This is a genomic window from Treponema sp. OMZ 840 (assembly GCF_050937815.1).
Taxonomy (GTDB): domain Bacteria; phylum Spirochaetota; class Spirochaetia; order Treponematales; family Treponemataceae; genus Treponema_C.
This window is the reverse complement of record NZ_JACDIJ010000004.1, coordinates 1-230,686: the sequence shown is the minus strand read 5'-3', so window position 1 is coordinate 230,686 and position 230,686 is coordinate 1. Positions and strand designations below refer to the sequence as shown.

219 protein-coding genes, 3 tRNA genes and 3 pseudogenes (1 of these 225 cut by a window edge) are annotated in these 230,686 nt (G+C 42.9%); 143 read left to right on the top strand and 82 right to left on the bottom strand.

The window, feature by feature from the left end; translation table 11 throughout:
- The 7 genes from asd to H0R92_RS08175 form a co-directional block, all read right to left on the bottom strand.
- On the bottom strand, window positions 1–216 hold the beginning of the coding sequence (asd, locus tag H0R92_RS08205) for an aspartate-semialdehyde dehydrogenase (protein WP_432962997.1). It extends 879 nt beyond the left edge of the window; the window shows 216 of its 1,095 coding nt (coding positions 1–216); the start codon lies at window positions 214–216; its stop codon lies off the left edge, out of view.
- A complete protein-coding gene (dapA, locus tag H0R92_RS08200) occupies window positions 216–1,124 on the bottom strand; it encodes a 4-hydroxy-tetrahydrodipicolinate synthase (protein WP_432962995.1) in 909 nt (302 codons plus the stop codon). The genes asd and dapA overlap by 1 nt, the downstream gene beginning before the upstream one ends.
- Before the next feature lie 211 nt (window positions 1,125–1,335).
- Window positions 1,336–2,133, bottom strand: coding sequence for a DUF4143 domain-containing protein (locus tag H0R92_RS08195; RefSeq protein WP_432962992.1), 798 nt, complete (start codon window positions 2,131–2,133; stop codon window positions 1,336–1,338).
- 272 nt (window positions 2,134–2,405) lie between these two features.
- The gene (locus H0R92_RS08190; protein WP_432962989.1) at window positions 2,406–2,579 is read right to left on the bottom strand and encodes a pyrimidine dimer DNA glycosylase/endonuclease V; all 174 of its coding nucleotides are present in this window, start codon (window positions 2,577–2,579) and stop codon (window positions 2,406–2,408) included.
- Entirely contained in the window at window positions 2,563–2,967 is a 405-nt protein-coding gene (locus tag H0R92_RS08185) for a YbgA family protein (protein WP_432962986.1), read from the bottom strand. Before H0R92_RS08185 ends, H0R92_RS08190 begins: the two co-directional genes overlap by 17 nt.
- Window positions 2,968–3,476: 509 nt before the next feature.
- A tRNA-Met gene (locus tag H0R92_RS08180) sits at window positions 3,477–3,549 on the bottom strand.
- 57 nt (window positions 3,550–3,606) lie between these two features.
- Window positions 3,607–5,070 (bottom strand): C69 family dipeptidase, encoded by a 1,464-nt coding sequence (locus H0R92_RS08175; protein WP_432962983.1) that lies wholly within the window; start codon window positions 5,068–5,070, stop codon window positions 3,607–3,609.
- A 106-nt stretch (window positions 5,071–5,176) separates the two neighbouring features.
- On the opposite strand from H0R92_RS08175, the gene purE reads away from it, so the two are divergent.
- The 5 genes from purE to purN all read left to right on the top strand — a co-directional run bounded on the left by purE (window position 5,177) and on the right by purN (window position 9,766).
- Window positions 5,177–5,689 carry a 5-(carboxyamino)imidazole ribonucleotide mutase gene (gene purE / locus H0R92_RS08170; protein WP_432962980.1) on the top strand — a complete coding sequence of 171 codons (513 nt, stop codon included), beginning with the start codon at window positions 5,177–5,179 and terminating at the stop codon, window positions 5,687–5,689.
- Window positions 5,686–6,408 carry a phosphoribosylaminoimidazolesuccinocarboxamide synthase gene (purC, locus tag H0R92_RS08165; protein ID WP_432962978.1) on the top strand — a complete coding sequence of 241 codons (723 nt, stop codon included), beginning with the start codon at window positions 5,686–5,688 and terminating at the stop codon, window positions 6,406–6,408. The genes purE and purC overlap by 4 nt, the downstream gene beginning before the upstream one ends.
- Window positions 6,405–7,826 carry an amidophosphoribosyltransferase gene (gene purF / locus H0R92_RS08160; protein WP_432962975.1) on the top strand — a complete coding sequence of 474 codons (1,422 nt, stop codon included), beginning with the start codon at window positions 6,405–6,407 and terminating at the stop codon, window positions 7,824–7,826. The genes purC and purF overlap by 4 nt, the downstream gene beginning before the upstream one ends.
- Window positions 7,827–7,922: 96 nt before the next feature.
- Window positions 7,923–9,029: a phosphoribosylformylglycinamidine cyclo-ligase gene (gene purM, locus H0R92_RS08155; RefSeq protein WP_432962972.1), complete on the top strand. Its 1,107-nt coding sequence runs from the start codon at window positions 7,923–7,925 to the stop codon at window positions 9,027–9,029.
- An 11-nt stretch (window positions 9,030–9,040) separates the two neighbouring features.
- On the top strand, window positions 9,041–9,766 hold the full coding sequence (purN, locus tag H0R92_RS08150) for a phosphoribosylglycinamide formyltransferase (RefSeq protein ID WP_432962969.1): 726 nt from the start codon (window positions 9,041–9,043) through the stop codon (window positions 9,764–9,766).
- On the opposite strand, the gene H0R92_RS08145 is transcribed toward purN, so the two are convergent.
- Window positions 9,763–11,082: a cyclic nucleotide-binding domain-containing protein gene (locus H0R92_RS08145; RefSeq protein WP_432962966.1), complete on the bottom strand. Its 1,320-nt coding sequence runs from the start codon at window positions 11,080–11,082 to the stop codon at window positions 9,763–9,765. The genes purN and H0R92_RS08145 overlap by 4 nt on opposite strands.
- A 215-nt stretch (window positions 11,083–11,297) precedes the next feature.
- Here H0R92_RS08145 and H0R92_RS08140 point away from each other — a divergent pair, with 215 nt between their 5' ends.
- Window positions 11,298–12,557, top strand: a complete 1,260-nt coding sequence (locus H0R92_RS08140) for a phosphoglycerate kinase (protein WP_432962963.1) — start codon at window positions 11,298–11,300, stop codon at window positions 12,555–12,557.
- Window positions 12,558–13,163: 606 nt separating this feature from the next.
- Window positions 13,164–14,225: an adenylate/guanylate cyclase domain-containing protein gene (locus tag H0R92_RS08135; protein ID WP_432962960.1), complete on the top strand. Its 1,062-nt coding sequence runs from the start codon at window positions 13,164–13,166 to the stop codon at window positions 14,223–14,225.
- 96 nt (window positions 14,226–14,321) lie between these two features.
- On the opposite strand, the gene H0R92_RS08130 is transcribed toward H0R92_RS08135, so the two are convergent.
- Entirely contained in the window at window positions 14,322–15,566 is a 1,245-nt protein-coding gene (locus tag H0R92_RS08130; RefSeq protein ID WP_432962957.1) for an FprA family A-type flavoprotein, read from the bottom strand.
- Window positions 15,567–15,688: 122 nt separating this feature from the next.
- On the opposite strand from H0R92_RS08130, the gene H0R92_RS08125 reads away from it, so the two are divergent.
- The 4 genes from H0R92_RS08125 to H0R92_RS08110 all read left to right on the top strand — a co-directional run bounded on the left by H0R92_RS08125 (window position 15,689) and on the right by H0R92_RS08110 (window position 18,330).
- Window positions 15,689–16,372: an HAD family hydrolase gene (locus H0R92_RS08125; protein ID WP_432962954.1), complete on the top strand. Its 684-nt coding sequence runs from the start codon at window positions 15,689–15,691 to the stop codon at window positions 16,370–16,372.
- A 140-nt stretch (window positions 16,373–16,512) separates the two neighbouring features.
- On the top strand, window positions 16,513–16,833 hold the full coding sequence (locus H0R92_RS08120; RefSeq protein WP_428769266.1) for a type II toxin-antitoxin system Phd/YefM family antitoxin: 321 nt from the start codon (window positions 16,513–16,515) through the stop codon (window positions 16,831–16,833).
- Between the two features lie 3 nt (window positions 16,834–16,836).
- Entirely contained in the window at window positions 16,837–17,154 is a 318-nt protein-coding gene (locus tag H0R92_RS08115) for a type II toxin-antitoxin system RelE family toxin (RefSeq protein WP_428769268.1), read from the top strand.
- A 99-nt stretch (window positions 17,155–17,253) separates the two neighbouring features.
- Complete coding sequence (locus H0R92_RS08110; protein WP_432962951.1) at window positions 17,254–18,330, top strand: NADase-type glycan-binding domain-containing protein; 1,077 nt, start codon at window positions 17,254–17,256, stop codon at window positions 18,328–18,330.
- A gap of 177 nt (window positions 18,331–18,507) precedes the next feature.
- Here the strand turns inward: H0R92_RS08110 and H0R92_RS08105 are convergent, their stop codons facing one another.
- From H0R92_RS08105 to radC, 4 genes are all read right to left on the bottom strand, one after another.
- Window positions 18,508–20,166, bottom strand: a complete 1,659-nt coding sequence (locus H0R92_RS08105; protein ID WP_432962948.1) for a diphosphate--fructose-6-phosphate 1-phosphotransferase — start codon at window positions 20,164–20,166, stop codon at window positions 18,508–18,510.
- Window positions 20,167–20,353: 187 nt separating this feature from the next.
- Entirely contained in the window at window positions 20,354–21,868 is a 1,515-nt protein-coding gene (gene cls, locus H0R92_RS08100; protein ID WP_432962945.1) for a cardiolipin synthase, read from the bottom strand.
- Window positions 21,869–21,896: 28 nt separating this feature from the next.
- Window positions 21,897–23,552, bottom strand: coding sequence for a PEGA domain-containing protein (locus H0R92_RS08095; RefSeq protein ID WP_432962942.1), 1,656 nt, complete (start codon window positions 23,550–23,552; stop codon window positions 21,897–21,899).
- A gap of 18 nt (window positions 23,553–23,570) precedes the next feature.
- On the bottom strand, window positions 23,571–24,263 hold the full coding sequence (gene radC, locus H0R92_RS08090; RefSeq protein WP_432962939.1) for a RadC family protein: 693 nt from the start codon (window positions 24,261–24,263) through the stop codon (window positions 23,571–23,573).
- Between the two features lie 97 nt (window positions 24,264–24,360).
- Between radC and H0R92_RS08085 the strand changes: the two genes are divergently transcribed.
- On the top strand, window positions 24,361–25,023 hold the full coding sequence (locus H0R92_RS08085) for a glucosaminidase domain-containing protein (protein ID WP_432962936.1): 663 nt from the start codon (window positions 24,361–24,363) through the stop codon (window positions 25,021–25,023).
- Window positions 25,024–25,044: 21 nt separating this feature from the next.
- Here the strand turns inward: H0R92_RS08085 and pyrH are convergent, their stop codons facing one another.
- The 5 genes from pyrH to cysS form a co-directional block, all read right to left on the bottom strand.
- A complete protein-coding gene (gene pyrH / locus H0R92_RS08080) occupies window positions 25,045–25,764 on the bottom strand; it encodes a UMP kinase (RefSeq protein ID WP_432962933.1) in 720 nt (239 codons plus the stop codon).
- A 79-nt stretch (window positions 25,765–25,843) separates the two neighbouring features.
- Window positions 25,844–27,520 carry a transglutaminase domain-containing protein gene (locus tag H0R92_RS08075; protein ID WP_432962930.1) on the bottom strand — a complete coding sequence of 559 codons (1,677 nt, stop codon included), beginning with the start codon at window positions 27,518–27,520 and terminating at the stop codon, window positions 25,844–25,846.
- Window positions 27,517–28,173, bottom strand: coding sequence for an anti-sigma factor family protein (locus H0R92_RS08070; RefSeq protein ID WP_432962927.1), 657 nt, complete (start codon window positions 28,171–28,173; stop codon window positions 27,517–27,519). Before H0R92_RS08070 ends, H0R92_RS08075 begins: the two co-directional genes overlap by 4 nt.
- Window positions 28,154–28,714: an RNA polymerase sigma factor gene (locus H0R92_RS08065; protein WP_432962924.1), complete on the bottom strand. Its 561-nt coding sequence runs from the start codon at window positions 28,712–28,714 to the stop codon at window positions 28,154–28,156. The genes H0R92_RS08070 and H0R92_RS08065 overlap by 20 nt, the downstream gene beginning before the upstream one ends.
- A gap of 57 nt (window positions 28,715–28,771) precedes the next feature.
- The gene (cysS, locus tag H0R92_RS08060) at window positions 28,772–30,313 is read right to left on the bottom strand and encodes a cysteine--tRNA ligase (protein WP_432962921.1); all 1,542 of its coding nucleotides are present in this window, start codon (window positions 30,311–30,313) and stop codon (window positions 28,772–28,774) included.
- Window positions 30,314–30,420: 107 nt separating this feature from the next.
- Between cysS and H0R92_RS08055 the strand changes: the two genes are divergently transcribed.
- The 4 genes from H0R92_RS08055 to H0R92_RS08040 all read left to right on the top strand — a co-directional run bounded on the left by H0R92_RS08055 (window position 30,421) and on the right by H0R92_RS08040 (window position 33,751).
- Complete coding sequence (locus H0R92_RS08055; RefSeq protein ID WP_432962918.1) at window positions 30,421–31,449, top strand: UDP-N-acetylmuramate dehydrogenase; 1,029 nt, start codon at window positions 30,421–30,423, stop codon at window positions 31,447–31,449.
- 72 nt (window positions 31,450–31,521) lie between these two features.
- Window positions 31,522–32,718 (top strand): Crp/Fnr family transcriptional regulator, encoded by a 1,197-nt coding sequence (locus H0R92_RS08050; protein ID WP_432962915.1) that lies wholly within the window; start codon window positions 31,522–31,524, stop codon window positions 32,716–32,718.
- Window positions 32,719–32,720: 2 nt separating this feature from the next.
- Window positions 32,721–33,314, top strand: a complete 594-nt coding sequence (locus H0R92_RS08045) for a hypothetical protein (RefSeq protein ID WP_432962912.1) — start codon at window positions 32,721–32,723, stop codon at window positions 33,312–33,314.
- Window positions 33,311–33,751, top strand: a complete 441-nt coding sequence (locus H0R92_RS08040) for a DUF192 domain-containing protein (protein WP_432962910.1) — start codon at window positions 33,311–33,313, stop codon at window positions 33,749–33,751. Before H0R92_RS08045 ends, H0R92_RS08040 begins: the two co-directional genes overlap by 4 nt.
- 16 nt (window positions 33,752–33,767) lie before the next feature.
- Here H0R92_RS08040 and H0R92_RS08035 read toward each other — a convergent pair whose 3' ends face one another.
- From H0R92_RS08035 to H0R92_RS08020, 4 genes are all read right to left on the bottom strand, one after another.
- The gene (locus H0R92_RS08035; protein ID WP_432962908.1) at window positions 33,768–34,901 is read right to left on the bottom strand and encodes a tetratricopeptide repeat protein; all 1,134 of its coding nucleotides are present in this window, start codon (window positions 34,899–34,901) and stop codon (window positions 33,768–33,770) included.
- A gap of 11 nt (window positions 34,902–34,912) precedes the next feature.
- On the bottom strand, window positions 34,913–35,809 hold the full coding sequence (locus H0R92_RS08030) for a PilZN3 domain-containing protein (protein ID WP_432962906.1): 897 nt from the start codon (window positions 35,807–35,809) through the stop codon (window positions 34,913–34,915).
- Between the two features lie 171 nt (window positions 35,810–35,980).
- A complete protein-coding gene (rpsU, locus tag H0R92_RS08025; RefSeq protein WP_432962904.1) occupies window positions 35,981–36,196 on the bottom strand; it encodes a 30S ribosomal protein S21 in 216 nt (71 codons plus the stop codon).
- Between the two features lie 90 nt (window positions 36,197–36,286).
- Entirely contained in the window at window positions 36,287–36,448 is a 162-nt protein-coding gene (locus tag H0R92_RS08020) for an integrase core domain-containing protein (protein ID WP_432962902.1), read from the bottom strand.
- A 41-nt stretch (window positions 36,449–36,489) separates the two neighbouring features.
- Here H0R92_RS08020 and H0R92_RS08015 point away from each other — a divergent pair, with 41 nt between their 5' ends.
- The 6 genes from H0R92_RS08015 (at window position 36,490) to H0R92_RS07990 (ending at window position 41,890) form a co-directional block, all read left to right on the top strand.
- Entirely contained in the window at window positions 36,490–36,822 is a 333-nt protein-coding gene (locus H0R92_RS08015; RefSeq protein WP_432962900.1) for a nitrous oxide-stimulated promoter family protein, read from the top strand.
- Window positions 36,819–38,561, top strand: coding sequence for an ABC transporter ATP-binding protein/permease (locus H0R92_RS08010; RefSeq protein ID WP_432962898.1), 1,743 nt, complete (start codon window positions 36,819–36,821; stop codon window positions 38,559–38,561). The genes H0R92_RS08015 and H0R92_RS08010 overlap by 4 nt, the downstream gene beginning before the upstream one ends.
- Window positions 38,554–40,254 (top strand): amino acid ABC transporter ATP-binding/permease protein, encoded by a 1,701-nt coding sequence (locus tag H0R92_RS08005; protein WP_432962896.1) that lies wholly within the window; start codon window positions 38,554–38,556, stop codon window positions 40,252–40,254. The genes H0R92_RS08010 and H0R92_RS08005 overlap by 8 nt, the downstream gene beginning before the upstream one ends.
- On the top strand, window positions 40,251–40,637 hold the full coding sequence (locus H0R92_RS08000; RefSeq protein ID WP_432962894.1) for a YbaN family protein: 387 nt from the start codon (window positions 40,251–40,253) through the stop codon (window positions 40,635–40,637). Before H0R92_RS08005 ends, H0R92_RS08000 begins: the two co-directional genes overlap by 4 nt.
- A gap of 78 nt (window positions 40,638–40,715) precedes the next feature.
- Window positions 40,716–41,333: a chromate transporter gene (locus H0R92_RS07995; RefSeq protein ID WP_432962892.1), complete on the top strand. Its 618-nt coding sequence runs from the start codon at window positions 40,716–40,718 to the stop codon at window positions 41,331–41,333.
- Window positions 41,330–41,890, top strand: a complete 561-nt coding sequence (locus H0R92_RS07990) for a chromate transporter (RefSeq protein WP_432962890.1) — start codon at window positions 41,330–41,332, stop codon at window positions 41,888–41,890. The genes H0R92_RS07995 and H0R92_RS07990 overlap by 4 nt, the downstream gene beginning before the upstream one ends.
- A 123-nt stretch (window positions 41,891–42,013) precedes the next feature.
- On the opposite strand, the gene H0R92_RS07985 is transcribed toward H0R92_RS07990, so the two are convergent.
- The gene (locus H0R92_RS07985; RefSeq protein ID WP_432962888.1) at window positions 42,014–42,916 is read right to left on the bottom strand and encodes an SPFH domain-containing protein; all 903 of its coding nucleotides are present in this window, start codon (window positions 42,914–42,916) and stop codon (window positions 42,014–42,016) included.
- Between the two features lie 50 nt (window positions 42,917–42,966).
- Window positions 42,967–43,410 carry an NfeD family protein gene (locus H0R92_RS07980; protein ID WP_432962887.1) on the bottom strand — a complete coding sequence of 148 codons (444 nt, stop codon included), beginning with the start codon at window positions 43,408–43,410 and terminating at the stop codon, window positions 42,967–42,969.
- An 833-nt stretch (window positions 43,411–44,243) separates the two neighbouring features.
- Between H0R92_RS07980 and H0R92_RS07975 the strand changes: the two genes are divergently transcribed.
- Window positions 44,244–45,410, top strand: a complete 1,167-nt coding sequence (locus H0R92_RS07975) for an IS110 family transposase (RefSeq protein ID WP_432962885.1) — start codon at window positions 44,244–44,246, stop codon at window positions 45,408–45,410.
- Between the two features lie 544 nt (window positions 45,411–45,954).
- Window positions 45,955–46,824 (top strand): Rpn family recombination-promoting nuclease/putative transposase, encoded by an 870-nt coding sequence (locus tag H0R92_RS07970; protein ID WP_432962883.1) that lies wholly within the window; start codon window positions 45,955–45,957, stop codon window positions 46,822–46,824.
- A gap of 43 nt (window positions 46,825–46,867) precedes the next feature.
- Here H0R92_RS07970 and H0R92_RS07965 read toward each other — a convergent pair.
- The 7 genes and pseudogenes from H0R92_RS07965 to H0R92_RS07935 form a co-directional block, all read right to left on the bottom strand.
- Window positions 46,868–47,086: pseudogene (locus H0R92_RS07965) on the bottom strand (TCP-1/cpn60 chaperonin family protein); the annotation flags it as partial.
- 66 nt (window positions 47,087–47,152) lie between these two features.
- Window positions 47,153–47,308, bottom strand: a complete 156-nt coding sequence (locus H0R92_RS07960) for a hypothetical protein (protein WP_432962881.1) — start codon at window positions 47,306–47,308, stop codon at window positions 47,153–47,155.
- Between the two features lie 101 nt (window positions 47,309–47,409).
- A complete protein-coding gene (locus H0R92_RS07955) occupies window positions 47,410–48,930 on the bottom strand; it encodes a hypothetical protein (protein WP_432962879.1) in 1,521 nt (506 codons plus the stop codon).
- A 1-nt stretch (window position 48,931) separates the two neighbouring features.
- The gene (locus H0R92_RS07950; RefSeq protein ID WP_432962877.1) at window positions 48,932–49,699 is read right to left on the bottom strand and encodes an outer membrane lipoprotein-sorting protein; all 768 of its coding nucleotides are present in this window, start codon (window positions 49,697–49,699) and stop codon (window positions 48,932–48,934) included.
- A 13-nt stretch (window positions 49,700–49,712) separates the two neighbouring features.
- Window positions 49,713–51,047 (bottom strand): ABC transporter permease, encoded by a 1,335-nt coding sequence (locus H0R92_RS07945; protein WP_432962875.1) that lies wholly within the window; start codon window positions 51,045–51,047, stop codon window positions 49,713–49,715.
- 10 nt (window positions 51,048–51,057) lie between these two features.
- Window positions 51,058–52,581: an ABC transporter permease gene (locus tag H0R92_RS07940; protein WP_432962873.1), complete on the bottom strand. Its 1,524-nt coding sequence runs from the start codon at window positions 52,579–52,581 to the stop codon at window positions 51,058–51,060.
- 19 nt (window positions 52,582–52,600) lie between these two features.
- Entirely contained in the window at window positions 52,601–53,353 is a 753-nt protein-coding gene (locus H0R92_RS07935; RefSeq protein WP_428768851.1) for an ABC transporter ATP-binding protein, read from the bottom strand.
- A 482-nt stretch (window positions 53,354–53,835) separates the two neighbouring features.
- Here H0R92_RS07935 and H0R92_RS07930 point away from each other — a divergent pair, with 482 nt between their 5' ends.
- The 7 genes from H0R92_RS07930 to H0R92_RS07900 all read left to right on the top strand — a co-directional run bounded on the left by H0R92_RS07930 (window position 53,836) and on the right by H0R92_RS07900 (window position 60,613).
- Complete coding sequence (locus H0R92_RS07930) at window positions 53,836–54,846, top strand: LacI family DNA-binding transcriptional regulator (protein ID WP_432962870.1); 1,011 nt, start codon at window positions 53,836–53,838, stop codon at window positions 54,844–54,846.
- Window positions 54,847–54,964: 118 nt separating this feature from the next.
- Window positions 54,965–55,408: a D-ribose pyranase gene (rbsD, locus tag H0R92_RS07925; RefSeq protein WP_432962868.1), complete on the top strand. Its 444-nt coding sequence runs from the start codon at window positions 54,965–54,967 to the stop codon at window positions 55,406–55,408.
- Between the two features lie 40 nt (window positions 55,409–55,448).
- On the top strand, window positions 55,449–56,276 hold the full coding sequence (locus tag H0R92_RS07920; RefSeq protein ID WP_432962866.1) for a BtpA/SgcQ family protein: 828 nt from the start codon (window positions 55,449–55,451) through the stop codon (window positions 56,274–56,276).
- Window positions 56,273–57,193: a ribokinase gene (locus H0R92_RS07915; RefSeq protein ID WP_432962864.1), complete on the top strand. Its 921-nt coding sequence runs from the start codon at window positions 56,273–56,275 to the stop codon at window positions 57,191–57,193. The genes H0R92_RS07920 and H0R92_RS07915 overlap by 4 nt, the downstream gene beginning before the upstream one ends.
- A 26-nt stretch (window positions 57,194–57,219) precedes the next feature.
- Window positions 57,220–58,713: a sugar ABC transporter ATP-binding protein gene (locus H0R92_RS07910; RefSeq protein WP_432962862.1), complete on the top strand. Its 1,494-nt coding sequence runs from the start codon at window positions 57,220–57,222 to the stop codon at window positions 58,711–58,713.
- Between the two features lie 4 nt (window positions 58,714–58,717).
- Window positions 58,718–59,665: an ABC transporter permease gene (locus H0R92_RS07905; protein WP_432962860.1), complete on the top strand. Its 948-nt coding sequence runs from the start codon at window positions 58,718–58,720 to the stop codon at window positions 59,663–59,665.
- A 36-nt stretch (window positions 59,666–59,701) separates the two neighbouring features.
- The gene (locus tag H0R92_RS07900) at window positions 59,702–60,613 is read left to right on the top strand and encodes a substrate-binding domain-containing protein (RefSeq protein ID WP_432962858.1); all 912 of its coding nucleotides are present in this window, start codon (window positions 59,702–59,704) and stop codon (window positions 60,611–60,613) included.
- Window positions 60,614–60,671: 58 nt separating this feature from the next.
- On the opposite strand, the gene H0R92_RS07895 is transcribed toward H0R92_RS07900, so the two are convergent.
- Both H0R92_RS07895 and H0R92_RS07890 read right to left on the bottom strand, forming a co-directional pair.
- Window positions 60,672–62,024 carry an MATE family efflux transporter gene (locus tag H0R92_RS07895; protein WP_432962856.1) on the bottom strand — a complete coding sequence of 451 codons (1,353 nt, stop codon included), beginning with the start codon at window positions 62,022–62,024 and terminating at the stop codon, window positions 60,672–60,674.
- 26 nt (window positions 62,025–62,050) lie between these two features.
- Window positions 62,051–63,433, bottom strand: coding sequence for a sodium-dependent transporter (locus H0R92_RS07890; protein ID WP_432962854.1), 1,383 nt, complete (start codon window positions 63,431–63,433; stop codon window positions 62,051–62,053).
- Between the two features lie 270 nt (window positions 63,434–63,703).
- Here H0R92_RS07890 and deoD point away from each other — a divergent pair, with 270 nt between their 5' ends.
- A complete protein-coding gene (gene deoD / locus H0R92_RS07885) occupies window positions 63,704–64,405 on the top strand; it encodes a purine-nucleoside phosphorylase (protein WP_432962852.1) in 702 nt (233 codons plus the stop codon).
- 108 nt (window positions 64,406–64,513) lie between these two features.
- On the opposite strand, the gene H0R92_RS07880 is transcribed toward deoD, so the two are convergent.
- From H0R92_RS07880 to H0R92_RS07840, 9 genes are all read right to left on the bottom strand, one after another.
- The gene (locus tag H0R92_RS07880) at window positions 64,514–65,293 is read right to left on the bottom strand and encodes a sugar phosphate isomerase/epimerase family protein (RefSeq protein ID WP_432962850.1); all 780 of its coding nucleotides are present in this window, start codon (window positions 65,291–65,293) and stop codon (window positions 64,514–64,516) included.
- Window positions 65,293–66,345, bottom strand: a complete 1,053-nt coding sequence (locus H0R92_RS07875) for a Gfo/Idh/MocA family protein (protein WP_432962848.1) — start codon at window positions 66,343–66,345, stop codon at window positions 65,293–65,295. Before H0R92_RS07875 ends, H0R92_RS07880 begins: the two co-directional genes overlap by 1 nt.
- Window positions 66,332–67,447, bottom strand: a complete 1,116-nt coding sequence (locus tag H0R92_RS07870) for a Gfo/Idh/MocA family protein (protein ID WP_432962846.1) — start codon at window positions 67,445–67,447, stop codon at window positions 66,332–66,334. The genes H0R92_RS07875 and H0R92_RS07870 overlap by 14 nt, the downstream gene beginning before the upstream one ends.
- Window positions 67,437–68,930 (bottom strand): tripartite tricarboxylate transporter permease, encoded by a 1,494-nt coding sequence (locus H0R92_RS07865; protein ID WP_432962844.1) that lies wholly within the window; start codon window positions 68,928–68,930, stop codon window positions 67,437–67,439. The genes H0R92_RS07870 and H0R92_RS07865 overlap by 11 nt, the downstream gene beginning before the upstream one ends.
- Window positions 68,931–68,945: 15 nt before the next feature.
- A complete protein-coding gene (locus tag H0R92_RS07860) occupies window positions 68,946–69,455 on the bottom strand; it encodes a tripartite tricarboxylate transporter TctB family protein (RefSeq protein ID WP_432962842.1) in 510 nt (169 codons plus the stop codon).
- 82 nt (window positions 69,456–69,537) lie between these two features.
- Complete coding sequence (locus H0R92_RS07855; RefSeq protein WP_432962840.1) at window positions 69,538–70,551, bottom strand: tripartite tricarboxylate transporter substrate binding protein; 1,014 nt, start codon at window positions 70,549–70,551, stop codon at window positions 69,538–69,540.
- A 23-nt stretch (window positions 70,552–70,574) separates the two neighbouring features.
- Window positions 70,575–71,591 (bottom strand): LacI family DNA-binding transcriptional regulator, encoded by a 1,017-nt coding sequence (locus H0R92_RS07850; protein WP_432962838.1) that lies wholly within the window; start codon window positions 71,589–71,591, stop codon window positions 70,575–70,577.
- A 179-nt stretch (window positions 71,592–71,770) separates the two neighbouring features.
- Window positions 71,771–74,203, bottom strand: coding sequence for a penicillin-binding protein 1C (gene pbpC / locus H0R92_RS07845; RefSeq protein WP_432962836.1), 2,433 nt, complete (start codon window positions 74,201–74,203; stop codon window positions 71,771–71,773).
- A gap of 57 nt (window positions 74,204–74,260) precedes the next feature.
- A complete protein-coding gene (locus tag H0R92_RS07840; protein ID WP_432962834.1) occupies window positions 74,261–79,963 on the bottom strand; it encodes an alpha-2-macroglobulin in 5,703 nt (1,900 codons plus the stop codon).
- 218 nt (window positions 79,964–80,181) lie between these two features.
- Between H0R92_RS07840 and fusA the strand changes: the two genes are divergently transcribed.
- Window positions 80,182–82,272: an elongation factor G gene (gene fusA / locus H0R92_RS07835; RefSeq protein WP_432962832.1), complete on the top strand. Its 2,091-nt coding sequence runs from the start codon at window positions 80,182–80,184 to the stop codon at window positions 82,270–82,272.
- 185 nt (window positions 82,273–82,457) lie between these two features.
- Here fusA and H0R92_RS07830 read toward each other — a convergent pair whose 3' ends face one another.
- The 4 genes from H0R92_RS07830 to H0R92_RS07815 form a co-directional block, all read right to left on the bottom strand.
- Window positions 82,458–83,342 (bottom strand): Rpn family recombination-promoting nuclease/putative transposase, encoded by an 885-nt coding sequence (locus H0R92_RS07830; protein WP_432962830.1) that lies wholly within the window; start codon window positions 83,340–83,342, stop codon window positions 82,458–82,460.
- A gap of 94 nt (window positions 83,343–83,436) precedes the next feature.
- Window positions 83,437–84,201: a hypothetical protein gene (locus H0R92_RS07825; protein WP_432962828.1), complete on the bottom strand. Its 765-nt coding sequence runs from the start codon at window positions 84,199–84,201 to the stop codon at window positions 83,437–83,439.
- 61 nt (window positions 84,202–84,262) lie between these two features.
- Entirely contained in the window at window positions 84,263–85,147 is an 885-nt protein-coding gene (locus H0R92_RS07820; RefSeq protein ID WP_432962826.1) for a type I phosphomannose isomerase catalytic subunit, read from the bottom strand.
- Complete coding sequence (locus H0R92_RS07815; RefSeq protein WP_432962824.1) at window positions 85,148–86,062, bottom strand: nucleotidyltransferase family protein; 915 nt, start codon at window positions 86,060–86,062, stop codon at window positions 85,148–85,150.
- Between the two features lie 144 nt (window positions 86,063–86,206).
- Here H0R92_RS07815 and H0R92_RS07810 point away from each other — a divergent pair, with 144 nt between their 5' ends.
- The 4 genes from H0R92_RS07810 to H0R92_RS07795 all read left to right on the top strand — a co-directional run bounded on the left by H0R92_RS07810 (window position 86,207) and on the right by H0R92_RS07795 (window position 87,807).
- The gene (locus H0R92_RS07810) at window positions 86,207–86,620 is read left to right on the top strand and encodes a bacteriohemerythrin (protein WP_432962822.1); all 414 of its coding nucleotides are present in this window, start codon (window positions 86,207–86,209) and stop codon (window positions 86,618–86,620) included.
- Window positions 86,621–86,738: 118 nt separating this feature from the next.
- A tRNA-Asp gene (locus tag H0R92_RS07805) sits at window positions 86,739–86,812 on the top strand.
- A 192-nt stretch (window positions 86,813–87,004) separates the two neighbouring features.
- A tRNA-Pro gene (locus tag H0R92_RS07800) sits at window positions 87,005–87,076 on the top strand.
- A 62-nt stretch (window positions 87,077–87,138) separates the two neighbouring features.
- The gene (locus H0R92_RS07795; protein ID WP_432962820.1) at window positions 87,139–87,807 is read left to right on the top strand and encodes a hypothetical protein; all 669 of its coding nucleotides are present in this window, start codon (window positions 87,139–87,141) and stop codon (window positions 87,805–87,807) included.
- A gap of 72 nt (window positions 87,808–87,879) precedes the next feature.
- Here H0R92_RS07795 and H0R92_RS07790 read toward each other — a convergent pair whose 3' ends face one another.
- Window positions 87,880–88,596 (bottom strand): hypothetical protein, encoded by a 717-nt coding sequence (locus H0R92_RS07790; RefSeq protein WP_432962818.1) that lies wholly within the window; start codon window positions 88,594–88,596, stop codon window positions 87,880–87,882.
- A 243-nt stretch (window positions 88,597–88,839) separates the two neighbouring features.
- Between H0R92_RS07790 and H0R92_RS07785 the strand changes: the two genes are divergently transcribed.
- The 4 genes from H0R92_RS07785 to H0R92_RS07770 are packed head-to-tail and all read left to right on the top strand — an operon-like array spanning window position 88,840 to window position 91,114.
- Window positions 88,840–89,091: a hypothetical protein gene (locus H0R92_RS07785; RefSeq protein WP_432962816.1), complete on the top strand. Its 252-nt coding sequence runs from the start codon at window positions 88,840–88,842 to the stop codon at window positions 89,089–89,091.
- The gene (locus tag H0R92_RS07780; protein ID WP_432962814.1) at window positions 89,073–89,690 is read left to right on the top strand and encodes an ImmA/IrrE family metallo-endopeptidase; all 618 of its coding nucleotides are present in this window, start codon (window positions 89,073–89,075) and stop codon (window positions 89,688–89,690) included. Before H0R92_RS07785 ends, H0R92_RS07780 begins: the two co-directional genes overlap by 19 nt.
- A gap of 53 nt (window positions 89,691–89,743) precedes the next feature.
- Window positions 89,744–90,724, top strand: a complete 981-nt coding sequence (locus tag H0R92_RS07775; protein WP_432962812.1) for a tRNA-dihydrouridine synthase family protein — start codon at window positions 89,744–89,746, stop codon at window positions 90,722–90,724.
- Between the two features lie 27 nt (window positions 90,725–90,751).
- A complete protein-coding gene (locus H0R92_RS07770) occupies window positions 90,752–91,114 on the top strand; it encodes a metal-sensing transcriptional repressor (protein WP_432962810.1) in 363 nt (120 codons plus the stop codon).
- A 14-nt stretch (window positions 91,115–91,128) separates the two neighbouring features.
- Here H0R92_RS07770 and H0R92_RS07765 read toward each other — a convergent pair whose 3' ends face one another.
- The 5 genes from H0R92_RS07765 to H0R92_RS07745 all read right to left on the bottom strand — a co-directional run bounded on the left by H0R92_RS07765 (window position 91,129) and on the right by H0R92_RS07745 (window position 95,532).
- Window positions 91,129–91,662, bottom strand: a complete 534-nt coding sequence (locus tag H0R92_RS07765; RefSeq protein ID WP_432962808.1) for an FmdE family protein — start codon at window positions 91,660–91,662, stop codon at window positions 91,129–91,131.
- 33 nt (window positions 91,663–91,695) lie between these two features.
- Window positions 91,696–92,526, bottom strand: a complete 831-nt coding sequence (locus H0R92_RS07760) for a class I SAM-dependent methyltransferase (protein ID WP_432962806.1) — start codon at window positions 92,524–92,526, stop codon at window positions 91,696–91,698.
- Window positions 92,527–92,594: 68 nt separating this feature from the next.
- Window positions 92,595–93,350, bottom strand: a complete 756-nt coding sequence (locus tag H0R92_RS07755) for an ABC transporter ATP-binding protein (RefSeq protein WP_432962804.1) — start codon at window positions 93,348–93,350, stop codon at window positions 92,595–92,597.
- Entirely contained in the window at window positions 93,347–94,417 is a 1,071-nt protein-coding gene (locus H0R92_RS07750) for a FecCD family ABC transporter permease (RefSeq protein ID WP_432962802.1), read from the bottom strand. The genes H0R92_RS07755 and H0R92_RS07750 overlap by 4 nt, the downstream gene beginning before the upstream one ends.
- A 17-nt stretch (window positions 94,418–94,434) precedes the next feature.
- On the bottom strand, window positions 94,435–95,532 hold the full coding sequence (locus tag H0R92_RS07745; RefSeq protein WP_432962800.1) for an iron ABC transporter substrate-binding protein: 1,098 nt from the start codon (window positions 95,530–95,532) through the stop codon (window positions 94,435–94,437).
- A gap of 433 nt (window positions 95,533–95,965) precedes the next feature.
- On the opposite strand from H0R92_RS07745, the gene H0R92_RS07740 reads away from it, so the two are divergent.
- The 4 genes from H0R92_RS07740 to H0R92_RS07725 all read left to right on the top strand — a co-directional run bounded on the left by H0R92_RS07740 (window position 95,966) and on the right by H0R92_RS07725 (window position 114,190).
- Window positions 95,966–100,642, top strand: a complete 4,677-nt coding sequence (locus tag H0R92_RS07740; protein WP_432962798.1) for an Ig-like domain-containing protein — start codon at window positions 95,966–95,968, stop codon at window positions 100,640–100,642.
- A gap of 97 nt (window positions 100,643–100,739) precedes the next feature.
- On the top strand, window positions 100,740–107,198 hold the full coding sequence (locus tag H0R92_RS07735) for a hypothetical protein (protein ID WP_432962796.1): 6,459 nt from the start codon (window positions 100,740–100,742) through the stop codon (window positions 107,196–107,198).
- 159 nt (window positions 107,199–107,357) lie between these two features.
- Entirely contained in the window at window positions 107,358–110,324 is a 2,967-nt protein-coding gene (locus H0R92_RS07730; protein WP_432962794.1) for a PD-(D/E)XK nuclease family protein, read from the top strand.
- A complete protein-coding gene (locus H0R92_RS07725) occupies window positions 110,324–114,190 on the top strand; it encodes a UvrD-helicase domain-containing protein (RefSeq protein WP_432962792.1) in 3,867 nt (1,288 codons plus the stop codon). The genes H0R92_RS07730 and H0R92_RS07725 overlap by 1 nt, the downstream gene beginning before the upstream one ends.
- Here H0R92_RS07725 and H0R92_RS07720 read toward each other — a convergent pair.
- Together H0R92_RS07720 and H0R92_RS07715 are read right to left on the bottom strand one after the other, a co-directional pair.
- The gene (locus H0R92_RS07720; RefSeq protein WP_432962790.1) at window positions 114,159–114,869 is read right to left on the bottom strand and encodes a SanA/YdcF family protein; all 711 of its coding nucleotides are present in this window, start codon (window positions 114,867–114,869) and stop codon (window positions 114,159–114,161) included. The two genes, H0R92_RS07725 and H0R92_RS07720, sit on opposite strands and share 32 nt — an antisense overlap.
- A 151-nt stretch (window positions 114,870–115,020) precedes the next feature.
- On the bottom strand, window positions 115,021–116,046 hold the full coding sequence (locus tag H0R92_RS07715; RefSeq protein ID WP_432962788.1) for a LacI family DNA-binding transcriptional regulator: 1,026 nt from the start codon (window positions 116,044–116,046) through the stop codon (window positions 115,021–115,023).
- Between the two features lie 166 nt (window positions 116,047–116,212).
- On the opposite strand from H0R92_RS07715, the gene H0R92_RS07710 reads away from it, so the two are divergent.
- From H0R92_RS07710 to H0R92_RS07685, 6 genes are all read left to right on the top strand, one after another.
- On the top strand, window positions 116,213–117,058 hold the full coding sequence (locus H0R92_RS07710; protein WP_432962786.1) for a sugar phosphate isomerase/epimerase family protein: 846 nt from the start codon (window positions 116,213–116,215) through the stop codon (window positions 117,056–117,058).
- Between the two features lie 22 nt (window positions 117,059–117,080).
- Complete coding sequence (locus tag H0R92_RS07705) at window positions 117,081–118,091, top strand: sugar ABC transporter substrate-binding protein (protein WP_432962784.1); 1,011 nt, start codon at window positions 117,081–117,083, stop codon at window positions 118,089–118,091.
- A 65-nt stretch (window positions 118,092–118,156) separates the two neighbouring features.
- Complete coding sequence (locus tag H0R92_RS07700) at window positions 118,157–119,644, top strand: sugar ABC transporter ATP-binding protein (RefSeq protein ID WP_432962782.1); 1,488 nt, start codon at window positions 118,157–118,159, stop codon at window positions 119,642–119,644.
- Window positions 119,645–119,653: 9 nt separating this feature from the next.
- A complete protein-coding gene (locus H0R92_RS07695; protein WP_432962780.1) occupies window positions 119,654–120,622 on the top strand; it encodes an ABC transporter permease in 969 nt (322 codons plus the stop codon).
- Between the two features lie 31 nt (window positions 120,623–120,653).
- Complete coding sequence (locus tag H0R92_RS07690) at window positions 120,654–121,697, top strand: Gfo/Idh/MocA family protein (protein WP_432962778.1); 1,044 nt, start codon at window positions 120,654–120,656, stop codon at window positions 121,695–121,697.
- Window positions 121,698–121,740: 43 nt separating this feature from the next.
- Window positions 121,741–122,655: a sugar phosphate isomerase/epimerase family protein gene (locus tag H0R92_RS07685; RefSeq protein WP_432962776.1), complete on the top strand. Its 915-nt coding sequence runs from the start codon at window positions 121,741–121,743 to the stop codon at window positions 122,653–122,655.
- Window positions 122,656–122,672: 17 nt separating this feature from the next.
- On the opposite strand, the gene H0R92_RS07680 is transcribed toward H0R92_RS07685, so the two are convergent.
- Entirely contained in the window at window positions 122,673–123,692 is a 1,020-nt protein-coding gene (locus tag H0R92_RS07680) for an Hsp33 family molecular chaperone HslO (RefSeq protein WP_432962774.1), read from the bottom strand.
- Window positions 123,693–124,010: 318 nt separating this feature from the next.
- Between H0R92_RS07680 and H0R92_RS07675 the strand changes: the two genes are divergently transcribed.
- Together H0R92_RS07675 and H0R92_RS07670 are read left to right on the top strand one after the other, a co-directional pair.
- Window positions 124,011–124,316, top strand: coding sequence for an RNA recognition motif domain-containing protein (locus H0R92_RS07675; RefSeq protein ID WP_432962772.1), 306 nt, complete (start codon window positions 124,011–124,013; stop codon window positions 124,314–124,316).
- 102 nt (window positions 124,317–124,418) lie between these two features.
- Window positions 124,419–125,414, top strand: a complete 996-nt coding sequence (locus H0R92_RS07670; protein WP_432962770.1) for a M28 family peptidase — start codon at window positions 124,419–124,421, stop codon at window positions 125,412–125,414.
- Between the two features lie 23 nt (window positions 125,415–125,437).
- On the opposite strand, the gene H0R92_RS07665 is transcribed toward H0R92_RS07670, so the two are convergent.
- From H0R92_RS07665 to H0R92_RS07640, 6 genes are all read right to left on the bottom strand, one after another.
- The gene (locus H0R92_RS07665; RefSeq protein ID WP_432962768.1) at window positions 125,438–126,313 is read right to left on the bottom strand and encodes a DUF368 domain-containing protein; all 876 of its coding nucleotides are present in this window, start codon (window positions 126,311–126,313) and stop codon (window positions 125,438–125,440) included.
- Between the two features lie 39 nt (window positions 126,314–126,352).
- Window positions 126,353–127,207 (bottom strand): carbohydrate ABC transporter permease, encoded by an 855-nt coding sequence (locus H0R92_RS07660; protein WP_432962766.1) that lies wholly within the window; start codon window positions 127,205–127,207, stop codon window positions 126,353–126,355.
- Entirely contained in the window at window positions 127,204–128,118 is a 915-nt protein-coding gene (locus H0R92_RS07655; RefSeq protein ID WP_432962764.1) for a carbohydrate ABC transporter permease, read from the bottom strand. The genes H0R92_RS07660 and H0R92_RS07655 overlap by 4 nt, the downstream gene beginning before the upstream one ends.
- 207 nt (window positions 128,119–128,325) lie before the next feature.
- Window positions 128,326–129,600 (bottom strand): ABC transporter substrate-binding protein, encoded by a 1,275-nt coding sequence (locus tag H0R92_RS07650; protein WP_432962762.1) that lies wholly within the window; start codon window positions 129,598–129,600, stop codon window positions 128,326–128,328.
- A 76-nt stretch (window positions 129,601–129,676) separates the two neighbouring features.
- The gene (locus H0R92_RS07645; protein ID WP_432962760.1) at window positions 129,677–130,495 is read right to left on the bottom strand and encodes an alpha/beta hydrolase; all 819 of its coding nucleotides are present in this window, start codon (window positions 130,493–130,495) and stop codon (window positions 129,677–129,679) included.
- A 12-nt stretch (window positions 130,496–130,507) separates the two neighbouring features.
- Window positions 130,508–131,368 carry a MurR/RpiR family transcriptional regulator gene (locus H0R92_RS07640; RefSeq protein WP_432962758.1) on the bottom strand — a complete coding sequence of 287 codons (861 nt, stop codon included), beginning with the start codon at window positions 131,366–131,368 and terminating at the stop codon, window positions 130,508–130,510.
- A 182-nt stretch (window positions 131,369–131,550) separates the two neighbouring features.
- Between H0R92_RS07640 and murQ the strand changes: the two genes are divergently transcribed.
- The 30 genes and pseudogenes from murQ (at window position 131,551) to H0R92_RS07490 (ending at window position 149,751) form a co-directional block, all read left to right on the top strand.
- Window positions 131,551–132,462: an N-acetylmuramic acid 6-phosphate etherase gene (gene murQ, locus H0R92_RS07635; RefSeq protein WP_432962756.1), complete on the top strand. Its 912-nt coding sequence runs from the start codon at window positions 131,551–131,553 to the stop codon at window positions 132,460–132,462.
- Window positions 132,463–132,470: 8 nt separating this feature from the next.
- Window positions 132,471–133,388 (top strand): N-acetylglucosamine kinase, encoded by a 918-nt coding sequence (locus H0R92_RS07630; RefSeq protein ID WP_432962754.1) that lies wholly within the window; start codon window positions 132,471–132,473, stop codon window positions 133,386–133,388.
- Window positions 133,389–133,554: 166 nt separating this feature from the next.
- A complete protein-coding gene (locus tag H0R92_RS07625) occupies window positions 133,555–134,532 on the top strand; it encodes an ABC transporter substrate binding protein (protein ID WP_432962752.1) in 978 nt (325 codons plus the stop codon).
- Window positions 134,533–135,453 (top strand): ABC transporter permease, encoded by a 921-nt coding sequence (locus tag H0R92_RS07620; RefSeq protein WP_432962750.1) that lies wholly within the window; start codon window positions 134,533–134,535, stop codon window positions 135,451–135,453.
- Window positions 135,447–136,235: an ABC transporter ATP-binding protein gene (locus H0R92_RS07615; RefSeq protein ID WP_432962748.1), complete on the top strand. Its 789-nt coding sequence runs from the start codon at window positions 135,447–135,449 to the stop codon at window positions 136,233–136,235. Before H0R92_RS07620 ends, H0R92_RS07615 begins: the two co-directional genes overlap by 7 nt.
- A 261-nt stretch (window positions 136,236–136,496) precedes the next feature.
- A complete protein-coding gene (locus H0R92_RS07610; RefSeq protein ID WP_432962746.1) occupies window positions 136,497–136,730 on the top strand; it encodes an AbrB/MazE/SpoVT family DNA-binding domain-containing protein in 234 nt (77 codons plus the stop codon).
- Window positions 136,724–137,062, top strand: coding sequence for a type II toxin-antitoxin system PemK/MazF family toxin (locus H0R92_RS07605; protein WP_432962744.1), 339 nt, complete (start codon window positions 136,724–136,726; stop codon window positions 137,060–137,062). Before H0R92_RS07610 ends, H0R92_RS07605 begins: the two co-directional genes overlap by 7 nt.
- 42 nt (window positions 137,063–137,104) lie before the next feature.
- Window positions 137,105–137,383 carry a DUF3781 domain-containing protein gene (locus H0R92_RS07600; protein ID WP_432962742.1) on the top strand — a complete coding sequence of 93 codons (279 nt, stop codon included), beginning with the start codon at window positions 137,105–137,107 and terminating at the stop codon, window positions 137,381–137,383.
- A 3-nt stretch (window positions 137,384–137,386) separates the two neighbouring features.
- Window positions 137,387–138,004 carry an SAP domain-containing protein gene (locus H0R92_RS07595; protein ID WP_432962740.1) on the top strand — a complete coding sequence of 206 codons (618 nt, stop codon included), beginning with the start codon at window positions 137,387–137,389 and terminating at the stop codon, window positions 138,002–138,004.
- Window positions 138,005–138,320: 316 nt separating this feature from the next.
- Window positions 138,321–138,566 carry a type II toxin-antitoxin system Phd/YefM family antitoxin gene (locus H0R92_RS07590; RefSeq protein ID WP_432962738.1) on the top strand — a complete coding sequence of 82 codons (246 nt, stop codon included), beginning with the start codon at window positions 138,321–138,323 and terminating at the stop codon, window positions 138,564–138,566.
- A complete protein-coding gene (locus H0R92_RS07585) occupies window positions 138,566–138,826 on the top strand; it encodes a Txe/YoeB family addiction module toxin (protein WP_432962736.1) in 261 nt (86 codons plus the stop codon). Before H0R92_RS07590 ends, H0R92_RS07585 begins: the two co-directional genes overlap by 1 nt.
- Before the next feature lie 337 nt (window positions 138,827–139,163).
- Complete coding sequence (locus H0R92_RS07580) at window positions 139,164–139,838, top strand: hypothetical protein (protein ID WP_432962734.1); 675 nt, start codon at window positions 139,164–139,166, stop codon at window positions 139,836–139,838.
- A 779-nt stretch (window positions 139,839–140,617) separates the two neighbouring features.
- Window positions 140,618–140,947, top strand: coding sequence for a hypothetical protein (locus H0R92_RS07575; protein WP_253694588.1), 330 nt, complete (start codon window positions 140,618–140,620; stop codon window positions 140,945–140,947).
- 188 nt (window positions 140,948–141,135) lie between these two features.
- Complete coding sequence (locus H0R92_RS07570) at window positions 141,136–141,408, top strand: BrnT family toxin (RefSeq protein WP_253694589.1); 273 nt, start codon at window positions 141,136–141,138, stop codon at window positions 141,406–141,408.
- A 16-nt stretch (window positions 141,409–141,424) separates the two neighbouring features.
- Entirely contained in the window at window positions 141,425–141,637 is a 213-nt protein-coding gene (locus H0R92_RS07565) for a BrnA antitoxin family protein (RefSeq protein WP_253694590.1), read from the top strand.
- 232 nt (window positions 141,638–141,869) lie between these two features.
- Window positions 141,870–142,109 carry a type II toxin-antitoxin system Phd/YefM family antitoxin gene (locus tag H0R92_RS07560; protein WP_432962731.1) on the top strand — a complete coding sequence of 80 codons (240 nt, stop codon included), beginning with the start codon at window positions 141,870–141,872 and terminating at the stop codon, window positions 142,107–142,109.
- A complete protein-coding gene (locus H0R92_RS07555; RefSeq protein ID WP_432962729.1) occupies window positions 142,106–142,501 on the top strand; it encodes a type II toxin-antitoxin system VapC family toxin in 396 nt (131 codons plus the stop codon). The genes H0R92_RS07560 and H0R92_RS07555 overlap by 4 nt, the downstream gene beginning before the upstream one ends.
- A gap of 30 nt (window positions 142,502–142,531) precedes the next feature.
- Window positions 142,532–142,657, top strand: a pseudogene (locus H0R92_RS07550) (tyrosine-type recombinase/integrase); the annotation flags it as partial.
- Window positions 142,658–142,865: 208 nt separating this feature from the next.
- Window positions 142,866–143,474: a hypothetical protein gene (locus tag H0R92_RS07545; RefSeq protein WP_432962727.1), complete on the top strand. Its 609-nt coding sequence runs from the start codon at window positions 142,866–142,868 to the stop codon at window positions 143,472–143,474.
- 210 nt (window positions 143,475–143,684) lie between these two features.
- Window positions 143,685–144,647, top strand: coding sequence for a hypothetical protein (locus H0R92_RS07540; protein WP_432962725.1), 963 nt, complete (start codon window positions 143,685–143,687; stop codon window positions 144,645–144,647).
- Between the two features lie 410 nt (window positions 144,648–145,057).
- Entirely contained in the window at window positions 145,058–145,252 is a 195-nt protein-coding gene (locus H0R92_RS07535; protein ID WP_432962723.1) for a type II toxin-antitoxin system VapB family antitoxin, read from the top strand.
- A complete protein-coding gene (vapC, locus tag H0R92_RS07530; RefSeq protein ID WP_432962721.1) occupies window positions 145,249–145,641 on the top strand; it encodes a type II toxin-antitoxin system VapC family toxin in 393 nt (130 codons plus the stop codon). The genes H0R92_RS07535 and vapC (H0R92_RS07530) overlap by 4 nt, the downstream gene beginning before the upstream one ends.
- A 320-nt stretch (window positions 145,642–145,961) precedes the next feature.
- Window positions 145,962–146,282, top strand: coding sequence for a type II toxin-antitoxin system Phd/YefM family antitoxin (locus tag H0R92_RS07525; RefSeq protein WP_432962719.1), 321 nt, complete (start codon window positions 145,962–145,964; stop codon window positions 146,280–146,282).
- A 3-nt stretch (window positions 146,283–146,285) separates the two neighbouring features.
- Window positions 146,286–146,618 carry a type II toxin-antitoxin system RelE family toxin gene (locus H0R92_RS07520; protein ID WP_432962717.1) on the top strand — a complete coding sequence of 111 codons (333 nt, stop codon included), beginning with the start codon at window positions 146,286–146,288 and terminating at the stop codon, window positions 146,616–146,618.
- 88 nt (window positions 146,619–146,706) lie between these two features.
- On the top strand, window positions 146,707–147,585 hold the full coding sequence (locus H0R92_RS07515; RefSeq protein ID WP_432962716.1) for a hypothetical protein: 879 nt from the start codon (window positions 146,707–146,709) through the stop codon (window positions 147,583–147,585).
- Window positions 147,586–147,770: 185 nt separating this feature from the next.
- On the top strand, window positions 147,771–148,157 hold the full coding sequence (locus tag H0R92_RS07510; protein ID WP_432962714.1) for a hypothetical protein: 387 nt from the start codon (window positions 147,771–147,773) through the stop codon (window positions 148,155–148,157).
- 76 nt (window positions 148,158–148,233) lie between these two features.
- The gene (locus H0R92_RS07505; protein ID WP_432962712.1) at window positions 148,234–148,515 is read left to right on the top strand and encodes a type II toxin-antitoxin system RelE/ParE family toxin; all 282 of its coding nucleotides are present in this window, start codon (window positions 148,234–148,236) and stop codon (window positions 148,513–148,515) included.
- A 9-nt stretch (window positions 148,516–148,524) separates the two neighbouring features.
- Window positions 148,525–148,821 carry a HigA family addiction module antitoxin gene (locus H0R92_RS07500; RefSeq protein WP_432962710.1) on the top strand — a complete coding sequence of 99 codons (297 nt, stop codon included), beginning with the start codon at window positions 148,525–148,527 and terminating at the stop codon, window positions 148,819–148,821.
- A 47-nt stretch (window positions 148,822–148,868) separates the two neighbouring features.
- Complete coding sequence (locus tag H0R92_RS07495) at window positions 148,869–149,309, top strand: DUF5680 domain-containing protein (RefSeq protein WP_432962708.1); 441 nt, start codon at window positions 148,869–148,871, stop codon at window positions 149,307–149,309.
- A 49-nt stretch (window positions 149,310–149,358) separates the two neighbouring features.
- Complete coding sequence (locus H0R92_RS07490) at window positions 149,359–149,751, top strand: hypothetical protein (protein WP_432962707.1); 393 nt, start codon at window positions 149,359–149,361, stop codon at window positions 149,749–149,751.
- Between the two features lie 24 nt (window positions 149,752–149,775).
- Here H0R92_RS07490 and H0R92_RS07485 read toward each other — a convergent pair whose 3' ends face one another.
- Window positions 149,776–150,426 (bottom strand): hypothetical protein, encoded by a 651-nt coding sequence (locus H0R92_RS07485; RefSeq protein WP_432962706.1) that lies wholly within the window; start codon window positions 150,424–150,426, stop codon window positions 149,776–149,778.
- Between the two features lie 200 nt (window positions 150,427–150,626).
- Complete coding sequence (locus tag H0R92_RS07480; protein ID WP_428768638.1) at window positions 150,627–151,268, bottom strand: peroxiredoxin; 642 nt, start codon at window positions 151,266–151,268, stop codon at window positions 150,627–150,629.
- Between the two features lie 282 nt (window positions 151,269–151,550).
- Here H0R92_RS07480 and H0R92_RS07475 point away from each other — a divergent pair, with 282 nt between their 5' ends.
- From H0R92_RS07475 to H0R92_RS07450, 6 genes are read left to right on the top strand one after another with little or no spacing between them, the layout of a single operon-like run.
- Window positions 151,551–152,030: a chemotaxis protein CheW gene (locus H0R92_RS07475; RefSeq protein WP_432962703.1), complete on the top strand. Its 480-nt coding sequence runs from the start codon at window positions 151,551–151,553 to the stop codon at window positions 152,028–152,030.
- Window positions 152,030–153,058, top strand: coding sequence for a DegT/DnrJ/EryC1/StrS family aminotransferase (locus tag H0R92_RS07470; protein WP_432962701.1), 1,029 nt, complete (start codon window positions 152,030–152,032; stop codon window positions 153,056–153,058). The genes H0R92_RS07475 and H0R92_RS07470 overlap by 1 nt, the downstream gene beginning before the upstream one ends.
- A 26-nt stretch (window positions 153,059–153,084) precedes the next feature.
- Window positions 153,085–153,924 (top strand): NAD(+)/NADH kinase, encoded by an 840-nt coding sequence (locus tag H0R92_RS07465; protein WP_432962699.1) that lies wholly within the window; start codon window positions 153,085–153,087, stop codon window positions 153,922–153,924.
- On the top strand, window positions 153,917–155,617 hold the full coding sequence (recN, locus tag H0R92_RS07460) for a DNA repair protein RecN (RefSeq protein ID WP_432962697.1): 1,701 nt from the start codon (window positions 153,917–153,919) through the stop codon (window positions 155,615–155,617). The genes H0R92_RS07465 and recN overlap by 8 nt, the downstream gene beginning before the upstream one ends.
- 1 nt (window position 155,618) lies before the next feature.
- Window positions 155,619–156,422: a hypothetical protein gene (locus tag H0R92_RS07455; RefSeq protein WP_432962695.1), complete on the top strand. Its 804-nt coding sequence runs from the start codon at window positions 155,619–155,621 to the stop codon at window positions 156,420–156,422.
- A 9-nt stretch (window positions 156,423–156,431) separates the two neighbouring features.
- The gene (locus H0R92_RS07450; protein WP_432962693.1) at window positions 156,432–157,964 is read left to right on the top strand and encodes an NAD-dependent epimerase/dehydratase family protein; all 1,533 of its coding nucleotides are present in this window, start codon (window positions 156,432–156,434) and stop codon (window positions 157,962–157,964) included.
- A 4-nt stretch (window positions 157,965–157,968) separates the two neighbouring features.
- Here the strand turns inward: H0R92_RS07450 and H0R92_RS07445 are convergent, their stop codons facing one another.
- Complete coding sequence (locus H0R92_RS07445) at window positions 157,969–158,736, bottom strand: DUF1295 domain-containing protein (protein WP_432962691.1); 768 nt, start codon at window positions 158,734–158,736, stop codon at window positions 157,969–157,971.
- 76 nt (window positions 158,737–158,812) lie between these two features.
- Here H0R92_RS07445 and H0R92_RS07440 point away from each other — a divergent pair, with 76 nt between their 5' ends.
- The 7 genes from H0R92_RS07440 to H0R92_RS07410 all read left to right on the top strand — a co-directional run bounded on the left by H0R92_RS07440 (window position 158,813) and on the right by H0R92_RS07410 (window position 166,846).
- Window positions 158,813–159,703 (top strand): hypothetical protein, encoded by an 891-nt coding sequence (locus H0R92_RS07440; protein ID WP_432962689.1) that lies wholly within the window; start codon window positions 158,813–158,815, stop codon window positions 159,701–159,703.
- 127 nt (window positions 159,704–159,830) lie between these two features.
- A complete protein-coding gene (locus H0R92_RS07435) occupies window positions 159,831–160,883 on the top strand; it encodes a BMP family lipoprotein (RefSeq protein WP_432963030.1) in 1,053 nt (350 codons plus the stop codon).
- A 136-nt stretch (window positions 160,884–161,019) separates the two neighbouring features.
- Window positions 161,020–162,561 (top strand): ABC transporter ATP-binding protein, encoded by a 1,542-nt coding sequence (locus H0R92_RS07430; RefSeq protein WP_432962687.1) that lies wholly within the window; start codon window positions 161,020–161,022, stop codon window positions 162,559–162,561.
- Window positions 162,558–163,799 (top strand): ABC transporter permease, encoded by a 1,242-nt coding sequence (locus tag H0R92_RS07425; RefSeq protein WP_432962685.1) that lies wholly within the window; start codon window positions 162,558–162,560, stop codon window positions 163,797–163,799. Before H0R92_RS07430 ends, H0R92_RS07425 begins: the two co-directional genes overlap by 4 nt.
- The gene (locus H0R92_RS07420) at window positions 163,799–164,704 is read left to right on the top strand and encodes an ABC transporter permease (RefSeq protein WP_432962683.1); all 906 of its coding nucleotides are present in this window, start codon (window positions 163,799–163,801) and stop codon (window positions 164,702–164,704) included. Before H0R92_RS07425 ends, H0R92_RS07420 begins: the two co-directional genes overlap by 1 nt.
- Before the next feature lie 4 nt (window positions 164,705–164,708).
- Window positions 164,709–165,944, top strand: a complete 1,236-nt coding sequence (locus tag H0R92_RS07415) for an HD domain-containing protein (protein WP_432963027.1) — start codon at window positions 164,709–164,711, stop codon at window positions 165,942–165,944.
- Between the two features lie 32 nt (window positions 165,945–165,976).
- Complete coding sequence (locus H0R92_RS07410) at window positions 165,977–166,846, top strand: LysM peptidoglycan-binding domain-containing protein (RefSeq protein ID WP_432962681.1); 870 nt, start codon at window positions 165,977–165,979, stop codon at window positions 166,844–166,846.
- A 7-nt stretch (window positions 166,847–166,853) separates the two neighbouring features.
- Here the strand turns inward: H0R92_RS07410 and vapC (H0R92_RS07405) are convergent, their stop codons facing one another.
- The 6 genes from vapC (H0R92_RS07405) to H0R92_RS07380 form a co-directional block, all read right to left on the bottom strand.
- Complete coding sequence (gene vapC / locus H0R92_RS07405; RefSeq protein ID WP_432962679.1) at window positions 166,854–167,258, bottom strand: type II toxin-antitoxin system VapC family toxin; 405 nt, start codon at window positions 167,256–167,258, stop codon at window positions 166,854–166,856.
- The gene (locus H0R92_RS07400) at window positions 167,255–167,458 is read right to left on the bottom strand and encodes a type II toxin-antitoxin system VapB family antitoxin (protein WP_432962677.1); all 204 of its coding nucleotides are present in this window, start codon (window positions 167,456–167,458) and stop codon (window positions 167,255–167,257) included. Before H0R92_RS07400 ends, vapC (H0R92_RS07405) begins: the two co-directional genes overlap by 4 nt.
- Window positions 167,459–167,520: 62 nt before the next feature.
- Window positions 167,521–168,573: a hypothetical protein gene (locus H0R92_RS07395; RefSeq protein WP_432962675.1), complete on the bottom strand. Its 1,053-nt coding sequence runs from the start codon at window positions 168,571–168,573 to the stop codon at window positions 167,521–167,523.
- Between the two features lie 105 nt (window positions 168,574–168,678).
- Window positions 168,679–169,272 (bottom strand): 3'-5' exonuclease, encoded by a 594-nt coding sequence (locus H0R92_RS07390; RefSeq protein WP_432962673.1) that lies wholly within the window; start codon window positions 169,270–169,272, stop codon window positions 168,679–168,681.
- Entirely contained in the window at window positions 169,262–171,028 is a 1,767-nt protein-coding gene (locus tag H0R92_RS07385; RefSeq protein WP_432962671.1) for a phospho-sugar mutase, read from the bottom strand. The genes H0R92_RS07390 and H0R92_RS07385 overlap by 11 nt, the downstream gene beginning before the upstream one ends.
- A gap of 62 nt (window positions 171,029–171,090) precedes the next feature.
- Window positions 171,091–171,804, bottom strand: a complete 714-nt coding sequence (locus H0R92_RS07380; protein WP_432962669.1) for a lysoplasmalogenase family protein — start codon at window positions 171,802–171,804, stop codon at window positions 171,091–171,093.
- Window positions 171,805–171,903: 99 nt separating this feature from the next.
- On the opposite strand from H0R92_RS07380, the gene H0R92_RS07375 reads away from it, so the two are divergent.
- The 10 genes from H0R92_RS07375 to H0R92_RS07330 all read left to right on the top strand — a co-directional run bounded on the left by H0R92_RS07375 (window position 171,904) and on the right by H0R92_RS07330 (window position 184,051).
- Entirely contained in the window at window positions 171,904–172,152 is a 249-nt protein-coding gene (locus H0R92_RS07375) for an OadG family protein (protein ID WP_432962667.1), read from the top strand.
- 33 nt (window positions 172,153–172,185) lie between these two features.
- The gene (oadA, locus tag H0R92_RS07370) at window positions 172,186–174,231 is read left to right on the top strand and encodes a sodium-extruding oxaloacetate decarboxylase subunit alpha (protein ID WP_432962665.1); all 2,046 of its coding nucleotides are present in this window, start codon (window positions 172,186–172,188) and stop codon (window positions 174,229–174,231) included.
- Window positions 174,232–174,248: 17 nt separating this feature from the next.
- Complete coding sequence (locus H0R92_RS07365) at window positions 174,249–175,631, top strand: sodium ion-translocating decarboxylase subunit beta (RefSeq protein ID WP_432962663.1); 1,383 nt, start codon at window positions 174,249–174,251, stop codon at window positions 175,629–175,631.
- A 3-nt stretch (window positions 175,632–175,634) separates the two neighbouring features.
- Window positions 175,635–176,639 (top strand): TRAP transporter TatT component family protein, encoded by a 1,005-nt coding sequence (locus tag H0R92_RS07360; protein ID WP_432962661.1) that lies wholly within the window; start codon window positions 175,635–175,637, stop codon window positions 176,637–176,639.
- Window positions 176,640–176,658: 19 nt separating this feature from the next.
- On the top strand, window positions 176,659–177,702 hold the full coding sequence (dctP, locus tag H0R92_RS07355) for a TRAP transporter substrate-binding protein DctP (protein ID WP_432962659.1): 1,044 nt from the start codon (window positions 176,659–176,661) through the stop codon (window positions 177,700–177,702).
- Entirely contained in the window at window positions 177,692–179,542 is a 1,851-nt protein-coding gene (locus H0R92_RS07350) for a TRAP transporter large permease subunit (protein WP_432962657.1), read from the top strand. The genes dctP and H0R92_RS07350 overlap by 11 nt, the downstream gene beginning before the upstream one ends.
- An 80-nt stretch (window positions 179,543–179,622) precedes the next feature.
- The gene (locus tag H0R92_RS07345) at window positions 179,623–180,969 is read left to right on the top strand and encodes a glycoside hydrolase family 3 N-terminal domain-containing protein (RefSeq protein WP_432963024.1); all 1,347 of its coding nucleotides are present in this window, start codon (window positions 179,623–179,625) and stop codon (window positions 180,967–180,969) included.
- Entirely contained in the window at window positions 180,953–181,729 is a 777-nt protein-coding gene (locus H0R92_RS07340) for an RluA family pseudouridine synthase (RefSeq protein WP_432962655.1), read from the top strand. Before H0R92_RS07345 ends, H0R92_RS07340 begins: the two co-directional genes overlap by 17 nt.
- 86 nt (window positions 181,730–181,815) lie before the next feature.
- Window positions 181,816–182,709 (top strand): RsmB/NOP family class I SAM-dependent RNA methyltransferase, encoded by an 894-nt coding sequence (locus H0R92_RS07335; protein ID WP_432962653.1) that lies wholly within the window; start codon window positions 181,816–181,818, stop codon window positions 182,707–182,709.
- Window positions 182,710–182,812: 103 nt separating this feature from the next.
- Window positions 182,813–184,051 (top strand): GAF and HD-GYP domain-containing protein, encoded by a 1,239-nt coding sequence (locus H0R92_RS07330; protein WP_432962651.1) that lies wholly within the window; start codon window positions 182,813–182,815, stop codon window positions 184,049–184,051.
- On the opposite strand, the gene H0R92_RS07325 is transcribed toward H0R92_RS07330, so the two are convergent.
- The 7 genes from H0R92_RS07325 to H0R92_RS07295 form a co-directional block, all read right to left on the bottom strand.
- Entirely contained in the window at window positions 184,014–184,514 is a 501-nt protein-coding gene (locus tag H0R92_RS07325) for a YaiI/YqxD family protein (RefSeq protein WP_432962649.1), read from the bottom strand. The two genes, H0R92_RS07330 and H0R92_RS07325, sit on opposite strands and share 38 nt — an antisense overlap.
- Window positions 184,514–184,825: a cell division protein ZapA gene (locus tag H0R92_RS07320; protein ID WP_432962647.1), complete on the bottom strand. Its 312-nt coding sequence runs from the start codon at window positions 184,823–184,825 to the stop codon at window positions 184,514–184,516. Before H0R92_RS07320 ends, H0R92_RS07325 begins: the two co-directional genes overlap by 1 nt.
- Window positions 184,825–185,232: a cell division protein ZapB gene (zapB, locus tag H0R92_RS07315; protein WP_432962645.1), complete on the bottom strand. Its 408-nt coding sequence runs from the start codon at window positions 185,230–185,232 to the stop codon at window positions 184,825–184,827. Before zapB ends, H0R92_RS07320 begins: the two co-directional genes overlap by 1 nt.
- Before the next feature lie 3 nt (window positions 185,233–185,235).
- Window positions 185,236–185,595 carry a 50S ribosomal protein L20 gene (gene rplT, locus H0R92_RS07310; protein ID WP_432962643.1) on the bottom strand — a complete coding sequence of 120 codons (360 nt, stop codon included), beginning with the start codon at window positions 185,593–185,595 and terminating at the stop codon, window positions 185,236–185,238.
- A 75-nt stretch (window positions 185,596–185,670) separates the two neighbouring features.
- Window positions 185,671–185,871, bottom strand: a complete 201-nt coding sequence (gene rpmI, locus H0R92_RS07305; protein WP_432962641.1) for a 50S ribosomal protein L35 — start codon at window positions 185,869–185,871, stop codon at window positions 185,671–185,673.
- Between the two features lie 14 nt (window positions 185,872–185,885).
- Window positions 185,886–186,410 carry a translation initiation factor IF-3 gene (gene infC / locus H0R92_RS07300; protein ID WP_432962639.1) on the bottom strand — a complete coding sequence of 175 codons (525 nt, stop codon included), beginning with the start codon at window positions 186,408–186,410 and terminating at the stop codon, window positions 185,886–185,888.
- A gap of 154 nt (window positions 186,411–186,564) precedes the next feature.
- On the bottom strand, window positions 186,565–187,287 hold the full coding sequence (locus H0R92_RS07295; RefSeq protein ID WP_432962637.1) for a FadR/GntR family transcriptional regulator: 723 nt from the start codon (window positions 187,285–187,287) through the stop codon (window positions 186,565–186,567).
- A 178-nt stretch (window positions 187,288–187,465) separates the two neighbouring features.
- On the opposite strand from H0R92_RS07295, the gene H0R92_RS07290 reads away from it, so the two are divergent.
- The 10 genes from H0R92_RS07290 to H0R92_RS07245 all read left to right on the top strand — a co-directional run bounded on the left by H0R92_RS07290 (window position 187,466) and on the right by H0R92_RS07245 (window position 196,503).
- Window positions 187,466–188,296 (top strand): SDR family oxidoreductase, encoded by an 831-nt coding sequence (locus H0R92_RS07290; RefSeq protein ID WP_432962635.1) that lies wholly within the window; start codon window positions 187,466–187,468, stop codon window positions 188,294–188,296.
- Window positions 188,290–189,177, top strand: a complete 888-nt coding sequence (locus H0R92_RS07285; protein WP_432962633.1) for a dihydrodipicolinate synthase family protein — start codon at window positions 188,290–188,292, stop codon at window positions 189,175–189,177. The genes H0R92_RS07290 and H0R92_RS07285 overlap by 7 nt, the downstream gene beginning before the upstream one ends.
- Window positions 189,178–189,193: 16 nt before the next feature.
- Complete coding sequence (locus tag H0R92_RS07280) at window positions 189,194–190,195, top strand: TRAP transporter substrate-binding protein (protein ID WP_432962632.1); 1,002 nt, start codon at window positions 189,194–189,196, stop codon at window positions 190,193–190,195.
- An 80-nt stretch (window positions 190,196–190,275) separates the two neighbouring features.
- Window positions 190,276–190,767, top strand: coding sequence for a TRAP transporter small permease (locus tag H0R92_RS07275; protein WP_432962630.1), 492 nt, complete (start codon window positions 190,276–190,278; stop codon window positions 190,765–190,767).
- A complete protein-coding gene (locus H0R92_RS07270) occupies window positions 190,764–192,035 on the top strand; it encodes a TRAP transporter large permease (protein ID WP_432962628.1) in 1,272 nt (423 codons plus the stop codon). Before H0R92_RS07275 ends, H0R92_RS07270 begins: the two co-directional genes overlap by 4 nt.
- Before the next feature lie 99 nt (window positions 192,036–192,134).
- Window positions 192,135–192,794, top strand: a complete 660-nt coding sequence (locus H0R92_RS07265) for a hypothetical protein (protein WP_432962626.1) — start codon at window positions 192,135–192,137, stop codon at window positions 192,792–192,794.
- 113 nt (window positions 192,795–192,907) lie between these two features.
- Entirely contained in the window at window positions 192,908–193,393 is a 486-nt protein-coding gene (locus H0R92_RS07260; RefSeq protein ID WP_432962624.1) for a helix-turn-helix domain-containing protein, read from the top strand.
- 14 nt (window positions 193,394–193,407) lie between these two features.
- Window positions 193,408–195,186 carry a hypothetical protein gene (locus tag H0R92_RS07255; RefSeq protein WP_432962622.1) on the top strand — a complete coding sequence of 593 codons (1,779 nt, stop codon included), beginning with the start codon at window positions 193,408–193,410 and terminating at the stop codon, window positions 195,184–195,186.
- Window positions 195,149–195,754: a hypothetical protein gene (locus H0R92_RS07250; RefSeq protein ID WP_432962620.1), complete on the top strand. Its 606-nt coding sequence runs from the start codon at window positions 195,149–195,151 to the stop codon at window positions 195,752–195,754. The genes H0R92_RS07255 and H0R92_RS07250 overlap by 38 nt, the downstream gene beginning before the upstream one ends.
- Window positions 195,754–196,503 carry an ABC transporter ATP-binding protein gene (locus tag H0R92_RS07245; RefSeq protein WP_432962618.1) on the top strand — a complete coding sequence of 250 codons (750 nt, stop codon included), beginning with the start codon at window positions 195,754–195,756 and terminating at the stop codon, window positions 196,501–196,503. Before H0R92_RS07250 ends, H0R92_RS07245 begins: the two co-directional genes overlap by 1 nt.
- A 59-nt stretch (window positions 196,504–196,562) precedes the next feature.
- On the opposite strand, the gene H0R92_RS07240 is transcribed toward H0R92_RS07245, so the two are convergent.
- Window positions 196,563–197,276, bottom strand: coding sequence for a hypothetical protein (locus tag H0R92_RS07240; protein ID WP_432962617.1), 714 nt, complete (start codon window positions 197,274–197,276; stop codon window positions 196,563–196,565).
- 91 nt (window positions 197,277–197,367) lie between these two features.
- Window positions 197,368–198,369 (bottom strand): class II fructose-bisphosphate aldolase, encoded by a 1,002-nt coding sequence (locus H0R92_RS07235; RefSeq protein ID WP_432962615.1) that lies wholly within the window; start codon window positions 198,367–198,369, stop codon window positions 197,368–197,370.
- Between the two features lie 191 nt (window positions 198,370–198,560).
- Between H0R92_RS07235 and H0R92_RS07230 the strand changes: the two genes are divergently transcribed.
- Window positions 198,561–199,310, top strand: a complete 750-nt coding sequence (locus tag H0R92_RS07230; protein ID WP_432962613.1) for a flagellar filament outer layer protein FlaA — start codon at window positions 198,561–198,563, stop codon at window positions 199,308–199,310.
- Window positions 199,310–200,035: a flagellar filament outer layer protein FlaA gene (locus H0R92_RS07225; RefSeq protein ID WP_432962611.1), complete on the top strand. Its 726-nt coding sequence runs from the start codon at window positions 199,310–199,312 to the stop codon at window positions 200,033–200,035. The genes H0R92_RS07230 and H0R92_RS07225 overlap by 1 nt, the downstream gene beginning before the upstream one ends.
- A gap of 45 nt (window positions 200,036–200,080) precedes the next feature.
- Here H0R92_RS07225 and H0R92_RS07220 read toward each other — a convergent pair whose 3' ends face one another.
- Complete coding sequence (locus tag H0R92_RS07220) at window positions 200,081–200,806, bottom strand: hypothetical protein (protein WP_432962609.1); 726 nt, start codon at window positions 200,804–200,806, stop codon at window positions 200,081–200,083.
- A 144-nt stretch (window positions 200,807–200,950) separates the two neighbouring features.
- On the opposite strand from H0R92_RS07220, the gene mraZ reads away from it, so the two are divergent.
- The 20 genes from mraZ to H0R92_RS07120 all read left to right on the top strand — a co-directional run bounded on the left by mraZ (window position 200,951) and on the right by H0R92_RS07120 (window position 221,804).
- Window positions 200,951–201,394, top strand: a complete 444-nt coding sequence (mraZ, locus tag H0R92_RS07215) for a division/cell wall cluster transcriptional repressor MraZ (RefSeq protein WP_432962607.1) — start codon at window positions 200,951–200,953, stop codon at window positions 201,392–201,394.
- 12 nt (window positions 201,395–201,406) lie between these two features.
- Window positions 201,407–202,369: a 16S rRNA (cytosine(1402)-N(4))-methyltransferase RsmH gene (rsmH, locus tag H0R92_RS07210; RefSeq protein ID WP_432962605.1), complete on the top strand. Its 963-nt coding sequence runs from the start codon at window positions 201,407–201,409 to the stop codon at window positions 202,367–202,369.
- A gap of 54 nt (window positions 202,370–202,423) precedes the next feature.
- A complete protein-coding gene (locus H0R92_RS07205) occupies window positions 202,424–202,750 on the top strand; it encodes a septum formation initiator family protein (RefSeq protein ID WP_432962603.1) in 327 nt (108 codons plus the stop codon).
- Window positions 202,740–204,158: a UDP-N-acetylmuramoyl-tripeptide--D-alanyl-D-alanine ligase gene (locus tag H0R92_RS07200; protein WP_432962601.1), complete on the top strand. Its 1,419-nt coding sequence runs from the start codon at window positions 202,740–202,742 to the stop codon at window positions 204,156–204,158. The genes H0R92_RS07205 and H0R92_RS07200 overlap by 11 nt, the downstream gene beginning before the upstream one ends.
- A complete protein-coding gene (locus H0R92_RS07195) occupies window positions 204,155–205,306 on the top strand; it encodes a peptidoglycan glycosyltransferase FtsW (protein WP_432962599.1) in 1,152 nt (383 codons plus the stop codon). The genes H0R92_RS07200 and H0R92_RS07195 overlap by 4 nt, the downstream gene beginning before the upstream one ends.
- Complete coding sequence (locus H0R92_RS07190; RefSeq protein ID WP_432962598.1) at window positions 205,299–206,135, top strand: cell division protein FtsQ/DivIB; 837 nt, start codon at window positions 205,299–205,301, stop codon at window positions 206,133–206,135. The genes H0R92_RS07195 and H0R92_RS07190 overlap by 8 nt, the downstream gene beginning before the upstream one ends.
- Window positions 206,136–206,155: 20 nt before the next feature.
- Entirely contained in the window at window positions 206,156–207,415 is a 1,260-nt protein-coding gene (ftsA, locus tag H0R92_RS07185; RefSeq protein WP_432962596.1) for a cell division protein FtsA, read from the top strand.
- Window positions 207,416–207,511: 96 nt separating this feature from the next.
- Window positions 207,512–208,837, top strand: a complete 1,326-nt coding sequence (ftsZ, locus tag H0R92_RS07180; protein ID WP_432962595.1) for a cell division protein FtsZ — start codon at window positions 207,512–207,514, stop codon at window positions 208,835–208,837.
- A gap of 5 nt (window positions 208,838–208,842) precedes the next feature.
- Window positions 208,843–209,778 (top strand): tyrosine-type recombinase/integrase, encoded by a 936-nt coding sequence (locus H0R92_RS07175; RefSeq protein WP_432962593.1) that lies wholly within the window; start codon window positions 208,843–208,845, stop codon window positions 209,776–209,778.
- Window positions 209,779–209,809: 31 nt separating this feature from the next.
- Complete coding sequence (locus H0R92_RS07170; protein ID WP_432962591.1) at window positions 209,810–210,598, top strand: tetratricopeptide repeat protein; 789 nt, start codon at window positions 209,810–209,812, stop codon at window positions 210,596–210,598.
- Complete coding sequence (dprA, locus tag H0R92_RS07165) at window positions 210,595–211,539, top strand: DNA-processing protein DprA (protein ID WP_432962589.1); 945 nt, start codon at window positions 210,595–210,597, stop codon at window positions 211,537–211,539. Before H0R92_RS07170 ends, dprA begins: the two co-directional genes overlap by 4 nt.
- A 16-nt stretch (window positions 211,540–211,555) precedes the next feature.
- Entirely contained in the window at window positions 211,556–213,703 is a 2,148-nt protein-coding gene (gene topA, locus H0R92_RS07160; protein ID WP_432962587.1) for a type I DNA topoisomerase, read from the top strand.
- A gap of 1 nt (window position 213,704) precedes the next feature.
- Window positions 213,705–214,718 (top strand): tyrosine-type recombinase/integrase, encoded by a 1,014-nt coding sequence (locus H0R92_RS07155; RefSeq protein WP_432962585.1) that lies wholly within the window; start codon window positions 213,705–213,707, stop codon window positions 214,716–214,718.
- An 8-nt stretch (window positions 214,719–214,726) separates the two neighbouring features.
- Window positions 214,727–215,266, top strand: a complete 540-nt coding sequence (gene hslV / locus H0R92_RS07150; RefSeq protein WP_428771154.1) for an ATP-dependent protease subunit HslV — start codon at window positions 214,727–214,729, stop codon at window positions 215,264–215,266.
- Complete coding sequence (gene hslU, locus H0R92_RS07145; RefSeq protein ID WP_432962583.1) at window positions 215,267–216,799, top strand: ATP-dependent protease ATPase subunit HslU; 1,533 nt, start codon at window positions 215,267–215,269, stop codon at window positions 216,797–216,799.
- 93 nt (window positions 216,800–216,892) lie between these two features.
- Complete coding sequence (locus tag H0R92_RS07140) at window positions 216,893–217,393, top strand: hypothetical protein (protein WP_432962581.1); 501 nt, start codon at window positions 216,893–216,895, stop codon at window positions 217,391–217,393.
- A 9-nt stretch (window positions 217,394–217,402) separates the two neighbouring features.
- Window positions 217,403–218,968, top strand: coding sequence for a leucine-rich repeat domain-containing protein (locus tag H0R92_RS07135; RefSeq protein WP_432962579.1), 1,566 nt, complete (start codon window positions 217,403–217,405; stop codon window positions 218,966–218,968).
- A gap of 15 nt (window positions 218,969–218,983) precedes the next feature.
- Window positions 218,984–219,415: a hypothetical protein gene (locus H0R92_RS07130; RefSeq protein WP_432962577.1), complete on the top strand. Its 432-nt coding sequence runs from the start codon at window positions 218,984–218,986 to the stop codon at window positions 219,413–219,415.
- 526 nt (window positions 219,416–219,941) lie between these two features.
- Window positions 219,942–220,679, top strand: a complete 738-nt coding sequence (locus H0R92_RS07125; protein WP_432962575.1) for a DUF4469 domain-containing protein — start codon at window positions 219,942–219,944, stop codon at window positions 220,677–220,679.
- A gap of 291 nt (window positions 220,680–220,970) precedes the next feature.
- Window positions 220,971–221,804, top strand: a complete 834-nt coding sequence (locus H0R92_RS07120; protein ID WP_428771197.1) for an Rpn family recombination-promoting nuclease/putative transposase — start codon at window positions 220,971–220,973, stop codon at window positions 221,802–221,804.
- Between the two features lie 64 nt (window positions 221,805–221,868).
- On the opposite strand, the gene H0R92_RS07115 is transcribed toward H0R92_RS07120, so the two are convergent.
- Window positions 221,869–223,326 carry an alpha-L-fucosidase gene (locus tag H0R92_RS07115; protein ID WP_432962573.1) on the bottom strand — a complete coding sequence of 486 codons (1,458 nt, stop codon included), beginning with the start codon at window positions 223,324–223,326 and terminating at the stop codon, window positions 221,869–221,871.
- A gap of 293 nt (window positions 223,327–223,619) precedes the next feature.
- Between H0R92_RS07115 and H0R92_RS07110 the strand changes: the two genes are divergently transcribed.
- The 5 genes from H0R92_RS07110 to H0R92_RS07090 all read left to right on the top strand — a co-directional run bounded on the left by H0R92_RS07110 (window position 223,620) and on the right by H0R92_RS07090 (window position 230,438).
- A complete protein-coding gene (locus H0R92_RS07110) occupies window positions 223,620–225,746 on the top strand; it encodes a methyl-accepting chemotaxis protein (protein ID WP_432962571.1) in 2,127 nt (708 codons plus the stop codon).
- Between the two features lie 141 nt (window positions 225,747–225,887).
- On the top strand, window positions 225,888–226,802 hold the full coding sequence (locus tag H0R92_RS07105) for an ABC transporter permease (RefSeq protein ID WP_428771205.1): 915 nt from the start codon (window positions 225,888–225,890) through the stop codon (window positions 226,800–226,802).
- Window positions 226,796–227,707: a carbohydrate ABC transporter permease gene (locus tag H0R92_RS07100; RefSeq protein ID WP_432962569.1), complete on the top strand. Its 912-nt coding sequence runs from the start codon at window positions 226,796–226,798 to the stop codon at window positions 227,705–227,707. The genes H0R92_RS07105 and H0R92_RS07100 overlap by 7 nt, the downstream gene beginning before the upstream one ends.
- A gap of 146 nt (window positions 227,708–227,853) precedes the next feature.
- Complete coding sequence (locus H0R92_RS07095) at window positions 227,854–229,542, top strand: ABC transporter substrate-binding protein (RefSeq protein WP_432962567.1); 1,689 nt, start codon at window positions 227,854–227,856, stop codon at window positions 229,540–229,542.
- A 236-nt stretch (window positions 229,543–229,778) separates the two neighbouring features.
- Window positions 229,779–230,438 carry a class I SAM-dependent methyltransferase gene (locus H0R92_RS07090; protein WP_432962566.1) on the top strand — a complete coding sequence of 220 codons (660 nt, stop codon included), beginning with the start codon at window positions 229,779–229,781 and terminating at the stop codon, window positions 230,436–230,438.
- Between the two features lie 46 nt (window positions 230,439–230,484).
- On the opposite strand, the pseudogene H0R92_RS07085 reads toward H0R92_RS07090, so the two are convergent.
- Window positions 230,485–230,686, bottom strand: a pseudogene (locus tag H0R92_RS07085) (Rpn family recombination-promoting nuclease/putative transposase); the annotation flags it as partial.

Below are 230,686 nucleotides of genomic sequence, written 5' to 3'. Positions count from 1 at the left end.
GTTTGCGTCCTGCACAATTAAACGGCGCACGCCGTCGGGAATATCGCTTCCGATATGCCAGCGGCCTTCGACAGCCTCTTCATATGTTTTACCTGCCGAACGCGAACTTGCGGCCGTATAGGTAACTTCAAAGCGGGGGTGATTTGCCAATAAATAAATATAGCGCTGGCCGACCATGCCGGTTGCGCCCAAAACTCCTACAGGTATTTTTTCCATTATAAATCACATTCCTTTAAAGCATGTTCTATAATTTTTTTTGCGCCCTCGTGCACTTCGGTGAGGGGAAGACGCACCGCGCCTGAGGGAAGATTTTTTACCCTCATCGCATATTTTATTGAAGAAGGATTACCGTCTACAAAGGCCGCTTTAAAAAAGGGCAAAAGCCGGTAATGCAGTTCGCGCGCTTTTTCGGTATCGCCGTCGAGGGCCTTGTGTACCAGCTCGGTAATAAGGGCGGGGGCAAGGTTCGACACTACCGATATAACTCCGTCGCCGCCTGCGGCAATAAGGGGCAATGTGAGCGCATCGTCGCCCGAAAGCACGCAAAAATCGGGCTTTACGCGCGCAATAAGCGCTATAACATCCATCATTTGATTGATGTCGCCCGACGCTTCTTTTACACCCGCAATGTTCGGCAATTCCGCAATACGCTTTAAAAGGGGCGTGCAAATGTTTTTGCCCGTGCGCCCTGCAATATTGTACACGATGATAGGGATTCCCACCTTGCTTAAAGCTTCGTAGTGAAGGAAAATACCCTCATCGGAAGGTTTATTGTAATAGGGAGAAACGGCAAGAGCATAGTCCGCACCGCGTTTTTTCGCGCGCTCGGTATAGTACACGGCATCGCGCGTATTGTTGCTTCCCGCACCCAAAATAATCGGTACGTAACGTCCCGTTTCGCGCTTATATTTTTCACGTTCTTCCATAACGATGTCTATGAGCCGTTCTTCTTCGTCGTGCTCGCGCAGCGTCGGCGTTTCGGCGGTTGTTCCCAGCGGCACCAAACCGTCTATGCCGTTTGTAAGCTGAAATTGAACAAGGGAGCGGAAACCCTCGTAGTCCACCGAACCGTCTGCGAACATAGGAGTGATGAGCGCCGTAAAGGCCCCGCGTAGTGCAGCCATAATGTACCTCCTGCAGTCTTTATGCAAAGTATTGCATTTTTATGCATAAAATGCAAGGGGAAAACGGCGGCGGATATTCAAATATTCCGATTTAAAGTATACGGACTGTTTTTTAAGAACAAAACCTGCCTTACTATACATAACAAAAGCAAAATGAATCACAAAAACCATACCGGTAGATCGCTATTTGTGATATGCCGTCATCAGCTTTCTACCTAACCATAAAGTCCAGCATATACACGGGTAAGAATTCTATCCCGTCTTCCGATTTTCTATCCTTAGATGAAAGCAAGATTGCACAGTCTAAAACTTTGGAATATTTTTTACTGAATTTTTTTAAGGATTCATGTTTACCCATACCCGATGATTTTACTTCCACCGCCTTCACCTTTGTACCGCATGAAATTAAAAAATCAATTTCATAATAATGCGTACTTCCTTTTTTGTCCCATGTATGATAATAAAGCTCATGTCCTGCGGCGGCTATCATTTGAGCGGCTGCATTTTCATATAGATAGCCCAAGTTTGCAGGCAATTTATCCGACAATAGTTTTGTATAAATGTCATTAACGGCATCAGGTCTATCCATAAACATAAGAGTGATAAATAGCCCCGTATCCGCTGCATAAAGCTTATAACTTTCAGGCGACTTAGTTAAAGCAAGGCTGATTCTGGGATCTGTCGTATTGTAAGAAATGAGAACGGTTTTTGAATCAATTAAATTATACAGCATTTCTTCATCCCTTGTACTTTTCCGTTTGCCTGTGGCTTGTGAAGGAATATATCTTTTTCCGTTTTTTGAAAGCTGCGCCGGTATCGAATGGTAAAGGGCTGAAATCCTGCCTGAAGGATCAATTTTTTTAAAATCGTCCTCGTAAAGACCTATAATTCCCCGTTTAATTTTGTCAATTTCGGTAAAGTTTTTCCCTGCCAAATATGCTTCAATAGCTTGAGGCATTCCTCCGACAGCCATGTACAGCCTAAAATCCCGCATCCACTTCCGATGCACTTGCCCGCCTGATTTTTTACCGCTACGGAAAATTTCCTTATTAATACATGCTAAAAACGCTGTTTCTTCAAAATTATGCTTGATTTAAGCCTTATTTTTATGGAAAAAACAAAAAATTGAGAAAAATCGGTTTGAATGTTTTATTTCGGCAAGAGTAAAAAAAGCTATTCCGAAGCCGAGTACTATGAGCAATTTTTGAATAAATGTTTTAGTATTATACGCATAATCGGTGAAAAACATTTTACACTGCAATGTTTTTTCCCGGTAAATTGTTAATGCAGTTTTGCATATTGAAAGAATTTATACGGCGAATATAAAAATACATAATCCACTACCGAGTACTTTTTACCCCAGCCGTTTCCGCGTAATGCACAGCACTCTCTGTGCTGCCCGAGAAGCTGCTGAGCCGGAAGTTTTGCTATAAGGTTTTCATGCCATAACCGCATTGTCTTCCTCCGTTTTATTAAAGATAGTGGAATCTTCCAAATATTTGTTAGGATATTTTTTTAACAATGTTGAAAGATAGCTTAACACCCCATTTTTATCTATTTTATTTTCCTTATAACGGGATATCAGGTTTAAAAAATGTGTTTTTTCATCTTCGCATGCACTGTTTTTAAAATAGCCCCATATATGCTGTAATGCATTTATTATTTCGCTTTTATTTTCATCAAGTTTAAGGGCCTTATCAATTAACAGTTTAAGATATTCCTGATTTGCGGTATCCGTTTTTAAATAGTCCCTTATTTCTTTATATATTTTTTGAGACTTACTTAAAACCAGATATTTGTTTTCGGCCCATAACTTTTGAGCCGCCTTTTTTTGTGTATTCATATATATCCTAAAGAAAGATTTTATTATTTTTTGATTGTGTCTTATGTATGTTCCCTTTGCAATTATTTAATTATGTATTAGTTTGATAAAATGAAATTTATTAAGAAGTATACAGTCTTCCCGTCATTTTTGCCTCAAGTTTTATTTTAGCCGGCTTATTAAGAGTTTATTATATCACATTTTCCATAATCCTGTTTCAAATGCAATATCAAATCCTCAATTTTGGAACTCCAATTTTACGCATATGACCATGCCGAGCCGTCCGTTGACAAAAGAGTCGATGACGGCTTGTTCTTTTCGCCACTCCGAGGAAAGAGGGTTAAGATACAGCTTATTGCGATATGCGGCAATATCGCCTAAAGAGCTTTTTTGAAACAACTCCGGTTCGCTAAGAAATTTTTTCGTTTGCGGGGGTTGTGCCGCACCAAGCCTTTTTTCCGATCGAAAAAGCCGCCGCTGCGGACAAAAAAAGGGCTGTCATAAAACCGAAATTTTAGACAACCCTTTTATAGCGGCAATGGGACTTGAACCTATGACCGAACGGATATGAGCCGTTTGCTCTACCGACTGAGCTATGCCGCCGTGTTAAAGATGATAATAGCATACGGACTGCTTTGTGTCAATAGAAAAAGCGATTTTCTAAAAATCCGGCGTAAACGGATCTTGTTTCGGTATTCCTTCGTTACCGGCAATATAGGTTATCAAATCCCTGTATATTCGGCACGCTTTTTCAAAAGCGTCTTGTGCTTGCTCGCTGCAAAGCATGGTTGCATAGGCTGCGGCCGCTTCCTTACCGCTTTTTTCGTATATCTTTATCAATTCCTTGTCTTTTTTATTTTGTGCTTTAATCAGTGAATCCTCGTATACACTCCAAAATTTCCGAATGTTTTTTCCGAATTTTTCTCTGTCTAAGGCGGCAAGGACATTTATACTGCGCATTGTCCAATAAAAAGAATCGGGATTATACACAGAATCGTCAACCTTATAGGGTGCAATCGTATCGTCTATATTGGCATAAAAGGGCAAATATACCGAGTGTTCCGCATTTGCCATAGCAAGCCACATAATACCGCCGATATCCGCGGGCATCTTGTTTTTTATTTGGATAATATGACATTCCATAGAAGTGGGATGCCCTATTGCGCGTATATCTTCGTTTTCTTTAAGATTTGCATTCAATTTTGTATCTTCATAGCGGTAGCGCTGCAATTCCATAATATCTTTAATTTTTATTTTTTTATCCGCCTTTTGCCACAATGAAAAAACATCGGTGTCATAATCGATTTTTTTTGACGGAGACAGTTTATTTTGACCTCCCCACAGCCGGTCGCGCTCATAATCGCCCAGATGGTCGGCATAGGTTAAAGCGACATGAAAAAGGCCGTCTTTTTCTTTATAAAATTTTTTTGCCTTAGGTAACGAAATGAGCGCTGCAGACGCAACGACATCGGGGCTTTGTATATCGACATAACCGAGTAAAAAATGATTCGGTACGATTGCATAAGAATCTTCGGGAACTTTTACCGCCGCATATTGGTGCCCCGATAGAATTTCCATATACCAAATTTCCTCTGCATCGGCAAAAAAAAGAATATTTCCTTCGGCGGATCCGTGTACATCGATAATTTCGGCGGTTCTTTTAACCGCTTCCCGTGCCGTTTTTACATAGGGCAATACTACCGTGACAATCGAAGCTTCCGATAAACCCGTTTTTACCAAGGGGTCGTATTTGAGGGCGGCCGCTCCGGGGGCTGCGGATACGGTTGCACTCATTGCAACGCCGAATTCATTAAAGCCGGCGGCATCGTAAATACCGCTTGCCCTGTTTGCATCGCAAATACCGGTATATTTATAGCGAATCTTGGGCAATTCGATTTTAAAACCTGTAGGATCTTCAAAAAAAGAGTCGGAAGCGTTTGCGCTGCGCGGGTATACGACAAACAGCTTATTTTGTGCCCCGTCAAGGTCTTCCGTCCTTGCAATAATGCGGCTGCCGTCCGCAGTAGCATTTTTTCCTGCAACAAAGCCTGTACACGGAAAAACCGATTGTATTGCCGTAAAAGCGGCACAGACAATCCACATAAAGTATCTTTGTTTTTGCATACTATGCCTCATAAGTTAAAAACAGTATAACACAAGATATTGTTTTTTTAAAGACGGCGATTTTTTTATGCTTGCTCTAAGACGGTAAAAATGTTATACTCCGAAAATGAAAGCTGCAATATTTTTCGGTTCAAAATCGGACACGGGTACGATGAAAAAAGCCGCCGACGTTTTACGCGAATTCGGCATAGACTATTCCGCTTACGTACTGTCCGCCCACCGCACGCCCGATTTGCTTGCCCAAACGGTTAAGCAAGTCGAAAACGAGGGCTGCGAGGTTATCATCGCCGGAGCCGGCCTTGCCGCGCACTTACCCGGCGTTATCGCTTCGGCTACGGTACTTCCCGTTATCGGAGTTCCGCTCGAATGCCTTTTTTCCGATTCGCAGGGGCGGTCTTCCAACGGCCTCGGAGGGATGGATGCCCTTTTGTCGATAGTACAAATGCCCAAACAGATTCCCGTCGCCTGCGTCGGCATAAACAATGCCGCAAACGCCGCATATTTGGCAGCCGAAATCCTTGCGGTAAAATATCCCGAACTAAAAGAAAAATTAAAACAATTCCGCACTCGCTTGGCGCAGGATGCAGCCGAAAACGGCGGAACGGGGGTAATATTATGAGTGACAATACCGTAAAAAAACTGGACATGCTCTACGAGGGCAAGGCAAAAAAGGTTTTTGCAACCGATAATCCCGATTTGGTTATCCTTGATTACAAGGATTCGGCCACCGCTTTTAACGGCGAAAAAAAGGGAACAATTGACGAAAAAGGTATTATGAACAATACCATCGCCGATATGCTGTTTGAACTGCTTGAAAAAAAGGGCATTCACACCCACTACGTGCGCCGCATAAGCGAGCGCGAAACCCTGTGTAAAAAGGTGAGCATTATTCCGCTCGAAGTAATTGTGCGCAATGTTGCCGCAGGCTCGTTCAGTAAACGGCTCGGCGTTCCCGAAGGTTCGGCCCTTAAAACGACGATATTCGAAATCTCCTATAAGGACGACGCTTTGGGAGACCCGCTTATTAACGATTATCACGCGGTGGCCATCGGAGCTGCGACCTGGGACGAACTTAAAGTCATCTACGAGGTAACGGCAAAAATCAACGATATTTTAAGCGCCTTTTTTATCGAGCGCGGCATACGCTTAATCGACTTTAAAATCGAATTCGGGAAAGACTCGCAAGGCAATATCCTTCTTGCCGATGAAATATCGCCTGATACCTGCCGCTTTTGGGATGCAAAAACAAACGAAAAGCTCGACAAGGACCGCTTCCGCCGCGATATGGGCAATGTAAAAGAAGCCTATGTCGAAATTCTTAACAGGATGAAAAATTGAGCGGCTGTACATTGTGTGATGATAAGCTGCACGAAGCGTGCGGTGTTGCCGGTATTTATTTGAATAAGGGCGCAGACGGTGCCGGAAAACTGTGCTATTATGCCCTTCATTCATTGCAGCACCGCGGTCAGGAAAGCGCAGGCATTGCCGTATCGGACGGTACAAATATCGAACGGCACAAGGCGATGGGACTGGTGAGCGAGGTCTTTAACGCTTCCGTTCTGCAGCCCATTCACGGCCATATTGCTGTCGGGCACGTTTTGTATTCGACTTCGCAGCACGCCCATATCGAAAACGCCCAGCCTTTTGTAACAAGGTCTAAACTCGGCGCTATTGCCGTTTCTCATAACGGGAACTTGGTAAACTATGAACAGTTAAAAGAATTGCTCGAAGAAACCGGCTCGACCTTTATATCTCAAAGCGATTCGGAAGTTATTATAAAACTTATCGGTAAAAACTATAAAAAGGGCATGGAGCGCGCTTTAACCGACACCATTCAAATGATAAAAGGTTCATTCGCCCTCTGCGTTATGACCGAAAAGTGTTTGGTAGGTGCGCGCGACCCGCAGGGAATCCGTCCCCTGTGTTTGGGAAAAACCGAAAACGGCTGGATGCTTGCAAGCGAAAGCTGCGCCCTCGATGCAGTCGGTGCGGAATTGGTGCGCGACATTCAGCCCGGAGAAATCGTCATTATAAACGAAGACGGGGTTTTATCCTTTGAGTTTGGCGAGCGCACGGCAAAGCAAACCTGTCTGTTCGAATACATATACTTTGCCCGCCCCGATTCGATTATCGACGGTATTCCCGTTCAGGAAGCCCGATTGCGCATGGGAGCGGTGTTGGCAAAAGAAAGCGGTGTCGAAGCCGACGTGGTTATCGGGGTTCCCGATTCGGGCTTGGGCTCTGCAATGGGCTATTCCGCCGCTTCGGGCATTCCCTATGCGATGGGAATTGTGAAAAACAAATATATAGGGCGAAGCTTTATCGCTCCGACGCAGGATGCGCGCGAAAAAACCGTTTTTGTAAAATTGAACGCTTTAAAAAGCGATGTAAACGGTAAGCGCGTGGTGATTATAGACGATTCGATTGTACGCGGAACAACGGCTCATCGCCTTATCGACGTACTGCGCCGCGCGGGAGCAAAGGAAGTGCATTTCCGCATTTCATCGCCTCCGGTAAAGTTTCCCTGCTATTTCGGTATAGACACGCCCTGCCGTGCGGACTTGATTTCGTCTTCGCTGACGGAAAAACAAATTTGCAAAAAAATCGGCGCCGATTCGCTTGCCTTTATTTCCATAGAGGGAATGATAAGCGCTTTAAAAGACTTGTGCCCTGCCGCGACGGGCTATTGTACGGGCTGTTTTACGGGAGAATATCCCATGCCCGCGGCCGGAGAACTGTCCGGCAAGCGTATATAACCCCTTTTACGGGATGCTTTTGCGGCAGGTCTTTATGCAGCCGGCCGCCTTGCGCGGGCGGTACAAACTATAACAAAACGGGGGAGTACCGAATACATGGATTATAAACAAGCGGGAGTTGACGTACACGAGGGTTACCGCGCCGTCGAAAAATACAAGGCCGAAGTAAAGCGTACCCTTATTCCGGGTGTTTTAAACGGTATCGGCGGCTTTGCGGGCATGTTCGAAGTTCCGAAAGGCTACAAAGAGCCGGTTATGGTTTCCGGTACCGACGGTGTGGGAACCAAACTCGATATAGCCTTTGCCCTTAAAAAATACGATACGGTCGGTATAGACTGCGTGGCCATGTGCGTAAACGATATTTTATGCTGCGGCGCACGTCCCCTGTACTTTTTGGATTATATCGCATGCGGCGCTTTGGATTCGTCGGTCGCCGCTGATTTGGTAAAAGGAATTGCCGACGGCTGCGTGCAATCCGGCTGCGCCCTTTTGGGCGGCGAAACGGCGGAAATGCCGGGCTTTTACGATAAGGGAAAATACGATATTGCAGGCTTCAGCGTCGGAATTGCCGAAAAAGCTCATATTATAAGCGGAGAAAAGATAAGCGAGGGGGATGTACTTATCGGCCTTGCCTCAAGCGGGGTGCATTCAAACGGCTTTTCTCTGGTGCGCCGCCTCGTAAAAGATTTGGAGCGCCCCTTCGGAACTTCTTCCATAGGTCTTACGCTTTTGGAGCCGACGCGCATTTACGTTAAACCCGTCCTCGATTTGTTGGACAAACTCGACCATTGCGCAACATCGGCGGTGCGCGGCATGGTGCATATTACGGGCGGCGGCTTTTACGAAAATATTCCGCGCATGTTTACCGCAGCGGATGCTGTCCGCCGAAGTCAAGGTAAAGCCCCCCTGTGCGCCCGCATACGCAAAGACAGCTGGCCGGTACTGCCGATATTCGATGAACTGGTTAAGCTCGGCGCCGACGCGGACAAGATGTTTTATACTTTTAATATGGGAATCGGCTTTGTGCTTGCCCTTTCGCCCGATTATGAAGCAAGGGCGCTTGAGTTTTTTAAAGAACGCGGCATTGCAGCCTATAGTATCGGAAAAGTCGGTGTGTCGCAAGCTGCCGCTTCAGGTGCCGGCGCTTCACGTGCGAAGGCGCCGGCGGCTCTGAGGCAGGAAGAGGCGGTTTTATTTGAATAAGGACTTTAAAAATGGATAGAGCAGCCGAAAATCGGTTGTCCGAAAATGCCGTGCATAAACCGAACAAAGCATGCAAAACGGCCGTCCTCGTATCCGGCGGCGGCACAAACCTGCAAGCTTTAATCGATTACGAAAAAACGCAGGCGGACTGCCCCTACCGCATTGAAGCCGTGTTCAGCGACACAAAAAAAGCTTATGCCATTGAGCGCGCCTGCAAGGCGGGAATCCGTACTGAAATCGTAAGTCCCTATGCGATTCTCGGCGCGCAAGGGGCGGCACAAGCTTCCAAAAACGAAAAACGGCAAGCCGTATCGAAGCGCATACTTGCATTATGTAAAGAGCGCGGAATAGAACTCATCGTTTTGGCGGGCTTTTTAACCGTTTTAAGCGGCAAGCTGATTGACGAATATGAAGGGCGAATTATAAACCTCCATCCCGCCCTTTTACCCGATTTCGGCGGAGAAGGCATGTGGGGGCATCACGTCCATAAAGCGGTGCTCGCATCCGGCAAAAAGGAGTCGGGCTGTACCGTTCACTTTGTCAATTCCGGCTGCGACACGGGAAAAATCATTTTGCAAAAAAAAATTCCCGTTTTGCCCGGCGACACACCCGAAACCCTTGCCGCCCGCCTTGCGCCCGAAGAACACAAGGCTATAGTCGAAGCGGTATGCGCTGTAGCCGGTACGATTGGAAACACGGCTGCACATACGGCGGCTGTACAGCCGCTCGGCTCTTAAACGTTTGTTGCGGCGTTTTTACGTATTTCAGTCAATTCTTTGTTTAATGCCATTGTTTTTTGCGTTTGTATAAGCAGTCGCTGTGCCAAAAGCTTGGATAAAAATATTCCGTAATGCGGGTTTGTGCGCAAAAGATTTAAAAATACATCTTTGGGAATTTTTATGAGTTTTCCGTTCCCGATTGAAAGAATTGTTGCCGAACGCCTGTCGTTTAACAAAAAAGCCATTTCGCCTATAAACATATCGTTCGTCGTTAAAACCGATACCAGCTTACGATCCGCATATACCGCATATTTGCCCGAAACGATAAAAAATAAATTATTTGTTCGTTCGTTTTGAAGACATACCACTTCTTTGTCTTTATAATCTACGGTTTCGTAGGGCGACATAATACCCGGAATCGTATTTGCCGAAGCTTTTTCCTTTGTATTTATAAAAAACCCGACTTCATTTCCTTTTTCGTTATAGGTTAATCCGCTGACAAGGTTTTCGGATATATGTATTCCCATTCCGTGTATATCGGGATTTACTTTTTTATTAACCCTGCTTTTCCAATCAAAGCCTTCACCGTCGTCTTTAATTAAAAATTCCGTTTTTTTACTGTCTATTCGGTACGAAATATGTATACGCTTTTTTTTATTTTCAGGCAAAAGGGCTTTTTGCTTTATAAACGTAAGTATGTCATTACCCTGTTCAAGCCATGCGGTTTTTTCTTCATAAGTAATACCGCAATTTCCGTGCTCGAGCGCATTAAAAAGTAATTCCATAAGAACTGTTTGAAGCTTGCTGCGTGTGTCCGTATTTATACGGTTGGAACTGTAAAGGTAGTTAAGTAAAAAGCTTGTGTATACTTGTATGTCTATCGGGTCATTGCTGCATACAAAAGAACCCGTTTCCGTTGCTCCCAACTGTTCTTGCATTCCCCTGCTGAATAAAAATTGTTGATTTTGCCATAAGATTTGAAGCAAACGCAAAAAGTTAGCCGTAAATTGTTGGCGGGTTTGTACTATTAAAATATTACTGTTTTTTTCTTCTTCGATTGCTTCAAGCTGTTCTATATCGGCAGCAATAGCGATAATTCCCCCGTTATGCAGCCAGGGATCCGCACCGATTGTTTCCAATAATGTATAACAGTCAATAATTTCCGACGTAAAATCCAATACCTTTATTTCAGGCAATTCATAATTGATATATTTAATTATTTCCTCAGTATCCGCGCATATATCAAAATCAAAATAAGCGCTGTATTTTTTACATGCCGTATCGATGATTGAGATGATATCGGAATCGGCCGTTGCGGCTAAAATTTTTTTCATGCAAAACTCCTACTTTTTGTTATATATATCACAAATATACCAAAAAAGGTGTCCAAAAACAATGACTTTTAAAACACCTCTTAACGAACGGAATTTCAATACTTTACATTTTAGCATATTATTGATATATTTTTAAAGATACAAACGATGTAAAATCGTTTCTTTTTAGTTTTAAGCTGACCGATAGCATTGTTTTCGAAAATTTGGAGGTTTTTATGATAAAAACAGTAAAAGATGTCGATTTAGCAGGCAAGCGCATTATTATGCGTGTCGATTTTAACGTTCCCATGAAAGAAGGCGTTGTGCAAGACGATACCCGTATCCGCGCCGCTCTTCCCACCATTCAGTATATTTTGGAGCAAAATCCCAAAAGCCTTGTATTGATGAGCCATTTGGGAGACCCTAAAAAGGACGTAAAAAAAGCCGAAGAAAAGGCCGCTAAAGACGGAAAGCCCTTCGATAAAGAAGCTTTTATAAACGGCAAAAACCGCATGAAGCCCGTTTCCGAGTATTTGTCAAAACTCTTGGGAAAACCGGTTGCCTTTGCTTCTTCCTGTTTGGGACAAAAAGCCGCCGTAGACGCTTTATCCGGCGGTGCGGTTATGATGCTCGAAAATACGCGCTTTGAAGCGGGCGAAACCTCCAAAGACATGGAAGAACAAAGGGCTATGGCAAAAGAATTGGCAAGCTACGGCGATATCTATGTAAACGACGCCTTCGGAACCGCCCACCGCGCCCACGCTTCAACCGCCACTATTGCGGAATTTATGGACGTAAAGGTCGGCGGTTTTTTGATGGAAAAAGAAGTTAAATATCTTGAACCCATGGTTACGAATCCTCCCAAACCCATGACGGCGATTATCGGCGGTGCAAAGGTGTCTTCCAAAATTGCGGTTTTGGAAAGCCTGCTTAAAAACGCATCCGCCCTCATTATCGGAGGCGGTATGGCCTATACCTTTTTAAAGGCGCAGGGACACACCATCGGTAAATCTTTGGTTGAAGACGATTTTATCGATACGGCTAAAAACCTTTTAAAAGCCGCTCAGGAAAAAAACGTGCGCATTATCCTTCCCCTTGACCATGTGTGCGCCGAAACCTTCAGTGCCGATGCAAAGCCCGTAAGCGTTGACGGCCTCGACATAGCCGACAATCTGATGGGTATGGATGTCGGTCCTAAAACCCTTGCCCTGTACAAGGAAACGATTTTACAGTCCAAGTCCATCGTATGGAACGGTCCTGTGGGCGTTTTTGAGTTCGAAAACTTTGCCAAGGGAACGGGAGAAGTCGCCCACCTTGTTGCTGAAGCAACCTCCAAGGGAGCCGTAAGCGTTGTAGGCGGCGGAGATTCGGTTGCGGCGGTTAATAAGTTCAACCTTGCTTCCAAGATGAGCCACGTTTCAACCGGCGGCGGTGCCTCCCTCGAATTCCTCGAAGGCAAAACCTTGCCGGGAATTGCGGTGCTGGAGAGTAAATAGTTTAAAAATCGCACCTCCGTGTGCGATTTTTAACTTCGGTTTTGCACTCTGTGCAAAACCGCTTATCTATAGCGTTTGCATACATCCGTGTATGCGCTTAAAAAAAAGTAAAACTCCTTATTTTAAGCTCTTGCGTACATCCGTGTACGCGCCGGAAAGCAAAAATAATATATAAAGCTTTATTGTACCTCCGTGTGCGATTTTTAACTTCGGTTTTGCACTCTGTGCAAAACCGCTTATCTATAGCGTTTGCATACATCCGTGTACGCGCCGAAAAGCAAAAATAATATATAAAGCTTTATTGTACCTCCGTGTGCGATTTTTAACTTCGGTTTTGCACTCTGTGCAAAACCGCTTATCTATAGCGTTTGCATACATCCGTGTATGCGCTTAAAAAAAAGTAAAACTCATTATTTTGGGCTTTTGCGATATTTTCAATAGAAAGATTCATAGCAAGCAGGTTTTTTGCCGTTTCAAGTTTAGTTCGGTAAAAGCCGTCTGTTTAGCTTCAAAATAAGGCCGCATTCGCCGTTCATGGTCGAATAAGGCATTTGCAATTGATTTTTATTTGTCCGCCTATTATACTTTACAATAAGGAGAATTATCATGTTTAAATTGACTTATACCAAAAATCAAAAAATTGCCGATGATATTGCTCTAAAATTGGACTCTTTTCCGGATGAAAAACTGTTCCGCATCGATACCCTTGCTTTAGCTGCGGAATTCGGTTTGACTAAGGATGAAATAATCGACATTTTTATTCAAGGTGTGTATGACGGATTTTTTTTGCTCGACTGGATGTATCATTGTCCTGTTTGCGGAACTATCGCTGCGGAAACCTTATCGATTAATGAGGCAAAATCAACGGATTTTTGCCCGGCATGTCATGGCGAATTCGTTAATTCGTTGGATGACAATATCGAAGTTTCTTTTTCAGCCCATCCGAACATACGCGAAATTCCCGCTCACATAAAAGAAGCATACAAAAAGCAAACCGATGCGGATGTTGCAGCGGGCAATTATCTTACGTGGAAAAAGTATAATGTATTGCGCGGTATAGATCTTATTCAAAACAATACCTACCGCGAACTTATGAGCGCCGATGTTTTAATTTCCGATCAATCATTGCAAATTATGAAAATTACCGTTTTGTTTACCGATATAAAAGGTTCGACGCAAATGTATTCCGATTTGGGCGATGCAAGGGCATTTTCTCTTGTCCGTGAGCATTTTAGAATTCTGTTTGACGTAATAAAAGAATTCGGCGGAGTTCCGGTAAAAACCATCGGCGATGCGGTAATGGGCGCTTTTGTCAGTCCGCAAAAAGCGGTTGCGGCAACCTTGGAAGCTCAAAAACGCTTAATAGCGCATTATGCGTCCAAGCCCGAAAATGAAAAAATAGAAGTGAAAATAGGCGTACATTCGGGCGCCGCTATTATAGTTACTTTAAACAACCGGCTCGACTATTTCGGTTCGACGGTAAATACCGCTGCACGTATACAAGCGTCGGCTTTACCGAATGAAGTTGTCATATCGGAAGAATTGTTTAACGATGAGGATATCAAACGGACGATTGCAAAAGTTTCAAAAACCGTAAAACGGCACCGATTGGAGTTTAAAGGTTTGGAAGGCGAATACACAGTATATCATATTCCCGTTTGCGGTTAAGACTGCGACTAAGACTAAGACAAGCTATGCTAAGCATTTGAGTATGCCGATTGCTCATAAAGCTGTACATATTCAAATGCTTTAATACTATTCCGATTATTCTAAGCTTTCGGCAAGTTTTTTGCCGAGCGCTTTTAAGTCGGTAAGGTTTTGCGCGCTTGCCGTGCCCTGCCATTCAAGACTTTCAAGGTTTGTCCAGCGGAGGTTTGCAGTCAACTGTTCGTATTCTTTTTGGGCTCCGCCCGACCAGCCCCAGCTTCCGATGCGTGCGACGGTTTTATTGTAAATGTGTTTTCGCGCAAACATATCGAGTACGTGAACGGCAGGCGGATACATTTTGTATTCGTAGGTGGGGAAGGCGAGGGCAAGCCCCTTCGAACGCAGTGCTTGGGAGAGCACGTGCGACAGCGGGGTTTCGGGAATATTCAAAAGCGTATACGGAATGCCCGCCTCTTTTATGCCTTCGATAAGCGCTTCGGTTCCCCGTGCGGTGTTCCCGTACATTGAGCCGGATATAACGCAAATGTGTTTATCCTGCTCGCCGCCCGTATTGTAGCCTGCGTATTTTGTAAAGCGTTCGACGATGGCGCCGGGATTTTTACGCCACACGATGCCGTGTGAGGGCGCAATCACCGCAATGTCCAAATCTTTTAATTTTGCAAGGGCATTTTTTACGGGAACGCCGAAAGAGGCGACGACGGTTGCGTAATAGAGCAGACATTCTTCTTCAAACATGCGGTGTTCGTTTTCGGAAAATTCATCGTCGAATACACGGCCTTCGGGTAAAGCGCCGTAAGAGCCGAAACCGTCGCAGGAAAACAGGGTTTTTGAAGAACTTTCGTAGCTCATCATCGTTTCCGGCCAATGGATATTCGGCGTTTCATAAAAGGTTAAAACCAGTTCATCGCCCGAATTGCAGCCCTTACCCAAAGAAAGACTGTCGCCGTTTTTAACGGTTTTGATACGTTCCCAGTCTTTTTCTTCAAGTTTAACGAAATTTTTGAGCAGTGCGGCGGCTTTTTCCGTACAATAAATATGCAGTTTGGTGTTGCGCTTCATCAAATCAGCGACACAGGCGGTATGGTCGCATTCCATATGGTGCATAACCAAAACATCCAAGTCTTCAATCGAAAGCCCGTAAAGCTTTAATTGATTTTCTATTTGTTCGTCGGCATGTTCCCACTCGCTGTATAAATCGATAAGCGCTTTTTTTTCGCCGGTAAGAACATAGCAGTTAACCGATACGCCGCGTTCTATTTTCCAAAAACCTTCAAAATAGGGAGAGTTGCAAATATTTGCATGAAGCACCCCTATATCGGGATTAATAAGTTTTGTATTCATAACATAAGTATAACGATTTTCGCGTTATTTTGCAAGGTGATAAAAAACGGGCGGTTGCAAAGAGGAAATTTTGCAAGGGAGCGAGTTGGAAATCCGGCCGATATATGATATAATCGGTTTCTATGATACGCGGAATTTTATTTGATGTGGACGGAGTACTTATCAACTCGGAAGAGCAAATTGCTCAAGCATGTATTGAATTTTTTAAAAGGCGCGGCGTGAATGCCGTTCCTGCGGACTTTGCACCCTTTATCGGGGCGGGAGAAAACCGCTTTATAGGCGGGGTTGCCGAAAAATACGGTTTGACAATAGATATTGAAGCGGCAAAAATTGAAGCTTACGGTATTTACGATGAACTGATTTCCGGCACCGACTGCGTTATGAAGGGAACGGCCGATTTTATCCGTAATGCGAAAAAAGCCTCTCTTAAAACGGCGCTTGCTACGAGTGCGGATAAAATCAAGCTGGATATCAACTTAAAAGCAATCGGTTTTTCAACCGGCGGCTTCGATTATGCGGTGTGGGGCAATAAGGTAACGCATAAAAAGCCCGACCCCGAAATATATCTTACGGCGGCGGCGGGCCTCGGACTGAATGCGCGAGACTGCCTTGTGGTGGAAGATGCGCTCAACGGCGTACAGGCTGCAAAGGCCGCAGGTGCCCTTTGTATCGGCTTATTGGGTTCTTTCTCCGAGGAAGAGCTTAAAAATGCGGGTGCGGATATCGTCTTAAAGGATTTAAGCTTTTTCGGCTCCTTTTCTTCGCATGAAGAATTCAAGGACAGACTTGAAGCGCTTGTAAAATAGGGGAATGGCCTGTATAAAGCTTAAAAATCTCTATATCAAACCGGGCGGATATGCTGATATTCCGGATATGCGGATATTATCGATAAATTTGACAAGATAAAGATTGTTATGTATAGTAATATCTATAGAACGGTATTGTTATGAATGCGTTAAAACCGGTAAATATTTTAGACTCCATAATTCCGATCGGCAGATTCAATAAGGGTGAAGCACATAAAATTTTTTCAGAAGTGAAAAAAAAGGGACTTAGAATTGTTGTAAAAAACAATGTACCCGAATGCATTTTAATAAGTCCCCGGGATTATCAGAATATATTGGATGACTATGAAAATCTTTTATTGCTGACGGAAGCGCAAAAAAGAGAAACCGACAATGCGGTGCCTATATCTCAGGAAGAAATTCTAAAAAAATATAATATTTCACAATCCGATCTCGATGATATAGACGTAGAGTTGGATTAGCGTATGTGGGGTATCAAATATCATCCGAAAGCCGAAGCGGAACTGTCAAAATTGGATGAATCGGTCAGAAGAGCGGTTCTAAAAGGCATTTTAAAGGTTGCACAAAACCCCTTGCCGCAAAATGAAGGCGGGTACGGAAAACCCCTAGGTACAAAAGCGGGAACCGATTTAACAAACTACTTGAAAATAAAATTTAAAAAACTCGGAATGAGAGTCGTATATAAATTAATACAAGATGAAAAAACAAAGGAAATGTATATTTTGGTTATTGCGGCAAGATCGGATAATGAAGTATATATCCGTGCAGAAAAAAGAATATAAAGCCCGGTACCCGCTTCAACGCTGACAAACGGAACTATACCTGTTTGCAAGCTAAGCGCATGGTAGACACAGCCCGGCGGGTCGGAAACGGAGTAAAAGATGAAAAAAATAGTAGGTTTATTAATGTTCTTTTTGTCATTTTCTATTTTTGCAAATGAATTAAAAATTCAAAAAATAAGATTAATTAAAACTATGACATATGATAAAAACGATAAATATCGGTATTCACCTTTAAAAATGTTTGATAAAAAAAATGATACCGCTTTTGCAGTTCCTCTAAATGAAACTTATGATGATTTAGTATTAATTCTACACTTTGATAAAGAATATGAATTTGATGAAATTAATATAAGTGCAGGATATTTCGATTCAAAATGGTACTTAAAGAATTATAGAATAAAAGAAATAAATTTTATTTTTAATTATAATGACACAGGTTCTGATAAATTAAAAGAAAGTTTTATTTTAAAAGATGAAATGGTTTCTCAGAAATTAAAGTTTTCTGAAAAACGAAAAGCAAAAGATATTTGGATTAAAGCTAGAAGTTACTATCCCAGCAGTGCTTATGATGATGTATGTATTTCAGAAATGAGTTTTAGTAATAATGGAAAAGAATATGATATAGTAATAAGACCTGCTCGAAATTTTTATGGAAGCAAATACGAATATGATATTGAGGGAAACCTGGTAAAAGAAACTATTTGCAGAGATCACTTGAACTATGATTTAAATTATTATCGAAAGGATAATCAGTTTATCGGTAAATGTGAATATATCGATGAAGATAACGTACCGCAACAATTTGACTATAAAAAAATTACTTATTTAAAAAATGTTATTGAAATTGTAATCGGGAGAAATTATATAAAACATTACTATGATAATAAAAAACTGTTACGTTCGGAAGTAACGAATTACAACGGAGAAAAATATAATTTAAATTATTATTATAAAAATGGTATACTGGATCATACGGATTATGGAGAATTTATTTATGAAAACGGGTTATTAAAAGCATATATTGCCTATGATCATTATTATCATTCTTCTCCCGATGATTATGTTACTGATAATGTTAATAAAGAATTTTGTTCTTACTATTTAGAGTATAATGAAAAAAATCAGGTTATAAAACGAACTGTTTGGAGTTTTTCCGGGTACTCAGCTGTAAGATAAGATATAACACAGTTTTCAAAACCGACAGATTGTTGAAACAAAACTTGGGTGTAAAACAATTTTAAAATAGAAACAGGCTAGCGTATGTGGGGTATAAAATACCATCTTATTGCGGCAAACCGCAAGTAAAACCGGGCGGCGCCGTTTGAGCCGCCCGGTTTAAACTTACTTTAAAACTTACTTTCGCTCCAGCATCAGGGTTTTGGAAGGCTGATCGCATACTTCGGAAGGACCGAAATACTGAATGGCGCCGGGGAACAGATAATCGGTTTTTACGGCCCATTTATCGCGCTGCGAAGCGAACTTTTTAAAGGGCTTTCCGTTTAACTCAACTAAAGCTTTTTTTATAACAGGCTTTTTACTTCCGTGGCGCTGTTCCATATTCATCATCATCGTAAGCGGAACGCCGCCTGCCGTCCATTCTTTTGCGGGTTTTACCAAGCCGCGCACGGACGAAAGATAACCGGTTAAGCCGCCTGCAATAAGGATAAAGGCGTTGTAACCGAGTGCATAGCAATAGTCCGCGTCAAAGTTTGACGGGAAGGCGCAGCGGCCTTCATAGCCGAAAAAGTGCGTATAGGAGCTGAATTTTCCGCGATAGGTACCTTCTTTTTTCATTTGGGCAAGGCGTTTTTCGACGGCTAAAGCTAAAAGTTTTTCGGTGTCGATGCGGCTTACCTGTACGTTACCGTGCGGGTCGCGGTCGGCTAAAAATTGGTCGGCGATTGCGACGGGTAAAGCGTCGAAGGCGTCGAAGGATTTTTGCGAAAGGTTCGATTTAAGCCATGCTTTTTTTTGCTCAAAGCCGTGCAAGCTTTCGAACTCGTCTTTTTTAAGCGCCATTTTATCGTTTAATTCGGCGATAAGGGCTTTTATTTCGGGAATGAATTCGACCAAACCTTCGGGAATAAGTATCAAACCGAAATTTTCTCCGTTTTCGGCGCGCTTTGCGATTACCGCACAAATCTCATCGGTTACTTCGCGCAATGTCGATTTTTTCGTTTCCACTTCTTCGGATATAAGGCAGATATTCGGCTGGGTTTGCAGGGCGCATTCGAGGGCAATGTGGCTTGCCGAGCGTCCCATTAATTTAATAAAGTGCCAGTATTTTTTTGCCGAATTCGCATCGCGCGCCAAGTTGCCGATAAGCTCCGAATAGGTTTTGCATGCGGTATCGAAACCGAAGCTGGCTTCGATAAGGTCGTTTTTCAAATCGCCGTCTATGGTTTTCGGAACGCCTATTACCTGCGTTTTTATTTTATGCGTTTCAAAATATTCGGCAAGCAATGCCGCGTTCGTATTCGAGTCGTCTCCGCCGATAATGACAAGGGCGTCCAATTTATTTTTTTTAGCGGTTTCTGCCGCGGCGGCATATTGTTCGGGCGTTTCGATTTTTGTGCGTCCCGAACCTATTATATCGAAGCCGCCGGTGTTGCGGTGTTCGTCGATAATTTTATCGTTGAATTTGATAAAAGCGTTTTCGAGCAATCCCGAAGGGCCGCCTTTAAAGCCGAGCAAAACGGAATCCGCATTGCCTTTTTTTAAACCGTCATATAAGCCGCAGATAACATTGTGGCCGCCGGGTGCTTGGCCGCCCGAAAGAATAACGCCGACTTTGATTTTTTTAAGTGCGGCCGGATTTTTGCCTTTTTGCACTTGGGCAAGAGGTTTTCCGTATGTATGGGCAAAAAGCTCTTTTAACTCCTGCTTGTCCGAAACGGCTTCGGTTTTTTTGCCGAAGCTTAAAGTCAGATTTTCCACCTTCCCGTTTAATACGGCGGGAAGTTTTGGCTTATACGCATAGCGCGCGCTGTGCAAAGCGGAAACGGTTTTCATCTGTAACTCTCCTTAAACGTGTAAAACTTCCGCGCAAAACCTTTCCGATTTTTATTTTTTGTATTGCGGAACGGGGGATTCGGCAGCGGTAAGCAAAACCGAAAATGCGGAATTACCGTTTATTGTATCGAAATATGCCGGAAAATACAAGACTGTCGTTTATGCAAAAAAAGTCTTTTAAGAAAATCTACATGAGCGGGGTAAATAAGCGGCAAAAACCCCACCATGCTTTTTGCAAAAGCGGCCGGCTGTTCAGCCATGCCAAGCTGTATTTTGTACACTTTTTACAATCTTCCAAAAATATGGAAGAATATTTTTGCGCAAAAAATTCATCATAAAAAAATACATTCGCTTCATAGTGCAGTTCAAAGCTGCGGCTGTCTATATTACATGAGCCGATTGTTACAATTTTTTCGTCTATAATGAGCGTTTTCGCATGAATAAAACCGGGATATTTGTAAAAGCGTACGCCCGAAGGTAAAAGGTCCCGAATAAAAGAAAAAGCGGCCGCCCTCACATAAAATTTATCCCATTGACCGGGAATCATGATGGATACCTTTATGCCCGAATTTGCCGCAATTTTTACGGCCGAAAAAAAAGCGGCGTCGGGGGTAAAATACGGTGTTTGTATGTATATGCTTTTTTTTGCGCTCATAATCATACGTATCATTGCGTCTTTTATTTCGGTATGATCTCTGGTATCGGGTCCGGAAGCGATGATTTGAGCGGGAATGCGCGAGGTTTCATCGGGTACTTCCGTTTTAAGCGCTTGCAAAATGTTTTTATTTGCCGAGTTGATTTTATCTTGTACGACAGCGGGCGACGGCCAGGATTTTGCCGAAAACTTTTTTTTGCCGCTTGCAACCGAATACCAGTCGACCAAAAAAATGTTTAAAAGCGACAAAACACAGCTTCCCGTTAAACGCACATGGGTATCGCGCCATACAACCTTTCCTAAGCCCGCATATTCGTCGCCGACATTAAATCCGCCGGTATAAGCGATTTTTCCGTCTATAATGACGATTTTTCGGTGATTTCTGAAATTTAAAGACCACGGACTGCCGGTTTTTACGGCAAAAAAGGGCAGGGTCATACCGCCTGCATTATCGAGTTCGGCAAAAAAAGAGCGCGGGGTTGTAAAGGAGCCTATATCGTCGTATAAAAGGCGCACTTCCAAACCTTCTTGTGCTTTTTTGCACAGCAAATCAAGAAGTTTTTTCCCCGTTTTATCTTTATGAATAATAAAATACTGCAAATATACGGATTTTTCGGCTTTTGCAATATCCCTGTATAAGGCAGCGAATTTTTCCTCGCCGCAGGTAAATATTTCGGCCGATTTTGCAAAAGTAACCGGACTGTTGCCGTAGTTCAAATTCAATTCAATAAGCGATGCATATTCGTTCATGACGGTATTGGGAAGTTTGCCCGCTTGGGCGGAAAAAAAAGCTTGTTGATCGCTCATTAATTGCTTTGTTTCTTCTTTGACGTATTTTTTTGCGATTTCCATTTTGCGTGTTTTGGTAAAAAAATGTCCGCTGAACAAAAAGTATAAAACAATGCCGATACCGGGTAAAAAACTTAAAGTCAGTATCCATGCAAAACGTCTTCCTGCATCCTGCTTTTCAAAAAACAAAATAAACACGATAAACATATAGTTTATGGCGCTTAATATGCTGATAAAAATCGACCAAAAGTTTTCCATACTTTTATTTCTCCCTGTACTCCGACCCTTAAAGAAAAATCGCCGTTCCTATACGGAAACCTATGCCGCCGGATGTACCGGCCGTATATGTATAATACAAGCCCGCCAAGGGCATACATATCGTTTTGGGTATTAAATATGAAAATTCCGCACCGCAATATCCGGTTCCCGGACTGTAAATTCCTTTTTCGCTGAAGGGTAAAAACCATGCAGCAGATAGATGAATTGCATAAAAATTCCGTTGAATTGCGCACGAAAGCCCCGTTTTGAGCCTGCCGCCGAATGGGTACAGCATTCCGCGGCTATCGCCGAATACGGCTGTTTGAGAAAGCGTTATGCATACAGGTTTGACGTTTACGGCGATCGCAGCGCCTGCAGCCAAACCGCTTTCATTAAAAATACTTATTCCGTTTTGCGACGAATAGCCGTAATGTATAAAAGCGCCGTAATATAAAAAATGTGCTTGTGCCGCCGCCTTTAACGCAGCTTGTACGATAAAGGGACTTTGACTTTGTGCGCGTATTTCGGTTCCGATACTGCATGATGTTTCCAAAAAACGAAGCGGCGTATATGCGAACGAATAAAAAAGGGGAGCCGAATTAAAACCGTTTTTTAAAGAAAAATCGCCGCCTGCAGTGTAAGCGGTATATATGCCGCCCTTTGGCATAAGGCGAAGGGACGGCACAATACCCGAGGATATACCCGAAGCCGATTGAGGCGTCAGCGGGTAAAATAAAGAAGGGTCTATAAAAACCTCGATACCGTCGGACAATAAAAAAGCTTCATCATTTTCGCCCCGTGTTTTTAGATATGCCGTATATACGCCCTGCTCCGGAATTGTTCCGTCAAAGCTGCGTCCGTTCCAATATACGTTTTGTTTTTCTTCGGTAAACGGCGGCAAATTGTGAGCGTATACGAGATTTCCCGTTTTATCGTATATTTCGAGTATTCCCTTTCCCGGTGCGGTAACGGAAAAGTTAAAACCGCATATACCTAAGCTGCCCGGATTGTAGGGGTTAAAACGTTTTTTTTGTGCGGCAAAAGAGGTTAATTCAAAAACCGCTTCATTCAGGTGACAATCGACATTCACCTCCGTTTCCCTAAATACATAAACCCTTACCGGGGCACTGTATTTACCGAATTTTTTTACTTGTACCGTATGCTCGCCTTCGCTTACTTGCAGTGTCCATTCGGAGTTTTGGATACCGATTTGCGATGCATTTTGTGCCGTGCGGTGTGCGTTTTTTTTTGTTTGGGACGGTTTCGCCGCACCTAAAGAAAAGCATATGAAAAAATCGCCTTTTTTATTGCCGTCTATGTACAGTTCCGCATCCGCTTCGTCTGCCCGTATGTGTAAAATTCCGGTGATGCTTTTCAGTTCGGCACGTATTGTGTATTCCGTACCGCTTTCCAGCGTACATTCGAATTCCTGCCGGTAAAAGCCGTCTTTTTCAATTCGCAGTTTATAGCTGCCGGGCAGGATATCTGTCAATTTAAGCGGAGTGTTTCCCCGGTATGTATTGTTCACATATACTTGCGCTGCCGATACGTTTGCACGTATATCCAATGCCGAAAGTAAAGAGTCCGTATATTTTTTTTTACCGATTTTAGGCGTTTGAGCGGAAAGTGTAATGATGGGCAAAAAAACGATCATTGCATAAATCAGTTTTTCAACTCGTTTCATAGCCGAATGATAGCATATTTACCGTTGAAAAACCAGTCCGTTTTCCGCAAAACTAAAGTAATCGGCTGTACTGATAATGATATGATCAAGTAAGTGTATGCCGATAATTTCGGAAACCTTAAGCAGCCTTTTTGTTATGTCGATGTCCTTATCCGAAGGATCGGCATTGCCCGAAGGATGATTGTGCGACAAAATAATTGCGGCGGCGCGTTCTTTTAAGGGGTCGGCAAATACTTCACGCGGATGAATAAGGGTTTGATTTAAGATTCCGACGCTTATTGTGCGGATATGCATAACTTCCTGTGCTCCGTTAAGAGATACGCATAAAAAATGTTCTTGCTTTTCGAGTGTATAATGTTGCAAAAGGGGTACTACATCCGTCGGATGAAGAATCTTTATTCCTTGAGCGACATTCAGCCTTTTACCCAATTCTATTGCCGCCGAAATAATACAGGCTTTGCTTTTACCTATACCGTGCGTATGCAAAAGTTTTTCCGCAAGATTTTCTTCGGTTGCGGTTTGCACTATATGCAAAACCTTTCCGGATAATTGCCGTACCGGTATGTTTTGTGTACCGCATCCTAAAAGGACCATAATCAATTCTTGTGTGCTTAAACTTTGTACGCCGCTTGTAAGCAGCAATTCGCGTGCCGCCGGCTTTGTCCCGCTTTTAAGAGTCAATTCCGATAGCGAATAAGCCAATTCATCCATAGCGCCTCCTCATTATTATTATAGATGTGCATATCGATTTTTTTATACATAAAATACCTTTATTGCCTTTTTTTTTAATAAAAAGTATAGTTTTAGCGTGAAAATCAAGGTCAAAAGTATTGTAAAAAGTTTTTCCGGAATGCAGCGGGGTATGCTTGTGTTATGCAGACTGCTCTTTTTGCCGTTTTGTGTGCTGATTGTTTCTTGCGTTTCGTTTTCCGGCATCCCGAAAGAACCGAAAAAAAAGAAACCGCAAAACCTTTTTTCCCCGTCGCCGATTATTGCGAATCGGGGCATTAAAACAGCCCTCGCTTTGGAACGTTTTTTTATGGCACAGGTTCCCGATGCGAATGTTTTAAAAGTTCGGCGGCTATCCCGTTTGTATGTATTTGAAAGTTCTTTGGAAGGTATCAACTCGGATATCGCTTTTGCACAAATGTGCTTGGAAACGGGTTTTTTGCGCTTCGGCGGATTGGTTACCGAGGATATGAATAATTTTTGCGGTTTGGGAGCGATAAACGCCGTTCAAAGAGGAAATCGTTTTAATACCGAACAGGAAGGCGTACGCGCTCATATTCAGCATTTAAAAGCATACGGCAGCGCCGAAGCGCTCCGTATGCCGCTTATAGATCCCCGTTACAAATGGGTTAATCCTAAAGGGAAAGCTCCCACGGTTTACGATTTAAGCGGCACGTGGGCTTCCGATCCCGATTACGGGAAAAAACTTGCGGATATTTTAAAACGCATGAGTGCTTTTTAATTTTGCTTTTCAATTTTTATATTACCCTATACGGGTGCCCGTGAATTCTTGTTCATTCAAAACGGCAAGGATATTGTTTATGTCTTTGCCGCCGGCACAAATAACTGAAATTCCCGCACTTTCGGCTTTTTTACTTGCTACCGGATCAAAGGGACTGTTTTTACCGGGGACCCATTCGTCGCCGACCATTTTGCGAAAATCGCTCCATGATATTGCATCCAGAGGGCGTGCAGCCGGATTTGATTTGGGGTCATCGGTATATACTTTTTCGATGTTTGAAAGATTTACAATCGTCTTTGCGCCGAAACGCTCTGCCAAATAGACGGCATCCGTATCGGTCGAAAAACCCGGTTTCCAGCCGGCGGCAACGAGAATGCGCCCTGAAAATTCCGTCGGTTCCGTCGGGTTATACACCACATCTTGCGGACATAAATCGGCAAAAACGGCTTTTAAAAGCTGCGCGTTAAGCCTTGTCGCCATAATACCCAGCCAATCGGCTTCGGCGCTGTCATATTCCGCCCCCTCGCAGGCTTTTGCTCCCGCATGCGATAACGAACATACGCTGCGGTATGCTTTTTGGTATATCCGCGCAGGAGCGCCGCCTCCGACGACAAAAATAAGCTTGCGTTCTTTGTCTTCATTCAGCCAAGAGCGTATCATGGCGCCGAATGCGGTTAAAAACGCCGTATCCGGTTCTGCCGGGGCAACAATGGAACCTCCCACGGACAATACCTTAATCATATAAGCCTCCTCATAAACTTTTTAAGTTTTTCAGCCCTGCGCGTTCGCGCACCGAAAAAACAAGCCGAAAAATCGAAAATCAATATACGCCTGTTACAACGGCATCTTGCCAATATGAACTGTATTTTACGGCACCTGCCGTTGTTTCTTCCCAAATGGATTGCAAAGCGTAAGATTTCGGCCGGTACACTTTTTTGCCCGTTATATGTGCGGGCTTTATATTGTTCCATCCGCGCGAAAACGTAATATGTTGGGCATCTAAATTGCCGAAATAAAAGTCTGCCGGCGATTCGTGGTTTTGAAACGCTTTGTACGGTAAACCCGCTCCCAAGGCAGGGTCGGCAGGTATCCAACCTATACCCTCAATATAAAATTCGCACCACCAATGATTGCGGCTGTGCATTTCCGAATCGACCAATATGCCGCTGTTTGTAAGAGCGGGAATTCCTGCTGTGCGTAAAAGGGTCGTATATAAAACGGCAAAGTCATGGGCATCGGCTTTTTTTGCCGATAAGGTTTTTAGAATGTCGGTGTTGTCCGCTTGAACATTCGGCAGTATTGCAATATTTGCGGTCAGCCATTCGTATATGAGTTTTGCTTGCAGCCAAGGGTTTTTTTCTTTTTTTACAATCGATACGGCAAGTTCCTTTGCTCTTTGATTATGTGACGGAATAAGGGAATTGTTTTTTAAATACTGTGCATACAGTTTTTTTGTGTCTTCACTGTAGGCTTTGACTTTGTGTGCTTGTATGTTAGATTGTATGCGGTATACGCTCAATACAAAATTATGCGAAAAATTAAGTTTTTTGCCCACAGCTTCATTTAAAATAACCTGGTGTATAAGGGTATTCATATAATTTGAAATTGAAGGCTCAGGGTTTGATCCGATAATTTCAAGGGTTTTTTGTGCTGCCGTCAATTGCGGCATGGGTATAAAAAGCGTCAGTGTTGCGTTTGTTTCGGCTTGTATGTCGCTTATATCCGCTGAAAGTTTAACCGAATAGGTACGTACATCCGAATATGTTTTTGAACCGGCACCTTCGGCAAGGGTATAAGCGTATCCGTTGCTTTTACCGTAAGGGGTTTCGACGTATATTTGACCGCTTAACGCCCCGTCGGGAATTCGAACTTGCAATTCGGTATCGCTCCAAAAATGGTAATCCATATCGAAGTCGGAACAGGGAATAAGCATGTTTTCCTGTTCTGCAGCCGTGTATCCTGATGTAAATAAAACACGCGAATTCCCCCGAAGCGTACCGAAGTGATTTCCCTTTATCGTAATCAGGGTTCCGACATACATCGGTTTTTTAGAAAGGGTTTCGATGAGGGGGAGCGCAGTTCGGGGATTATGAGTGACGGGAACGGGAATAGTTTGGCGGTTTGCAAAGATTTCGGCATCCGAACGCCCGTTTTTTGTGGATACGTAGACAAGTCCGTCTTCTATGTTATACGGAAGCACGGCTTTTATAAGCGTATCCGTCCATAAAATATATGATGACGATGTAAGCTTTCCGCCGCCGATTTCCACGTAAGAATCGGGTTCTTTTTTCGATCCGAAGTTTTTGCCGCTAAGCGTTATAATATCTCCGGGTTCGCCCACAACGGGCTGTATTTCGGTAAGTACGGGCGGCCGCTGCCTTGAAGTTGAAAGAAAAAAAAACGCATATACAAACAGGGCGGCAGTTCCCGCTACGGATACCGTTCTAAGAAGCGGATGTTTACGGAAGCGGTATAAAAATCGGGTAAAAAAACTCACTTAAACGGGTCCTTATCGCTGTAAAGGGTCAATTGTACGTTAAGGGGTTCTATAAGCGGCATTTGCGAAACGCTCGATAAGGGAATTTGTATATTTACCGTTTTTACTGTCGAAAGCTCCGGCTTAAATACATCTATAGCCGTTAATTCGGGAACATCGATATTGGGCCGATAGTTTGTACCCAGCACGGAAGCTAAGGATGCGGCGCGGATTGTTTCGCTTGCAACAATGCCGCGTTTTTGTATGGGTTCCGCGCGGACGGCGGCAGCACTGTAAAAAGAGCCGCTTTGTGCTTTAGTGGCCGCCGTTTTGAATAAGTAGGGAGGTAAAATCAACGCAAGGGCAAAAACGGCAGCGGCCGGCAAAAGCTTTAAGGAAAGCGAAACGGCATTAAATGGCCGTGCGGGCATAATCACGGTTTTATAACTTAAACGCGCTTTTAAACGCACATAGCCTTCATCGAGATCTTTTTCACAAAGCGTGTGACTTTGTGTGTCTTCGGCCAGCGCTTCGCGTAAAGCCGAATATGTTTGCAAAATGTTCCGGCAATGCGGACATGTATCGGTGTGTTTTTCAAATTCCGTTTTAAAAGGTTCTTGAAGTTCGTTATCCGCATATAAACAATGAATATCTTTATCGGGGCAAGTAGACATCGTCTTCTCCTATCAGTTTTGCAAGCTGTTCTCTGGCTCTAAAAACCCTCACTTTTACGTTTCCTTCCGTTATTCCCAAAACCCTTCCGATTTCTTTATAATTCAATTCCGCATATTCTTTTAGTATAAGCACCATCTTTAAATTAACGGGCAGCTTGTTTAAGGCTTCTTTTGTTTTTTTCATAGTTTCGGCCTTTAACAATTCCGTTTCGCCCGAATCCGTTTGACGCCGGTCTTCTTTTAAAGCCCGTTCGTATGCTTTTCGCTCCCTTGTTTTGCGTTTTGCATAATTCAAAGAAGCATTTTTTACCACCCGAATAAGCCAATATTTCGCATCGTCTAAAGACGGAAATACAAGCTGTTTTTCGTGCATCTTTATAAGCGAATCATGCACCAAATCTTCGGCCGCCTCTTCGTCATTGACGATTCTGTACGACACTTTAAAAAGGAGGGACATAACGGCGTCATATACTTTACGAAAATCCGCTTCGTTTGCAGCGTAAATGTGAGCGGATTGCGCCCCTTCCTGTCTATCAAACAAAACAGCCCCCGCAAAAGTTACATATATAGTGCATTTTTATGCGCGCATTTTGCGTCTTTATGCGCGTTTCCATATCGTTCCCTCAGGCGTATCTTCCAAAATAATGCCGCGTTCTTTGAGCATGGTGCGTATTTCATCCGCGCGCGCGTAATTTTTTTGCTTTTTCGCTTCGGTACGTTCGGCAACAAGGGCATCTATTTCCGTATCGCCGGTACTGTCCGAAGCGCTTTTTATTTCGGCGGCTTTTTTTTCCGCTTCGTCCGAAAAGGCGAGGGCGCTTTTAATAAGCTGTAAGCCCAATACTTCGTCCATAAGGGCAATCAGGAGCACGGTATCCGAAGAGCCGATATCCTTATTTTTAACGGCGACTTGCAGCTCCGAAAGTGCGCGAGGCAGGGCCAAATCGTCTTCAAGAGCGCGCGTAAACGCTTCAAGGCTTTGTTTTGCCGGTGCGCTTAAAGAAGCCGCATTAATTTTTTCCGTATCGGCATAATCCGTACCGGTATAATCCTTATCCGAAGCGCGCGCATAGGCTTCCGCTTTTTCCCGCGTTAACCCCTCGGCAAAGGCTTGCTTTAAAACCTTTGCCGTGCGCTGAATTAAAGCTTTTCGCGCATTTTTTGCGCTGTCCATCGCCGCATACGAAAAGGCAAGCTGGCTTCTATAGTGGCCCCCCAAAAGAAAAAAACGGTAATCGAGGGCTTCGTAACCTGCATCAAGGAGTTTTTGCAGGGTTAAAAAATCTCCTGAAGACTTGGACATTTTTTCTTTGTCCACTACAAGAAATTCGTTGTGCAGCCAATAATTTACCCATTTTTTACCCGTAGCGCCTTCGGACTGGGCTATTTCGTTTGTGTGGTGAATCGGTATATGGTCTATGCCTCCGGTATGAATGTCGAACTGCTCTCCCAAATATTTAATGCTCATTGCCGAACATTCTATATGCCAGCCCGGATATCCTTTGCCCCACGGAGAATCCCACACCAAAGCTTGATTTTCGAATTTGCTTTTTGTAAACCACAGCACAAAGTCGTAGGGGTTCCGTTTATTTTGGTCGATGTCTATGCGCGCGCCGGCTTTTAAATCGTCCAAATTGATGTTTGCAAGTTTTCCGTAATCGCTGAAGGTCGAAACGTCAAAGTAGAGATTGCCGCCCGCCATATAGGTATGACCGTTTTTTTCAAGACGTTTTATAAGGTCTATCATATCCTGGATGTGTTCGGTCGCCTTGCAGATAACGTCGGGCTTTCGGATATTAAGATTGTCTATATCTTTAAAAAATGCCTGCGTATAAAAATCGGCTATTTCCAAAACCGACTGACCGCGCTCGCGCGCGGTTTTTAACATTTTGTCTTCGCCGGAGTCCGCATCTCCGGTTAAGTGGCCGATATCGGTAATGTTCATAACGTGATTTACTTTGTAGCCTAAAAAGCGTAAAACACGGTCGAGGCTGTCCAAAAATACATAGGCGCGCAAATTGCCGATGTGTGCATAGTTATAGACGGTCGGGCCGCAGCCGTAAAAACCGCATTTTCCTTTTTCGACGGGAATAAAATCCTCAAGTTTTCGCCCCATTGTATTGAATAAACGCAGTGCCATGATGCCTCCCCGATAAAAAAAATATGCCGTTTTTAGGATAACTGACCGAATTACAAAAAGCGAATCGGTGTTTCCTTTATCCGTAATTTATACTATACTGTATCTCTATGAATAATTTACGCAAAATAGCGGAAATTTGCAATACATCGCCTTGTTTTCGCGGAAAAATCCTGTTCAATGAACCGATGGCAGCGCATACAACCTTTAAAATAGGCGGGCCTGCAGATATTTTTATAGAACCCGCGGATGAGCGCAGCTTTATATTCGTATTAAGCGAGGCGGCCGCCTTCGCGATACCCCTTTTTATTCTCGGCGGCGGTTCAAACCTTGTCGTTTCCGACAAAGGAATCGAAGGCTGCGTTTTAAGTACGGCGTCTTTGAATCATATAAGCTTTGACGGTTCGGTTTTACATTGCGGTGCCGGCTGTACCTTTGACGAAGTTCTCGATTTTTGCCGCCGTCATTCGCTCGGCGGCCTCGAATCTTTTGCGGGGCTTCCCGGAAGCGTCGGCGGTGCGGTGTATATGAATGCACGCTGTTACGAAAAGTCGATAAGCGACGTGCTTGTAAGCGCCGATTATATATGTGCCGAAAAGAGGAAAACAACGGCTGATACGGACGGCACCGCCGTAGATGCTGCCGCCGATTGCACCGCAGCTTTTCCCGCCGGCAGCACTGCCGGTAAAATCGAAAAATTGCACTATGCGATGCGTAAAAACGATTGGGATTATAAAAAATCGCCCTTTTCGGCCTCCGCTTTTTCCGGCTCCCTGCCGATTGTTCTTTCGGCATCTTTTACGGTACATAACGAAGAAGAGGCCGTTATCGCGCAAAAATGCCGCGATTTTATACAAGACCGTGAAAAAAAAGGGCATTTCCGATATCCTTCGGCGGGCAGCGTTTTTAAAAACAACCGCGCTTTCGGAAAACCGTCCGGACAAATTATAGATGAAGCCGGTTTGCGCGGTTTACGGTGTGCGGATGCGCAAATTGCTCCCTGGCACGGTAATTTTATAGTAAATTTGGGTAATGCTTCTGCCGATAATATAAAAGAGCTTGTAAAACAAATAGAAAAGGACGTAAAAAGCAAAACAGGGCTTGATCTTGAATGTGAAATCATTTTTTGCGGAAGATAATCTTTAATTTTATTATTATTATTGACAATAGTCCGCCCGGCTTTTATACTATAGTTTGATACGAGGGAAGAATTGCTACAGTTATCATTTGTAAATTTCAGAAAAGACTCCTATCTGCTGGTTGAAGGAAAGGCTGAAAACGATCGTTTTTTTATCATCCAAAGCGGAAAGGTACGGACATTTCGGCAAAGTGAAGTCTTGTCTGACGCAGCATCCGTACTCGGACCCGGCGATTTTGTGGGCGTTGTTCCCTGTATGTCTTCTCACAGTCAAATAGAAACGGCTGTTGCGGTAACCGATGTCATTGCCATTTCCGTTCGGCGCGATCAATATCAAGCTCTTATTTCAAAAAATACGCCTGTTGCAATGAAAATAATCCGTACGTTTGCAACACGTATGCGTACCGTTAATGAAATACTGACGCGGCTTACTCTCAAAAATACGGTCGCCGATTCTCCCGAACAAATGTATTCGATTGCCGCATATTACGAAAAAATGGGAAAAACCGATTTGGCGGTATACGGCTATTATCAATATATGAAAGAATGCCCGGGCGGTATAAATATTGAAAAAGCAAAAAGCAGATTTGTAACTTTAAAAGCCCGCTCCCATGCCGTTTATTTTGAAAGTCCTACCGGTAATTTGCGCAACTACCCTAAAGACACGATGATTTTTTCCGAATGCCAATCCGGACAGGATATGTTTATTATTCAGTCGGGGCAGGTAAAAATCTCAAAGGTTGTAGACGATAATGAAGTTATTTTGGCGGTTTTGCAAAAGGGCGATTTTTTCGGTGAAATGGCTTTGCTTGAAAACAAACCGCGTTCTGCCAGCGCCATTGCCCATGAAGATTGTACGCTTATGGCAGTAAACAGAAAAAACTTCGATCAAATGGTCGCTACGCAGTCGCAGCTTATCACCCGTTTGACGATAACCCTTGCCGAACGGTTGTGGTCGATGTCCCGTCAATTGACAAATGCCCAGCTGCGCGACCCCATGTTTAAACTGTTTGACATGCTTGCTTTACAATTGGAAAAAAACCGCGTTCCTCTGGGCAAGGGTGCAAGTCATCAATTCGATCTTACCCCCTATGATTTGGCTAATATGTGCGGTATTCCGCAGGAAGAGCAAGCCATTATCCTTGCTCAATTTATAAAAGACCCGCGTGTACGTTTGGTCGGTAATAAAATTTATATAAGCGATTGCCGCGAGCTTATGAAAGCTGCCGAATTTTACCGTAAGCAAAAGCATTCCGCACCGGTGCTTTAAATATGAAAGGCAGATTTTTACTTGCAGCCGGTTTGACCTGTCTAATCTGTTTTTGTGCCGGATATGCACAAAGTCCCGCCCAAAACCGAACCGCTCAAGATTATCCCGCTTTGAATATAAATCCTTTCCCCGAAAAACTGCCTTTAGGATACCGTTCTATTGTATTGGGAATGGATATTGAAACGGTAAAACAAGCACTTAAAAAAGAGGGCGTATTCGGTTACAAAGGAGAACGGGACGTGTCTTTGCTGCCCGGAGAAAATCGCGTGCTTATAGAAACAAGCTCCGACGGTTATTTTTCACGCTGTTGGTTTCAGTTTTATGAAGATAAATTGTATACGTTTATTTTGAATTTTAATCCTGAAAAAATGGATTTTTATTCGGTGTTTACCCGTTTACTGGGAAAATACGGAAATCCGGAGCGTTTAACGCCCGAAAAAATAGAGTGGATCGATGAAAATGTTCTTTTGAGCCTTGAGCGCCCCGTCAGTTTAAAGTATATAGACCGAAAAGTTTTTGAAAAACTTGGCGAAGAAAAAAAAGTTGAACAAGCCGCTTCGGAGATAATCCGTTCAAGGATTTTGGAAGATTTATGAACCGAAAATCGTTATACGGTTTTATTTTGTCACTTATGATTATATGCAGCGCTTGTACGGGGTATTCGCTTGAAAAAAAGGATATACGCATAACGCGCAAAGACGGCAGCAGTATTGTCGTAAAAACGGAACTTGCACGTACCGAAGCGGAGCAGCAAAAGGGTTATATGGGGCGCAAGCATATTCCCGGCGGAACCGGGATGTTGTTTATTTTCGACCGCGACCAAATATTAAGCTTTTGGATGAAAAATACGCCGACTGCCCTTTCCATCGCATATATAGATTCCCGCGGTATAATCCGCGAAATATACGATATGACGCCTTTTAGCCTTGCGAGTGTAAAATCCACGGTATCTGTTCGGTATGCATTGGAAGTGCCGCAAGGTTGGTTTGCCGAAAATAATATAGAAGCCGGCTGCACCCTAAGCTTGCCTTAAACCCCAAGCTTTTTGCCTAATCTTTAAGTTTTGCAAGCGTTTCCTGCGCAATGCGGTCGTCCGGATCGAATTCCAAAACGGCGGTAAAATAACGGCAAGCTTCTTCCGTGTCGCCCTTTTTTAAGGCTAAAAAACCCATATTCGACATAATTTTCGTATTTTCCGGCTCCAGCTTTAAAGCTTTGTGCAAGTATTTTCCCGCTGTTGCGTAATCGTTCAGCTCCATAAGACAAAGCGAAAGTTCATTATATATGTCGCTGTTTTCGCCGCCGCAGCTTATACTTTGTTCGAATGCCGCCTTTGCATCCTGCCAGCGGTTTAAACGGCGTAAGCCCCAGCCGAGCATAAACCACGCATTCCATACTTTTGGATTTTTTTCCAAAAAGCGGCGAATACAGTCGAGTCCTTTTTCTTCTTGCCCCATGGAAATAAAATCGAAGGCCGATTTGAACAATTCATCGTCAAGATTGCGGCTGCCGATATCGGAACTGATTTGCCCGGCCCGCTCACGTTTATAAGCGGTGTTTTCGTCTTGTTCCGAGTCGCTTTGGTCCGTAAGAGTCAAATAGGTTTCAAAACACAGTTTTGCTTTTCCGAAGTTTTTTTGCTTAAGGTAAAAAAAGCCTGCATTAAAAAAAGCGTCGGGAACGGCAGGTTCGGCTTCCATTGCCTGCTTATAATATCTGTACGCACTTTCATCATATGCATCGGCGTCTTCGGTTAAACCGGAGCGGCGGTACGAGTCCGCTCTTTGATCGAAAAAGAGAGCCGAATTCAATATAACCGCAGGATTGTCCGGTTCCAAACCCCGTAATGCGGCAAATATTTCATCGGCGATTTCATAGTCTTCGTTTTTTGCTTTTAAAATCGCCGCTTCGGTCAATTCGCGCGTAATATCCGGTTTCGCCGCCTTTATTAAGCTTCGGTAGTATTGTACGTGCGGATTTGCGCTTTCATAAGCCAATACGGTTAAAATGCCGGCAAAAATTTGTTCTTGGGTTAATGTACTCGGATCGAAGTCGGCCGCCGCCGCCGCTTTTTGAACGGGCAGGGGAATTGTCGTATCGAGTTTAAAGGCATGTGCGGGCAATTCAAAATTGTCCGGTAAAGAGATGAATATAACCGAATCAAGCGGATGGGCAGGATTCATAAAGCCTCCCGTCAGCTTTGCGGACTTTGTGTTCCGGTTTGTCCGTCCGGTACAGGTTTTTGAACGGCTTGAACGGGCACTTGGTTTTGTTTGTTAACCGAATTAAGCATTTTTTGCCGCACTGCCGTCAAACAATTATTAATATGCAGTTTGTACGCAATCGGCACCGATGCTTCGTCAAATTTTATACATAAGGTAACCAATTCTTTTCTGCCTTCAATCGGGTCGGCATGTATTGTCGTGCCTTTTAAAGTAATGGTTTCCCGCGGTTCTTCAAAATCAAGCTGCAAAATCGCTTCTTTGTTTTTTAAAAACGGAGCGACTCCCATCATAATCATTTTAGCACCCGAAAACGAAAGATCGCGGACAATACAGTTGCGCGGAACGTTTTGAATACGTACAATCGTTTCTTCTTTGAGTAAAGAAAGTCTGCGTTTTGATTCGGCCGTAATCGCTATACGCTCTTCTTTACGTTTTATCGCATTATCCTTTGTTTCAAGCAAACGTCCGATCATCTCAATAAGATCATCCGGCGGTTTTGAATTGAAGGTAAGGGTTGCGATTGCAAGTTCCGTCGAATTCATGTACGGATCTATAGCCGTAATATGGGCATTTACAAAAAAACTCATAGTTTGCCCGTTTTGATCCGAAAAGAAAAAACGCAAACTTACCGGTGTATTTATTTTTTGTATTGCTGCGTAAGCCCCGCCCTTTGTACCGATTATGATTTTTGCGAGCATAAGCGATGAAGAGTTTATAATACAGGGCCATTGACCGCTATTGCATTTTATGTAAATTTGACGCGGGTCAAGATTCATCGTTTTGATGATTTCTTTTGAAAACATTATTTCCACATCCCGGTACGTATCGTAAAAGCGGGATATTTGTTGACTTGTCATGACACCCATAATCTATATAATAGTTAAAAAAACAAGATTGGTCAATCAGTTTGTTTGCGGTGCTGCGGCAATATCCGAAAATAAAAAAAGGTGTCCGAAAGCCGAAGCTCTTAGACACCCGTATTTTCCCGAAATTGAGCGGTTAAACGAATTTTCAGGACGGATCAGTATCCGCGCGGATTAATATCCGCTATGTCCCGTATCGCGGGTTTTGCGGTTTTTTTTCATCAATTTGCGCTGAAGGGTTTTGTTTTTCCGGTTTTTAATGGTTGAAGGTTTTTCAAAATATTCGCGCTTTTTCCATTCGCGGATAATCCCTTCTTTTTCAACCATGCGCTTAAAGCGTTTGATTGCTTTTTCAAGATTTTCGGAATCATCAATCATAATATGAGCCAACTGTAATCACCCCCTTCGGCTAAATCCGTAAGACTGAGTTTTTATTTTACTTAAAAAGCGATTTTCGGTCAAGGGGCATGTCCGTACTCACTAGAAATAGGACACAAGCGAATGTTTTTGTGCATAAAACATAGCCTCAAATTGTGTTGGAGTCAAGAAGCCTAATCCTTCATGCGGGCGTTGGTTCTCATACTTAAAAATCCACTCATCAATGATTTCCTGCATCTCGTACACATCCGGATTGACGCTCATACGATTATACGTTAGGATAGTTAAAACCAGGATAGTTAGAAATGAGTAACTTATCGGAAGCCAAAAAGACACATGAAAAAAAAATTGTCGGGCAGATGATAAGCTTGTATTGCCGTAAAAAACACGGTGCTGAACGGAATCTTTGTGCCGAATGCGCAGAGCTTTATGCATATACGCAAACAAAAACCGATGCATGCCCTTTTATAAAAAATAAAACTTTTTGTTCGGCATGTAAGATTCACTGTTATTCGCCGGAAATGCGGCGTAAAATTAAAGCGGTTATGAGATTTTCGGGACCGCGGATGTTGTTATATCATCCGTTCCTCGTTATAAAGCACATAATGGTAAGCATAACACTTAAGGGAAAAAAATGATTAAAGTCCGCCTTATAAAATTGCTCTCTCATGCAAAGAAATTCGTTTTTTTGCAAATTTTATGTCTTTGGTTTTCACTGATGTGTCAAATAGCACTTGTTTTTTGTTTGACACGTATTATACAAAAACTTTTTACTCATGAAACGGTTGCAAACATACTTCCGTTGTATACGGCGGCGATTCTTTTTTGTTTTGCGCTCCGTTTTGTTTCGGACAAATTGTATGCCGCTTTTTCGCACAAAGCCGGAGCGGACGTTAAAATAACCCTTCGAAAACATATGTATAAAAAACTTTTGCGTTTGGGCGCGTCTTATAGGGAGACTGCTCCGACTGCGGAAATCGTACAGCTTGCCTTGGACGGAGTCGAACAGCTTGAAATTTATTTCGGAAAATACCTTTCGCAGTTTTTTTACAGCCTGCTTGCGCCGCTTACGCTGTTTATTGCGCTATCCTTTGTCAGTGTAAAAGCTGCGGTTGTATTGTTGCTGTGCGTGCCGCTTATTCCGTTTTCCATTGCGGCGGTTATGAAAATCGCAAAATACCTTTTGCGTAAATATTGGGCCTTGTATGCAAGCCTCGGCGACAGTTTTTTGGAAAATCTGCAGGGTCTTACAACGCTTAAGATTTATCAAGCGGATGAGCAAAAAACAATCGAAATGGACAAAGAAGCCGAAAGTTTCCGCCGCATTACAATGAAGGTTCTTTCAATGCAGTTAAACAGTACCAGCATTATGGACATTATGGCGTACGGCGGTGCGGCGGCGGGCATGATTATCGCTCTGGGACAATTTGCAGCGAGTGCCGTAAATTTGGGCGGCTGTTTAATGATTATTTTACTCAGTGCCGAATTCTTTATACCGCTTCGCTTGCTCGGTTCGTTTTTTCACGTTGCGATGAACGGCATGGCCGCCGCAGACAAAATATTCGCCTTACTCGATTTACCCGACGAAGCGCCGCGTACCTGCGGTATTTCCGAATCTTCGGCTGCAATTGCTTTTTCAAACGTATCTTTTTCTTATTCACCGGAGCGCGGCATTTTGAAAAACATTTCGATACAGTGCCCGCCTGCTTCGTTTACGGCAATTGTCGGAAAGTCGGGCTGCGGAAAAAGTACGATTGCCAGGCTTATTATGACGCGGAATAAAAACTATGACGGCAGTATCCGGTTTAACGATACCGAACTTTCTTCGATAGCCGAAGAAGCGGTTATGAAAACGGCGACCCTTGTTACGCACGAAAGCTATATATTTAAGGGAACGGTTGCCTATAACCTGCGTATGGGAAAAGCCGATGCAAGCGAAAGTCAAATGAAACAAGCGCTGCAAAAGGTAAACCTCTTGGATTATTTTGAAACGCAAAAGGGACTTGAAACTGAGCTTGCCGAAAAGGGGTCCAATTTATCGGGCGGGCAGTGCCAGCGCCTTGCCCTTGCCCGCGCCCTTTTACACGACAGCCCGGTATACGTTTTTGACGAAGCGACTTCGAACATAGACGCCGAAAGCGAAGATATGATTATGAAGGTTATTAAAGAAAAGGCAAAAACGAAAACCGTCATATTTATTTCGCATAAGTTGTCCAATATTATCGATGCACAGCGCATATATATGCTTGACGACGGGACGGTGATTGAAGAAGGAACACATGCGCAATTGTTAAAACAAAAGGGTAGATATGCGGCAATGTACAACGAACAGCGCAGCCTTGAAAATTACGCACGGGGAGAAACAAACGATGAATAATACACGCGAGCCGATAAAAAGAAAAAACGGTTTTATAATTATGGCCCGTCTTATCGTGTTGATACGGACGCTGCTTCCCGTTATGGTGCTTGCAATCGTACTCGGCAGTATCGGCCATTTGTGTGCGATATCCGTAACGGTTTTGGCAAGCGCCGGAATACTGCATATTGCAAACCCGGACAGTTCGCTTATTCCATTTATTTCTTTTATTTCCGTGCGCGCTTTACCCTATATACTTATAGCCTGTGCCGTTTTGCGCGGTCTTTTTCACTACGGCGAACAGTATTGCAATCACTTTATTGCCTTTAAATTGCTTGCCGTCATACGCCATAAGATTTTTGTAAAACTTCGCTCTTTGTGCCCGGCAAAACTCGACGGTAAAGACAAGGGCAACCTTATCTCGATAATAACCTCGGATATCGAATTGCTCGAAGTGTTTTACGCTCACACGATTTCGCCCGTTGCCATTGCGATTATTGTCTGCACGTGTATGACCGCGTTTATATGGCGTATCGATACTGCGGCCGGCATAATTGCTTTGAGCGCTTATATAAGCGTAGGACTTGTTATTCCGATTATAAATGCACGGGTCGGTTCTTCAAGCGGTTTAACGTTTCGCAATGCATTGGGAAATTTAAGCAGCTTTGTACTCGATTCGCTTCGCGGTTTGGACGAAACCATTCAATACGGCTGCGGAATGCGCCGTTTGAACGAATTGGAACAAAAATCACAGCGCATCACCGATATGCAAAAAAATCTTTCAAAGCTCGAATCATACCAGCGGGCAATAACAAACCTGGTGATTATAGGCTTCGATGTGTTTTTGTTTTTTATACTGGTCCGCTCTTTTATAAACGGCAATGCCGCATTGGAGCATGTTATTATGGCCACCGTCGCATTAATGAGCTCTTTCGGGCCGGCTGTAGCCTTGTCGAACCTGTCGAATAATTTAATGCAAACCCTTGCAAGCGGCGAGCGCGTTTTGGCTTTGCTTGCCGAAACGCCCGTTGTAAACGAAACCGTAACCGGCGAAGCGCTGACACTTAAAAATATAGATGTTTCCCGTATCGATTTTTCGTACGGGGCCGAAAATATTTTTACGGATTTTTCGCTTACAATTCCCGAAAAAAAGATTTTCGGCATACACGGCCGCTCCGGCTGCGGAAAGTCCACCTTATTAAAGCTGCTTATGCGCTTTTGGGATGTACAGTCCGGCACAATCAGCTTGTCCGAAAAAGACATACGGACAATCGATACACGGGTGCTGCGCGATACGGAATCCTATGTAACCCAAGAAACCGGCTTGTTCCGCGATACAATTGCAAACAATATTGCAATCGGCAAGCAGGGCGCATCGCGCGAAAAAATAATGGAAGCGGCGAAAAAAGCTTCTATCCACGATTTTATTATGTCGCTGCCGAAAGGATACGATACCGAAGTTGGAGAACTCGGCAGTACTTTATCCGGCGGCGAGCGCCAGCGCATAGGGCTTGCCCGCGCTTTTTTGCACGATGCGCCGCTTATGCTTTTGGACGAGCCGACAAGCAATTTAGACTCGTTAAACGAAGGCATTATTTTAAAGTCGCTTAAAGAAAAGTCAAAAGATAAAACACTTATTATTGTGTCGCACAGAATGTCGACATTGAATATTGCAAAAACCGTTTTTAAAATGCACAAAGAGGAGTGTATATGAAAAATCCGTTTCGTATTGTATGTATTGTCCTCGGCTTTATTTGTTTGGGGCTCGGGTCTTTGGGAGTAGTGCTGCCGTTTTTGCCGAGTTTTCCTTTCTTTTTGGCAACCGTTTTTTTCTTTGCAAAAAGCTCAAAACGGCTTCATGATTGGTTTTTAAGCACATCGCTGTATAAAAAACATTTTCAAAGTTATGTGGAACGCAAAGCGATGACATGGACAACAAAAATTTCAATCCTTATTTCGTTAACACTCGTTTTCGGCACCGGTTTTGTTATGATGAAACGGGTTCCTATGGCAAGGGTTGTTCTTGTTGTTGTGTGGCTGTGTCATGTACTTTATTTTATATTCGGCGTAAAAACCTTAAAGAGCGAAACCTGTTAGCCGGCGAAAGTTCGGCGCCGCCTTAACCTTAAGCCGTCCTAAATTGTAATTTTTTTTGATTTATGCTATATTCGGCCTATGGCGGATTCTTATATCTACGGGCGCGAAAAGCTGTCTTTTAAACTTCTTATCGAATTGTATGCCGTATTTTTTAAAATCGGCTTGTTTACCTTCGGCGGCGGTCTTGCCATGCTTCCCATGCTTACCGACGAACTGTCGATAAAACGCGGCTGGGTAAACCGCGATGAACTTGTCGATTATTTTGCAATAGGGCAGTGTACGCCCGGAATTATTGCGGTAAACGTTGCAACCTTTGTCGGGTATAAAAAACAGGGCGTCATCGGCGGCGTTATCGCAACGCTGGGAATGGTTGCGCCTTCCATTATCGTTATAAGCCTTTTAGCTTTGTTTTTTTCGAATTTTGCCGACGCCGTTACGGTACGCAAAGCGTTTTCGGGTATAAATATAGCGGTTGCCGCCCTGTTAACAAAGGTGGTGTTTACCTTTATAAAAAAAGCCGTTCATAGTGTTTTTCATGCAGCGGTGTGTGCTGCCGCCTTTGTAGCCGCCGTTTTTTTCCGTGTGCATACCGCATGGATAATCGCCGCCGCCTTGTTTACGGGAACTTGCGTGTATTTGTACGAACGCCGAAAAGTACGCCGCGGCGCATCCCCTTTGGAAGGAAAAAACAAATGACACTGTGGGCTCTGTTTTGGCGTTTTTTCTTTATCGGTTTGTTTACGATAGGCGGCGGCCAAGTTGCAATAACCCTTATGTACCAAGAGCTTGTAGAAAGCGGCATTATAAGCGCCGAACTGTTTTACAATATGCTTGCCGTTTCCGAATCAACCCCCGGCCCCATCGGTATAAATATGGCAACGTATTTGGGAACGGAACTATTCGGCGTATGGGGCGGCATTATTACAACACTGGGAACGGTAAGCCCGTCGATTATCGTTATCGTAATAATTGCACGCTATTTTACTCGTATGCAAGACACACTTGCGGTAAAAAGTTTTTTTTCGGTACTGCGCCCCGCCGCAGCCGGCCTTGTGTGCATTGCGACATGGAACGTCTTTAAAATTTCCGTTGTGCTTTTGAACAAAGCCCGGCAAAGCGGGTTGTGGTATGACGCCCTTGAGTTTCCGCGTATTATTGCGTGGCTTTTGTTTACCGTTTTGCTTTTTAAAACAAAGCTGCCGGCAATTTTGTACATTGTACTCGGAGCGGCGTTCGGCTTACTTTTTTTATAAGATTTTAAAGCAAGGCTGCCGTAACGGATTGGTGCTCAAAGATGTTCGGCAGCCCGCATTTTTTAAGTTTTTCAAGCGCTTTAAGCTTTTTAGGTTTTTTAGACTTGTAAACCTTTAGGCCTTTTAAGCTTTTTTGGAACCGGTTTTTGCCAATTCGCTTATCGAAGTAACGATTCCCGCAAGGTTTTGAATATCCGAAGGAATGATTATCTTGGTTGCCTGACCGTTTGCCGCTTTTTCAAGCGCTTCCAAACTGCGAAGCCGTATAACCGCTTCGTCTGCGGCTACGCTTTTAATCATTGCAAGACCGTCTGCCGTCGCCTTTTGCACTTCCAAAATAGCCTGCGCTTCGCCCTCGGCTTTTTTAATGGCCGCTTCTTTTGCCGCCTCGGCTTCCAAAATCAGCGAAGCTTTTTTACCCTCGGCGACCAAAATAGCCGACTGCTTTTGCCCTTCGGCAATCAATATGGATTCGCGGCGTTCGCGCTCGGCGCGCATTTGTTTTTCCATCGCTTCTTGAATGGAATCCGGCGGTATAATGTTTTTTACTTCGACACGGTTTACCTTAATGCCCCAAGGGTCGGTCGCTTCGTCCAAAATGCTTCTCATGCGCGTATTGATAACATCGCGGCTGGTAAGGGTTCCGTCCAATTCAAGTTCGCCGATAATGTTACGCAGCGTGGTTGCCGAAAGATTTTCTATCGCGTTCATCGGATTTTCAACCCCGTAAGTGTACAGCTTGGGGTCGGTTATTTGAAAGTAAATAACCGTATCGATCATCATCGTAACGTTGTCTTTTGTAATAACCGGCTGGGGCTTAAAATCGAGTACCCGCTCTTTAAGCGAAACCCTGTTTGCAATGCGGTCGATAAAGGGGATTTTTACATGAATACCGACCTGCCAGGTTGCGATGTAAGCGCCCAGTCGCTCGACGATAAAAGCTTTTGACTGCGGAACGATTCTGATGTTCGGAATGATGACAATCACAATCAATAAAATAACCGCAAACAATACATATACAGACATAATTCCTCCTGAATTAATAAATTAAGAATTTGTGTAATTACAACAATACATCACAGCGATTTGACGATACAGGTAACGCCTTCTATTTTTTCAATAATGCATTTGTTTCCTGCCGCAAGAAGCGTCCCGTCTGCGGTTTTGGCAGTCCACACCCTGCCTTCGATTTTTATTTCGCCTTTTTCAAACTCGCCTATGTCTTTTAGCACAAGCGCTTTTTGCCCGATAAGACTGTCGGCGTTTGTTTTTATTTTTCGTGCTTCCAGCTTTTTTTTGACAAAGGGACGGGTTAAAATCAAGAGAGTGCAGGCAATGATTAAAAATAAAAATACTTGAAGTACCGGCGGTATCGGTAACAGCGACACAAAAACCGTAATAAGGGCAGCTATTGCAAACCATATTGTCGTAAGCTGCATAGTCAGCATTTCGGCGACAAAACACAGTACGGCAATAATAAACCAAAGCCACGGCATATTTTGAATAAACACATCTTTCATACCGCAACTATAGCGTATTTTTTGTTTTTATGCTACGGCACACAAGGCCCGTGTGTGCGGATAAATGATAAGGGGTAATGAGTTAATTACCCGTTATAAATTATTCTCAACATTTTTTCTCCTAAACTCTTGCAGAGTACGGCATATTAGGTTATTATAATTGTATTGAACATTCTTAGTGCGGCCCGCAAATCCTTATGACGAGGGGACCCATGCACGGTAATACCGGTACAACATCCATATTTTTTTGCACAAAAAACCGTCAAGGTACTTGACAAAGCCGAACGCGCCCCCATAATTACTCAGCACTCAGCACCGGCATAAAAGCTCTCTGCGGGGCAGCTCGCTTTTATGCAACGAGTTTCGGCGGCGCAGCCGGCGAAACTCGCGGATAGACAGCTGTAAATTTACATTTTCAAAAAGCACACAAACAAGCATTCTCATACCCAAACGCGCAAAGCGGATTTTTCCGTTCTGTGCGTTTTTTGTATACACGGGTTCAAAACCGAGCCTCCTGCTCGGTTTTGAACTCGAGATGATATGTTTTTAATTATCGGGAATTATGATACTCTGGACTGACGGGACCAGGGGGCAGGCAGCAGGTTTACGCAAAACGTGAGGAAAGTCTTTATAACAAAGAGCGAACCTCGTACTCGAGATTAACCTAAACCTGCCGCCGTAAATCGACACCCTTTCAGGTGTCGTTCTCATAAAGTGGTTGCAGTCGGAATGAATAGTCTTTATTGCTCCCTAACGGGAACGACTATTCATTCCTCCGCACGAATCAAAGTGCGGCCGCACGTCAATCGTGCGTACCGCGAATAGGAGTTACGGTGATCAGAAAACCGGTAATTGCTCCCAATCCTTATTTTATACATAAGGAGCAGTATATGCAAGGGACAGGAAGATGGATTGGAATCGATTTGAGCAAAAGAACGTATGAACTACGTTACTTTGATCAAAAAGGCACAGTAGGCGGCACAGGCGGCTTAACAGGCATTGAAGGCAGAAGAAAACTGTATGCTAAATTAACCGCAGCAGATATCGTCGCTATTGAAGCGTGTAGCTTGGTTTTTGTGATGGAAAAGGAAATGAGAAGTATCGGCTGTCAGGTTGTTATCTTAAACCCGTCATCGTTAGCCGTTATTTATGCAAGCACAAAAAAGACGGATAAAGAAGATGCACTGAAATTAGCCCGTATGATTAAAGTGTATGAAAAAGAAGACTTGCCGATAGTAAGCCCGCCAAGCGACACAGAAATGTACCAAAGGAAATTGGTCAGTGAATATGCAGTATTAAAACGGGATAGGACACGGGAGATAAATCGCTTGCATGCCTTATTTTTACAGTGCGGGATAACGGATATAAAGAAAGCGGATTTAAGTACTGCACTACATAGAGCAGCGGTTTTTGAGCGATTAACCGGGTATGAAGCTGAACAAGGTCAACGGTTATGCAGACGGCTTGAGCTAATCGAAGGACAGATACAAGTATTAGATGAGAAGATAAAAATAGCATGTAAAGAAGATGATAACATTCAACGTGCAAAGACGATACCGGGAGTAGGAGATAAAACGGCACTGGCTTTTAGTGCGTATGTAGGAGATGGCAGCCGATTCAGCAATGCAAAACAGGTTGCCAATTATGTAGGACTTGTACCCAGAGTAGACAGTTCCGGTACGATAAATCGGTATGGCAGTATAGCGAAGAAAGGCAATGCATATGTGCGCTCACTGTTGTATCAGGCTGCATGGGCTGTTGTAAGAAGTAGTAATGGAGGACCACTAAAACAGAAATTTCTGTATATGAGTGCTGAGGGCAAGAGCAAGAAAAAGTCGATAACGGCAATAGCGCGTAAGATGGCGGAGTTGCTGTATACAGTTATAAAAACAAAGCAGATATATACGGCACGGCCGCTGTGTATGAATAAAGCAGTGTGTGTGCGTATACATGACAGACATTACAAGGAGAGGGAGCTGTCAAGCAGAAAAACAATATAACCTACTTGACAAAAAACATAGGAGATTTGGATGCGGCGAAACGCCGCATCCAAATCTCATTATCTAGAGCTTTTTTCCGCCGTCCGTGGCGGGCATAAAAACTCACATCCGTGTGAGTTTTTAACTCAAGTTCGCCTCAGGCGAACTTGGAGATATAAAGCTTTACCGAACGTCCTGTTCGGGATACAAAATAAATTCATAGTTTTTTTCGGAAAAAGTCTGTTTTTTTTCATATCAAACCTATAATGTTTAAAGAGAGCGGCTGAAATATCGCCGCTCTCTTTAACTCGAGTTTGTTTCAAAACCGCACATCCTGTGCGGTTTTGAATTCCAGTTTTGAGCATAGCTCAAAACTGATTACTAACGGCTTTCCTGCACATCCGTGTGCAGGATTTGAAACAGGATGTTTTACGTGCGGTATTTTACCGTCCAAAACATCGGGGATAATCGGCTTTAGGTGAGCACATTTGAAAATGTGTTCACTTGTAAAAATGGAGCTATTTCGGTGTGGTTCACTTGTGAAACAGTATAGGAAAGGTGAAGTATGACAAAGGCTAAATCCGCTGACGTGTTCAAAATCACTCTGCGCAACGATTATGCGTTTAAAAAGGTATTCGGCACGGAAGAAAACAAGGCTGTCTTACGGGATTTTTTAGACTGTGTGCTTGATATTCCGGCTCAAGACATTGAAGACTTGGAACTCTTGGATAAGGAGTTCCATATTGATTCCGTAAATGATAAAACGGGGATCTTGGATGTAAAACTGCGTCTTAAAAACGGTACCATAATTGACATTGAGATTCAAAACAGGTGGAATGATGAGTTTGTCCAGTGTACCGTTTTTTATTGGGCAAAGATGTATACAGAGAATTTACAAAAAGGTGACATGTATACAAAACTGCCCAAGTGTATTACAATAAACATAGTCGGTGAAGGTTTCAGGTTAAACGGTCTTTTGCACAGTGAATATCGGGTTCTTGAAAGACATCTGCATACTGAACTTTCCGATGAACTTGAGATTCACTTTTTGAACTTAGCTGCAGCAAAGAAACAGCCGGTACAGGGCGAGTCCGATGAGAAAACCGGACGGCTGGTAAATTGGCTAAAGTTTATAGAAACCGACGATAAGGAGGTGCGCGCAATGCTGGCGGATAATTCTCCTGTTATGGAACAGGCAAATGAAACGGTAGACGTAATGCTGCAAGACCCGAAAGAGCGGTGGCTGTATGAAAACCGCATGAAGTATGAACACGATAAGGCCTCTTGGGAACATTTCGGTTACACAAAGGGAATGGAAAAAGGCGCCCGTCAAAAAGCTCTGGAAACGGCAGCAGCCCTTAAGCGGCTTGGCGTTGAGCTCGATACGATATCTTCGGGTACGGGCTTATCCCGCGAGGAAATCGCACGACTATGAGTCCGCCCGGCACAAGCTTTCGTAAGGGAGCCGTGCGGCTTTATCAATACATGCCGTCCATACCGCCCATTCCGCCGCCGGGCATCGGAGCGGGGGGATTCTTTTCGGGAATGTCGGTAATAGCCGCTTCGGTGGTCAGCAGCAAACCGGCGATTGAAGCCGCGTTTTGCAGTGCCGAGCGGGTAACCTTTGCAGGGTCGATAATACCGGCTGCCATCATATCCTTCCATTCCATCTTGGCGGCGTCAAAGCCGATACCTTTAACTCGAGATTGCCAGCGGCAATCTCGCATACATATAAGTTTCAGTTCGCAATTCTGAAAAATTGCTCACTTATGCTCATTTGTATGTCGATACAGTTTTTTGTTGGCAGATTTAATAACGGTGGAAGCGTGAATGACACGCAAAAAATTCTGCACATCGTGCAAACGGGCGGCACAAATGGCGCCGTCCGTTTGCACGACGAGTTTTACTTCGCAAAACATCGCGGATTGATACGTTTAGGGAAGCAATTCTGAAGAATTGCTTCCCGGTAAAAAGCGTCAGTATTCATCTGTATGAACGCCGTGCTTTCTCCCCCTCATCCTTAAAACTTTCCGCCGCCCATCTTCACGCTTAAACTTAAACCTGCGCTGCTTTTTACCTGCGATTCGGGACTTAAAGGATAGATAAAGTTCGGACCTGCGCTGAAACCGATAAGGCGGTTCGGGTTCCACGAAAAGGTCAAAACGCTTATGCCCTGAAGCTCGGAAACGGCGAATTGCTGAAAAAGGTGCGCTCTTACTTTTTCCGTTCCTATTTTGTTTTGAGAAAGCGTACAGGCAATGTAGTGCTGCCCGATGTACCCCATCGACGCGATATTTTGTGCGGCGGTAACGGCGGGGTGCAAAAAGTTTTTATTTTGTGCTTCTTCAAAACCGGCTTTTATAATTGTCTGTACCGCTTTTGTGTTTTTATAGCCCGGACCGTTGTAAAAATACTGGGCCGCAATGCTTGTGTGCGTTTTGGCATTGCTGTACGAAGCTCCGGCCGTTGTCTGAAAAAAGGCTTTGTTTTTTTCCGTGTATGTGCTGTCGGCAGTATTTTTGTAATAAGTGTAATCGCTTCCCCATGCAAAAATACCTTCTGCAAATACGGCAACCTTTCCCGCAATGCTTCCCGACAGGGTTGTAACCAGTTTCGGCGCTTGCTCATACCTGTAGCGGCCGCCGATTCCCCATTCCCAGTTTCCGAACACGAATTCCGCCTTTGCCGCCAAAGCCGTGTTTTCGGTTTTAAAGCTGCTGTCCGTAGGCGGTAACAGATAAAACCACAGGTTGTGCTGGGTTCCGGGAATTACAATGTGAGTACGGAGCGATAGGGGGCCTTCTTTATCGGCTTCAGGGTCCTGCGGGTCAATCCGTGAAAGGTTGATAATATCCGCAGGGCTGTAAAAATAACCCGTGCCCCATTTTACCGCGTGTTTTCCGAAACGGAAAAAGGCAATATCTTTAAGCGAAAAATCGGTATACAATTCACGGATGGAAATATTTACCGCGCCGGGAACATTTACAAAAGCGGGAAGCTGTGCGCCGGCCGGAGGCAATATTGCGGGCGGAACAACGATGACCGCCTGCCCTGTAAGGGCTTTTTCAAAGGGAAAACCGAAGCTGAATTTGCCGTAAAGCTTTAAGTTTTCGACCGGACGCGCATCAAAAAAAAGGTTCGCGTTTAAAGTTGTTTTTAAGGTAGAATCGGGCTTGGGTTCATAGGGTTCCGCCCAGTTACAGCTCAATTTTAAAGACGAATCGAGCGAACCGCCGATACGGAGTTTTTCGCCTTCAAGCGAAAGCATAGCCTTTTGTAAATCGGCTTGAAATTTAAGCGGCCGGCCGCTTGTTGACGAATCCGAATCCGCTTGACCCGATGAGCTTTGCGCTTCATCGGGCGATACGAAAAGTTCTTCGTCGCCTCCGAACAATTCGTCTTCCAAAGAAGCGCTTTCGCTTGCTTCCTGTGCATACAAGCCGCCCCGTAAAACAGGCGCGCTGCGGGCTCCAAAGGCGGGCAATAACAAAAGAACTGCCGGTAAAAAAAAGGCCGGCGGTAAACGCAATGATTTTTTCATATCAGTTTATTTTCTCCAAATAGGCTTTTGTAAAAACGATGTCGGGGATTTTCGAATTGTCGAAATCCGCAAAAATCTGGGTTGTTTTTTCTCCCTTTACCAATTCGTTTATGTGGATTTGATGGACGGGAAGGGGCACCCCGTTTACCTTTGCATATTTGGGAACAAGGGTGGTTCTCATGTGGCGTCCGCTTGCCCCGTAGCTTTCCACTTTTAAAATCAGACCTTCGTCTTTTCTCACAAAAAACTTTTCCTGTGCGTAAGAAGCGTCTTTATCGAGGGCTTTGGCGGTTACCGCGTATACATCGAATTTACCGAGCTTGCTTTCTTCTATTTTGATGATTTCCCACGAATCTTTAAATTTTTCCTTTTTGTTTACATCGGACATTTTAGCGTCGCTGTTTGCCAAATTGCGTTTAAGGGACGAGTGGGTAAAACTGCGCGATATGGGGTCGTATGCCCAGAGGTTGTTTTTTTCCTGAAGGTAGCCGACACCCTTATCCGCTTCGGGGGCGATTTGCACCAGGCAGGTTTGGTCTTTTACGTCGCGCCGGAACAATTTGAATTGGGCGGCCTCTTTGGGTTCGTTCGGCTTTTCGATAATGAACGAAAGGGTACAGGTAAAATCTTCCAAAAAGTTGTTGTTAAAAAACGCTTTATCCATAATGCCGTACATCGTTTCGGTATCGGGCACTTGGGTAAAGGCAAGCATTGCGCACAAAAGAGCGCAAAATACAATCAGTGTTTTTTTGAATATAATGTTCATCATTACTCCTATAATTTTATTTTCCCGTCCGCAGCGCTTCGGCCGGAACCATGTTTGCCGCCTGCGATGCCGAGCCGAGTACCGTAAGCAGTGTTAAAACCCAAACGGTAAGGAATTTTACGGCAATCGGCACAAAGGATAAAATCCATGTAAAATGCCCATTTTTTGTAAAAACCGCAAACGAAGAATCCTTTGCAATCGGTATAAGGGCAAAAATCTGCATAATAATAAGGGCAAGTACAAAACCGGCTGCCGCCCCGATAATCGATAAAAACGAAGCTTCGGCAATAAACAGGGCGCGTATACTGCCGCGTCCGACTCCGCAGGAGCGCATAGTGCCGATTTCTCCCTTACGCTCGTGTACGATTATTTTAAAAGTATTTGAAATACCTATCATCGTAATAAGCAAAAGGGCGGCTAAAACGCCGAAGCTTATAAACTGCAATGTACGCATAAGGGTTACCATTTGCGGCGCAAAGTCGAAAAAAGTGACAACGGCGTATTTGGTGCCTTCCCATTTTCCGTCGCTCAGCTGCGAAAACATATAGTTTCCCGGATTGGACGGATTTGTTTTTTTTGCAAGGCTTCTATCGATAACCTCTGCGCTTTTTGCAAGCTTTTCCGCTATCTGATTTGCGGCCGTTTCCTGCATTTCCGGATTTTTAAGAAAAAGCGCATACACTTCCAAGCTGTCTTCGGGAAGCTGACTTATATTTTGTGCGTATTCGAAATTGATATAATTTGTAATACTGCCGAAAACCGAGCGGTCTACGGCAATACCTTCAATTTGCAGTTCGGCAACCGTCAGCTGTCCCGTTGCGGTTTCGGTTTCATATAAGACGACATCGTGAAGGCCGGCGTTTAAAGCTTTAGCGGTTGTTTCGGAAAGCAAAAGGGCGTTTTCTTTTTTCATGCCCTCCCAGCTTCCTTCTTTGAATAAAATACTGTCGTGCAGCAGCTTTTCGTTTTCAAAGTCGCAGCCGTCGATTTGCGAACTTGCTTCTTTACCTTCGAAGATGAGTTTGCCTTCGTTGCGCATCCGTTTTATAATGTATTCGGCTTCTATGCCGCTTTCTTTGACAATGCGTTCAACCGTTTGAACCGCTTGGCCGTCCAAATATGTTTGAGCTTCATCATCCTCGTCTTTGTCGGCCTCTTTTTGTGCACCGATTATGTATACGTGGCCGCCTACAACCTTTGCTATTTCGGCGTTCATGCTTTTTAAGGCGCCGGCGGTCATACCGTCCATAAACACAACGACTAAAAAGGCAAAGGCGACGGCAAGCAGCAGTAACATACTGCGCCTCTTTTGCCGGTTTAAGTTTTTGAATGCAATTTTCAATATATTCATTTGTAATTCCTTAACGGTTTATCGCTTCAAGCGGGCTGATTTTTAAGGCAAGCCGCACCGGATACCAGTTTGCAATGACTCCCGCCGCAAACATCGAAAACATTGTTCCGACAATCGACAGCATGGAAATATGTATGCGCATTCTTTTACCGCCGAACATAGCCGAAAGCGTTCTGTTCAATTCTATATCCAACGAGTTGACAATGAGGGCGGCTATAAGCGCGAGAATTACGCCGATACATACGCCTGCAAAAGACATAAAAAAGGATTCGGTAAAAAAGATTTTGCGTACAAAGCTTTTTTTAGCCCCGATTGCGCGCATGGTACCGATTTCCGCATTGCGCTGCATAACCGCGACAACCAGCGTATTCATAATGACTATTAAAACGGTAACCGCAAGAATTACCAGCATGGTTATAAACAACACGCGGGTTGCCCCTATTGCCTGAACGTAGGAGCGCATGCCGCCCTTCCAATTTAAAGCTTGCGCATTTATATTTTCTTCGGCAAACCAGGTGTTTAAATTTCTTACAAGGCTTGCGGTTTTTGACGAATCTTTAAGCTTGACGGCTATATGGTGCCACGCTTCGTTATCCGCAAGGTTCAGCCTGTCGCGCAGTTCCGTGCTTCCCAAAAGATTATCGAAATCGGTTTTGTTTTCGGCCGAAGCATCCTCTTCAAAAAGCGAAAAAGCGTCGTCGCTTCCGAACAATTCGTCTTCCGATTTTTCCGAAAGGCTTAAATCGATTGAATCGGGTATACTCGAAGCGGTACGCGCACCGAGTGTCATACCGGCAAGAATGCGGCCGGTGTCCGTGTCGGCATAGGCTATTTCCGATATCGCCGTGTCCGGATGTGCGTAGGTAAAAAAGCCCTTTACAAAGACCCGCTGCTGCTTTGCTTTTTTTCCCATAAGGGCAGTCATAATAATTTCATCGCCGGCTTTTAATTCCTTTGCATAATATTTTTCGTATTTTTCTTTTACTTCCGAAGGAATCAATACGAATTTTTCATTATCCGAAGAAGGATAATCGCCCTCGTATAATTCGGCTGTTTGGAAAACACTGCGGTATTTTTGCGGCTCTATGCCCAATGTGTACATATAAGGGCGTTCGCGCATATCGGCGAGTGCGGGTTTCCACGAATCGGGTAAATCGGCCGGTTTAAGAACGGACAAGGCAACCGTGGAAGAGGTAAAATCCCTTATTTCCGGCATCGAGCGCAGTTTGTCCGTAATTTTTTCGAAGGGCAGTACGTAGGGCATTTTCGGTAAATCCATGCTTACACTGATGCTTTGATATGCGCCCAAAAGCTCCACATTAACACCCTTTTGGTCCGACTTTCCCGTAATTAAAATATCGCCGGTAAAATCGCTTATGCACACATCGCGGGTTTGCTTCATTGCAAAATTCAAAATGCCCAAGCCCGATATAACAAAAAAAGTTCCCAAACCTATGAGCGACAGGGTAATAATCAGTTTTGCCTTGTTTGCAAAAAGATTTTTTGCCGCCATTTTTAAAACTATCGTATTCATCGTATTCCGCTTGTGCCTCTTATGCGTTCATCTTTACATCTTCGACGACAAGACCGTCCAAAATCTTAATGCGGTGGTTTGTCATATCGACAATCTTTGCGTCGTGGGTCGAAAAAATAAAGGTGGTTTTTATTTCTTTATTCACTTCTTTCATCAATTCAAGAATCTGATTACCCGTTTTGGAATCGAGGTTTGCCGTTGGCTCGTCGGCAAGCACTATGTGCGGCTTGGTAACGAGGGCACGTGCAATGGCAACCCGCTGGCGCTGACCGCCTGAAAGCTCGTTCGACTTGTGATGCTTCCATTCGGTAAGGCCGACCTTTTCGATAAGGTAGTCAATCCATTCGGCCGTCTGCGTCTTTGTTCCCTTAGGCGCTCCGAACAAAAGCGGAAACTCGATATTTTCATACACGTTTAAAACCGGAATCAGGTTAAATGATTGAAAAATAAAGCCCAAATACTCGTGGCGAAGCGAGGTCATTTTTTTATCGAGTCTTCCGGGAATTTTTACCTTTTTATTTTGACTTTTCGAAAGAGAGGTAAAATCGGCCTCCGCATAAATATTTTCATCGTTAATGATAAGAGAGCCGCTTGTGGGCGTATCAATCAATCCTATCATATTTAAAATAGTGGATTTCCCCGAACCCGATGGTCCCGAAATGGACACAAACTCGCTCCGCTCAATCGAAAAATCCACACCCTTTACCGCTTCAACCTGCACCTTGCCTAAGGGGTAGGTTTTGCGTAAATCCTTTACCTGCACTATGGCCATATATCCTCCGATATAAATTGAACAATAACTGAACAATATCAATATAACAACAAATTGTTACCCTTGAATAGTATCTATTTTACAATACTATGTCAAGTATAATATATAAAAAATCGGAATTTGATGTTTTTCTTGACAAATTGAATTTTTGGGCAGATAATTAGTATACACGGATATCCGCTTTAATATGACGGTTTTGTTGCTGTACTGATGAACAGGGAGTTTCTGAATGAAGAATTCCCTGTTCATCTTTTTTTATATTCGCCGTTTTTAATCTTTTCGGGTATATAAAAAGTAGTAAACCGTAAAGGCAAGAGAGTGCATATTCTTAATATGGAGCAAGTTCTTTTGTCAATAGTCATTCTTTATCTGCTATTATAACGGAATGTATAAAAAGTTTTTGTTGACAAATTAAAAAACTCGCTATAGTATACATATGGGTATTATAGTTATACGTTTAACCGTTTTTGGAGGACATCAATATGCGTGCAACAATAAAAGATGTTGCAAAAAATGCCGGAGTGTCAATAGCGACTGTTTCTTATGTTATTCATAATAAAAAAGAATTAAGCCCGACTGTTAAACAACGCGTAATTGATGCAATGGCTCAATTACATTATAGACCAAATGTTAATGCCCAAAGTTTAAAAACAAATCGCACCAATAAAGTTGGCGTTATTGTTCCTGATATAGCAAATCCTTTTTTTAGTAATATTGTAAAAAAAATTGATGAGATTCTTCAGAAAAAAAATTTTCAATTAGTGCTATGTAATTCAAATTATCAAATTGAACGGGAAATTGCTATTTGTTCTTCATTTATACAAAGTGGGGGTGTTGATACATTAATTTTGATAGCACCACGTATGACAGATAAATCTTTGTATGAGCAAAGTCGTGATTACCCTTTTTTTGTTGTCGATAGGCCAGAAACTATTAAGACAAAGAATATTGTATTTGTTTATTCTGATAACTATTTGGGGTCTTCGCTTGTTGCTGAAAATTTTTTTAATCATGGATATAAGTCATTTGCTTGCATAACGGGATTAGAATCAGTTCCTAATGCAAATACGCGTTTGGAAGGTTTTCTTGATAAATTGATGGATTTAGGTTTTGATTCTAATAAAGTTATAATTGAGAGAGGAGAATTCACATTTGAAGATGGCTTCAAATGTATGCAAAATATTTTAAGACGTATAGAAAATATGAAAAAATTAGGTGTATTTGTTTGTAGTGATATAAGTGCATGGGGTGCAATGGAAGCTGTAAAAGAAATGGGATTGGCGATTGGAGAAAATATTGGAATTCATGGATATGATAATATTTTTATGTCGCAATTTTTTAATCCGGCATTGACGACTGTAAAAACACCGTCAGATGAAATGGGAGAGGAGGTGGCCAATATGGTTCTTGATTATGTTACGAAGCAGAAGAAAATAACAGATTGTCATTCCAGGATATTAAGTGCAAGTTTAGTAGAAAGGAATTCAGTATAAGCTTTTATTATAATCAATGGTTAAACGTTTAACCATTGATTATACCTGTCCCTACTTCATATAAAAAAGGTTTGTGTTACAAACTTGGAATTAAATATATGGGTTTTAGGAGTTAGAAATGAAACGACGAGGAATCTTAAACAGTGAATTGTCCAAACTGGTAGCAAAAATGGGACATGGTGATTTGATCTTAATTGGAGATATCGGTTGTCCTTTTCCAAGGCATGAGATGACAAAAACAGTTGATCTTGCTATTACTGACGGGGTACCGAAAGTTACAGATGTTCTAAAAGTTGTTATGGAAGAATTGGTTGTTGAAGGATACATTGTTGCAGAAGAAACAAAAAAAATAAATCCTGAGCACTATGCTGCATACAAAGCTATTATCGAAAACTATCAAAATAAAGACAGGCCTCTTATAGAACAGATTCTGCCGCACAGCAAAATCAAAAATATGTGGCTCAATGGTGCAATTGAAGGAGAAGAAGTCAAAGTTTTTGTTCGAACGGGGGAAAGAAGCCCTTATGATTATATTTTCCTTCGAGCAGGTGTTGATTTCTAATTGTAAATGAATGCCAGTAGATTTGCGAGGAGATAATGAAATGAAATTTAATGATATCTTTACGGTTAGGAAACCCATAATAGGTATGGTTCATGTTCATCCGCTACCCGGTTCTTCTTTATATGATAAGAATGCAATGGATATTAAAAAAATTACTTCTGTAGCAGTAGAAGAAGCTAAGAAGTTAGAGGCAGCCGGTGTTGATGGGCTTCAGGTAGAAAACATATGGGATTTTCCATATCAAAAAGCGGAAACATTATCTCCTGCCACTATTGCAGCTTTAGCAGTAGTAACTTCTCATGTTATAGAAAATGTTTCTATACCAGTTGGAGTGAATTGTCATTTTAATGCAGCTGAGGCCGCTCTTGTGGTAGCGATAGCAAGTGGTGCAAAGTGGATTCGCATATTTGAGTATTGTGGAGCCTTTATTTCGCAAGTCGGTTTTATAGATTCGATAGGTGCATCTGTTTCTAGAATGCGGTCATATTTAGATGCAAAAGAAATTTTATTTTTGTGTGATGTAAACGTAAAATTAGGATCACACTTTATTATCAATGATCGTTCTGTTGCTGAACAGGCACAAGATATTGAACAAGAGGGAGGGGATAGCGTCATTGTTACAGGTTTTAAAACGGGAATGGCACCTTCTGTTGAAAAAATACAAGAAGTAAAGACTGCGGTAAGTATTCCTGTTTTACTTGGAAGCGGGGTTACTATTAAAAACGTAAAAGACTTATTAAGTGTGGCGGACGGAGCTATTATTGGATCTTGGTTTAAAGAAGGCAATGATTGGAAGAACTCCGTATCTTATCAAAGGGTTTTTGATTTTATGAACGTTATACGCGGATTGAGAAAGGAAATAAGATGAGTAAAAAGATTTTATGTATGGGTGCTATTAATATTGATTTAACTATGTATGCCTCTTGTATACCTAAGCCGGGCGAAACTGTCGTTACAGATAATTTTAGCACTTTTCCTGGTGGTAAAGGTGGAAATCAAGCAGCAACAATTGGAAAATTAGGTGGAAATGTCGCATTTTTTACAAAAATGGGAAATGATAGTTTTTCTAATCAACTAAAAGAAAATCTTAAAGATTCTGGTGTTGATATTTCACCGATTATAGTAAATGCAGGTTTGACCAGTGGTATAGCTATGATTATGGTTGATGCAAACGCACAAAACAGTATTATGTTTACACCAGGCGGTAATGCATATCTTTCCATTGATGACATTTGTCAGTATGAGGATTTATTTTCTGAGTACGATATTCTGGAAATAACCTTGGAAATTAATCCGGATGTTGCTTACGAAGCTATACGTATAGCTCATAGGCATGATATGACAGTGGTGCTTGATCCTTCTCCTATGCCAATTACTGGTATTCCCGATAGGATAGCAAGTATGATTGATTATATAAAGCCGAATGAGATTGAAGCTGAATTATTGGCAGGAATACAAGTTAAAGATGAAGAAAGTGCACGGAAATCATTAGACAGTTTAATAAAAAAAGGATTCAAACATCCAATATTAACAGTAGGGTCTAGAGGCCTATATACCTATAATGATGGAACTTTGATAACATTACGTCCCTATCCTGTGACAGCAATAGATACTACTGCTGCTGGAGATATTTTTTTAGGAGCTTTTACGGTATCTCTTGCACAAGAAAAAACATTTTTGGAGTGTTTAGAGTATGCAATAGCTGCAGCATCGTTGAGCGTTACAAAAAAGGGTGCACAAACGTCAATTCCTACAAAGGAAGAAATTAATGTTTTATTAGCTTAATCTATATAAACTGGGGACTGTTTTTTATGGATGAGATTATATTGCAATTAAAGGAAATCGATAAAACCTTTGGTGGTATACATGCTGTCAATTCCGTGAACTTTACTTTACGAAAAGGTGAAATTCATGCATTGCTTGGAGAGAATGGTGCAGGAAAATCAACCTTAGTGAAGATTCTTACCGGAGTTATCCAGGCGGATAATGGAAAGATATTACTTGATAACGAAGAGGTTATAATTGAAAGTCCGATAGGAGCTCGAAGAAAAGGTATAGGAGTAATTTATCAAGAACTTAGTTTGATTGATTCACTGACTGTAGGAGAGAATATTTTTTTAGGACATGAACCCCAAAAAAGATTTGGATTATATGATTACAAAAGTATGTATGAGAAGAGCGAAAGTTTTCTTCGTCAATTTGATATTGCTATTGATGTTCATAAACTAATTTCCGATTTACGCCCTGGCGAAAAACGTATTATTGAAATTATAAAGGCATTAGCATTAAATGCACGTATTCTACTATTAGATGAACCAACAACTGGAATGTCACAAAAAGAAATAAATGCATTGTTTAAAATTATGCATACACTTACAGAAAAAAATGTCAGTATGATTTATATATCACATTACCTTGATGAAATTTTCAGAATCTGTGATAGAGCAACAGTTCTTAGAGATGGGCAAGTGATAAATACTTATCAGGTTAAAGATATTACAAGTGAAACTCTTATCAAAGCAATGATAGGTCATACAGTTCAAAAAAAAGCAAAAAATAAACAAGTCTTAATTGATGAAGAGGTTATTAAGTTGGACAATTTTAAAACAGATTTAATGCAAAAACCTATTTCTTTAACTGTACACAAAGGTGAAATAGTTGGTGTGACTGGCATCATTGGTTCTGGGAAAAGTGAGCTAGCCAATTCTATTTTTGGAATTGGAAAGATTTTACAGGGAAAGGTCTTTTTACACCACAAAGAAATCAGAATCGGCTCTCCATTAGCCGCCCGTAGACAGGGTATTGCCTTAATTCCTGAGGACCGAAAAACTCAAGGGCTGTTTTTGAAAGATACCATTATTGATAATTTGATGATAGTTAATATAGCAGCAGAAGAGAATAAATACGGACTAATTAATCGTAAACGTGCTGTTAAAGTGGCAAGAGAAATAGGTTCTGCTGTAAAAATACATCCTCTTATACCAGATATGATTGTAGGTAATTTATCAGGAGGGAATCAGCAAAAAGTTGTTATAGGAAAATGGCTTTCAATGGATCCTGATTTAATTATTATGGATGAGCCGACACGAGGAATTGATGTCGGTGCGAAAAATGAAATATACAACCAAATATACAGTTTTGCAAATGCAGGCAAAGGTCTCTTGGTTTTTTCTTCTGAATATCAAGAACTCATAAATCTTTGTGATCGTATTTTGGTTATTCGCCAGGGAGAAATTGTTGGTGATTTTTTTAATACCAATATAGCCGGTGAAAAAATTCTATCATTATCATTGGGAGGAGAATAGAAAGATGGGGCAATATAAAAAGATAGACATAAAAAAAATTTTTTCTAGTGAAATTGGGTTGCTTCTAGTTCTCATAGTATTGGGACTTATATTTTCGTTTACATCGCCTAGTTTTTTTACTACGGCAAATCTTTTAAATATTAGTCGACAGGTTTCCATTGTATTAATTATTTCTATAGGGATGCTCTGTGTTATTTTATGTAGTGAAATAGATTTATCCGTTGGTGCGATTGTTGCTCTCTCTGGAGTTGGATGTGCCATTATTTTGCGTTCAACCGGATCTATTGTTTTGGCGATCGTTATTCCTTTAGTTATAGGTTCTGTTCTCGGTGTTATTAATGCTATTTTTGTTGTTCATTTTTATATACCTTCTTTTATTGTTACTTTAGCAATGATGATGATTATTAGAGGGATTGCTTTAGTTTGGACTAATGGACGTGCAATTGCAGGATTGCCCCGCAATTTTGCAGTTTTAGGAGCTGGTTATATAGGAATAATACCTGTTTCGACACTATTGTGTGTTGTTTTGTTATTTTTTGCATATTTAGTGCTTCAAAAAACAAGACATGGTGTTTATATGAAAGCTATCGGTGCAAATCTTGAAGCAGCAAATTTATCCGCTATACCCATTAAAACGTATAAAACAGCGGCATTCTTAGTTTCTGGACTTATGTCCGGTATTGGGGGAATTATTACAACAAGTAGATTATTATCTGCTCAGGCAATTGCAGCAGAAGGAATGGAGATGGATGTACTTTCAGCGGTAATTCTTGGAGGAGCATCCTTATCTGGAGGAAAAGGAACGATAACAGGTACTATTTTAGGTGCATTAATTATTGGGGTTATAAATAATGGTATGAATCAACTTGGTCTAAGTGCGTTTTATCAGCAGATAGTAAAAGGCTCTATTATCATCGCGGCAGTTTTTGTTCGAAGACGAAAGCACAATTAGCATAAAGCGGGAAAACCACTCGTTAGGAGGTATATTATGAAAAGAGTAGCATGTTTTGTGTTGGTTGTTACACTTATAATGAATGTAACATTTGCTTCTGGAAACAAAGACAGCAAAAAAGGAGGTATTACAATTGGATTTGCTGTTTCTACTTTAGCTAACGATTTCTTCATGACGATGCAAGATGCGGGGATTGCAAAAGCTAAAAAAGAGGGATTTACATTAATTACACTAGATGCACAAGATTCATCAGAAATCCAAGTGAATCAAGTGGAGGATTTAATTAATCGAAAGGTTGATTTAATTATTCTTAATCCTTGTGATTCTAACGCTATTGGAACGGCTGTACTACAAGCCAATAGTGCGGGTATTCCTGTAATCACAATAACCAGAGCATCTAATCTCGGTAAAGTTGTCCAGCATTTGGATATTGATAATAAAGAGGCAGGAAAATTAATTGCACGACAGATGATTGAAGATTTGAATGGCACTGGCAAAGTTGCAATTCTTGAGGGAATCCCTGGTGCTTCTTCTACTAATGATCGTGAGGCGGGTTTTATTGATACGATAAAAGGTACAAGGATAAAAGTTGTTGTATCGTTAACTGCACATTACAATCGAGATGAAGGCGCGAATGTTACAGAAGATATTCTACAGGCCCATCCTGATATTGTTGCAATATATGCCCACAATGATGAAATGGCGCTTGGCGCGGTTCGAACAATTGATGCGGCCGGTTTAAAAGGAAAAATCAAAGTGTATGGGATTGATGCCATCAATGAAGCTATAATAGCTATAAAGAATGGTGAAATTGCAGCAGATGTTCAACAGCAACCGGCTCTTCAAATGGAAACAGCGATTGATTCTGCTTTAAAGTATTTAAAAGGTGAAAAAGTGGAGGCCAGAGTCAACATTCCTTTAAAATTACTAAAAAAAAGTAATCTATAATTATATCAACCAGCATCGGATGTCTTTAGTGTAATAAGCATCCGATGCGCTCGATGCTCTATTTAGATTTTTCTCTAACGTATAAAAAGTAGTAAACCGTAAAGGCAAGAGAGTGCAAAAACCACGAAAGAGGATAACATACTATAATCCTCATAAAATCAGCCCCGGTGGCGGTTATATACAACATCCATACAACCCGCGAACCGCATATTGTAAGCAGAGATACAAGCATTGCGGCAAAGGTTTTTCCCGAGCCTCTTATTGAAGCGGAAAATAAATCGCCGAATACGTAAAAAACGTAAAAGGGAGCTATAAAATGCATTATGCGCACGGTAACGGCAATCACATCATAGTCGTTTGCACTTATAAACAGCTTTGCAAAAGTACCGCTGTACAAATACAACAGGGTGCTGATAATCAGCACGGTAAGGGTGCCGACCGCAACACCGAACAGGGTACCCGTTTTAACCCGGCCGATTTTTCCCGCACCGTAATTTTGGGCCGCACACACGGAAACCCCGTCGGCAACCGCTCCGACTGAAAACCATATTAAAAAATCAAGCTTTCCGCACAGTGCCCATGCCGCTATATTGTCGGTGCCCGAAGCGTTTATGCCCGATTGAATAAGTATGTTTGCTATAGGATAAAATGCAGATTGAATCCCTATCGGAACGCCGGTTATAAGAATACGCTTGAACGCTTCGGCGTGAAAACGCAGTTTTTTCGGATACAGTCTGCCCTCGGTTTTCGAGCATATCAATGCGGCAAGGGCAAAAACCGCGCTTATACATTGGGCTATTGAAGTTGCAAGGGCGGCTCCCGCGGTGCTCCATTTAAAATACCCTATAAAGAGTATATCCAAAGCGACATTCGCAAAGCAGGATATTATTAAAATATACAGGGGTGTTTTTGAATCGCCCAATGCACGAAGTATTCCTGCAGCAATGTTGTACAACATCATAAACACAAAACCCGCAAAATATATGTGTACGTATGACAAAGCGTAATCGTAAATTTCGGAAGGAACCGCAATAAGATGTAAAATATAAGGAGCGCAGAGAATACCCGCCGCCGATAAAACGGTTCCCCCTGCAAGGGCAAACAAAACCGCCGTATGAACGGCATTATCGAGTTTTTTAAAGTCTTTTGCTCCGTAGGAATAGGAAACCAGAATGGAAGCGCCGGCGGAAATGCCGGCAAAAAACAATACGGGAAGCCGTAACAGGGCATATACGGAATCTATAGCGGCCAAACCGATTTTTCCCGTATATTTTCCTATAATGACGGCATCGGCGGTAACGTAAAGCTGCTGCAAAACGGTACCGGCAAGTATGGGCAGTACAAAAATCACCAGTTTTTTTCGAAGCGCCCCTTCGGTAAAATCGATATTTTTTTGTACCGCCGCCTGCATTACCTCTCCTTACACTTTCGCGCAGACTATTTTCCGAATTTTTCTATATACCCGAGAATAAAGATTGCAAATACGATTGCCGGCAAAATCCACGTAATATAAAAGCGCAATTTTCGCGGAAAGCGTATGCCTTCTCCGGCGTCGGCTTCGGCGATAAAATTATCCCAGCCCCAGCCTCTTTTGCTGCAGCAAAAAATCAAAAAGACCATTGACCCCAAGGGAAGCAAATTATTGCTGACGATAAAGTCTTCCAAATCCAAAATACCGCTTCCCGGTCCGAGGGGCTGAATCCACGAAAGAACGTTAAAGCCCAATGCACAGGGAATTGAAAGCACCGCAATAATAAGGGCGTTTATAATAACGGCCTTTGTACGGCTCCAATGCAGTATATCGATTGCATAAGAAACGATGTTTTCAAACACGGCAACAACGGTGGTCATGGCGGCAAAGCTCATAAAGAGGAAAAACAAACTGCCCCAAAATCTTCCCGCGGGAAGCGCATTAAAGATATTCGGCAGGGTAACGAATACAAGGCCGGGACCGGCTCCGGCATCCACACCGAAGGCGGCACTTGCGGGGAAAATGATAAGACCGGCCATAAAGGCCGCAAGGGTATCAAGGCCGAGTATGCTTAAAGATTCTCCGGTTAAACTGCGCTCCTTTTCGATATAGCTTCCGAAAATAGTCATTGCACCGATACCGAGGCTGAGGGTAAAAAAAGCCTGGCCCATAGCGGCGTACACGGCGCTCCAAACGCCGTTTTCCACCATGCGGTTAAAATCGGGTTTAAGGTAAAAAGCAATCCCCTTTGAAGCTCCGGGAAGGGTTACCGAACGCACCGCAAGGACAAGCATAATCACAAATAAAAAAGACATCATGATTTTTGCAACCCGCTCTACTCCGTTGCGCAACCCGCCGGCACAGATAATAAAGCCCAGGGCAACGGTGATAAGCATCCAGGTAATCATTAAACCGGGTTTTCCGAGCATTGCACCGAAAAAGGCCCCCGTTTGCTCAGGACTAAGACCGCTTAAATTACCCTTTATCATTGCAAAAAAATAGTAAAGCATCCAACCGGCAACGGTCGTATAAAACATCATCAATAAATAATTGCCCGCTATGGCGATGTAGCCGAAGATATGCCATTTTGTGCCGGGTTTTTCAAGTTTATAAAAAGCTCCCGCAACATTTTGGCGAGATGCGCGTCCTACGGCAAATTCCATAATAATAACGGGAAGACCGAGTATAATTAAAAAAATAAGATACAGCAGTACAAAGGCTCCGCCGCCGTATACGCCAGTGATATAGGGAAAACGCCATACGTTGCCCAAACCGATTGCACAGCCGGCCGATAAAAATAAAAAGCCCAACCTGCTTGCCAGTGTTTCTCTTTGTACTTTTTTGTCCATACTGATCTCCTTTTTTAACTCGCATGAGCCGTCATGCAAATACTTGCAGCGCAGTTTACAAAGCAAACCGTACATGATAACGTTACACGGATGTTATGTTAACATGCAGCCTTTATGTGCGGTTGTACGAAAAAATACATAGGCAGTATACAGGACTTTGCATAAATATGTAAATATACGGTTTTGCAAAACAACGTTTTTTTCATATTACAATTTTCCGTATATTTTGATACACTGTCTTTGAAAAAGACAACGGTGTCGGAGGTTAACATGAGTACACATATCGCTGCAAAAGAAGGTCAAATTGCACAAGTGGTTTTATTGCCCGGCGACCCTTTACGGGCAAAGTTTATTGCGGAAACTTTTTTTGAAAATCCGCAATGTTATAACGAAGTGCGCGGAATGCTCGGTTTTACGGGCATGTATAAGGGAAAGCGCGTATCGGTGCAGGGAACGGGTATGGGACAGCCCTCGTTATCGATTTATGTAAATGAATTGTTCCAATTTTACGGCGTACAAACGGCTATCCGTGTCGGAACCTGCGGGGCGGTACACAAAAGCACAAAGGTACGCGACGTAATTATTGCTTCAAGCGCTTGTACCGATTCTTCTTTGATGACGCAGCGTTTCGGCTCTTTGCATTTTGCTCCGACTGCAAGTTTTGAATTGTTGGAAAAAGCGCGGAAAGCCGCATTGGCTAAAAACATAAGTCACCATGTGGGAAGCGTCGCTTCAAGCGATTTGTTTTACGATGAAAACAATAATTGGAAGTTATGGGCGCAGTACGGTGTATTGGGCATAGAAATGGAAGCTGCCGAATTATATACCCTTGCGGCAAAGTTCGACCGCAAAGCTTTGGCGATTTTAACCGTTTCCGACCACATCGCAACCGGCGAAGCGACATCCGCCGAAGAAAGACAGCTTACCTTTAAACAAATGATGGAAATTGCCTTGGATACGGCGACTGCTTGATATTCGGAAAAAGGGGACCGGCAACGGCGGACTGATATCCGCTTTTTTTAACGGCCCCTATTCGGCAGTTTCCGTTCAAGACTGTTATGCTCAAGGTACGGATGATTTTCAAAAAAGCGATTTAAGAAAACCGAGTGCTTTATCGGCTCCATGAAGTGCTGCGGTTTCTAAACTTATCGTTTTATCGTATCCCAGTTCAGCAATCAATTTCAGGCAGCGCAAAATATAGGTATCCAAGCTTTCCGCAGGGAGTGCTCTGGCCGTATTTGCAATATGGATATGCTCGACAAGCGGAAATAAAAACTTCAAATCTTCAATAGACTCGTTTTCCGTCATCATATGGTAAAGATCGGCCATCAAGCCGAATTGCCTGTCTTCGACAAGATTCACAACGGCACTCCCTTCTTTTAAACTGTTTACAAGAGCGCACTCCGATTTATTAAGCGGTTCCAGCAGGATACGGATGTCCGTTTCATGTGCAAGAGGGCAGAGGACTGTCTTTATAAAGTCGACAAAGCGGCGGACGGCGCAATCGGTGTCAAGCTCCGGCGGAGGATTTCTGAATGCGCCGGAACCGAATATTATTTTCGATACGCCTAGTGCCTTTGCACGATTTAACGCGGATTTTACATAATCGGCGATACGGTCCCGGTTGTCGCGAAAAAGATTTAAGTTTCCGGGGAAAAAATTGCACATGATATTGCTTTCAAGTCCTAGTTCTCGGACAAGGGCGACGACATCGGAAAATTTTTCTTCCGACAGGGCATTTATGCCCGTAACGGGAAACTCGATAAAATCAAAACCGAATTCTTTTACGATAACCGGCATCGAAATTTCGACGGAAAAAAGGGGAGAAGAAGCAAAGCCTGTGCAAAAACCGTATTTCATCAAAGAAGCACCTTTCGGCCGGTAGCCGAGCTTTTATATATGGCACAAATTATTTCGACCGATTTTTTTGCTTCTTCCGCTGTAATGGCCGGATCAATTCCTTTACGGATTGCCTCGATAACGTTTCGAAAGCATTTTTCATGCCCCTTGTAACTTATGGCCGACGGATCCGAGGCGCCGCCGCCTGAAGACGTTTTATCTATAAAATTCTTTCTGATAAAATCGTCTTCAGGTTTTTCATGCTTGAACTGCCAGTATTTGATTGACTCCTCTTCCACAACAACACTTCCTTGCGTACCGCATATTTCAATTTTTTTTAGGAATCCGGGATAAACGGCCGTTGAACCTTCTATAACCCCAATGGCACCGTTTGTAAATTTCAGCACTGCTGCGGCGGTATCCTCAACTTCAATATTTTTGTGTCCTATTAGGCTTGTTTGCCCCAGAATTTCCTTTACGGGGCCGCCGTACCATTGAAGTAAATCTATGGCATGGATACTTTGATTCATCAAAGCTCCGCCGCCGTCGAGCTTCCATGTTCCGTGCCAGCTGATTTTATCATAATAGTCTTGACTCCTGTACCATTTCACTTGGGCATTGAGAATCGTAAGCGTACCGAAACGCCCTTCTTCTATTGCTTTTTTGACTAAGGCGGGGCCTTCGTGGAAGCGGGATTGAAAAACACAGGAGAGAATAACCTTATTTTTTTTGGCGCATTCAATCATTTTGTCGATTCTTTCGGTTGTCACTTCTATCGGCTTTTCGACAATCACATGCTTGCCGGCTTCCATTGCAGCTATTGCAACTTCCATGTGGGCGCCGCTTGGCGTACCGACGGTGACGATGTCGATATCGGGATCTGAAAGAAACTGCGAGAGGTTGTCATAGGGGCGCACTCCCTGACGTTCCCGGCAAAAGGATTGTGCTTTTTCGGAAACTTTGTGAAATGCGGCTGTCAATTGGGCTTCTTGTATGTGTTCTATCGCCGTTGCATGAAACCTTGATATGGCACCGAGCCCTATTATTCCAAAACCTGTTTTACCGTTTTTCATTTTCGTTAATACTCCTTTTATAAAAGACTGCCATATCCTGAGCTTGCAAGGCAAGTTCCATTGCATTTAAAACATGTTCTTGGCTTACGGCATTTTCGGTTCGATTGATACAGTCTAAAATCAATTCCCCGAAAAACGGATATCCTGTGCGCCCTGCCGCACAAATATGATGTTCTCCCTCATTATCGACGAAATAGATGTGATCGCCGATATCCGAAACGGCGACATCCACATACTTTCGTATTTCCAAAATCCCTTTTGTGCCGACAATAAAAACCCGTCCGTCCCCCCATGCTTTTAAACCGTCTGGAGTAAACCAGTCCACCCTGCAAAAACCCTGTACACCGTTGTCGGTTACAAATGAAACTTGACCGTAATCTTGAAAATCGGGATGGGCAGGATTGTTAAAATTGCCGACGGAAGCGGAAAGTATCGTTCCGGAATTTGCATGTGCATAGCTTAAAATTTGCTCAAGCTGATGCGATCCGATATCCGTTAAAATTCCGCCGTTTTTTTCCGCATCCCAAAACCAATCGGGACGAGTTGCCGCATTAAGCCGGTGAGGGGCGAGTATTTGGATGCTTACGATATCTCCAAGCCGCCCTTCATCTATCATTTGCTGAGCCAGTACTGCTCCTTCAACATGGATTCTTTCTCCGAAATATACGATATATCTGCGTTTTGTATTTTCGGACAATTCCCGAACTTTTTGTACTTCGGACAGCTTGAGGAAGCCGGGCTTGTCCACAAAAAAATCTTTTCCGGCGTTCATTACGGCCTCTCCAAGATAGAACCTTTTATCCGGTCTTATGGCGCTGAGAACCATAGATGAACAATCGCACAGTACTTTATCTGTATCGGCAGCCCTGCGACACGAAGGATGTGCTTTGATAAAAGCATCGACTTTTTGCGGATCTTTGTCATATACATTTAAAATTGTACCGCCGGCTTCTTCTATACCGTTGACCATAGCCGATATATGTCCGTGATCCAGTCCGATAACGGAGAAAAAAAAACGCCCTTTTTCTACTGCTTTTCGTACAATTCCTGTTGAAATCGGGGCATAATTCATCCCGTCCGCTTTTTGAAAGCTACTTTCCACGTTTCCTCCCAAACAATTTAAACAATCCCGTTTGTGCAAGGACCATAAGTAAAATCAAAACGAGGAAAAAAATACAAATGGGTTGAGTTATCAAGGGCAACAAAGAACCGTTGGAAAGATTTAAACCGCGTCTTAAATTCGAATCGGCCATCGGACCGAGTATTACCCCTAAAAGAAAGGGAGCAGCCGGAAATTTGAGGTTCGAAAGAACCGTTCCGATCAGGCCGAAAACGAACATTACCTTTATATCAAATAAATTGTAGTTTATCAAATAGGAGCCGATGACGCATAATGTGAAAATTATCGGCATAAGAATCTTTTTTTGAACCCCCAGTATGCGTATAGTCATTTTGCTCATAAACAATGCAACAATCCACATGGTAATTGATGCAAAAGCAAGATACGTGCAAATACTGTAAATAAAAGAGGGGGATTCTGTCATTAAAAGAGGTCCCGGCCTATAGCCGTGCATTAAAAATGCGGCAAGCAAAACTGCCGCCGGTGCTGAACCGGGAACTGCAAGACTCAAAACGGGGATTATAGCTCCGCCTATACAGGCATTGTTCCCCGTTTCGGCAGATATTATGCCCAACGTTTCTCCTTTTCCAAAAGAGTCAGGATGCTTACTTGTCGATTTGCTGACCCAATAACTGAGCCATCCTCCGGTGTCTTCCCCGACGCCGGGTATTATACCTACTCCAACTCCTATAAAAGCGGAACGGACAATCGCCGAAATATTTTTACCGATTAGCTTAAATCCTCTACTTATTTCAAATTTACTGACCCGTATACTTTCTTGAGCGGTTTCCGTTTTAAATGCCGCTATAATTTCGGGAAAACCGAACAGTCCGATCATGACGGGAATCAGTTGTATATTTGCCATAAGATTGACGTTCCCGTAACTGAAGCGGGGATACGTATTTAGGGTATCAAGTCCGATTTGCGCTACAATCAGCCCCAGAATTCCGCTTATCCAGCCCTTTAAGGCATTTCCCTGTGCTGTAAGCGAACCGCAAATTACAACCCCGAAAATTGAAAGCAAAAAAAACTCCCAGCTTTTAAACTTTAAAGCGAAGGCGGTAAGAAGCGGGGTTAAAGTTAAAACAAATATGACGCTGATAAAAGTTCCCAAAAAGCTGGAAGTTGTTGCTAAAAAGATGGCAAGTCCGCCTTCTCCTTTTTTTGCAAGCGGAAATCCGTCCAGTGCGGTTGCGGCGCTTGCAGGCGTTCCCGGAATGTTAAGCAGTATTGCGCTTTGGCAGCCGCCGGAAATCGCTCCGACATAAACGGACACCAAAGAGATGATGGCTGACTGCGTGGGGAAATTATATGTAAGTCCTGTAAGAAGGGCGATAGCCATTGTTGCACTGAGTCCGGGAAGCATTCCCATTACAAGACCTGCAACCATAGACAGGGTCATAACCAGAATATTGTAAGGTATCAAGACTGTCATCAATGCTTGTCCTAAGTATTGTAATGCCATTTGTCTACTCCTCTATCAAGGTAGGGCCGCATGGAAGCCGATTTGAAACAGCAATACAGTCAATCCTATTACTGCAAGCGCTATTATAACGACCTTCCACCATTTTGCGGCTTTCAAAAAAAGCATGAGTCCGACAAGAAATATGAGAGAAGCCACCCAAAACGGTAAAAGTTTTATAAGGAAAAAACTGTATACGAACATCATGGCGATTCCAACTGCCATGGAGATAGTGTCATATTCGCTGAAAGCCGGCTTCATCCGGGAGGAAAACCGGTTCCAGTTATCGATAAAAGCGGCTTTTAATGTTCCTCTTCCTTTCAAGGATTGAAACAACAAAAGAATACTGCAAAACAAAAGGGCAGCACCCAATATAACCGGCATAAATCCCGGCGACAAAACGAATTCGGGAATGCTATAGGGCATCTGTGCGGCATCTTTGTATATGCTTATTCCCCCGAACAGAACGAACAAGCCGACTGCAATAAGAACGAATGAAAAAATAAAATCCTTGTATTTATCGTCCATTTATTTACACACCTGTTAAAAAAAGCGGGACTGTCTTAAAAGTAACTGACCTTTGCAACAGTCCCGCCGGTTGCGGTTTGACTTAGCGTTTTATACCGAAGTCAGCCGGATTGATTTTTGCGGCACCGGCATCGTAAAGGATGTAGCAAGCCTTCGAGGCAAAACCTTCTAGGAATTTTTGTGATTCTTCTCTTCCCTTCGGGGTAACCACGAAACTCTTAAGAGCGCAAAAATCCAAAAATGCTTTATCTTTTACAGCGACTTCAAATGCCTTGTCCAGTTTTTTTAGATCCGCTTCGGGAAGTCCATTGGGAATAAGGATTCCGGTAACTTCACCCATCGGAAGATACTTTGAAGCTTCCGGATATGTTTCCTTTATGGAGGGAATGATAATGCCGGGAGCTATTTCAATAGCCTTGTCGCTCAATATACAAAGGGCTTTTACATCTCCTTTGATGATGGCATCCTTGTATTCGGCTAAAAGCTGAGGACAAAAATCAACTTCACCGGCAAGTGTGGCTGTAAAAGCCGGGCCGCCTCCGCCATACTGTATGTGTTTATATGGGGCACCTGCAACGGCTTTGACCACTTCCGCTCCGAAATGTCCGCCGGATCCGACACCGGCCGTTCCGGCTGTCACTTGACCGGGATTTTTTTTAATTGCCTCGACAAGATCATTGATGCTGTTGAAAGGAGAGTTTTTGGGAACTACAATTACGTTCGGTGCATAGGTTGCAATCCAAATGTCCCATTTTTTGAATGTTTTGTCGGTGTAACCGTTGACAGGCATTGTACAAAAAGCCAACATCCCGTTTGCCAACATAGCATATCCGTCAACTGCGGAATTCTGCACTTTGAGCGTTCCGGCAGAGCCGCCGGCACCAGGAGTATTGATAACATTAATCGTAACCCCCAGCTCTTTTCCCATTGCATTGGCAAGCGCTCTTGCTGTCAAATCCGTTGTGCCGCCGGCTCCGTAAGGAACTGTCATGTTGATGTTCTTATTCGGGTATGTGCTTTTTTCTTGCGTGCCGCTTGCAAAAGCGAAGCTGAAAGTAAAAAGCAAAACCAAGCAGAAAATCACTGTTTTTTTCATTTTCGACCTCCAATGAAAAAAAATCATGTTATATCAGCTACAGATGCTCCTTCCACTAAGGAGCAAGCCTGTACCAATTTTTTTTCACACGGCAGGCACTCATCGCGTTTAATAAGCTTGAGTAGCAACTCGGCCGCTCTGGCGCCCACTTCTTCATCTCCCATATGAACATGGGTAAAATTATTGTTGCCGGCTGTCACCCATTCGGGACTTCCGATTAAAACAACGCTTATATCTTTTCCAATTATTTTGCCGGCATTTGTTAAATATTTGATTCCGCCCTTTGCCTGCAAGTTAAAGCCGAAAAGAAATGCCGTCACATCCGGGTGCTGTTCCATTACTCGCATCACAGCTCTTTTTCCACCTTCGTCGCTCAAATCGTCTTCTTCAATGAACAATTCGCCTTTTGAGCGATAGACATCTTGCGCCGCCCTACGTCTTTCAAGAAGATCGCTTATTCCCGTGTCCCATCCTATAAATGCGGCTTTTTTATGGCCGTGTGAAAGCAAGTTTGCCGCAGCAAGTTCGCTACATTTATAGTTGTCTGTTGCTACAAGATAGTAATCTTCATTGACTCCGGCAAGCTGTCTGTCGACCACAACCATCGGTATACCGATTCTGCGGACCCTTGCCGTATTCGAACCGCCTTCAGGGGAAGGTGTGACGACAAGCCCGTCAACGCGCTGCTCTATCATACGCCGTATAAAATCACGTTCTCTTATCGGGTTGTCCAAGGTATCGCAAATAATCAAATCGTAGCCTGCTTTCATGAGAATTTTTTCACTTGCAACGATTATGCGTGTAAAAAACTGGTTTTCGAACTGCGGAACAAGAATTCCTACCAGTTTTACTTCCTTGCCCTTTAAGGATGCCGCTCCTATACTTTTTATGTAGTCGAGTTCACGGACGGCTTTCATAACTTTTTCACGGGTTTTTTTGCTGATATACCTTCCGCTTTTGTTGCTCAGGACATAGCTGACGGTACTGGGTGTTGTTCCCGCTTTTTCTGCTACATCTTTTAGCGTTGCATATTTAGCCAACAGCGACTCCCTGTAATAGGCAAACGTTTGCCTAAATTAATTTTGAAAAAAACCAAACCGGCAATCGTTTGTTTCTTTTATCCATAAGTATAGTAACCCCGGTTTTGCAAATCTGTCAACAGTTTTTTTATTTTTTTATTGCGGCCGGTATCTTTTCCGATTCTTCAAAGCGGTAAAGCCTATTCGGTAATTTCTATTTTTACGGTTCTTGAATCGCTTCTGCCCTTATTATCCGTAACGGTAAGTTCGTAGGTACCGGAAAAAGGTTGCCATTCGTATGTTTCCGAGGGGGCGCAGCGTGTTATAAAAGAACTGCCTGCGAACCAAAATATTTCGGATGTGTCGGCGTCGGTTACCGCACTGAGTATAATTTTGTTTTTTTCCGGTGTACTTGTGCGAAATACGTACAATGTGTTTTTTAAAGGTGAAACTATTTTGGGCGGAAAGCCTGCGCCCGCGCCATTTATTTTTTTATCTTCGTTCGGATAATCGGGCGGTACAAGGCGCGGCAGCCCTGCTTGGGCGAAAAGCTTCATTAAGTCGCTCGGCCAGAATTCGCGCACAACCGTTTTGCAATAACTTTTATCCCGTTCATCCGTGCGGAAACCGGTTCTCGTATCAATTGTAATTTTTCGGTGGATACGGCATTTTGTAATCGGCGAAACGCCCGGAATAAACCACGCTTCTTCGGTTTCCTCGCAGTCGCCGTTTGGAATACCGCCGGAAACCGAACATACTTTGATTTTTTTTACGCCTTCAGGCGGTATGTCGGAAATATTTCGGCACAAGCCGGCAGCACTTATTCGGTCGGCAATATTGAAAAAAAGCGGTGCGGCGGCAGTTCTGCCCAAAAAAGAATTGTTGCCGGTTCCGTCGAAATTACCTATCCACACACACAGAATGTATTGTCCGAAAAAACCGATTGTCCAGCAGTCCCTAAAGCCGATTGACGTTCCGGTTTTATATCCCGCGCTTATATGAACGGAATCGGAAGAGCGTACGTTTTCCGGCGGCGGGTTTTGTTCGAGCATTTTGCATACGATAAAGGCGGCTTCCTTTGAAAACAAACGTTTTCCTGTGCCGTCAGAGCCGCCGGCTGTCGGCTTTGTTTTTTCTCCGTTTTGACGATACGGGGTTTGCGCCCTTGTTTTTACGTGGTATTGAACGCCGCCGTTTTTTAAAGCGGCATACAGATTTACCAGTTCGAAGGGACTCAGGTCGGCGCTTCCCAATACAATGGAAAGCCCGTAGCTGTCTTTATGCTTTAATCCTGAAATGCCCGCATAGGATAAAAAATCATATAAGTCCGGATTATGTATATTCCGCGCCAATTCCACTGCGGGAACATTGCGGCTTTGCGTTAAAGCTTGCCACGCTTTTATCGGCCCTTTAAAGGTGTTCCCGTAATTATCGGGTGTGTATTCGCTGAAAGCCGAAGGGGTATCTTTAAGCATTGTGCCGTAATGAATAAGCCCCTGATCCAAAGCAAGTGCATAAATAAAAGGTTTTAATACGGAACCGGGCGAGCGTTTGGAAATATTCGCATCTATTTGACCGAGAATCCTATCGTTGTAAAAACCGGCCGAACCTACTGCGGCAAGGGTTTCCATTGTTTCCCAATCGATTAAAAGGGCGGCCGCATTGTTGATGCCTATACTGTGCCTTTGCTTTACGTATAAGTCGAGTGCGTTTTCCGTAATTGTTTGCAATTTTAAATCCAAAGATGTATGAACAATTCCTTTCGGAAAACGGCCGCTTCCGGAAATGTCCGTATGTGCCGCATATGCTGCGCGTGACGGGCGGCTTGTATTCGATTCGATCATACGCGTAAAATGTAAAGCCCTTTCCGGAAAGCTGCAGTGTAATCGAGGGACGGCTTGTATAAAGGCGCGCTTTTCTTCGTATTCGGGACGGCTTTTAAGCCAGGTTTCAAATAAACGTTGTCGGGCGTTCATAAGATCCTGCGGAACGGTATCGGCTCGCGGGCAGCGGCGCACGGGATCCTGCGGAAGTACGCACAACATAAGCTGCTGCGAAAAATCTGTTTTTTCTATAGGCAGGGCAAAAAAATAACGGGAAGCGGCTTCAAAGCCTTCGATGTTTTTTCCGCAGGGGGCAAGATTTACATAAGCATCCAATATTTCCTGCTTTGAAAATAAAAATTCGAGCCGCAGCGCCAAATAAATCTGTTTCAGTTTTCCTCCGATATTTTTTGTATACAGCTTATATTTTAATTTTGCCGTTTGCATGGTAATAGTCGAAGCCCCTATGCGCCGAGAACGTTTTACATAGGTTTCCCAGCCGGCTCGTATAAGCGAAACCGGATTTACACCGCGGTGAACAAAAAAACGCTTGTCTTCTTGCAAAAGAAGGGCTTCCAAAAACTCGCCCGGATATTCGGATACGGGCTTGTAAATGCGGTAGCATTCGTCGTTTGTAAGATATACTTTGAGCAAGGTACCTTTTTTATCCGTATATGCGCCGGAAAAGTCGATACCGTGTAAAATTCCCTTCGAACGCGCAATTTTAAAATCCGATACCACAATAAGGGCGCATATGCATAAAAGCAGGGCGGGAATAATGATTTTTTTTCTTTTGAAAAAACGCTTCATACACTGCGCACTTGCGGCACAAAGCGCGGATAAACTGTAGTTTATCCGCGCTTGTTATTATTTTGTTTTTTCGGTTTTTACTGCGGGCATCGGCGTTAAAGCTTGTATCGAGCGATCGTACATCGCTTCGGCGTATAGGGGCGGTACGGCAAAGCTTCCGTTTGTAATTGCCCGCGCCTTATAGCTGAAAGTTTGCGCTTTATCGGTGAAGGTACCGAAAAAGACGATACGGTCTTCGCGTATATCGATATAGTCGGGTTTCCATTCGCTGTTATTGTTGCGTATGGATTCGATGTCGGCTTCAAAGCACGAAGGCAGCATATCCGTAACGGCAACATTATATACATCGTTTTTACTCGTTGAGCGCAGGCGCAGCTTTACCGTAATTTCATCGCCTAAGGTAAAATCGGTAGCAGGCTTTGAGCCGCTTAAAAATTCCTTGTATACTTCAATACCGTCTTTTTGCGCTTTTTCGGGAATATGCTTTTGGAAGCCCGCCTGCACGGTTTGATAAAACAAATCGCGCTTTTCGTTGTTTTCGAGTATAAGTTTTTCGGCATCCGCGCTGAATCGGGCAGAAAAAACGCTTTCACCTTCGGGCTTTAAAACCGCAGACGAGTTTTTTGCAAACTGTTCGGTTAATACGAATTTTCCCGTTGAAGCTGTCGGAGCCGCTTCGAGAAAGCTTTGAATTGCCAGCAAGGCAAAGGCCGAAGAAAATGAAGTATAGCGCGAAGCCGAAATGTTTTTTTCGATATTCAAAAGCAATTCGTCCGAAATAAGGTTTAAATGTTTCGGATAGTATGTCGAAATCAAATAAAGATACGCACTTTGAAAATACAGGTCGTCTTCAAAACGGAAAACCTTGTCCGAGCGTTTTGCGCCGCGCTTTACCCGTGCAAGAATCTTTTCGCCTTCCGTATCCATATGCAGCATTTTGTACGCGGCGGCAAGATACATACACGCAACGGACATTTTGTCGTCTTTATCCATTTCTTTTTTGAGCTTTTCCACATATGCAGTTGTTACCGCTTCGTTTTTTGTAAGCACAAAAATACAAAATGCACGTGCATAGGTTCCGACTGTTTCGTTTGCCGCATGACCTTCAACCGCCGCTAAAAGGCGGTCCATAAAGGCAGCAGGCACATAAAATCCCTTATTGCGGGCTTCCGTTAAAAATAATGCGTAATAGGCGTCCAATTCGGGATACGAGGGCGATTTATAAGTCCAATAGCCTATGGTGCCGTCGCTTTTTTGGCGCGACTGCAAAATCGAAATAACATTGCGTACCGCTTCTTCGGCTTCTTCGCGTGCCTTCCCCGATTCTTTAAGGAGGTTTGCAAAAAGATAGGGATAGGCGGCGCTGGTAATTTGTTCGGAACAGCCGTAGGGATATTTTTCGAGGAAAAAGTGCAAACCCTTTGCAATACCGACGGGAAGATACGAAAGGTTTATTTCGCGCGATGCAAATTCGTCATATAAGGCATACTTAACGTCGATTTCCTTTTTTTTAGTTTCTCCTTTTCGCACCGAACCGGATGTCAGCCGTATTAGATAGGGCATAGACGGCCGTATACTTAAAGACGAAGCGATTTTTGACGATTTTGTACCGTTTGAAGCCGTAAATACCATATCCGCATTACCGAGTTTATCTTGTGCCTCAACTTCATATACAATCGTCGTATCTTTTCCTTCCGGTACCGTAATTTTTTGAACCGACTCGGAAAGCAGCTTGATTCCGCCGCTTGTTTTTACGCTTAAATTGATCGATGCGTTTGCGCCGCTTCCTTTGTCGTTATTTGTTACGGTAACCGAAACGGTAAAGCGGTCTTTCGGAGAAGCGAAAACGGGCAAAGTCGGAACGATAACATAGGTGTCTTTTACCTCAGTTGCGCTTTCGGCAACGCCGAGCGAATCGTCGGAAACGGCGACCGCCATTACACGAAGCTTTCCGTTAAAATAATCCGGAAGGCGGTATACCACCGAGCGTTTTGACGAATCGGTGTCGATAATGCCCGACCAATAAGCGACGGGAACGTTTTGTTTCCTTTTAAAGGGATTTAACCTGCGCGCCAAAGATTCTTTATAGTCGGCCCCGCCTCCTGCGGCAGCCAATGTTTTAAGAATGTTGAATTCGGGTAAAATTAAATCCAAAAGCTGGGCGGTTGAAACTTCCAAAGCCCGCTTTTTGAAAAAGAAGGGAAGGGGAGCCGGCGTTTTATAGCGGGCAACTTGTAAAATGCCTTCGTCAATCGCCATAATTACGATTTTACCGGGTTTTGACGACGAATACGTTATCGTATAATCCTGTCCGGGTTTTGCTTCTTGCGGAACTTCAAGGGCTATGTTATTTACGCGCTTGTCCAAATTGACCGAAAAGGGAACGGCGGCATAACAAAAGGGACTCATATAGATTTCCGAAGAACCGTAGGAACGCGTGTACATAACCGTTATATAGCCGTTGCCTTCCAAATCGTAGGGAATGTCGATGTTTTGCACCGAAGAAGGTCCGTTTGAGCGGAACCATTTATAAGTGTATACCTTATCGCGTTCGACGGCTATAAGACCGCTTCCTTCGTAGGGCGCTTTTATAAACAATTGTGCGTTTTCGCCCGGACGTAAATCGGATTTTTGCAGTTTTACTTCCAATTCGGCGGTTCTCGAAAGACTGCGCTGTACGTTTTTTTCTCCTATAACGGAAAAAGCGAGCGAATTTAATTCGATACCGTCTTTATTTTTTAAAGAAAGAATAAAATCGCCTTCGGCCGAAACGGGAAGTTCATATTCAAAACCGTTTTCGGAAATTGAAATGCGCTTTGTTTCTACGGGAAATTCTTTTTTTACCGATTGATATTTATATACGCCGTTCGGCTGTTTTACCAATACCGAAACATATTTGTTTTCCCTGATTGAAAGTTCGACATCGTTTACCGTGCAAAGCGCAAAATCGGGTCCCAGTGCGATAAGTTTTATAAGCCGCTTTGAATCTTTTTTTATGTAGGAAAGATCACCGTCGGCCTTTGCACCGATAAGGTATTCCAAAGGCGAAATATATACCGACGATGCTGCACTAACCGAACGGCCGCTTGCTTTTTCCAAACCGTCGGCGGTAAAAACGAGGCGGTAAGAAGCTTTTGAAAACTTTTCCGTATCTATGGCGAATTCGGCAATGCCCTTTTCATCCGTTATCTTGTCGGCAAGAGAAAACTCAAAAGACTCTTCGGCTTTGTACGGGTCCGAAAAAACATAATCGCGGTATTTTACCGGTTTTATATAACCGGGACTCAGATAAATGCCTGCCTTTACGGTGTTACCCGCCGCCGGCGTACCGAAAAGATTTTTAAGTTTTACAACGGCGCTTAATTGCTCCGGCCGTATCCAGCCTTGTGAAGGAATCGGCGAAAAAGCGGCTGTAATGTTCAGCGTATCCGGAAGAAATTCTTCCACTTTTACCGTTTCGCTTGCGATGTGAAGCCGTTTTACTTTATTGTTCGAATCGGTTTTTTTCAAATATACCGACACCGTGTATATACCTGTGGGCGAATAATCGCGCGTTGAAAATTTTATTTCGTCGAAGGCTTCTTTGCTTAAGGGGAATTCGGTGTCGTATATTTCGTTTCCGTTGGGATCCGTTACAACACAGGCAAAAGGAAGGCCTCCCAGTTTTCTGTTCCAATTTCCGGCTTTAACAATCACACCGATTTTCACTTCGTCGCCGGGCCTGTATATACCGCGGTCGCTGAATAAATACGCTTGCAGTTTTTCCGGATCCTCAATGCCGTATAAGCCGCCGACGTCGAAATCGGAATAGTCCAGTTTTCTTTCCCGTGCATTGTAGGGAATAAAGGCAAAATCGTTTCCGTAAGATGCGGTAAAGCTGAGCGGTGAGCGCGTTTTTTCTTTGTGTTTAAAAGCCGGAACGCTTATGTGTCCGTCCGAATCGGTTGTGCCGGCAAAAAGCGTATCGCCGTTTAAAGCGACAAGTTTGATTGTCGAACCTGCAAGGGGATATCCGGTCGATATCGATTGTACGAACACATCCCGGTTACCCTGTGTGTTTTCTTTTACGATAAGCCCCTGATCGGTCACAAGGATAAGGCGCTCATCATAAATGCGGTTGTTTTTCCCGGCACCGGCTACACGGAATAAAAACAATCCGGAATGCAGATTTTTATCGGGTATCGTATTCAAATAATTTGAAAAATCGAAATACGCATAATGCACTTTTTTGGTATCGCTTGCAGGAAGCGATTGTTTTGACGTATATATTTCGCTTACATTATTTTGATTAAAAATCCAACTGTTTCGGAATTCAAAATTTCTCATATCGCCGTTTGACATGGAAACGATATGATTTATTTCATCGGGTTTCATGCGCCACAGCGTATAATCGACTTCTTCGACTCCCCGCGTAAGGACGGGAATCTTGCGGCTGCCGTTCATCGAAATCAGTGTTCCTTCCGAAAGAATATGAACTTCTTTCGGATAGGGCTTTATGCGCCGTACCGTTTCATATCGCTTCGAAAGATAATAGCCGCCGTAAAATTTCGTGCCTTCTTTTATATGAACATATACATAGGATTCCGGAGGCACATCCATACGGTAGCTTTGCAGGTTTTCGTATTCGTTTTCAGACGGAAGCTGTTCCAAAAAAACACGTTTTGAATGTTTAAGCACGGTTTCCGTAATAAAGTCGGCAGGCGCATCTTCCCAATTAAAGTTTTCGCGGGCTTTTCTGCCCGGTTCCGCCGGTTTATCTTTCGGAAGAATGTATACTTCCGTCATGTCTAAAAGATTTTTTCCGCTTATTTTTGCCGTCGAAGAAACGGCAAGAATTTGCTCGTATTCCTGATTGTCGTTTTTTACCAAGGATACATCCGCATCGTCGATTTGTACAAAGGTCGATGTACCCGGAACGATAACGTAGTCTTCCACCTCTTTGTGAGCCGAACCGCCTACGGATGATTTTATGCCCTTTGAAACCTTTATAAAAACTCCCACATCCTTTGCAGGAATTCCTAAAGCTTCGCTTACGGCATATGCTTCGGTTTTATCTTCGTTGTAAGAGAGGGTAACAGGATAATTTTTTTTGACAAAGGTTCCGTTTTGAGGATTTTGCATATCCGGTACCAGAGTTATTTTCTTTTCAAGTTCTGTAGTATCCATCGGAAAATTGGAATGCAGTATAAATTCAATGTATTTTTTATCCGGATTTACATCATCGACGACAAAGGCCGCATTTGAAATATGCACATTAAAATCTTCGGTTGCAAATTTCAGCGACATGGGACTGACCGTTACATGGCCGGGAAACAATTTTTTTGAAAACGAAACGTGATACTTTGTACCGAGCGGCCAGGGAGCTTCAGGGGTAAATACAAGGGTTTCTTCGTCCTGCCATATCCAGCTTCCTCTTACGGCAGGCTTTATTTCGATACCGTCCGTAACGTCTTTTTCGGCATCTTCAAGGTTTGCCGCCGAACCGTAAAAATCGATAACAAGGGGCGAACGCACATTTTCGGATACTGCAGGAGGATGTACGTCGTATGCGATTTTTACGTTTACGGGACGTTTCGATTCTATAAAAGCGATTACACAAAGCGCAATGAAACCCAATACAACAAGCCCTACAGCCGCCAAACAAATCTTTAAAATCGGTTTTGTACTTTTTTTTATGATACGTGCGCTTTTTTTCATCCAATCGGCCGGTTCGTAGCGCCCGAAAATCTTTGAAAAAGAGAATTTTGTTTTATCTTTCACGGTATGCCCCCTTGCAATACATCTGCTTAATTATCATACTTGCTATTCACGGCTTTGTCCAGTTTTGATTTTTCCTATTCGGCAAATCGATAAAAATATTTTTTATGCTTGACAATATCCTTTGCCACGCTTTATCATATAGGGATAAAAAAGAATACGCGAACGGATAGCGCATGCTGCTTGTGCAATTTTTTTTACCGTTCCGGGAGGAGCCTTTAATGGATTTCAAAACAAATCAAATCAGAAATATCACTGTTGCCGGGCACGGACAAACCGGTAAAACGACTTTTTTTGAACGTCTTTTGTTTGCAGGCGGCGTTCTTGCAAAACCCGAAAACGTCGAATCCGGAAAGACGGTCAGCGATAATTCGGCCGAAGAAATAGAACGTAAAATCTCTATTTATGCCTCTCTTGCGCACATAACATGGAAGGATGTAAATATAAATATCTGGGATACGCCCGGTTCTTCGGACTTTGCAGGCGAAGTTATTTCCGCCTTCCGTTCCACCGAAAGCGCCCTCATGCTGATTGACGGAAGAAGCGGCGCACAAATCGAAACGATAAAACTGTGGCGCGACCTTGACCGGCGCAATAAGCCGCGTATGGTTTTTATTAACCGCTGTGAAGAAGATAGAACCGATATCGATGCGGTTCTAAAAGACATACGCGAAAAGTTTAAGGCCGAAGTATGCCCCGTTACTATTCCTATGGGAAAGGGAGCCTCTTATAAGGGCGTCATCGACGTATTGCACGGCAAAGCCTATTCCGTACCCGCAGCCGGGCAAAAAGAAAGCGTTTCGGATATTCCCGATGCATATCGAAACGATTATGAAGAAGCGCGCGCCGTTTTAGCGGGTGCGGCTGCCGAAGGCGACGACGACCTTTTGGTAAAATTCATCGACGACGGTGAATTGACAAATGAAGAAATCGAACGCGGGTTAAAAATCGCTTTGCAAAATAACCGTGTCGTTCCCGCTTTTGCCGGAAGTACCGTCCAAAATTCGGGATTCGGCGCATTATTGGATTTTATCGTCGAAATCGTTCCCGATCCCGCTCAAGCTTTGGAAACCGCCCTTGCGGCCGAAGGTGAAACTTCAGCGGTAAAGATTTGTCCGGACGGCAATATGAGCGCCTTGGTTATAAAAACTTCAAGCGACCAGTTTTCGGGGCGCTTATCCTATATAAAGGTTATAACGGGAACCTTTAATGCCGACACGGAAGTATTCAATATAGCCGAAGGCAGAAAAGAAAAGGTGGGCAAAATCTACCGCTGTACGGGTAAAAAGCTCGAAGAAGTAAAATCCCTGTGTGCCGGCGATATCGGTATTGCCGTTAAACTTGCATTGACGCGTACAAGCGACACCCTTGCATCGGATGCGAATACGCTGCCCTTTGTACGCTTACGCCATCCCGAACCGGTTTTTTCGATGGCCGTTTCTGCAAAAGAAAAGCGCGACGAAGACAAAATGAGCGAAATGCTTTCGCGCATATCCGAAGAAGACCGTACTCTGACGTATAAATACAATGCGGAAACCAAACAAAACGTCGTTTCCGGCATGGGCGAACTCCATATCAACATTATTCTCGATAAAATCAAAGCACAGGCAAAAATCAATATCGATACTGCCGTTCCGCGCGTAGCCTACCGCGAAACGGTACAGCGGAAAGCCCAAGCCGAATACACACATAAAAAGCAGTCCGGCGGCCACGGCCAATATGCGCGCGTCGTTCTTTCGGTGGAAGCTTTGCCGCGCGGCGAAAACTACAAGTTTACAAATGCCGTATTCGGCGGCGCCATCTCCAAAGGTTATATTCCCGGCGTTGAAAAGGGCGTTAAAGAAGCGATGGAAAACGGCGTTTTGGCCGGCTACCCCGTTGTGGATGCAAGCATTACCGTTTTGGACGGAAAAGAGCATCCGGTAGATTCGTCGGAAATGGCCTTTAAAATCGCCGCCCGCAACGCGTTCCGCGATGCGATGCGCGCCGCGGGGCCCATCCTGCTTGAACCGATTATGAACATTACCGTCTGGGTCGAATCCAAATACTTGGGCGACATTATGTCGGACCTTTCGGGAAAGCGCGGCCGCATCTTGGGGCAAAGCCCCCTGGGCGGCGGTATTGAAGAAATACGCGCCCAAGCGCCTCAAGCCGAATTGTTAAAATACGCCATTGATTTGCGTTCGATGACCAGCGGTACCGGCAGTTTTGAAACATCGTTCGACCATTACGACCCGATAAGCGGTAAAATTGCCGACGACGTTATCGCCGCTGCAAAAGAGTTTATTACGATTGCGTCCGGAGACGATTAAAAAGCAGCATTCACCGTACCGGGGAGGTTTGAAAATCGGGTGCTTCTCAGGTTTCACTGCTTTACGGTACGGGCCGCAAAAACAAAAAGTCTTTGAAACGGGGTTATCTGAAAAAAAAACGGCCTTTTCGGGAAACCCCAATCCTCTGTAAAATATTTACAGCTGTCTTTTTGACCCTTTGTTCCCTACAGCTTTTCAATTTCCGTCTTTGACAGTCCGGATATTTGTATAATAAAATCAAGTTCACAATTTGCCTGTTTCATCAGTTTTGCCGTTTCAAGCTTGGTTTGACGGGAGCCGTCGGCAAAGCCTTGTGCTATGCCCTCACTTTTGCCTTGGGCTATACCGGCTTGCATACCGGCTTGCATACCCGCCTGCATACCCGCCTGCATTCCGTCTTGCCAACCCGATTTCCAGCCGTCATTACGGGCATCCCGTTCAAATGAGTTTATCAACATATACTCCTTCCTCAGTTCTTCGCTTTCTTTTACTTCTTTTATCCGCTGTTCTATTTTTCGGATAAAGCCGTCGTCGCTTATCTTACCGTTCATATACTGTAAAAAACTTTTAAGGGCAGGGCTTGCCTCTTTTTCTGCCGCCGTGCTGTTGATGATTATTTTCGTTATGCCGTCGGCAAGATGTATCGTTGAGTCTTCAGTACAGATTGTTTTGAAACTGTATACGGGTAAATCTTTACCTATGTAATCAAAGGTACAAAAAAAGATGATAAAGGAATCCGGTAAGGATTCATAGGGCTGATTTTTTTCCAACACGCTTACGTCTATTGCGGACTGATAATAACGGATGCGGCGGGCAAGATCGTCTTTGTTGATTGCCTGCATCTCCACGTCATAGATTGTACCGTTGCAGTCTTTTGCCCATACGTCGAAACGTACACCTTTTGCATTTCCGGCATCGGCAACCGTTTTTTGGAGTTGGACGTCGGTAATGGTGTCGGTTTTATCGTGCAAGACAATGTTTAAAAGTGTCTTGCAGATATCCGTATTTTCCATAACGCGGTAGAACATATAATCGTCAGCTATTGTTAAATCATCAAAGCTTTTCCGCATATGCACCTCCCCACAGTTTTAAGTATACCACAGGATAAGCGATATTTCAATTATAAATATACATTTCCCGAATCACGGAAAATTCCGCTATCCATTATACCAGAGACTTGGCTTTTTTAAGCCATTCGGCGCCGATGGAGCGGCTGAAATTACGGTAGGTTTTTAAGATACGCTGCATATCTTCTATAACGAGGCGCGCTTTTTCGCGGTTCGTCTCATCGCTGTCTGCCGCACTGCCGTCCTTCCCGCTTTTAACAAGGGCTTGAACGTAATAAAAGCCCGCTTCAAAATTTTTGGATTCGTTCCACAGTTTTTCAAAGTCGTCGGTCAGCGGTTGTTTTAAAAGCGAAGAACGCACTTGAATGTCGAACAGTTTTTCCGTTACCGAAGAAAGGCTTTGTTTTTTTTGCAATTTTTCCAAAATTGCCGCCGCTTCTTCGACTCTGCCGTTTCCGTACAAAGCTTGGGCGTGCAAAAACAACAAAGCGGCATCGTCTGCAAAGGGGCCGGTTAAACATGATTCGGTAAGCGGCAGGGCATCTGAAAAACGCTCGGCCTCGATATAAGCTTGTGCAAGCGCGCTGCGGTTGCTGACCGTATCCTGATTTTTAAGCTGTTCTTCAAGCTTTTTAAGTTCGGCCGAGGGGTTAAGGGTGCGCGCCAAGCTTTGTCCTGCTTGCCGTATTTCACGGCTTGAAAGCAGGGCCGGCAGTAATTCAATCAATATGTAGGCAACTCCTCCCAAATAAGGGATAAAAATAATCAAATAGAGCCAATAAAAGGGTTTGTTTGTTTTTATAATGTGAATAATAAGGGCAAGCTGGAACACATAGGGCAGCGCTAAAATAATCAAATGCATACGATAAAGATACAAAAAATAAGGCGCACTGTCTAGACAGTGCGCTGTCTACAGTGCACTGTCAGCTTATGTGCATAACCGAAAGGGTGCTTCCCGCATCCGGAATAAGGGTGATTTTTTCTTCGGCTCCTACGATAACGCAGTCTTCGGCTTGTACCGAAAGGCGTTCTCCCGTATTGGATTCAAGGCTGCCCGTACCGCTTACAACGAACAAGCTCAGCCACGACGTTTGCATTGCAGGCGTATGCTGTTTTTCTTCGGCCGATGCCGATGCGGCTTTTTTGGCAAAACAAACCGAACCGCGAACTGTGTAGTCGTATTTTTCCAAGTTAAAATACGGGCAGGAAAAGGAACCGCCGAAGGGGTGTTCGACATTTAAAGAATCGGGCGTAAACGGCTTTATAACATCCAAGCTTTTTTCAACGTGAATTTCGCGCGGTCTTCCCCAGTCGTAAAGGCGGTAGGTTATATCGCTTGACTGCTGTACTTCCAAAATCCGCAAGCCGCCTTGAAGGGCATGAACCGTTCCTGCGGGAATAAAGATAAAATCGCCTTTAGATACGGGAACGCTGCGAAGAAAGCTGTCAAGTTTTTGGTTTTCTATTGCCCGCTTTAATTCGTTGCGGCTGTAAATACCGTTTAAGCCGTAGATAAGGCTTGCGTCTTTTTTTGCGTCCAAAATATACCAGCATTCGGTTTTACCGGCGCTATTTTCATGCATGCGCGCGTATTCGTCGTCCGGATGAACTTGTACGGACAGGGTTTCGTCGGCTTGAATAACCTTTACCAAAAGCGGATAATCGGCTCCGATAAGTGACGACAGGTTTTTGCCGCCGATAAATTCAACCGATTTTTCGACCTTCGATTCTCCGGCTTTATGGGTTGATAAAATCCAGCGCTCATATCCCCATACCTTTTCAGATAAAAAAGCTTCAGTTTTAAACATTTAATTTTTTTCCCATAATTGCTGCGGGTAATATCCTTCTGCTATTTTGGCGGCGATTTCCGATTTTACGATTGCCCTGTCTTCGGGATAGGTCATACCGAACCATTTTTCGCTTGAAGAATAAAACTTAATCCTTCCTTTGCCGGAAAGAACAATGTCGTCTGCCGCTGCAGGGAGCAGGGCTTCGGCTTTTTCGGCTTCGTTGTTTTTTGAGATAAAGTCATTCCAATATACATGGAAGCTTTCAAAAGCTTTGGGCGTAAAGCCGAACAGGTTCATCGACACCCATTCTTTACCCGTAAGCTCAAAGGTACCTTCGTCAAGTTCGCTTATAATGCCGTTGCCCTTATAACTTATTTTTGTGTTTTCTTTAATCGACGCAAGGTAACCGTCTTTTACGGTACATACGCCGCGGGATACCGAACCGGAGCGGCTCATTGTGTTTTCAAGCACATAGCCGACCATTGCGTGTTCCGTCGAATCTTCCGCTGCGGCCGCTAAATGTCCCTGCATGGTGCGGAAAGCTTCGCGCCCGTAATAATCGTCGGCATTGATAACCGCAAAGGGGTCTTTTACCGCGCTTTCGGCACATAAAACGGCATGAATCGTTCCCCACGGTTTTTTGCGTTCGGGAGAAATCTTTTTTAACTGTTCGGCCGTAAAAAGGGAATCCGGATTTTGGAACACGTATTCGGCATTAAAATTCCGTGCTATGCGGTCGAAAAAACGCTCGCGGAAATCTTTTTCGATATCTTTTCTTATTATATAAACGACTTTTGCAAAACCGGTTTTTTTTGCGTCATAGGTTGCAAAATCCAGCAAGGTTTCATTGTGCAAGCCTACCGCATCTATTTGTTTTACTCCGCCGTATCGGCTTCCCATACCGGCCGCTAAAACCACTAATGTAGGATTCATAGAAACTATCTCCTTTTTGAATTCTTTATGCAGTATATCAAATTTTAGGCGAAAAATCCAGTGTATGCGGTAATTAATAGAATTTTCGCTTATGATTGCACTATCGCTCTTTTTTAAGTATAATAAGATTTATAGGAGATAATAATGGCCGACTTTGTTGCGTGGGATTCTAGTTATGATGTGGGAATTGAAATAGTCGATAAACAACACAGGCATTTAGTAGCTTTGATGAACGGTTTATACAATGCGTGTATAGGCGAAAAAGCCGAATTGGATCAAAAGTTTAAAGATGTAATGCGGGAGCTGGTCGATTACGTGCTGGTTCATTTTAAAGACGAAGAAAAATTAATGCAGGGAATCAACTATCCGAAATTCAAAGAACATAAACAAAAACACGAAGATTTTGTAAAGGAAATTTTAGGTTCGGTAAATGCCTATGCAAACGGAAAAATGTTTGTTCCCAATGCCTTTGTGCGTTTTTTGCGCGACTGGCTTTTCGACCATATATTGATAAACGATAAGGAGTTGGCGCGATATTATTTTTCGTTGACAAAATAAAGGGACGGATACGGGAACAGACGGGTTTTAGTAAGCGGTTAAAATGCAATCGCTTATGTTAACGTGAGTTTTGCCTCTTGACCAAATATTCGCTTTATGATATATTCCTAAACATTACGGGGGTGTAGCGAAGCTGGTTATCGCGTCGGCCTGTCAAGCCGAAGATCGCGGGTTCAAGCCCCGTCACTCCCGCTAGTCCATCGCTTCGATGGACTTTTTTTTGCACCATAGCAGGGTTCGAATCGGTGCACTGTTAAAACCGCCGGTGCGTATAAGAGTTTTTTTTACTCGGTTTTTGCGACTTTTTTCTTGTACGGCTTTGCGGTTTTATATAAACCCTGTTTTTATACAGGCCGGAAAACGCATTGCGTTTGAAAGCCGCTTCGGGCAGTAGCGCAGGGGGAGCGCGCTTGGTTCGGGACCAAGAGGTCGGGGGTTCAAATCCCCCCTGCCCGATGAAGAACAAATCCCTCCTGCCCGATACTGAAGTAAACTTCGTCGGAGGTTAAAATCAGAAAATGAAAAAAGTGTTTGCAGTGTTTTTATTGTTCGCTCTTTTTAGCGGATGTGCTTCCGTTAATGTACCTCGAAAATCTTTTTATGTTAAAACCATTGTTGAATATAACAATACAAAAACACTGACTACTGCAACCGACATATCATATAGTGTTGATTATAATTTGGAAAAAAATGAAAAGCTTGATACTGTCGCTTTTAATATAAAAACCGACCTTTATGCGTATAAATTTATTTTCTTAGCAAATGATGATTTCCGGAATATAGTATCACGATTTATTGTGGCCGAACGCAAAAGCGTAGGCACTGCACATATAAATATAGGTTCGCTTGTTCCGCTCTTTGTATACATAACCGATTTAAACGGAAAAACGTTTAGAGGTTTTTCTACTGATAAATTTAACTTTAATTTTTACAATGATACAAATTCGAAACAATTTATAATAAACGATTTCACAGTAATGAATTTTAATAACAGTGATATCATCTATACGCTTGACAGTATTCCCATTGAAGCGGCGGTGATAAATAAAATAAGCGATTTTATTCAAACAGATAACATAAAAAAAATGCGTAACGATAAAATAAAAGAAGAATCGGCTACAAAAGCCAATAAAAAGAAAAAGAAAAAAGAACCTATAAAAAAAGCGCTTAATTCTACACAAAAATAAAATCACTTTGTCAGCCAAACCGGCAAAGTGTATTTTATTCGACATATTTACTGCTTAAAACGGCGCCGGTTTTTATTCCAATGCCGACGGTTTTATATGTATTGTTTTTTTCGCTTTGTCATACTCGATTGTAAAAAAAAGCGGCATTTTATCGGGTGTAACGTTTGTATCCCATTCCGGCGGAGAATTTGAATCAGAAGAATTTTGGGGGAGTGCCGGGAGTGTAAGCGGCTCGCCGTTTATAAGTACGTTAGTCCACTCGCTTCCGTTTTTAATTTTTTTGTAGAACAGCTTTTGTTCTTTAAGTTCAAATTCGTAGTCGGTATTGTATAACCTTATTATCCGAGGTGTTCCCGGCGGATCAAGTTCTTTTTCTTCCGGGTATTTTCCGTCGGCTTTTACCGCATATTTTAACGTAACTTTTTCTGAAAGTTCGTTATAAACCGTTACTTGTATTTTTTCATTATCTTCCAAATTTTTAATGCGGAAGATTTGATTACCGCTTGCATCGGTTTCGCGCACCAGTTTCCAATCATAGGACGAAGGGGGGCTTACATTGCATTCGGATACATTTAAAAAAGTTCGCTCGTTTCCTCCATCTATAGAGCCGTTGAACCAGGTGGATGTGTTCAGCACTTCATAAACATGCACGTGTACCGCATTGGGCGTTTCATTTTTTACGATTACCGTTCTTTTCATGTGCGGATTTAAAATACCGGTTCCCTGCTCGCAGGAAAACAAACAGAACAAACACACGCATATAACAAACAAAAATAAAATTTTTTTCATATGTATCCTTTTATATATCCCTTATTTAAATCTTATTCTATACCAGCCTGCCTTAAAAAGCAAGAGCAAAAATTCGGAAAAAGCTGTATGCGCTTTGTGCGAGCGAGAGATATTGCTTTGTACCCGTAAAAACATATTGACAAATAAAAAACTATGGCATACGATAATACAAATGAAATATGTACCCACATTAGTGTATGCTTGTTTATCTCATTTATCATAAAAAACAAAAGGGGGTAAACGATGGCTGAATTGACATATAATCAAGAAAATGACTTACTAAAAAAGTTGTTCCTTTGTACACAAGAAGCGGATATAGAGAAAACGTTTGAGGACTTTCATATAGCCGATACCGCTAAAAAAATTACTTTTTTAAGAAGAAGAATGGGAGTTGAAAAAATCTATGACGCCCCGCAAACCGGACTTACAGAGGCGGACGAATATGAATTTGAGTGCGAAGCCTTTACGGAGGGGTCGTGGAGATTATTAAATTAGATAACGAAATATTTCAAAAACTTAAAACACTTTTTCATGTCAGTGAAGAAAATATAAATGATATGATTGATTTTTTCAGCAAAACATTAAAGCTGGAAATAAAATCAAAATATTTGTCGCATTTGGTATCAACTTTGGAAGATATTATCAATCGACAGGAAAAATCGCGGATTATTGCTGATATCACAAGAATAAAGTCTGTAGAAGCGGATGAAAAAAGTAAAGCTGCGTGGCAAAATATTGAAGAAACAATAAACAGCAAACATTATAAACTTTTTGTTATAACGCTCGTACCCATAAAAAAAAGTAAAAAGAACGCTACAAGCAGAATTATAAAAAACAATGCGGTTATTTATTACAATGATTTGTTGGAAGAAAGGCAAAAACGTCTTTTAATCGCACATGAACTCGGCCATCTTGTTCAGCATTTTATATTCCGGCAAACCGAAAATGAAAACATAGCGACATTATTTGCATATATTGCGATGTTGGATAAAAATAGGTTCTACACACACGAATGTAAAAATTACAGTTATTCCAGTGATTTGACTATATTATACGAGTTAGCTTCCGTATTGCACTATGAAGTAGGACCGTAGCGATATTGCATTCGGCTTGTTTAAATCCTGCTTGTCCGATATAGTAGGGTAGTATGAAACTTTTATCCGCCCCTATGGCCGCAATAACCCACGAAGCGTTTCGGCGCGCAATAGCGCGTTTCGGCGGCTGTGACGAATATTATACGGAAATGATTCATGCAGCTTCATTTATAAACGGCGGGCCTTATGAAGCCTATTATGCACACTGCGGCCCCGAACCGGATAAAATCGTGTGGCAGCTTACCGGAGCGCAAACGGATAAACTTGTACGCTGCGCAGAACTTCTTTTGGAACATCCCGACTCTCCGTCGGTAATCGGTATCGATATGAATATGGGCTGTCCCGCGCCGGAGATTTACCGTCAAGGGGCGGGAATTGCATGGATGAGTAAACCGCTTGCCGAAGTCGAGCAAACGGTGAAGGCGTTACGGAGAGCCTGCGGTAAAAAGCGTTTGAGCGTAAAAATCAGGCTCGGCGAAGAAGATTTTACGGAAAAAGGCCTTTTGGATTTTGCCGATATGCTCTGTGCGGCAGGTGCCGAACGCATAACGCTTCATCCCCGAACGCGAAAAGAAAGCTATGCCCGCCCGCTTCGCAAAAAATACGTGCAGCTTTTAGCCGAAGCGATTAATGCGCGCTATCCTGCTGTTTCGATTGCGGGTAACGGCGCGATAGACTCCCCTAAAGCTTTAACCGATTTTACCGCGCTTTGCCCTGCTGTCGACTCCTTTATGATAGGAAGAAGCGCCGTTCAAAAGCCGTGGATTTTTGCGCTTTTAAAGGGAATTTTGACGGAAAAGAACATCGATTTGTTAAAAACCGCAGAGGATTTTATTGCGGACTTGGAAGAATGTCAGCCCGAAGATTTTTGGAAAACGCGCGCACAGCGTTTTTTTGCTTATTATTGTGAGAACTTTCAGTTTGCCCATTATATAAAATCGCAAGTTTTGGCGCAAAAAGATCACCGTGCGATGCTTGAACGGTTTGTCCGGTACTTTGAAGAAATGCCGGATGAGCGTATACTGAACATATAAAAACGGTACACGGAGGGAAGAGGCGTTATGAATGATGTTCATACCCGCGAACAGGAACAGAATAAGGACGATGAACATGTTCATGAGCATGTTCATCGTCATATGCATACTCAGCACCGTCATATACATAGTAATAGAGAAAAAAAAGCGGTTATTAACCGCCTTTCAAAGGCAATCGGTCATATTGAAGCGATAAAGCGCATGATTGAAAATGACGAAGATTGCAGTCAAGTACTTATTCAGCTTGCGGCGGTTCGGGCGGCAATCAACAATACGGGAAATACGGTTTTAAAAAATCATATCAGCCATTGCATTGTTGAAGCGGTGGAGCAGGGGGATACGGAAGCGATAAAAATGCTCAACAATGCAATAGATATGTTCGTTAAATAATCGGGAAAAAGCGGCTATACCGCAAAACGGCTGTACTGTTTGCGGCAGTCCATGCACACGTGTTTTCCGTTTTGAAGGGCAATATATGTTTCCGCAGTCGTTTCGCCGCATTCTTCACATTCTATCGAATTGAATAAACGCGCCGGTTCGGGAAGTTCTATACGCACGGGTTTTATATCGAACATATCTTCGCTTTTGCATGTTTGAAAATAAGCAAAGGCTTCTTCTTTACTCATATTTTTCGGACGTTTTTTTAAAACAAGCCGTACCGATTTTCCGTTTTTGCGGTTATAAAACGAAAACGCCTGTTTGCCCGTCATATGAAACAACAGATTGCCCTTGCCGGCGGTGCAGCCGAGCATAACCTGAATTGCATCCACTCCGCAGGCATCGTTTTCGCATATGCATACGGTTTCTTCGTCTTCGGAAAAAGTTAAATCAAGCAGTTTAATTGCGTACAATGCCGCCTTATAGCCGATAGTCAGTCCTCCGCATACGTGGCCGTGAAAAGCCGCGCATTTATCCCATAATTCTTTTTCGTTAATCACCGTGTACCTCCAAAATAACTTTAATGATATGTTTTAAACATGCCAACAAACGGTAACAATGGTAGTGTCCGTTGAATCGGCGACAATATCGTTAACCGCTTCTTTTTCCAAAGCGGCGGCGATAGCCTGTTCCTGCCGTGCACTTATATCCGTATGTAATTTTGCCCATAAAATCATCCATTCGGTTGTGTCTTTAAGGGATTTTTCGGCGTGCCATGTATCGCTTCGGTAATAAAATTCGGGATTATAGCCCTTGCACCATAGATATTCGAATATGTACGGAATACCGTCGCCGGTTGCCCCTGTTTTATCCTTGGTTTTATCGCCGAACGTAATTCCTGCAGCGGCAAAAATGCGTTCCTGTAAACGGCTTTGTTTTCGTGCCGGTTTTGCGGCAAAGCACCAGCCCTTTGAGCATTCGTTCATTTTATCGAATGTTGCAAAATCGGCTACGGCCGGCGTCATGTGTGCAAATACGATATCGAACGCTTTTTTGTAGCCGGCTTTGTCTATATCCAGTTGTGCCCAATCAAGACAGCGGAAACTCGTTTTGTCTGTATGTTTTTGAGCGTTTTTCTGCGCATATTTTATCATTTCGGATGAAATGTCTATGCCGACGGCTTGTTTTATATGCGGTGCAAGTGCTAGTGAATACAAACCGCACCCGCAGCCTATATCCAAGGCACTCATAGATGAATCCGGCCGGGCTTTTTCAAAAACCAGCTTAAGAAATTCATTTGTTTTCGGGTCGGGAATGCCGTGTTCGTTAAATTTTTTTGCCGCATTATCCCATAGTTGTTTTTGAATAGCCGCTTTATCGCCAAAGGGATGAACCCATACTTGTTTTAAACGTTCTATACTCATAATACCTCCAATGTCCTTTACATTGCTGAATTAAAAAAATATCGGTTTTATAAGCTTTAGCGGCCGCTTTATTCGGTTACCGTAACGATTTTTTTTCCGTCTATTTCGGTTATTTGTGCCGAAACGCCGTATACTTCGGAAATAACCTGAGGTTCTATCGTTTCTTCGCCGCCGTAGGAAAAAACGCTGCCGTTTTTAATAAATAAAAAGCGGTCGCAATAGCGCAGCGCAAGGTTAAGGTCGTGTATAACCACGATAACCAGAATTTTGTCCGTTTCCGCTATTTTTTTTATCGTCCGCATTACCTCATGCTGGTTTCGTAAATCAAGGTTGCTTGTCGGCTCATCAAGCAAGAGAATTTTCGGCTGCTGCGCCAATGCGCGGGCAAGCACAACTTTTTGCAATTCGCCTCCGGACAACTCGTCTACATACCGCAATTTCATTTTATTCAATTCCATACGTTCGATTGCCTGCTCGGTGATTTCTATGTCTTCAGGAGCGGGACTCATTTTTATGTACGGTTTTCTTCCGAGAAGCACCGAATCGTAGACGGTCAGCCGTACCGCATCGCTGTGCTGGGCAACGTAGGCCATCTTTTGTGCGATTGTATTGCGTTTCATATGCCGAATTTCGCTGCCGCATACTTTTACCACGCCCGTTCGCGGGCTGAGAATACGGTTAAGGCATTTTAAAAGCGTGCTTTTTCCCGCCCCGTTGTTCCCCAATAGGGCAAGACAGTGCCCGCCTTCGGAATCGAACGATATGTTTTTTATAACGCTGCTTGTGCCGTTAAAGCCGAATTCGACATTTTGTACATCAATCATACATATTTTCCGCTTTTAAATATTAAATACATAAACAGGGGCGCCCCCAAAAAGGAAGTGATTGCCCCGATAGGAAGAATAATCGGCTGAACGACAAGACGCGCGAGGGTATCGCTTAAAAGCAGTAAAACGGCTCCGGCAAAGGCCGATGCGGGCAATAAAAAACGGTAATCGCTTCCGACAACACGGCGCATAAGGTGGGGTGCAATCAAGCCGATAAAATTTATTATACCTATATATGATACGATAACCGAGGCGGTAAAAGAACATACCGCCATACCGGTCAGCCGCATTTTATCTACGTCTACGCCCAAGCCCTTTGCCGTACTTTCACCGTTTTGAACCGCATTGTAATTCCAGCTGTTAAAACAAAAGTATACCAGCGATAGGCACACGGACACGGACATAATGATTATTTCCCGCCATGAGGTACTGCCTAAATTGCCGAAGGTCCAAAAAACCACTGCGGCAACTTTTACGTCATCGGCAAAATACTGTAACAGGGTTGTTCCGCCGGCAAACAGCGAACTGAGCGCAACTCCGCATAAAATCATTACCTCAGGGGTTGTTTTTTTAACTTTTGATAAGCCGAGTATAACCATTGTGGACATCATCGATCCGATAAACGCGCATATGGAAACGATATAGGGGTTTGAAAACCCGATACCGTCGAGGGTTTGTTTTTGGATGCCGGCGTTAAAGACGATAATTGCCAATGCAGCTCCGAAAGCCGCCCCCTGCGATACGCCGAGCGTAGAAGATGAGGCAAGCGGATTGCGTAAAATACTTTGCATAACGCAGCCGGTTACGGACAATCCTATGCCGGCGACGATAGCCGTAACAATGCGCGGCAAACGGATACTTAATACGATAATATCCGTTTTTGGCGAGCCGCGTCCGCATAAACTTAAAAGAACCTGCGTTATCGTCAATTTAGACGAACCGCTTGCTATAGCGACAATACCGATAAGTATCGTTACCGCGGCAAGAATAAGTATAAACAGTTTTTTTAGACCGATATATGCACCGTATGTTTTGTGCGCTTCGGGGTTAAAAATATGCTTCATAGTAAAGGTACGGCCGCTTATTCGCCGATAGTAACGGGACCGAAACCTATTTTCGCCTTATCCAAAACTTCAAGATACCTTTGTCCGAGCAGCAGGGTGAAAATTTCTTCGGCCTTTGTATTAAAATCTATATCGGAAAATTGTTCCGGATATATGATACAGCCGGCATAATAAGCATCCGCTATCGCAATTTCGATATTCGTCCAATTATAATTATATGCAACTTGCGAGTACACTTTTTTGCTTTTTACGGCGCTCAGGTTTTCGTAGAAGTTTTTATTTTTTTTATAATCTTCATTTACAAGATTCATATTTGAAGGATTGAGGAAGATAATATCGGGATCCCATTCGGTAATTTTTTCAAGGTCGATAAGCATAGCGCCTTTTTTACCCGTCGAATCGACTACGTGTTTTGCATTGATTGCGGTAAAAGGCGGGTATTCGCCGCACGTGCCTTCAATGCCGTGTCCGCCGCGGAAACTGACCGCTCCTGAATATACCGAAGGCTTTTTATCTTCCGGAATGTCTTTTGTTCTGTTATGTAAATCTTCTTTCCAGCCTTTAATAGCCGCAACCGTTTTTTTACATTCGGCTTCATTGCCCATAACGGAACCTATCAATAAAAGGGTTTCAAAAAAATCGTCGGCAAACATATCGCTTGCATACAAAGCGACTACGGGAATACGTGTTTTGTTTTGTACATCGTTTACGGTATCGATATTGTTTGTAAAAGCGAAAATCACATCGGGCGATACTTCCGCAATTTTTTCTATATAGGCGGTATCGTTGCTTCCGCCTTTTCCGACCGAAGCGAGTGTTTGAAATTTTTCTTTATTTACATACGAATAGGGCATCCCCGGAACCCCTCTTTTATCCATATCCGTTACGCCGACAAGTTTATCGGTTACCCGTGCATAGGTAAGCATACGGGCTGCACCGTTTATCGATGCGACGGTTTCTATTTTCTCCGGAATCGTTACCTGCCGTCCTAAAATATCGGTAATTGTTTTTTCTTTTGATTTTTGATTTTCGGAACCGGCATTTTTTGTACAGCTTACACAGAGGCATACGAGTACAAGAATTGTGCATAGGGTTTTGATTTTTTTGATTTTCATATTATACTCCTTATTTTAACTTTATAGAAAACAACCAACCGGGGTACGGAGAAATGTACCGGTTTTGTAGAGGCGCATCCTTAACAATTAAGTGTATAGCGGCATATAGGAGTGCGCAAGCCTCCGGGGGGGATGTTTCGGCTGTATTCTTTATCGTTTTTATGCTTTTTTTCTTGCTTTTTTTTATTTATTTTATTATATTTCCGGTGGCATTTATTTTTTTACAAAATTATGTAATTTTTGATATTTTGGAGATTATGTGTACTGTCGCTTTTTACAGAATTCGGACGGCAGACTTTGATATTGCTTTATTTAGTCAATTTTTATAGAAAAACTTCCGATACTGATAATGGAGTTTTTTATTTAAAAGACGGGGTGTTTTTTACGCAGTTTGTGTTTTAACCGTTTCGTTTTTTACAACAAAGGAAAAGATATGAAAAGGATTTTGTTGTCTGTTTTTATGTGTTTGTCAGCCTGCGTATATGCAGCCGGCTCGCGCGATATAACCAATCTTGAGATTTCTTCAATAGAAAGCTGGCAAAATGCAATGGACATTTCAGCTAAAAAAAAGGGTAAACATAACATTCTTATAACTGCAAACGATATTGCCGGAAATACCGCTTATGTCGGTCCCTTTAACGTATATATAGATCCCCAGTCGGATTTACCCGTTACCTCTATTGCCTTTCCCGTGTCGGGGGCGACTGTAACAGGTAATGTCGATATAGTGGGAACCTGTATCGATGACGATGCCGTTGCACGAATATCGGTGCGGATTGACGACAGTACCGAAGTGTATACGGCAAAAGGAACGGAATTTTGGTCATATTCGCTTAATACGACGGAAATGGAAGAAGGAACTCATACGATCGAAGTGTGGGGAACGGATATAAACGGCGTTGACGGGAAAAGCGTAAAAACCTTTTTTTATTTGGACAGAAGACAGCCGCTCACATATATTACGAATACGGATGCCGGTACCTTGGTTTCCGGCGTATTGCGCTTGGAAGGTTCCGTTGAAGACGGAAACGGTATAGAGCGTTTGTTTTATTCGCTTGATAACGGTGATAAATTCGAAGAAGTCCGTCTTACATATAATAAAAAAACAAAGCGATCCGATTTTAAACTGATTATTGATACCGAAAAAATTTCAGACGGCCCGAACGTATGCTGGTTTAAATCCGTCGATAAGCAAGGATCGGTCGGAATTTATACCTTTTTGTTTTTTGTGGACAACATTGCCCCCTCGCTTTCTTTTATATACCCCGACGATGAAACGGAAACCTTCCCAAGTGTTTTTTCCGTTGCGGGAAAAGCTTCGGACGGTACCGGTCTTGAATCTCTGAGTTGGGTGTCCGGAAACGAAAGCGGAACCATTACTTTAACGCCGGGTAACGATTATTGGGTTAAAGAGTTCGATTTTACCAAATCCAATGCAAAATCCGTCATTATTGAAGTTATTGCAAAAGACGTTGCCGGAAATGTTGTGCGTGCTAAAAAGAAAATTGAAATCGATAAAAAAAAGGATAGGCCTCAGTTGGAGCTTGTAAGTCCCAAGCCCGATGCCCTTGTTGACGGCGATTTGTTTATTGCCGGCTTAAGTTACGGAAACGTGTCCGAAGTCCGCTATAAAATCGACAGAGAAGAAGAAAAAGCCGTTTCGGCGCCGGACGGCTCTTTCGGTTTGCCGGTAAGCGGATTGTCCACGGGAAATCATACGCTTACGGTTTATGCCGTATGTCCGAACGGTACCACAGGCGATATGCATACTGTAAAATTCAAAGTAGCGGGAAAAAAGCCGTCAATACGTTTTGAAAACAATTCGGTTATCGTTCCTTCTTACAGTGCGCAAAATAAGGTACCGACTGCCGTTTTTATAAAAGCGGAAGCCGGACTGCGCGAAGCCTTTGTTTCTTTTAACGGCGGTGAAAAAACCGTTCTTGCGGTAAAACCCGGACAAGCCGACTTTATATGGCGGCCGGGCATAAATGAAAAAACGCCTGCGGGTTTATACGATATACGGATTTTTGCTGCGGATACTGCCGGAAGAACGCTGAATCAAACTTTGCTTGTAGGAGTTACAAATCCGGTGAACAGTCAAGAATCCCGCCGCTTTGTATGGGCACAACAAAACATAAATGACCAACCCTTTGCTTTTATAGACAGCGAAAATCCTTTAATCGGCCTTTACTATTCGTCTTCCGGAGCGGTTATTGAAACCATAGAATTACCGGATGCTCCCGGTCTTTTATACGAAACAGAAGGTAATGCGGTAAAAATTCGCGCGGAAAAAAGCGGTTTGTATAAGTCTGTCCGCGTAAAAATAACCGACAGCGAAGGTAACGAATCTATAAGCGAGCCGGTCGACATTTTTTCGGCTCCGGCGGCGCCGAAAATTGCGCTTAATCAAAGCGGCGTTCCGATTTTTGTAAAAGACAGTTTCACGGTTTCCGGCAGCGTTACTTCGGATACGGATCTGATATCGATTGAATACGGTATAACGACGACCGCTTCCGATGAAGTGTTAACCGGTACTTTGAGTGCCGTTTTTGAAAAAACGATTGATATCGCTCAATTGCCTGACGGTGTACTTCTTTTTACTGTCACTGCCTCGGATAAAATCGGCAAAAAAACGGCCGAACGCCGGGTGTTTATAAAAGATACCCAAGCCCCCGATGTGTATATGATAACTCCGGCAGGCGGCGATACGGTAAACGGTTCGATTACCGCATCTTTTAAAGTGCGTGAAAAATTCCGAAACGTAAAGGCCGAATATAAGGCTGCGGATGAAAAATCCGTGTGGAAGGAATTTGCTTACACCTCATTACCCAACATAGTTATAGGAACCGCAGACGAACCTATAAATAAAAACATGCAGTTTAGATTTACGGATCCGGCGGGCAACGTAAAAATTATCAATCAATACGATTTTGAGATAGACAACAGTGCGGACGCTCCGGTTGTAGAACTGCATTTACCCTTTGAAAATCAAATTATATATAAGGCGTTTACGATTTCGGGTATGATATATGACGACGATGCGGCTGCGCGTATTTACTATAAAATAGACGATAATCCCTATCAAAGTTTTGATGTTGCGCACAGTTTTTCCGTTCCCGTTCCCTTGTCGTCTTTAACCGACAACGAGCATACGATTACGGTTTACGGTGAAGACATTTACGGGGTAAAGAGTACGCCGGTTGTACGCAAAATTCGCGTTTCCCTTGAACCTCCTTCAGCTCATATGGTGTCGCCGGATATCAGCGAAACGGTAAACGGCCGTGTAGAAATAAGCGGTACGGCTTCGGACGCAAACGGCATAAAAGAAGTATATATATCCGTAAATAACGGAAACGTTTTTTCGCTTGCCGAAGGAACCGAAAATTGGAAATATGCTCTCAATACACAGGTTATCGGCGACGGAACCCATGTTGTTTTTATACGGGCGGTAGATAATTACGGCAGAGAATCGGTGTCTTCCGCTTTGATAAATACGGATAATACGCCGCCGGTTTTGAAAATAGAATATCCGCTGCCGGGGTCGGCCCTTGATACCGATTTATTTATATCCGGACAAACCCGCGACAATATTTCGCTTGAAGGCGTAACCTTAAAAATAAAGAGTTTGTCGGGTACTGCGGTTCCTGCCGCTCTTGCGCAAATAGATTTAAAAACGGAATTATTGGTTTCCGAAGATATAAACATTTCTTCATTACCTGAAGGACGTTATAATTTGGAAATAGGCGGCGTGGACAAAGCCGGTAACGTAAGCGAAGCTGCGGTAAACTTTGATGTGCGCAGAAAAGCCGATAAAGATAAAATAGAATTGCTGTATCCCCTTAACGGCGAAAAAGTGTACGGGGAAGTCAGCATTTACGGCCGTGTCGATCCTTCTTCGAAAATTACGCAAGTATCGTTATTTGTAGACGATAGGCAAGTGGATACGGTCAGCGTATCTCAAACGCATTATGTCGCCTTTAAAGGAAGTCCGGATCTTATAGGCGACGGTGTGCGTAAAATAGATATACGCGGTATTTTACCGGACAATAAACTGGTAACTTCCGTAGCTCATACTATCGATTACAATGCTTACGGTCCCTGGGTAACTATCGATAATCTTGCTATGGGAGATTTTGCGATAGAACGTCCTTATTTACGGGGCCGGGCCGGATATTCGGTTTCGCAAGAAGAAAAAGATGCGGCGCTTTCAAAAGAAGCTTCGGCCGAAGAAAAGCGTATCTTTGCCGGTAAAAAGCTTAAAAAGGTTGAAATAAGTTTTAATAACGGAAAAACCTTTGAGCCGGTACGTTTAAAAGACGGCTGGCAGTATAGAATCGAAACGGAAAATTTGACCGAAGGAAATCACTTTTTGCTGGTGCGGGCGGTTATGGAAAACGAAGAAATAGCCGTGTGCAGAACGATTATAAAGGTGGATAAAACCCTTCCGCATATTACCCTTGTGTCGCCCGGCGAAGGCGGCCGCTATAACGGTGAAATGGTATTTACGGGATTGGCTTCCGATAATGTCGGCCTTAAAAGCCTTGATGTCGCGTTGCGACCCGGCGACAAAGCTTCTTACGGAGTGCCCAAGTTTATACAAGGCTTGCATTTTGAAGTCGGTTTTTGGGGCGCAACTCTTTGGAATGCCGGTGTGGGATTGAGCTTTTTCGACGATAACGTCAAATTGCAGCTGCATTACGGGCAGTTTACGCAAAAACAGTTCGATGCGTTTTATAAAGCGCAAAAACTGGAACCGCAAAAAATCCGGTACGGCGGACACGTCGGTTCTTTAAAATTGCTTGCAAACGTTTTGGAACAGCCCTTCGGTTACTATTTCGGGCCGGATTGGCAGTGGCTGTATTTGAATGCGGCGGTGGGCGCTCAGTTTTCGCTATTCAGCGATACGCAAAGCGGAAAACCGCAAGTACTTTCTTCGGCATTGGTTCAATTGGAATTTCCGAGGATAAAACTTGCCAAGCGAAAATACTTCAGCTCATTTTCGTTTTTTACCGAAGGGCAGCTGTGGTTTATACCGACCGACGTAAATGAGGCGAGTATAAAATCGGTAGTACCGCATATTTGCGGCGGTATTCGGTTCGACATATTTTGAAAAAGTCCGGGAAAGAGGGGTGTCTTAAACGTGCATTACTTTTAGACAGCCCGCTTTTTGTTTATAAAAGTTTACGATAAAACTTTTGGAGGCATTTATGAAAAACAAAACAACACAAGGTAAAAAAGCAAACATACAAAATAGTATACTTTTTTCGGGATTACTTATTTTAAGTTTAATCTTTTATGCCGCATGTCCGCAGCATATTGCTTTGGGCGCGGGAATCGATATTTTACCGCCTAAGGGGGAAATAATCTATCCGGATTCGGGAGAAACGCCTATACGCGGAAACTTTGTCCTAAAAGGTACGGCCCGCGACGATGAGGGCGTAAAAGCCGTTTCGGTTGTGTTTGAAAATATCGAAACGCGCGAACGAAAGGGTCCCTTTGACGCCCAGCTTTCCGAGCCGGGCGCTTTGAACGTATCGTGGACTGTCACTATTAATAACAGTCCCACGGGAAACGAAGCTTCTCATGAGCTGGTAAAAATATATCCCATTCCCGACGGCGAATATACGGCTATCGTTACAATTACCGACCGCAACGATAAAAAAGTAAACATAAACCGCAGCTATAAAATAGACAATACGCCTCCCGTTTTTATAGTAAGCCGTCCTTCCACCGTTGCGGATAAAGATGACAGTCCGACTACCGGCGACGGTTACGGTGCGATTTTTACCGTTATCGGACAAGTCGGCGAGCAAAACACGGTAGAAAAACTGAATGTCGTTGTGCCCGGCCCCGGTTTGGGCACACCGATTGATATGTCAAATATGTTTGTCGGTAAAAATATAAATGCTCAAGTGGCGGTTCACAGTACAGCACCGAGCAATCCTTTGTACGATTTACAAGCCGACGATCCGGGCAAAGCTATTAAAGCACAGTTATTTTTGTTCGACAATGCGCGTCCTTACGACACGGTATCTTCTTCTGTCGAAGGGAATAAAGCCGCATGGTATTATTTACGCGACGATATTGATACCGACGTGCTTTCCAAAGGCTATACCGCCGAAGTAATCAGCGATTATTTTGCCGGTAAAAAAGGTTCCGATAAAAACGATCACGATAAAAAAATAAAAGAACTGCGGGCAGATACGGCGGCTTTAACTGCGCTTAAGGACAAGATGATTAACATGACAGGGGCCGGCGAAAAGCGCAGTACCTTTAAATTGGATCCGAGTAAGTCGCCCGGTTTTAAAGTATCGGGTGTAAAAGTTTTGCCCAAGGCTACGCTCAATCTCGGTCACGCTTCTTCCGTGCTTTTTAAAAACGGGGTGGAAACGTCTTTTGCCGTAGAGCTTGTACGAAACAAAGATAACAAACCGATAGTAAACGGCAATCCTCTTACCGAGGCCACGTATCACGGAAGCGATATAGAAATTGTATTGTTAAAATGGAACGGAACCGGAACCGAAACCGACAGTTTTAAAACGGAAACAAATCTTATTGAAACTTCTCTTTTAAAATTTGCCGATTTAACGCAGACCGATTTAACGGCCGATAATTTGATTACCGTCGTCGAAGGCGGTACTTTGCGCGTAAAATGTGTACTTCCGAACCCCTTTGTTGAAGGAAAATATCTTCTTAAAGTTAAGGGAAAGGATACGGGTCTGGAAGAATTTGCAGCCTATGATACCTCAAATACGGTAACGGACGGCTTGTATATTATCAACTTCCTCTCTACGGGAAGCGGGCCGCGCATACGCGCTATCCGTCCTGAAGGTTTTAAAAATAAAAACTTCGAGGTATTTGTCGATGTTACCGGTTTGGATGCCGGCGGTAAGGTGTATTATAATGTAGGTGCTGCGGTTCCCGCAACCCCCGATCCTTTAAAGATATTGGAAAAAGTAAATCTCTCAGATCCGAATGACCCCAAATATAAGGCGGCCATCGATATAAGTTCTTTGAATGATGCTCCGCCCCAAAACGGTGAATACAAAATTCACTTTTTGGCTAAAAATCCCACCGGCGAAAGCGATACGGACAGTACCGACTTTTTTGTGGATAAAACGGCTCCTGCCGTAGATATAACTTATCCGGAACCTGACGTTCCGCAAGCCGGAAGTCTAACGATTTCGGGAAGCATTACCGACGAAAAAGCCGGCGTAAAAGCTTCGTCGACGAAATATATTTTGGGTAAAAAAACGCCTGCGCCCGACGTAACTGCTACAGGTTGGCAGGCAATGACTACTTCGACAAAGGGCTCGTGGAGCGCCGCAGTTAATTTGGATGCGGTTATTCCGGCGGAATACGGCGAATCCGTAGGACCGTATAAAAAAATACCTATGTACATTTTAACCGAAGATGAGATAGGCAACAAAACGGTACATACAAAACAGATTCTCTTTAATCCCGACGGTACAAAGCCTGTAGTAAGAGTGCTTTCGCCGCAAGCCGATGCCGTTTTGGGCGGTACCATTCAAATATTCGGTACGGCAAGCGCCGCTATAGGCGGACCGGGAGCTGTAGGCGAAGTGTATATACAGTTTTCAAGGAACGGAAGCTTTAACAACGCTACTGACGGTACTTTCGGCGGTACGGGCGGTATTCCTTCAACAGACTGGTACAATAACGGCAACGGCCGTGTTATTACAACCGCCGGGGCGGGGGGAGTGCATAATGGCGCCGAATGGAGAGTTATAATAAACGGCGACAAATCTTTTGACAATCCGGCTGCAGGACAAACCCAGCAGGATGTATATTTTAGACTTCGTGCTAAAAATAAAAACGGAACAATGGGCGAATGGACATCGCCTGCAAGAAAGATAACGGTCGATAAATCAGCTCCTACAATCGGAAGCCCGCATGCCATAAAAATTGACGATGTTTTAAGCTCAAACCCTGCAGGCAGTTCGGATGCGCGCGACTATACGCCCAATATGTGGATAGGACAGGGTAAAAAACTTATCGGTTCTTTACACGACGATGCGGGTATAAAAGCCGTTACCATAAGTTCAACAGGGTTAAAAGGCGGTGTAAACTACAATCTTACTCAAGCGCAGGCTGAAGGCTGGATTGTGCCTTCTTCGGGCGGAAACTTCAATTTGCAAATTCCTCTTAAGTTGGATGAACTCAGTGCCGCCGCTCAAAGTGCAGGGGAGTTCAGCATAACCGTTTCCATTACCGAAAATACGGTAAGTCCGGCTCTTATTTCGCAGCAAAACTTTTACTTCCGTTTCGATACGACCGACCCCGCAGGGGATTTCGGAGAACATATGTATATCGATAACGGAAATTTCGCTGCTTCTTCCATTACCGATAACATACTTGCAGATACCGTACGTGCTTATGTTGGTACTGACAACAACCTCTTTAATGATTTGGGACTTTTGATAGGAAATACGCCAACAGATGTAACCGGTGTAAGCGGCGATCAGGTAAACTTTAGTCCCGTCCTCGCTTCGCCCGGTAACCACAACTATATTTTGTACAAAAAAAAGACTCTTATATACAATGAAAGCGGAAACTGGATTGTAAAAGGGCTTGCAAATGACGATGGTTCCGGTGTAAAAGAAGTAAAAGCAAAGGTAGAGGTAAACGGTGTTTTTTCCGACGAAGTTACAATGACCGAAACCGATCCGGGCAATAAAATAGCCAAACAGCTCGGAGGTCAAGTTACGTGGGAGGGAACAATCAATTTAAGTTCATTATCCGACGGAAAAGGAAAACTACACTACAAGATAACCGACAGAAGCGGTAATACCTACAAAGTCGGCTCCGCTTACGGCGGTACAAAACCTGCAATCGATGTAATCGTAAAAAATAAACCGTTTGAAGTACAAACGATTACGCTTAAAACAAAAATCGGCGGAAGCGATGTGGATTTTGTCAATACAAACGCCAACCATGCGATGTCGAATATTGTAATCGATAAAAACCTTGACTTTTCGGCGGATTATAAAAGTACGGGTTTTGCTTTTAAAGATAAAAATAATTCGAAAATAAAGGTCGATTTTACGGGCGGCCAAGGACAGATAAAGTATAAACTTGTGTATAACAACAATCCTTTGGCGGGGCACAACCTTGTTAACATGCCGTCAAATCATGAAATAACCTTAAGCGCGGCGAATTTAAACACAATCGGCAATTCGGACGGAAACGTAAAAGAGCTTATGCTTGAACTGTGGGATTCCGCCCACGGTCTTACTGCCGGAACGGACAGCGCAAATGCGAAGGTAAAAATAAGTACTCTTTTTGAAGCCATTGATACAATACGGCCGACGGTTGTTATTTTGCCCTTCCGGTGGAACGGTGAAAACGAAAACTCTTTGTATCAAAACAAAAGAGAAAACGGACATGTGGAAATCGGATCGATTGCCGCTTTTAATAACAATCATTCTTCCGTTTCCGGAAAGGTGACAGTCCGCGGCTTTGCCTACGACAATATTCAATTAAAGACGCTTAAAGCAACGCTGCCCAATGCCTCAAACGTGAGCATTACAAATACGAATAATTCATGGAACGTGTATTCGGATACAACCTCAAATATTCGATTTGAAGTTGAAGAATCCGACTATGATTATTTGGGCTACTATGTAAAATGGAAACTCGAATGGGACAGCGAAAAAACCGGCGTCGGGCTTGGAAAAGATATAAAGGTGAGCGCGAACGACGGAACCAATAATTCGCTTGATTCGGCTTCCGACTCGTCGGCGGAAGTGAGCGGAGTAAACCGCCCGAGTAAAGACAAGGCGGAGCATACCGATTTTGCACATGCAAAACCCGGACAGTTTATCTCCTTTAAAAACGGCGAAGCTTTGTATGTGACACGTGTCGAATCGATAACGGAAAATCAACTTAAGCTTAAAGATTATGTTCCGACCGAATTTACAACTGCCGTATTATATAAGTATACAACGAATGAGCCTGCCATTAAGGTAAACGTTGTGCCCTATATTACACGAATTGAAACCTTTGTTTCGGAAAATGCGGGAAAAGAATTTGGCCGGTCTGCCAAAGGTTTTTATCCCGTGTATGTTACCTACAAAAAACAAGGCTCAAATTATGTGGTAGATAAGCAAGAAGTTATTAAACTGTACGGTTTTAATTTGACACAAACACCTGTGGTTAAGATGGGGCCTGAAACTCTTACAGTAGGTGCTTTGACCGGTGAATATTATCCTGTAACGGTAAGCAGCACTGAAAAATCCGGGGTCTTGGATATTGAGGTTGGCGGCGTTAAGGCAATAAACAACATAAATGCCGAACCTATCTTTGATGAGCACGGAAAACCGACAAAGACACCCTATAATGTGCAAGCTAATACTGCCAATAAATACTTGAACGATGATGTTAAACTTGCTGTATGGAAGCTTGAAGATTTCGGGATTTCAAAAGACATTACCAGTCCCATAATGAAAATGGACAAAGGCGGCAGGTGGTATATGAGCTACGGCAAGGGTATACCGGAAATGATGGTGAATAATTATGGAACTGAAGAGAAAGTCGATTCCAGTTTTAATAAGTTTCACAATACGGATGTAACCTTTGACGGAAACGGAAATATTTATGCCCTTGCAACCAATACCGACCGTGTAGATAATTATTCATCAAAGTTTTCATTCTATTCCAGAGCGGCAGCGGTTGGGCATTCTAGTTATAGTCATGCTTATCAATATTCATGGACAGGAAAATCACGGCTTGAACAAGTTTATAATCAGAATATTTATAACATCAACAGGGTTAAGCGGCCTAAGATGGTTGTTACCGGAACCACTGCCGCAGCTAAGGTATATATGGTGTATTTTGATTCAAACCATCCCAATAATCCGGTAAAATTCCGTTACGGTACTGTTGATAGTTCTAATATTTTTACAGGAGGAATTAAGGATGGCGGAACAACTACAGGTAACAATGGACTTAGTTCTCTTCCCAACGGCTCATCTCCGGGTTTCCATACTGTTGCCGATAAAAACTCTACTTATAAAGGCGGTGAATATGCAGCCGTCAGTGTAACAAGCGGCGGTGTTGCAGTTGTCGCATGGTACGATGCTTCGGAAAAAAGATTGGTGTATTCTTGGAATAATGCTCCGCAAACTCCGGTACAAGGCGGTGTATGGCAGACAAATGCAAAGGTTATTGATTCCGGCTATGCAGGATGGTATGTAGACCTTGCAGTTGACGAAAACGACGGTATACATATTGCCTACTATAACAGTGCAAAGGGCGATTTAAAATATGCCTATCTTGCAAGCTACAATGCAGCTCCTACGGTTGTTACGGTTGACAGCTATCTTTCAGTAGGAACTCAAATAATGATTACTACCCGAAAAGAAGGTACCAATAATGTTCCGTATATTTCCTATTACCATCCGTCATTTACCCAAACCACGAGCTCGGTACGCGTTGCATGGCGTACCGATTTTACGGCATTAAAGAATGGTGCAAAGGATGATTCGTTTACGGGTGCATGGGAAGCTATGACCGTTCCTACACAGGATGTACCGAAAGAGGAAACTGTCTGTCATGGTGTTCCTACCGTATCGGCATGGACCGATAAAATGATGCTTGGCTTTATGACTTATGACGGTTATAAAAAGGCCGTACTTAAAAAGTAAAAACAAAACAATACAGTGTTTGATTAATTAAACCAAGCGGGCTGTCGAAAAAATAAAGTCTTTTTCGACAGCCCTTTTTTTCGTGCGGCTTTTCGTTAGGATGCTTTTTGCGCTTTTAATTTGCATGAACGCTTAATTTGTGTTATACTCGTATTCCGGATGCACACGATAGAAAGCGCGCTTAAAGCGCATATACACAATCCTTCGGTTTTTTTTGTATTTCCCACCGATATTGCCGCTTCGTGCTGGTCGGATTATGCGCTGCGCTTTACAAAGGCCGTTGCCCTTGAACGCTTTAGCGCATGGGATAGGTTTAAAAGCGAAGCGGTACGCGCGGCTCATCAGGAAAAAAACAGCATTCCGTCGGCTTTGCGGAAATTGTTTGCTTTACGGCTTTTAGAGCGCAATGCGGCCGAACCGTTTTTTTCTTCACTTGTTCCGCCGGAATACGCCGCTTCGGCTTTAAGTTTTGCCGATTGGGTAAGCTCGCTTTTGCCCCTGCTTGCTTTATGGAAAAAAAAACGCTCGTTCAGTTCGGCTCCTTGTGACGCAGAAGACGCCGACTTATACGAACTTGAAAAACAATACCGAACTTTTTTGGATAAAAACGCATTGTTCGAACCGGCATGGGAAATGCCGCCGTTTTGCGATGAAGGTAAAACGTATATTATCGTGTATCCGGAAATCTTGCAGGATTTTGAAGAATACCGCGCCTTATTGGAGCAAAGCGGTCATGTTACGTTTATTCATGTTCCGGATATTCCGCTCGATTCACAGCACTGCCGTTTTTTTTCGTATTCGAATACGCGTACGGAATTGCGGGAAATAGCCTTATATATCCGCTCGCTTTGTGATCCGAGTGCGGGAAAAAAAACGGGTGAAAGCGCGGTACAGGCCCGTTTTGAATGGACGGATATTGCCGTCAGCGTTCCCGATGCGGAAAATCTGATGCCGTACGTTATGCGCGAATTCGGTTTATACAATATCCCCGTACAGCTTCGTTCGGGTAAAATCTTAAGCCGCTATCCTGCCGGAAATTTATTCAGCCTTATACAAAACTGTGATGCCGATTCGTTTTCTTTTACCGCAGTGCGCGATTTGCTTACCGATTCGGCTTTTCCGTGGAAGGATGAAGAGGCGATAAATCAATTAATCTCCTTCGGTATAAAAAATAATTGTGTATGTTCTTATGACGGTATTGATGTGTGGGAACAGGCTTTTGCGAAAAGCGGGCACGAAGAACGTGCGCTTACTTTATATCGGCGGCTTAAAAAGCATGTAAAAGCTATGGCGGATGCGGCCGGTTTTCAAAAGTTGCGCGAACAATATTTTGCCTTTCGTTCCGCATTTTTTAATCCCGAACTGTTTACCGAAGAAAACAACCGTATTATAAGCCGCTGCATAAGCGAATTGGGGGCTTTGGCAGATATAGAGCTTTCGTATCCCGATGCCGCCCGCTGTTCAAAACCGCTTGCTTTTTTTGTGTCCGTACTCGATTCAAAAGAATATCTTGCACAAAGCGCTACTCGCGGCGTAAGCGTTTTTTCCTATAAGGTCGCATCCTGCGCTCCGTTTAAACAGCATATTATACTTAACGCTTCTCAAGATGCTTTAAACGTCGTATACCGCCCGCTTTCCTTTTTAGCCGACCCGAAGCGCTTCGATTTACATATAAGCGATACCGATGTGTCCGACATTTTTGCGCGTTTGTACGCCTTTCATTCGGAGCACACGCTGCGTGTCAGCTGCGCCCGTAAAAGTTTTTCAGGCTATACGATCGCTCACAACGTTTTTAATGCATGTGAAATTTCAGCGGCGGGAAAAACACAAAAAAACGCTTTAAACGGCGAAAACGGAGTTTTATATTCCGATTATTATCCCGATTACTTTGCAGCCGAAAAAGCCTTTTGGCGTACCGACGCTTCTCTGCCGCCCCGATTGCATTCTATACAAAAAAAAGGTTTTAAAGCATGGACGGCTTCCCGCAGCGTTTCGCCTCCTTTACAGGAGGGGGGGCGGGCAAAAAAAACTGCGCTTTCTTTGTCTTCTGTATCTCCTTTGTCTTCCTTGCCTCCTTTGTCTGCCGATTTTATAAAGAAGCGTATTTTACAATATGCTCTTGACGCGGATACCGGTAAAATAAAAGTATCGCCGAGCGCTTTGAAAAGTTTTTATACCTGTCCGCAGCAGTGGCTTTTTTCGCGCGTACTTCGTATAGAAGAATACAGGGCGCAAGCCGCCGTCTCCGATGACGTATTTATCGGTATTTTGTATCATGAAATAATCAAACGCGTATTAAATCGCCTTAAAGAAACCGACAGCCCCTTGGTTTTGGAAAACGAAAAGCTCCCGAAAACGCATGAGGAATATATTAGATTTTTTACGCGCGAAGTTATCGAGCATTTGCCGGAATCCTGCGCTTTACAAACCGATTTAAGCGCGCTTACCGTCGAGAATTTCCGCACACAAGAAAATCAAATTATACGAATTTTAACCGATTTTTTTTACGAATTTACACTGTGGTTTTCCGGTTGCCGTATTTTATCGGCCGAAGAATCGTTAAGTTTGGAAAACGAAGGATGGATTTTAAAAGGAACAATCGACTGCGTACTCGGCAGTGTCGTTTCCGATTCCGTTTATATTGTGGATTTTAAAACAAGCGGCGTGCCCAAATTCGCGGATTGCATAAAGCTGCCGCAAAGAGAATTGGCAGATTTTCAACTGGCGTCCTATATATCGCTTTACGAAGGGGTAAAGTGCGCTTCGCGTCCATGGGTAAGCGCCGCCGCTTTTTTCAGTATACACAATAAAGAGCTTACAAGTATTGTCGGCCGCATTGTATCTCCGGTAACCGGTAAAAAAAAGCCGCACTTTGATAAAGATGTATTGGAACGCTGCGGCATTTACGCGGACGGAATATCTTCGGTGGATGAAACTTTAAAAGAACTGAAAAATGCAGCCGGTGTCTATGCCGCCTCACTGACATCGGCTTGCGTTCCCCTGTTTACCGATCCGGAATGTTCTGGCCGTTTTCCCGACGGAAGTGCAGTGCCCTACAGTACCTGTGCGTCCTGCGCGTATAAAACACTGTGCCGCACAACTTATGTATTGGGGAGAAAGCGATAATGAAAGCATATCCGGAACGATTGCATCCTCTTTTGGAAAAAGGATTGAATGACGAGCAAAAAGCGGCGGTTATGTGCACCGATAATTCGGTTGTCGCCGCGGGAGCAGGTTCGGGTAAAACCTTTGTGTTTGCGCGCCGCTTTGTCCACCTTATTGCCGACAAGGGCTTTGATATAGATTCGGTGCTTGCCCTTACGTTTACAAATAAGGCGGCGTCCGAAATGTACGAGCGTATTTATAAAAACTTAAAAATGCTTGCAGCCCCCTGTGAAAAAAAAGATACCCATACTCCGGAATCCGAGCCGGCTGCGGATGTTTTTGCTTTTGACTCTGCTGCGGATAAAGACGCCGATACGGATGCCGTTGAGCGATCGAAAAAAGCGCTTGCGGAATTTCATAAAGCGCGCATTCAAACGCTTGATTCTTATTGTGCCTCCGTTTTACGTTCGTCTTCGCGCCTTTACGGAATACGCCCCGATTTCACTGTCGATGTGCAAAAAATACAGGAGTTTGTGCAAAAAGAAGCTCTTTCCTTTACCCTAAAACACAGAAAAAATCCCGCCCTGCAAGTGTTATGCGCTTTACAGCCCGTCGACCTTATTGCCCGGGATTTTTTTGCTTCGTTTATTATACGGTATTCGTCACTTTCACGCCCCTTTGACTTTAAATTTTTTATCGAAAAGCAAATACAAAAAATTGCCGCCATATGGAAAGAATCTCTTGCCCTTGTCGATGAAAATGCGGCGCCCCTTGCCGATACGGCCGATTTACCGGAGGCGAGTGAATTGTTAGGAATTTTGCAGAAAAACCGTGTCGATGAGCAGGATATTTTTGCATACGTATCGGAAATTCAAAAAGACAGCCTTTTGCCCGAAAAAAAACAAACTCTTATCAACAATCTTGAAAAAAAACTTTTGTCCTTTTTCGATGCACTGTACACGCTTAAAAAACTGCGCATGTCGGCAAAAAATAAAAGCCTTGTCACTGCATTACGGAATGCTTACGATTCCCTGTCGGCCGGCGCACATTATCTTTTGCATTTTTCCGATATGCTGGCTCTTATTCCCCTGCTTATCGAATTTGAAAACTCGGTAAACGAATGGAAGCGCGTATCCGGTACGCTTTCTTTTAGCGATGTTTCATCCCTTGCTTTAAAAGTTTTAATCGAACACCCCGATATACGCCGTGCCGAAAAAAAACGTACGCGCGCCGTTATGATTGACGAATTTCAAGACAATAACGAAGAACAGCGCGATATGCTTTTTTTGCTTGCCGAACATATTGAGCGCAGTGAAAAATCCGTTCCGCCCTCACACGAATTGTGTCCGGATAAACTGTTTTTTGTCGGCGATGAAAAACAATCGATTTATTTGTTCCGCGGCGCCGACGTTTCCGTGTTTAGAAAACTGAAAGACGATTTATCCGCAAGCGCATCTTTTTTGTCGAAAAATTACCGTTCCGACAAAGCTTTAATCGATGCATTCAATACCTTTTTCGGCGGCTTCGATTTTTCCGGCTCCGAGCAAAGCGAAAAAAGTCCTTATTCGGTTTTTTTGCAAAAAAACACAGTAAAAGAAGGCTCTGAATTTCCCCCCTTTGAAGCCGAATATACGCGCGCCCTTGCAGGCTCTGCCGTAACTTCCGATAATTCCGTTCGTCCGCCGGTACATTTTTTTCTCTTAAACAAAGAAGACGCTGCAAACGAAGAATTCGAAGACGCAGCGGATGCGGGAGAGTCGCTTGCGGCGGATGAAAATGAAGCTTTTTTTATAAGTACAAAAATTGCCTCGCTTATCAGAGAGGGAAGGTACAAAGCTCGCGATATTGCCGTTTTATTCCGTTCCTATTCCCGCCAGCATTTATACGAAAAGTATTTGCGCTTGCAAAATATTCCTTACAGCTGTGAAACCGTTACCGGCTTTTTTTCCGACGCTCCCGTAAACGATATCTATTATTTTTTACGTTTAGTTGTTTATCCTCAAGACGTACATGCCTTTGCCGCGGTTTTGGCTTCCCCCTTTGTAAATTTGCCTCTTCAAGCGGTATCTCTTTGCGTTGAAACGGCGCGTAAAGATGCCGCCCTTTTTCCGGTGTTTTTTTCGGAACATGCGGGCTCTTGTTTGAACAATGACGAATTAAGCTTTTTTTCCGAAGGTTTGCATTTGTATGAACGTATTAAAACTGCGGCAAAAACCGCTTCTTGCGCCGATATTTTAAATGCGTTATGGTATGAAGCGGGTTACCGATATGAAACCCTGCGCTCGGAAGAAGGTGCTTTGTTTGCCGAATTATATGATTATTTATATGAACTTGCGTGTGCGGCCGACAAAGGCGGAAAAAATCTGTGCGGCTTTGTCGATTCCTTACAGGAGATAGGCGGCAATCAAGACCGTTTACAGGATATGGACATTCCCCTTGAGCGTGAAGATACGGTTCGGTTAATGAGCATTCATAAAAGCAAGGGATTGGAATTTCCTGTTGTTTTTATTTGCGGTTGTTCTTCACAGGGCCGCGCTGCAAAAAATGCGGAAAAAATATACGCCGACAAGGAATGGGGAATTTCATTTAATTTTCCGCTTTCAGTTCGCATAAAGGACTGCAAAAAAAATATTTTTTTCGATTTGATGGAAGAACAGGCTAAACAAAAAAAAGAAGCCGAATTACGCCGGCTTTTATATGTAGCTTTTACGCGCGCCGAGCGCGAAGTATATGTAAGCGCTTTTTATTCTTTAAATAAAGAAGCAAAAAAAACACTTGCGCAGATGCAAGACGCTCATACGGAAAAACATCAAGACGAAAAGCGTCTTTTACTCGATGAGCTTAACGCTCTTTTTGAAGCACGCATAAAAAAAGGTTCTCCCGATTATTCGGTTTCAAATGCGCAATACTGCGTTCCGAACGATACCTTTTTTGCTTTTTTGCTTCCCGTCATCGTTTCGCTCGGCGCGCAACAGCCTCTGTTTGCGGCACAAAACAAAGGGTTGCCCTTTACCCTGGAAACCATTCCCCTTATGAGCCGTGAAGATATTATCCGGACCGGTTTTCCCGGCAAAAAAATACGGCGCAAAAAAGATACAGCCGATGCGGCTTCGGTATATGAAAACACCCCTTGTATAGAAACTCCGGTTTTGCAAAGCCCTTATCGCAGTCCTTCACAGCTTACCGTTTTTGAAGCCGCAACTGAAAACGATAGCTCCGGCGTTTTTGTCTGCCCTTCCGGCACACAGTCCCTGTATCCGGAAATAGATGAAATCGTACATTCTTTTTCGAACGGCGAGTTTGCGTATAACCATTTCGGTACCGTTGCCCATGCTTTTGCCGAAGCCGCATGCAGCGGTTGTGCCGCAAAAATTCCGCCTGAAAGCGTAGCCGCGCTCAGCGATTCGCAAAAGCAAAGGGTGTTTGCTGCCGCAAAAAAAATGGCCGAAAATTTTATTCAATCCGATTTGGGGCGGCAAGCTAAAAACGCCCCCTGGCGCAAAAACGAATATGCTTTTAAATTGCGTATTGATACGGGGCATCCCGAAAATGCGGATAAAAAGAACGCCGCCGATGCCGAACTTATTTTAAACGGCCAAATGGACTTGGTGTTTCAAACGGAAAGCGGTTCTTTAGTTGTTGTGGATTTTAAAACCGACGCACACGAAAATCCGGACGATTATGTTTTGCAGCTTGCCGCCTATCGCCGCGCTGCGGCCCTTATGCGCAATGCGGAACTTTCACAGGTAAAAACCTATGTCTACTATTTACGAAGCGGCAATGCGGCCGATATTACCAACAAAACGCAACGGGCGGATTTAAATGCGGCTGTTTTTGATACGGAAAACAAGTCTTCTATTTATCTTCAAAAATATCCCATGTTTTAAGACCGCTGCCGCTTACGGGAATCGGTTCGCCGAGAAAGCGCGGCTTTCTTTGTACCGCCGTGTCCGCAAAGGCTTTTACGCGCGCCAAATATTCGCGTGCTGCCCATGACGAGCGTAAGCGTTCGGCATATTTATTTTCACTTAGGGCAAGGGCATATACGTTTAGTCCCAATTTCCGCCCGATATATACGGCTCTGTATGTGTGAAAACGCTGTGTTATAACGATAATCCGTTCGGCTTGAAAAACATTTTTTGCACGATATAAGCTGTCATACGTATCGAAACCGGCATGGTCAAGAAAAATTCGTGTGCGGTCGATACCGGGAGCTGTTCGCAATACATAGAGGCGCATTGCATTTACTTCATCATACCATTTTTTGCCGTGATCGCCCGATAAAAGCAGTGTTGTGCAAAAACCGTCGGTTATACCCTTTTTATAACAGTCGATTCCCGTATCGACCCTGTCCTGCAATACCGTTGAAAGCTTGTTTCCGTGAACCATTGCTCCCAAAACAAGGGCGGTATATCCGCTTTTGTCCGAAGCGCTTTTTTTCAGTTCGTCAAAAGAGTCGTATACAAAAGCCTTTGCATAAAACACCATATATGTGTTTACAACGGCGCTGAAAAGCACAATGCATACAATAAAAATAAAACATGCACGTAATATTTTTTTTATCACAGCTCACTCACTTGAATTGTATATACGCTGGCACAGTTATGACAGACAACCTCTATCGGGTCGGTTTTGCCCCGTTTTATGTCGTCGAATTCGGGTTTCCCAACAACTATAAAACAGTACTATACTGTAATTTTGTATAATATTCAAGGAATTACATTCTTGATTTATAATATCGTGAAGATGATTCTCTGACAATAAGTTCCGTATCCAGATAGATATTTTTTATTGAAATGCTTCTGTCACTGATACGTTCCATAAGCATGTCGCAGCTGAGAAGCCCCATTTGATAACGCGGTTGACTTACTGTTGTAATAGACGGTGTACATATCGATGAAATTTCTATATTATCAAACCCCACAACGGCTAAATCGTCAGGAACCGATAAACCGACTTTTTTTGCCGCTTTAATTACTGCTGCCGCATAAACATCCGAACTTGAAAAAAAAGCATCCGGTCTTTTTTCGGAATTCAAAAGTTGATATGCTGCAGAAAGAGCCATGTCGTAATTTATATCTCCGAGCTGAATAATCAATTCCGGAATGATGGGAATACCGGCTGTTTCAAGGGCCTTGTTGTATCCTGCAAGTCTGTTTCGTGCATACTTGTATACTAACGGACCGTTAAGAAATGCAATTCGTTTGCATCCGAGTAATAACAAGTGTTCGACGGCATTTTTTGCGGCTGAAGTATTATCGATTGTTATAAACGGAATATCAAGGTTTTCATTATACTCGGAACACTGGATAACCGGAAGCAATGCGTTGAGGCGCTTGAGTATAACCGGCGATATGGAATTCGTTGTAATAATTCCTGCAGGCTTTCGTTTTTGAATCATATCAAGAAAATTTTCTATAGTTTTTTCATTTATTTCATCTTCATTTATCAATAGGGTATACCCGTTCCGTTTTGCGGCATCTCTTGCACCTTGTATAATAAGACTATAAAAAGGATTTGCTATATTCGGAATATTGAATAAGATAAAGTCTCCGCCCATTGATAAGCGCGGAAGTACAGTGTTTGCATCATAACCCAAGCTTGTAAGTGCTTGAATTATTTTAAGTCGGGCTTTTTCAGATACTCTTTTACTGCTATTCATAATTCGGCTTATAGTAGCAACGGAGATTCCGCTTGCCTGTGATATTTCCGAATATGTAGGTTTTGTTCTTTGTAAATGCATGTTTTTTCCTCTTTGTGTAATTTTAATGCAAAATTTACCTAAATATGTAAATATTATATGTAAAATTTACATATTTGTCAATAAAAATATTTTTTTTCATTATTTTGTAAATTTTTATTGACAATTAAAAAAAAGAGGTTATACTTAGAATTAATTAGGAGAAGTTATGAAATTCGGTGTAAGTTCATACGTATGGGTTTCACCCTTTTCGATGCAAACAATAGATCAATTGCAAAAAGCCCATAATTTCGGATTCGATGTATATGAAATAGGCGTTGAAGATCCGTCTTCCTTTTCTCCGGAACTTATCTATGCGGAAGCTCAACGTATCGGTATACAGGTAAATATATGCGGAGCTTTCGGACAAAGCCGTGATATAAGTTCGGATAATGAAGTTTGGCGTAATGAGGGGTGTGCATATATACGGACACTTATCGATTATGCAGTAATAACTCATTCGCCTTATGTTGCAGGCCCGATGTATTCCGCGACCGGCAAAGCACGTTTACTTAGTGTGTCGGAAAAAAAGAAACAAATGCAGTATGTTATTACGAATATAAGAGAATTGTGCGAATATGCGTATAAAAAGAACATAAAGCTTGCGATTGAACCTTTAAATCGATATGAAACCGATTGTATAAATACGGTTGAGCAGGGGCTTGAGTTAATCGAAAAAGTCGGAGCCGATAATCTCGGTTTTCTTCTTGACGTTTATCATATGAACATTGAAGAGAAAAAAATATCTGAAGCGATTTTGATGGCAAAAGATAAAATATTTGATTTTCATGCATGTGCAAATGATAGAGGAATTCCCGGAAACGATCATCTTGATTGGAAGGGTATTGCTGAAGCCCTGCGCCGTATAAGATACGACGGTCCTGTCGTTATTGAATCTTTTACCACAGCAATTACTGAAATTGCCCGTGCCGTTTCTTTGTGGAGGCCTGTTGCATCCAGTCAAGACGAACTTGCATGTAGAGGCTTGGCGTTTCTAAAAGAAACGTTTAAATAAAATTTATATAAGGAGTGTGGAAATGAAAAAATTATTTTTATTTCTTGGCATGATATCGGTTTTATTTACCGGTTTATGCTTTGCTGGCGGCGGATCGGAAAAAAAATCCGATGGTAAGGTTTACGGATATATTACACCCGGTCCCGATACATGGTATCAGCGTAATGTTGAAGGGTATCAAATGGGTGCAAAAAAAGACGGAAATAAGGTAGTTGTACTTAATTCCGATTATGATGTAAGTAAAGAAGTTGCCAATATTGATTCCATGATCAATCAAGGAGTTGATGCTCTATGCATTTTCTCTTTCAATGAAAACGGAGCAAAGATTGCCGCTGAAAAATGTGCTAAAGCGGGAATCCCCCTTGTGGCAACGGACAGCTGTGCAACCGTTTTGGATGCAAAAGCGGATGTCGTTGCGGCTATCGATTTTGATTGGATTGCCATGGGTGAAAATTATGCACAGTGGATGGCAAAAGAGCATCCGGGAGAAGATTTTGTTATTATCACCGGAAATTTTGAATCGGTTCCATGCCAAATGATTAATAAAGCGATAACCGAAACAGCTAAAAAACTTGGAAAAAACAAGTGTATTGATATTCGGGAAGGAAGATATACACCGAGTACTGCAGCTAATGTCGCACAAGACCTTGTAGCTTCCGGTAAAGACTTTTCCATTATTTTTGTAATGAATGAAGATATGGCTGCCGCTGTTATCCGTACTTTGCAAAGCAGCGGACAGTTGAATAAGTATACTGTTATTGCTCAAAACGGTTCGCCGGCAGGTTTACCTCTTATTAAAAACGGAACACTTGCATATACCATTTCTTCTTCTCCGGGCTGGGAAGGACTCGTATCATACCTCGTCTTAAAACAATATGTAGACGGCAAAAATAAGGCTGTAAACCAAAAGATTATGTTACCGATTATGCCTGTTGACAGCAGCAATATAGATGATCCGTCTAAAGTTGTACCTTGGGTAGTAAATGATGTGTATTGGGATTTGAATAAAAAATATTTCCCCAATTTACAATAGCTGTTTGAACCTGACAAAGTAAACGTCCCGTCCGTTTTCTGTCGGATGGGGCGGCGTATTGAGAGATGAAAGTGAAACCCATTTTAGAATTACAAAATATCAATAAATCTTTTTCTGGCATACAAGTATTGTTCGATGTCAGTTTGACCGTACATAGAGGTGAAGTTGTTTGTTTGGCAGGAGAAAACGGAGCGGGAAAATCGACGCTTATTAAAATTTTATCGGGAGCCGAATATCCGGATAGCGGACACATTATTTTGCAAGAAAAAAAGTATTCGCGTATGCATCCTTTCCAAGCTATCAAATCGGGAATTGCTACTATCTACCAAGATGTTGATTTAGTTGAAACTTTAACCGTTGCTGACAATATTTTTCTTAATTCCGAATTTAAAAAATACGGTGTACTTATCGATAAACGAAGACAGGAAAAGCAAACAAAAGAGTTCTTAAAAACCTTGAACATAGCGATACCGCCGGATGCGGAAGTTTCTTCGTTGTCACCCGGCCAAAAACAAAATTTACAAATTGCAAAAGCATTGCACCGTAACGCTGAAATTCTGATTCTCGATGAACCGACTGCATCGCTCGGTGAAGAAGAAACTAAGGCATTAATCGAACTAATTCATAAGCTGAAGACTGAAGGGAAAAGTATTATTTACATTTCCCATTATCTTGATGAAATATTTACTGTCGGTGACCGCGTTGTTATATTAAAAGACGGGCATCATGTGGGTACCGAGAAGATCGCGGATATAACAACGGATATCTTAATCCGCAATATGGTCGGAAGAGATACGGCTGAACGCTATACGCGACGCGGTTATTATAACACTAACGATAATGCGTTGCATATTAATTATTTTTCTGACGGAAACCTAGTAAAAGATATATCATTAAAGCTGTCCCATGGTGAAATACTCGGTATTGGGGGAATGGTAGGCGCCGGTAGAACGGAATTTGTACGGTTATTATTCGGTGCGGGCAAGCGAACAGCGGGAGAAATGATATTATCGGGAAAAAATATTACTCCCAACAGTCCTAAAGACGCAATTGAAAAAGGAATTTGTTTTATTTCCGAAGATAGAAAACATGAAGGATTGTTTTTAATCCGTTCCATAAAAGAAAATATTGCATTGATAAAAAATAATGACAATGCTGTTTTTTTTAATTTAAATCAAGAAAAAAAAGACGTTCAAAAATGTATAGATGAACTTCAGATAAAAGTCTTCGGACAGCAGCAGGAAGTAGGAAAATTGAGCGGCGGAAATCAACAAAAAACAGTTATTTCCCGCTGGCTGCTTAAAAGCGGAGATATATATATTTTTGACGAACCTTCAAAGGGTGTAGACATCGGCGCTCGTGAACAAATATATCAGCTTATGGAAATGTTAGCAAAAAATAAAAAAATCATTATTATGGTAAGTTCAAATATGACGGAGCTTATGTCTTTAAGCGATAGAATTGCGGTAATGAGAGAAGGTCGATTGTGTGCAGCCTTTGAATCACAAGATTTCGATGAACAGAATTTGCTTAAAGCGTATATAGGTGCATAGGGGTAGGGTATGGAATTAAATAATAAATATGTTTCGTTAAAAAGAAGAATAGAAAATTCCCAGTGGATTTTATTGTGTATTGTTATTGTGATAATTTCAGTTATTACTGCATCGATAAATCCTAAATTTTTTCGTATGCATAATATCATGAATATTTTTGAACAAATTTCCGTTTTGGGACTGGTTTCCGTAGGTGCAACTATTATAATAATTTCCGGAAATTTTGATATTTCTGTCGGAGCATTAATAGGATTAACTTCTTGTGTTATGGCAATCGGCATTAATAACGGAATTAATCCTATATTCGCCTCTCTTATCGGTATTGCGCTTTCCATATGCTGTACTACCTTTAACGGTATTTTATCTATTATATTTAAAGCTCCTTCTTTTATAATTTCACTTGCTACAACCAGTATTTATACCGGCATCGCTTTATTTATAACTAAAGGAGTTATCCGTACCGTCTATGGCCAATTTGATGCATTAAGTGTTACGAAAGTGTTTGGATTTATTCCGTTGCTCTTTATTATCAGCTTAATCGGATATATTCTTGTGCATATTATGCTTTCATACACGCAAATCGGCAGAAGATTGTTCGCACTCGGAGCTAATGAACGAGCAGCGTATCTTGCGGGTATTGATATTATAAAGAATAAATTGCTTTTTTTTGCAATGAACGGATTCTTTGTCGGTATCGCTTCCATGTTATTGCTTTCTCGTGTCGGAGCAGCTCTACCGTCTACCGGTAAAGGTTATGAACTGCAAGCTATGGGAGCCGTTGTGATTGGAGGAGTTTCCATTAACGGCGGAAAAGGAAATGTTATCGGAAGTTTTTTTGGAGTCTTGCTTATGGGATTGATCTCAAATGCTTTAAATATATTGGGAGTAAACCCCTATCTTCAAGAAATAGCCTCCGGAACCATTATCATTTTATCTTTGGGCGTCAGTGCATTCAGAACAAAAAATAAAACCAATTAATCCTTCAACCTGAAAAAGGAGTGTAATAACTATGGTAAAAATAGGAATTATCGGCTGCGGAAAGATTGCGCAAATGAGGCATATACCTGAGTATTTGGATAACAAGAATGCTCGAATTATCGGTATTACCGATATGAATGAAAAACGCGCGCACAGCCTTGCCGCTTTACATAATTGGAAATTATACAAAACATACCGTGAATTACTTGCAGATCCGGACATAGCTGCGGTAAGTGTGTGTACGGCAAATCATACGCACTCACAAATTACAATAGATGCGCTTCGTGCCGGTAAGCATGTTTTATGTGAAAAACCTATGGCTGTAAGTTTGGATGAATGTAATGCAATGGTTTTTGAAGCACAAAAGCATAAAAAGATATTGATGATAGGCCATAATCAAAGATTAACTAAAGCACATCTTAAAGCTCGCCGTTTGATAAAGGACGGCGTAATCGGAAAACCTATTACTTTTAGAACAACTTTTGGTCATGGCGGTCCGGAAACATGGAGTATAGATCCGGGAAAAGATGTATGGTTTTTTAATTCACAAAAAGCAGGTATGGGCGCTATGGGAGATTTGGGAATACATAAAACCGACTTAATACAGTATTTATTGGATGATCGTATTGTGGAAACCTTTGGTTGCCTGGCAACCATAGATAAGAATAATTTACAAGGACAACTTATAGATGTGGATGATAATGCTATTTGTATTTATCGTATGAAAAGCGGTGCTATAGGTACTATGTCCGCAAGTTGGACGTACTATGGACAAGAAGATAATTCGACAGTGATTTATGGAAGTAAGGGAATAATGAAAATTTACGATGATCCGTCTTATTCGCTTAAGGTTATCATGAAAAACGGTGATGAAATTTTATATAATCTTGACAGAATCCAAACGAATGCCGAACAATCGAAAAGCGGTATTATCGATGAGTTTGTCAGCTCTGTTGCAGCGGATAAAGAAAGTAAAATCGACGGAGTATCCGTATTGGCCGGTATGCGTGCCGTTTTTGCAAGCATTGAATCTTCTAAAAAAGGAAGAGTAATAAAAATAGATGAAAATCACTGATGCTTAATAAGTATACGTAAATTAAAACACTATGGAGGAAAATATGAAACTGGGTTTTGTTTCATCAATACTTACCGATTGGAATTTTTATGAAGTTTTAGATATTGCAAACGATTTGGGCTTTTCATGTGTTGAAATTGCTTGTTGGCCTCAGGAAAAAGCGGAACGGCGTTATGCCGGAGTGAGCCATATTGATACTCAAAATTTGACAAAAGAAAAAATAAATACAATCTGTGATTATTGTAAGAAAAAATCCGTAACGATTTCTTCTTTGGCTTATTATCCAAATCCGATGGATCCTGATTTGCAAAAAAGAGAAAACGTCATTAATCATTTGTATAGCGTTATTACGGCAAGTCAAATGCTGAAGGTCAATATGGTTACAACTTTTATCGGACGCGATCCTCAAAAAACAATAGAAGAAAATCTTGAAATGTTTTCGAAAGTATGGCCGCCTATTATTAAATTTGCCGCCGAACATGGGGTAAAAATTGCAATTGAGAATTGCCCTATGCTTTTTGACAGGACGCAGTGGCCGGGCGGGCAAAATATTTTTACATCTCCTGTAATATGGCGTGAAATATTTAAAATAATTCCCGATAGAAATTTCGGTATCAATTTTGACCCAAGCCATTTTATTTGGCAGCAAATGGATTATATTCAGCCGATTTATGAATTTCAAGATCGCTTGTTTCATATTCATTTTAAAGATATAAAAATACTGAAAAATAAACTACAAGAAAATGGAATACTTGCGTACCCGCTTTCTTACATGTCTCCGAAAATTCCCGGCTTAGGGGATGTCAATTGGAGTAAATTTATAAGCGCCCTTACCGATATCGGCTATGACGGCCCCGCATGTATTGAAGTCGAAGATCGTGCATTTGAGTATTCACAAGAAGCTGTTTTAAATAGCCTTAGACAATCAAAAAAATACATAGATCAATTTGTTGTTTAAACTGTAAGTATCTGTTATCACAGCTCACTCACTTGAATTGTATATACGCTGGCACAGTTATGACAGACAACCTCTATCGGGTCGGTTTTGCCCCGTTTTATGTCGTCGAATTCGGACTTCGGTAATGTGCGTATCGATTGGATGTACCGCTCTTTTGAGCAGGGACAGTCGAAAATAATATCGCGTTCCAAAACCGCCTGCGGCATAAATTCGCGAAACAAACCGTAGATAATATCTTCGCGGTTTCCTTTTTCCGAAAACCATTGTCCCAAGGGAGGGCAGGCCGAAAAAGCGTTTTCCATACGCCGTATTAAATCATCTCGTTCCGTTTCACGTAAATGAGGAATGCGGCTTTCACACAGGCCGTTTTCAAGAGGATGTGCGCAATCGTTTTGCGTTTGCGCCGAAGCGCTTTTTCCGCCTTGCAGCGGCATTGCCTGTACGAATAAACCTCCCGCACCGACCACACGCCCGCGTTTATCAAGCTGAATACTTGTATTAAATGCCGTGGAAATTTGTTCCGATTGATGAAAATACCATGCTAAATCCTGTGCAATATTTCGATGCTTTATTTCGACGACTCCCGTTTGTACTTGAGCGCTTTTGCCGCCGTGTGCTTCGGGATAACGTGTAACGCTGATTGTGCCTTCTCCGAAAAAGGGAGCAAGATCCCAGCTTTCCAAAGGTTTGTCGACGGGAATATTATTTTGCAACAAAAAACCGCGTACATAACCTGTCGAATCGGCTTCCACCGAAAAACCCGCCGCCGGACCGTTTGTGTCGCAGCGGAATTTTAAGTGTTCGCGCCCCTTCATGGTTTGAATCATAAGGGCGGCACAAAGGCTTGCCTGTCCCAAAATCATTGTTTCCAATATGCCGAGTTTATGTTGAGCGCGCATTTGATTTACAAAACGCGTACCGTGAAAAATCGCCCCGCGGAACAAACCGTCCGCCGCTATAAAAACCGTCATACCGTCTTTTTCAAGAGTTTCAATATGCTTTTGTAATTCCGAATCATAAATTTCCGCTTTTATCATACTTAAATAGTAACAAAATCGGGTGAATAGGGCAATACTTACTTGACAGGCGGTAAAACTCGTAGTACGCTTATATATAACATACGTTTTCTTAAAAACTATATTTGTGCCCGAATAGCTGTTCCGAATTAGCGGGGATTTTTGAATTAAGCATTGTGCTTTTTTGTTGTCTGTGTAATGAGTGTTTCAGTTTTTTATTTCCGGTTACATACGGTAGTCTCAAGCGAACGTGGTTGTTGCTGTCTTGGGGCAGTATGTAAACAAATGGAGTTGTTTTAAAAATCGCTTGAATTTATAACGGCTCCGAGAGGAATGAGAATGGCTCAAAAAATTTATGTCGGAAACATGAATTACGCTACTACGGAAGATTCTTTAAAAAATGCATTTTCGCAGTACGGTGAAGTGGTATCGGCGGTTATTATAAAAGACCGCTATACGGAACAATCAAAGGGATTCGGCTTTGTTGAAATGACGGAAGAATCGGCGGCAAAGGAAGCTATCGGCGCTTTAAACGGTACCGAATTTGAAGGACGACGAATCCGCGTTAACGAAGCGGAAGACAGACCGCGTAATCCGCGTGCGAGGGCATCTTATAACCGTTCCGAAAGCGAAGGGGCTTATTAAAATCTGATCTTTAGCTGCGCTGCCGTTTATAAAGCGCAATATCAATGCATAAGGACTTTTGCGCCGTTGGCACAAAGTCCTTTTTTTTGTTATACTCCTTTTATGCCCTTTTTACCTTCCGAGTTTAAAGATTTTATTTTGCCCGATTGTAACCGCAGGCTTTTTTTGGAGGAAGCGCTTCGAAAATCGGCTCTTGATTTTTATCCGATTACAATAGGCTCTTGCGTACACTTATGCGTACAATTCCCTTCCGCTTCGTATAATTCGCTGTTTAAAGTAAAAACGGTATTGGTCCATTACGACAGGGCACAGGGGGAAGACGGTTCTTTTATTACACCGGGCGCAAACGACAACTCCGCCGCTGTTTTTCAAGTATTGGCCTTTGCCCGCCGCCTTAGAAACGGTTTATTAATTCCCGGAGGCGGCGCCCATAATATGAGGCTTATCTTTACCGACGGAGAAGAACTCGGCGGCTTTGTTTCGGAGGATTCGTCTTCCGCCGCGGTGCAGGGCGCTTTCGGCCTTGCTTCTCTTTTTAAAAAGCTGGGCATTACAAACGATGAAGTGTATGTTCTTGACGGCTGCGGAAGGGGCGATGTTTTGGCCGTTTCCACTGCGGGAAAAAACAGTAAAGCGTCTTCCGGCTTTGTAAAACGCTTTGACAATTTATATGAGCATACCTGTGCATTGGCAAAAGAAGCGTCTTCGGGGAATTGGATAAGCGTTCCCGTTCCTTACGGCGACAATGCCGGCTTTTTAGCCTGCGGTATTCCCGCCGTCGCCTTAACCGTACTTCCTTCCGACGAAGCTTCCGTTTATATGCGCGAATTGCAGCGGGATAAAAATTTTGAACGTGCGGTAATGAACCGCGGCGTAGCGGCTCACGGCGCCGGTTTTTTATACGATATAAATTCCGCAGCCGGCTTGCGCCGAGCGGGTATTGACCCCGCCGAAGCTTTGCTGTTAAGCGAAAAATTGCCGCGTACATGGCGCATGATGCATACGCAATTCGACGATGAAGCGAGTTTAACGGCGCAGGCTTTTAAAATAATGGAAAAATTTTTAAATTTGCTTGCCTTAAGCCGTCACTGTGCGTAAGCGATTATACAATCGGAAATATTTTATGCACCGTTTTTCCCGCGCGAACTCATATACGAAAGTATTGTACCGGCAATAAAAAGCAAAACGGAAAAAAACATTTCGTTTTTTACAGGGATTCCCGGATACAATGCGATAAGGGAGCCTGCAACTAAGCCGAAAATAGCACCGTAGGTTTGCGCGGGAAATTTTTTTAATAAAAACCGTATAAGGCTTGCGCCTCCTAAAAGTCCCGCCGCCGCTCCTATGGCAACGGGAATAAGCAGGGCGATATTTAAATCCGCTATTGCGCGGATAACGGTATTATACATGCCGAAAATAACCAATAAAAAAGATCCGGAAATTCCTGGTACAATCATAGCGGCGGCGGCAACAGCCGTATATAGGCACAGCTTTATCCAAAGGACGGCATTTACAGCCGTTTGTGCTTCGGATGTAAAATCTCCGCTTTTTGCATACTTCATATATATCATAAGGGAAAAGGCGGCAATAAAGGCTGCGCATACACAAAGTATGCGCCCTGTCGGTATTTTTTGTGCGGAATTTTCGGTTTTAGCGTGTGCACTTTGTATGCTGCACGTTTTATAATAGGTTTGAGATGCAATAAAGGGAAGGCTTCCCAAAACAATACCCGTAAAAAACCACAAAGCCGCCGAAGGATACAGCAGCAAAAAGCGGTTTATAAGTTTACTGAAAATTAAAATGCCCGAAGCAAGACCTACGCCGAGGGGAAGCCAAAACTTCCACATTGAAAAAATTTTTTTTATATTCGGGCAAATCAATTCGATTATTGCAGCATAAACGCCGAAAACAACCGCTAAAGTGCCCCCCGATATGCCGGGAATAATATTTGCAATACCGAGGGCAATGCCGATAAGAACCAGTTTAAGTGTTTCCATAATGCGCTACTATAGCATACACTTAAAAAAAAGTCTGTACTATTTTACGGCTCCGGCGGTCATACCGCGTATAAAGTATTTACTCATAAAAAGGTACATAATAAGCATGGGTAAAATTGCAACGGTAAGGCCGGTAAACAAAAGCGTCCAGTTTGTACTGTGTTGACCGAAAAAGGTACTTAAACCTACGGGCAGTGTTTTTAATTTTCTGCTGTGCAAAAAAACGAGCGGAAAAAAGAAGTCGTTCCAAATAGGAACCGCATTGTAAATCGTAACCAAGGCAATACCCGGCGCTATTACCGGCATCATAATTTTAGCGTAAATACTGAAATCGTTACATCCGTCTATGCGTGCGGCATATTCGAGGTCCATGGGAATCGCTTTGAAAAATCCCGATAAAATAAATATTGTCGAAGGAATGCCCATTGCCGTAAAAATCAAAATTACCGATAAAAAATTATCCATAAGGCCGAGTTTTTTTATCAGTATAAACAAAGGAATAATCGCCGCCTTTAACGGAAGCATAATACCGCTTAAAAAAATCATATATAACAAGGTATTGCCTTTAAATGAATAGCGGCTTATACCGTAAGAAGCCATTGAACCGAAAAGTAAAACCATACACATCGATGAAACCGTAACGATAATGCTGTTTACAAAAAAGGTGCTGAATCCCATATCTATCCATACTTTTTTGTATGAAGAAAAATCGGGCTTTTGCGGAAGCGCAAACGGATGTTTTAAGATTTCCCGTGTCGGTTTAAGCGATGAAATAATCATATTAAACAAGGGATAGACGATTAAAATAACGTATATAACCATAAGGCTTAAAATGCATATGATGCCGATGCGCTTTAAAAGGCGTGCATTTGAAAATCGGAAATCCGTGTTCATATTTGAGTCTCCTTATTTTTTCCGACCGCAACGGATACGAGCGAGATACAAAAGGTCAGTATGTAAATAATAACGGCAATACTGCTTCCGATACCGATTTCAGGGTTTCCCGTATCTACCGAACCGAAGGCTGTGCGGTAAAAAAGCGTACCGATGGTATCGGTGCTGTAATTCGGTCCGCCGCCCAAATCGGTCATTGTATATATTTGCTCGAAAACATTTAAACTTCCGATGACGGTCAATACGACAATAACGGTTACCGAAGGTATAATAAGCGGAAAAATAATTTTCCAAAATAAACCTCTTTCGGTTACGCCGTCGAGGTAGGCGGCTTCAAGGCAGCTTTGATCAACCGCATCTATAGCCGCAAGAAAAACGAGAGAAGGGAAGCCTACCCAGCGCCAAATATTCGTTGCGATTATGGCAAAAGTTGCCGTTTTTTCGTCTCCGAGCCATGCTCTGCGCCATGAAGATAAATCCAAAAGGTTTAGAAAACTGTTTACCAAACCGTCGCTTTTTAAATACACTCCCCATAAAAAGCCGACTGCGACGATGGAAAAAAGTACGGGAATAAAAAACACCCGTTTGAAAAAACCGTGAGCGGCAATGCGACGGCTGAGCGCATAACCGAACAACAAGCCCAAACTGTTTTGAATAAGCATGGTACAGCAAAACCAAATTCCGTTATGTTTTAATGCATTAAAAAAACGCACATTATAAGGAAAGGTTGAAAATAATTTTTTAAAATTTCCGAATGCGATAAATTTGCCGCGTAAAAGTTGATTCCATTCAAAAAAGCTGTTAAACAAGCTCATAAAAAGCGGCAATAAAATAAATATCATAACGATAGACAATGCCGGCGTTACAAAAAGCGAAATCCACAAAAATTTTCTTGTTTTTTTTGTTATCATAACAATGTCAAGTATGTGAGGTTTAAAGCCTTGTATACTTTTTCCTTTATTTGTATTAAATGAAAATCGAGCCTTTTTCCGTTTTTGTTCGGATAAAGGCTGAATTTCACAAAGTTGACAGTACGGGGGCTGTCCGAAAATATCACTTTTTGACCAGCCCCTCGCAACTATCCGTCCGTAAAACTTACCGGTATACGGACGGCAATTTTACTTTTGGAACGGTTTGTAATACGATGCAATACCGGTTTGCACGTTTTTACAAGCTTGTTCCGCCGTCAATGTTCCGGCCAAATACCCTTGTCCGGCTGCCTGCCATAAAGCCGAACCTGTAGGCTGCTCATAGCGGAAGGGAACAAGGAAGATATAACTGGTGCTGTTTTTCAAAAGTGTGATAACCTTTCCGACAAAGGGATCCAATTTTGTATCGACACCGGGAACCGAACTGACCATTTTCAAATCGGAGATAAGCATATTTCCCACTTCAGTCGAACCGAGGAACTTTAAGAACGTTAATGCGGCTTCTTTATTTTTTGTCGCGGCATTTACGGCCCAGTTCATATCGGCATAAAAGGTGATGTACTGTGTGCCGGCTTTGATTCCCGGAACGGGGAATACGTCAAAATCCAATGAAGGATTTTGTGATCTGAAGGTACCCGCTTCATACGAACCGCCGATCATGTGTGCGGACATTTCGTTTATAAACGAACCTTGGATATCGGTATAACCTACTCCCGCGTAGAGTTCGGGCATGTAGGGGCGCAGTTCGCCGATTTTTTTAACGGCTTCCACAAAGCGCGGATCTTCAAAGGTGGTTTTTCCGGCTACAACGGCATCAAAAAAGTCGTTTGCACCGTAAAAGTTGGGGCCGACGCCGCCCAAAAGGGTTTCAACCGTCCATCCGTCTTTCGAACCGTTTGCGAGCGGAACGATACCGCTTTTTTTGCACGTTTCGAGGTTGGAAATAAATTCCGCCCATGTTGTAGGAACTTTTAAGCCGAGTTTTTTGTAAATATCTTTGTTGTAGTAGCAAAAAATCGCTTGGCTCAATGCGGGCAGTCCGTACATTTTACCGTCGGTAATGCTGCGTGCACCCTGTTTTGCGGGTTCCGAATAATTTTTGAGATTGGGAACTTCATTGTCAAGCGGGAGTAAATATCCGCTGCCTGCAAGTGCTTGTAAAGCGCCGTAAGCTCTTCCCATAAAAACATCGGGGCCGCCGCCGCCCTGTAACGAAGCGGTAAGAATCGTGTTGTATTCGGTATTTTTTATGGCGGTTTGCTTTACAGTGATGTTCGGGTGTTTTTTTTGAAAAGCATCGATTACTTTGTCGTAAAATGCTACGTCTTCGGTGCGCCATGTCCAAAATTCCAATGTTACCTTTTCACCGGAACTTCCGCTTTGATCGCCGGAACCCTTTGCCGTCAATGCAAGCGGTACCAGAATAAAACAAATCAAAAAGATTGTAAACAATTTGTTTTTCATACTTTTTCCTCCTAATACAGAAAAACATACATCCTATATTTTACAATTCCGTATTTACCGGATTGTAAATTTTGCATTATACGGCGCCGTTATGCGCCGGTGTTTTTTCGGCAATAAAACGGTCGATAACTTTTTTTATTTCACCGTTCCAAAATTGCCAATCGTGGCCTCCGCTTTTTTCTTCATAAACATGCTCTATGTTCCGGTCGGTACAAAACCGGTGAAAATCGCGGTTTGCCTCAAGTAAAAAATCTTCCGTTCCGCACGAAAGGTAAAACGTAGGCCGGTTGTTTTTGTGTACGGACGCGATAAGCTTTTTTACCGCATTTTTATATTCTTGTTCCATGTTTTCGATACCGCCGAAAATACGGTCGGCCCATTGCGGTGTAAAAACCGGATGCGATTCGCTTATGTGGCTGCGGTTTAAAAATGCGGACGATAAACCTGCGGCCGCCGAAAACCTGTGCGGATACAGGCATGCCGTTCGTATTGCACCCGCTCCACCCATCGACAATCCTGCAATAAAGGTGTCTTCCTTTCGTTTTGAAAGGCAAAACATGTTACATGCTATTTCCGGCAATTCTTCTCCGATAAAGCGGCCGTATTGTTCGCCGGGAAGGGAACCGTCCATATAAAAATGATTTTCCGCTGCAGGCATGATAACGGCAAGGTTTTTTTCAGACGATAAGCGGCGGATGTCGGATTTTGTAAGCCAATCGGTATTGGAACCGTATAAACCGTGGAGCAAATACAGGGTTTTAAAATCGGTTTGCGTATTTTTTTCGGCTTTAACCCCTTCCGCAGTCGGTGCGGGATTTTCGGCCGGAATTACGGCGCAAAAGGGCACGCTGCGCATAAGAGAATGTGAAAAAAATTCCGCATAAACAACTGCCATACTTCCTCCGAATTAATGTCTGCCCAATGAAGCGGACACCGCTTTACGAGTACGCGCGATGTTTTCAATGCTTTGTTCCATTGCCCGCGTAATTAACGCCGTATATAAAATATCTATAATCAATAATTGATTCATCCTTGAAATTGTAGCGCCGTGCCTCGATAATGATTCCGTATCGGGTATGGCAAAGACAAAATCGGCCAGTTTGGATAAACTGTTTTCTCCGACGCGCGTTACCGCAATAACCTTTACCCCCCGTTCTTTCGCCATTTGCACCGGTAAAAGAATATCGTTTGTTTCGCCCGAATAAGAAAAAGCAAAAAATACATCTTTGGGCGAAAGGGTTGCCGCTGCAGTGAGCTGCATATGCGTTTCCTGATTAAAAACCGCAAACATTCCCAGCCTTGTAAGTTTTTGGTATAAATCCATTGCCGCCACGGCCGAAGCTCCTATGCCGCCTATTTGAATCGAACGGGCGTTTAATATAAGGGCTACCGTGTCGAACAAAGTTTTTTCATTCAACAATTTTCCGACGTTATTGAAATTGTTTGTTGCCGTTTGTATTAAGGCGGAAGCGATTGTTTCCATCGGAGAATCGCTTTCGAAATTAAAATCGGGTAAAAATTCGTTTGCCGTTTCCGGCGAATACACGTCTTTGGCAAGCATAAGTCTTAATGTATTAAAACCGTCTATATGAATTCTTTTACACAATCGGATTACCGCAGCCGTACTTACCTGAGCTTGCTCTGCCAATTCGGAAACATTACAGCGCATCGCCTCTGCCGGATGTTCAAGTATAAACCGTGCGGCTTGCTGTTCGCTTGGGGAGCAATCGGGAAAAGATGCTTTTAGCAAATACGAAATGCTTGTCATACGATTATTGTCAATCATTCGTGCGGTTTTGTCAAGGAAAAATGTATTTTTTTTTCATTTATTTTCAAAAAAATGTGAAATTTTTTTTTAATTTCTATACACAAAATATTCGTATTGAGGTATACTGGTAGGTAACAAGGCGCATATGCCTTAACGTTACAATTTTCGATATTGGAGTTTTTATGACGGCAATCCCCGCAACCGAACAGCGCAATCCCGCTTCGTATCAAATCGACACAAAGAGTACAAAAGAAATTTTAAGTATTATTAATAATGAAGATAAAAAAATCGCATCGGTAGTTGAAAGTTCAATTCCGCAATTAGCCGATTTGATTGATTGTTTGGTCGACGTTTTTAAAAAGGGCGGCCGGCTTTTTTATTTGGGGGCGGGAACTTCCGGCAGATTGGGGGTTTTGGATGCTTCCGAATGTCCTCCGACATACGGCGTATCTCCGGATATGGTGCAGGGGCTTATAGCAGGCGGCGATACGGCTTTACGCAAATCGGTTGAAGGTGCCGAAGACGATAAAAATCACGGTATCGATCAGCTTAAAGAAGCCGGTTTTTCCCGTTCCGATATGCTTGTCGGTATTACCGCTTCAGGTTCGGCTCCCTATGTACTGGGAGCTATGGAGTATGCGCGTTCTTTGGGCAGCCCCGTCGGAGCGATAAGCTGTAATAAAGACTCTTCTACATTTAATCTCGCCGATTTTGCCATTTTTTTGCCTGTAGGCCCGGAAATAGTCACCGGTTCCACTCGTATGAAGTCGGGTACTGCCCAGAAAATGGCGCTTAATATGATTACGACGACGGCAATGATAAAATTGGGCAAAGTGTATAATAATTTTATGATTGATTTAATGCCCGTCAATGCAAAATTGGTAGAGCGTTCAAAACGTTTGATAAATGAAATAACGGGCTGCGGTGAAGAAAAAGCGGCAAAGGCATTTGAAGATTCGGGACATAAAATTCGTACTGCAATTATTATGGCTTCTTTGGATGTGGATAAAGAAAAAGCGGAACATTTATTGGAAAAGGGCAGGGGCAACATTAATTTGGCTTTGGATGCTTATAAAACCGAAACAAAGGAATAAACGGATATATGAAAAAACTGTTTTTCGGTATTGACGGCGGCGGTACAAAATCGCGGTTAGCCGTAAGCGACGATACCGGTAAGGTTATTTGTACGGTAAGCGGTTTTTCTACAAATATGTATGCTGTGGGCTTCGAACAAGCATGCGTTCATATTCTTTCCCTCTTTGACATATTAAAAGAAAAGCAGGGCATTTGTGTATCAGATTTTACCGAAGGATGCTTTGCTTCGGCCGGTTTAAGCGTCGAAAAAGAAAAGGCACTGTTTAAACAGTTTTTTAAAGATAACGGCATATCCTGCCCCGTGTATTTATGTAACGACGCCCTTGCCGCCCTTGCCGGCGGCACAGGTAAAGCTGAAGGTCTTATTTTAATAAGCGGAACGGGTTCCATCGCCGCCGCTTTACGAGCCGACGGAAAAACCGCGAGAGCCGGCGGTTTGGGGCACCTTATCGGCGATGAAGGTTCAGGCTTTCGTATCGGTTTGGACGGTATACGTTCTGCCGTGTGCGCCTATGAAAGGCGGGCTCAAAAAACGGTATTAACCGAACACATGTTCGAACATTATAAAGTTTCCGATGTGCGGGACCTCTTTTCCTTTTTATATACGAATTTCGACAAAGCCCGTATAGCCTCTTTTGCACCCCTTGTATTTCAATCGGCCGGCGACGGCGACGGGGCGGCGGTTGCAATCTTAGAGCAAGCCCTTATCGATTTAACCGATTTGGTAAAAAGCGCGTATATACAGATTTTTGAAACCGAAAAAACGGATTTGGTTTTTTCGGGCGGGATTTTTGAGCATGAAGCCGATTTTTCTCGCCGAACCGCCGAGCGTATAAGATCGGCCCTTCCTCAAATTACTGTCCAGGAGCGCTTATACGATCCGGCAACCGGCGCTTGTATTTTAGCGCGCAGTCATCTTGCATAATACTATACTTGACTAGGCATTGTTTTTTTATATATAGTAGAAAAATATTAAAAGGAATCGATTTTTTTCCGTCCGGTGTAAATGCTGTGTAAGAGGAAGTGCCGTTCGGTGTTGCAGATGTGCATATAAAATCGGATATTCCATACTGATAAAAGGAGAGATTACAATGAACTTACCCGGTAAAAGTATTTTCGGAAAAACGGTATTGCTTTTTGCGGTACTGTGTTTTGTGACGATGTCGATTTTAGGCTGCACAAAGGCCGAACCGAAAAAAAAATCGTTTAAAATCGGCATTTTGCAGCTTGTCGAACACGACGCCCTCGATGCTTCGTATAAGGGCTTTGTCGACTCTTTAGCCGAAGCCGGCTACGTTGACGGAACGAATATCTCCATCGATTATCAAAACGCTCAGGGCGAACAGGCAAACTGCCAAACCATCGCGCAAAAGTTTGTAAACGACCGCTGCGACCTTATTTTAGCCATTGCAACTCCGGCCGCTCAAGCCGCCGCCAACTTAACCGATACGATTCCCATCCTCGTAACGGCGGTAACCGATCCCGAATCGGCAAAACTCGTAAAATCGAATGCGATGCCGGGAACCAATGTAAGCGGTACTTCCGATTTAACCCCCGTTGAAGCGCAAATCAAGCTTTTAAAGAAAATTGTTCCCGGTGCAAAAAAAATCGCCCTTTTGTATAATTCCAGCGAGCAAAATTCGGCCTTTCAGGTTGCAATCGCAAAAAAAGCCTGCGGTGAAATCGGTCTTTCCTATGTTGATGCGACCGTTTCAAACTCAAATGAAATTCAGCAAGTTGTACAAAACCTTGTCGGCAAGGTCGACGCGATTTACGTTCCCACCGACAATATGATTGCAGCAGGCATTACCACAGTCGGAATGATTGCCCGCGAAGCGAAACTGCCGGTTATTTGCGGCGAAGAAGGCCCGGTGATGAAAGGCGGTCTTGCAACCTACGGCATCAACTATTACGAATTGGGTAAATTGACCGGCAAGCAGGCGGTGCTGATTTTACGCGACGGCAAAAAGCCTGCCGAAATGCCGATTGAATATGTACAATCCTTCGATTTAACCGTAAACAAGGATATGGCCGAAGCCATCGGTATTACGATTCCCTCGGATTTATAAATGGGATTCTTACTCGCAGTACAAGGAGCCGCCTCGCAGGGAATTCTGTGGGGCATTATGGCTTTGGGCGTTTTTATCACTTTTAAAGTTCTCGACTTCCCCGACTTAACCGTTGACGGAAGCTTTGCCCTCGGCGGTGCGGTAGGGGCTGTGTTGGTTTCCCATAATGCGGATCCCCTCGTTTCGCTTGCAGCGGCCTTTATCGCCGGTTCTTTTGCGGGCGCCGTAACCGCCTTACTGCACACAAAACTTAAAATTCCGGGAATTTTGGCCGGTATTTTAACGATGATTGCCCTGTACTCGGTAAATATCCGCATTATGGGCAAGGCCAATATACCGCTTCTCGGCGTTACAACGCTTATGAGCCGTGTCGCAGACCTTACGGGGGCGGGCAAAACCCTCAGTTCCCTGATAAGCGGCATTGTTTTTTCCGCTGCCATCATCGCGCTTTTGTATTGGTTTTTCGGTACCGAACTGGGCTCTGCAATCCGCGCGACCGGTACAAACGAGCACATGATACGCGCTCAGGGCGTGAATACCGAAAACATGAAGCTTATCGGCCTTGCCCTTTCGAACGGCTTAACCGCTCTTTCCGGCGCCCTTGTCGCCCAAAGTCAAGGCTATGCCGACGTCGGTATGGGGGTAGGGGCAATCGTTATCGGCCTTGCTTCCATTATTATAGGAGAAGTTATATTCGGCCACCGCATAGCCTTTTGGTACACCCTTGCAGGCGTCGTTCTCGGCTCGATTACCTACCGTATCATCATCGCCTTGGTGCTTCAGCTGGGTATGAAGTCAACCGACTTAAAACTTTTAACCGCCTGCCTTGTCGCGCTTTCCCTTGCGATTCCCGTGGTCAAAGCGAACTATATGCAAAAAAAACAGTTTAAAATGCAGCAAAAAGGCGGTACTTTATGCTGAGCTTACAAAACGTATCGAAAACCTTTAATGCGGGAACCATAACCGAAAAAAAAGCCCTGCACGGCATCAGCCTCGATTTGGCGCCCGGCGACTTTGTAACCGTTATCGGCGGAAACGGGGCGGGAAAATCCACCCTTTTAAATTTGATTGCGGGCGTCTATACCGCCGATTCGGGCCGTATTGTTTTGGACGGTCTTGATATAAGCGCTTTAAAAGAGCACGAAAGAGCCGCTTTTTTCGGCCGCGTATTTCAAGACCCCATGCGCGGAACGGCCGCCACTATGCAGATAGAAGAAAACCTTGCCCTTGCATACCGCAGGGGAAAAAGGCGCGGTCTTCGCTGGGGCATCACCCAAGCCGAGCGAAGCCTCTACCGCGAAAAACTTGCCCTTTTGGATTTGGGACTTGAAAAACGCATGAGTGCAAAGGTCGGCCTTTTATCCGGCGGCCAGCGCCAAGCTTTAACCCTTCTTATGGCGACATTGGAAAAGCCGAAGCTTTTGCTTTTGGACGAACATACCGCCGCCCTCGACCCCAAAACCGCCCAAAAGGTTTTGGACCTTACCGAAGAAATTATCAACCGCGACGGACTTACCGCTTTTATGGTAACCCACAATATGAAAAACGCCATCCGCTACGGCAACCGCCTCATTATGATGCATGAAGGGCGCATTATCTACGACGTAAGCGGAGAAGAAAAAAAGAATATCCAAGTTGCCGACCTTCTTAAAAAGTTCGAAGGCGCCGACGGAACCCTAAACGACCGCATGCTGTTGGGATGATTGGATTTTCGGCGGCTATGCTTCGGCGGAGCGCGGCGGCCCCAAATACTATATTCCGGAACACATGATTGATTTTGATTTGGGTTGGTATTAACCGGTGTTTATAGGGGATTTATAAATATCCCTATTTTGGTAGCTCTTTGCGATTTTATTTTTATTCGTGCGGGGGCTTTAATACCCTTGTTACGATGTTCCGCGTCGGGGGGGCGTTAATTCTTGACAGTATATATGGTGTATATACTTGAACTTGCGGAGTTGCTTATGGAAGCTGTGGTTCAAAAATGGGGAAACAGTCTCGGTATACGAATCCCTTCTTTGTGGGCAAAAGATAATGCGGTAAAAAACGGAAGCAAGGTAGAAGTTATTGCGGAAAAAGGAAAAATGATAATTCTCCCGCAAAAGAAATCACTCGATGATATGCTGGTTATGATAACCGATGAAAATCTGCATGCGGAAATTGAAATAGATAATGCAGCAGGAAATGAAGCATGGTGAACTCCGGCTCTATTCCCGAAAAAGGTGATTTGGTTTGGCTGGAGTTCAGTCCGCAAGCAGGACATGAGCAAAAAGGTTTTCGCCCCGCTGTGTGCATTTCTCAAAAAAAATATAATCTGAAAACAGGACTTGCTCTTTTTTGTCCGATAACAAGTCATATAAAAGGGGATCCTTTTGAAATTGTTCTTCAAAAACATTCGATACGGGGCTGCATTCTAAGCGACCAAGTAAAAAATCTTGATCGGCGGCATCGTAATTGCAGTTTTATAGAAAAAGCCTTCCCGGAAGAAATCGATTCCGTTATCGAAAATATAAAATTGATGATTGAATAAAATCCTGCCGCTACAGTCGTGTTTTGCGAATTATTGCCGACTTTGGAAAAAAAATATGAAGAAGTAATTATTGTGGAAAACAAACAGATACTTTTGCAGAACAGTGAAACAATTCATACGACGGAAATGGGAATAGACAGAATAAGGAAAAACTTAAAGTTGGGTGCCGTTGATGTCGTTGAGTTTTGTAAGAAAAAAATATCGGATAAGAAATGCAGTATCTATAAGCAGGGAAAAAACCTGTATTGTGAGATTGACGGAATTAAAATCACGATAAATTCCTACACTGATACAATAATTACAGCCCATAAGGTCAAATAAATTATGAAGGAACGTCCCGACTTTAATCAAATAAAATCATATCAGGATTTTGCTCAATATTATTGGTACCGGGAAGAATTGAAACGGATATGTAAGAGCTTAGATATAGACTATGCGGGAACCAAGTTAGAGTTAAATTATAATATCGAGGAATATTTTAAGGGTAATATAATTCGGAAAGAGAAGGCTGCCCGCAAAACTAAAAAAGAAGACGGTGAATTGACTTTAAAAACAGGTTTAATAGAATGCGGATTTTGTTTTAATCGGAGGTTCAGAACTTTTTTTGCAGAGCAGACGGGGGTGCGGAATTTTAAATTCAATGCGGATATGGCAGCAACCGCGAAAAAAGTAAAAGAAAACAATGATATTGCTTTTACGCTCGCCGACATGCTTGAAGTTTATTACGGCAAAAAAGTATATGTAAAATATGACAAGTCGTGTTTGCAATGGAATAAATTTGTAAAAGATTTTTGCGAAGATAAAGCAAGCATCGAATTTAAAAATAAACTGAAAGTCGCCTCAATATTGTGGAATGAAGTGCGTAATTCAACAAAAGAAAAAGTATTTACAAAAGAATTACTGACACAATTTGCCCATAAGATAGAGCAATATAAAACGTAGCACCCGCTTCAACGCCGACAAACGGGACTGAGCCGGTTTGCAGGTTAAGCGAATGTTAGACGCACAGCCCTGCGGGCTGGTTGTGGGCGGTATGCGATTTTCATCTATTTTCAATGTATAATTTGATGATAATGGTAAATCCAATTTCACTGAAGCTTATAAAAAGTTATAAACTGAACAATCTCTAGTACTTATTAAACCAAGAAAAACTCAAGTAACTATGGTATAATTAGTATTTTTCAATGAAATTTGATTTTGCATGAAATATATGTTATATTAAATACGAAAAATACTGTTTTATTATAGGAGGTATATTATGACTGCAGTAAATACTATGGATATTCGTGATAATTTCAACGTCTTTTGTGACAAAGTTTTTGATGGCGAAACACTTATTATCTCTCGTCCCAAAAATAAAAATGTTGTAATGATTTCCGAGAATGAATATAACCTCCTTCAAAAAGCGAAACGAAATGCAGACTATCTCAGTATGCTTGATCGTTCAATGGAAGAAGCAAAATCCGGAAATATAATTGTCAAATCCTTAGAGGATTTTGACTAATGAATATTACTTGGACTAACACCGCATGGTCGCAATATATAGAATGGCAATCGAAAGATAAGACTATTGTAAAAAAAATAAATGAATTGATAAAAAGTATATCAAGAGATGGAATATTATCGGGTTTAGGTAAACCTGAACCGCTTAAACATATTAAAGCTTGTAGTAGAAGAATCAATGATGAGAATAGACTCGTTTATAATCTTGATTCAAACGGAAACCTAGTAATTTTTGCTTGTACGGGGCATTACGAAAATTAATTATTTTAAATAAATCTTTTCAATTTAATAGTAATAGACATAAATTATAGATGTTTGATGAAAAACAGAAGCCATCTATGATAAGAAGAAACGTCTAACACCCGCTTCAACGCCGACATTGCGGATAAGCCGCTTATTATATCGGCACAATTCAAGAAATGAAGATAGGCCTAATCTGCCTGCTGTTGTTCGCCCTATTATGTATTATGGTAGAGAGGTTTGCTGTTTTGTTTTGAGGCAGTTTAGATTGCAAATTGCCGTTTTTAGTAATATAATGAGGAAGGGTCGAAGGAATGTTATACGGACGGCTCTCATGGAGCCGCTTAGGAGGGAAGAAATGAAAAATAAAAAGATTATGATGGTTTTTGGCATTATTTTATTATCTTTTAAATTATTTGCATATGATTATGGTATATTCTTTACGGACGATTACGGTAGATTTTTTAAAGGCGATTACAGTAAATTCTTTAAAGGTGATTATGCCAAGTTCTTTATGGGTGATTACAGTAGTTCAGGTTTTATAATTGTAGACTCTGAAACGAATATAGCGTATTATTCTGTTAGCCGCTCAAATACTGATGGCGTTGAAGTAGTCTGTAATGTGCAGGTAAATGATATTTCTAAAAAAAAGAATAAATATATATTTTCTGATAATACCACCTATACGGTGAATTTAGTCTTGTTTGAAGAAAAAATAGATAAAAAAGAAAATAGAAAGGTATTTCATTCAAGTCATGCATATGGTAATGAAAATTCAGTGCCTCATTGGGTTAAGAATAATAGCAATATAACCGGTGAAAAAATTTCAAGTAATATAGTTATAAAGACAAAAAATATTTCAACAAAACAAATTGAATTTTGGTTATGTGATAAGAATGGAAATAATTTACAACGTATCTATGGATATAATGAAAAAGAAACAGTAAGATTTTATATAGATGCTAAACGTCAGAAGATAATATTCATAAAGTCCGTTGAGCAGGGGAATGCTATAACGGAGATTGATTATTAAAGATGATGTAATTGCGTATAACACCCGCTTCAACCTGACATTGCGGAGTAGCCGCAAATGCAGGTTAAGCGAATGTTAGACAGATGCCTAACGGCACAATTAACTGCAACTTTGAAAAAGTAGTGTGTATTTTTTTGTAAATTAAAGCGTAAAACCCAAGTTAAAAGCTTAGGTTCTTTGAATAAAGTTTTGTTTTATTATAATATCTATTTTGATAAGGAAAAATAAACTTTCATCTGAGGATTTTTAAACTCGTTAAGGAAATCAACAAAATAAAAGTCCTTTGGACGGTCTGTGTTTATAATAATTATTTTCTAAGGAAAATTAAAATTTATCTAAGTATTTTAAACTCGTTAAGGAAATCGACAAAATAAAAGTCCTTCGGACGGTCTGGTAATTATTATAATTATTTGTTAATGAAAATAAAATTTTAGCTTTATAGTAAAATTGTTGATTTTTTAATTTAATGATGAAAAGCTGTATAGGTTAAAAAATAAAGTCTAATTGTTAAGAATAAGCTTATAATTTTAAGATAATATTATTTATAAAAGTTTAGTTTTGTAAATAATAAAGTTTTACAGTAAAATTTTAAGTTTATTTATTAAATATAGTAATAAAAAGCAAAATAGTGTAAAATTAAAAGCATAATTGTTAATATAAGCGATTAAATAAACTAAAAGTGTCTAACACCCGCTTCAACCTGACATTGCGGACGAGCCGCAAAGCAGGTTAAGCGAATGTTATGTGGACACCCACTGGGCGCTGTGATGGGATAATAAATGAGAAAAATTACAATTATATTTATATTATTTTGTATAGTATTTGTTTCATGTTCACAAAAACAAATTCCATTTAACAAAAAACAATGGGTGAGAGAAAAAAATCGATTTTATATGACCGATTCGCTTATTAAAAATTTAAATGAAGATAAACCGAAAAGAGCTGAAATATTTGATTTGCTTGGAACACCAGAACTTGAAGGACGAATTAAAGATACAGAAGTCTCTTATTGGTTAAAATCTGATGGTTTTCTTGCTATGTGGGAATTATATATTTATTTTGATGATAATGGAAACTTTGAATCCGCTGTGGTTGCATATGCCGATTAAAAAACAAAGAAGTATCTTTTCAGTAAGTCAAGATCGCTGAAAAAATAAATTGAACTTTAAGATTCAGCTTAAAAAGCTTTCTTACATCACATACTCACCGCTTTTATGAAATATTTTGTGTGAAATATTTTGTGTGAAATATTTTGTGTTGACAAATACATAAAATAGTATGTATAATATAGATGTATATGACATTTGAATGGGATGAAAATAAAAACTCTGAAAACATACGGAAGCATCAGGTTTCTTTTGAAAAAGCGCAGGATACTTTTTTTGATGCAAACCGTATGATTTTAGAAGATATAAAGCATTCCAGTTCTGAAAAACGTTATTTTTGCATTGGAAAAACAGACGAAGGAATTTTGACAGTGCGTTTTACAATACGCGGTCAAAATATTAGGATTTTCGGCGCAGGCTATTGGCGTCAAGGAAAGAAACTCTATGAAGAGCATTTACAGTAACCCCGAAAAAGCAGTAATGGAAGCATTGGATTCTGCCGTATTAGTGGCGGATTTTCTTCCTTCACCAGCAGAGCTTATAAAAAAAACAACAAAAGAAAAAATAACAATCTCAATAGATTCTGATTGTATTAGTTTTTTCAAAGCAGAAGCAAAGAAAAATAATACAAAATATCAGACTATGATGAATGAAGTACTTTCTCAGTATGCAAAGCATTATGCGGTAAATTGAATTGTAGAATAGAACAATCGTATAACACCCGCTTCAACGCTGACATTGCTGTGCAATGCAGGTTAAGCGTTAGTTAGGACGACACCTGTGGTGCGACAATAGATAAAATTTACGGTTAATTATAGAGTAGCAGTGAGTAAAATTAAGAAAGCTCTATATACGATTAAAATAACATTTTTTAAAACATATTGTACAACTTGACTATATTGCACATACATATTACTATATTCATATGAAAACATTGCCCGTAGCGAAAATACGAACGAATTTCTCTGCACTTTTGAAAGAAGTGGAATTAGGTAACGAAATCGGGATAGCCTTTGGCCGAAAAAAAGAAACAATAGCGGTAATTGTTCCAATTGAAGAGTATAAAAGGATAAAAATGAGGAAACTCGGTACATTGGAAGGGAAGGTAACAGTTGAATTTAGTGAAAATTGGGCTATTACGGATGAAGAGTTTATTAATTTATGAAAATACTATTAGATACACATTATTTATTATGGACATTTATTGATACAAGTAAAATATCTCGGTCAGTTTATAATAAATTATTAGCGGATGAAAATGAAGTTTTTTATAGTCAGGCTAGTTTATGGGAAATATCAATAAAATTTAATATGGGAAAATTATCGTTAAACGGAATAAAACCGGAAGAATTCTATGAAGAAGTAGAAAATAGTTTTTTAAAATGTAGGTCTTTTCAAAATGATGAGTTAATTACTTTTTATAAATTACCAATAGAACATAAAGATCCATTTGATAGAATTATGATTTGGCAATCAATAAAGTCTGATTACTATTTTTTATCTGTTGATAATCAGATTACAAATTATAAAAAATACGGTTTAAAAATTTTGTCCTAACAGCCGCTTCAACCTGACAAACGGGACTGAGCCGGTTATGATATCCGTACAATTCAAGAACTTCTCGGTCACAGCGATGTTAAGACTACTATGGTTTACACACAGGTTCTAAACCGCGGAGGTTTAGGTGTGCAAAGCCCTATAGACAGAATGTGAGTTTGTTTTGTTGGCCGTTTAATGAAGATAGGCCTAATCTGCCTACTGTTGTTCGCTCTATTATATATTATTAGTAGAGAGATTTGCTGTTTTGTTTTTAGGCAGCTTAGATTGCAAATTGCCGTTTTTCATGGTATCGTGAGGAAGGGTCGAAAGAGTGTTATGCGGACAGCCCGCTGGGCTGGAAAAATGAAAAAGAGATAAAAATATGATTTACACTTTTCTATTTGGTATAGATGCTATTTTTAGAATTAATAAACTCTTTTTATTTCATACTACCGCTTATTTTTTAACATATGTTATTTCTATTATTGGCTGGAGTTTTTTAGGGAAAAATAAGTCTTTGTTAAAAAGTTGTTTAGGGTTTATCTTTTTACCGGTTTTTCCATTATTTAATACATTATATTCTTTTGGATCAGATATGAGTCACTTTCATATAGAAAATTTTTTGACATTTGGTGGTATTTATTTTACAATTTTTGTCGTAAGTTTAGTTTTCATTTTATTAAAAACAAAAGATAATAATTTAAATAAAAGTAGGAAACAAATTTTTTTCATCGTGTTATCTGGATTAATGATTTTTACTCACAGTTACATAGAGTTTATTACAAATTTTGAAAACTATTTAAATCCTGAATTCTTTTGTTTTTCAATAATACTTATAGTTTTTTATTACCTAAGAGTTCTAATCGTCAGGCTTTATAATGATGATGTCGTAAAGTCAAAAAAATTGAACATAATTTCCAATATTTTATTTTGGGTTTATATAGTCATATATGATTTTACTTTTTTTGGAATGGCTGCAGCCAGTGTGTAAAAAAGTTTTTAGCTGTTGATTAATCTTATTGTATTTGGTTTAAATAAAATAAGAATTAATATAGAAACAAATCTGTTTAATGAAACAAGTAATTAACTATAGTAAGATGAAACGTATAACAAAGATTCGTAGCCGACACGCGGACAAGCCGCGTGCGGTACAACCTAATGTTATTGTGACACCGCCTATAGGGCGGTGAAGGAAGATAAATTGAAAAAAATATTTTTAGTTGTTTATCTATTACTAGTGAGTATATTTGTTTTTGCAAATAATATAAATTTTGAAGATAATTTTAATTCTTCAAATACCGTAATTGCCAAAATGCCGGCTGGGAATTTCGAAGGTAATCCAATATACAAACCTTCTGAAAACGAAATAAAAAAAGCTCTTAAAGCTACTGGAAAATCTATACAGGAAAATATTTATCAATTTCCGGATTTTGAAACAGTGCTAGAACATATTAATGAATTCAAATTACAAATTATTGGATTTGAAAAGGAAAATAAAAATTACATTTGTTTAAATTTTAATGCGATTGTAAAAAATCTAAATGATTTAGCAGAAGTGCCCATAATTACGATTATGAATACATTAAAAATATGGACAGCTTTGTATGATATTTCTGAAGACCAAGTTTATGCATATAAGCTTTTTGGGGAGCGTTATTATCCTATTCTTGAAAAAGATGGAATTCAACATATAACTTCTGTTTTTTGCGATTTTACATTTAAAATTCCTAAAAATTGGAAGCCAAATTATTGGTTTTCTGATAGTGCAAATTGCAACTTTGGACTTTTACCTTCTAATTCTTTTTCAGAGGATAAAGGATATAATACAACCGTATATATTTTAGCTGACGTTGAAGATGGAAATTCTATTTCAGCACAATCTTTTATGGAACAGGACGAAAATAATTATAAAAATCAAGGAATTAATCCAGAATATGAAACGGTTGATTTTAAAATAGACAATACTGATAAAATTTTATCATATGCAATGTACAGAAGCTATAAACTTCCTAATTCTTTTGCAGAATATATTTTTGTTGCGCAAACAGAAAAAGCTACCTTTACAATGTTTATGGGAATAAGGGATGGATATAAGAATAATGAAAAAAAAATTGTAGAAGATTTCAAAAAAATAATACGTACGATGGTTGTAATAAAAGGATAAATTTTCACAATAGCACAGTTTTCAAATCCGACAAACAGGACAAGCCTGTTTGCGGTTTAAAACAATGTTAGGCTCATATGCCACTGGCGTGGTTAATTATAAGATAAAAAATAGAAGATTTAATTTTTAACGAATTTAAGAAATCTCAATCTGATTTTAAGCAAGACTTGTGTGAGTTTTTAAAGGATACTATAAAGCAATATTCGGTTGAAAAAAAGAGAAATTTATAAACAACATGATATAGCGAATAAAGAAAAATTTTCTTTTTTTGAATTAATTTCAGATTTATACTATAAAGAAAAATTTCATTAGGAAAAACAGGTTGTTGACAGGGTGATTTATCAAAAAGAATATTGTTTTTTATCAAAATATGTGTATAATTATATTAAAACATACACATAGGAGTTATTATGAGGACAAATATTGTTATTGATGACGCCTTAATGATTGAGGCTTTGCATGTTTCCGGTTATAAAACAAAAAAAGAAACAGTTGAAGAAGCTTTAAAACTTTTAATAACATTAAAAAATCAAGCAAGCATAAGAAATTTCCGCGGGAAACTATTTTGGGATGGTGATTTGGAAAAAATGAGGCTTGATAAATGATTGTCGCGGATACATCGGTTTGGATTGATTATGTAAATGGAATTAATGCACCTCATACCGATATGCTGGATCAGGAATTAATCTGTAATAGAGTTGTAACCGGTGATATAATAATAACTGAATTTTTACAAGGATTTAAAAACGATAGAGAATACCTCATGGCAAAGCACATTATGGATAGTCTGGAATACAGAGATTTTCTAGGGAAAGAAATTGCAATACAAGCTGCAAATAATTATAGGAAATTGAGAAAGCAGGGCATCACAGTAAGAAAAACAATAGATGTTATAATCGCAACATTTTGTATAGAAAATGAATTTCCATTAATACACAATGATAGAGATTTTGATCCAATGGAAGAAATTTTAGGATTGATTGTTAAAAGGTAGAGTAGCAACTGATATAACGATAATAATTTTAATTGCGATCAAAAGAAATTAAAAAAGATTATATTGAAACTTACGTCTAATACCCGCTTCAAAGCCGACATTGCGGAGTAGCCGCAAATGCAGGTTAAGCGAATGTTAGGTGGACTGCCCTTCGGGCAGCAAAGAGAATAAAAGTATATGTGTAAAGTTTTATTTTAAGCCTTATAAGTAAACAGAGCCATGTTTATTAATAAATATGTTGATAAATACAATACTATACTTGTTAGTATTTGTTTTTAGTGTTATATTGTTAATAGATATTGTAACGTGGAGGTTTATTTATGAATGCAGTAAATTCAATTAATATATTAGATTCTATAGTTCCTATAAGCCGTTTTAATAAAGGTGAGGCAAATAGAATATTTACAGAAGTTAAAAATGACGGAATAAGAATCGTTGTAAAAAATAATACTCCAGAATGTGTTTTGATAAGTCCTAAAGATTATCAAGCACTGATTGAACAATATGAAGATGCTTTATTGATGGCTGAGGCAAACGATAGATTATCAAATAATATAAGGTATATTTCGCATAATGATATTCTGAATGATTTAAACATAAATGAACAAGACCTAGAAAACATTGATATTGAATTGGAGTAATCAATGTGGAAAATAATATATCATCCAGAAGCGGAACAAGAACTGAAAAAATTAGATGGTTCGCAACAAAAAATAGTATTAAAAGCAATAATCAAAGTTGCACAAAATCCAGAATCCAATATGAAAGGCGGTTATGGTAAACCGCTTGGAAATAAAGGCGGAAATAATTTAAGTGGATTATTCAAGATTAAACTAAAAGGATTAGGATTAAGAATAGTTTATAAATTAGAACAAACAGCTTTAGATAATATAATGAAAATCATTGTGATTTCTGTGCGAGAGGGCAATGAAGTATATGAAATTGCAGCAAAAAGGGAATATAAGATAAACACCTAACCCCCGCTTCAACCTGACATTTGTTTTATCACGAAAGTTGCTTAGAGGCGGTCGCCTCATTAAGAATGAACATCCGTGTTCATTCTTAATGGACGAGTTTTCGCTACGAAAACTCGCTGCTGTTTATACCACGGACATCCGTGTCCGTTTTAATGCAACTTTCGCGCCACCTTTGCCGTCGCTATACGCTTCGGCAAAGCCACAAATACAGGTTAAGCGGGGCTTTATGTGGACTGCCCTCCGGGCAGCAAAGAGAAAAATGAAAAGAATATTTTTTATATTAATTATTTTAACTGAAGCCAGTATGTGTTTTTCACAAGAAAGTAAGGCTTTTATCGGTGAAATTGTACTAGAAAGTTTTATAAATAAAACTTTAGAAAATTATTATAACCCTGCACCAGAAATTTACTGGATGTTAAATTGTGATGATGATAAAAGGCGTCAATTGGTTTTTTATAGTGAAAATAATGGGTATGCAAAATATCAAAAATACCTTGATTGTAAAGTTATTGTGTTTGGAAAAATTATAAATTGTGAAACTGCTCATCATAAAACAGAAGAACTGATTTTGGTAAATGATATTTGTACTATTAATGATGAATACACAAAAAAATATTGGTTGAAACAGATATTAAGTATAGATGACTGTAAAGACATTAATTTTATAAAAGTGCTTTTTGCAAAAGAATCTGGGATTAAAATTGATGATAAAGAAATTGAAGTTATTGAAAATGAATATTCTGGTGGAGTTCCGGTTCAAATTGTGCAGTTGCCTATATATTACAGAATAAAGCTTTCAAAAAGTGAATATAGGCAGTATAAAAATAAATTAAAGAAAAATGAAAACTGGCAAATTAATGATAATAAAATAAATTTAAAACTTATTACTAGATTTGATTTATCTTGTAGCATAACAGAGAATGAAATGATTTTTGGATTTGGAAGTATGGATATAATACATCCATAAAATAAATAAAACACATAACACCCGTTTCAACCTGACATTTGTTTTGTCACGAAAGTTGCTTAAAGTGCCTATACGGCACCGCAAGTTTTGCGCCAACTTTGCCTTGCTATACGCGTCGGCAAAGCCGCAAATGCAGGTTAAGCGGCAGTTATACGCATAGCCTATTAGGCTGGTAGTGGAAAAATATGAAATCAAAGATTAAGACTATTTTATTAACTATTTTGATTTTTTCTCTGTTAGAATGTATTGTCTATATTGGTTATTCAATTTGGGATATAAGAGATGGATTTAGCGGTAAGAGAAGTCTTACAGAACAGGAAATTTCAGATATATCAAGCACATTAAGTAATTATTTTAATAATCAAGAGAGTAAGCCAATTAAATGGGAAATCTGTTCTGCTTATTTTGCTGAAGCAATATATGATGATCCTGTATCAAATCAATATAATGTTAATGTAGATTGCTTCTATGAGAATGAAAAGAAGAACTATAGATTTACATTGTTGAAAGGATTAAAAAAATATCATATAGATACAGTGCAAGAGCTTTATATATACCTCGATGAAAAATAATGTAATTTAGCATCAAATTTTCAATTAGCCGTTTTATCTATTTGACATGTACACGTAATATAGATATAGTATAAGTATGATACAGAGTTTTGCAGATAAAGAAACAGAACTTGTTTATCATCAGCAGTTTTCACGTAAATTACCTAATACAATCCAGAAAGTTGCCTTACGTAAACTGATGATGCTGGATAACGCAAAATGTCTGGAAGATTTACGAGTGCCGCCTAGCAATCATCTGGAACTTCTTGTTGGAAACAGAAAAGGTCAGCATTCAATCCGTATAAATAATCAGTGGCGTGTCTGTTTTATCGAAAAAGACGGGCATTATTATGATGTAGAAATTGTGGATTACCACTAGGAGCAAACTATGTCTGATTATATTGAAACACCTACAATGGGAGAAATTCTTAGTGAAGAATTTTTCATTCCTCTTGGTCTTTCAGCCTATAAAGTTGCAAGAGAAATAAACGTTCCAACTTCCCGTATTCAAGATATTCTCCATAACCGCAGGAAAATTACAGTAGATACATCTCTGCGTCTTGCAAAATTTTTCGGAGTCTCCGACGGATATTTTATGTCATTGCAAAATGATATTGATTTAAGAAATGCAAAGTTAGAATTAGCACCGCAACTTGAAGAAATAAAAGTATATACTTACGCATAAAATTAAGCGTATAATACCCGCTTCAAGCGTAAAAACAGAAGGAATCCATGGACACACAGCTGATTGATTTTTTAATTAGGGCAAAAAAGAAAACATATGCCGGAAAAGGCGCGGAAACGGCTTCTTCAAGAATAAAGTCGCATGATTTGATATACCGCGAAAAAGATTTGATGTATTACGACACCTATTTGGGCGCCGAGCGCTTTGCAGGCCAAGAAGCCCTGTGGATTTCGGATAATCCGTATTGGGCAATGAATTATATCGGACGCGTAACGGGCGAACATTTCAGCGGCGACTTTTTAAAAGAAGCTTTGCTGAATGTACCGTTCGAAAAGCCTTTTAGAGGGCCTGAAACATATATAAACGGCGATTATGAATATAAGTGTTCCGTGGACGGGGACTTTAATTGGTTTCAGGGCAAAGAAACAATCAGCTTTAAGGGCGGAGAAATCTATGAATGCCGATTCCACGGCGGCTTGGTAAAATAACGGCATTCTGGCAACTGCTTTAAATCGAATGCGGAACAGGAAAATGAACATGAATACAAGTGAATGTGAACACGTATTAAATTGTGAACTTATAGAACAAACCGCATTCGAATCTCTTGTAAAAAAAAGCATAACGGCAAACATCAACCATATATGGAAAGACGCGCTCAAAGAGTATTGCTTTATAAAGTTGTTCGGTAAGACAATCGGGATGTTTGTTTTCGGAGTTGATATTTACGATGAATATAATGTAAAGCAAAATCAAAAAGGAAAATACGGAAACTTTTTATATTGGATTATACTTCGTAAAATCAAATTAAAAACGAATATTCAACCGCACAAAATAAAATTATGCTTTAATGACGAAAACAATATATTTCGAGCTATAAAAATACTTTCTTTGATTTTTTTTGCAGTATCTTTATATAGCCGAAACTTCTGATCAGCGCCGCTTTTATCCGTGTGTTCAAAGCTTTTTTATAATGATAAGGTCGTTGAAATTATACATCCCGCTTTCAAAAAGGACGCTGAAGGGGATTTCCATGCAAAATACATCTCCGTAATCAAAAACCGGTACCGAATAATTTTGACCGCCGAGCCCTTCAAAATACGCACTTTCTATATCCGGTATAATTTTTTTACCGATCATTATCCTGCATTTCGCCGAGGCCATAATCGCTTGAACCAAATCCCGGGACTCGGTGTTGTCGGGCTGCATAGCATCGGATAAGTTTCCCTTATTGCCGAGAAGAAAGGGAATGTAATATTTATTGCCGCCCGCTTTAGGTAAAAGGGCTTTTTCTTCTTCATTCGATGTTTTCGGGTGTATAATTACCCCGCATTCAATACCGATTTCCAAATCCGTATTCACCTTTTTCAAGCGGGCACTTTCAGGCAATTCGTTAAAGGCTTGTTCATCAAAAGTGTCTGCGAAGAATTCTTCCGGATCCTCATTGCCCAGAGCAAAAAGTACTTTTGAAAGCGTTATTTTATAATAAATATGATAATTGCCGTCCTTATAGGATATTGCCTGAACATAGTCAATGCATGAGGTAAACAACAGCGAAACTGAAAATAATAATGTACATATAACGAATCGATTGGAAAACGAATGCATAAGGGGATTTTACTGCAAATCGGACAAAACGGCAAGGCGTAATTCAAACGGTTTTACCTTTGGTGCTTTGGCGGCACTTCCGTTCTTGCGCCCGGATAAAAAAGTGCCCGAAATCTTTTGATTTCGGGCACAGTGATTTTTACATGTAAAACTTTTTTATATTAAAGACGGACAAAATAAATAAGCCCGCTTTTAAATTTTTACAGCTTTTTATATGCAAACCACCAATCGAAGGAGTTTGCCATACCGCGGCGCTCTTCGGCTGTTTTTTCATCGCCTGCAGGAGGAATAATAACCTGGTCTTGAATCAATTCGTTGTTCGGCCAGTTTGCGGGGCAGGCGACGCCGTTTTTATCGCTTACCTGCAGCGCTTTAACCGCACGCACGATTTCGTCCATATTGCGGCCGATTTCCTGAGGATAGTAAATCATGAGGCGAAGTAAACCGTTGGGGTCTACAACAAATACGGCGCGAACCGTGTTGGTACCCTTACCGGGGTGAATCATGCCGAGATTTGAGGCAACCTTTCCCATATCGTCGGCGATAACGGGAAATTCGATTTTGGTGTTCAATTTATCGTTGATAAATTCGGTCCACTTAATGTGCGACTGTACTTGATCTATAGAAAGTCCGATTAATTCGCAGTTTAAAGCTCTAAAATCATCGTAGTGCTTTTGAAACGATACGAATTCGGTGGTACATACGGGGGTAAAGTCCGCGGGGTGCGAAAATAATACAAACCATTTTCCCTTGTAATCTTCGGGAATGTTCATCATTCCGTGGGTTGTTTTAACCGTCATTGAGGGGATTTTTGCGCCGAGTAAAGGCATTCCGTTTTCCATAAAAATACTCCTTTATTATGTTCTTTTGTATCAGTATTATTTTTGTACTGATTACAATTTTAGTGTACACTTAATTTCTTTTTATGTCAAGCCCTGTACGTTTTTTTTCGCGGCGGTCTGTAAAATTAATTTGCAAAATTAAAGCGAGCCGCAGCATCCAAGTTAAAACAAACCGCCCCTCTTCGATCTGCGCTTTAAATTTCGTTTTAATCCCGTTTGAATCTACCGGATTTATTACTTGTTTTTTTTTAAATTCTGTGGTAGCCTATAATAGGAGGTGTTATGGCAGTCGGCGATGTTCAATTTCAACTTGTGACATTCCAGTTAGGCGAAGAGCTCTACGGTGTAAACATCATGGACGTAAAAGAAATTGTAAAAATACAAAATGTTCGTCCTATTCCGCATGCTCCGCATTATGTAGAAGGAATATTCAATCTGCGCGGTGAAATTATACCCGTAATCAATTTGCATAAACAGTTTCGTTTGGATAAACCCGTACAGGATGAGTATGACGGTGAAATGGGCGGTTTGATTATTCTTAACCTTGACGGAATAAAAATCAGTATTATTATTGACCGGATTTCCCGCGTTGTAATGATTAATTCTTCGGATGTAAAGCCTCCGCCTCAAATGCTCACCGGTATCGGTTCCGAATATATTCACGGGGTTGTGCAGCAGGCAAACAATTACTTGATTGTTCTTAATATCCGCAAGCTTTTTGATCCTAAAGAATTGCAAAAACTTATACTTCCGCAAAAGTGATGGCTATAGAAACATTCAGTCCGACAATCCGCAGAAAAGAAATGGATGCCGTTTTAACCTGTATGGTTGAAGAAAAACTCGGTCCCGGAGAACTTAACGGTCGGCTTATTCAACAAGTAAAAGAAAGCTTCGGTTTTAGCGGCGGCTTTGCGGTTCGAAGTCCGGCAATTGCTCTCAAGTATGCCTTGCGTGCTTTAGGTTTGGAAGCCGGTAGTTCCGTTATGATTTCGGCCCTTGCCCCTGCATGGCAATATACCGCCGTTACGGAATCGGGGTTTAACTGTATTATCCTGGACGTATCGAACGAAACCGGTCTAATTATACCGGAAACGGCGGAAAAGGGTATAAAAGACGGCGGACGGGTATTGCTTCTTCACGAAACCTTGGGGCAGTTGCCGAATTTTTCCGCTTTAAACGAATTGGGAGTTCCCATTATTGAAGACATCTCTCAAAATGCGGGCGCCGTTATAGGCGATAAAAGTGCCGGCACCTTCGGTACCTTTGCAATACTCGGTCTTGAAGAACGCGATATTTTAACGGCCGGCGGCGGCGCCGTTTTGGCGGCGGCGCAAAACCGCAATTGGTCGGTGCTGCGTAAGCTGGCCGAGCAAGCGCCCTCTACGGATCTTTTGCCGGATATAAATGCAGCACTCGGGTATGTGCAGCTAAAAGAATTGGCGCGCAACGAACAAATACGTAAAGAAATATATGAGATGTATATAAGAGCCCTTATGCAGGGCAGGCATAAAACGTATTCGTCACAAATAGAATATGCCGTACCTGCCGTATATTCTTTTCCCGTTATACTGTCCGGTTCTTTTAAAGACGTAAAACAGTACGCCGCCAAAAAAGATATAGCGGTGCAGCCGGCATACGAACATGCGGTCATATCGGTTTTTAACGATTTGTGTTCGCATTGTACACAAGCCAATTCGCTGTTTTTACGCTGCGCTCTTTTCCCCCTGTATCCCCGTTTGGGGTCTGCAAAGGCCCAAAAAATAGCGAAGGTGCTGGCGACATTGCCGTAAGGCTGGAGCCGGATAAAGCGGGTAGTATGATTTGTGTAGTAGTTGTAAATACATATAAAAAAGCCGCCGAAAGTTTGTATGAAAAAATGGCTCAATTTTTAAACGATGCCGGTCATACGGTGGTGCGTTCCGATTTTTCCGGATCGGATACTCCTTTTCCGGTAAGCGAATATGATTGCGCCATAACCTTAGGCGGCGATGGAACCGTTTTATATGCCTCTCGCCGCTGCGCACCGAGCGGTAAACCCGTTGTTCCGGTGAATTTAGGCGAATTCGGTTTTATTGCGGGTATCCGGCCCGATAACTGGCAAGCTTCCCTGTCGGATTTTTTTGCCGGAAAAATAAAGCTTACAAAGCGCTCTTTGGTAAAAGCGGAGGTTGTACGCAGGGGGACGACGGTATATGTCGGAACGGCTTTAAACGACATGGTTTTGTCGGCCGCCCAAGCTGCAAAAATAGTTGAAGTAGATATACGTACATCCCATTCTGCATTCGGAAAGTTTAAAGCCGACGCTTTAATAATTTCCACTTCAACCGGATCGACCGCTTATTCGGCCGCTGCCGGAGGTCCTATTGTAGATCCCGATTTGGATGTTTTAATATTAAACACCGTTTCGGCTTTTTCGCTTTCCAACCGTCCCCTTGTTTTACCTTCGGATATCCGGCTTTCGCTTGAAGTTTTGCCTTCGCGCACGCAAGACTTCGTACTCAGTTGTGACGGGCAAGTGCATATACCCGTAGAACCGAATGACAGCATTTTTATTAAAAAAGCGGAACACAGTGTTTTGCTTGCAGGCTGCGATTCTTCCGTTTTTTATACGGCGCTGCGTTCAAAACTGCATTGGTCAGGAGGCCCCCGTGCTTGAGGATATCCGTATAAAAGATTTTGCGTTGATCGATGAAGTTTCTTTGGATATCGGTCCGGGATTTACTGTTTTAAGCGGCGAAACGGGGGCCGGAAAGTCCATTTTAATCGGTGCAATTTCTTTTTTGCTCGGCGGTAAAGGCGGCGCAGAACTTATCCGTACCGGCGCCTCCGAAGCTCAAGTAAGCGGAACGTTGAAAATAAACCGGAATTTGCCGCATGTGCATACGTGGCTGAGCGAACACGGTATCGAAGCGGAAAACGATAGATTGCTTATTCGGCGTTTGATAAAAAATACGGGCAAAAGCGCCGCATGGATACAAAGCGTACCGGTTACCCGCCAAGATTTGGCGGAATTGACAGCTTGGTTTATCGATATACACGGTCAGCATGAACATCAATCTCTTATGCGTACAAGCGAACACCGCCGTTTTTTGGATTCTTATGCGGAAATTGAAAACGAAGTGGAACAATTTACCGCCTTATACGCAAAACTCGTTGAAAAACGCAATATTCTCGCAGCCGCCGACGAATCCGACAGCCGCCGCGAAGAAAAGATGGAACTTTTGCGCTTTGCCGTAGAAGAAATAAATGCCGCCCGTTTACATGAAGGTGAAGATGCCGAACTTACACAAGAGGAAAACCGTCTTTCCCAGTATGAAAAACTCTATCGTGAAATCGAAGAATTTTCCGGTATTATAAACGGCGATCACGGCAGCGCAATTTCGGCATTAAAAAAAGCGAATGCACATTTGGAACACGCTTCACAGGCGGATCCTTCAATTGAAAACCTTGCAAAGCGCATGGAAAACGTTTTCTATGAATTGAGCGATATAGCCGAAGAAGTGCGTTCTTATTCTCAATCGCTTGTCTTTGATCCTGCCCGGCTCGAAGAAATACAGGAAAGATTGGCATTGTTTTTTAAATTGAAAAAAAAATATGCGCCATCCGTTCAAAGTTCTTTGGCCGAAGTTATTGCATATGCACAAAATGCCGCCGAACAGTTGGATTTTTTAGCGGCCGCAGATACGAATAAAAAAGCGCTTATCGATGAAATTTCTTCTTTGGAACGGCAAGCGTATAAAGACGCTTCGCTTATTTCGGCAAAACGACGCGCCGCTGCGGATAAAATGGCGAAAGCCGTAGAAACCGTACTCGGCGATTTGGGTATGAAAAACAGTGTGTTTTGCGTACACATCGAACAAAAAGAAGCCGTGTCGGAAGATCAAAAATGCGGCCCCTACGGTATAGATAATATCGAATTCTTAATATCCGCAAACCCGGGTAATCCCCCGAAACCGCTGGCAAAAATAGCTTCGGGCGGAGAATTATCCCGTGTAATGCTTGCTTTAAAAACGGTTCTTAATCGGTCCGATATTACCGATACCCTTATATTTGATGAAATCGATACGGGAATAGGAGGGGAAGTATCCGTTGCCGTCGGCGCACATTTAAAGCATTTGGCTTGTTCAAGGCAAATTTTATGCATCACGCATCTGGCCGCCATTGCCGTTTATGCCGATACTCAAATAAAGATAGAAAAGTCGGTGCAGCACGGCAGTGCTTCCACTCATGTATATCCGGTATGCGGCGAAAAACGTGTTGAAGAAATAGCCCGTATGTTGTCGGGCGATGCGGTAAGCGCCGTATCGCTTGAACACGCACGTTCGCTGTTAAAAAACTACGGAGGATGATATGGCAAAGGTTACGGCGGAAAGCAGAGAAGCATTTTCGGCAAAAATGCAGCCTTATAAAGATTCCATAGATAAAATATTCGAAAAAGAAAAAAATATCACCGCATTGATGGCAAAGGATAAGGCGGGTAATTCATACAAGCGCATGCTTTTAGCCGAAGACATGATCTATATTACGACGCTCTATGTTCTTATAAACAATCTTTCGGTTGAAATTCTTTCAATGAAAAATATGGATGCTCTTAATGAAGGCCGAAAAACCTTATATAAAGCAATTATCTACCTCGAAGAAACCGTTTCCAATTTAATCGACGCACCCTATTCGGAATACGAAGACAAACTTGCCGAAATAAGCAATATCCCTTTAAATAAGCGCTATGAATTAACCCGAAAACTGGGTTTGGCGATTCGCCTTATTATTGACGCATACGGCGACAACACAAAATGGCGCTGGAGTTTTACCGAATTGCAAGGACGCTTTGCGACCGTTGCAAAAAATATGATCGATATGAAAGCGGCAACGAAAATATATTTCGATCCGCGAAATCCCGATTACGATACGGCAGTGTACTATTTTAGGCTTATAAAAAAGCTTTTGGGAGAATCCGCCGACGGCTACCGTGACCGCTATGAGCTTTCAACACGGCGTTTGGACGATATACGGCTCGGTATCAATTATTTAATTGCACTCAGGCGTGTTCAAATTGCTCTAAGCGAAACCGAAGATGCCGAAGAAACCAAAAAAAAGGCCGTTGTGTGGAAATCGAAAATGGATACGGACCAAAAAAAGGGCATAAGCAATTAGCGGCGGAAAATGAAAACGGTTTTAATCACCGGGGCTTCGGGAACCGTCGGTTTTGCAGCCCTTATGCGTTTTGTGCAGTTAAAAGATATCCGTTGCCGCATTTTTTTGCGTTTGAAAAAATCAAACTTACACTGCGCTCATAAACTCAAAAAAAAATATCCGCATATCGAAGTATTGTTCGGTGATGTACTGTCATATGAAGATTGTTGCAAAGCGGTAAACGGAGTCGACTATATCGTACATTGTGCCGCAATGATTCCTCCTGCAGCGGATCATTATCCGGATAAAGCGTACCGCATAAATTATGAGGGAACCGAAAACCTTGTCCGTGCGGCTTGCGCATTAAATTCCGAAAACGGCCGTAAAAATACTCCGAAATTCATATATATCGGTTCCGTTGCCGAATACGGTAATCGCACGTATAAACATCCCTGGGGCAGAACGGGAGACCCCCTTATACCGAGCGTTTTCGACGCATACGGTGCCGGTAAAATACGGGCCGAACGCGCTGTTATCGAAGCGCCCTTATGTTGGACAGTGTTGCGCCTTTCGGCCGTTTTATACGATTCCATATTGTTTAACAATATAAAAGACGGGCTTATGTTTCATACGGCGTGGAATGCGCCGATTGAATGGACAACGGTAAAAAGTACGGCTTTATTGCTGGCGAACCTTATCGAAAAAGACGTACGGAGAAAACTTCCTGCGGCATTTTGGAAAAAGGTATATAATGTCGGAAACGGAAAAAAATCCCGCGTTACCGGTTATGAAACCTTTGACCGCGGTTTTAAAATGATGGGATGCGGTGCGGAAAAAATATTTCAGCCGGAATGGAACGTGTTGCGCAATTCGCATTGCCTGTGGTTTGCCGATTCGCAGCTGCTCAACCAATATCTTGATTTTCAATGCGAAAGTTTTGAAGATTTTTTTGTAAAACTTGAAAAAAAATTATGGTACTATAAGTGTGCCGCGCCGTTTTTTCGGTTGATTAAACGCTTTGTAATTATGCCGCTTTTGCAAACAAATAATGCGCCGGCGTTTTGGATTATGCATAAGGATAAAAAAAGAATAGACGCTTTTTTCGGTTCTTTAAAAGCGTACAAAGCCGTTGCAAAAAAATGGAAAGATTTTTTTCTTTTGTGTAAAAATCAAAATCCCGAAAACGGCGCTTTTTTGGATTACAAAAAATTAAAAGACGAATCGTTTTTACGTGAACGCGGGCTGCTGTTGGATCACGGCTACGACGATACAAAAAAAACCGAAGCATTGGGTATTGAAGATATGAGGCAAGCTGCCGTCTTTAGAGGCGGGCTGTGTGTAAGCTCTTCCATGAAAAGCGGCGATATGTACACGCCCCTGCAGTGGCGCTGTCATCAGGATCATGTTTTTTGTGCAAATCCTTATACGGTTCTTAAAGCCGGACACTGGTGTCCCGTTTGCTGTACCGCTCCTCCGTGGAATTTCGCGGAGCTTGCAAAGCATATTCCGTTTTATGCGCAAGTGTGGTACGACGATCACGGTAAAGACGAAGTCGATGTATAGAGGGTCAGTATAAAAAGGGAATAATGCGCTTTGGTTTGTATTGCGACAGTTCGGCGGGGAAATCTTCGGTATATTTTTTATGAATTGCGTGTGAGCGCGGAACTAAATTGCAGGCTGTCCAAAACACAAATAAAAAACCGGCCGGCGACCATGTCAATACGGCAAAACCCAGCCATTCTACCAATTCTCCGAAATAGTTTGCGCTTGTCACATAGCGGTACATTCCCCTGCACGGATAATAATAGCGGCGGCTTCCGTTTGAACGCAGAGAACGGATATAAAAATCGGAAGTAATGTTAATAAACATTCCTATCAAAAATAAAACCGTTCCGAAAATAAAACGCGGGTCCGAAAGCCAAGAAGGAGCATATTGTTCGGCCGGCGAAAAATAAAAAATCCATGCGCCGATTAAAAAAGAATTAACGGCATTAAAAATCATTCCCATTATAACAATGGATAAGGGCATTTTGTTTTTTCCCCTGATTAAAAAAGGAAAAATAAAGGTGCGCTGTACGTAATGTGCCATATAAAATGATGCAAGGAGTATGCGTACCGCTTTATGGGAATATTCCGCTTTGAACAGTATACCCGTTATAACAACGAGGGCGGGAATTTCCATCAATACCCATGCCGCCTTATTATTAAAACAAAAGCCCCATTTTGTATCGATGAGTTTTCCGTATCCTGCGGGAATAAAATAAAGGGCGATAAAACAGGCAAAACCCAAAATCAGCATAACTATTTCGGTAAAGCAGTATAAAGAGTAAGACATACGTACAGTATTTACGTTTTTTTTATTTTAATCAATATGCGCCTGTGCTGCCTTGCCGTAAAAGAAAGAATCTTATATGATAATTACGGGTTCGGAATTCGCAATGAAAAGGCGCTTTTTTTCAATATGGTTTTTTAGTTTTTGCACACTGACTGTTTTACAAAGCACCGATGTATCCGTGCGCATCGCCAAACATAAAAATCCCGACTGCATATATCCGAAAGCCGAATTGGGCGATTGTTTTATTCATATGATAAAAATTACTTCTCCTTTCCACGGCTCCGCCCCCGCAGTCGAACTTTTGCCGAATTCGGATTTTGTATGGGAAGCTTTTGAACCCGAAAACGGGTGGGGCAGGGCGGGCAAAACATTCAGATATTATGAAAAAACGGTTCCCGGTACGCACATCTTTTTTTCCGTAACCAATAAAATCGATGACGTATGCTATTTTAAAACGGTGTCGGCCCATCCTTGTTTACCGGATTTTTACACCGATCCGGAAGAAGCGGAGATTATCGAGCGTTTTGTTTTTTTTCGCTTTACGGCCTATGCCGACAAAGGCGGTTTTTTTGAAAACTATTTGGATAATTTTTTATATGCACTCGATACGCATACAAAATTGCTGTATTCTTACGGAATGCCGACAAAGTATAAAAAGATTATAGGAAACAATTACATACCGCTTGATTGGATGCCCTATGAAACCGCTCCCAACACAAAGGATAGGGGCTTAAAGTTTTATGAGTATGACCCTATGGGCTTTGTTTCCGTCGATTATTCTTGTGAGTTTTTTAAAATCAAAACCAATATTCACATCTACGATTGGTGGTATCGAACGATTACCGCAGGCGAAACCGCAGAAGAAGTAAAAAACAAACGGTTTATGCCCCTTTTTAACCCCGATGCGGAAAAAGATTGGACGATACGCAATGTAAGGATTCCCGTTGCTTCTCCGTATCGAAAATAGAGCGGAATACCCTTGTTTTTTTACGGAAATCCTATATAATAATAGGAGTGAAGGACAAAGGTCCTATGGAGGTAAAATAGTGAAAAAAATTATTTTCGGTTTAACGGTTTTATTGCTGGCAGCCGGTATGGTCTTTGCCGGCGGCAATAAAGATGCCGCTGCAAGTACGCAGCCTACGGTTCGTCTTATCACCGATGCGACGGGTATCGACGATAAATCCTTTAACGCCGCTGCATGGCGCGGTATTTTGGAATTCTACGGCGATACGTGGGAAAATCAAAAAAACCGCGGAAAGTTATATGAAGTCGTTACCTGCGAAACACGTGATATGTACGTTCCCAACTTAAAGCAGGCTGCGGACAAGGGCTACGATCTTATCATTGTAACCGGTTTTACCTTTTCCGATGCTGTAGGTGAAGTCGCGCCCCTGTATCCCGATCAGCATTTTATGATTGTAGACGTAGACTGGGTCGGCAAGCCCAATCTCGCCGAATACGTGTATTCGGAAGAACAGGGTTCCTTCCTCGTCGGTGCGGCGGCCGCTTTGCAGGCTCAAGCCGAAGGCGTTAAAAATCCCAAATTCGGCTTTATCGGCGGTGTTCCCGGTGCAACGATTACCAAATTCGAAATGGGTTATATTCAAGGTATCCGCGCCGTATTGCCCAAGGCCGAAATCGTAGATTACTATGCAAACGACTGGGGCGCTCCCGAAAAGGCTAAAGCACAGGCTAAAAACTGGTACGATTCCGGTGTAACGACCATTTTTTCCGCAGCAGGCGGAACCGGAAACGGAACCATCGCACAGGCAAAAGAATACCGCTCGCAGGGTAAAAAGATATGGGCAATCGGTGTAGACTCCGACCAGTATAAGGACGGAGAATATGCCGAGGGAAAATCCGCCGTTTTAACATCGATGATTAAAAAGGTTGAAACATCCACCTATCTTTCTTTAAAAGCCGTTGCCGAGGGTACCTTCAAAGGCGGCGTGTACAAGCTGGACTTGGCCGGAAAGGGTGTCGATTATTCGACCACAAACAAAGAATTAAAGAGCGAAGTCGTAAAAAAAGTCAATGCGATGAAAGCCGATATTATTTCCGGAAAAATCAAGGTTATCGGAACCTATAAAGAAGCTTTGGCAGCAGGTCTTGTTCCTGCCGGTTTGGGCGCAAAAGACGACTGATTCAGTTCGGTTTTAAAACATCTTTAGGAAACCGGTTTGTTTCGGCGGAATTTAACCGGTCATCCTCATTAAAAAGTTTTATGCCGCAGACGGATGCTTTAGGGCTTTGTCTGCGGTTGTTTTTAGCAGGCGGAAAATGGAACAAAATGCAATAGAGATGATCGGCATCACAAAAACATTCCCCGGCATTATTGCAAACGATGATGTAACGATTTCGGTGCGTGAAAATGAAGTACTCGCCTTATTGGGCGAAAACGGTGCGGGAAAATCGACCCTTATGTCGGTTTTATTCGGTGCCTACGAAGCCGACCGCGGAACAATCCGTATACGAGGAAAAGAAGTAAAAATTAAGGATCCGAATGCGGCAACCGCTTTGGGCATCGGTATGGTACACCAGCATTTTAAATTGGTACACAATTACACGGTGACCGAAAATATTGTGCTGGGGATGGAGCCCGTTACCCGTTTCGGAACTCTTGACTTAAAAAGTGCGGCAAAACGTGTTGCGGAATTGTCGGAGCGCTACGGTCTTATGGTTAATCCGAACGACAAAATCGAAGATATTACCGTGGGAATGCAGCAGCGGGTTGAAATTTTAAAAACTTTGTACCGCAATGCCGATATCCTTATTTTCGACGAACCGACCGCCGTTTTAACTCCTCAGGAAATCGATGAATTGATGAACATTATTCGGCGCTTAAAAGCCGAAGGAAAAACCATCATTATCATTACTCATAAATTGGAAGAAATAAAAGCGGTTGCCGAACGCTGTACGGTACTGCGCCGCGGAAAACTCATCGGGACGGTTACCGTTGCCGACGTAACCGAACAGGATCTTGCCGAAATGATGGTAGGCCGCGCGGTTAAATTTCAAATAGATAAGGCTCCGGCCAATCCGGGAAAAGCCGTTTTGGAACTTAAAAATATTTCGGTAAAAAACAGCCGCGGCCGCCTTGCCGTAAAAGATTTATCTCTTGACGTACACTCCGGCGAAATCGTCGGAGTTGCGGGCGTTGACGGCAACGGCCAAAGCGAATTGATATATGCAATCACCGGTTTGACGCCGGTTGAAAGCGGTTCCGTTTTGCTTAACGGAAAGGATATTACAAAGTACGGTATCCGCGAACGCATAGAAGCGGGGATCGGACACATTCCCGAAGACCGGCAAAAACACGGGCTTGTATCCGACTTTAGCGTCGCCGAAAATATCGTGTTAAAAAATTATTATAAGGCGCCTTACAGTTCAAAAAGCGGTTTGTTGAATTATCAGGCAATCCGTGAAAAAACGGCTCAGCTTATAAAAGATTTTGACGTCCGTGCCGCCGAAGGCGTTGCAACCCTTGCAGGCAGTATGTCCGGCGGTAATAAACAAAAGCTGATTATCGCCCGCGAAATCGAATTGTCGCCGGAAGTGCTTGTCGTCGCCCAGCCGACGCGCGGTTTGGATGTCGGTGCAATCGAGTATATCAGAAAACGCATTGTAGACGAACGCGATAAGGGCAGGGCGGTTTTGCTGGTTTCTTTCGAACTTGACGAAATTATGAATCTGTGCGACCGTATTGCAACCATTTCCAAGGGCAGCATCGCCGGCATTTTTAAAGCGGGCGAAGTTACCGAGCGCGAAATCGGCGTTATGATGGCCGGTTCAAAACATAAACAGCAAGAGGTGCCGGCATGAAACAGCAGGTTTTAAAAAACGGTTATACAAAGCGCAGCGGCTTCATAAATTTTTTACTGCATTCCGACGGTGCCGTTTCCGTACTGGTCGTTATTTTGGGATTTTTATTCGGCGCGCTGCTTATACGGCTTGTCGGCCGCAATCCTATGGGAATGTATAAATCGTTTTTTCAAGTGCTTACGGGCATTTTTTGGAACAACAAGGGCGTTATGAAATGGGAAGTGCGCTATATCGGCGAATGGCTGAATATTTCGGTTCCTTATATTTTATGCGGCCTTACAATGGGTTTTGCCGCGCGTGCCGGTTTGTTCAATATAGGCGGGGAAGGACAGTATTTATCGGGCTTAACCGTTGCAACCCTTTTGGCAATCTATTTGCCGCAGATTCCCGTTGTGCATTGGCTTATCGCCGTCATTGCCGCCGTCGTTTTCGGTGCGGTATGGGGCGGAATCGTCGGGTTTTTAAAAGCCAAATTCGAAGTGTCGGAAGTCGTCGCGACGATTATGCTTAACTACATAGCCTTATACATATCGCGCATCATTATTTTGGGGATTCCCGGATCCAATACCTATCAAACCGTACCTTTTCCGAAAACGGCGTTAATACGTGTGGCTTTTTTGGATACCCTTACAAACGGTTCAAAACTGAATTTAGGCTTTTTCTTTGCCATTATTTCCGTTATCGTCTATTGGTTTTTAATGGAAAAAACAAATTTGGGCTTCGGCCTTAGAGCAACCGGTTTTAATAAGGATGCAGCCCGTTATGCGGGAATTCCGGTCGTTAAAAGCATCGTCTTATCGATGGCGATTTCCGGAGCCTTTGCGGGGCTGGCAGGCGGTATCGTAGCCCTCGGTTCTTTTAATTTCGGGCGCGTTCCCGTTGTATTGGAAGGATACGGCTTTACCGGTATTGCGGTTGCCCTTGTCGGAAACAATACGGCAGGCGGAACCCTGCTTGCAGGCCTCTTGTTCGGTATGCTTGCCCGCGCACAGGGTATTATGCAGGATAACGGAATTCCCAAAGAAATTACCTTTATTATTCAAGGCTTAATCGTCGTCTTTATTGCATTGCGCGCCGGCTTAAAAATCTATTTGCAGTGGCGCTTAAAAAAAGACCTTGAAAAAACCGTACAAAAATCGGCTTCCGGTGCAGGCATTTCGGCGGCGGAAACTGCCGAAACAGCACATACCGGCACTGCCGGTGCGGCACGTACCGAATCCACTAAGGAGGATACATAATGGACATTATACGCGGACTTCTTCCTTCCATATTGATGATTGTTTCTCCGATTTTAATTACGGCCGCAGGCGGTATGATTTGCGAGCGTTCCGGTGTCGTAAATATAGCTCTTGAAGGTCTTATGGGAATCGGTGCTTTTACTGCGGCGGCGGCCCATGTGCTTATGGAATCCGCTTTTCCCGGTTCCGTTTGGCTTGCCCTGTTTTTAGGCGCCTGTACGGGAACCCTTATGTCGCTTATCCACGCCTATGCGGCGGTTTCTTTAAATGCAGACCAAACGATTTCCGGCACGGGAATAAACCTGCTTGCAAGCGGTTTGACTATCTTTTTTTCTCAGATTTTATTTAATGCCGACCGTACACTTCCTTATAAAATGGGTATGCTTCCGGGCATCGGAGGTATTTATCCGACCGCCCTTATAGCCCTTGCAGTCATTCTTATTGTGTGGTTTGTTTTGTATAAGCTGCCCTTCGGACTGCATTTGCGCGCATGCGGAGAACATCCTCATGCGGCGGCTTCGGTGGGTATCAATGTACGCCGTATGCGCTATATTGCCGTTTTGGCTTCCGGCTTTTTGGCGGGCTTAGCCGGCGGCTGTTTGGTTTTAACGCAAACAATTCAATACACGTCTACTACGATAAACGGTGCGGGCTTTATAGCCCTTGCCGCCGTTTCTTTCGGACGCTGGAGGCCTGCAGGCATTACCGGTTCTTCGCTTTTATTCGGTTCGGCGGTTGCATTTTCCATTTACGTCGTTAATATCCCTGCTTTACGTAATTTATTTCCGTCCGAATTTTTCAGTTTGCTCCCCTATGTAATTACCTTGCTTGCCCTTGTGGTATTCAGCGGTAAAAATTATGCGCCGGCAGCCGACGGCAAGCCCTATGAACAAGGTTCGAGTTAGTACGATGATTACCAAAGATTTGGTTTTAAAGCTGTTTGAAGGATTTTCGATAGAACGGTGGACCGATTTGGTGCGTCCCTTTGAGTTAATTGAAATGGATAAAAGCGCCGAAAAAATGGTGCTTGCCTATATTATCGGTAAATTCGAAGAAAAAAAGGGGCATAGCGTCGATTGGGATTGGATGATTCACGCATCTTTGTTTGAACTGTTCAGAAAAATAGCTTTATGCGATATCAAATCGCCCCTGCAGCGCCGCATACGTACCGATTATCCGGACGAATACCGGCGCTTAAACGAGTGGGTTGCTTCCCAGTATAAGGATATTATCAAAGACGAGGATTTGTACAATCGGTTTTACGCTTATGTAACCGAAAGCGCCGAGCCGGAAAAAGAAACGCACATAAGTGCGCGCATTTTTAACGCTGCGCATAAATTTTCGGCGCTGCGCGAATTTGAAATGATTGCCGGCGTAAACGAGCGTTATCGTTTAAAAAATATCGAAAAAGAATTAAATGCCGATATCCGCCCCTTTTTAGACTTGGAAGGGTTGCAGCTTTTGGTTACAAAACAGCGCCCCTACGAGTTTTTAATGGTACTCGAACAGCTTCGATTTCAAGTGCGTTGGAATCAAACGCCGCGTGTGCCTAAAACAACCGTTCTCGGTCATTCTTTTTTTGTTGCAATCGTAACGCTTTTATTGGCGCGCTGCTATGAAAAGTCCTGTGCCGATATGGGTATCGCTTTTACCCTTTGCCCGAAGCGGCGTTTTAACAACTTTTTTTCGGCCCTTTTTCACGACCTTCCCGAAGCGGTAACGCGCGACATTATTTCGCCGGTAAAACAGGCTACCGACACTTTACCGTCGGTGGTAAAGCTTATAGAAGCACAAACCGTTGAAAGCGATTTAAAACCGCTTATGGAAGATATCTATGCCGACGAACTTATGTATTTTACGGGCGACGAGTTTGAAAACAGAGTGCTTGTTGACGGACAATCGCAGGCGGTTTCGTTTGAAGACTTGAATACCCGCTATAACGAAGACCGTTTTTCTCCCGTAGACGGCCGTCTGGTACGCATTGCCGACCATATAGCCGCCTTTGTAGAAGCCGACAGTTCCATACGCTACGGTATTACATCGGTACAATTGGAAAGCGGCCGCAAAAATCTTTTGGAATTGTATCCGGAGGGTAAAATTATCAACGGGTTTGAACCGGCTTCTTTTTTTGCGTTTTTTTCGTAAACGTTCCCTTAAAAAATGCCGACTATATGGATATGAGAGCTTTTATCCGCATAGCCGTTGTTTTTTTCTTTGTGTCTACCGTCGCTTTATTCGGCGAAAATATACAGCATACCGTTGTCAAAGGCGATACCCTTTATTCTCTTGCAAAAAAGTACGGCGTTACCGTCGATGAAATACGAACAGCCAATTCCATAAGCGGAAACGATTTATATGCGGGGCAAAAACTCAGTATTCCCACAAAAAAAACATCGCGTAAAGTAACCTATGAAACCTATACGGTAAAAGCGGGAGATACTCTTTACAGTATTGCGCGGCGCTATGATATAAGCGTTGACGAATTGTGTGAAATCAATTCGCTTTCCGCGTCTTCCGTATTAAAAACCGCTCAAAAATTACGGGTTCCCTCTAAGACTCCGGCGGCACAAACGGCAGAAGCGGAAAAAAATCCTCCTGCGGCCGATTTTTCCAATGCAGCGCTCTTGGGAACGCCTGCCCTTATCGGTTCGGATAAAGACCCGCGTTCATATACAAAAAAAACGGGAGATGTAAATCTTATATGGCCGGTAAAAGCAAGCGAAGTGGTATATGTGGGCGGTAAAATATCGGGAGTTGCATTAACGGGTGTAAAAAACGAACAGGTTACGGCCATACGCTCCGGAACTGTCATGTACAGCGGCTTGTACCGCGGCTTCGGTCAAGTTGTGTTTGTGCAATCGGCAAACGGATTGATATATGTGTACACGGGACTTAATACCCTCACAGTCGCAAAGGGGCAACAAGTCAATTACGGCCAACAGCTCGGCGTTATCGGAAACGATCCGCTTTCGGGAAAAAACCTTATCAACTTAATGGTTTTTAAAAACGGCAACCCCATAGATCCGGCCAAAGCGCCTCGGGGATAAGCTTGTTTTACTTTTTGTAAATTTTCAGTGCGGGCACTGCCGCCCTTATCTTTTCAAAATCGCTGTGATTATGCAAAAGATATACCTTGTTTTCAATGGCTGTTTGTGCCGTTATTAAATTAACCGAATTTTGTATTATAATGCCGGCTTCTTTACATTCCAAATTGAGCAATGCCGCTTTTTCAAGAGATTCTTTATTGTGCTTTAATTCATAAAAAGGAATCGTTTCCAAATACTCTTTTAATGCCGAAAACTCGCTATGGTCTTTTGCCTCTTGCAAAACTTCTTGATAAATATGGAGCGTAATACCGAAGGGAATTTGCATATCCAATATATCTTCAAATAAAGCAACTGCCGAATTATGTTTGCCTTTAAAAAAATCGATTAAAACCGAAGTATCAACCAAAATCATTGCTCAACCCGCTTTTTTTTATGATCCTGATTTTGAGCAAATTCGATTTTTCCCTGTAATTCTCTTAAATCTTTCATTTTGCGCCTTTTTACAAATTCCTTTAAAGCGGTTTCTATCAATTCTTTTTTTGTTTGTATGGTTTTAGCATATTTAAAAGCTTCTTCAACCAACGCTTCGTCCAAAACGATATTTGTTCGCACGATACACCTCCTTTTGTGTATTATGATGTGTATGTGTGTGCTTGTCAAGATGTGTGCATATATTATCGGCGTAAATCGTTGTCTTCAAGTACCTGCGATATTATCTTATCAAAGTATGCTTTGTTTGCTTCAAAAATATCGGCAAAGGCCGAAAAGTTGACGACGTAGAGATCCTTTCCTTTGGTACATATAAAACAATACTGATAGTTTTTGTATCCGCTTTCATCATATAAAAAATATGAAAGCTCTACATTCCCTTTTATGTGCCGAAATTCTACCGAAAGATAATCCGCTGCCGGACAAACTTCAAGAGAAGTGCGCGCCAAATCCGTTAAATTGTCGGAATCTTTTAAAATTGATACATCCTCCTTTTCAATCATAATTTGCGCGTCGCGTTCGCGCCCGTGAATGTTGAGCCAATAGCCGGGATGTCCGAAATTTTCATTGTATTCCCAGTTTTCATCCAAGCGCACCGCCAAACCGTTTACCTTATACATACCCTTCTTTTTTTTCGGAATACTCAAATCGGCTCCGGGACGCGTCACTTCATCCGGCGGAAAAATAGGGGCGGTAAAAAAATCATCGAGAGTCGAATCGGTCAATTTTCCGCCCTTTACAAGCATATAATAGGTTTTTTTATCTTCTTTTATAAACATTTCGCTGAACCTGAAAAAGGGCAGCACCTTATTTAAGGCGAATAAAAGCGTCTTATTTTCTTCTTTTACCTTTCCTATGCCGCTATCGGTAAACTTCGGTTCAAAAAACGTATACATCGATATATAGCTGAAAAAATCTATATAAGATTGCGCTATTTCGGGAGGGGCATTTTCATCTATACCCGTCATACCCGTAAGTTCGCATGACCCCTCTTTCGGCTCACTGACCGTAAAATAATAGTTCATCTCTTTGTTTGTCGTCAAATCGATATTGCGCGAAATAACGGTTAAACCTTCTTTTGTTCTAAGCGCAAAATATCCGCGCAAAAAATTCATGCCGTCGCGCCTGTCAAGATAATAGGCGTATTCCCCCGACTCTATATGGTCGGCCCTTGTAAGCGCAAAAGCCGAAATTACCGTTATAAGGCAAAAAACAACAACCGCCGATAATTTTTTCATTTTTCCTCCTCTTTTTGCCCTTTTTTTTTGAACCTTTGTATGAAAGTGCGGGGTGAAGTGCCGGCTCTTTTACAGTGTAAACTCGGATATTGAAAAATGCAAGCTTTAAAACAACGTGTTTTCCGCAGGGTGCTTTGTGCGGTATTCGGCAATACAGCGTAAAAACACTTCGCGGCACACAAGGGCATCGTCCAATGCGCGGTGAGCCTGCCCTGCGGGAATCGAAAAGTGGCGGGCTAAAAACTGCAAATTGTGTTTTTCAAGCTGAGGGAAAAGCTTGCGTGCAAGGTAGACCGTATCGGCTGCGGGAACAAAGGGTTCTCCTATGGGTTTTAAGCCTGCACGGGCAAGCTCGGTATTTATAAAATCCACGTCAAAGCCCGCATTATGGGCTGCAAGGCGCGTCCCTTCAATAAATTGCAAAAAACCGTGCACCGCGTCTGCAAAAACGGGAGCGTTTTTAAGCATTTCATCGTCGATACCGTGTACCTGCAGCGAGTTTTCCGGCATTGAGCGTTCGGGATTTATCAAAATATTGAACGTGTCCCGAAGGCCGTTTTTATCGAATTTAACCGCGCCTATTTCTATGACGCGGTCGCTTGACGGGTACAAGCCGGTGGTTTCGGTATCGAAGGCGGTAAACACCGCCCCCGATTCGAACATTTGCACGAGGTCGGCCGGTTTGATTTTATGCCGCATCGAGAACTGCCTGAATTTCTTTTTCTATCGCCGAACACAGAGCATCGGCCGTTTTTTTCGCTTCGGCCAAAGAAGGAGTATTCAGTATAACGGCGTTTATATAGAATTTGATTTTCGGCTCGGTTCCGCTCGGCCGCGCGCTTACAATCGTTCCGTCTTCGAGGAAAAATTGCAGTACATTGCTTGAGGGCAAGTCCAGCTTTTCCCGTGCATTCGGGTTTTCCGGATTATATGCAACTCCGTCACCGATATCGCGGATTTTGAGCACTTTTTTTCCGCCGAGCGTTTTTAAGCCCTCGGCACGCAGTTTTGCCATAATTTTTTTCATGGTTTCGCCGCCGGAAGCTCCCAAAAAGGTTTTTGAAACGGCCCGGTCTTCAAAATAGCCGTAGGTTTTATACAATTCTTCCAAACGCTCCAAAAGACTTTTCCCTTGTGAACGCCAATAGAGGGTCATCTCCGCACACATTGCCGCTGCTGAAATTCCGTCTTTATCGCGGACTTCGGTTTCGACATTATAGCCGTAGCTTTCTTCAAAACCGAATATGTAATTATAGTTTTGCTTTTCGTCGTATTCGTTCATAACCGAGGCAATCCACTTAAAACCGGTTAAACATTCGTCGATGTGAACGCCGTTTGCCTTTGCAATATAATCGACCATCGGAGAGGTAACGATTGAGCGGATAATTGCCGGATTTTGCGGCATTTTGTTCAATTCTTTGCGCGATACGATAATATAGTCGGCAAGCAAAACGCCCATTTGGTTGCCGTTTATTAAAGTCCAATTTCCCTTCGAGTCGGGAACGGCGCTTCCGAAGCGGTCCGAATCGGGGTCGGTTGCCATAACCGCATCGGCTTTTTCTTTTTTGGCCAAGTCAATCGCCATTTTAAGGGCGGGCGCTTCTTCGGGGTTGGGTTTTTCCACCGTCGGAAAGTTGCCGTCGGGGCTGCGCTGTTCGGGAACGGTGATAACCGTTAAGCCCAAATCGCCCAAAACTTTTTCGACGTGCATGGCGCCCGTTCCGTGAAGGGGAGTGTAGACTACCCGCACTTCTTTTGCCTTTTCTTTAATCAGGGCGGGGCGGAACAATTGGTTTTTACACATAGTCCAGTATTTTTCATCGACTTCACTGTCCACAAGGATGATTTTTCCCTGTTTAACCGCCTCTTCTTTTGAAATTATGCGTACCGACTCTACCTTGTTTACTTCGTCGATAATACCCTTGTCGTGGGGTGGCGTTACTTGAGCGCCGTCCGCCCAATACGCCTTGTAGCCGTTGTATTGGGGCGGGTTGTGCGATGCCGTTACGACAACGCCCGTTATACAGCCGTATTCGCGCACAATATACGAAAGTTCCGGGGTGGGGCGAAGGCCGGTAAACAAATAGACGGTAAAGCCGTTTGCGGCGAATATACAGGCGGCTGCTTCGGCAAAAACGTCCGAATAACGGCGCGAATCGTAAGCGATAGCGGCTTTCAGTTCTCCCTTTGCAGCCTTTTCGCTCATCGCTTTAATGCAGTAATTTGCCAAGCCTTGGGTTGCTTTATGAATCATCAGGGTGTTCATGCGGTTTGTGCCGCCGCCGATAATGCCGCGTAAGCCGCCCGTGCCGAATTCCAAGCTTTGATAAAAGCGTTCGGTCAGTTCATTCATATCGCCTTTTTTAAGCAATTTTTCAACTTCCGTACGGAACCGGCCGTCCGTTTCCTGTTCGATATAGGCTTTTGCCCTCGCTATAATTTCATTTTTATCCATAATGTCCTCCAAATCTAAAAGCTTTTAACACATAAATATCTGCGTTTTTTATGTGTTTGTATTTATACGGAAAAAAATCCCCACACAATAAAAAATTGCGCCGAAATATATGTAAGCATAACCGTAAAACGCGATTGGTAAAAGGGTTTGAAAAAAATGGTTTGAGATAATATGCTGTCGGAAGCAAGAAAAAGCACGGTTCCCGTATATATTTTTATCAGTGCTTTTAAATGTGTGCCGTTTGCATATCCCGTGCCGAATACTCGTATCAGTGTAAGCAAACTGAATAAGGAAAGTACGGCCGCATATATAACCGCACCTTTGCCCGGTCTTCCCCTCGGTTTACCGACGGAAAGCCAGCTTAAAAAAACGCCAAGGGCGTAAACGATAGCGGCGGCGATAATAATCCATACGGGAGGAAAAATCGGCGGAAAAACAATAAAGAGGCTGCATATATATATGCAGTGCCCGATTAAAAATGCACATAAACCCTTTATCATTGTTGCAGGCTTTACATCGCCCAATAAAAAAATATCGCCGGCATTTCCCGCCGCCAAAGCGGCAGATATCAATAAAATTTTTAAAAAACCGACTTTAAAGGCGCTGCTTCCGTATTTTAATTCAAAAAAATAGTTCGATACGGCTGCTAATATAAGCAAGGGCATGAGAATCTTTTTTGACGCATCCGCCTGCCGTTCTTTTCCGAAGAGGCAAGCCGATAAGTGAAATCCCGCTGCGATAAAAAAGGGAATGCAGCACACTATAAACATATTCATATGACCAGTATAATGCATTTATCCTTCTTGAACAAGATTTATATTTCCGTTACAATTAAAAATATCTTCGTATGTTTTTTATACGACCCTGGAGGCTTTATGACAATAACGGAAATGCTGTGGCAAAGTTTGATGTTAACTGTGTCCGGTATGGCTGTCGTCTTTTTATTCCTCATCATTATGATTACTTTTATCATCTTAAATTCAAAGTTAATTAAACTTTTGAAGCTTGATCGGGAAGAAAATGCGACAAACGATGCAATGCCTGCACAAGGCGGCGCATCCGGAACAAACACTGCGGTAATCGCGGCAATCGCTGCAGCCGTGCGTGAAAAACAAAACAGCTGAAACGGCGCTATTTCTAAATTTTAGGAGAGAATTATGGCTAAAAAGGTTAAACTTACTGACTTGGTGCTTCGCGACGCCCATCAGTCTTTGCACGCTACTCGCATGACAACTGCGGATATGCTGCCTGTTTGCGATAAACTGGATAAAATCGGTTATTTTTCTTTGGAAGCATGGGGAGGAGCTACCTTCGACTCGTGTATCCGCTTTTTAAATGAAGATCCCTGGGAACGCCTGCGCCAACTGCACGCAAAGCTTCCCAATACGCCCATTATGATGCTTTTGCGCGGCCAAAACCTTTTAGGTTACCGCCACTATGCCGACGATGTGGTCGATAAATTCGTCGATGCCGCCGCTAAAAACGGTGTCGGTATTTTCCGTATTTTTGACGCCTGTAACGATCCGCGCAACTTAAAACGTGCGGCCGATGCGGCCAAAAAAACCGGCAAACACGTTCAAATGGCTATTTCCTATGCGACCACTCCCTATCACACAAAGGAAGTGTATGCCGATTTGGCCAAGTCCTACGCCGATTTCGGTGCGGATTCGATTTGTATTAAGGATATGTCGGGCTTGCTTAAACCCTTTGAAGCCTACGATTTGGTAAAGGCCATAAAGAGCAAGGTCGACATTCCGATAGAAATTCACTCTCACTCGACAACGGGAATGTCCGTTGCTTCTTTAACGAAGGCGGCCGAAGCCGGTGCCGAAATTTTGGATACGGTTATCTCTTCCATGTCGATGGGAACTTCCCACAGTCCGACCGAAACCCTTGTCGAAATCTTCAAGGGTACCGATATGGATACCGGTTTGGAAATCAAACCCCTTTTGGAAATTGCGGCTTATTTCCGCGAAATCCGCAAAAAATACGAAAAATTCGAATCGAGTTTTCTCGGTGCCGATACCCGTATTTTAGCTTCGCAGGTTCCCGGCGGAATGCTTTCGAATATGGAAAACCAGCTCAAAGAACAGGGCGCCGCCGATAAAATCGATGAAGTATTAAAAGAAATTCAGATTGTACAAAAAGACTGCGGTTATATTCCGCTCGTAACGCCGACAAGTCAAATTGTCGGAACTCAGGCCGTCTTTAATGTCTTGTTCGGCCGCTACACAAAACTGACACAGGAAACCCGCGACCTTTTAACCGGCCGCTACGGAAAAACGCCCGCCGCTCCGAATGCGGATTTGGTAAAAGAAGCGCTTAAACAAAATCAAATGGAAGAAGCCGTTACCTGCCGCCCGGCCGATCTTATTCCGAACGAATGGGATAAAATGGAAGCCGAAGCAAAAGAACACGGCGGAAACGGTTCCGTTGAAGACACTTTAACCTATGCCATGTTCCCGAAGGTTGCTCCCAAATTCTTTAAAGAAAGAGCAAACGGCCCGGTTAATTCGGATTCTTTCGTTGTTGCCAAGGCTTCATCCAACGGCAATGCCTCAGGCGGAAGCTATACGGTAAACGTAAACGGCACTTCCTACAATGTAACCGCAGGCCCTGCAGGAGACACGATGAGCATCAATGTAAACGGAACCGCTTACAATGTATCATTCGGTGCCGTTCAAGCAGCTCCTTCGGCCCCTGCATCCGGTTCGGTTGAATTAAAGGCTCCCGTTGCCGGAACCCTTTTAAAACAGCTTGTTGCCGACGGTGCAAACGTTACCGAAGGTCAAACGGTTATTATGATTGAATCCATGAAAATGGAGCTTGAAGTAAAGGCAACCGGAAACGGTCCCATACACTTCAGTGTAGCTGCGGGAACGGCTATCACCGCAGGTCAGGTATTGGCAACCATCGGAAGCGGCGCTCCCATGCAGGCTTCCGTGCAAGCCGCACCTGTTTCGGCAGCTCCCGCTCCCGCCGCTCCTTCAGGCGGTGCGGTAATCAATGCCCCCGTCGCCGGCACCTATTTGAAAAGCATGGTAGCCGAAGGTGCATCCGTAACGCCCGGTCAAACAATTATTATGATTGAATCCATGAAAATGGAATTGGAAGTAAAAGCCGCTTCTGCGGGAACCGTACACTTTTTGGTTTCTCCGGGTGCCGCAATTACCGCCGGACAAGCGCTTGCCGAAATTAAATAACCGTAGGAGTTTACCTTATGCTTGGTCAAAATGATTATAAAAAAAAGGTGCTGAAGCTTACCCTGCTTATTATGGCAATCGCCGCTGTATTTGCCTTTGCGGGTACGGTTTTTGCGTCAAACGGAGAAAATGAAGTCGCCTCTTTCCGTACAATGAATACAGCTATAATAAAGGGATCCGAAAACGTACCGGATATTTCCATTTCCAAATTTTTGCGGAATACGATTGGAAATACCGGTATCAATTCCATTATAAACGGAGTTGAAGAAGTACCGGATTTAACCGATGAAAGTAAAATCAATGCCGTGCCCGGATGGCAGCGTCTTATAATGATGGCGGTCGGATTTTTAATCATCTATTTAGGTGCGGCAAAGGGTTTTGAACCGCTTTTGCTTATTCCGATAGGCTTCGGAACCGTATTCGTCAACATCCCCGGAGGCGGTATGTATGCCGAACATTCCGGAATGCTCAAAATTATCTACGATATGGGTGTCGGTAACGAGTTTTTTCCCATGCTCATCTTTATGGGCATAGGTGCAATGACGGACTTCGGCCCGCTTATTGCAAACCCCAAAACCGCTCTTCTCGGAGGGGCTGCCCAGCTCGGCGTATTCTTTACCCTCTTCGGAGTTGCACTCATGAACCTCGCGCCCAGTGTCGATTATAATATGTTTGAAGCATGCGCCATCGCCATTATCGGCGGTGCAGACGGCCCGACTTCCATCTATGTTTCGGGAAAACTTGCCCGCCATATGATGGCGGTTATAGCGGTTGCAGCCTATTCGTATATGGCCTTGGTTCCGATGATTCAGCCGCCCATTATGAAGCTGTTAACGACAGAACATGAGCGCAAAATCAAAATGAAACAGCTCCGTACCGTTTCAAAAACGGAAAAAGTGTTGTTCCCCATTTTGATTTTGATTCTTGCCATCCTGCTTTTGCCTTCGGCGGCACCCCTTATCGGTATGCTTGCCTTCGGTAATTTCCTTAAACAGTGCGGTGTGGTGGAACGCCTTTCCAAAACGGCCGAAAACGAAATGATGAACATCGTTTCCATCCTGCTTTCTTTGGGTGTCGGTTCGCAAATGACGCCTGAAAAAATTATGAACTTAAAATCGTTGGGTATTATTATCTTAGGTTTGCTTGCCTTTACGATTGCAACGGCCGGCGGTTTGCTTATGGCAAAGTTTATGAACCTTTTCTTAAAGGAAAAAATCAATCCGCTTATCGGTTCTGCAGGCGTTTCCGCCGTTCCCATGGCCGCCCGCGTTGCAAATAAGGTCGGTATGGAATACGATCCGTCGAACTTTTTACTTATGCACGCAATGGGACCGAACGTTTCAGGCGTTATCGGAACCGCTATTGCGGCGGGCGTTTTTATCGCAACCTACGGAGGATAAACGTTGAAAAGGAATTTTTCGGCTATTGCAGCTTTTTTTTGTACGTTTTGTCTTTGCGCCGTCTTTACGGGGGGTCTTGCAAGCTGTACGCTCACAAAGCATATTGCCTTGGACAGCCTCTCCGATTCCCTTGCCGGATCGGATAAAAAAGGCAGGGCGGCAAAAATAAAACAGCCGGAAAATTCTTTAATGCCGGTTTTAACGGGGGAAGCAGATTCCGTTCTTATGGGAGATTTTTTCCCCACCGTGTTAAAATTGTATGAAATTATAACGGCGCAAAATCCCCGTCATCAGGGATTGAGCGTTATGACCGGTTCGTTATACATTATGTATGCGAACGCCTTTGTGCAAATGCCTGCCGAAATGCTTGATGCATCTGCATATGCATTACAGGCCGAAGAACAAAAACGTGCAAAACTGCACTATCTTCGCGGTTCGTCTTATGCCCTTCGTGCCCTCGATATGCGTTATCCGGGACTGGCTGCAGCCCTGGAAAGCGGAAATTTTGAAGACACCGTGCGTTTTGTTGGACGCTTAAAAAAACAGGATGTTCCGGCTGCATATTGGACGGGAGCCGGCAGGCTCGGTGCATTTTCCGCAGACCCCTTGGATACGGAGCGTTTAAAAACGCTCCCCTGTACGGTTGCCCTTTTGGAAAAAGCGGCCGAACTGGATCCCGATTATAACGGAGGAGCCGTGTGGGATGCGCTTACGGCCTTTTACGCCCTTGCACCTGCGGAATTCGGCGGCAATATCGAACGTGCTCACTTTACAAGCGCCGAATCTTTTCGCGCATCCGGGGGGAAAAATCCTTCCCCTTATATTACGTACGCAACATCCTTTTGCGTTCCGAATCAAGACGTACAGGGATTTAAAGAAAATCTTAAAAAAGCGCTTGCCTTTGACATCGAATCGGATCCCGCAAACAGGCTTGCGCTGGTTATCGCACAAAAAAAAGCCGCATGGCTTTTGGACCGCGGCGACGACTTTTTTATTGAATGGGAGTAGTGCGGGATAAGGATTATATATGAGAACAAAACAATTTACCCTTTTTTTTATTTTCGGTTTTGTTTTATCGGTTTTAAGTGCCCAACCGATTACCGTAAAAATAGCTTCGGTTGCTCCGCCGCGTTCTCCCTGGGACATAGAACAAAAAGCTTTAGCACAGGAATGGTCGCGTCTTACAAACGGCCGAGTCGAGCTTAAATTTTACAATGCCGGTTCTTTAGGCGGTGAAGGCGGCGTTATAAAAAAAATGAAAGCCCTTCGCCCCGGTCAAAAAAGTCCTATCGACGGCGCGATTTTTACAAATATAGGCGTGTATGAATTGGCCCCCGATTCTCATGCGCTAACGCTTACCGTACCTTTTTTATTCAGAAACCAGGACGAAGTATCCTATGCGCTTGAAGTTTTAAATCCTGATATTGAAAAAGCCGTAAATGATGCGGGATTTGAGCTTTTGGGATGGTTCAATGTCGGCTGGGCAAACTTTTTTACAAAAACCGAAATACATACCCCTGCCGAACTGAAAAAAGCGAAAATGGGCTTTTCGGGCATTGCTTCTCCGGGTTTGATGGCCGCTTTTAAATCCGCCGGCTTTACGATGGAAGATATACCGGGCGAAAAAATGCTTCAAAGTATAAAAAGTGCCAACGGTATTAAGGTTGCCTATTGTATTCCGATGTATGCGTATGCAACAACCTATTATACGGGCTTAACCTATGCAATTGACGTACCTCTTAACCCCATTATGTCGGCCTTTCTTATTGCTTCCGATACATGGAAGTCCATTCCTAAAGAATACCATACTGTTTTAAAAGAAGCTGTTCGTAAGGCGGAAGGTAAATTCATCTCAGTTCAACAGCAGTCTGACCGGGAGTACCTTGAAAAAATGCGGGCGGAGGGCAGTACTTTGGTAAAGCTTACACCCGCCGAATTGCGCGAATGGGAACGGTCTTTTAAAGTCGATGCCGAAAAAATGGCAAATGTTCCCAATTCGGTTATCAACGGCCCCTTTTATAAAAAACTGAGCGAGCTTTTAGAGCAGTACAGGAACGGCAATGGCAGGTAAAGCGGCTGCTTTTTTTGAAAAAATTGAAAACCTTCTCTGTGTTTTTTTTGTTTTTTTGCTTTCGACCCTGCCTTTTATTCAGCTTATAGCCGAACGTATATTTCATGTTCCTCTTTTGCACATCGATACCGCAATGGTCAATATTGTGTTTTTATTTGCCTGTTTTACGGCGATTATTACATGGCGCAGCCATAAGCATATTTGCATTGCCGCAATCGATGAATTTGCACCGTCTCCGATAAAAAAAGCGGCGGATATTTTAAAATCCGTTATTATACCGCTGGTTCTTACCGCACTGTTTTTTTCGGCTTTTTCCGAATTTTTTGCCGTGTTCTCCCCCGATGATACGGTATGGGGAATTCCGCTTCGTTATGTTTTTGCCTTGCTGCCGCTTTCATATGCGGTTATGCTGTTTATAAGCGTTGTAAAAAAGAAAAATTTTTTATTTTCCCTTATCGGATTTGTACTGGGCTGCGCCGTTTCCGCAGGCCCGCTGAGCGGGGTTTTATATTATTTATTCGGCATGGAAGCTCCCGCCGCCCTTTCCGCTTTGGATACCTTTTGGCTTGCCTTTTCAGCCGATTTTTTTCCGGCATTGGTTATTCTCATCATTGTGTTTGCTTTTTTAGGCGTACCGCTTTTTGTCGTTATCAGCGCGGTTTCATATGTGGCTTTTTCACAGGGCGGCGGCTATGTGGAAATGCTTTCGCTTGAAGCATATGGAATTCTAACCGACAAAAGCATAGCGGCCATTCCCTTATTTACTATGGCCGGTTATATTTTGTCAAAGGGTAGTGCCGGCAACCGTTTGATAGAGGTGTTTAAGGCTTGTTTCGGATGGTTTAAGGGCGGATTTATTGTTGCGGCGGTTGTCGTGACGACTTTTTTTACTACTTTTACAGGTGTTTCCGGAGTTACAATCCTTGCCCTCGGCTCTTTGTTAACCATAGTTCTCGGAGGTTCGGGCTATTCCAAGCAAAAATCCGAATCCCTGATAACGGCGTCGGGCGCATTGGGCCTGTTATTCCCTCCGAGTCTTGCTATCATTATGTACGGTACGACGAATTATTTTTCCGTCGATGTGTTTGAATTGTTTCGCGGTGCCGTCATTCCGGGCTGCATTTTAGCCGTTTCGATGATTGCCCTCGGTATTTTTTTCGACAAGGACACACAGCGTATTCCTTTTTCGCCTATAAGCGCCCTCAAAGCTTTAAAACACGCCGCTTTCGAATTGTTGCTTCCGATCTTTATTATTGCCGGTTATTTCAGCGGCTTTTTTTCGTTGTTTCAAGCGGCTTCTTTTGCTTTGCTATACACCTTTTGTGTGGGCGTTTGGATCCGAAAGGATTATTCGGTTAAACAAGCATTGGGTATTATTATCGAGTCGCTGCCCGTTACGGGAGGCGTATTGGCAATTTTCGGTGCGGCACGCGGTCTTTCGTACTATTTGCTCGATGCAAATATTCCCGCCTTGTTGTCCGACTTTGTTCTCACCTTTGTAAGTTCAAAGTATTTGTTTTTATTATTGCTTAATTGTGTGCTTATTATAGTCGGATGCCTTATGGACGTTTATTCGGCCATATTGATTGTTTCTCCGCTTATCATTCCCCTTGCCGAATCTTTCGGTATTCATCCCGTTCATACCGGTATTATCTTTCTTATGAATATGCAGCTCGGTTTTTTAACGCCGCCTGTGGGAATGGACTTGTTTATCGCTTCTTATGCCTTTGATACGCCCATGATTAAAGTAATAAAAGGAATTTTACCCTTTTTACTGGTACAATTTATTGTACTCATGCTTGTTACTTATATTCCTTTTTTTACAACGGCCCTGCTTTAATCCGAATGAAGTTTTTTTTTCGCGCTTGTTTTTTTTATCATGTCCGTATTCCCCTTTTCATTGCGAGCCTGTGTTTGCCGGTGCTTTTTTATACGACAGGCTGTTTTGCCCGAAAACAAAATGATTTATATAATAATACCGCCGTTTTGCAGACGAATCCTCAAGATCCGGTACATGAAACCGACGCCTTTGTGCAAAAAAAAGAAGCCCTTGCCGATTATATCCGTTCGATGACGCTTGAAGAAAAAATATGTCAGCTTTTTCTTGTATCCGTTGACGGAACCGAAGCGGGTACTTCCGCAATTTTGTATGACATACCGCCGGGCGGCTATATTTTATTCAGCCGCAACTTTACGGGAAGCGCCGAACAAATTATCGACCTTACCGGAAGCGTGCAGCAATTTTATGCATCGTTAAAAGAAAAAAACAAATACAACATTCCTCCCTTTTTTTCCATAGATCACGAAGGCGGCGAAGTAAATCGGTTGCGCGGTATTGCAAGTCCGCTTCCGTCCGCCCGATCGGTTGCACGTTTTTTAAAGCCCGAAGAAGCCGAAGAACTCTACACGTATGCGGCCGAGCAAATTGCGGCGCTTGGCATTCACGTTAATTTTGCACCCCTGGCCGAAACCGCAGGCGCGCACAATAAGGATTTTTTAAGTTTACGCAGTTTCGGAACCGGCGAGCAAGTACACATGTACGGCAAAGCTTTTTTGCGCGCATTTACACAAAGCGGCGTCTTTTGCGTTCTAAAACATTTTCCCGGCAATACAAATACCGACCCTCACAGACAACTTCCGATACTGGAGGGATCAAAAGAAAAAATCGATGAACGGTATATCGCTTCTTTTATTCCGCTTATCGAATTTTTAAACGGCTGTACTGAAAACCGATATGCCGATTTTTTTTCTGCGGATACAGATTTTTTCCTTCCGGGCGGAGTACTTATGAGCCATGCAGCGGTTTCCGCTTATGACGATAAAAATCCGGCATGTTTTTCTTTTACCGTAGTAAACACGCTTTTAAAAGAAAAATTAGGTTTTAACGGTTTGGTTTTTTCCGACGATTTATACATGGGCGCTTTGGATTCCAAAGATTTTTTACTTGCCGATGCCGTTGAAAAAGCCTTGCGTTCGGGCATACATATGTGTATGATTTCCCGATCCGTTTATCGGAACTTTATACCCGTTTTAGCGGAAAAAATCGAAAACGATTCGGAACTTAAAAAACTGACGGACACCGCAGTGCAAAAAGTTTTAGAGGCAAAGATTTTTATGGCTCTTATGCGTTTTGAATCGGATTATCAAAACCGCATTTTCTTAACGGCTTCTTCCGTATCCGATATATATAATCCGCCGCTCCAGCTGTCCCGTTTTAAAGCTGCAAAGCAAAAAGGAGATAATTTGTATTATGCACACTGGAAATAAAGCTGCCGCCGTTGAAACGGCAGGGGAGTATAGCGCAAAACGGATTTTGTATATGGATTCTCATCTTGCCGTATTTAATAAAGCATGCGGCGACATTTGTGAAGCTTGCCCCGATAGTAAGGAAGACAAAGCCGCATATCTGCCCTTTATATTTACCGAATGTTTTAAACTGCACTGCAAAGGCAGCTGCGAAGTACCCGATTTTATTCATTGCTTTAACCGACTTGACAGACCCGTATCGGGCGCCGTTCTTTTGGTTTTCGACAAAACGCTGACGGCTGTTTTACAAAGGCAATTTACCGCACGTCAAAAAAATATCGGCAGTATTAAAAAACTTTATAAGGCCGTTCTTGAAGGGTGTATTCCCGTATCGAACGATTTTACTTTGCTTGAACACTACCTCAGGTTTGACGCAAAAAAGCAAAAAGCCTTTGTGTGCGATAAAACGGCCCGAAAAGCAAAGCTTGCCCGCCTTTTATGGCGGCCGGTTCGTTGCACCGAGCGTTATACCTATGCCGAAATCGAACTTTTAACCGGACGTACCCATCAAATACGTTGTCAGCTTGCTCACGAAGGTTTTTACATTAAAGGCGATGTAAAATACGGCGCCCGCCGTTCGGATCCGCTCGGCGGCATACGGCTTCATGCCGCCGAGCTTCGGTTTGAACATCCGGTAACGGGTGCTTTAATGGATATCCGTGCGCCGCTGCTGCATACCGACACTTTGTGGCAAGCTTGTGAAGATAATAAGATTGTCTGAAATTGCGCAGCGCTTAGTAAAGCCGAATTATACCGTTTGTGTATTTACCGCATATCGGTTTCGGTTATCGTAAAAAAAGGATTTTTATGGGAAAACAATCTGCACAGTCTTCTAAAAATCGGATTGCTAAAGGCGGCGAAGGTTTTAATGACTTTTATTCACATGTGTATAAAGAGCGCTGGCCGCATTTACGTGCGGCATTGCTTGAACCTTCCCGATATCTGCCGCTTGCACCGAAAAACGGAACCGACGCTAAAGATTATTTTTTAGACGCGGCAAGTGTTTTAGCGGCTTTTGTGTTACCGATAGAGGGCTGCAAAAACATTTTGGATTTATGTGCCGCTCCGGGCGGAAAAAGTCTTGTGCTTGCACAGCGTATGGAAGATTTTGCAAAAAATACGGCTGCACAAAACAAAGAATTCGGTGTATTGCCCGATGTTTTTGTATGCAATGAGCTTTCCGGCACGCGCAGAGCACGGCTTGCTTCGGTTTTGGATACATACACCGATTCTTTAATACGTTCTCGTATTAAAACAACCGGTTACGACGGCGCCCGCTGGTGCCTCTTCGAACAGGAAATTTTCGATGCCGTTTTGCTTGATGCGCCCTGTTCTTCGGAGCGGCACGTTTTGCAGAATCAAAAATATTTGAACCAATGGTCGGCTTCCCGTATAAAACACTTAGCGCAACGGCAATGGGCTTTGTTGTCCTCCGCTTTTAGGCTTTTAAAAAACGGAGGTTACCTTCTTTACGTAACCTGCGCCCTTGCGCCTCAGGAAAATGACGGAACTATTGAAAAATTGCTGAAGAAATTTGGAAACGCCGTTCTTGCTCCGATTCATATGCCGGTTTCGCCTTATTCTCTTCCCGGTTATGAGCACACCGAATACGGCTATTGTATTTTACCGGATGTACAAGGCGGCGCAGGTCCTCTTTATTTTGCATTGATACAAAAAACGCCTAAAGTAAAAGCCCGTTAAAAATCCGTTTTACGCTGGACAATATAGAAGTTTTGCGCTATAGTGTTTTGTACACTAGAAGCGGTTTCCGCATGGTATTTTTTTATATTTGGATTTGGTGATTATGTCCTATTCGCAAAAGTTGTCGGAACAAAAATTAAAACAAAGCATCGAATCGGCGCGTCTCTTAAATGAAATTCAAGATATGGATATTTTACTGGAAAAACTTCTTTTCGAAGTCCGCCGCATTACCAATGCCGATGCCGGTTCCATCTATATTCATGAAAAAAACATGCTTACAATAAAATGCGCCCAAAACGAAACACTGGAAAAGCAGCTTGAATCCGGCCAAAAAGTTCCGTTCGCTTCCTTTACATTTCAAGTAAACGAGGGTTCCATTTCAGGATACAGTGTTTTAACGGGTACGACACTTAATATTCCGGACGTATACCGTATTCCCGACGATAAACCCTATAAATTCAATAAACAACCGGATTTACTTACCGGCTACCGCAGTAAATCGGTATTGACGGTACCCCTTATTACCCGGACAAAAGAAAATTTAGGTGTTTTACAGATAATAAACAGACGCAGCGAGGGCAGTGTTATTATCCCTTTTAATGAAGAAGATGTAATGTTTGTGCAGCACTTTGCAACTGCTGCCGTTCAAGCTTTGGAATGGGCAAAATTAACCCGTGCAATGGTTATGCGCATGATCAGCATGGCAGGTTTACGCGATCCGAAGGAAACCGGTCCCCATGTAAACCGGGTATCGAGTTATGCGGTTGAAATTTATGACCGCTGGGCATTTCACCGTAAAATTCCTTCGGAAGAAGCCCATAAATTCAGGGATAAATTAAAAATTGCGGCAATGCTCCATGATGTGGGAAAGGTAGGAATATCCGACAGTATTTTAAAACTGCCGCGTATTTTTACACCGGAAGAATACAATATGATAAAAGCGCATACGGTTATCGGAGCTATGTTTTTTTCTTCGATTGAATCGCCCTTGGATGCAATGGCCTTTGATGTTTCTTTACATCACCATGAGCGCTGGGACGGTACCGGCTATCCGGGGCACATCGATATGTCGAAGGTGACGCTTGAGAATATAGGTTCTTTTATAGGGCGCTCTCCGATGGCCGGTGAAGAAATCCCTTTGGCGGCACGCATTGTAGCTTTGGCGGATGTCTTTGATGCGCTTTCGTCAAAGCGTGTATATAAAGAAGCTTGGGATGACGAACATGTGCTTGAAGAAATATCTTCGCAGGCGGGAAAACAGTTTGACCCGGAAATTGTAAAAGCTTTTTTGGAAATTCAGCCTATTATTCGTTCGATAAAGGCTGCGTGGCCTGAAACCTAAGCTCTTTTATTTTTTTTTGCAGTTCTTTGTCAAAACTGTTGGCAAATAAATTCAATTCTTTTTTACCGAAACTGCTTGTTTTTTCTCCTGCCAAACCGTTTTCATAGAGTTCCAAATTAAAATTGCGCAGCGAAAGGCGTTCCCCGATGTTTTCTCGGGTATATACCGTTCCGCGGTCATTCAGTACCCTTATACCCTTATCGATGAGCCGAGAGGCGAGGGGAATGTCTCTCGTTACGGCTATATCGGCCGGACTGCAATGTTCGACGATATAATTATCCGCCGCATCGGGAGTCGTTTCCGATACGGTCATCCGTATAAACGAACAGCGGGTATTTAGGGGAATGGGACGGTTCGCAGTAAAAACCGTAGGAATTTTAAGTCTTTGGGCAAAGCGTATAATCATATCCCGTACACCGATCGGACAGGAATCCGCATCGACCCAAACAGTAAAAGCTTGCATTATTGTAAAATCCTGTCAATATTTTCTATCAGCTTTAAAGTAATTCTTTCTGCTTCGGCCGATTCCGTATCGTCAACCGTGCTTTGCTGTATTGCATTTTTTTTATTGTGATATTTTGTGCGATGCAATTCGTCGCAAAGACTGATACCTGCCATAATAGCTATTTTTAAATTATCTTTTAATCCCGATGCATTTTCGATGTGGGAAGTAAGCGTTTTATAACGGGCTAATAAGTTTTCAAGATATCGGTCGTCTTCCTTTGCCTGGATGCTGAATGAAGTTCCCAATATATTGATATTTAAAGTTCCCATCAGAATATATCCAATTGCTCACCTACAGGTTTTAGCGGCGGTTTTTCCGCTTCGTACTGATCCGATATTTCCGTTTGTTTTGCCGCGCCGGTATCGGAAGGTATTGCGGCATCTTCGGGGGTATTTGCGGTTTTTATATTTGAAGTCGGACTGGGTTCTTTGTCCAATACGAGCTGAACCGCATCTTCCATATCATTGAGGCGGTTCAGCACGCTTAAAATTCCCTGCTCGATTTTCGCTCCGTCTTGTTCAAAATGCTCGTATTTTGCGGTAATTTTTTGCAGCTGCATTTTCAAATCGGCATTTTGATTTTCAAGATCCGATTTTTCGTTTTGCAACTGTGAAACCAGCTGCAAAACGCTTTCTACTTTTTGTTCCAGGAGCTGAATTTGATTCAGGGATATCATGTATTATACTCCGGCAGCTTTTTTTGCGGTTGCGACAACGGCTTTAAAGGCTTCCGGATCTTCAATTGCCATATTGGATAAAGCTTTACGGTTGATAATTACGTTTGCTTTTGTCAAACCTTCAATAAAGCGCGAATAAGTCATTCCCTCGCTTCTGACGGCAGCATTAAGTCTGCTTATCCACAAAGAACGCATAGTGCCTTTTTTATCTCTTCGTCCTACATAGGAATCGGCTAATGCTTGGGTTACGGCATCCTTTGCCGCCTTAAAGTTTGTACTTCGGCGTCCGCGGAAACCTTTTGCAAGTTTCAAAATCTTTTTGCGGCGGTTAAGCCTTTTTGAACCGTCTATTGCTCTTGACATTGTATTTCTCCTATAAAAAAATTACATCAAGATTCGATAGTGACAATCACGTCATGTATCGTATGTCTTGATTTTTCAGCCGTAGGGTAAAAGCTGCTTTCGGACCTTTGCCGAGTCGGCACTGCTTAAAATACCCGAACTGCGGAGCTGCCGCTTCCGCTTTTGCGCCTTTTTTGTCAAAATATGGCGAAGGTTCATTTTTTTGTACTTTACTTTGCCGCTTCCGGTAAAAGACATACGCTTTGCTGCGCTGCGTTTTGATTTCATCTTTGGCATACTGTTCTACCTCGTTATTTTTTGGCTTTCGGATTCAAGGTCATGGACATAAAGCGGCCTTCCATAGCCGGCTGTTTTTCCACTGCATAATCGTCAAGCCGTTTAAGGACTTCCTGTAAAACAACAAGACCCAATTCCGTATGGGCAAGTTCGCGTCCTTTAAAACGGACGGTTACCTTTACCTTGTTTCCTTCATTCAGGAACTCTTGTATATGCTTCGACTTAAAGTCCAAATCGCCCGAGCCGATTTTCGGCTGCATACGGATTTCTTTCATTTTCAGCAGTTTTTGTTTTTTCTTGGAATCACGGAGCTTTTTTTCCATTTCAAAACGATACTTGCCGTAATCCAGTATTTTACATACCGGCGGGTTTGCCGTAGGAGCAACTTCAACCAAGTCAAGATTTTGCTCTTTCGCCATTTCGAGTGCTTGAATAGTGGGAACGATACCCTGCTGTCCGCCCTCGCTGTCTATAAGCCGTACTTCACGTACACGGATTTGTGTGTTAATCCGCAACCCTTTTTCTTTTATTTCCGCCAACGATCCTCCTTCCCGTTTTTTTTACACTCCCCGAATCGAGTTCCAAAAAACAGGATAGTCTAAAGCATAAGCTTTATTATATCACAAAATAAACTTTATTGTCCAGTAGTGCCGTGTTTACATTTGTAGAATTTGTATTGATGTATACCGCATTTTACAGTTCTTTTTTATCGTGGATAACCGCATTGATTCCTTCGCGTGCTTTGTCTAAATGAAAAATCATGGCTTTTTGAGCTTTGTCCTTGTTGCGCTCGCGGATTGCCTGTAAAATCGCATAATGCTCGGTAATTGTATTGTCCGAATTTTTTTTTGCCGAAATGGACATCATGCGGTATTGTTTTAATTCCTTTAACAGCAATTCGCTGATTTGTTTAAGCAATTTATTATGCGTCATTTCCAAAATTTGAGTATGGAATTGCTCGTCGAGGGATACAAGCCGGGGAATAGCCTGTTCTTTATTTGCTTCAACAAATTGCACGTGTATGTACGAAAGTTGCTGTATTTCTTTGTCCGTACCTTTTTCGGCTGCAAGAGAAGCGGCGAGGGGGTCTATTGCAAACCGTACTTCCATATATTCTTCAAGATTCGGTGCGCTCGAAATAAACCATTGCCGTATTGCTTCGTGGTTGTCATCGGGAGAACCGCTGCGTACAAAGGCACCTTTTCCGGGTTTTAATTCTACATACCCCTGTGCTTGAAGTTGATAGAGTGCTTCCCGTACCGAAGAGCGGCTTACATTCATCATTTTGCACAGCGAAAGTTCCGCAGGCAGTTTTTCACCGACGGGAAATTGCCCTTCTTTGACGGCTTCTTTGATGGCGTCTACTATTTGCGAGGTAACCGGAATACGTGTTATCGTTTTCATGTTGTCCGACATCAGACTATAACACAATCGGTTCTTTGTCAATTATTAGCTCATTGTTTAATCGTTTACGTTTTTTCTTGACATTTTTTTAAACTGTGCTAGAATATTGTTGTAAGACTGTCAGACAAAAAGTGTTCGGTTATGTTTTAGCTTATATTATTTTAGGTTATATGATAGAGGAGTAAAAAAAATGAAAGATCCCTTGTTTGATGTTTCCGAAAAAATAGTGGTTGTTACCGGGGGGCTCGGTCAAATCGGTGCGGAATTCGTAAAGGAATTTCACCGGCGCGGTTCGAAAGTTGCGGTTGTTGCCCGAACGGTAAGCCAAGAGCGTATTAAAAAAGTACTCGGTGCGGAACTTGCCGAAAGCGATTCTATTACGGCATATGCGGCGGATATTCAAAATAAAAGCGAAATAAATGCATTTCTTGATAAACTCGAAGCAAAGTGGGGAACCCCCGATGTGCTTATAAACAACGCGGGAATCGATACACAGCCCAGTGCGCCGCCTGAAGTATCGGGGCCTTTTGAAGATTTTCCCGAAGAAATTTTCCGTGAAGTTGTAAATGTAAATCTCATAGGTACCTTTCTTATGACGCAGGCTGTCGGTAAACGTATGGTACGTGCCAAAAAAGGCGGTTCGATTATAAATATCGGTTCGATTTACGGCATGGTAAGTCCCGTTCAGGATATTTATGCGTATAAAAAAGAAAAAACCGGTATCGCCTTTATTAAACCCGTTGCCTACTCGGCTGCAAAAAGCGGTATTTATAATCTTACACGTTATTGTGCCACATATTGGGGAAAACAGGGAATTAGAGTAAATACATTCACCCCTTCAGGCGTGTATCGCGACACTCAAGATAAAGAATTTCAAAAAAATTATTGTAACCGTATGCCGATAGGCCGAATGGCGCAGGCGGATGAATATAACGGTGCCCTTATTTTTCTTGCCTCGGATGCCTCAAAATATATGACGGGGGCAAACCTCGTGATGGATGGGGGCTGGACGGCATGGTAAAAACGGAATTCCTTCGCTCAGGCTTATATTCCGCTCTTATCACACCTTACGATAAAAGCGGTGAACTCGATACCGCTATGCTTTGTAAAATAATAAAACATCAGCTCGATAAGGGGGTGGAAGGCTTTTATTGCTGCGGTTCTTCCGGAGAAGGGCTTTTGCTTTCAAATGATGAGCGTAAAAAAATTGCGGAAATTGTGTTATCGGAGGTAAGCGGTCAAGTTCCCGTTGTCGCTCATATAGGGGCTTTGAGTACCCGAAACGCGGTAGATTTGGCACAGCATGCGGAAAAAGCGGGCGTATGTGCGGTATCCGCCATTCCGCCCATTTACTATCATTATTCACAGGATGAAATCAATCGGTATTATATCGATATTCTTAAAGCAATCGGTATTGATCTTATTGTCTATAACATTCCGCAGTTTACCGGTATTTCGTTTACTGCGGAAAATCCTTTGCTTAAAAACGGACGAATTTCGGGTATAAAGCATACCTCAATGAATCTCTATGATTTGGAGCGCATAGGTAAAGCCTATCCGGAAAAAACGCTGATAAACGGATTTGATGAAATCTATGTAAGCGCACTTGCCGCCGGAGCAACGGCGACAATAGGAACGATGGCGAATGTATGTCCGAAACTGCATTTAAAGATTCGCCGGGCATTTTTAGCGGGTAAAAACGAAGAAGCATATGCTCTACAGCGCAGACTGAACGATGTAATACAGGTTTTTGTAAATGCTTCCGTGTTTCCCGCAACAAAATACGCGCTTTTTTTGCAGGGATTCGATGTAGGACAATGCCGTAAACCCTTTGCCGCGCTGACTGTAAAACAAAAGCAACATATAAGTTCGGCAATGGATGCTATTGCGGATATATTATAATTTATGGAGGTAATATATGAAAAAAACGGTTATAGCGCTTTTAGCTGCTGTAAGTATCGGGGTTGTACTGTTTGCAAACGGAGCAAAAGAGTCTACGGGCGAAAAAAAGGTTAAGCTAGTTGTGTATTCTCCGGGAAATGCTACATCGGTACCGACAAAAACAATTGTAAAATATGCGGAATTGGTGAACAAAGCGTCGGACGGCAGCATTGTTTTGGAAGTCCATTCCAGCGGCGAGTTGGGAAACGACGCGGAAGCTTTACAATCGACTCGTTTGGGAACAATCGATATTATTTTTGCCGGTACGTCGGGTTTTACCAGCTTTTACGATAAAGCAAAAATTTTGGATCTTCCGTTTTTGTTTACCGGTGCCGAAGATGCATATAAAAAAGTTAACGGAAAAATCGGCGAACAAATCTTTGCCGATCTTCCTTCCGTAGGTTTGGTATATCTTGCCGAAGGCGATAACGGTATGCGTCACATAGCGACGACAAAAAAACCTGTGCACACGGTTGAAGACGTTAAAGGTTTGAAAATTCGCGTTCCCACAAGCAAAATGTATCTTGACGTATGGTCGGCACTCGGTTCCACTCCTGTTGCACTTGCTTTAAATGAATTGGCCATAGCGCTTTCAAACGGTACTGCCGAAGCACAAGATAACGCAACATATCACCTTGTCGCCAATGCCACATATGACGATATTAAACACTACAGCTTTATCAACTATATGTGGATGGGCTGTACTATGGCAGTCAATCAAAAAAAATGGAAATCTTTAACTGCGGACCAGCAAAAAATATTAAAAGAACAAGCGGTGATTGCGGCAAAATATTCGTTTGATACTATTGCCGAGGATAATGTTACTGCAACGGAAACGCTGAAAAAAGCCGGCGTTGTTTTTAATACGAATCCCGATATTCAAAGCTTTAAGAATAAATTGGGCGGTAAAGATTATTATAAACGGTATGCTAATGAAAGCTGGTATAATCAATCGATTATCGACCAGTTGGTAAAGTAATTGTGTAACGAGGGTGTTGTCTAAAAAGTCGGTTTTTTAGACAGCACCCTATTTTTTATTTACGATTCGGTACGGTATACATGAAAATATATAAAAAAATTTTAGATGCATTTGTGAAATGTGCATCCGTTTTGCTGGTTTTAACGGTTTGCGGTATTGTTATGATTATGCTCAATGAGCTTATAATCAGAAATGTTTTTAATAAGTCTTTTCGCGGTATGACGGAATTGGCCGGTCTTTTGTTTTTGTGGATGGCATTTTTGGGAATTACGGTTTTATATGATAAAGACGCGCTTATATCTTTGGATATAGTTTACAGCCGCACGACAGGCTTTTTACAAAATCTCTTTTGGTATATACGGCACATTGTTGTTTTGGCCTTGGGTTTTGTTATGATTATCGCTTTTTGCGGATTGTATCCTTTTGTTATAACCGAATTTTATTCTTCTATGCCCGGTTTTTCCAAAATGTGGCAATTTTTACCGCTTGCGGTAAGCGGAGCGTTTTTTGTATTAAAAGCTCTATATAATATACTCGAAAGACAATGTAAGGCAAAGGCGGCGGCAAAATGATAATCTTTTTTATAGTATTTGTACTTTTTTTATTAATCGGTATTCCTATAAGTATTTCCATTGGTGCCAGTGCCGTTATCGGTTGTTTATGGCTCGGATACCCCTTATTGGTTATAGGGCAAAAAATGGTATTCGGTATAGATTCCTTTTTGCTTATCGCCATACCCTTGTTTATATTGGCGGGGAATTTAATGAATGCGGGAAAGCTTACCGAACGGATTTTTAATTTTGCAAATGCTCTTGTAGGATGGATTCCGGGCGGATTGGCTCACGCCAATATCGTAGCAAGCTTGATTTTTGCCGGTATGTCGGGCAGTGCCGCCGCCGATGCGGGCGGTTTAGGTACCATCGAAATGGAAGCAATGACATCGAAGGGCTATGACAAGGATTTTTCGGCAGCTGTAACTTCCGCTTCCTCGGTAGTAGGACCTATTTTCCCGCCGTCCATACCGCTGATAATTTACGGCTCCATAGCAAGTGTCAGTGTTTCAAAACTTTTTGTCGGCGGTGTCGTTCCGGCTCTTTTGATGGTTGTATCGATGATGCTGTTAACCTTTATAATAGCATTGAAAAAAGGATATCCGAGAGAACGCTTCAACTTAAAGAAACTCGGCATTGAGTTTTTAAATTCCGTATTGTCTATTGTAACACCTTTGATTATTTTAAGCGGTTTTGCGGCAGGCTGGTTTACTCCCACGGAAGCTTCCTGTGTCGCCGTTATATACGCATTGGTAATAGCCGGCCTTGTATATCGCACGCTCGATTTTAAAGCATTTATTAAATGCGTTTTGGACAGTGCAATAACTTCTGCAAACACGTTGCTTATAATAGGAACATCAACTTTGTTTACCTATGTTATGGTAAAAGAGGGTATTTCCGGACAACTTGCCGATTTTATTCTCGGCATCAATTCGAATCCCCGCATTGTCGTTTTTACGATAAATATTGTTTTACTGATATTGGGAATGTTTATGGAACCGGGTGCAATTCTTACACTTATGCTTCCCGTACTTTTGCCGATTGCTCAAAGGCTGCAATTCGATTTGGTATATTTCGGCGTCATCGTTGTTCTTAATTTAATGATAGGGCAGGTAACGCCTCCGTTCGGCGTATGCTTGTTTATAACAAGCGATATTGCAAAAATACGGTTGGAAAGATTGTATAAAGCGATTGTTCCCTTTCTTATTCCGCTTGTTTTTGTCCTTTTTCTTTGTATTTATTGTGAGCCCTTGATTACATGGCTGCCGAATCTCATATTGGGTGAATAACCGGTTAAGGATATATATTACAGTACCGCAGTTTTTTCGGCTGCGGTGCCGGTATTCACGCCCTTGCATTTTCCTTTTTTTCGGGTATAATCTGTTCTTATGAAATTGTTTATGATTTTAGCGCTCCCCTTAAGCTTGGTATATACCCTGACAAAAAGCGACGAGGCTGCCGCTCCCTATGCATCGGTTTTAACGGGTTTGGTACTGGGTGCTCTTTACTCATTTGTCGAATGTATGTTTACTTCTTCCTATTACCTTATACGTTATGCATTTTTCCCGAATTACGCATTTTATCTTTTTTTTGAAGTTGTGCTGCCTTGTTTGTTTTGTACCGCTTTTTATCTGATTTTTACTAAAAAGCATGACAAAATTTTGCTTTCCCTTTATTTTGTGTTCGCCGGCTTTTATGCGGTGTATATGCCTGCGCGTGTTATTCACCGTAACGAGGTGTTCGACTGGTATCTATTGTTTGTAAAACCCCTCATATATACCGCTATGGTTATAGGTATTAAAAATACCGCCCTCCTTTTACACAAGACTGCCGAAGACTTTGCTTTTTGCACTCCGTCCGCCATTTCCGCAAAGGATAGGGTAAAGCCCTTTATTTTTCCCGTATCCGTTACCCTCTGTGTTCTTATTATTCCGCCCGCCGTAGATGTTATGCACCTTTTAAATCTTCCGATTTGGACGATATTGCCTGCCGCCCTTGTATACTGCACCTTTGCGGTATTCGCAAAAAAGATTTTAAGGCGCAGCTGAAAAAGCTTCGAATTCATCATAATGCAACCGCCGGTTGACAAAATGAAAAGCCGGCTTGCTTGTCCGCATCTTTTATACCGTGTATAATTTTTATATATGGAGGGTGCATATAGATGAATTTGGCACAAAAAATATTCGATTTACGAAAAAAAACGGGCTTATCTCAAGAACAATTGGCCGATACAATCGGAGTTTCCCGGCAGTCGGTGTCCAAGTGGGAATCGGGTGAATCGCTGCCGGAACTTGAACGCTTAATCGAATTGAGTAAAACCTTTAAAGTAAGTATCGATTATCTTGTAGAGGATACGGAAAACGGGGACTCTGAAAACAAAACCGCACAAAATCAAAACGTTTTGCACATATCGGATAATAAAAAAACGGCTGCCGCCGCTGACTGCAAATCCGGCTTTGTGCCGCCGGTAAAAAAAAGCGGATTTGTATCATTTCTTTTGTATTTTTTTGTTACAGCTGCAATTTATATGGCCGTATTCGCCTTTGCCGTCATTGTTCGAAAAATGCATATGCTGCCGTTTTTTGCAATGATTGCAACCGCCGTTTCGATTATTGTTGTTATTGCTTTACATAAGCATAAAAAGTAAACAGGCCTATATAGATGTATCTACGATTATTAAAAGGAACTTTAAAAAAGAAAAAAGCTCAAAGCCTTATACTTATCATTTTGCTGTGTATATCGTCGGTTTTATTTTTAACGAGTATCGAAATATATTATATATCGACGGTTTGCGTAAAGCGCTTTGTCGAAAAAAGCAATATCGCTTCGGTTGTTATGTGGAAAACCCATAAAACGGACGACACTGTAAAATTGAGGCGCTTAGGTGCAAAGTACGATTATATAAAAAGCGTAACCGTTCAAAATGCCTGTTCTTTAGAACCTCAATCGATTCGTTTCGGCGCACAGGGGAAAAAATTGAGCGAATCGGTGTCCGTTTTTTTTACCGAATACAATGCATCCTATAATCTTGTTTGTCCGATTGCCGGCAATCCCGCTGCGGAACCGGAACGGGGAAAAATCGCAATTCCTTTGTACATAGCGGAATTAACCGGTACAAAGGAGGGAGATTTTGTTACGATAAGCGCAGGCGGAGCGGAACACCGTTTTTTTATTCAGTATGTATTTAAAGATGCCTTATTCGGAAGCGAATATATTTCCACAAAAAGAATTTTGGTACATACAGCCGATCTCGATGTTTTACTTAAAAATCCCCGTGCAAAGCATAATACCATTGTTAATTTCTTTTTGGAAAACGACAATTATCTTACCAACCTCTTATCCGATTACTCGGCCGCCGGTTTTTCCCAGTTGTTTTATATCGACAAAATTTTGCTTTATCAAATTTATCGCTCGTCAAACGGAATTATTGCCGTAGTATTTTTATGTGCCTCTCTTTTTGTCGGATTAATGTGCTTTTTTATACAAAAATATTCGGTTATAACGACCCTGCATGACGAATACGAGCAAATCGCTTTAATGAGAGCAACAGGATTTAGCGCTTATGCCGTAAAAAAACTGTATGCGGTAAAATATGCGTTTATCGGCTTTATGGGCTGCCTGTTCGGATATGCCGGAAACCGGTTATTAGCCGCCCTTGCGCTGAGGTATCTCGGCAAAAATATTGTTATATACAATTTTTTAAACATCCTTATGCTTTCTTTTATATTGTCTGCGAGTATATGGCTTGTGTTTATGTGTTTTACCTATATGCAAATGAATAAAATCAAGCATATGACGCCGATTGAAATGAAGCAGCCGAATAAGGGTAAAAAGACAGGGGCTTTTGTTTGCGTAAGGCTGCATACGCAGAATATACATCCCTGTGTCGTTCTTGCCCTGAATACGTTTATTGCCAAGATGAAAAGCCGGGGAAAATATATAATGGCACTTACGCTGGTATTTTCATTTATGTTAATTGCCGTCAATTTAAAAAATACGCTTATAAGCGACGGATTTATATCTTATTCGGGCTTAACCGTTGCGGATATTTATACGGATATTTCCGTACAGGATCATATAAGGGATAATCTTATAAAAAAAGTGAACTCCTATAACGAAATTCTGGCAGAAAATAAAGAGAGGGTTGTACTCGGTATCGATTTTTATAAGGAAGTAAACATAACGGATGCGGCAGGACGCTCTGCGGGAATTACCGCTCTTAAATCAGCCGCTTCTACAAGCACCTTTCGATTTATAAACGGACAACCTCCGTCAAAGCCTAATGAAATTGCTTTAACATCCGTTCTTTTACAGCGCTACAATAAAAAAATCGGCGATACCGTACTGCTCGAAATAGACGGCATATCGGAAAAATATCTTATTACCGCAGTCAATCAAGCATATGCAGGGAGAACTTATATTATTGCCCGACAATTTTGAAGTAAAGGATAAAAGGGTGAGCTATGAGGTGATTGCCTTTGTATCGGACAAAAACCTCGATAAAACTTCATACATTGCTTTTTTGCAAAACCGTTACCCCTTTTTAAGCGGTTTAACGGCACAAGAACGGATACACCGCATGACCGGAGGAATGACCGCTCAAATAGCCGCTGCCCTTGATGTGCTGATTATCACAATGTTCGTACTTGTGTGCGTATTGACGATTTTATTCACCGAACTGATATGTATCGGCGAAGGCTCTTCGTTTGCCTTATTGCGGATAATCGGCTTTGATTGTAAAAGGCTTTTTGCTTATCAAAGCGTATGCACGGCTTTGATTATACTGCCTGCAGCGGCGGCCGCCTCTTGTATATGTGCGGGAACGGGAAGCGCTTTAACGGCATCGCTTTTCACGTTTACCGGCTTGGCCCGCTTTGAACTTATTGTAAGCGGCCTGCATACGTTTATGTATTTTCCGTTTTTGTTTACTTTGACGGTCTTTGCCGTATCGGGTGCAGTATACGGCCTGCACAATAAAATTAATTTAAAAGCACGGGGGAGGCTGTAATGAATACCGTATTAAAAGCTCGAAACCTATATAAAGAGTTTAACAATTCCGCAGTAAAAAGTACCGTATTAAACGGTATTGATTTTGAATTACAACGAGGGGAATTTGTTGCCGTAATGGGACCTTCGGGGGCCGGAAAATCGACATTTTTACACATAATAAGCGGTATGGATAAACCGTCTTGCGGAGATGTATATATTGACGGAAAAAACATTGCCGGATTAACCGACAAACAGCTGTCGGCAATGCGTTTGGAAAAAACAGGTTTTGTGTTTCAAAAAACGGCCCTGCTGGACAGCCTGTGTTTATTCGACAATATAGTTTTACCCGCCTCTATTTTAAAAAAAGAAACACGCGGCGCAATAAACAAGCGTGCAAAAATGCTTATGGAAAAAACGGGGATACATCATCTTGCTTTAAAGCCGGTCGATTGTCTTTCCGGCGGGGAATTGCAGCGCGGATGTATATGCCGCTCGTTGATAAATAATCCGTCCGTTTTATTTGTCGACGAACCGACCGGAGCCCTCAATTCCCGCGCGGCGGAAAAAGTTATGGAAATAATCACAGCCGTTCATAAAAGCGGAACCGGCATTTTACTTGTTACCCACGACGCGGGAATCGCCGCTTATGCGGATAAGGTTGTGTGTTTGGCGGACGGAAGCCTTACGGGTATGTTAAAGCTCGAGGGCGAACTTTCTTTTGCCGAGCGCAAAAAGACCGTTTCACAGTGGGCACTTTCTCTTTTTTAAAATAAAAAAGGCGGCCTCAAAAGTAAGCGCTTTTCGCAAAACGCAAAAACATACGGCTTTTACGGCCACAGTCCCTTTTCCCGTTGTGATGCAATGATGCGTATTATAGCCGTTTTTATATCTTCCGGGTCGGTATATAATATATAGTCGGCCGTTTTTTTATGAACGGAACGTTTTGAATCGATATACGTGCGCACCGAATCGAATTGGCGTGCATTTGAAGCAAGCGACCACAGTGCCGTTTGGCCGGTCAAAAAAAGTTCGGGAGTACTCAAGTCGTCTTGGAAGCGGAGTGCGGCTTGGAATATATAGTCCAAATACTTTTCGTCGCCGCTTGCAAAGTAGGAAGCCCAATACATATCGTTTGTATCCGGCAGGACGGGGGCCTGATTGCATACTTGTTCGTAATCGAGGGCGGCAATGCGGTAAAAAAAATCGGTAATGCTGTCTTTTTCCAAAGAAGCGATGCCCTCCAAAATTGCCTCTTTTAAAATGCTGTCTTTAAATAGTTCGCAGTAAAAACCGATAAGCAGTGTATGCATACTCTCTTTTATTTCATTTTGTGTGTTAAAATAGGCAACCGTTATGTCTGTGATTCTTGAATCCTTTGTTTCAAAGTAATGCATTAAAAAGGTGCCGTACACTTCCTCCGCAAAAAGGATATTTTTTTCATCTGCGGGCGCTTGGTTTTGTTCGGCGGGTTGTTCCGCATTGAGCATACAAACACAAAGCGATAACGAGGCGAAAAGCATAAAAAAACGTTTGATTTTCATATAGGATCCTTATGCATATAAATAAAAACGGGCAGTCTAAAAAACCGCTTGCTTTTTAGACTGCCCCCTATACAATCAAGCTCTCAAAATCTTAGAGCTGGTCTGCAGAGCCGAGTACCTTTTTGTTTTTATGAATGTACATTTTTTTCAGCTCGTCGCGTGCGGGGCCGAGGTACTTTCTCGGGTCGAATTCGCTGGGGCTTTCGGCAAACACTTTGCGGATAGCCGCCGTCATTGCAAGGCGTCCGTCCGAGTCGATATTGATTTTGCATACAGCCGATTTTGCGGCTTTGCGCAATTGATCTTCGGGAATACCGACCGAATCTTTAAGCTTTCCGCCGTATTTTTCGATTTCTTTAACGTATTCGACGGGAACGGAAGAAGAACCGTGCAGTACAATCGGGAAGCCGGGCAGTTTTTTTTCTATTTCTTTTAAGATATCGAAGGCTAAAGGCGGGGGAATCAAAATTCCGTCCGCATTTTTTGTGCACTGTTCGGGTTTGAATTTTTGGCGGCCGTGGCTTGTGCCGATGGAAATAGCCAAAGAATCGACGCCGGTTCTTTTTACAAAGTCCTGCACTTCTTCGGGCTTTGTGTAATGGCTTTCTTCGGCCGAAACATCGTCTTCAACGCCGGCCAAAACGCCCAGTTCGCCTTCAACGGTTACGTAATCTTTTTGTTTGTGAGCGTAATCGCATACTTTTTTTGTCAATTTGATGTTTTCTTCGTAGGGAAGGGAAGAGCCGTCAATCATAATGGAAGAAAATCCCATTTGAATACAGGATTTGCACAATTCAAACGAATCGCCGTGATCCAAGTGAAGGGCGATTTGCGGTTTTTTGCAGCCCAATTCTTTTGCATATGCGACCGCCCCCTGTGCCATATAGCGAAGCAGGGTTTGGTTTGCATATTTGCGCGCACCGGAAGAAACCTGCAAGATAACGGGCGAGTTCGTTTCCACACAAGCTTGAATAATTGCCTGCAATTGTTCCATGTTATTGAAGTTATATGCGGGAATCGCATATCCGCCTTTAACGGCTTTGGCAAACATCTTTTTTGTATTAACCAAACCCAAATCCTTATAACTGACCATAAAAGCTCCTTGTCATTGATTATAAAACAATAGTACGCCCTTTTTAAAAAATAATCAATAAGAAGGGCTATAAAACCGCTAAAACAATAAAACAAAGATTGACAAAGATATGTTGAAGAAATATAATTATACCGATATATTTGTATATGAGTGTTTTCTTTCTTATATGATAATGAGAAAAGGAGTTTTGGATGAAACATTACGGTTTGGTCTGTGTAAGTCTTATACTTGCGTTTTGTATCTGTCTGCCGCTGTCCGCCCAGCCGAATACAAAAAGCGTTGAGACTATTTTAATCGATAACTTTGACGTGCCTGAAAATGTGGATTGGTCATGGGGTATTCAAGCGAGCAAGTCGGTATATGTCAATGAAGAAAAAAATGAGATATATCCGAAGATGGGATATGTTCCCGGAATGCCCAATTCTTTGCAGTTATATAGAGTCGAAGGGGATCCGGATCCGCAAGTACTCGGCGTTCAAATTAAATTTCAACGGAAGGGTAATAACTGGTTTGAAATATTTCCCCAAAAAAAAGATGAAAACGGAGAAATGCAGCCCTATGAAGTTCCTTTTAAAGGAAACGTAAACCAAATCGATTTTTGGGTATGGGGTGCAAATTATTTATATTATCTTGACGTTCTTGTCCGCGATGCCAACGGCCGCGTTCATGTACTGCCTGCCGTCAATTTAACTTTTAACGGATGGAGAAACGTTATTGTAAACGTTCCCGGATGGATTCCCCAAGTTTCACGGTTCCGCTCCGGACCGAAACAAATGATGTTTGTCGGCTTTAGAATCCGTACCGATCCGAAAGAATATGTCGATGACTTTATGATTTATTTTGATCAAGTCAGATATGCGTCAAATACGCTGTCGAATATTTTCGACGGATTTAATTTAAAAGATGTTGATTTTAATACTGTAAGCGGGGGAGCAAACTGATGAAAAAACTGATTGTACTGTTATTGGCCGTTTGCACGGCGGGCTTTGTGTTTGCCCAAAACAAAGATTTGGCAGCTCCCGATCCTACCATTTTAGGGGCGGATTCGGCTAATTTTGCCCTTCGCGAAGTGTCGATAGACCTTTTTGAACGCGAAGGTTCTTGGAACGTAAAAATGTCGCCCGATTACGGTATTATTACCGGCCGCTTTTTTGAAGGCGGACCCGATCCGGAAGCGAAGTCGCCCATAGCGGCTGCCGGCAGCGAAGAGTTGCCCGATAAGCGCACCTACGGCGTAAAAGTCGAATTTTTCCGCCGCGGTATCAATTCTTTTTTTATCACGCCCTCCCAGCCTCTGGCTATAGACGGTGTTGCCAAAACCGTTTCCGTATGGGTTGCCGGACGTAATCAAAATCATACCTTAACCCTCCTTGTGCGGGATTTTTTCGGCAATAATTTTGAATTGTACATGGGTTCTCTTTCTTTTACGGGTTGGAAACAAATGGTTGTCGCCGTTCCTCCTTCTCCCGACGGAAAGCGCGGTATCGTACAGGACAGCGCTTATTTTAGCAGCCGCCCCGGTCTTTCGGTTGTCGGTTTCCGCGTTGACTGCGATCCTGAAGTTGCTTTCGGAACCTACTATATTTACTTCGACGATTTGCGTGCCATCAGCGATATGTATGCGTTTGAAAACCACGATCCTTTTGATATGATGGATAATTGGTAAACCTTTCGCCAAAAAAGGCAGCCTTACGGGCTGCCTTTTTTTATTTTAAACAGGGATGCGTATCCGTGTTTTTTTTATGCGGTATATGTACTTGTTTCCTTTTTTGCCGGTACGCTCTATAAGTTCCGTTTTGTGTAAAGTCCACAGCATTGCGTTTATGTGCCGTATGTTTAAAAACTTATATCGGCTGTGCAATAAAACATCCTTTGAAGAAAAGTTTTCGGGTAAGTTTTCCGGCAATACATGCAAGTAATCGCGGCCGCTGCAAAACAAAGTGCTTCCGAGTATTTGTTCGATATCGGTGTCAAAGCCGTACCAAGCTTTTTTATACCGCCGCCTGTTATTTAAAGATTGAACGGGCAGGACGGTTTTTTTACGTTTTTTTACGACAATTGCCTCGATAACTTCAAGCCGAAAATTCTTATTGAGTAAGATAGGCCAAATCCCCGTCAATTCGTCAAAGATGTTGTACATGCAGCGTTTTTTGGGACTTTTTCGCCGCGACGCCAAACCGTCTTCATCGTAATATTCAATATAGGTTTGAACCGCAAGCGGGTATATAAGATGTACCGAACGGGTGTTGAGTAAGTCCGACAGCTTGTTTTGCACGTTTTTAAAACTTGCCGTTTGAATTTCTATAACCGTACCGTCTTCGGCAACGACATCGCAAATATACGGATCTATATGTTCTTCGATTTTACCTTTATATTTTTGTGCCGCCGCTTTTTTTAATTTTTTATGTAAGCTCGACTCGTTGTACGTATTTATCATGAATATACTATACATCTGTATAATTAAAATGTAAAGATGGATGCCGTTTTCCCATTTTTTTATTATTTATACGTTGACATTAGGTTTTTTTACGTTAAAATGTATAAAAGTGGTAGAAAGTGGATAAATGTGGTAATTAGTGGAATGGAGTTGTTAACAGGAGAGTACCGCAATACCTTGGATGAAAAAGGCCGTATCCTTTTTCCGGCTAAATTGCGTACTGTTTTAACTGAAAATATTCTCATGATAACTCAGGGGCTTGACGGATGCTTATGGCTGTATACCCCGACCGAATGGAAGAATTTTTCAGAAAAACTGATGGAACAAACGTCGCCTTTTAACAAAGATTCGCGTCTTGTACTCCGGCGTTTAATTGCTCCCGCACAGGAAGTCGAATTCGACAAAGCCGGCCGCTTATCCATTCCGCACAGTTTGCGTGAACATGCGGGCTTGGTAAAAGAATGCGTTATTATGGGTGTAAATAAATATATGGAATTGTGGGACGCCGAGCGTTATGCACAATATTTGAACGAAACCGATGCGTCGTTCCGGCAAGCTGCTGAAGGCTTAAACGGTATTCATTTGTAAACGGAATTGTATATGGGTGGGGAATCGATTCAAACGTACATACATACTCCGGTGTTGCTTAGGCAAACCTTAGAATATCTTTCTCCCGAAGCTGAGAATTATAAAAACGGCGGTTTTATGATCGATTCCACGCTCGGCGAAGGAGGGCATTCATACGCATTTTTAAATAAATTTCCGTCTTTGCATATTATAGGTTTGGATGCGGATGCGGAAATTCAAAAGCGCGCCCGAAGTCGTTTGGCCGGTTTCGGCGAGCGCATATCGTTTTTTAACGGATGGTTTACCGACTTTTATACCGATTATCCGTCTTCGCTGCCGAAACCGGATCTTATCTTGTTCGACTTGGGTATATCGGTATTCCATTATGAATGTTCGGGCAGGGGGTTTTCATTTCGTAGCGATGAACCGCTCGATATGCGTCTTAATCCTTTAAGCGGAAAAACCGCCGCGGATTTAGTCAACAAACTGCGTGCCGAAGAACTTGCCGATATTTTTTTTAATTTTGCCGACGAGCGCTACAGCAGACGTATTGCACGCGCGATAGAAGAACATCGGCGCACATCGCCGTTTACATCGGCAAAACAATTGGCCGAATGTATTTACCGTGCCGTACCTGCAGGCTACCGTCACGGCGCAATACATCCTGCAACAAAAACGTTCCAAGCTTTGCGCATAGCGGTTAATAAAGAACTGGAGCGCGTGGCATATGTTTTGGATAAAGCGTTTACCGTTTTAAATCCCGGCGGAAAAATGGGGGTTATAACCTTTCATTCGGCGGAAGACAGGATAGTAAAAAATTATTTTAAATCCTGTTCAAAAACCTGTGTGTGTCCGCCGGAGCAGAGCATATGTACTTGTTCGGGAAAACCGCGGGCGGCTGTGCTTACCCGAAAGCCGGTAGTACCCGATATACGGGAAGTTTCCGAAAACTCGCCGTCGCGCAGCGCAAAACTGCGTGTGCTTCGCAAATTGTAAGAGGGCTGCCGAATGTTTAAAGCAAAAAAAACCGATAATAAACAAGAAGGTAATATGAAAAACGCAAAACCGATTTGTAAAGATATTGTTTTTATTCTCATTGCCCTATGCATACCGGGACTGCTTGCTCTACAAAGTTTACAGGGATACCGCTATGTACAGCTTGAAAATCAATTGAAAAATCTTGAAAAAAAACAAAGCGATTTGATAGAAAGCAATAAACAGCTTATCAGCGATATCGGACTTTTGTCTTCTTCCGCACGTATCGAAAAAATTGCGGTTGAAGAATTGGGGATGCATCAAGCTTCTTCGGAAGAAATAGATCGGGTACAAATCAAGCGTTTGACGGACAAAAAGGCGGGACATACGGATGCAAGATAAATCCTTGCTTACAATTACCGAAATCCTCGATTCAACCGGCGGTACACTGTTTGATGCACATACGGATATTTGTTATTTCGATTCGGTGAGCATTGACAGCCGGCAGGTACAAAAAAACGGTTTATTTGTAGCTCTTAAGGGAAATACATGCGACGGTCACGCATATATAGATAAAGCGGCCGAACGGGGAGCTTCGGTTGTCATTGCTTTGCGTTCTTCGGTTGCGGAATTTTCAGCGCTTTTTACACGGCTTTCAAAAGAAAATGTGTGTGTAGTATTGGTGGAAGATACGCTGCGGGCATTCCAAAAGCTTGCCGCTTGCTATGTTTCTCATTTTCCGAAGCTTAAAAAAATAGGCGTTACCGGATCGAGCGGAAAAACGACGGTAAAAGAATGTATTGCGGCTATACTTTCTCAAGCATATCCGACTGCGGTAAATGAAGGGAATTTAAATTCGGAAACGGGATTGCCGCTGTCCGTGTTTAATATACGAGCGCACCATAAAGCTGCGGTTTTTGAAATGGGGATGAACCGTGTCGGAGAAATTAAAGAGTTGGCCGATGTGCTTTTTCCTCAAACTGCGGTTATTACAAACATCGGAGCCGCCCATATCGGTATTCTCGGCACAAAAGATAAAATAGCTGAAGAAAAAAAACATATTTTTTCAAATTTTACGGAGCAGTCCGTGGGGTTTGTGTGTGCCGATGAGCCTTATAAAGATTTTTTAATGCGCAACGTTAAAGGCAGTATCTTTGTTTTCGGAATTAACGGTGAATCCGGCTTGGAACATATAAAAGATTTGGGAATTAAAGGAAGCGAATTCCTGTATGAGGGGGTAAAAATCCGTTTTCCGCTGTGCGGAATGCACAATGTAATGAATGCGGCGGCGGCGGTTTCGGTTGCACGGCATTTCGGCATAAGCGCCGAAAAAATTAAAGCCGGCTTGGAAAGTCTTAAACCCTTATCGGGCAGGATGCAGATTTTGGAAGGAGAGGTAACCCTTGTTCAGGATGCGTACAATGCAAATCCCGATTCCATGCGTGCGGCTCTTAATTTTTTTAATTCGGTACATTGGCAGGGGCAAAAGGTACTTATCCTCGGAGATATGTTTGAATTGGGAGATGAAGAATCCAAGGCTCATGCCGAGCTGGTAGGTAAAGCTTTAGAGTCCGATGCACATGTAATTGTTTTTGCAGGACATGCACTCGGCACCGCTTTTGAACAAAGCGCATATACCGGCGGTAAAAAGATTTTTTGCATTCCCGATACCGCCTCTATTATGCAATGTAATTCTCTACTGAAAAAAGCGGTACATGCGGGGGCCTTTATCCTTATAAAAGCGTCGCGCGGTATGGGCTTGGAATGTATGGTTCCGATTTTTCAACAAAACGAAAGAGGTGCCGTATGAGCCGCTATTCCGTATTTCCCCAAAAACCCGTTGTCAATTCACGTTACGATGTCGGATTTATTGCGTGTATCGTCATTTTACTCGGTTTGGGATTGGTAACCTTATACATTACATCAACGGATTATGCCACACGTATTTTTAATAATCCGCTTTATTTTGTTAAACGGCAGGCAATAGGTATTGCTGTCGGTTTGGTTTTTCTTTTTATGCTTTCATGGATAGATTTGGATATAGTACGGAAACTGCTGCCCTTTATCGTTATAGCCGTTTTTGTACTTTGTTTTTTTCCGTTTATACCGGGGATCGGTATAAAGAGAAACGGTGCAAGCCGTTGGATCCGTGTACCGTTTTTTGTAACCTTTCAGCCTTCGGAAGCGGCAAAACTTGCGGTTGTTTTATTTTTATCGAATTTGTTTGCAAAAAAACACGATCGTTTGGATAATCCTTCGGTTTCTTTATATCCTGCCGCAGTCGGCGTTTTTGCATTTGTACTTATCGTTTTTTTACAAGACGATTTTTCAACTGCGGTTTTTATACTGATAACCGCCCTTTGTATGTTTTTTATCGTCGGTATAAAAATACATTGGTTTATGATTTTTATTTTGCTTACGGCATGTATAAGCGTTTTATTTATTTTTGACGAACCCTATCGTGCAAATCGCGTTATTGCCTTTTTAAAGCCCGAATTGGATATAAACGGTTTGAACTACCAAATACGGGTTTCACGGAGGGCTGTCAGTGCCGGAGGCTTTTGGGGGCAGGGTATCGGCGGCGTTCAGCGGATTAATGCTATTCCGGAAGTGCAAGCCGACTTTATTTTTGCAGGATGGGCCGAAGCGATGGGGCTTGTGGGAGTTATTATTTATTTGTGTCTTTTATCTTTTTTTGCATGGAAAGCTTTTTCCATAGCTTTTAAATGCACCGACCGATTCCGCAGCCTTTGTGCATTCGGTTGTGCTCTTATTATCGTTTTACAATCGCTTATTAATATTGCCGTTGTAAGCGGTGCATTGCCCGCGACCGGAATCCCCTTACCGTTTTTTTCATCGGGAGGGTCTTCAATGTTAATAACGCTTTGCTTGTGCGGAATCTTAATAAACATATCCCGTTACAAAAATGCGGAAGATATCGGAGCTGTGTATGAGTGACAATTATGTATATTCCGGATTAGGCGTTTATTCTTCTTTTGCGGAAAAAACCGAAATGCAGGATGTTAAAAAAACGGCAAAACCGAAAACAAAGGTACTTAAAATATTGGTATTTTTACTCACCGGCGTTCTTGTTTTGGAAGGTTTGTTGTATCTTGTTGTTATTCCCGCAACTTCACAAGTACGCGTTACCTTCAACGGCTTACAAAGCTTGCAAGCCGCCGAATTGGGACGCGAACTTTCGTTATACTGCGGAACCCAATGGCTCGGCTTTGATACTGCAGTTGCGGCGGCGCGTATCGCATCGCACAGCGTCGTCGAAAGCGTATCGGTTGAAAAACGTTTTCCGGACCAAGTATTTATTACGATAAAGGAACGAGTACCCGTTGCCGTAACCTTTGCCGAAATAAACGGAAAAACAAGCCCTGTTCAAATTGATAAAAATGGTGTACTATTCAAAACCGAAGGTACGATACCCGGCTCTTCGGTTCCGCTGATAAGCGGCTTGGAATTGGACTCTTCTTTTGACGGAATGCGCCTTGACCCGAAATTCCGTTCTTTGCTGGATCAAATTGCGCTTATCCAAGCCGACAATCCGGCTTATTTTTCGGCTTTGTCGGAAATAAAAGTGCTGCCGAAAGAATACGGTAACTACGAACTGGCTTTATATCCTTTGCACTCCAAAGTTCGTGTTTTAACCGACCGTAATCTATGCGAAAGCGCATTGCAGTCTATGATGCTGGTTTTGGAAATGATAAAAGTCATAAAGCCGAATGTTGCCGAACTCGATTTACGTTATGGGGCCGTATCGTATAAATTACACTCTTAAAGTATGGGACGGAGGAATCGGTGAGCGATATTATAGTAGGACTTGATATAGGAACAAGCAATCTGCGGGCAGTAATCGGAGAATATTCCGAAGACGGTTCTCTTCTTATAACGGGTGTAGGAACGGCACCCTCAACGGGATTGCGCGCAGGTCTTATAGTCAACATTGAATCTACGATGACGTCCATTAAAGCGGCTTTTGAAGCTGCGGAAATGATGGCCGGCCGCGAAGTGCAGTCGTGTATAACGGCTGTCGGCGGCTCACAAATCGAAAGTCTTACTTCCAAGGGACTTGTCGCCGTTACGGCAAAAAGTAAAAGCAGCCGGGAAATAAACGGCGAAGATATAGAACGGGTACTGGAAGCCTCCCGTGCCGTAAATATTCCGCTCGACCGCCATATTTTACATGTTATTCCCCGTTCGTACATTGTAGACGGACAGGGCGGCATAAAGGATCCGCTGAATATGCTCGGCGTACGCTTGGAGTCGGAGGTATGTATTATTACTTCTTCGCGTACGTCAACCGAAAATCTTTTACGCTGCGTATCGCGTGCCGGCTATACGGTAGACAATGTTATGCTTAAAACGCTGGCTTCGGCTCAAGCCGTCGTAAGCGAAGAAGAAAAAGAACTCGGTTCCATTGTTATCGATTTGGGCGGCGGTACTACCGATGTACTTGTGTTGGCCGAAGGTTCGCCTTTGTGTGCCGTTTCGATTCCTGTCGGCGGGAATCTGGTGAGTAACGATATCGCGTTGGTACGCGGTATATCTTTGGATACGGCCGAAAAATTAAAAAAAACATCGGGCTGCTGTTGGGAAGGCCTTGTAAGTGAAGACGATGAAGTGATTATTCCCGGTATCGGGGGAAATCCGCCGCAAGTGCTTTCCCGTCTTGACATATGCAAAATCATACAACCGCGTATTGAAGAAATATTTGCAATGGTAAGACAAAAACTGCCGGAACAAGTAAAAAAACAAAGACTCAGCGGCAGCGTTGTTCTTGCCGGCGGCGGCGCATTGATGAGCGGTATAGCCGAATTGGCGGCAAAAGAATTTAAAACGGAAAACATACGGATTGCACAGCCGGGAAATTACGGAGGACCGGTGGAAATATACCGTTCGCCCGAATTTGCGACGGTAACCGGCCTTTTGGTAAGCAATACGATTGCAATGAAAGAAAAAAAAGCCGACGCTTCAATACGGCAGGGAACACACCGTTCGCATAGCACACAGGGATCGGTTTTACGTGTTATAGGCGAGTGGTTTCGCGAGTTTTTTTAGACGGTTTGTGCCGCAATATATTGAAATGTATTGTAAACTGGTATAAACTGATTATAAGTTTTATCCGGGGTGGGAAAACCGGGGCGGGAGTTATCTATGGAATTTTCTGTAATAAATGAAAAAAGCGTTAATCCGACTGTTATTAAGGTTATAGGTGTAGGCGGCGGCGGCTCGAATGCCGTTAATCGCATGATTGATGCGGGTATAAAAAATGTCGAATTCATTGTAGCTAATACCGATTTACAAGCACTCGGAGATTCTCACGCGCCGGTAAAAATCGGAATAGGAGCTAAATTGACCGGCGGTTTGGGTGCCGGGGGAAATCCCGAAATAGGCGAAAAAGCCGCGCAAGAAGATAAAGAAGTTATTATAAATGCACTAAAGGGTGCGGACATGGTTTTTGTTACAGCCGGTATGGGCGGCGGTACGGGAACCGGTGCCGCTCCGATTATTGCACAGGCGGCAAAAGAACAGGGTATTTTGACTGTCGGAGTCGTTACCAAACCCTTCCATTTTGAAGGCCGCGTTAAAATGCGTTTAGCTGAAGACGGAATAAGTAAACTGCACGAACATGTCGATACCCTTATCGTTATTCCCAATCAAAATCTCTTAAATATTGTAGAAAAATCAACTCCGGTAACGGAAGCTTTTTTAGTTGCCGATGATGTACTGCGTCAGGGTGTGCAGGGGATTTCCGACCTTATAACCCGTTCGGGGGTCGTAAATATCGATTTTGCGGATGTAAAAACCATTATGAAGGGAAAAGGGGATGCTATCTTGGGTATAGGCAAGGGCGAAGGAGAATCCGGGGCCGTAACCGCCGCTACCGAAGCTATAAACAATCCGCTTTTGGAAGATTCTCATATAGAAGGCGCCAAAAATATTTTAATACATATTTCCTGCGGAGAAAGACTGTCTTTGACCGAAACGGACGAAATTGTTGCAACCGTTACGGAAACGGCCGACCCGGAAGTATTTATAATTTACGGTCAATCGGTAGATCCTGAAATGGGCGACAAGATTGTCGTAACCGTAATTGCAACCGAATTTCCCGACGAAAAAAAGTCCGTATCGGCATCGGCGGATATTTTTGCCCGCAGTAAATCCTCCGATGACGATAATTTGGTGTCGTACAGTCAATGGGAAACGATAGGACACGGTTCAAAACCTGCTTCTTCTTTCGACACAACCAAACGATTCGATTCCTCCGTATCCGCTTTTTCGGCTTCACCGTTCGCACATACTCAAAAAAGCGGTTCGGATAGGTATGCTCAGCGTTCTGCCGAAACGCCGCCTGCGGAAAAAACGCAAAAAACCTCCGTGTCCGCTTCCGGGGGATTGTTCGGCAACCCTAAAGATAAAACGAATATCGAAATACCGGCTTGTCTGCGTACAAACCGTATCAGCTTGGATAACGATTAAGCGGTATGCCGGAAGAAAATTCCGCGGACACTGTGCTTGAACGCTTTTACAACGACCTCTTGACTGTAGAGCGTAAAGGCGTACTGACGGCCGAAACCTATAAAACGGCGGTAAAAGAACTTTTAAATTGGTGTGCCGAAAAACACATCGATTACCGTTTTCTTACGATTCAGGATTTACTGTATTATCTTGTAGCCCGTAAAACGGGGGATGCGCATAATGCCGGTGCCGATGAATTGACGATAGCAAAGGATATTTCGGCCCTGCGTTCGTTCGGCGCGTATTTGGTGCGTATCGGCGTATGGAGCGAAAATACCGCTCTTTTACTGCAAAGACCGCGTGCAAAGCGCCGACTTCCGCGCGTTCTTGCCGTTGAAGAAGTGGATAAACTGCTTTCGGTTATAGATACCTCAGGCCCCCTGGGCTTACGCGACCGCGCCCTTTTTGAATTGGTATATTCGTCCGGCCTTCGTATCGGCGAAGTTTCGGCTTTGGAACTGCAAAACCTTCATCTCGACGAGCGCCTTTTGTGGGTGCGTGGAAAAGGAGATAAGGAGCGAATGGTACCCTTCGGAGATGAGGCTGTCGTACATTTACGCAATTGGCTTGAAAAGGGCAGGGGAGAGCTGGTTAAAAATCCTTCGGTACCCTGGCTTTTTGTCAATTATCGGGGCAAGCGGCTTTCGCGCAAGGGTATTTGGAAGCGTTTTCAGGAGCTTGAAGCGCTTTCGGGCGTTAATGCAAAGGTGCATACCCTTCGTCATTCTTTTGCAACCCATCTGCTTGCCGGCGGCGCCGATTTACGCAGTGTGCAGGAACTTTTGGGCCATGCAGACCTTTCTACGACACAAATATATACACATATAGACGATACCGCTTTACATAGCTGCCATACGGAATTTTTCCCCGGACATAAAAACACTCATAAAAAAAACGGTTGACATAAGAGTAAATATAAGCGATATTTTTTATATGAATGTAACAGTGTGCTGCAAACGCAAAGCCGGTTTTTCTTTTTTTGCACATTCGCATTTGCTCTGTACAACGGTAGGCATTGTACTTATGACTTTTTGTACCCTTGCCTGCCGGCCGAACGTCAATTATATAAAGCGCGTTCAGTCTTTGGAAGAAGGGGTCGGCAATCCTCAAACGGAAGCGGAGATAGAAGAAGCAATCCAAAAATACCAGCGGCGGGTTGAAGATATTATGGCGGCCGACAATCAAATCGGTATTTGGTATAAGATTCTCGGTGTGCGTTATCTCGATAACCGTATGTACGGAAAAGCCCTCGATGCTTTTAAATCGGCCGCGCAGTATCATCCGGACAATCAAAACCTGTATTATTATATCGGCGTGTGTGCCGGTTATATGGCTAAGAGCGAACTTGATTTTTCATCGGCCGTATCGGCAAAGCAGCGTAATTCCTATCTTTTATTAGCCGAATCGGCATATATGCGTGCATTGGAATTGGAACCGCGCTATGTGCGCTCTTTGTACGGTCTTGCGGTTCTCTATGTTTTTGAAATGAACATGAGTGAAAAAGCCGTTCCGCTTTTGGAACGCCTTTTAGCGATAGATACAAAGCATATTGACGCTATGTTTTTGTTGGCACGTGCCTATTATATGACTTATAATTATCAAGCGGCGGCGGATATGTACGACCGCATTATGCTTAACACAAAAAATAATGCAAAACTTGCGGATGCGCAAGCAAATAAAAAAACGGCTTTGGACGCTCTGTACAGCGGTAAACAGCAATGAGTGTACAAAATATTGCTTTGCGTTTGGCGATAAGTCGCCTCGGCTTTTTGAAGTTTTCGGAAAAAAAACTTCTTGAAAAAAAGCTTGACACGATATCCCGCCTTGCGTTACTTTCTATAGATGATCTTTCATACATAATAGGAAGGGTTATTCATACAAAGCTTTGGATGCCGGAACATATAGAACGGCAAGCCGAAACGGACTTAAAATTAATGACAACATTTCATACCGATGTGCTGTTTTATGATGATCCTTTTTGGCCGCCCTTATTAAATGAAATATACGATCCGCCCTATGCTTTGTTTTACCGCGGCAGTGCGGCAATTTTATCGGCTCCTTGTGCGGCCGTAGTCGGAACACGGCGTCCGACCGGCAGGGGAATGCGAAGTGCAAAACAATTGGGTTTTGAGCTTGCACAAGCCGGTTTTACCGTTGTATCGGGACTTGCGTTAGGTATAGATGCCTGTGCTCATGCAGGCGCCGTTGGCGGGGGAAAAACCGCTGCCGTTTTGGGTTCCGGAGCGGATACCGTAACGCCGGTTTCAAATAAACGCTTGGCCGAGGCGATACTTAATTCCGGCGGTTGTATAATAAGCGAATATGCCCCGGGCACGGGCGCCGAAAAATGGCATTTTCCGCAGCGCAACCGTATAATATCCGCTTTAAGCCTCGTAACGGTTATTGTCGAAGCGCCTGCCGGATCAGGGGCTTTAATTACGGCCGATTTTGCGCTTGAGCAAAATCGGGAATTATGTTTTCATTCCTGTGCTTTGGATTATACGGAAGGTCCGGCTGTCAATCTTTTGCGGACAAAAAAACAAATGCGGCAGGTGAGCAATTATATAGCGGACGGTGCTTGTGTCGTTTCCGATGCACGGGATGTCATAGCCCAGCTTACAGCGGAACGAAGCGAAAAAAAAGAAACCGGCTTAAGACTGTAGTTTTTGGAGTTACAATATGGCAGTACGAAAAGAAACAAAGAAAAAAAATAAAGAACAATCCACTCTTATTATTGTAGAGTCGCCGGCAAAAGCAAAGACGATAGAAAAGTATTTGGGGCCGGGCTATACGGTAAAAGCTTCGATGGGACATTTAATCGATTTGCCTAAGTCACGTATGGCAATAAATGTCGAAAACGGTTTTGAACCCGAATACATAACCGTGCGCGGCAGGGCTCCCCTGCTTAAAGAATTGCAAAAAGACGCTAAAAAAGCCGGCGAAGTGCTGCTGGCAAGCGATAACGACCGCGAAGGAGAGGCTATAGCCTGGCATTTACGCAACTCGTTGAGTGCAAAAACACCGGCTTCAATAAAGCGTATCGTATTTAACGAAATAACGCCTGCCGCAATTAAAGAAGCGGTTATGAACCCTTCCGATATAGACGAAGCAAAGGTAAACGCCCAAAAAGCGCGCCGCGTGCTCGACCGGCTGGTAGGTTATAACTTATCGCCCTTATTGTGGAAAAAGGTAAAAAACGGATTATCGGCCGGCCGTGTGCAGTCGGTAGCTCTGCGTTTGCTGTGCGAACGGGAAAAAGCCGTTGAAGAATTTTTACCTGAAGAATATTGGTCGCTTGAAGCCGAATTTAAAAAAGGTAAAACCTCTTTTACCGCCGAATTGGTGCAGTACAAGGGAAAAAAGCCCGAATTGCCTTCGGAAAAAAGCGTTCAGGATATTATTGCCGAAATTCGGAATGCCGATTGCATTGTTGCCGACATAAAAACAACCGACCGTATTCTCAAACCCAAAGCGCCTTTTACAACTTCGAAACTTCAGCAAGCGGCGGCAAACAAACTCGGCTTTACATCGCGTAAAACAATGCAAATTGCCCAGCAGCTGTACGAAGGCGTAAACATCGGTTCAAGCCGTGTAGGTCTTATTACCTATATGCGTACCGATTCAGTGCGTATATCCGACGTTGCCATAGAAGATGTGCGAACCTGGCTGCAAAAAAATTATCCTGCACAATTGCCGCCGCAAGCCGTTCACTACAGCGTCGGAAAAAAAGCTCAAGACGCCCACGAAGCAATCAGGCCGACTTATACCGAATATACGCCCGAATACGTAAAAGAATATCTAAACCGCGATCAATTACGTTTGTATACGCTTATTTGGGAAGCCTTTGTATCAAGTCAAATGAATAATGCAAAAAGCGAAACTACGAGTGTAGACATTAAAGCGGGGGAAGCCGTTTTTCGGATTTCCGCAAGTAAAATCGTCGATAAGGGCTTTTACAGCGTTACCAAGCTTCTTTTTTCCAAAGAAAATACAAGTATCCGCTTACCGGCTCTCAAAACCGGTGAAAAGCTTGATTTATCCGAATTTTCGCCCGAACAGCATTTTACGCAAGGGCCTGCGCGCTACACGGACGCTTCAATCGTTAAAACCCTCGAAGAAAAGGGTATAGGCCGTCCTTCAACCTATGCGCCGATTATATCGGTTTTACTCGACCGCTATTACGTTACGCGCAATAACCGCCAGCTTGTTCCCACTCCTCTGGGACGTATTATAAACGATATCTTAGTCGATTCGTTTCCCGAAGTTATAAACGAAAACTTTACCGCCGAAGTCGAGCGCAACTTGGATTTAGTGGAAGAAAACAACGTCCGCTGGACCGAAATGATGGATGATTTTTATAAACCCTTCCACAATCGTGTTGAAGAGGTTATGACCACTTTGGAAAGCTATAAGGGAACGATGGACGAGCCGACCGATAAGGTATGCGAACTGTGCGGAAAGCCGATGATAAAAAAACTGGGACGTTTCGGTTATTTTCTTGCCTGTTCGGGTTTTCCGGAGTGTAAAAATACCCGTTCGGTACCGCTTGCACAATGCCCGCGTGAAGGTTGTAAGGGAGAAATCGTTGCGCGCAAAACAAAGGGCAGAGGAAAGGAATTTTACGGCTGTACGAATTATCCGGAATGCGATTTTATCAGCCACTTTAAACCCATAAACGCCCAATGTCCCAAATGCGGTCAATTTTTAGTTGAAAAATACGACAAAAAAAACGGTACCTATAAGTCTTGTATAAATCCCGATTGCGATTATCTGCATACCGCGGAAGACGAAAACCTTCAAGTTCCGCTCGGAGTCGAAGAAAAATAAGATGATGCGGAAAACCGATGCCTGTGAACAAAGCTTTGAAGATTTAATTCAAGAATTTCTTGCATGGCAGGGCGGGGTGCGGGGCCTATCGCCCCATTCGGTGAGCGCGTACCGAAACGACTTGGAAGCGATGAGGACTATGCTTATCCGAGTGAACGCTTCCGCGCAAAACACGGGTGCGGAACCCGCTTTGGCTTCCGTAACGGGCGAAAATTTACGCGCCTGTATCGGTATGCTTTCGCGCGAAAACAGGGCGGCTTCGAGCATAAACCGGTTTTCCGCGTCGGTGCGGAATTTTTTTGCCTATTGCCGCAGATTTGAGTATATTAAAGTAAACCCCGCAGAGGATTTAAAGAACGTTAAAATGCCCGTGCGCGTTCCCAAATTTATGAATGCGGCCGAAATAGACGAAATGTGCGCTCAGCCTTCAAAGGCCCCCCTTTTGTGGGAAGCGCGCGACAGAGCGCTTTTTGAAGCCCTGTATTCGTCGGGCTGCCGCGTGTCCGAGCTTGCTTCTCTTAAAATGAGCGATATTTCGGTGCGCCTTGATTCGGCTTTGGTACGGGGCAAGGGCGGAAAAGACCGGCGCGTTTTTTTTTCGGCCGAGGCGGTTGACGCTTTAAAAACCTATATCGGCGAACGTGAGCAAAAACTCCGCGAAAAGGGAGAAGAGGCGTATAAAGGCGCTCAAACGCTCTTTATAAACCGAAGCGGCACAAACCTCAGCGCACGCGGAATACGCTTTATAGTGAGCCGTTATTCGTCCTTGGAGGGAACAAAACGCCATGTATCGCCTCATACGTTCCGTCATACCTTTGCAACGGCGATGATACGCGAGGGGGCGGATATACGTTCGGTACAGGAAATGCTGGGACATGCGAGTTTATCGACCACCCAGCGTTATACGCATATAACGAGTGCCGAATTAAAGGCTTTATATAACAGAGCACACCCGCACGGCTCGAAACATGAGCCCGCTCACGGCTCCAAAACGGAAACAAAACCAAAGGAATAGAGGGATAGATGAAACAAACGAAGATTCGCAGTACAACGGTTATTGCAATAAAACGGAACGGAAAGGTTGCCATGGCCGGCGACGGACAGGTTACGATGGGACAAACCGTTATGAAGGGTAATGCCCGCAAAGTGCGCAAAATGTATGACGGTAAAGTACTTACCGGTTTTGCCGGGGCTACCGCCGATGCCTTTAACCTGTTCGATAAATTCGAAATGAAGCTTCAGGAATATTCGGGCGATATTACGCGGGCGGCAGTGGAACTTGCCAAAATGTGGCGCACGGACAAGGCGCTGCGCAATTTGGAAGCCCTGCTTTTAGCCGCAAGTAAGGATAAAATCCTGCTTATATCGGGCACCGGAGACGTTATCGAGCCTGAAAACGACGTATTGGCAATCGGTTCGGGCGGCAACTACGCTTATGCGGCTGCCCTTGCCTATATGGAATCGTCCGATTTAAGCGCGCTGGAAATTGCCGAAAAAAGCTTAAAAATCGCCGGAGAAATCTGTATTTATACAAACGGTCATATTACCGCGGAGGAATTATAAATGAAAGAGGGTCTTGAAGATTTAACACCCAAGCAAATAGTCGAACAGTTGGACACCTACATTATCGGGCAAAAAAAAGCAAAACGCTCGGTTGCGGTCGCTCTTAGAAACCGTACGCGCCGCTTAAAACTGCCCGAAGATATACGCGAAGAAATCGCACCCAAAAATATTTTAATGATAGGCCCGACGGGAGTCGGAAAAACCGAAATAGCGCGCCGCCTTGCCAAATTATGCGGGGCACCCTTTATAAAGGTTGAAGCGACCAAGTACACCGAAGTAGGCTATGTAGGCCGCGATGTCGAATCCATGGTGCGCGACTTAATGGCGGTCGGCTATAACATGGTTAAAGCCGAAATGCAGGAGCAGTTAAAAGCCGCCGCAGGTGAAAAGGTCGAAGAAGATTTGTTGGATTTACTCCTTCCCGGAAGCGGCAAAAAACATAAAAAGAGTGCAAAAGAGCCAAAAAGCGAAGGAGGAGGCTTTATGCTTCCCTTTAATATTTTCGGCTCCCCCGTGTCGCAGGAAAAAGAAAGTGAGCCGGAAACGTCCGAAAAGCGGGGCGGCGTTCAGCTTACGGACTCTTCCGCCGAAACGGCCGGAACCGAAGGCGAAGCGGCACCCGATGTATCGGGCGAAAAAGACGGCAGTATGAGCGCAACGCGCGAAAAGTTCCGCACCATGCTGCGTGAAGGTAAACTTGAGGGGCGCGAAATAGAAATCACCGTGCAAAAGAAACAAAGAATGCCCTCGATGGAAATTATCGCAGGGGGCAGTCCCGAAGATATGGAAAGCGTTATGCAAAACATTTCGTCGATGCTCAACGGTTCGCGCACTAAAAAACGCTCGGTAACCGTTGCGGAAGCGCGCCAGATTTTGCTTGAAGAACATTTGGACCGCATGACCGACCCCGATAAGGCAGCCGATGCGGCACGCGAGCGTGTTGAGCAAATGGGCATTATCTTTATAGACGAAATCGATAAGATTGCCGTGGAAGGACATGGAAACGGAGCAAACGTATCGCGCGAAGGCGTTCAGCGCGACATACTGCCCATTGTCGAAGGCTCTTCGGTCAATACAAAATACGGAGTTGTCGATACCACTCACATCCTCTTTATTGCCGCGGGAGCGTTCAATTTGTCCAAGCCTTCGGATTTGATTCCCGAACTGCAAGGGCGGTTTCCCCTGCGCGTGGAATTGGATTCTTTAAACGCCGAAGACTTTGAGCGCATTTTAACCGAGCCTAAAAACGCTTTAACCCGTCAATACACCGAGCTTTTGGCAACCGAAGACGTACACATTGTCTTTAAACCCGAAGCGATTACGCGCATGAGTACCCTTGCCGCCGATACGAACTCGCGCATGGAAAACATCGGAGCGCGCCGTCTGCACACCATTATGGAAACCCTTTTGGAAGAACTGTCGTTCAGTGCCGACGAACATACGGGCGAAACCATAGAGATTACCGGCGAATACGTCGACGAGCGCTTAAAGGACATTGTTCAAAATCAGGACTTGTCCAAGTATATATTGTAAGGTTTCGGGGCTTTGCCTCCACGGCGTTCCGTTTGTGCCCGGGTTGATAAAGGAAAGTGGATTTTTTGCCTAAAGTATGTTATACTGTATGGTATGAAGGAACTGCATCAAGCGGAACGCTGTGCACCTGCGTACAAAGATACAAAAATCTCTTTTGTAAAAAAAGTACTTGACAAAGAAAACGCGCGCCGTATAATGCCCTTAGTTACCAGTTACCAGTTACCAGTTACCAGTTACCAGTTACCAGTTACCTGCATAAAAGCTCGCTGCAGGGCAACGAGTTTTTATGCTTCGAGTTTCGCAGGCGCAGCCGGCGAAACTCGCGAACATACGGCTTTTATAACTCGCATTCCCGAAGATGCTTATCTTTCTCTAAAAGCCCGCTGCAAACGGCGCGGCAGTGCGCTGCGCGCACTGCCGCGCGACGAGTTTGCGGTTCCGCAAACTCGCAGGGCATACAGCTTTTTAATTCATATTCCCGAAATTGTTTTCATTTCCGCAAAAACGCGCGGACTCAGGGTGCATACCGCACGTATGTACCCCGATGTGCCGTGTGTAAAAGGCGGCAGGGATAATATGTATACGTTTTATTAGGAGGGTACGATGAAAAACGTAAAAAAAAGTGCCGTGATTATATCGGCGCTGTTGTTGGTTTGTGCAATTTTGTTTACGGGCTGTCCGAACGCTTCGGGCGGCGCAAAACCGCCGGCGGATTCTGCCGGTTCGTCGGGAGGCAGCTCCGGCGGAACAGGTTCCGGGGGAGGCTCAGGCGGAGGTTCAGGAGGCGGGTCGTCGGGCGGAGGCGGCGGAGGCACAGTCCGTCTTACCATAAAGGGCGATGAGCGCACAACTATAGCGGCTCCCGATTTTATAGTTGTGGACAATGGTAAAACATGGGCGCAAATAAAGGGTGAGGGTGAGATTGAGCCAAAGGTTTCCTTAGAAACCGAATGGCAATTGCCTGCGGGAGCGTACGGTATCCACGAGTGGAGGGTAACCGATGAAAACGGCGAACTTATAACCGATACAACCGTGTTTAGTGCCGATACAACCGTGTACGCCGTAACAAACTTTAAGGCATTCAAGATAGAGAACGGCGTCGTAAAGGGGTATACGGGAGATAAGCCGAAGGGAAAAATCATTATCCCCGACGGAATTATCGAAATCACCAAAGACGCTTTTTATAAATGTGAGGAATTGACACAGGTAAGGTTTCCTAAAAGCCTTAAAAAAATTGAAAACGGTGAGGATTACGGAGGCGGTGCGTACAATGGAACTTTTGGCGGCTGTACAGGGCTGCATACCGCGGACTTTTCGGCTTGTACGGAGCTTACCGAAATAGGCAGCAATAGTTTTAGGGATTGCACGGGCTTAAAAAAGGTGAACTTACCTGAAAATCTTCAAGCTATCGGCGATTGTAGTTTTTGGAGGTGTACGGACTTAACGGAGGTGAAGTTCCCTGAAAATCTTCAAGCTATCGGCGATCGTAGTTTTCAGAGGTGTACGGACTTAACGGAGGTGAAGTTCCCTGAAAATCTGAAAACAATCGGTAAATTTGCTTTTTCAGGGTGTGAGGGTTTAACCGAAGTGAAATTTCCCGCAAACCTTCAAAAAATCGACATGTATGCTTTTTACAAGTGTACGGGTTTAACCGAATTGAAGTTTCCTGCAAACCTTCAAAAAATCGAGGAAAGCGCTTTTTCCGGCTGTACGGGTTTAACGGGAACATTAAACTTACCTTCAAGCCTTCACACAATCGGTGGAAACGCTTTTTCCTACTGTACGGGTTTAACGGGAACATTAAACTTACCTTCAAGCCTTCACACAATCGGTGGAAACGCTTTTTTCGGCTGTACGGGTTTAACGGGAACATTAAACTTACCTTCAGGCCTTCACACAATAGGTGGATGGGCTTTTTCCGGCTGTAAAGGCTTGACCGAAGTGAAGTTCCCTGCAAACCTTCAAAAAATCGACCTGTATGCTTTTTCGATCTGTACTGAGGTAACTCTATTTGATCTTTCCTCTTGTACAACAAAGCTTACCGAAATCGGCAGCGATGCTTTTTCCCTCTGTGATAAGGCACGATTTAGGGTTAAAAAAGGCAGCGGGGTAAAAGAAAAACTTATAGCAAGCGGCGTTGTCGCAGGCAAAATAGATCCAATTGACTAGTCAAGGAGGAAGATTATGACGGTTACCATTACTATTCCGAAAAAGGAAGAAATCTTTGCGCGCAGTATACCCGTTAACGTTGCATCGGAGGGCGAAACCTGGTCGCGTACACAGCTCGGCGACTACGCGCTCAAGTCGGGAGTTTACGTGCACTCGTTTAACAAAAAAATCTTATACGTGGGAATGACTTCAGGCGAAACGGGCGATACATACGGTATATTCGGCGAGCGGCTCAGGCGGGAGTTTCAAAGCAAAGCGTCGCAGAACTCCGACTTGTACAATTTGCTTGCGTCCCAAAACGGCCCCATAGACGTGTGCATGTTCGACCGCAGCGAAATCGACGCTTTAATTACAAACGACGAGTCGAAGTTTTCTCCGAAGGCACACACCTGCATATTCGAACAAGCCCTTATCGCCGCCTTTACGCCCCCGGGAAACAAACTGTAAAGTCGCCGCGGGCGCAAAATCACACATTCGTGTGTGATTTTGCGCTGCACGTTTGCCGTAGGCAAACGTGGATATATGGAACTTTTCCGGCATCCGTGCCGGGAGGCATAAAATCGCACATCCGTGTGCGATTTTATGCCGATATAAAGCTTTCCCGAACATCCTGTTCGGGACTGCGAATGAGGGGAGAGAATACAGCGGCATTAGATGAAACAGGCGGTGAGGCATGGGCACCGCGCAAAAAATCTGCACATTGTGCAAACGGGCGGCACAAATGGCGCCGCCCGTTTGCACGACGAGTTTTGCTTCGCAAAACATCGCATAAAAAAACTTTAGGTTCGCAATTCTGAAGAATTGCTCACACTTAAAGATAATATCGAACATACAGCTGTCAGCTGTATAGGCCGGATTCCAAAGGCCGGCGAGGCCTTTGGCTGTGCGGGAAAGTGAGAGGGGGCAAGGGGAGAGAGGAAACCCTGCCCGGAACGGGGTGTCCTCTCTCCCCCTAATACTTAGGAGGTATGTTATGGCAAAAAAGAAAAGCGTTTGGGAAGTCTATCTTCGTCCCAACACCTTAACAAAAGAAAACGACCGCGACTGTATTGCGGACGTTCACGCTCACGCCGCAACTCAGCGTAACGAGGACATTGCGGAGCTCATCACAAAGGAGCGCACCGAATTCCGAAAAGAAACCATCATCAACATCCTCAACATGCGCGACAAGGCGGTTAAAGACCTTATCCAAGAGGGCATCAGCTTTATGGACGGACTTGTGCAAATAAGCCCGCGCGTGTCGGGTGTGTGGGCTACCGAAAACGCCCCCTACGACGAAAAGGTGCACAAACGTACGGTAGACCTCATCCCCACCGCCGACTTACGCACGGTGCTTGACGCAATCGGCGTAAAGGTAATGGGTGCAAAAGAAGAAAGCGCCCGCATTACGGCAATCACCGACACCGCAACGGGCTTAAACGACGGCACCTTAACAATAGGTGACGACATCATCATCGAAGGCAACAAGCTTAAAATTGACGAAACCGATGCGGCTCAAGGCGTCTTTTTCCGCCTTGCGGACGGCACCGAACACAAGGTTACGCGCCGCCTCTCGGTAAACCAGCCGAGCCAAATAATCGCCCGCGTACCCGCTGCGGTTCCTGCGGGAAAGGTAAGCATCGTTGTAAAAACAAAGTACTCGGCAGGAGCCGCCCCTCTTAAAGAATTACGTGAAATTGTCTATAAACTCTCCTGTACTGCAAAAGCTTAAAACCGCTTGTCAAAGCCCCTTTGTCCGCTGTATCAAACCCTTTTTGTACGCCTTATCAAAGGGGCTTTGCCCGCCTTATCAAAGGCCCCTTGTACCCTCTGTCAAATCCTCTTTGATTATCGCTTACCGGTTTCAATCGGACGCAAACCGCAGTATTCTTCGCCCGCTTCATAGAAGAACAGGTTCCCTATGTTCCCGCTTCAATTTTAGTAAAATTATTCCGCTTTTTTCCGTAAAAAGTCTCTTTTTTTTGTCACCGCACACCTATATATATAGGTGGAGGTAAAAGTTATGTCCTATGTTTTTAAGACTGTAGATGAACTGACATTCACTGACGACTTCATGTTCGGCACAATTATGAAAAATCCGGAAATCTGCAAGGGTGTTATCGAACGTCTGTTACATATTAAGGTCGGCAAAATAGAATACCCGTCTTTACAAAAAACGATTGCCCCCTTCTATGAAAGTAAGGGAATCCGTCTGGATGTCTATGCGGCCGATGATGAACGCACCTTTGATATAGAAATGCAAACATCAACACGGCCCGCCCTTGCCAAACGCACTCGCTATTATCAAAGTCTTATGGATGTCGATAATCTGTTGACAGGACAGGGCTATGATGAGCTTAAAGAAAGCTATGTGATGTTTATCTGTCTTACGGACCCGTTTAAACAGGATTTACCTGTGTATACCTTCCGCAATGTCTGTAGCGAGAATAATGCTCTTTTTCTTGATGACAAATCCTACAAAGTGTTTTATAATGCAAGTGCATACGGCAGGGAAGTAAACAAGGAACTTCATGCTTTTTTAGAGTACCTGTGCAAAAAGCGGGCAACAAGCGATTTTACCAAAGATATAGACGAGCTTGTTGAAACGGCAAAGTTAAACGAACAATTCAGGAGTACCTATATGTCATTGAATATCCGTGAATACGATTTACGCAGAGAAGGACGTATTGAAGGTGAAGCCATCGGTTTTGATAGAGGTCGAAAAGACGGGCTTACCGAAGGTGCCCGTCAAAAAGCATTGGCAACAGCGGCCCTAATGAAAAAGGAAAATTGTGCGGCTGATTTTATCGGCAGGGTTACCGGGCTTTCGGAAGCGGAAATCGCCGAACTCTCCTAAAATCGGGCGAACCGTATAGGCTCGTATCCTCACATATTCTACCGTTTTATCGTTCTTTTTACCGTTACCCTTCCAAAGTCAACACAATGCTGTCCGGGATAAGTGCTCCGCGTTCCAGGGGGCTGCCGACGGTTGAAAGCTCCAAAACGCTTATAGGGCGGTTCGGCAAGCGGTATTCGGAGTGTATAATACCGCGCGTTTTTCCCTTGCGCAGCGGAAAATATATGCGCGTATCGTCATCTTCAAAGCACAGTTTAATGTCTTCTTTGAGGGGTGAAACGCATTTCCAGCCCAAGATACGGGTGCGATCGGTGTTTTCGGGCGGTGTTTCCAAGCGCCAGCGCTTACCGGTTACAATGGGGCGCAAGCCGTAATATTCTTCGCCCGTATAGCGGAACAGGTTTGTGCACTTATTCAGTATAAAGGAACCGTCTTTTTCGGCTTTAATAAGGGGAGACTGCCGTGCTCCGCTGTCCGATTCTCCTGCAGAGGAGTTTTGGGCACCGCCGGCAGCGGACGGGCCGAAAACCGAACCGGTAAAATCGCGGACGGGTAGGGGGCTTTCTTTTAAAGAGCGGCCTATGCCTTCCAATACTTCTTTTTCAAAGGGAATAACCCTTCCCGTATTGTCCGGCCCTATGTTCAATAAATAATTGCCGCCGCCCGATACCACCCGGCGCAGGCTTTCGGTTAATTCCGCCGTTTTTTCGTCCGCACTGCCGCGTTCCTGCCAACTTTTATAGCCCCATGTTTCTTTATAAATCGAAGCAGGCGTTTGCCATGGCACATTCAATTCGTATTCGTCCAAGGGCAATTCCGGTAGTTCGTTATCGGGCATGGTTGCAAAGTCGCCCATATCGTTCCATATACGGCCGTTAATCATAATATGCTTTTGAAGCGAATGAACAAGCTTTTTTATTTCTGTTGACTGTTCGGCCGTCGGGTGTCCCATATCGAGCCATAACTCGCAGATAGCGCCGTAATTCGTCAACAATTCGGTTAATTGGGCGAGATTGTATTCGTGGTGTTTCGGCGGTATTCGGTCGGAATTATGGGCGCTTATCGGGAGGGCATCGGGGCAGTGCCAGTCGATGAGCGAAAAATACAAGCCGAATGCAAGACCTTCTTTTTTACAGGCGGCGGCAAGTTCGGCAACGATGTCGCGCTTACATGCGGCGTTCACGGAATTGTAATCGGTTGTCTTTGTATTAAACAGGCAAAAGCCGTCGTGGTGTTTTGAGGTGAGCACTATATAGCGCATGCCGGCCGCTTTTGCAAGGCGGGCGATATCCTCGGCGTTAAAGTCCGGTATACGGAACTCGTGCATTAACGCTTCGTAGTCGGCTTTCGGAAGTTCCCCGTGCGAAAGTATTTGCTCGCAATAACCCCGTTTTACGGGCTTACCCTTCCAACAGCCGCCTGCAAGCGAATAAAGTCCGAAGTGAATAAACATGCCGAATTGCAGATTTTGCCAGTTTTGTATTCTATGCAGCTGTTCGGCCGAATATAAGTTTTTTTTCATAGTATGCTCCGAATAACGCTTATTATAATCGATTCAATATAAACCGTAACCGTATTATAAGCTTATTTTACATTATGCAACAGGGGCAAAATGTTTTTTTCGGTAAATGACCTGTTTTAAAAAAAACGCCCCTTAATAAGGCTTGCACACGATACCGCTTTTTATGCGGCATGCTGTGCCGTGTATTCCGAAAAGAGCTTAGTTGACAATTTTTTTGTTTTTTTTTATTTTGTGTTACGGAGTTTTTCGGCTCCGTTACACAAAAAGATTTCTTACTCAGAGGAGTACCCCGTATGACTGCAAAAGAAAAAAAAGTCGGCGCACCGCACAAATTGTTTTCCATTCGAAAAAAGCTGCTTATTATTTTCGGCCTTTTGGTTTTTACAGCCGGTTCGATACAAGGCGTTTTAGCGGTGAGAACTGCCAGAAAAGCCGTAACGGAAAAAATCGAAACTCATCTCATAGATAAGGCGGCCGATACGGCGGAAATATTGGACGGCAGAATAACCGCTTTTTTCCAATTTTTTGAAGGAATAGCCCGTATGCCGATACTTACGGATCCGTCGTATTCATATCTTGAAAAGACGGAATTTCTCAAACGCGAAATAGCATTTAATGAAGCCGTATTGGAATTGGATATTACCGATATAGAGGGCAACAGGCATACGAACAGCGGAGTCGTTATTCCGGTAAGCGACCGGGAATGGTTTAAGTCGGCAATTGCGGGTAAAAACTTTTTTTCCGAACCGCTTATTTCCCGTACCGGCTCCCGGGATTTGGTAGGTGTTTTTGCCGTTCCGATTTATGATGAAAACCGCAGAGTTGCCGCTATTTTGGCAGGAAGCGTCAACGGTTTGTGGCTTACCGAATCCATTGACGATATCGTAGTCGGTAAAACCGGTGAAGCGTATGTACTGGGAGTTACGGGAACGACAATTGCATATAAAGATATACAGTGGGTTAAAGAACAGCGAAACGCTTCGGTATTGGCACAAAAGGATTCCTCTCTTGCCACCCTTGCCGCATTTGAACAAAGCGCCGTTTCCGCCCGTGCTTCCGATGTGGATTTATTTTGGTATGAAAATGTACAGTATATCGCTTCTTTTGCCAAATTGAAAACCACCGGCTGGACATTGGTAATAATGGCTCCCGTGGAAGAATTTTTGGGAACAATACATGATTTGCGTCTTTCACTGGTAATTACGGGATTCATCATTTTAGCTGTTGTGCTTTTGATTATCTTTTTGATTGCACGGGAAATGGTAAAGCCCGTTGCAGGTGTCGCCGATGCGCTTAAAAATATTGCACAAGGTGAAGGCGATTTAACCGTCCGGCTGCCGATTCAGGGTAACGATGAAGTAAGCGAATTGGCGCGGTATTTTAACCGGACAATCGAAAAAATAGGGGTATCCATAAAGTCTGTCGGCGGAAATACCCGAACTATGCAAAGTATAGGCACCGAACTTTCCAGCAATATGATCGAAACGGCAAGCGCCATAAATCAAATCAGTGCGAATATTGACGGCATTAAACAGCAGGCAATGACACAAGCCGAGAGCGTTGCCGTAACGGCCGAAAACGTCGGCGAAATTATAAGTACCATAAAGCAATTAAACGGCAGTATCGAAACGCAAGCGGCGAGCGTTGCCCAATCTTCTTCGGCAATAGAGCAAATGGTTGCCAATATTGCATCGATTACGCAGACGCTCGGTAAAAGCGACAGTGTTATTAAAGATTTGGCATCCGCGACTGCGGCAGGTAAGGAAACCTTATCGAGTTCAAATGCGATAACGCAAAAAATTGCCGAAGAATCGGGCAGTTTGATAGAAGCTTCCAATGTTATTCAGCATATTGCCGGTCAAACAAACTTATTGGCTATGAATGCGGCTATCGAAGCCGCTCATGCAGGCGAAGCGGGGAAGGGTTTTGCGGTTGTTGCCGATGAAATCCGTAAACTTGCCGAAGAATCTTCCGTGCAGGGAAAAACGATAACATCGACATTAAAAACACTGTCCGGTGAAATAGAAACGCTTTCCGTTTCTTCCAAAACCGTAGAAGAAAAATTCAATGCGATTTTTTCTTTGGCCGAAAATGTTAAAACAATGAGCAGCCGTTTAACCGAAGCTATGTATGAGCAGGAAAAGGGCAGTAAAGAAGTTCTTGCGGCAATCCGCGATATTAATGCGGTAACGGTTGAAGTAAAAGAAGGTTCGGACGAAATGCTGCGCGGCGGTGAGGGTATTGCACACGAGATGGATAAACTGGACGGTTTAACCCGTATTATTACAGGCAGCATGAACGAAATGGCCGCCGGAGCCGTTCAAATAAATAATGCCGTACAGGAAGTGAATGAAATTACGCAAAAAAATAAACAGAGTATCGAAAGTCTTGTACGGGAAGTGGAAAAATTTAAAGTGTAAGCCCCGATTTTATTAAAGGCGTTTATTTTTTTATAATAAACGCCTTGTTTTTTTAAAAATGCCTCATCTTTTTATATAAGCATACCCGATTTTAAAATATCGACGCTTTCAAAATACGCATTCCGATGTAATACTGTATCTATGCTCGATAAGAAGTTTAAACAAAAAGTATGCGCGCATTGGCAGTTTTACCTCATTGTTGCGCTTCCGATGATTTATTTTATTTTGTTCAAGTACATTCCCATGTACGGTATTTTGCTTGCCTTTAAAAAGTACCGTGTATCTAAGGGCATTTGGGGCAGTCCCTGGGTCGGCTTAAATCAATTTATCAAGTTTTTCAGCAACCCGTCGGCCCTGCAAATTATGTGGAATACCTTTATTTTAAGTATGTACGCCCTTTTTGCGTCGATTCCCCTTGCCGTTATTATGGCCCTTGCGTTGAACGAAACGCAAAGTAAAGCATGGCGTAAATCGGTGCAAATGATAACCTACGCCCCGTATTTTATATCGACGGTCGTTATGGTTTCGATTTTGATGCAGTTTATGAATCCCGCCCTCGGCCTTTTCAACGTAATACGCGGTTATTTGGGCTTGGAAGCGCGCAACTTTATGGGCGAGCCGGGCCTCTTCCGTCATATTTATGTATGGTCGGCTTTGTGGCAAAACACGGGTTACAACGCGATTATCTACCTTGCCGCCCTTACTTCGATTAACCCCGAACTGTATGAAGCCGCCCGCGTAGACGGCGTAAATAAATTTCAAAAAATATGGCACGTTGATTTACCCGGCATAAAAAGCACGATTGTCATTATGTTTATTTTGAACATGGGCTTTGTTATGAGTTTGGGCTTTGAAAAAGCTTTTTTAATGCAAAACCCCTTAAACTTGGAAACGGCCGAAATTATGTCGACCTATGTGTATAAAATGGGTTTGGTAAACAGCGATTTCAGTTATTCGACGGCAATCGGTGTTATCAATTCGATTATAAACGTATGCCTTATTCTTTTATTCAATAAATTGGCAAAGGCAAAAAAAGATGAGGGCGGATTATGGTAAATAAATCAAAACCGGTTTCACGGGTACGCGAAATACGCGCCGACCGTATCTTCAACCTTATAAACAACGTATTTTTACTTTTGTGTTTTGTAGTAGTCTTATATCCGCTTGTCTATATTGTGTCGAGTTCGTTCAGTTCGCCCCAAGCGGTTATCGCACACAAGGTATGGCTTTTTCCGGTCGACTTCGACACGATAAGCTATAAGGCGGTTTTTGCGAATAAGGACATCGTTTCAGGTTATATGAACTCGATTATTTATGTTGCGCTGGGAACCTTTATCAGCGTGTCGCTTTCGATGCTGCTTGCCTATCCGCTTTCGCGTAAGGAATTTTACGGGCGGAACTTCGTTACCAAATTCATTATGGTAACCATGCTGTTTTCGGGCGGCCTTATTCCCTTGTACCTTGTTGTAAAAAATATCGGATTGTACAACACGCGCTGGGCTTTGGTGCTGCCGAACGCCGTAAACGTATGGAACGTTATTATCGCACGTACCTTTTTGCAGGAAACGATTACAAACGAATTATACGATGCCGCCCAAATCGACGGATGTTCGGATTTGCGCTTTTTTTTCGAAATCGTCATCCCCTTATCGGGGGCGATTATTGCGGTTTTGGCTTTGTTTTACGCGGTTGTATTGTGGAACAGCTATTTCGACGCCCTTGTGTTTTTGCAGGATAAAAAGCTGTATCCCTTACAGATTGTACTGCGTAACATCTTGATTGTAAACAGAACCGACCCGAGTATGCTTTCGGATGTTGAAGCCGCCGCCCGTACTCAGGGCTTGGCCGAAACGATAAAGTACGCCCTCATTGTGGTAGCCAGCGTTCCGCTTTTGGTTTTATATCCCTTTGTACAAAAACACTTTGTTAAGGGCGTTATGATAGGATCGGTAAAAGGCTGAGCTCGGCAGTGCCGAGTAGCAGAGGCGCACTGAAACGTGTCGCTGTGCCGAATAAAATGCAAACTTCCGTGCGTATGCGCGGTGAGTATACGGGCGGTTTAACAACGGGTGTTCGTTTACCGCTTAAAAATTATGGAGGAAAAGTTATGAAAAAACTTGCAACTATGGCCATTGTCCTCGTGTCGGCCGTATGCGTGTTTGCCGCCGGAGGTAAAGATTCCGCCGCGGCTTCAAAGGTCAAGTACACGGCAAAGGGAAGCTATCCTGTTGTATCCGAACCTATTACCGTAAATATTATGGTGCCGCAGCCGCCCTGTGTTGAAGACTTTAACACAAACGAATTTTCCAAATTCATGGAACAAAAAACGGGCGTTAAAGTAAATTGGATTATGGTTCCCGAACAGGCTGCAAAAGAAAAACTCGCCTTAACCTTGGCAAGCGGCGATTTACCCGACGCTTTTTTCGGCTTTGAACGTGTTTTAGGCTTTGCGGAAGAAACAACATACGGTGCCGAAGAAAAGCTCTTTATGCCTTTAAATAAATTCTATTCGGACGGAACCCTGCCCAACCTGAACAAAGCCTTGCAGGATTTCCCCGGTGCAATGGGCTTTATGACTATGACCGACGGCAACATCTATTCTTTGCCCCGTTTGGAAGTATGTTACCACTGTACAAATGCCGCCAAGATGTTTGTCTACAAGCCCTTCCTCGACAAGCTCGGTTTGGAAGTTCCCGAAACAACCGAAGATTTTTACAAGGTTCTGGTTGCCATGCGCGATAAGGATCCGAACGGCAACGGCAAAAAAGACGAGATTCCCTTGGCAGGTTCAATCATCGGATGGAACGATCAGGTAGAACGCTTTTTGATGAACTCCTTTATTTACTGCGACCTCGATACGAATACCGGTGCCGGCGCCGAAGGCAATGTAGGATATATGATGAACGGTAAAAAAGTGGACACAGCCGTAAATAAAGCCGCTTACCGCGAAGCTCTTAAATACATCAATAGACTGTATAAAGAAGGCCTTATTTACAACGGCTCTTTTACACAGGATTCAAGTCAGCTTACCCAGCTGGTTGAAAGCGCCGCCCAGCCGGTTGTCGGTTTTGTAACCGGCGGATGGAGAGGTCAATTTTCTTCGTTAAGCGGAGAGCGCTTTTTACACTTCCAGGCCATCGCTCCTTTAAAAGGCCCCAAAGGCGTACGCGAAGCGGTTAACTTTTTACCCACTCCGGGAACGGGCGCCCTCGTATTGTCCGCCAAAACACCCTATGCCGAAGCTATTTTGCGCTACTTCGACTATATGTACAGCACCGAAGGAACGCTTAAGCAAAAATACGGAAACGAAGGCGATGCATGGGCATGGGCTTCCGCCTCCGATGTGGGATTGGACGGCAAAAAGGCCATTTGGAAACAGCTTAAGCCTTGGAACGATAAGGATCCGCAAAACGTAACCTTTATCGAAGGTCATACTATCGGAGAAACCTCCGCTTTCCGCTTGGGACAAGCAGCCGATTTGACCGGCGATTATTATGCACCGAAAAACCTCGAAAAGGTATTGTACGACGAAACTCACAATCTGTACAAACCCTATGCAAACGTAAAGAACGAAGTTCCGCCGCTCAAATACACCGCCGAAGAAAACGAAAAGTTTTCGACCGTTAAACAGGAATTGGCAAACTATATCCGCCAAAGCGCCGTTAAGTTTATGGTCGGCACCCTCGACGTACACAGCGACAAAGAATGGGACGCCTATCTTAAAAACCTCGATAAGCTGCGCTTGCAGGACGTTCTTGCCAATATGCAGGCCGCCTACGACCGCCAGTATAAGTAGGTGTAAGTTTAGCGCACAAATAGTGCGCTAAACTCGCATAAAAATAGCTTTAGGTTCGCAATTCTTAAGAATTGCTCACATTTAAAGATAATATCGAACATACAGCTGTCAGCTGTATAGGCCGGGTTCTTAGGGCTGGCTAAGCCCTAAGCGGTTCTTTTGAAGATGGGAGGGGTTATAGGGGAGGGAAGAAAACTTTTATCCGAAAAAGTGTCTTCCCTCCCCTGGAAAAACACATGGCCGAACATAAGGCGTGGAATTGGGACAAGGCGGATCGGGATTCTTGGAAAGAGCCGGCACAAATCGTCCATTATTTGGCTGCGCGGTGGAAATGCAAAGGATATTCACGCCTTTTTGATTTGGGCTGCGGCTTGGGGCGGCATTCGCTCTTTTTTGCGCAGCAAGGTTTTACCGTTGATGCCTTTGATCTTTCGGCTTCGGCCCTCGAGCCGCTGCGCGCAGAGGCGGCCGATAAAAAATTGAATATCAGCGTCCGTTCGGGCGATATGATTTCGCTTCCGTATACAGACGATTCATTCGACTGCCTTTTGGCTTATCACGTTATTTCTCATACGGATACGGCGGGCATACAAAAAATACTCGGCGAAATAAAACGGACAGTTAAAAGCGGGGGAGAACTGTATGTAACCTTATGCTCTAAAAATGCATGGAGTTATAAAGAAGCCGGTTTTCCCGTTTTAGACGAAAATACCGTTATAAAGGTTGAAGACGGCCCGGAAAACGGCATTCCCCATTTTTTTGCCGACGCCGAAAGCATTTCCGCACTTTTTGAAGGTATAAGAATTATAGACTTGCAGCATACGCAGGACATGATTGTAAACGGAAAAGAATACGGCTCATGGCATTACTTTATACTGGGCGAAAACCGAAAATAAAGCGGAACATATCTCCTATTTTTGTGTAGGACGCGTTTTTTTTGTTTTACAGCTTTTCAACTTCAGATTGGGAAAGACCTGTTATTTCCATAATAAAATCAGTATCACAATTTTTTAGCTTCATGAGTTTGGCTGTTTCAAGAGCTTTTTGATAAGAACCTTGAACAATACCCTCACTTCTGCCTTGTGCTATGCCTTCACTTCTGCCTTGTGCTATGCCTGTTTGAATTCCTTCCTGTATTCCGGCT

Bases quoted from the DNA above. Each gene is read 5' to 3' on its own strand.
- H0R92_RS07230 (WP_432962613.1), top strand. From the start codon at position 198,561: ATGAAACATTACGGTTTGGTCTGTGTAAGTCTTATACTTGCGTTTTGT.
- pyrH (WP_432962933.1), bottom strand. From the start codon at position 25,764: ATGATTAAGGTATTGTCCGTGGGAGGTTCCATTGTTGCCCCGGCAGAA.
- H0R92_RS07785 (WP_432962816.1), top strand. From the start codon at position 88,840: ATGGCTGAATTGACATATAATCAAGAAAATGACTTACTAAAAAAGTTG.
- H0R92_RS07890 (WP_432962854.1), bottom strand. From the start codon at position 63,433: ATGGACAAAAAAGTACAAAGAGAAACACTGGCAAGCAGGTTGGGCTTT.
- H0R92_RS07815 (WP_432962824.1), bottom strand. From the start codon at position 86,062: ATGAATCCTACATTAGTGGTTTTAGCGGCCGGTATGGGAAGCCGATAC.
- H0R92_RS07565 (WP_253694590.1), top strand. From the start codon at position 141,425: ATGGAAGCATTGGATTCTGCCGTATTAGTGGCGGATTTTCTTCCTTCA.
- H0R92_RS07915 (WP_432962864.1), top strand. From the start codon at position 56,273: ATGAGTAAAAAGATTTTATGTATGGGTGCTATTAATATTGATTTAACT.
- H0R92_RS08030 (WP_432962906.1), bottom strand. From the start codon at position 35,809: ATGGGTGTCATGACAAGTCAACAAATATCCCGCTTTTACGATACGTAC.
- H0R92_RS07860 (WP_432962842.1), bottom strand. From the start codon at position 69,455: ATGGACGATAAATACAAGGATTTTATTTTTTCATTCGTTCTTATTGCA.
- H0R92_RS08040 (WP_432962910.1), top strand. From the start codon at position 33,311: ATGAACCGAAAATCGTTATACGGTTTTATTTTGTCACTTATGATTATA.
- H0R92_RS07390 (WP_432962673.1), bottom strand. From the start codon at position 169,272: ATGCGGCATAAAATCAAACCGGCCGACCTCGTGCAAATGTTCGAATCG.
- vapC (WP_432962679.1), bottom strand. From the start codon at position 167,258: ATGATTTTGGTTGATACTTCGGTTTTAATCGATTTTTTTAAAGGCAAA.
- H0R92_RS07910 (WP_432962862.1), top strand. From the start codon at position 57,220: ATGGATGAGATTATATTGCAATTAAAGGAAATCGATAAAACCTTTGGT.
- H0R92_RS07135 (WP_432962579.1), top strand. From the start codon at position 217,403: ATGAAAAACGTAAAAAAAAGTGCCGTGATTATATCGGCGCTGTTGTTG.
- H0R92_RS07990 (WP_432962890.1), top strand. From the start codon at position 41,330: ATGACACTGTGGGCTCTGTTTTGGCGTTTTTTCTTTATCGGTTTGTTT.
- H0R92_RS07930 (WP_432962870.1), top strand. From the start codon at position 53,836: ATGCGTGCAACAATAAAAGATGTTGCAAAAAATGCCGGAGTGTCAATA.
- H0R92_RS07790 (WP_432962818.1), bottom strand. From the start codon at position 88,596: ATGAAAAAAATTTTATTTTTGTTTGTTATATGCGTGTGTTTGTTCTGT.
- H0R92_RS07940 (WP_432962873.1), bottom strand. From the start codon at position 52,581: ATGAATACGATAGTTTTAAAAATGGCGGCAAAAAATCTTTTTGCAAAC.
- H0R92_RS07175 (WP_432962593.1), top strand. From the start codon at position 208,843: ATGCCGGAAGAAAATTCCGCGGACACTGTGCTTGAACGCTTTTACAAC.
- H0R92_RS07980 (WP_432962887.1), bottom strand. From the start codon at position 43,410: ATGAAAGATGTGTTTATTCAAAATATGCCGTGGCTTTGGTTTATTATT.
- H0R92_RS07595 (WP_432962740.1), top strand. From the start codon at position 137,387: ATGAAGGAACGTCCCGACTTTAATCAAATAAAATCATATCAGGATTTT.
- ftsZ (WP_432962595.1), top strand. From the start codon at position 207,512: ATGGAATTTTCTGTAATAAATGAAAAAAGCGTTAATCCGACTGTTATT.
- H0R92_RS07125 (WP_432962575.1), top strand. From the start codon at position 219,942: ATGGCAAAAAAGAAAAGCGTTTGGGAAGTCTATCTTCGTCCCAACACC.
- H0R92_RS07725 (WP_432962792.1), top strand. From the start codon at position 110,324: ATGAAAGCATATCCGGAACGATTGCATCCTCTTTTGGAAAAAGGATTG.
- H0R92_RS08190 (WP_432962989.1), bottom strand. From the start codon at position 2,579: ATGCGGTTATGGCATGAAAACCTTATAGCAAAACTTCCGGCTCAGCAG.
- H0R92_RS07285 (WP_432962633.1), top strand. From the start codon at position 188,290: ATGGTAAAAACGGAATTCCTTCGCTCAGGCTTATATTCCGCTCTTATC.
- H0R92_RS07220 (WP_432962609.1), bottom strand. From the start codon at position 200,806: ATGATAAATACGTACAACGAGTCGAGCTTACATAAAAAATTAAAAAAA.
- H0R92_RS07200 (WP_432962601.1), top strand. From the start codon at position 202,740: ATGCAAGATAAATCCTTGCTTACAATTACCGAAATCCTCGATTCAACC.
- H0R92_RS07515 (WP_432962716.1), top strand. From the start codon at position 146,707: ATGGACGAGTTTTCGCTACGAAAACTCGCTGCTGTTTATACCACGGAC.
- H0R92_RS07385 (WP_432962671.1), bottom strand. From the start codon at position 171,028: ATGGATAAAAATGAAATTATAGCGAGGGCAAAAGCCTATATCGAACAG.
- H0R92_RS07205 (WP_432962603.1), top strand. From the start codon at position 202,424: ATGAAAAACGCAAAACCGATTTGTAAAGATATTGTTTTTATTCTCATT.
- H0R92_RS07365 (WP_432962663.1), top strand. From the start codon at position 174,249: ATGCTTGGTCAAAATGATTATAAAAAAAAGGTGCTGAAGCTTACCCTG.
- hslV (WP_428771154.1), top strand. From the start codon at position 214,727: ATGAAACAAACGAAGATTCGCAGTACAACGGTTATTGCAATAAAACGG.
- H0R92_RS07225 (WP_432962611.1), top strand. From the start codon at position 199,310: ATGAAAAAACTGATTGTACTGTTATTGGCCGTTTGCACGGCGGGCTTT.
- radC (WP_432962939.1), bottom strand. From the start codon at position 24,263: ATGGATGAATTGGCTTATTCGCTATCGGAATTGACTCTTAAAAGCGGG.
- H0R92_RS07810 (WP_432962822.1), top strand. From the start codon at position 86,207: ATGGCCGACTTTGTTGCGTGGGATTCTAGTTATGATGTGGGAATTGAA.
- H0R92_RS07745 (WP_432962800.1), bottom strand. From the start codon at position 95,532: ATGAAAATCAAAAAAATCAAAACCCTATGCACAATTCTTGTACTCGTA.
- hslU (WP_432962583.1), top strand. From the start codon at position 215,267: ATGAAAGAGGGTCTTGAAGATTTAACACCCAAGCAAATAGTCGAACAG.
- cls (WP_432962945.1), bottom strand. From the start codon at position 21,868: ATGGAAAACTTTTGGTCGATTTTTATCAGCATATTAAGCGCCATAAAC.
- H0R92_RS07525 (WP_432962719.1), top strand. From the start codon at position 145,962: ATGAATGCAGTAAATTCAATTAATATATTAGATTCTATAGTTCCTATA.
- H0R92_RS07920 (WP_432962866.1), top strand. From the start codon at position 55,449: ATGAAATTTAATGATATCTTTACGGTTAGGAAACCCATAATAGGTATG.
- H0R92_RS07710 (WP_432962786.1), top strand. From the start codon at position 116,213: ATGAAATTCGGTGTAAGTTCATACGTATGGGTTTCACCCTTTTCGATG.
- dprA (WP_432962589.1), top strand. From the start codon at position 210,595: ATGAGTGTACAAAATATTGCTTTGCGTTTGGCGATAAGTCGCCTCGGC.
- H0R92_RS07335 (WP_432962653.1), top strand. From the start codon at position 181,816: ATGGGAAAACAATCTGCACAGTCTTCTAAAAATCGGATTGCTAAAGGC.
- H0R92_RS07570 (WP_253694589.1), top strand. From the start codon at position 141,136: ATGACATTTGAATGGGATGAAAATAAAAACTCTGAAAACATACGGAAG.
- H0R92_RS07970 (WP_432962883.1), top strand. From the start codon at position 45,955: ATGACAAAGGCTAAATCCGCTGACGTGTTCAAAATCACTCTGCGCAAC.
- H0R92_RS07625 (WP_432962752.1), top strand. From the start codon at position 133,555: ATGAACTTACCCGGTAAAAGTATTTTCGGAAAAACGGTATTGCTTTTT.
- H0R92_RS07110 (WP_432962571.1), top strand. From the start codon at position 223,620: ATGACTGCAAAAGAAAAAAAAGTCGGCGCACCGCACAAATTGTTTTCC.
- H0R92_RS07120 (WP_428771197.1), top strand. From the start codon at position 220,971: ATGTCCTATGTTTTTAAGACTGTAGATGAACTGACATTCACTGACGAC.
- H0R92_RS07420 (WP_432962683.1), top strand. From the start codon at position 163,799: ATGGACATTATACGCGGACTTCTTCCTTCCATATTGATGATTGTTTCT.
- H0R92_RS07775 (WP_432962812.1), top strand. From the start codon at position 89,744: ATGAAACTTTTATCCGCCCCTATGGCCGCAATAACCCACGAAGCGTTT.
- H0R92_RS07560 (WP_432962731.1), top strand. From the start codon at position 141,870: ATGAAAACATTGCCCGTAGCGAAAATACGAACGAATTTCTCTGCACTT.
- H0R92_RS07685 (WP_432962776.1), top strand. From the start codon at position 121,741: ATGAAACTGGGTTTTGTTTCATCAATACTTACCGATTGGAATTTTTAT.
- zapB (WP_432962645.1), bottom strand. From the start codon at position 185,232: ATGATATCCCTGAATCAAATTCAGCTCCTGGAACAAAAAGTAGAAAGC.
- H0R92_RS07700 (WP_432962782.1), top strand. From the start codon at position 118,157: ATGAAAGTGAAACCCATTTTAGAATTACAAAATATCAATAAATCTTTT.
- H0R92_RS07265 (WP_432962626.1), top strand. From the start codon at position 192,135: ATGAAATTGTTTATGATTTTAGCGCTCCCCTTAAGCTTGGTATATACC.
- rpmI (WP_432962641.1), bottom strand. From the start codon at position 185,871: ATGCCAAAGATGAAATCAAAACGCAGCGCAGCAAAGCGTATGTCTTTT.
- H0R92_RS08010 (WP_432962898.1), top strand. From the start codon at position 36,819: ATGATTAAAGTCCGCCTTATAAAATTGCTCTCTCATGCAAAGAAATTC.
- H0R92_RS07960 (WP_432962881.1), bottom strand. From the start codon at position 47,308: ATGTTTTGCGAAGTAAAACTCGTCGTGCAAACGGACGGCGCCATTTGT.
- H0R92_RS07630 (WP_432962754.1), top strand. From the start codon at position 132,471: ATGAAAAAACTGTTTTTCGGTATTGACGGCGGCGGTACAAAATCGCGG.
- H0R92_RS07535 (WP_432962723.1), top strand. From the start codon at position 145,058: ATGAGGACAAATATTGTTATTGATGACGCCTTAATGATTGAGGCTTTG.
- H0R92_RS07900 (WP_432962858.1), top strand. From the start codon at position 59,702: ATGAAAAGAGTAGCATGTTTTGTGTTGGTTGTTACACTTATAATGAAT.
- H0R92_RS07610 (WP_432962746.1), top strand. From the start codon at position 136,497: ATGGAAGCTGTGGTTCAAAAATGGGGAAACAGTCTCGGTATACGAATC.
- H0R92_RS08055 (WP_432962918.1), top strand. From the start codon at position 30,421: ATGAATAATTTACGCAAAATAGCGGAAATTTGCAATACATCGCCTTGT.
- H0R92_RS07895 (WP_432962856.1), bottom strand. From the start codon at position 62,024: ATGCAGGCGGCGGTACAAAAAAATATCGATTTTACCGAAGGGGCGCTT.
- H0R92_RS07690 (WP_432962778.1), top strand. From the start codon at position 120,654: ATGGTAAAAATAGGAATTATCGGCTGCGGAAAGATTGCGCAAATGAGG.
- rsmH (WP_432962605.1), top strand. From the start codon at position 201,407: ATGGGTGGGGAATCGATTCAAACGTACATACATACTCCGGTGTTGCTT.
- H0R92_RS08135 (WP_432962960.1), top strand. From the start codon at position 13,164: ATGTTTAAATTGACTTATACCAAAAATCAAAAAATTGCCGATGATATT.
- H0R92_RS07615 (WP_432962748.1), top strand. From the start codon at position 135,447: ATGCTGAGCTTACAAAACGTATCGAAAACCTTTAATGCGGGAACCATA.
- H0R92_RS07500 (WP_432962710.1), top strand. From the start codon at position 148,525: ATGTCTGATTATATTGAAACACCTACAATGGGAGAAATTCTTAGTGAA.
- H0R92_RS07935 (WP_428768851.1), bottom strand. From the start codon at position 53,353: ATGGCCATAGTGCAGGTAAAGGATTTACGCAAAACCTACCCCTTAGGC.
- H0R92_RS08045 (WP_432962912.1), top strand. From the start codon at position 32,721: ATGAAAGGCAGATTTTTACTTGCAGCCGGTTTGACCTGTCTAATCTGT.
- H0R92_RS07425 (WP_432962685.1), top strand. From the start codon at position 162,558: ATGAAACAGCAGGTTTTAAAAAACGGTTATACAAAGCGCAGCGGCTTC.
- H0R92_RS07555 (WP_432962729.1), top strand. From the start codon at position 142,106: ATGAAAATACTATTAGATACACATTATTTATTATGGACATTTATTGAT.
- H0R92_RS07190 (WP_432962598.1), top strand. From the start codon at position 205,299: ATGAGTGACAATTATGTATATTCCGGATTAGGCGTTTATTCTTCTTTT.
- H0R92_RS08020 (WP_432962902.1), bottom strand. From the start codon at position 36,448: ATGAGCGTCAATCCGGATGTGTACGAGATGCAGGAAATCATTGATGAG.
- H0R92_RS08035 (WP_432962908.1), bottom strand. From the start codon at position 34,901: ATGAATCCTGCCCATCCGCTTGATTCGGTTATATTCATCTCTTTACCG.
- H0R92_RS07715 (WP_432962788.1), bottom strand. From the start codon at position 116,046: ATGCATTTACAAAGAACAAAACCTACATATTCGGAAATATCACAGGCA.
- vapC (WP_432962721.1), top strand. From the start codon at position 145,249: ATGATTGTCGCGGATACATCGGTTTGGATTGATTATGTAAATGGAATT.
- H0R92_RS07795 (WP_432962820.1), top strand. From the start codon at position 87,139: ATGAAAAAAGTGTTTGCAGTGTTTTTATTGTTCGCTCTTTTTAGCGGA.
- H0R92_RS07665 (WP_432962768.1), bottom strand. From the start codon at position 126,313: ATGGAAACACTTAAACTGGTTCTTATCGGCATTGCCCTCGGTATTGCA.
- H0R92_RS07580 (WP_432962734.1), top strand. From the start codon at position 139,164: ATGAAAAATAAAAAGATTATGATGGTTTTTGGCATTATTTTATTATCT.
- H0R92_RS07235 (WP_432962615.1), bottom strand. From the start codon at position 198,369: ATGGTCAGTTATAAGGATTTGGGTTTGGTTAATACAAAAAAGATGTTT.
- H0R92_RS07105 (WP_428771205.1), top strand. From the start codon at position 225,888: ATGCTCGATAAGAAGTTTAAACAAAAAGTATGCGCGCATTGGCAGTTT.
- H0R92_RS07255 (WP_432962622.1), top strand. From the start codon at position 193,408: ATGTATCTACGATTATTAAAAGGAACTTTAAAAAAGAAAAAAGCTCAA.
- H0R92_RS07440 (WP_432962689.1), top strand. From the start codon at position 158,813: ATGATAATTACGGGTTCGGAATTCGCAATGAAAAGGCGCTTTTTTTCA.
- H0R92_RS08125 (WP_432962954.1), top strand. From the start codon at position 15,689: ATGATACGCGGAATTTTATTTGATGTGGACGGAGTACTTATCAACTCG.
- H0R92_RS07655 (WP_432962764.1), bottom strand. From the start codon at position 128,118: ATGATAACAAAAAAAACAAGAAAATTTTTGTGGATTTCGCTTTTTGTA.
- H0R92_RS07675 (WP_432962772.1), top strand. From the start codon at position 124,011: ATGGCTCAAAAAATTTATGTCGGAAACATGAATTACGCTACTACGGAA.
- H0R92_RS07245 (WP_432962618.1), top strand. From the start codon at position 195,754: ATGAATACCGTATTAAAAGCTCGAAACCTATATAAAGAGTTTAACAAT.
- H0R92_RS07340 (WP_432962655.1), top strand. From the start codon at position 180,953: ATGCACACTGGAAATAAAGCTGCCGCCGTTGAAACGGCAGGGGAGTAT.
- oadA (WP_432962665.1), top strand. From the start codon at position 172,186: ATGGCTAAAAAGGTTAAACTTACTGACTTGGTGCTTCGCGACGCCCAT.
- H0R92_RS07955 (WP_432962879.1), bottom strand. From the start codon at position 48,930: ATGAAAAAATCATTGCGTTTACCGCCGGCCTTTTTTTTACCGGCAGTT.
- H0R92_RS07480 (WP_428768638.1), bottom strand. From the start codon at position 151,268: ATGGAAAACGGAATGCCTTTACTCGGCGCAAAAATCCCCTCAATGACG.
- H0R92_RS07855 (WP_432962840.1), bottom strand. From the start codon at position 70,551: ATGAAAAAAACAGTGATTTTCTGCTTGGTTTTGCTTTTTACTTTCAGC.
- H0R92_RS07155 (WP_432962585.1), top strand. From the start codon at position 213,705: ATGATGCGGAAAACCGATGCCTGTGAACAAAGCTTTGAAGATTTAATT.
- H0R92_RS07825 (WP_432962828.1), bottom strand. From the start codon at position 84,201: ATGCATTTGATTATTTTAGCGCTGCCCTATGTGTTCCAGCTTGCCCTT.
- H0R92_RS07395 (WP_432962675.1), bottom strand. From the start codon at position 168,573: ATGAAAAAATTATCGGCGGTTGTTGTTTTTTGCCTTATAACGGTAATT.
- H0R92_RS07695 (WP_432962780.1), top strand. From the start codon at position 119,654: ATGGAATTAAATAATAAATATGTTTCGTTAAAAAGAAGAATAGAAAAT.
- H0R92_RS07240 (WP_432962617.1), bottom strand. From the start codon at position 197,276: ATGAAAATCAAACGTTTTTTTATGCTTTTCGCCTCGTTATCGCTTTGT.
- H0R92_RS07435 (WP_432963030.1), top strand. From the start codon at position 159,831: ATGGTCTTTGCCGGCGGCAATAAAGATGCCGCTGCAAGTACGCAGCCT.
- H0R92_RS07520 (WP_432962717.1), top strand. From the start codon at position 146,286: ATGTGGAAAATAATATATCATCCAGAAGCGGAACAAGAACTGAAAAAA.
- purC (WP_432962978.1), top strand. From the start codon at position 5,686: ATGAGTGACAATACCGTAAAAAAACTGGACATGCTCTACGAGGGCAAG.
- H0R92_RS07100 (WP_432962569.1), top strand. From the start codon at position 226,796: ATGGTAAATAAATCAAAACCGGTTTCACGGGTACGCGAAATACGCGCC.
- rplT (WP_432962643.1), bottom strand. From the start codon at position 185,595: ATGTCAAGAGCAATAGACGGTTCAAAAAGGCTTAACCGCCGCAAAAAG.
- H0R92_RS07115 (WP_432962573.1), bottom strand. From the start codon at position 223,326: ATGAAAAAAAACTTATATTCGGCCGAACAGCTGCATAGAATACAAAAC.
- H0R92_RS07505 (WP_432962712.1), top strand. From the start codon at position 148,234: ATGATACAGAGTTTTGCAGATAAAGAAACAGAACTTGTTTATCATCAG.
- H0R92_RS07380 (WP_432962669.1), bottom strand. From the start codon at position 171,804: ATGAATATGTTTATAGTGTGCTGCATTCCCTTTTTTATCGCAGCGGGA.
- H0R92_RS07280 (WP_432962632.1), top strand. From the start codon at position 189,194: ATGAAAAAAACGGTTATAGCGCTTTTAGCTGCTGTAAGTATCGGGGTT.
- H0R92_RS07640 (WP_432962758.1), bottom strand. From the start codon at position 131,368: ATGACAAGCATTTCGTATTTGCTAAAAGCATCTTTTCCCGATTGCTCC.
- H0R92_RS07750 (WP_432962802.1), bottom strand. From the start codon at position 94,417: ATGAAGCATATTTTTAACCCCGAAGCGCACAAAACATACGGTGCATAT.
- mraZ (WP_432962607.1), top strand. From the start codon at position 200,951: ATGGAGTTGTTAACAGGAGAGTACCGCAATACCTTGGATGAAAAAGGC.
- H0R92_RS08140 (WP_432962963.1), top strand. From the start codon at position 11,298: ATGATAAAAACAGTAAAAGATGTCGATTTAGCAGGCAAGCGCATTATT.
- H0R92_RS08110 (WP_432962951.1), top strand. From the start codon at position 17,254: ATGAAAAAAATAGTAGGTTTATTAATGTTCTTTTTGTCATTTTCTATT.
- H0R92_RS07945 (WP_432962875.1), bottom strand. From the start codon at position 51,047: ATGAATATATTGAAAATTGCATTCAAAAACTTAAACCGGCAAAAGAGG.
- H0R92_RS07410 (WP_432962681.1), top strand. From the start codon at position 165,977: ATGAGAGCTTTTATCCGCATAGCCGTTGTTTTTTTCTTTGTGTCTACC.
- H0R92_RS07755 (WP_432962804.1), bottom strand. From the start codon at position 93,350: ATGATTGATGTACAAAATGTCGAATTCGGCTTTAACGGCACAAGCAGC.
- H0R92_RS07470 (WP_432962701.1), top strand. From the start codon at position 152,030: ATGGCTATAGAAACATTCAGTCCGACAATCCGCAGAAAAGAAATGGAT.
- H0R92_RS07475 (WP_432962703.1), top strand. From the start codon at position 151,551: ATGGCAGTCGGCGATGTTCAATTTCAACTTGTGACATTCCAGTTAGGC.
- H0R92_RS07880 (WP_432962850.1), bottom strand. From the start codon at position 65,293: ATGAAATACGGTTTTTGCACAGGCTTTGCTTCTTCTCCCCTTTTTTCC.
- H0R92_RS07660 (WP_432962766.1), bottom strand. From the start codon at position 127,207: ATGAACACGGATTTCCGATTTTCAAATGCACGCCTTTTAAAGCGCATC.
- H0R92_RS07740 (WP_432962798.1), top strand. From the start codon at position 95,966: ATGAAAAGGATTTTGTTGTCTGTTTTTATGTGTTTGTCAGCCTGCGTA.
- H0R92_RS07590 (WP_432962738.1), top strand. From the start codon at position 138,321: ATGACTGCAGTAAATACTATGGATATTCGTGATAATTTCAACGTCTTT.
- H0R92_RS07950 (WP_432962877.1), bottom strand. From the start codon at position 49,699: ATGATGAACATTATATTCAAAAAAACACTGATTGTATTTTGCGCTCTT.
- H0R92_RS07325 (WP_432962649.1), bottom strand. From the start codon at position 184,514: ATGCAAGCTTTTACTGTTTGGGTCGATGCGGATTCCTGTCCGATCGGT.
- H0R92_RS08115 (WP_428769268.1), top strand. From the start codon at position 16,837: ATGTGGGGTATCAAATATCATCCGAAAGCCGAAGCGGAACTGTCAAAA.
- H0R92_RS07575 (WP_253694588.1), top strand. From the start codon at position 140,618: ATGAGAAAAATTACAATTATATTTATATTATTTTGTATAGTATTTGTT.
- H0R92_RS08070 (WP_432962927.1), bottom strand. From the start codon at position 28,173: ATGTCTACTTGCCCCGATAAAGATATTCATTGTTTATATGCGGATAAC.
- H0R92_RS07820 (WP_432962826.1), bottom strand. From the start codon at position 85,147: ATGTTTAAAACTGAAGCTTTTTTATCTGAAAAGGTATGGGGATATGAG.
- H0R92_RS07995 (WP_432962892.1), top strand. From the start codon at position 40,716: ATGGCGGATTCTTATATCTACGGGCGCGAAAAGCTGTCTTTTAAACTT.
- purM (WP_432962972.1), top strand. From the start codon at position 7,923: ATGGATTATAAACAAGCGGGAGTTGACGTACACGAGGGTTACCGCGCC.
- H0R92_RS07415 (WP_432963027.1), top strand. From the start codon at position 164,709: ATGATTACCAAAGATTTGGTTTTAAAGCTGTTTGAAGGATTTTCGATA.
- H0R92_RS07875 (WP_432962848.1), bottom strand. From the start codon at position 66,345: ATGAAAAACGGTAAAACAGGTTTTGGAATAATAGGGCTCGGTGCCATA.
- H0R92_RS07760 (WP_432962806.1), bottom strand. From the start codon at position 92,526: ATGAGTATAGAACGTTTAAAACAAGTATGGGTTCATCCCTTTGGCGAT.
- H0R92_RS08130 (WP_432962957.1), bottom strand. From the start codon at position 15,566: ATGAATACAAAACTTATTAATCCCGATATAGGGGTGCTTCATGCAAAT.
- H0R92_RS07585 (WP_432962736.1), top strand. From the start codon at position 138,566: ATGAATATTACTTGGACTAACACCGCATGGTCGCAATATATAGAATGG.
- H0R92_RS07170 (WP_432962591.1), top strand. From the start codon at position 209,810: ATGAATGTAACAGTGTGCTGCAAACGCAAAGCCGGTTTTTCTTTTTTT.
- H0R92_RS07195 (WP_432962599.1), top strand. From the start codon at position 204,155: ATGAGCCGCTATTCCGTATTTCCCCAAAAACCCGTTGTCAATTCACGT.
- H0R92_RS07770 (WP_432962810.1), top strand. From the start codon at position 90,752: ATGAATGATGTTCATACCCGCGAACAGGAACAGAATAAGGACGATGAA.
- H0R92_RS07455 (WP_432962695.1), top strand. From the start codon at position 155,619: ATGGCAAAGGTTACGGCGGAAAGCAGAGAAGCATTTTCGGCAAAAATG.
- H0R92_RS08095 (WP_432962942.1), bottom strand. From the start codon at position 23,552: ATGAAACGAGTTGAAAAACTGATTTATGCAATGATCGTTTTTTTGCCC.
- H0R92_RS08015 (WP_432962900.1), top strand. From the start codon at position 36,490: ATGAGTAACTTATCGGAAGCCAAAAAGACACATGAAAAAAAAATTGTC.
- H0R92_RS07270 (WP_432962628.1), top strand. From the start codon at position 190,764: ATGATAATCTTTTTTATAGTATTTGTACTTTTTTTATTAATCGGTATT.
- purN (WP_432962969.1), top strand. From the start codon at position 9,041: ATGGATAGAGCAGCCGAAAATCGGTTGTCCGAAAATGCCGTGCATAAA.
- H0R92_RS07090 (WP_432962566.1), top strand. From the start codon at position 229,779: ATGGCCGAACATAAGGCGTGGAATTGGGACAAGGCGGATCGGGATTCT.
- H0R92_RS07490 (WP_432962707.1), top strand. From the start codon at position 149,359: ATGAATACAAGTGAATGTGAACACGTATTAAATTGTGAACTTATAGAA.
- H0R92_RS07465 (WP_432962699.1), top strand. From the start codon at position 153,085: ATGATTTGTGTAGTAGTTGTAAATACATATAAAAAAGCCGCCGAAAGT.
- H0R92_RS07620 (WP_432962750.1), top strand. From the start codon at position 134,533: ATGGGATTCTTACTCGCAGTACAAGGAGCCGCCTCGCAGGGAATTCTG.
- H0R92_RS07830 (WP_432962830.1), bottom strand. From the start codon at position 83,342: ATGCGGAAAAGCTTTGATGATTTAACAATAGCTGACGATTATATGTTC.
- H0R92_RS07290 (WP_432962635.1), top strand. From the start codon at position 187,466: ATGAAAGATCCCTTGTTTGATGTTTCCGAAAAAATAGTGGTTGTTACC.
- H0R92_RS07295 (WP_432962637.1), bottom strand. From the start codon at position 187,287: ATGTCGGACAACATGAAAACGATAACACGTATTCCGGTTACCTCGCAA.
- dapA (WP_432962995.1), bottom strand. From the start codon at position 1,124: ATGGCTGCACTACGCGGGGCCTTTACGGCGCTCATCACTCCTATGTTC.
- topA (WP_432962587.1), top strand. From the start codon at position 211,556: ATGGCAGTACGAAAAGAAACAAAGAAAAAAAATAAAGAACAATCCACT.
- H0R92_RS07330 (WP_432962651.1), top strand. From the start codon at position 182,813: ATGTCCTATTCGCAAAAGTTGTCGGAACAAAAATTAAAACAAAGCATC.
- H0R92_RS07320 (WP_432962647.1), bottom strand. From the start codon at position 184,825: ATGGGAACTTTAAATATCAATATATTGGGAACTTCATTCAGCATCCAG.
- H0R92_RS07260 (WP_432962624.1), top strand. From the start codon at position 192,908: ATGAATTTGGCACAAAAAATATTCGATTTACGAAAAAAAACGGGCTTA.
- H0R92_RS07130 (WP_432962577.1), top strand. From the start codon at position 218,984: ATGACGGTTACCATTACTATTCCGAAAAAGGAAGAAATCTTTGCGCGC.
- H0R92_RS07650 (WP_432962762.1), bottom strand. From the start codon at position 129,600: ATGAAAAACAAATTGTTTACAATCTTTTTGATTTGTTTTATTCTGGTA.
- rbsD (WP_432962868.1), top strand. From the start codon at position 54,965: ATGAAACGACGAGGAATCTTAAACAGTGAATTGTCCAAACTGGTAGCA.
- murQ (WP_432962756.1), top strand. From the start codon at position 131,551: ATGACGGCAATCCCCGCAACCGAACAGCGCAATCCCGCTTCGTATCAA.
- H0R92_RS07545 (WP_432962727.1), top strand. From the start codon at position 142,866: ATGATTTACACTTTTCTATTTGGTATAGATGCTATTTTTAGAATTAAT.
- H0R92_RS07140 (WP_432962581.1), top strand. From the start codon at position 216,893: ATGAAGGAACTGCATCAAGCGGAACGCTGTGCACCTGCGTACAAAGAT.
- purE (WP_432962980.1), top strand. From the start codon at position 5,177: ATGAAAGCTGCAATATTTTTCGGTTCAAAATCGGACACGGGTACGATG.
- H0R92_RS07445 (WP_432962691.1), bottom strand. From the start codon at position 158,736: ATGTCTTACTCTTTATACTGCTTTACCGAAATAGTTATGCTGATTTTG.
- H0R92_RS07495 (WP_432962708.1), top strand. From the start codon at position 148,869: ATGGACACACAGCTGATTGATTTTTTAATTAGGGCAAAAAAGAAAACA.
- H0R92_RS07275 (WP_432962630.1), top strand. From the start codon at position 190,276: ATGAAAATATATAAAAAAATTTTAGATGCATTTGTGAAATGTGCATCC.
- H0R92_RS07735 (WP_432962796.1), top strand. From the start codon at position 100,740: ATGAAAAACAAAACAACACAAGGTAAAAAAGCAAACATACAAAATAGT.
- H0R92_RS08000 (WP_432962894.1), top strand. From the start codon at position 40,251: ATGAAAAATCCGTTTCGTATTGTATGTATTGTCCTCGGCTTTATTTGT.
- H0R92_RS07450 (WP_432962693.1), top strand. From the start codon at position 156,432: ATGAAAACGGTTTTAATCACCGGGGCTTCGGGAACCGTCGGTTTTGCA.
- H0R92_RS07985 (WP_432962888.1), bottom strand. From the start codon at position 42,916: ATGTCTGTATATGTATTGTTTGCGGTTATTTTATTGATTGTGATTGTC.
- H0R92_RS07670 (WP_432962770.1), top strand. From the start codon at position 124,419: ATGCCCTTTTTACCTTCCGAGTTTAAAGATTTTATTTTGCCCGATTGT.
- H0R92_RS08120 (WP_428769266.1), top strand. From the start codon at position 16,513: ATGAATGCGTTAAAACCGGTAAATATTTTAGACTCCATAATTCCGATC.
- H0R92_RS07705 (WP_432962784.1), top strand. From the start codon at position 117,081: ATGAAAAAATTATTTTTATTTCTTGGCATGATATCGGTTTTATTTACC.
- H0R92_RS07605 (WP_432962744.1), top strand. From the start codon at position 136,724: ATGGTGAACTCCGGCTCTATTCCCGAAAAAGGTGATTTGGTTTGGCTG.
- H0R92_RS07375 (WP_432962667.1), top strand. From the start codon at position 171,904: ATGACAATAACGGAAATGCTGTGGCAAAGTTTGATGTTAACTGTGTCC.
- H0R92_RS07645 (WP_432962760.1), bottom strand. From the start codon at position 130,495: ATGGCAGTTGTTTATGCGGAATTTTTTTCACATTCTCTTATGCGCAGC.
- H0R92_RS07865 (WP_432962844.1), bottom strand. From the start codon at position 68,930: ATGGCATTACAATACTTAGGACAAGCATTGATGACAGTCTTGATACCT.
- H0R92_RS07730 (WP_432962794.1), top strand. From the start codon at position 107,358: ATGCACACGATAGAAAGCGCGCTTAAAGCGCATATACACAATCCTTCG.
- H0R92_RS07250 (WP_432962620.1), top strand. From the start codon at position 195,149: ATGCAGGGAGAACTTATATTATTGCCCGACAATTTTGAAGTAAAGGAT.
- H0R92_RS07095 (WP_432962567.1), top strand. From the start codon at position 227,854: ATGAAAAAACTTGCAACTATGGCCATTGTCCTCGTGTCGGCCGTATGC.
- H0R92_RS07350 (WP_432962657.1), top strand. From the start codon at position 177,692: ATGGCAGGTAAAGCGGCTGCTTTTTTTGAAAAAATTGAAAACCTTCTC.
- H0R92_RS07485 (WP_432962706.1), bottom strand. From the start codon at position 150,426: ATGCATTCGTTTTCCAATCGATTCGTTATATGTACATTATTATTTTCA.
- H0R92_RS07680 (WP_432962774.1), bottom strand. From the start codon at position 123,692: ATGATAAAAGCGGAAATTTATGATTCGGAATTACAAAAGCATATTGAA.
- H0R92_RS08175 (WP_432962983.1), bottom strand. From the start codon at position 5,070: ATGCAAAAACAAAGATACTTTATGTGGATTGTCTGTGCCGCTTTTACG.
- H0R92_RS07510 (WP_432962714.1), top strand. From the start codon at position 147,771: ATGAAATCAAAGATTAAGACTATTTTATTAACTATTTTGATTTTTTCT.
- fusA (WP_432962832.1), top strand. From the start codon at position 80,182: ATGGATTTCAAAACAAATCAAATCAGAAATATCACTGTTGCCGGGCAC.
- H0R92_RS08185 (WP_432962986.1), bottom strand. From the start codon at position 2,967: ATGAATACACAAAAAAAGGCGGCTCAAAAGTTATGGGCCGAAAACAAA.
- cysS (WP_432962921.1), bottom strand. From the start codon at position 30,313: ATGGCACTGCGTTTATTCAATACAATGGGGCGAAAACTTGAGGATTTT.
- H0R92_RS08105 (WP_432962948.1), bottom strand. From the start codon at position 20,166: ATGAAAACCGTTTCCGCTTTGCACAGCGCGCGCTATGCGTATAAGCCA.
- dctP (WP_432962659.1), top strand. From the start codon at position 176,659: ATGAGAACAAAACAATTTACCCTTTTTTTTATTTTCGGTTTTGTTTTA.
- H0R92_RS07430 (WP_432962687.1), top strand. From the start codon at position 161,020: ATGGAACAAAATGCAATAGAGATGATCGGCATCACAAAAACATTCCCC.
- pbpC (WP_432962836.1), bottom strand. From the start codon at position 74,203: ATGAAGCGTTTTTTCAAAAGAAAAAAAATCATTATTCCCGCCCTGCTT.
- H0R92_RS07905 (WP_432962860.1), top strand. From the start codon at position 58,718: ATGGGGCAATATAAAAAGATAGACATAAAAAAAATTTTTTCTAGTGAA.
- H0R92_RS08005 (WP_432962896.1), top strand. From the start codon at position 38,554: ATGAATAATACACGCGAGCCGATAAAAAGAAAAAACGGTTTTATAATT.
- deoD (WP_432962852.1), top strand. From the start codon at position 63,704: ATGAGTACACATATCGCTGCAAAAGAAGGTCAAATTGCACAAGTGGTT.
- H0R92_RS08145 (WP_432962966.1), bottom strand. From the start codon at position 11,082: ATGAAAAAAATTTTAGCCGCAACGGCCGATTCCGATATCATCTCAATC.